Source organism: Brevibacillus sp. HB1.2, from assembly GCF_013332495.1.
In the GTDB taxonomy this organism is placed as follows: Bacteria; Bacillota; Bacilli; order Brevibacillales; family Brevibacillaceae; genus Brevibacillus; species Brevibacillus porteri.
Genome location: NZ_JABMIU010000007.1, coordinates 1 through 230,686 on the forward strand (window position 1 = coordinate 1; position 230,686 = coordinate 230,686).

Sequence of the window (230,686 nt, forward strand, 5' to 3'; positions counted from 1 at the left end):
AAAGATTTCATCAAACCTGCCTTTACGCAGAAGCTCTGCCGGGAGCTGCTCGATTTTGTTCGCTGTAGCAAACACAAACACTGGACTTTTCTTCTCCTGCATCCATGTCAGCAATGTTCCAAAAATTCTCGTAGCAACTCCTCCATCTGACATTCCACTTCCTATACCAGAAAGAGCCTTTTCAATCTCATCTATCCAGACGATGGATGGAGAGACGGCCTCGCACATTGCAAGAGCAGAGCGAATGTTTGCCTCCGATGAACCTACGATGCCCGCAAATACTCGTCCTAAATCCAGGCGTAGAAGAGGCATTTGCCAAGCAGCAGCTACACTTTTTGCACACAAGCTTTTCCCACACCCAGGAACTCCCACCAGCAATACGCCCTTTGGCCACTGGATACCGAATTCTCTCGCTTCTGTTGAATACGAAGCCTTACGTTTTAATAACCAACGCTTCAGGTTATCTAATCCGCCAATTTGATCAAGGCTAAGAGACTCCGTGGAAATATATTCCAAAATACCTGATTTTCGAATGATTTGTTTCTTTTCCTCTAAAATCGTAGAAACATCGGAATCAGAGATGCCTTTATTTTTTACTAATGCCTTTGCTAAACAATTTTCTATTTCACTACGAGTGAGACCTACAGCTGCACGAGCTAAAGCTTCTATCACCTCAGGAGATTGGTCAATCATAACCCCAGGTCGTCCCTTGTAAGCATCCGTGAAGTTTACGATAATCTGTTTTACCTCCTCCAATTCAGGAAGTGGTAAATCCAAGATCGTAATCTCCTTTTGTAGCTCAATGGGTATTTCTATACTCGGAGAAATAATAACCGAATTGGAGGGGGAGCCCATTCTTATTTTTTGTGCAAATTCCCGAAACTTCCGGATGTAAATAGGCGAACTGGAGCCTCGAATAAACGGATGCAGATCACACCAAACAAAAAGCGTCGGTTCTTTCGCTAAATCTTCTGCCATCTCCAATGCTACTCGAAAATCTGTACTCTTAGAATCTAGCTCGTCACCGTCCAAAATCAAACCCTTTGTCGCGGTCCAAACGATAATACGTTTATTTAGTTGCGTGCCAATGCTTTGAAAAACCTCCAGCGCCCGCTCCTCTTCTTGTGTAAAAATATAGAGAATACTATATCGTGCGCGTATTAAATAACCTACTTCTTCGATGAAATCCTGTAGCATATTCTTGGGCCTCCATCTTACAGCAAAATTTTTATCTTGTTTTTCATACGTTCAGTAGGAAATCCAGTTACATGAATGGATTCTGTATTTGTTACGAGTTCCACTCTTCTCTGTGGCTTTAACTCGTCAGAAGATATACGACCTGTGAGCAAAAGCAGCTTCTTCCCATGCCAAATCTCATCTGATTGATGAAGATAAGGTCCGACTAATGCCGCATCAAATTGGAGGAGTGCTTTTCTTTTGGCATTGCTTTTTAATATACTCTCTACCGTATAGCCTGAGTAAAGAAGTGCTGTGCCGGTATGAATTTTTCGAAATGCTTCAACCATATCCACCAGTTGTTCCGCTTGATCAAGTGGTTCCCCACCTGAAACAGTGATACCATCAATCTTCAAGTGTCCAAGTTCTGTTCCCAGATTTTGCGGGTCGCGCAATGTGCCTCCTTGACGATCAGGATGCGTCTCTGGATTAAAGCACCCTTTGCAACCTATGGAGCAACCCTGCACCCAGACGACCGCTCTCACGCCGGGTCCATTTACTCTGCTGTGCGTACATATTTCATGTATTCGCAATGTCGATGACAAGCTCGATTTCCTCCTACAAATCCAAGATACGCCCGCTATTCCCACTCGATCTCTCCATTTTAGTCGATGCAGTTTCGTCAGTTACCTCGATATCCAATTTTCGATTGTTTGTGGTATGAGAAGGCGAGGTGGACATGTTATGATTCTCTGATGTTTGTAAGTACCTGCCATCTCGAGTATTCTTGACAATGTCCACTTGCGTCGACAAGTGTGCTTTATCCAGTGCTTGTAAAAAGTAGGTCATGAATTGTTCCGGTGAATCTTGAAAGCTACTCCCTTCCATTTTTAAGCGTATGACTTCATCTTGGGAGATTCCAAGAAATAGGAGCAATCCTTGTCCATCATTCCCACTACCTAATAGACCCAGCTTTTTAATATCACGAAGCTGCCATTCCCTTCGTACTGCTTTCAAGTTCTCATTCATCACGATACAAACAAGTGCATCCTGCTTGACGAGAAAGACTTTGTTTCCCGGCTGTACATTCGTCCAACTTTCAAAATCCTTATACAAAGCGTTGACAATATCTTTTGAAGTAATAATTCCAATTTCCTCTAATTCAAACAAGGAAGCATCATCAATTTTCGTATGGAGCGAAATTCGTCTTTTAAAAGTGTACTGAAGTACTAAAATACCAATGACTCCGAAAGAAATCGCATAAAAAGTCGATAACTTTAGTAGAACGCAAACAAGAATAAGTCCCGCTAGCCCATACTGGCTATATGTAATCTGCTTAATCTTTTGCTCCCCAGTCTTACGGAAAAACGAAAATCCTTTTCCAGGTTGATAATCCGTTAATTGATTTTGTAGCATTTTCTTAAATTTCCCAATCCCCCAAATGCCACCAATTACAAATAACAAACCAATAAGAATAAGAATGACATTTCCAGCAAAAATGCCTACAATAGTAAAAAGGCCAAAAATAATGACACTTTTCCATAACGTCTTGATTTTGGCGTTAATTTCTTTGACAGTCTCATCTTGTGTATCCATATAGGTCCCCCCTCTATCATTATGCTATTATATTACTTTTTTCCCATATAACACAAAATGTTCTTGCTATTAATCGGCACGCTGAGTAAGACAGCGGCTTTTTTGCATGCAAAAGATCATTTATGATAAGCTATCTTCCAATTGGAAAAGCAGGAGGAAACAAACATGCAAAAAACAACAAGTGCAAATGCGATACGCACCCTTTATGAGCAACTCATCACAGGCTGGAATGATCGCAGTGCTACCGGTATGTCCACTCCTTTTGCAACAGAAGGTGAATTGATTGGCTTTGATGGCAGTCAGATCATTGGGCGTGACGAGATTTTCAGTCATCTCGACGAAATTTTCTCCCATCATCAAACACCTCCCTTTGTCTATAAAATCCGGTCGGTACGGTTGTTGAGCGAAGAAGTTGGTATCGTCCGAGCAATAGCAGGCATGATTCCACCAGGAAAAAGCGAGTTGGACCCCGCATTGAATACGCATCAGACGCTCGTAGCGGCAAAGCAAGGAGACAAATGGGAAGTCACACTCTTTCAAAATACCCCTGCTCAGTTTCACGGTAGACCCGAGTTAGTCGAGCAGTTTACAGAAGAGCTGCGGCAAGGGTTGCTCTAAGGAGGGACTTACGCATCATGCATCATGCAGTATGCGTTTTACGAAATGGAAGTCATTTTGAATATTTGAAAATGGTGTATGAATGCGAATAAAGATGCCTCCAGTAACCTGTTGCATACAAGGTCAATGGAGGCATCGTCTTCTTTACATCTCTACCTTACGCTTTCTTCTCAATCCATGGCGTTCCTTTGCTTTTTCATACTGTATGCGCTCTTCTTCTGTATCAGGAATGACACCAGGTACGATCGTCGGCTTTCCTTGATCGTCGAGGGCAATCATCGTCAGATACGCGCGTGCTGTCATGCGCTTTTCCCCCGTCAACAAGTTCTCCGCTTCCACTCTCACGAATACCTCCATCGATGTCTTATGGGTCCAGGTGACATAGGCCTCCAGGTTGATCGCTTCCCCTGTTTTGATTGGTGCGAGAAAATCGAAGGAATCACTGGACGCAGTGACAACAGGTTTACGGCAATGTCGCATGGCTGCGATGCAGGCGATCTTGTCTACATATGCCATAACTTTCCCGCCGAAAATGGTATGGTGGTGATTGGTATCCGGTGGCAAGACGAGATCAGTCAAAAAGGTTCTCGATTGTTGGATCGGTCGTGCTTCCGTCATCATTTGTGTGGCTCCTCTCATCGTGTGCACCTTCCCTACTGGGATGTCAAACGATTCCGAATCGCCTTCGTTGCCGCAACCATGTTTCGTAATGACTGGACGGTTTCTTCTCTCCCTCTTGTCTTCAGCCCGCAATCCGGGTTAATCCAAAATTGATCGGGTGGAAGTACTTGTACACCCCGTGCTACCATATCTTCCATTTCTGAGACAGCTGGAATTCGAGGGCTATGGATATCGTATACGCCGAGCCCGATGCCTTTGTCATACGTACCTGTTTCGAACACAGACACGAGCTCTCCGTGGCTGCGGGAAGTTTCAATCGAAATTACATCGGCATCGAGTTCGCTGATGACATCCATAAAATCATGGAATTCGCAGTAGCACATGTGTGTATGAATTTGCGTGCTTGGTGCAACGGTAGAGGTCGCTAGACGAAACGCTCTGACGGCCCATTCGAGATAAGCTGCTTGCTCTTCTTTTTTAAGCGGCAATCCTTCGCGCAGTGCTGGCTCATCGACTTGGATCATGAGAATACCCGCCTCTTCCAAGGCTTCTACTTCTTTTCGCAATGCCAAGGCGATTTGCTCACACACTTCTTGTCTGGAGACATCGATCCGCGCGAACGACCAATTCAAAATGGTCGCTGGACCAGTTAACATACCCTTCATTAGTTTGTCCGTCAATGATTTTGCATACACACTTTCTTTGACTGTCATTGGTGCAACAAACTCCACATCTCCGTAAATAACAGGTGGCTTTACGCAACGGGAGCCATACGACTGCACCCAGCCATTTTTCGTGAACAAAAAGCCATCGAGCTTTTCTCCAAAATATTCGACCATATCTGTTCGTTCGAACTCCCCATGGACGAGGACATCCAGACCGAGCTCTTCTTGTATATCGATCCATTCCTTGATTTGCGCTTGAATGAAAGCATCATATTGCTCCGCTGCCCAGTTCCCTTTTTTAAACTGTTGTCGGGCTTGGCGAACCTCTGACGTCTGCGGGAAGCTACCAATTGTGGTCGTTGGCAGCAGTGGCAACTTCCACGTATTTTGTTGAATCTCACGACGTTCTTGGTATGGAACGCTTCTTTCAGGTTTTCCAGCTGCCATTTGGCGTAGCTCATTCTTCACTTCTTGACGATTCCTCGCTGGGGATAGTGCCAGCTTGAGCAAGTCCGTTTCATTTTGAGCAATCTCTTTTGAGATGACATACTTACCATATCGGAATCCTCGGACTAAAAGCTGAACTTCCCCCAACTTTTCATCCGCAAATGCCAATGCAGGCATGACTTCCTCAAGCAAGTCCGTCTCTGCTTCAACCGATACTGGTACATGCAATAAGCTACTGGACGGCTGCAACCACAGCTTTTCGAGTGGAACAATCTCGGAAATTTCTTTGACCAGTTCCCACTTCTCCTCAATCGATGCACGCCATATGTTTCGACCGTCGATGATTCCCGCTGCGAGAATCTTGTCTGCTGGAAACCCGTGTGTCTTGAGATTGGTCAGATTACGCTTCGCTCCGTGTACAAAGTCAAGACCGATTCCTTTTACCGGTAAGGAAACTAGCTCCTCATACCAATCCACCGCTTCAAAATAGGTTTGCAGCATGCACTGGAGATGCGGTAGTGCTTGACCGATTTGCGTATAGATACGTTTGATGATGGCGCGATCACGCACCGAGACATCCAGTACAAATGCAGGCTCATCGATTTGCACCCATTCCACGCCGTGTAGCTCCAACTCCCGGAGAACGTCTATGTAAAGCGGAACGAGTTGATCCACGATGGGCTCAAATTCGTTTTTCTCATATCCTTTGGACAATTTGACAAACGTATACGGACCTACAATGACAGGCTTTCCGATGATCCCAAACTTTTCTTTGGCCTCCAAATATGCCTGGAGAGGCTTGTTCTCCGTAATGGATGGTTGGCGTTCACCGAACTCCGGGACGATATAATGGTAGTTCGTGTTAAACCATTTCGTCATTTCACTGGCGACAGCTTTCTTCGAACCGCGAGCCATGGCGAAGTATGTGGCTAACGAAACCGGGCCACCCTCGTATTCATAACGCTTGGGGACCATTCCAAACATCACAGCCATATCCAGCATGTGATCGTAGTACGTAAAGTCACCCACAGGGATCAGCTCGACCCCTTTTTCCTGCTGACTCAGTAGATGTTGTTGACGGATTTGTTCCATTTGCTGCTCCAAGCCCACCTCACCGATAGTGCCTGCCCAAAATGCTTCCAATGCCTTTTTCCACTCGCGGTTCTTCCCGATCCGTGGATATCCCAAATTGCTGCTTTTCATGAGCTTCCTCTCCATTCTTTATTCGATCTTGACTTGAATCCGCCCAATAAAAAAAGCATCTCCAACGATCAAAAAGAACGTTAGAAATGCCAAATAAGCACTGAGATCACAGCATCCTAACACCTCCCTATCTCCCGTAGGTTAAGCAGTGTCGTCGAAACAGGCAGGTCTCCTGACTTTGGGATCATCATCTGCACATGCCTTCCCAATCCGTTTGGATCAGTGGCTGAAAAATGTGCCGACTCCCCTCATACAGTGGCGGGACCGTGTCGGATTCTCACCGACTTCCCTTTTCATCCTTGGTCCATCTTGATGACCAAAGAACCTGTTTCCACTCTTATGAAATTGTCATGGTTCTGTGAAGTGCCCCCATAAATTAGCAGGGCAGCATACTGTTCATACAGTAACACAGAATCCATTTTTTGTCATACTAAAATTTAAAATCATCATCGGTCAACGGCTCTACGTTTAGCGTGCGGACATAGCCATTTCCTTTTTTCGAGAAGAAGTCATGCTGCTTCGTCTGCGTGCGAATGCCGTTCAGTACGATCGGGTTCACTTCTTCCTCTGGGAATAACGGGTCCAGCCCCAGATTCATCAATGCTTTGTTCGCGTTGTAACGCACGTACACATGAACCTCGTCAGCCAATCCGATTTCCGTATACAACGAAGTCGTATAGGCCTCTTCATTTTCTTGCAGCTCATGCAAAAGGGCATACAGCTCCTCTTTTGCTGCGGTCTGCTCGACCACACTCAGACCTTGATATACTTCTTGCGCAAGAACGCCGACATAGAGTCCGTGGATGCTCTCGTCGCGAACAATCAGGTCGATAATTTCCCCGCTGCTAGTCATCTTTCCTTGCCCCGCCAAATAGAGCGGATAGAAGAAGCCGCTGTAAAACAGATAGCTTTCCAGGAAGACAGAGGCTACCATCGCCATGTACAAGTCTTTCGGTTTCTCAATTTCTTGATAGCGTTTCGAGATGAGGGCCGCTTTCTTTTGCAGATGCGGATTGTTTTCCACCCACGAAAAAATACCGTCAATCTCTTCTGTCGATGCCAGCGTTGTAAAAATACTGCTGTACGATTTGGCATGGATTTGCTCCATCATGCCCATGAAGGCGAGAACCGCTTTTCTTTGCAGTCCATCGACATGCTCCATGATCTTCGGCATCCCTACTCCACCCTGGACCGTATCCAGCAAGGTGAGACCGCCCAATACTTTTTTATACGTGTCCCGTTCAGTCGCACTGAGCTCCATCCAGGACATCTTGTCATCTGACAGTGGGATCTCATCATCCGTCCAGAACTGCATGATGTTCTGATTCCAAAACGTCATCGTAAAATCGTCGTCCGGCCTGTTCCAATTGACTGCTTTCATATGGCGTTCCTCTTCTCTTTTTGCTTGATGCTTTTCCTTTTGTGAAACTCGTTCACTAAATCGCGCAGCTAATGCACTCTTCTACAGTCAAATGCTTCGTACGCGTATAGTAGAGTGACTTCAGACCTTTTTTCGCTGCGTAAATGTAATAGCGAGCCAGTTCTCTGGTTGAAATATTGCTGTTCACGTGCAGCACAGTCGAAATTCCTTGGTCAATGTGCTCTTGAATTTCGGCAATCAGATCAATCACTTTGAATTGATCGATCACATACGCCGATTTGTAGTAAAAATAGTTTTCCTGCGACAAGTACGGCATCGGGTAATACGTCGTAGAGTTAGCATATGTTCTCGTTTCGATATGCTCAACGATTGGCATCACACTAGAAGTCGCATTCTGAATGTAGGAAATACTCTGTGTCGGTGCAATCGCCAAACGGTACGCATGGTAAACGCCATGCTTTTGCACCTTTTGCTGTAGTTCCGCCCAATCCTCTGACGTCGGAATGTGCATTCCTTCAAAGAGATGCTTTGCTTTTTCCGTCCGCGGGCTGTAATCGTTCGTCAAATACTTGTTAAAATAAGTGCCTTTTGCATATTCCGATTGTTCAAAGCCCAAGAAGGTCTTGCCTGTTTCCTTGGCAATTTCCATGCTTTTTTCCAAAGAGTAGAAGTTCATCATCATGAAAAACGTACGAGCGAAGTCCTTCGCTTCTTCACTCTCGTAGGCGATTCTGTTCTTTGCCAGATAACCGTTCAGGTTCATCGCACCGAGACCTACTGAGTGCAGCTCACTGTTTGCCTTTTGAACGCCTGGAGCGTTTTCTACACGCGTCATGTCACTCACGGCTGTAATGGCTTCGATTCCTTCGTGGACGGATTCACGGATCATTTTGCGTTCCATCACGTTGACGATATTGAGCGATGCCAAATTGCAGCTAATATCGCGACGGATGATATCCATCTCGCCGTAATTGGTGATCGTCGAAGTCTCCTGCAACTGGAAGATTTCCGTGCACAGGTTGGACATTTTCACCGAACCGAGATCTTTCAGTGCATGGTTGTTGTTCGCATTCGTTTTGTTCATGATGTACGGATAGCCCGATTCCATTTGAATCATCGCGATTTTGGTCAACATCTCGCGTGCGCTCATCACGGTCTTTTTCTTGATGCGATCGTTTGCCAAGAGCTCCTCGTACATGTCATCGAGGTCCATATCATCCAGATGAACACCGTATTCTTTGTACACGGAGTACGGAGCAAACACAGTCAATGGCTTATTTTCTTCAGCCAGCTTGTAGAACACGTTTGGTACGATCAGGCCGATGGACAACGTTTTGATGCGTGCTTTTTCATCCGCATTGATCTTTTTGCAATCGAGAAACTCGTTGATATCCCAACCGAAGATGTTGTAGTACGCTGCACCCGAGCCTTTGCGTTGCCCCATTTGATCTGCGTAGGAAAACGCATCTTCCAACAGCTTGAGAACGGGCATAACACCTTTTGCTGCGCCCTCGACGCCTTTGATCGGCTCTCCTCGTCCGCGGAGCTTGGACAAGTTCACGGCCACACCGCCGCCAATTTTGGATAGCTGCATACAAGTTCCCAAAATAAAGTTGATGGAGTTCAGTGAATCATCCATTTCGAGCAAGAAGCAGGAGACCATTTCTCCACGGCGGCTTTTGCCTGCATTCAGGAAGGTTGGTGTCGCTGGTTGCAAGCGTTGATCCATCATGGATACTGTCAAACGCTTAGCGAGCTCAAAGTCACCTTGTCCAAGGGACAGTGCCACAACGGCCACCCGGTCTGGATACTGCTCTAAGTACATCGATTTATCGTTCGTTTTCAACGCGTAATCTTTATAAAATTTGGAGATAGCCATGTACGAAGCAAATTGAAAATCAGCGTCATAGGCCAAACGGTAAACTTCATCGACCTGCTCAACAGTGTATGTTTCATAGACGTTTTCATAGAAGTCATTCTCGATCAAATAGTCCATGCGCTCTTTGACACTGCCAAAAGTCATCGTATTGGACTGCACTTCTTCCATGAAGACCGCAACCGCTTCCCGATCCTTTTCCAGTTGATAAAATCCGTCATTGCCACGCTGCATCAGTTCGTTGTTCAATTCAATATGCCGCAATTGCTGCCACCCCACTCGTAAATTGTTCCACGTCACGGCCGGTACCGGACAGTTCAAATTTAGAAATCACCGGAACGCCATATTGGCTCGCGATCGTATCCGCGCTTTTGGCAAAGCTGGTTCCCCAGTTGCGGTTACCGCTGGCGGATACTCCCCGCAGATGGACATGATTTCGCTTCAGGAACGTCGCCACCTTCTCCGGCACTTGTCCGAATCCCGTCGTGTATGTTATCAAAATGAATGGCTCGTCTAGCACCATATCTTGATCAATTTCCACATGTGGCAAATTAATTTTGTTGACGAATCTTCGGACGTTTCCTGTTTTTGAATCATAAGCGATTAGCATGTCCCTCATCCTATCCCCTGCTATTTTTACTCTGTATGTATGTTATTTAGCCAAAGTAAAAGCGCATCCGACGTTTACATGCCGAATGCGCGTGATGACTTCCATCTAGCAATTCGCCAATACGAATTGCGCGCTCGAACACTTCCCTATCTCCCGTAGGTTAAACAGTGCAAGCGGTTAGGCAGGTCTCCTGGCTTTAGGATCATCGCTCCATTTTCACCTTCCCAATCCCTCAAGATCAGTGGCATTCTTTCGCAAATGGAACTCTCTCATTACAGTGGCGGGACCGCGTCGGATTCTCACCGACTTCCCTATTAAGTCTACCAAATCTGGCTGGTAAACACCTCACCGCATCAATATGTAGTTGGTAAAACTTACTTTACCTCAATATATCGTAGGAGTCAAGCTCAGTGTGCGCTCTTTTCGAAAACTAACTATTCTCCTTTTTCGGCTATTGCCAATCTCTGGTTCTCGTTCATATAATAGATTTTGTGTGCGTTGGTTAGCGTTGGAAAGATTGGAGAGTAGCCCTCATGAAAAGCACCGACTATCAACCTGTCGTCATTCCTCGTTCTTACAGTAAAATCATGACTTATCAAGAGCGTGACTATCACATTTTTGTAAGTATACCTGCCGATCCCCCTCCGGAATCAGGCTTTCCCGTCATATATTTGCTAGATGGCAACTCTGTTTTTGCAACCATGACCGAAGCGATACGAATACAATCACGTGGCCCTGAACGAACTGGCGTGTATCCTGCTATCGTCGTCGGGATTGGGTATCCAACGGACGGTCCGTACCATCCTGCCCGTTTCTTTGATTACACGTATGAAGTTCCCGTCACAGAGCTTCCTGGCAACCCACAAGGAGCCGACTGGCCTCAGATGGGGGGAGCAGAGCAGTTCCTCACCTTTTTAGAGGAGGAGCTCAAGCCGAGTATCGAAAACGACTTCCCCATCGATCGGACGCAACAAGCGATTTTTGGACATTCGTTAGGTGGCTTGTTTGTCTTGCATGTACTTTTGTCGAGACCACACGCTTTTCAGCGTTATATAGCTGGCAGTCCTTCGATCCATTGGAATGAGAGCGTACTGCTTGCGAAGGAGAGTCAATTACCGAGCCTGCTGACAGATGACCTCGACGTCCATGCACTCCTCACCATCGGGGAGTTGGAAAACGATGGGCGATTCTTAGTCAAAGAAAAATCTCTGGCGATGATCGAACGATTGTCGTCCATGGGCAAAGGTCAAATCAAGGCTTCCTTTAAAGAATTTGCTGACGAAAATCATTCGTCCGTCTTGCCAGTCTTAATTAGCCAAGGACTCAAATTCGCTACGAAAAAAACTGCCCGCTAAAAATGGGCAGTTTTTGTTTATCATGACTCGCTTACTGTAGAGATAACACTTTGGTGATTTGGGGCAGCTCTTCGATGGCAGATACAATCGTCGGTGTAATCTCTTCATCGGTCACAGAGATAAGCAGGGCATTCTTCCCTTTTTGCTCACGTGATACATTCAACTTGGAAACATTGATTTGATGTTCGGCCAGTTTTCGTGAGACATCATAAATCACGCCTGGATAATCGATATGGCGAACCAACAATCCATGGGCACCTGGAGGTATGCGACACGCACAGTAATTGATTTCACTGATGTACACTTCTCTCCAATCTTGCGCCAAGGTGTACTTGTTCGCTCCTACCCGCAACACCGCCAAATGATTCGCATATTCACCGGAGCTATGTTGGACAGGAACCTTCGTCCCTAGTCCTTCCACTAACTGCGTTGCGATTTCCTCTTTATTTTCATGAGCAAGAATACTTAATTGTGCACCCGCTAACTCTGGCTCGAGTCTTTGAATCAGTTCAGCTAGTTCACGCAGTCCAGCATATTGGGTCATGTGTTGCCTTCACTCTCCCAGTCAGGTTTATCCTTGTTTTCACGGCAGAATCCAAGCTTCCGGCTCTTTCTTGATAGAGGATTCGTTATCAGCACGATACCAAGCCGTCAACGTTTGTCCATCTTTCGTATAGTAGATTCGGTAGATGGTATTGCCTTTTCCGCTATTGGTAAAAGGACTTTCCTCCTTCGGAACCGCTGTCACTCCACCCGCAACTACAGCCCCGCCGTTCTCCTTGATGACGTTTTGGATCGTCGCCATATGCTCTTTACCCATGGAGGCCATCCCAAAATAAGAGATGATCGCCAAGAGAACCGCTCCCGCCAAAAACGAAACGATAATCACTTTTGATTTTTTCGTAGCATCCACCGAGTGCTTCCCCCGTCTATCTTAGTTCTCTTTATCAACTAAGCGTACCTTGTCAATCGTACCGCCACCCAAGCACACTTCCCCATCGTAGAAGACGACAGCCTGACCAGGTGTTACTGCTTTTTGCGGCTGGTCAAAAATGACCTCCACGTTTCCGTCCTCTAGCAGGTGAATAGTTACTCCCTGATCTGGCTGGCGATAACGGAATTTCGCTGTACAAGTAAATGTTTCGGAAGGCTTTTTATCACTCGTCCAGCTAACGTTGGTTGCCAAGAGGCTCTTCGAGTACAGACGAATATGATCAGAGCCTTCACCTACGATCAGGACATTGCGCTCCAGATCTTTGTCTACAACAAACCAAGGCTGTCCGCTCGTGCCATGACCTCCACCTATTCCTAAGCCTTGTCGTTGACCCAATGTATAGTACATCAGTCCGTCGTGCGTGCCGATGATTGCTCCTTCTACGGTCTCGATATTTCCTGGTTTGGCAGGCAAATAGTTTTGCAGGAACTCACGGAAGTTGCGCTCTCCAATAAAGCAGATCCCTGTACTATCCTTCTTTTTCGCAGTATAGAGTCCTGCTTTCTCTGCGATCTCCCTTACTTGAGGTTTCGGGAGATGACCAATCGGGAACATCGTTTTGGAAAGCTGTTCTTGGCCCAATACATTCAAGAAGTAAGTCTGATCCTTGTTGTTGTCAGCGCCACGAATGAGTTTGTATTCGCCATCAATGTGCTTGACCTGCGCGTAATGGCCGGTGGCAATATAATCCGCCCCAAGATCCATGACCTTGGCAAGAAGCTCGCCGAACTTGATTTCACGGTTGCACATGACATCCGGATTCGGTGTACGGCCTCGTTTATATTCATCCAAAAAATACTGGAATACCTTATCCATGTATTCTTTTTCAAAGTTTACCGTGTAATATGGAATGCCGATCTGTTCACAGACGCGCCGGACATCCTGGAAGTCTTCTTCCGCCGTGCAGTGGCCGAATTCATCGGTATCATCCCAGTTTTTCATGAAGATGCCGATGACGTCATATCCCTGTTGCTTAAGCAGGTAAGCCGTCACGGAGGAGTCGACTCCGCCGGACATGCCGACAACGACGCGTGTATCTTCTGGTCGCTTCATAAGTCTTTCTCCTCTTATTCAATTTGTACCATTACAGATTACCATGTTTCGCAAAACAAATCATGTTTTGTTACACTTTTGCCCAATAGAATGAAAAAACGCCTGACGCATAGTTGGCGCCAGACGTTTGGTAGTAAGGTTAAGCCTGCGAAGATTCATCCTTGATTTCCGCGCGATATCCCTCGATGCTTTCTTCACGACGCTGATTTTTCGCTTCGAGGTTTGTTCTTTCCTCCTCGGAAATCTCGCCAGCATTAGCCGCTAGGTAAGCTTCGGACTCACGAATGTTCTCTTCCGTATTAGAAATCATGTTTTGCAGCTTTTCTGCGTTGTCAGAACGGTCATCCGGCTTCGCCATGATCGATACGCCTCCTACAAAGGGTTATATGCAACACCTTTACCATTGTGCGCCAATCATGGTTTCTTTATGTACCCGTGATATAATAGAAGAAACGGATTAAACGAAAAAGAGGGTTTCCCCTATGGCTTCCTTAGATTTGCTGGAAAGAAAGCTGCTTCGGATCATCTCTGATACAGATCCCGTCCGCCTGAAACGACAATGGGTGAAGGGGCAAAAGGTACCTATATCCGAAGTGGAACAGCGCATGCGAATCGATCTACTCTTGCGCAGACTCGACAAGCTACCTGAGACCAAGCGCCAAGAAGTGCTTGCGCTACTCAAATGGTTTAACTGGTAGAGATTAGCGGATGGACGTTCCCAGACGCCACTGGCCGTCTATCCGATTCAATTGCTTCATATCCACAATTGCATCTTGATTCAGCGGTCCATAGATGTGCGGATACAGCAATCCATCCTTCGCTGCCTCGTATTTGACTTCCGAAGTCGTTTTGGTTTCATCGACAACGAGTACATACAACTCCTCGTCAAACTGTGCGTAGACGCGGTTTGCTACCTTTTCAAGCAGCTCGTCCCCTTTTGTCGCGTGAATAAAGCCTTCCTGCTCGTAATCGCGCGGTAAGTAGTGATCCTTGTCCATCCACTTTTCCCAATATGCTTTTGGTACCATGCAGTAAATGATAGAGTTTTGCATGTTTCTCCTCCAAATTTGATTATTTTTTTGGCATTGCTTTGTTCAGGTGACGCATAGCTTTATCATAGAACATCTGGTCCATCTGCCCTTGATCATATCGCCATTGAATGAAGTTACGCAGAGAGTGCAAATCCACCCAAGCATCCTTCGCTTGCGGATTGCGGTCAGGTACGTCTCCTGTTATTTCACCCTCGTAGACAAGCTTCGCCATCTCGGTTGGGTGCATGCCGATCTGATAAGCGATTTGGTGTAATGCGATTTTCATGGAACCTCCCCTTGCTTTCGCATGGATACATCTTATCTTCCGTCTATTGTGCCAGTCTTTTCGAATGATGCCAAGCCCCTAGCACTACTCCCAAAGGTTGTACCTTCCTCCCTTACGTTTTGCTACAATGAACACAGTATTACAAGGAAGGGGCAGTATCCCATCATGTCAAAACAACGAGATCAACTACAAAAGAGATGGTTCCAGCGAAAACGCATCTGGATTCCCCTGCTTATCATCGCATTCCTGTTTCTGGGTAACAGCTCTTATCTTGCAAAAGAGCCAGAAGGGGAGCCTTTTTTACTTGCTCACCGCGGGATGGCACAAACCTTTCATATGGAGAACATCACCAATGAAACTTGTACGGCAGAACGGATTTATCCACCGGAACACCCGTACCTGGAAAATACGATTCCTTCCATGAAAGCCGCTTTTGATGCAGGCGCGGACATCGTCGAGCTCGACGTGCAATGGACCAAAGACAATCGATTCGCCGTGTTTCATGACTGGACGCTCGACTGTCGGACAAATGGAACCGGTGTGACGAGAGATTATACCTTGACCGAATTACAACAGTTCGACATTGGCTACAATTACACAGCGGATGAAGGGAAAACCTTTCCCTTCCGTGGAAAAGGGATTGGTATGATGCCCTCTCTCGATGATGTGCTACAAACTTTCCCTGATCGCTCCCTGCTTATTCATATCAAAAGCAATGACCCACTTGAGGGGAAAGCGTTGGCGGATGTTTTGGCAGCATTGCCCGCTGAACGATTGGCACAGCTTTCTGTTTATGGCGGTGACAAGCCAATCGAGATACTGAAACAACAAATGCCAGAGCTGCGTGTCATGTCCAAAGCATCACTAAAAAGCTGCCTCATTCCATACATGGCAGTAGGGTGGTCCGGCTATGTGCCCGATGCCTGTTCACAGACTCAACTACATATTCCTGATCAGATCGCCCCTTGGCTCTGGGGTTGGCCGAATCGTTTCATGGCAAGAATGGAAGCAAAAGACACCCGCGTGATCTTAGTCGCAGGCAGTGGAGATGTGTCGCAAGGCTTTGATGTTCCGACTGATTTAAAACGAGTGCCCGCAAGCTTTACAGGGGGCATATGGACGAACCGGATTGATCTGATCGGTCCAGCCTTTCACGAAAACGTAGAAAAATAATGAAACGATTCTCTAACATATTCGTATATACTTATACGGAATAGACTTCCAACCTAACTAGGAGTGATTGATATGCTCAAGAAGCTTTTGAAAAATTTACTCGGTAATCACTCATCTTCGCACAAGTACCGGAAATACAGCAGCAGCGATTACAAACATCGCAGAAAATACAGCTCTAGTAGTAATCGGTACGGACATTCCCATCACGGCAGCTCTCATTATAAAAGAAAGCGTTCCAGCCGTAGCTTCTTCAGTAGTTAAACAATTGTTTAACAAATGAGCTGACAACAAAACTCCGCTAAGCGCTAGCGGAGTTTTTTCATTTAACGAGACATGATTTCTACGAAACGATCAAGTGGTAATGCATGTACGGTTCTGTTTTTCTGGCCTTGTATCGTTTCCGCCATCAACATGGAGTTCAGGATCGCTTCCTTGACTGCTTCGATTGCTGCTTCAAACAGTGCATCCAGTTGTTCGGACGGAAACATTTTCATTGTGCTCATTTGCTCGTCGCCATATGAATAGCAATTTCCTGTGGAAAAGGTCAGAAAGAAATCACCGCTACCCTCCTCGCCATTCGCGCCGAGCTGTGCCATCGCGAGTGACGCTCGCTTGGAAATGCGCTTGCATTGTGTCGGCAAGAGAGGCGCGTCTGTCGCAATCGTGACTAAGAAAGAACCATCATTTTCTGGTGTTACCCACGGCAAAGGAACTTCATTTTCGGAGATCATCTGGCCCACAGGAATACCATTCACTTTCAAATCCTGTCTTCTGCCAAAATTCGTCTGCACTAATGCCCCAACAGTAAAAGTGCCACATTCAGTCTCGACGATCCGTGAGGAGGTTCCGATTCCGCCCTTGAATTCGAAGCAGATCATCCCGGTACCTCCGCCTACATTGCCTTCCTCGACATTTCCTGTATGCGCCTCTACAATCGCTTCTTCCAAATCCTCATACTGAATCTGCGTCTTTTCGAGATCACTTAACCAACCATCCCATGTCTCCGCAACGATTCCATTAGAAAACGGTTCAAGCCCCTCGATTTTTCTCGTCGCACGAGCAAGATGATGATGTGCCAGCCCTAGCAGATGGCTTCCCGTAAATACGATCGGTGTCACAAGCGTACCGGTCTCTTCTATCCAGTGACTTCCCGTAAACTCTCCCGTACCATTAAAGGAGAAAAAACCAGCAGGAAAATGCTGCCCCTCCAATTGTCCGTCGTTGGGAACTATCACCGTGACACCTGAACAAACGTCTTTCTTGTGAATCGTTTTGTGGCCGACTCGCACTCCTTTTACATCTGTAATTGCATTATACACACCTGGGGTACCCGTCCCAATCAATACGCCACATTCTCTCGCTCGTTTTCTCGTCATGTTACTCTCCTGTCATTTTTGAATCTTCCCATAATAATGGTGTTGTAGAAATTGCCATCGGAAAGAACTTTGTCGCCTCTGAGTACCCCTTCGATTTCAAAACCAAATCGTTTGTACAGCTCAATGGCTTTCTCATTCGTTTCCATCACATTCAACGTCATTTTGGTAATGTGGTTGGCGTCTGACCAGGTAACTGATTCTTGCAAGAGATTCTTCCCAATGCCATAACCCCAGAACTCTTGTAAGACGCATACACCAAACTCTACTTTGTGTGCAAATCTGTTTAAGTAAACACCTGCACATCTGGAAAACCCGACAATCCGATCCTGTACAACCGCAACTAAAAACAAGTTTCTTGGACTTTCTGCATCCCTATTGATGATGTGTTCGAATCCTTGCACATCGATGAAAGCCTCTCCTCTTTCTCTGTCCAAATTTTCAGTCTCTCCATCGATTTGCAGTCGCAATTCCGACAACTGTTCTGCATCTGTTTCTATTGCAGAGCGAATCGTGTAGGATAACCCGTTCACAGAAAGTAGTTGTTCGCTGATTATCATCATTTATCTCCTTTGGTAAAATTTCGGTCTTTTATTCTATCATAGGTAGCAATCTTTGTGAATCTTCTCTCTTCATACTAGAAAGAGGAAATTACATTGTTTACATAACATTTATTATGTTCATTTATACGCCTGACTTTGGATATGCTACAATAAGGGAAAGGAGCGTGCTCGCATGAATTTTTCCAAATCATTTTATTATACGGTCGACCATTCCAAGGTAGAGGAATATAAAAAGATGCTTGATCTAATGAAAGTCCCCTACATCGTGGAAGCACCGATCGTCTTGCTAAATCAAGGAGCGAATGAATACTCCTTCGTTTTTCCTAACATGTCAGGTCGTCTTTATGGAATGGTGAGCAAGTTATTTCAAGCCGATGGGAAGCCATATCCGAAGAATGAAACATAGGCAAAAAAAGGACCCCATGATTGGGTCAAATAGGAAGTGGAGAGAATGCATGCTATGTAACATATTCTAACACGAAAAGAACGAATGTCAACCAAACTTTCGAATTTTCTGTGTTTTTGCGTTAGGTTTTATTACATATAGACTTGGGTTTTTGTGCAAAAAAGAAAGAAACCCTGCATGAGTTGAATTTCATGTAAGGTTTCTAAACGCACAGCTATGCATGGACATTGATAATTTTCTCCATCTCGATCCATTGACTAATCGTTTGGTTTGCTAATTGAACACGCCTGGCCTTCGGGTCTACCCATTTGACCACACCCCACATGCTGCACGTATTCCCCCGCTCCCCCTCAAAGGACACACACCAGCTCACATTCAATGGATAATTTTCTCTTCCCGAATCTCGTAGCATGTACATAAATGCCTCTCTTTCTTTGTCCGTTACTTCAAGATCGCCGTTAGCCACGCGTTTCCACCCGCCTCATCCTGTGTGAGAAATTGTATTTCCATTATAGTGATTACGAACACAAGTTCGCAACCTTTTTTTCAATTCCTCATGAACGGGGAGAGAAAACGGTAGGTACTTGCCTTATGAGAGGTTCCTCTCGAAAAGTCTCCCCATTTGTTCTGCCGAGTCTTGAGGACCATAAGAAAAAAGCCGTTTTCCAAAAATTAATTGGAAAACGGCTCTTACTTTTAACTGGATAATTCCTGTGTTTGATGCTGCGGTCTTTTCTCGACCAGCTCCAAAAACTTTCCGAAGGTAGAAGCGAGTATTTGCTGAAAAAGCATACCGAGAACAACGGGAAGTGCAACAGGCGCAGGAAAGTACGTGATCGCCATAACTGCCCCAGCACTAATGTTTCGCATTCCACTGTTGAAGGTTAACGTGACGATCACATCACGCTCCCATCCGAACAGCCTTGCGATCCCCCACCCCATCAAATAACCCAAAATAGCTACAAACAACACAAGGACCGCCATCCCCACCAGTTTTGCGTCCATCATATGAAAGTAAGACGAGACCATCGAGCTGTTGATCGCGACGACAACACCCATTCCCATCTTAGAAAATGGCGCTAATTTTGGTGCCAGCGTTTTTTTGACGTTCCCTTTTGATAAATGGTTGAGCAGCATACCGACAAGCGATGGCAACACGATCATATAAAATAAACCCTTCATCAATTCAGCCAAATCCATCTCAACTGTTGCCCCTAAAAACAAGGACATTCCCAACGGAACAATCAATGGGGAGAGCATCGTATCCAACAAAATAATGGATAGCGTTAGTGCGATGTTCCCGAAATAAATCGATGACCACAAAAAGCTCGTGATCCCCGTTGGAATTAAAGCAGCCAATAAAAAGCCCGTGATGACATGGATATCATCTGGATAAAACAACCGTGCCATTGACCAAGCAATTAGCGGCATAAGGGCATGAAGAATGAATAAGTTGACGATTAAAGGCAGTGGTCTGGTCAGTACCTTTGCAAATTCTTTAAATCCTGAACCCAGACTGCCGGCAAATGTCATGAAGGCAAATACCCAAGGAGACAAAAAAGCAAACGGTTGCAAATGTGTCCCTGCTATTACGCCAATGACAACACTACTCGGCGTGAGTATGGGCATGATTTTCTCTAGCGATCGATTCAGTTTGGCTAACCCGTTCATCTGATACACCTCAAGTCTCGTCCTTTGATGCTATTGATGTGAGGTATGTTATCATGAACAGATTATTGTTACAAGACCAAAGTTCATTAGTAGATTACATACAAGTCATATATTCGCAATTTCACCTTGCATACTTTCGCACCTGGGAGTAAAGCCTATGACGGAAAGGAGGTATTTTATGAACGGAATGGATTGGGTAGAATTTATCCGAAAAACCGAAGATAAGATGTATCACCTCCATCGAGCGATAGATGGAATCTGTAATGATCCCGACTATAAGGAATCCGTTACGACCTTGACGGAAGTGGTAAGAGATTATCAAGTACTTGTGGAAAAAGCCAAGGGTGAATTACGCGGCATCGACTTCCATCGAGATCGAGAGCGCGCGCATCATTACGATCATGATCACCGCTAGCCAATATAGACTCCCAGTTAGGGAGTTCTTCTTCGTTAGATAATCACAGAATATTCATTTCACCTTGATCATTCTGTCAAAACAGACAGCAAGAACCTCACTCTACCCATATAGTGTGTGAGGTTTTTGAAATAGGCTAGCCCTTCATTTTCTTTTCTATTTCTTTTAAGGATTTCTTCTTCTGGCATGCCGCTTTTACATCGGTTGGCCACGGTTCGTCACTTAGCCTTTGCAAATCTTTTATCAATCGCTTGTCAGCTGTCACATGAATATTGGCATCTGGAAAAGCCTCTTTTAATTTCTTTCCGACTTCTTTTTGAATCGATTCCAGCTTGAACCGATTAAAATTCGTTACTTGAATAGCTACGTCGAGCTCTTTGTCGATTTGCACAGCCACTATTTTGTCTATGCCCTTCACGCTCGCTGTAATCGATCTCGCGCGCTCTTCCCATTGATAATGTCTAACGGGAACAGGCATGCACAACGACTCCGTTTTTTGCTTCGTTTCTGTACCAGATTGCTTCGTACACCCCGTAACAATCAAAGCAAAAGCCAGCGTCAGCACCACGAAAGTTGCCCGCACACAAAACACCTCCTGACCAAAATCACCTGTTACTAGCTTGACCTGGAACGGAGGAAGTATGTAAAAAAAAAGCGGTGACTCCTCTGCATAATTTGAGTCACCGCGGACCCCAAGAACATTGCAAGTCCTATGTATAAGGATATAAAAAATCGCATCGAAACGCGATAGGAGATAGCTGGATATAACATGGAACAAAAAAAATCCCAACCAACAAAAAGTGGTTGGGGCGTACGGGGTAGTACGCATATGTCATACGTGAATGATATAAGCATATAGGACTTCGCTTCAATTGACAACGAACAATAATAGGTACATTTACCTATCGGTGGAACAAAAAAATTGCGCCGACTTTGACTGCATCATTTAGTCGAACGCGTTGAATAGAATCCCCAAGGTTGGATTATACTAGCTAGCTTGGATTACTTTTCTATTATCTTGAAAACTTATCGTTCACGCTATGCGAAAATAATGGTAACAGGTGAAAATCTTTCCTATAAAGCTTGATCTACTATAGAAACCCTTCGCTGAAATGTGTGATTCGCTACAAAAAAGCCAGCCAGAAGTTTCTAATCGTGTTATGATATCCCTGTAAAATCTTGAGGAGTTGAGATCATGAATAGAGAGCAATGGACAGCGGTTGATCACTATTTTACGGATAAATTACTGGAAGCCGATCCCGTTCTAGACACAGTTCTTCAAGAGAACGCAGCTGCAGGCCTTCCAGCTATTGATGTAGCACCCAATCAGGGGAAATTCCTTCATCTGTTAGCACGGATCCAAGGCGCTCGTTCGATCTTGGAAATTGGCACTCTTGGTGGATACAGTACCATCTGGCTAGCCCGGGCACTCCCTGCTGACGGGCGTCTCATTACTCTCGAATATGATCCGAAGCATGCAGAAGTTGCACAATCGAATATTGCACGCGCAGGACTCGATCAAATCGTAGAAGTGAAAGTCGGACTTGCCCTTGATTCCCTCATCCAACTTCACAAAGAAAATCAGGGTCCTTTTGATATGATTTTTATAGATGCAGATAAAAAAGGAAACCCCGACTATTTCCAATGGGCATTGAAGCTCTCTCGCAAAGGTACTGTGATTATCACGGATAATGTTGTACGAAGTGGTCAAGTCGTGGACGAAACAAGCACGGATCCTAATATTGTCGGTGTACGTCAATTCACCGATTTGGTAGCGGAAGAGCAACGTGTCAGTGGAACCGTTGTACAGACAGTTGGCAGCAAGGGCTATGATGGCTTTGCGATCATGCTTGTCACCGGAGAGAACTAGTCTTTTTCACTTTCAAAGGTTGTAACGAGTAGGAGTGTGTACATCTTGTTTAGGCTTGGTTTACCTAGCTTTATGCTCATCGCTAATGTCATTTTGGTTCTCGCGGTACTTTCGTTGATTATCAAAGTGTTGGTGAAGAGAGAATAGCTGATGTTTTTTGGAGGTGCTTTTCCTTGGAGCCATTGCGTGATCAGTCCCTTGCTTTACGTGAAGTAACAGAAGCAGATCTCCCTATATTTTACAGGCAGCAATTGGACAAATCTGCTCATGAGATGGCGGCCTTTACTGTCAAGGACTCTGAAGATAGAGACGGATTCACCGCTCATTGGACAAGGATTTTGAACAATGATTCCATTGTGAAAAAAGCCATTGTCTTGAATGGGCAGATTGTCGGTCATGTTTTGTGCTTTGAACTGTTTGGCTTGCCTACGATTGGATACTGGATTGACAAAAGCTTTTGGGGTAAAGGAATCGCGACAAATGCACTTACCCTCTTTTTAGAGGAACTCCGAACACGTCCTGTATATGCGCGTGTCGCTCATGACAACATTGCATCCATACGTGTGTTAGAAAAAAACGGTTTTCAGCCTATTGGTGTCGATCGGGCATTTTCGGAGGCACGAAGTGAAGAAGTGGAAGAACTCATTTTGATCAAACACACATGAGGTCAGAAGCGCTTCCGTGAGCGCTTCTCCTTTTTTTATGCAGCGCTCATTTTCTAAATGGAAAGGGACATCCTACATGCAAGCAACGATATCTGCCATGCACTTAGAAACAGAACGACTCATCATCCGTCCTTACGCAGAGGATGATTTGATGGAATCTTTTGAACTCATGCAAAACCCAGAGTTGTTTACCTACCTGCCCATGGACGTAATGCCTCTGGAAAACTACAAGCGCTTATTTCGCTGGCTACGAAGCAGTTATGAAACCCCTTTTGACAAGCCTTTTAAATATTCTGTGGCCATACGCGAAAAGGCTACTGGCAGGTTCATTGGCTGGTGTGGTGTTGGCGTTCTCGATTTTCTGGCTCCGGAAAAAGAGCTCTATTATTTAATCGGACGGGATTATTGGGGGAACGGCTATGCTTTTGAAGCTGCCTCCGCTCTTACTACGTACGCATTTGATGTAATCGGATTGGAACGATTGTACGCAAAAGCACACCCAGACAATAAAGCATCGCTACACATCATTGAGAAACTCGGCTTCTCTTTTGAACGCGTCTTAGATGGCCTAACTGGGGACGACGAGGACTGCAACGGTGAATGGTTATATGTTTTGACGAAATAAACAAGAGAGCATACAAAGGGGCCTGCTGTATGGCAGCCCATTCACTCCCCTACCCAAACGTTCCGCCATTCTTTCGAAAGCATTCGTCAAAATCTTCCTACATGTGTTATAATAAAAGTACAGTATTCTCTTCTTACCGAATTTTTGAATAACCAACACAATTGAATGCGGTAGTTCTTAAGATGATCTCCTGAAACAGCGAGGATCATCTTTTTTGTTCTTTCTAGCAAACATCACATGACGAAAGGTTGTAGATGATATGGATGCATTGCCTTGCCAAGGCTGTAAAGGATTGTGCTGTGGTCCAGTTCCCATAACAGAGAAGGAGTATAAAATGATACACAAGAAATTGAAAGCGCTTCCAAAAAAGCTCCGTGACGATCTGAAAAATCAACCGAGAATGTTTGGAACTTGTATCTTCTACGACATGCAAAAAGATCAGTGTGGCATCCATAGCGTTCGACCGGAAGTGTGTCGCGCTTTTGGGTATTACAAAGAGCTTGTCTGTTTTCGCAAACCGGAATTGGCAACGAAAGAAGCGCTGACCTTCAAAGAGAAACAGATTGGGTATTTGAGTATTGATTTTACTTGGCAGCATTTTTAAAGAAACGGAGCTTTCAGAATGAAGCAAATCATAGATCTCAACTGAATAATAATGTTATAGGAAGGCAGCATCACTTCATTTCATCCGCCGAGGGTAGTGTATGAGAAGGAGGCTCATTATGCTGAGAAAGAGTACAAATGCAGGTAGAAGGTCAGCAGTAATGATTGGGTTGTTATTAATAGTCGGGTTGGTTACAGGTATATGTAGTGTTGTTCCTGTTATAGATGGAGCAAACTACCTTGTCGAAGCTTCTACAAATGAAAATCAGGTACGAATAGGTGCGTTTTTCCAGTTGTTAATGGTCGTTGCCTATGTTGGTATACCTATTTGGTTGTATCCGATTTTAAGTAAGCATCATAAAGGTTTAGCTCTTGGCTCTGTTGCTTTTGGGATCATTGCGGGTGTGTTCATTATTATTGGTGTAATCACTCTTCTGTTGCTATTGACAGTAAGCCACGAATTTGCAAAAGTTGGAACTTTGCATGTATCGTATTTTCAGACCCTGGGTGGATTGTTACGGGAAGGACGTGATTTGGTTAACCATGTGGCAACGACACTGGCATTTGTTTTGGCTATGTTCTTGTTTACCTGCGTATTTTACCAAACAAAATTAGTTCCACGGTGGTTGTCAGTCTGGGGTCTTATTGGGTCTACATTGTCCATATTGGCAAGCTTATTCTTTATGATTCGCTTCATCGGTCTGGATGCAACCTACATGACGTTGAACATTCCAATAGCCTTTCAACAATTGGTTTTGGCTATATGGCTAATCATGAAAGGATTCAACTCAACGGAACAGGATTGAGAAAGGGATGTCTCCTGACTTTTCATTGGAGACATCCCTTTTTTTACACGCTTTCACGCATCCCTTTACTCCACACTAACCAAAACGCGCTCCAACGCATCCAGCGCCTGTTCCGCGTCTGCACCATCCGCAGTCAAGACGACCGACTGTCCTTTTGAAACAGCAAGGGACATGACGCCGATAATACTCTTGGCATTCACCTTCTTCTCATCCTTGTTCAATCCGATTTCACTGGAAAAGGAAGCTGCCACTTTCACAAACAAAGTAGCCGGACGCGCGTGTAATCCCTGTGCCAACCCGACGATGACCTGTCTCTCTCTCATCTGATTCACTCCTACCCCTTTCTCGTAAAATTGCTACAGGCCTTCTATAGCAGTCAGCAGTTCTTCTACCTGATCTAAACGAGTCAATCCCGTTTCCTTGTCGACGATCGATGTATAAATGTGAGGAATGACCTGCTTTGCACCTGCGGCAAGGCATACCTCCACAATCGGACGAATCGAAGCTGCATCGATCCCGCCAGTCGGCTCAAAAACGGGAATCCCGTAACGTACGGCTGCTTCTGCCATCGCTTTGATTTCATTGAGCCTCTCCAGCCCGTCAACTGGATAAAATTTGACCGAGTGTACGCCAATCTCCGCCAACATCGCGGCGGCTGCATCGCAAGAGAGCCATTCAGACACTTTGTTGCTCATTGGTCCTGTGGTGACTTGAACCTTTCCTGGTTGTCCGCCGGGGGCAATCAATGCATTCACGATGGTATGCGAGTTGCCGACTGCCTGTAGCCCCCCGAGCGTATAGCCTGCTGCCGGAAATACCTGATTGACGTGATCTGGCTGTGTCTGCACCGCGACTTCAGCGACCTTTTTCCATTGAGTAGGATCACCTGCGCCCAGCCCTACAGACACTGGTACACCTGCTTGCTGATATTGTTCAACTGCGGTTATTGCTGCTTCTACGGACGCAAATCCTTTGACTAAGATTCCGATAAGAGCGCGGCCATCAGCCACGGAACATATTTGTTTTGCGTTTTCTACATCCCTTGCCAAAACGTTTAAACGAATTTTCGGTGTGCCCACTTTTGTTATTCTCCTTCTCTCTGTTTTAGCAGCAGTTCCTTCATTCGCGCTGCGATGATGTGCTCTTGCCCCTGGTGAAACGGTCGTGGATCAAAGGCAATCATACCCGTATTCACATAATGGTTGCGGGTAAAAATAGCTGGATTTCCTTGCTCCAGTTGGCGTGTAAGCTCCCGAGCAGTCATTCCCGTCACTCGTTCGTCAAGCTGAACTTGCACGCGATAGATCGCCCGACCTGCCTCATCCTGTGCGATCACTGCTTTCACACCAGGCAAGCTGTTCAGTTCCCCTGCCAGCCACTCTACTCGCCTACGCTGCTCGGGAACATTTTGCTTTTCGGGGTGATATTGTCCAATCGCTGCAAGTAAACCCGCAATGGCTTCCTTTCCTACCTTCATGGCACGACCGATGCCTTTATATTGCGCGCGACATGCAGCCACCAGATCGGCACGACCTGTGATAAACCCAGACGTTGGCCCGCCGATTGCTTTTCCGCCACTGTAGATGACCAGATCGGCACCCATCGCTACATAGCGCCGCAGACCCTCCTCCGCCGCTGCGTCTACGATTACCGGAATTCCAAACTCCCGACCGAGTTGAAGCATCGTGTCTAGCGACTGCATCCCTTTTTGAATCGCATGATGAGATTTGACATAGAGCAGCGCTGCGGTCTGATCATCAATGGCTTCTCGCAAATGGTCTTCTTCTACGTGATTGGCATGCCCGACCTCTACGACTTTCCCACCGCCCAGTGCAATCATCTGTTGAATGGAAGCACCGAAGTGCACCGCGTGTCCTTTTTGGATAATGATCTTGTTATTCAACCCATCGGAAAGAGGAAGCCGTTCGATCAAACTCAGATGGCAACCGGCTATGACTGCCGCTACACTAATGGCAATGCCTGCAGCTGCTCCCGAGGTAGGACAACCGTCTTCTGCTCCGGTCGCCTCTGCGATATGACGACCTGCCACAATCAGCAGCTCGCTAATTTCTACATAATCCATGGCCGCTTCTCCCATGGCCTGTGCGATAGAAGGATGGACGGCACTTGCACCCAGTGCCGTCATCTTACCGCTTGCGTTAATGACTTGCTTCAACCCTAGCTGCTGATAGATTCCCATGGTTTGCCCATCCTTCCTGTGAAAACTCTTCGCTCTTCCGTCATTGTGTCGGGATCGGGAAAATGGCTCCAAGGATCATGGCTCCGATAATCGCACCACCCGCAATCGGTTTGTTGTAATAGTAAAAAATCGCTGCACCTGCTGTTGCGCCGAGTCCAACTGGAATCGAAGCCATAATCGCCGAAATGACAATCAATGGACCTAAGTAACGACCTGCTGCATTTCCGGCTCCCATCATGACATCCGCACCAAAAGTGGAGTTCGATGCGTTGATCGTGTACTTCCGAATCAAAATAATCACGGTACCAATGATGAAGCCCAAGAGTGCACCTGTCGCCAGCGCCAAAGGAAAAGAAGTCAACGGAGCTGTAAAGCCTGCTCCCAACATCAATGCTGGAACGCCAATCCCGATACCTGTTTGCAACGAGCCGCCAATATCGAGAATTCCAACCAGCGGTCCCTCCAAAACGCGGGCGAACAAAAAGCTCGCACCAAACGCAGCAGCCGCCCCGTATCCGCCACCCTTGATCCCTGCCTCCAGCATCGCAACGATGGCGATATCGTTAAAGGCCCCAACATGATACACATAGTAAAGATGAGTACCTGCAAAGATTCCTGAAGACAAGCACGCCACAAAGAGGGGAAATGCCCATTCTGAATACCAAAACCCTTTTGCCTGCAATTCACCCATTACTTTTTCACCACCGATCCGAATGTTTCGTGAAGCTCTATCAACCACTGTGGAATTTCTACATACATGCTCTTCAAGAGCGCGACGTCAAAACCGCGGAAGAAGCCACTGAATACAAACAAGAGAATGACTGCAATAAACATGGATTTCGTAATTTTGTTCCAACCACTGTCATCCAAGCCTTTACCGATCAATATACCCAAGACGATTCCAGGCACCGCATTGCCCATGACCAAATGCGATAAACCGCCCAAGACCGTTCCCCAAATCCCTGTCCGTTTACCTGCATCCATCGCCGCCATCCAGAACACAATCGGCATGATCGGGTTGATCAACCAGTTCGCAGCAGGAACCAGTACCTTCGTCGCGACGAGCTGCATCGATTCGGGAATCGCTGTTGCTGTAGAATTCAAAAGTGTGACCACAACGACACCAACCGCCGCCCCGGCAATCGCCATTTGCTTTGGATTGTGCAACGTCTCTGCCACATTCTTGTTACGCCAGAGCAGCACAGCCGCTGCCCAGTTCGGGATGACGCGATGATCCACATCTTGCGTCAAAGCACCGGCACCGACAACAGACGCCCATGAGTTGAACAAAAAGCCAAGTCCAAATGAAAAGTGGGAAATGGGATCGCCCGCACATGCGTTCAGCTCTCCAAAAGTCCGGAAGGCTCCCATCCCTTGGACATTGGGTGCATGGAACATCCTCGCCGACCCCGCACCAACACCGAAGCCGACCAATGCCCCGATGACGATCGACTTCAACACAATCATCAAAGTAACCATGAACCTACCCCCTGTCTGCTTCTATCGCTGACGAACCAACTGCCCCACACCCGCAGTCTGCTCGGTCTGCTGCTGAAATGTTATGTTTTCTACCTGGACCAATCCCAGCCTCACTTGAATATCTACAGTGATGTCATACCGCGTTCGTTTGCGTGGAAAGAACAATCCAAAAAACCGCTCATGCTTCACTGATTCCGTCGCAGACACAATGGAAACTCCTACTGGTTCGATTCGCACGACCAAATCACTCGTCTGTCTCGCCACTACATGCTTGATTTGGGAAAAAATCTTGTTGAAGGCTCCTTCTTTCGTATCGCCACTGCCGGATAATCGCAAGGTCTGCGTCGTCTCCGTGTACATGGATTACTTCCCTCCCAGCTTGATGTATTCTTCCACTATGCGTCTGCCCAGCTCTTCTATATCCATGAAGCCAAAACCAATCACTTTTTTGCCGCTACGCAAGGCAGTAATACCAGCATCGACTGAGCGCAAGCCGTACTCGACTGGAAAACCATACTTGGTCTTGGCAGTCAGTGCCCCAGCCCCACCACTTCCGCAAAAGGAAAGCCCGAGATCTGCACTCTCACTGACCATGACATCTCCTACCTTCATATCAGCGCCAACACCTGGAATGACGATCGCGGTCCCGCCAGCAGCTTCGATTCCTTTTGCGATGTTCTGTCCTTTTCCGAGACGATCACCAATTACGATTTTTACCTTAGACATATACATACCCTCCTTTTATTCACAGCGATGATTTACGTTGGCCCCATCTGCATGGCACGAATGGCTTCAAAATGAACAGCCAACAGAAACGCTTCAGTATCATCTGCTTGCCACGCACTTTTTTCTTCTGAGAGGACTTTGTGTGAGAGTGTAACCATATCGGGATGAATTTCGGCGAACAACTCCGCTTCAATCACGGGCAGCTTTTCACCGTTTGTCATCCGTCGTACAAATGCCAGTACATGAGCTCCGATAGCTAGCCAGCGATCTCGCGGTATATGAATCTCCATGAGGCGAAACTCCTCCTCTATTTTTTGGAGAATCCGTTTTGATTCAGAAATTTCAGATAAATAATCCAATTTTGTCTCAGCCAGTTCCTTGAGAATGTCATCAATCATTTGCATGTCAGTACCTTTCCCGAAGTAATCGCTTGATAAGCCACTACTCTTTCCTTTGTCTCCAACGTTTCTTGTTCACTGTCCGTCAAAATTGTCGGCTCTTTTTTGATCTGCAAAATGGATACGTCCGCGCATGCCCCTATTTTCAACGTTCCGATCTCGTTTTCCAGCCCGAGAATTCGTGCTGGACCTAGCGTACTCGCCGCAATCACATCGTCGAGCGAGTAGCCCATAGCGAGAAACTTCGTAAGTGTGTGCGTCAAGCTGTGCACAGGACCATCGATGTTGCGCTGGTGAACATCCGTGCTAATGACATGTGGCATAATACCTTGGGCCTGCGCATGACGCAGTGTTTGGAAGCTGAAGCTCGCTTCGCCGTGCCCGATGTCGAGTAAGACTCCCCGCTCCAACGCGTCTTGCGCCTCTGGAATCAACTCGCCTCGTTCGTCGAACATCCCTCCTTTTTTTCCGTGAAACGCATGTGTCACCACGTCTCCTCGGTCTAGCAGAGGCAATATTTCCGTGAGTTTTGGCGGAGCGTTTCCGATGTGCACCATCATGGGAACGCCCGCTTCCCTTGCGGCTTCCTTGGCTACGAGCAAGGGATGGATCCCGTTTTGCTTGACGACAGAACCGCTCATGCGGGCTTTTATCCCTCGTAGTATCGGCTGTTCTCGTATGAGCGCAGCCGCTTCTCTCGGGGTTAACCGCGACATGTCTGCGAGCTCCCCGCCGCCTGTACACAAACCATCCCCTGAAATGTTCAGAAATGCCAGAACACGAGTAACAGAAGGATACACTGCTTCTTCAAGAAAAGCATCAAACGACCATAGCCCGACACTGCCAGCATCTACTACGGTTGTCACTCCTTGCTCGACGCCGACCCGATCCGCGACTACGCCCAAACTCGTCTTTGTCGGGAAAACGTGAGCGTGCAGATCGATCAGACCGGGGGTCACCACATATCCCTCTGCATCGATCGTTTCCTTGCTTTCCAGATTCATCCCTTGGTCATCGGTTGTCTTCCCTTTCTCATACAACCCAACGATCCGCCCTTCCCGAATGGCAAGATCATAATGCCCATTCACGTTCTGGGAAGGATCAATAACCCGTCCGTTGCGTATGAGTAGATCCACTTTCACTTTCTACCGTCCCCTTTCCTGAAAAATAGCGCATAATGGCCGTCACTTCACTAGGCGGAACTTGGAGGTTTACCTCAGCCATCAATTGGTTCAGCTTTTCACGCCATGCCTTCCATTCTCTCGATTCTGCCTCAGTCGCCGATTCCCACTCCTCCTGATAGGGTGAGCCAAAAGCCAGTCGATTCACCATCAACAGCAGGTGCAGCGTCAGTCCGCTTGCCATTTGTTCCGTTACGTACTCCCGAAAAGCAGTCACGATTTTTTGACTGATCTCATACCCTTTGCAGATAACATCCTGAGACAATCTCTCCACCACCGGCAAATCTGACGGATTGAGATCAGTAGTCAGTGTTGGGAACCAAGCTTCCTTGCGAGCATTCACAGCCTGTTGTCGATTTCCTTCCGCCACTTGCAAAGCTTCCAGACAGTTCTGAATCTGGTTGATATCTTGGCGTGTTGGAAGAGGACTGACAATCACAACAGGCACCTCGGCTTTGATCGGCAGGACACTGATGATGACATCCACACGACGACTCGCCAAATACTTCTCTACCTCTGTACTGGAACACAGACCTACGACCCGAAGTGAACGCAATTCGCTTTCCAGATACGTTTTCAAAAACCGCGAAGTCCCTCTGCCTGTTCCGCAAACGACAAGCGCATCTGCCTTTTTCTGCTCCAGCCAGCGATCATAACCTGCTTGGAAATGCAGGACAAAGTAAGCAATGTCTGCATCAAGCCAATAGACCCCCCGATGCCAAAACACTTCTTCGCAAGAGCGTTTGACTGCATCAAACATGCGTGCGTAGGAACGGCGAATCTCCTCCGTCAGTGGATTCGCAAAAAGAACTCCCTGACGATAACGGTTCAAACTATCATCCAGATGAGCAAAAAGCAGTCTGACCAGCTCCTGATCCTCGTACAACGGTGCCAACATCCGACTGCTAACCGCTTCTGTCAGCTCCTTGGTTGCCTGGAAAACGTCCAAAACGATCCTACCTGCACGCGCTTCTCTTGGCACCTGTTCAGTCCCTAGTAGCGGAAGGCACGCATACGCAATCTCGTGTTCGGGAATATCGACGTTCAATCGCTGACAGAATGCTCGAACCTCGTGTGAAAACAGCTCGTACCCGCTCCAATGCCTCGCTTCTCCCATCTCGGCATCATCCGCAGTGACCAATTGGCCCCTTTGTACACGATGGACGACAATGCATAAGCGAATCAGTAAACTAATCAACACTCGGTCTGCCAGCGTCTCCGCAGCAGCATTCATCCATGCTTTGATGCTGTGAATGATCTCCCCTAACTCTGTCCGGCTGATCAGCCATTTCTCCAATAACGGACCTGTTCGCGCTTCTTGTCCATACTCTAAAAGCATTCCCTGTACCATCCGATACATGTCGATTCCATCCAGCAGATCGTGAATCAAGTTTTCGAGAGCATACCGCTTGTGCCGCTCACTCCCGTCCACACGTACACCGTACCTTTGCTTCGTGACGAGCTCGAGACGCCAGCCATCGAGCAGCTTTTCCGTGTCCTTGACATCGGCCACGACAGTATTGCGACTGACGCCCATATGGTCGGCCAAATCGTTCATCCGCTGATACCCTTCTGACAGCAGAAGAATGAACAAAAAATGCTTGACCCGATCCTTTTGCGGCAGAATGAGTGTCTTGCTGTCATCCCTTTGCAAATTTTCCTTCAAAGCATTTCGATGCTCTTGCTCTTCCGTTATCCACAGCCCTTTATTCGGTTGAGAATGGAGGATGACATTTCGTTCCTTTAGCCATTGCCTGACGTTATCCAGGTCGTACTTGACGGTGCGTTCGCTTACCTGGAAATCGCGCGCGACGTCCTTAATTTTCAGCGGATAGTAGCTGTCGAGTATCACCTTCAGTAATGCATGGGAACGTGTGGTTAAGAAGACCATTCCTTTCTCCTTTCCATAAAAAGCTGTGTCCTTGCTTGAGATTCATTATAGAAAACGCTTTCTCAGTGGTAAAGAACGATTCCTTTCCCCATCAATCGTGCAATTTTTGCAATTATCAGTTCGATTCGACAGCGCATAGAAAAAGCCCGCAACGAAAGGTTACGGACCTCTACTTTTAAAAAGAGCTCACTTACAGGATTCCACCCAAGCTCGCACCTTTGACAAACAGTCGTTCGATATTTTTCTCGACAGTTGGATCGGGTACCAATGGCGGTGCTTGATGGGGCTTGGTACGTGCATCGATAATCAGATTATCACAACCCCAATGCTTGTTCTCGTAGTAGCTGTTCACGCCGTAAATGTCGTGGGATGGATTACTGCGTGTAAAGGTTGCCCACAGGAAGTTTTGAAGAGACGTGCTCATGAATGTACTGTCGTCACAAAGGATGATCATCGGGCAAGACGGGATCGGACCTCTCGCTTGAATCGCGTCACACAGATTCTGTAATTGCTGCTGGGCGCTCGCGTAATCGGTAAAAGCAGGACCTTGGATCGACACCACACCTGGCATAATCAAGCGGGCATTCTCAAACTCTCGCAAATCCTTCAACTCATCCGGCACCTCTTTGCACAGCTCTCGTTTTTGATCGCCGTAAGCAGCGAGGACAACCTTACTACCGCTGTTTAAGCCTGTTCCCGAATAATCCAACGTATCAATGGTCGTGTTTGTATAAAAATGAACATCGCGATGCAGATCGATTCTCTCCAAAATATAGGTCATAAAATCGACTTCATCATGCGTCGTCAATGGTCGATTTTCTTCTGCGGTAATGAATAAATACTTGGCCAAGCTCAATTGGCCAGTTCCTAAAATGCGGTTGGCAATGGTGAGCATCTCCGTCGGCTGTTTGACTTGCTGATAAGGCGTATATCGCTCGCTTCCGATGGCAAACAGCAGCGGATGCACACCGGCAGCATCTACAGCATGAACTTCTTTTACACCTGGGATTTCTTGCTTGATCGCATCGCCCGTTAACTCGTGAATCAGTTGACCAAATGACGTATCTTCTTGTGGCGGACGGCCCACAACTGTGAATGGCCAGATCGCATTCGGCTTGGCGTACACTTTCTTTACCTTCATCACAGGGAATGGATGGATCAGACTGTAATAGCCCAAATGGTCGCCGAATGGTCCTTCTGGTTTCGTATCTCCAGGATAAATATCTCCCGTGATTACAAAATCCGCATCATTGCTTATGCAGTAACCATCGATATAGCTGTAGTGAAAACGACGCCCAGAAAGCAAACCGGCAAAAGTAATTTCGCTCAAGCCTTCTGGCAACGGCATGACAGCCGATAAAGTATGGGCAGGCGGACCGCCAACGAAACAACTTACTTTCAGCGGCATCCCCATTTTGGTCGCTTTGGCTTGGTGGACACCAATTCCACGATGGATTTGATAGTGCAAGCCAATTTCTTTGTTTACCTCATATTCATTACCAGTCAACTGCACACGGTACATCCCCAAATTGGAATTCATGATTCCAGGCTTGTCCGGATCTTCCGAATAGATTTGGGGCAACGTGACAAAAGCTCCACCATCCATCGGCCAGCTTTGGATAAGTGGCAAGTCTGTTATGCTGATTTCCTGTGCGGTTACCGGCATGCTAGTCGATTTTTTTGCAGGCAAAGCCTTTAGAGCAGCAAAGCCGTTTTCGATATTTTTAAATGGCTGCTTTAGCGCTTTCATCGGATCATTGCGCATAGCGATTATATTTTCAGCGGCTTGCCAGGTGCTTCTGAAAATAAACTTGCTGCGCTCAATTGTGCCAAAAAGATTGGATACCGCACGAAACTTTGAGCCTTTTACGTTTTCAAACAGTAAGGCTGGCCCGCCAGCTTCGTACACCTTCAAGTGAATCGCGGCCATTTCTAGATAGGGATCTACTTCTTCGCGAATACGGACCAAATGTCCGTGCCTTTCCAAGTCAAGGATGCACTCTTCTAAATTCTGATACATATCTATAGGGCTCCAATCACTAGATTCTAGATTTACCTGTAGATCAATACCTTCTCATCATACAGGAAAGATCCTACAAATTCACGTTACCCTTCCGCACAATTTCTTGAAGCTCGCTCAGTTCTCTGATTTCGTAGGTTGGCTGAATGCTCGTCTGATTTTCCTTGCCCAGAGGGTTGAACCAGCATGTATCGATCCCGTAAAGGGCTCCCCCTTGTATATCAGAGGTCAACGAATCTCCCACCATCAATACGTTCGCCTTCTCCGTCCATTGCAGTTTGGAGTACGCGTATTCAAAAATTTCCCGATCCGGCTTCTTATAGCCTACCTCTTCGGAAATAATCAGGTGCTCAAAAGAGTTGCAAAGCGGTGAAGCGGCAATTCTTGCCGTTTGCACAGAGGCGAACCCATTCGTAATGATCGCCAAGCGGCAATCCTCCAAACTGTTGCACAACTCAACCGCTCCCGGTATCAAATGCACTTCTTTGCCCAAGGATTCGAGATAGGCGCTGCCAAACGCCTCTGCATCGACGTCTAGCTGAACAGCTTTGAAAAGTCTTCGAAATCTCTCTACGCCCAGCTCTGCTAGAGTGATTCGCCCCTTTTCTAAATCCTCCCACAATCCTTTACTGATCTCTTTGTAAGTCACTCCATAATCAGACGATCCCGTAGCGAGTCCAAACTGAGAAAACGTCTTTTGCAAAGCATTTTCTTCTGTCGTTTTGAAGTCGAGAAGTGTATCATCTACATCGAATAATATGACTTGATAGCGCATGGTAACCTCCATAAATCTTTACTGATCAAGTATTCGTACAAACTAACACCTTTCTATCATATCAAAAACAGAAGGCCAACCTGCATACAAAAAGCCTCGAACTGTATCATTCGAGGCTGTGCGAGATTTATTAGAGGAGCGGCTTCTGGATCAACGTGGCGAATTTGAACCGATGGACATGTCCGTCGTTAAACGTGGTCCTCCCACTTACGAAATGAACATGTTTTCCATTTCCAACCGGAATTGCGGGTCCAGTTACAATTCGCACGCGATGGAGATGAGTGAAGAAGTCTGTATTGGACCGAATGACATGAACGTGGCTTTTTCCTCTGGGGATTGCTTGACCAGTGACGCCAGCAAAACGGTGATTGTGTCGATCTGCTCCTTCTTCTGCAAGCTGCGTGCTACCTAAAAACTCATGAACATGTCTCTGAATTCTTGTTGTACGTTTACTTTTTAACTTCCATTTTAATCTTTTTTTATTAGCCATTGTTTTCATCCTTCCATCCCAGGCTTGCTATCACTGTATTCAGTGTGACAAGGAGGCGAACTGGTCAATAGCTTGTTTCCTACGAAAATCCATACTACCCTAACTTAATTCGCGCTTTTTCCTACATAGCTCCCTGCCATGATGATCGAATTCGTGTATCCACCACTTACATTTTCGAAACCTGAGAGCAAGGTTGGGACCCCAACAAATTCAACCGTATCATCTTCATAGACATCTAATGCACCTAAGTAAACAACTTGGTAGCTATCCTCCTCGTCATTGACGACATGCAAGACAGAAATCATCCCGATTTCCGGTATTTCTTCTTCTTCGATGCTCAACACCGTTCCTTTATCTTGAATCATCGAAGCATGATACTTGGAAATGTTTTTATTGATATGTTTCGGTTGCACATTTTGATCGACTAATTGCTGAGCTTCCTTCACTTTGTCCCCAGTTGCCGGAAACAGACGAGCATGCTTTGCCAAAAACGATTTGGATTCCGGTGGAAATTCTTCTCCAGCTTCAAAGCCATTCCCTTCATGTAAGGCGAGTACAGCCATCGAAAAGTACATAGCGACATTATTATTTTCTGATTCCTCAACTGCCTCTGTACCTTCACTCGTGGAAGAAGAGCCTTGTTTGGCTAAATTGGAAAACACGGATGAAGTACTTGAATTCGTTGAACCACATCCTGTAACGAGAATGAATGCGACAAAAATGAATGCATAAGAAAATGAAATTCTCATCTCACTCAACCTTTCCTATTATTTCCTTCCCCTCATTATCTCATGGTATTTCCCTTGCAGGAAGTCCACCCTTTCCTTCCGAATTCTCTCTCTACATGGTAGAAGGAAGGTGAAACAATGAACGCACTCTTAGTGATTGATGTGCAAAACGGAATTGTGAGTTGTGGGGATTACAAAGAGGAACTCTTTTTGATGGAACAGGTGATCAAAGATTTTAAAGAGAGCAATGGTCCTGTCATTTTTGTCCAGCATGTGGATGATGCAGAAGAAAGTCCCCTGAAAAGAGGCTCTATCGGTTCTGAAATACACCCTTCATTAAAAGACTATTCCGACTTCATCATTGAGAAGCAAACCCCTAGTTCTTTCTTCCAAACTGAACTCACACAGACTATAGAAAAGATAGGGGTCGATCATCTTTTTATCATTGGTTTTGAGACGGAATTTTGTTGTATGTTTACGGCGATCACTGCCTATGATCGCGGATATAAAGTGACGTTCATTAAGGACGCAACTGGAACAACCAATACCGCCGAATCATACAGCATGCAAGGATTAGACATTAAACAGTTTGTAGGAACCGTTCTCCGTTGGTCAAGTGTCATTGAAGTAGTAAACTACACCGAGTACACTGAAAAATACAAGTGATGTGAGCAAGTCGTACCTGTTATCCGAGGACTCGCAGATACACGATCCTTTGTAGAACGTTCAGTCATTGCTATATGACAAAAGATGTCATAATGGGCGGTTTATACTGAATCCATCAACGAAACGATTGGAGGATTTCAGTATGATAGGTCTGCGTATTTTTGCAAAATGGGTAATGATCGTAGGGTTGTGATCGGTTTAGGCGAAGTGCTCGGCGGGCTGGGCTTACTGATGAAAAAGTATGCGCGGTACGCCGCCTATACGCTCGCAGTGATTATGCTTGGTGCTACAATCACTCTTCTTTTACACGGTGATATGACTACGGTAGCGATTCCGTTTGTCTTACTCCTTGTTTTCTTGCTTATCGGTCGCCAGAGTGGTAGCAAAAAACAGCCGAATAACGCTACGCCGATTTAATCCGACTGCTCACAAAAAAGGCCGTCAGTTCCCACCCGTAGCTAGGTGAGGATCTGACGGCCTCCCGCTTTTTCTTCAAGCTCGTTCGTTTACAAATGCTTTTTTATAAAGTGTAAGAGGGTCTGACCTTGTGCGGTAAGAATCGCTCCCTTACCCTGGCATTTGGGGCATGATTCCTCTTGCTTGTTTTCATTCACAAGAATCCCCTTACCTTCGCATTCCCAGCAGGATTGCTCTAAGTCATCCATCGAAATCGTCATGAGACAAAACCCTTTCCCTGCTAAAAATAACCGTACCTTGTCCTGATTTTAACACGAATTCGTCATGTTCTGCCAGCAAGTTCACTATCGCGATGGCTGGCTCTTCCTATGTAGTCAAACAATTATTTTTCACATACCCTTCTGCTCGAAATCATAGTAGGTAAAGATAGTAAAAAAGGAGGGATGACATGTGGATCAAGAAAAAGTAACCATCAAGATTAACGACAATGGATCAATTCGTGTGACTGGTGCAGTTGAATTGCTGGATGGAGCAGGCGACAAGTATGAAGTCGGTTCATCTTTTTCACTCTGTAGATGCGGTCAATCCGAGAAGAAACCGTTCTGTGATGGCACGCATAAAAAAGTAGGTTTTGAAAGTGCACCACGGGCAAAAGCATGATTTGAAAGAGCGCAGATGCGCTCTTTTTTCACTTATCGATCACTTATGATGTAAATTTGTTTCCTCATTGGTATAATTTTGAAGAACCACGGCCTTTTTAGGAGCGGTCTTATTTTTCATGATTGTCCAGATTCTCTAACATTCCGCTAGCCAAGTTCTCGTTTTGATTGACGGCGTTTATTTTTTATACCTACAATAATGACATTCCGATCCCATACGCATTGACGAAGAACGATCCTTCGTTCAGTTATGGCTGACAAAGTTAGGAGTTCACAACCATGTATGCACAAACAGTACGTTACGATCAATTTGGCGAACCCCATGAAGTATTGAAGGTTGAACAGCGGCTGATTGAACCTCTGAAGCAAGATGAAATTTTGGTAAAAATGAGCGCACGACCTATTAATCCTTCTGACGTCATTCCGATTCGTGGTGCCTACAAGCATCGCATCAACCTTCCCGCCATTCCTGGGTATGAGGGGGTTGGTACCGTTATGGATACAGGTCCTTTTGCTCCCCGCTCTCTTATCGGGAAACGTGTTCTGCCTTTGCGCGGTGAGGGTACATGGCAAGAATACGTAAAAACGACAGCCGAGCTAGCCATTGCGGTTCCCGATTCGATCCCAGATGATATCGCCTGTCGATTGTACATCAATCCCATCACTGCGTGGGTCATCTGCAATGAGACGCTTCAACTGTCTTCTCATCAGTTTTTGTTAGTCAATGCAGTCAACTCAGCCATTGGCCGCTTATTTATTCAGCTATCCGCTCTTTTTGGTTTTAGAGTGATCGCCATCGTCCGAAACGCAAGATATACCGAGGAGTTGATGCAACTTGGGGCGTGGCATGTCATCGACAGTTCACGTGTGTCTATTTATGATGCCATCATGAGTGTAACGAACGGACAAGGTGCTCATGCGTCTATTGATTCCATTGGCGGTCCAGACGGTTTAGAGCTGGCGAAGTCTACACGTGCTGGCGGAATCTTCTTGTCGTTAGGTCTATTATCAGGAGTTCAAGTGGATTGGTCGATCATTTCGAAAGAGCTTGGCGTTCTCCCTCAACTATTTTTATTGCGCCAATGGAATCAACGTGTTTCCGTGTCTACCTGGCACGAAACGTTTGAGAAAGTCATCGAGCTCGTTCAGAATGGGAAGCTCCTTTTCGCAGAACCTGGAGAGAAATTTGCTTTGCATGATGTTAAAGAAGCAGTGCAATTTGCGGAGAGCCGTCAGCGTACGGGGAAAATCATCTTGGTGTAATTGGTCCTATACGGCTCTCGTTCTGTAGGGATGTACAAGTGGTTTACATAACATGAAGCCAAACATGAGCGTATTCTCGCCCTTTTTGGCTTCGACGAAACATAGGAGGTCCTATGGCTAAACATGAAAAGATGTTTCTTAAAAATTATGAATCAAAAGCCTCTGAATATCTGAACGATAAAGAAAAAGCATCAAATCTCCTAAAAAAAGCAATGAAAAAAGCAGATAAAAAAGCGATCGGAGATGCTTGGGAGAATTTACAGATCCTCTTTCATATTTTCGGTGATTGGACGAGTGGAAAATATCGAACAATCCCTGTTAAATCCATATTGATGATTATTGGCGGGATTTTGTACTTTGTTTCACCCATAGACGCCATCACAGATTTTATTCCTGTTGCTGGTTTACTAGATGACGCGACAATCATTGGATTGGTGTTTCGACAAGTGAGCAGCGACCTTACTCTGTACAAAGAGTGGAAAGAAAAAGATTTTTTACAGGAATAGAGGCACAATCCATTCAATGGATAGTAGGAGAGTCTCTGTTCTCTCCTATTTATTTTCTCTGTATCCTATTAGTAGAGCGAGGTGCTTTGATGACAGCACACGAGTATTTACAGCATACCTTTCCAACGTTAAAGCTAAGACCACCTTTGTTTTACAGCTGGGATATTGGAATCCGCTTTGAACTAGGCGTGAACTATGATTATCATTACGTTTATGAAAATTGCCCCTACTTACAGGGGGTTTATACGCGAGCGATTGCCTTATTTAAGGCTTCACATTCACCTAATGATGACATTTTTATCGTAGTGGATGTAAACGATTTTGGAGACAGTCGGGCCTTTAAGCGTAAATTGAACGCCTTTTCCAAGTATGTGAAGAACAAATCACTTTTGTATAAGCTTAGGCAAAATACCATTCCTTATGTTTTTCCAGAAGACGATGAGAATGAAGTCTATCGAACGCATCGGTTCTTCTTGAAGTGTAAGACATCGGACTTTGCCTATGTTCCCATGCTAAAAGCAATCTGCCGTCAGGATATGGGATTAAAACCACGTATTTTTCATCGCGTCTACTTTATCAATACGAGCAAACATACCATCTTTCACATCTATGACGATCGAGGCTGTGATTTATTAGCCACTTCTCCTGAAACAATCAGAGGGATATATGACAGCTATCCTCATTGGATATTAGATTATGACAGAGCCAAGATCGATCAGGTATTTTTGTAAATGGAATCAGTTACGGCAACACATTTCCGGCAGAGCGATAGATGTCATACCACTCTTCTCGCGTCAAACGAATATGGGTCGCTTTCACGCACTCTTTCATTCGGTCGATATTCGTCGTGCCAATGACAGGTTGCATGTTCGCCGGGTGCCGTAGTAACCAAGCGATGGCGATTGTTGTGTTGGATACTTCATATTTAGCTGCCATTTCATCGATTTTTTTGTTCAACTCAGGAAATTTCTCGTTCCCAAGGAAAGATCCTTCGAAAAATCCATACTGGAACGGCGACCAAGGCTGAATCGTAATATCATGCAGCCTGCAAAAGTCGAGTACACTGCCATCGCGGTTTACAGCCGAGTTGTTCTCCATATTGACGTTGAAGCCTTGCGAAATCATCGTTGCGTTCATCATGCTGAGCTGCAACTGGTTAGCGACGATTGGTTGCTTCACATACTTGTTTAACAGCTGGATCTGCATCGGATTTTGATTGGAGACGCCAAAGTGGCGTACTTTACCCGTGCTTTCCAGAAGATCGAACGCTTCCGCTACTTCTTCCGGCTCGACAAGAGTGTCTGGGCGATGCAACAGCAATACATCTAAATATTCCGTTTTTAGACGTTGTAGAATGCCATCCACAGCATTCAAAATATATTCTTTGGAAAAGTCGAACATGCCGGGCCGAATGCCACATTTCGATTGCAAAAGGATACGCTCACGAACGCTAGGGCTCATCTGAATCGCTTCTGCAAATACTTCCTCACATCTGCCCTTTCCATAAATATCTGCATGGTCGAAGAAATTCGCACCTTCTTCAAGCGCCGTTTGTACGAAGCGCTCCGCTTGCGGCTTGTCTAGTGACCCTATCCTCATGCACCCAATTGCGATGACTGGTACTTCTAACTTGCTCGTGCCGAGTGGTATGGTTCTCATGTCAAACCCCCGATTCTAATAAGTGGGTCGTGCGATAGAGCAAAGAGCCTTCCCCAATTACCTGGAAGGACTCTTGTTTGGTGTAACTTCCCTGTACACCCGTGATTCTTCTATTTTCGGTAGTAATATTTCGCCCATTCGTTGATGATTTGTTTTCTCGTCTTCGCCTTCACCTTAGGGACATCGCTTGTCTCCCAATCTCGAATAGCCTCTCGAAATGACTTGTAAAACCAGAAATCATTAATAATCCATGAGCAAAAAATTTTTCGATACATGCGTCCCGCATGAATGCCAGAGCTGTATCTTCTTACAGCCTTACTTGCTAACCGTTTTGCAAACTTTTTACTTGGTCCAGTCTTGTCCTTTACAACCGGGAACTTCTTATAACTTTTACTCATCACTAACCTCCTTTTTGGGAAGTTAATGACCGTAATTCATCTCCTTCATCGCACACCCTCCTTCGGGTTTATCTACATGAAAATACTCATGAACCACTTAAAAGTTTCGCTTGTTCCATGAAAATAAAGTTTTAGACTAGAAAATAAAGTACTAGACTGATGGTAAATTATTCAACTAATGGGCAAGGCATCTCCATTGTTCATGCAAGTAAACTTACAAAAAAAGGGATTGTTAAATTGTTTGTGGAAATTCACCTAATGAATAATATCTGGAGGAGATAAAATGAGTGACATGGTAATAAATGAAACGAGTCAAAAACTCGACATAGGCGGAGTTAAACTATGTTTTAAATATTATGGTGAAATAAGTGATTTTCCAACGGTGGTTTTTGATTCTGGTTATGGGTGCACATTAAACTACTGGAGTTCCATTAGTACTGAAATTTCAAACCAAACAAGGATGTTCATTTATGATAGAGCAGGTATAGGTGAAAGTGAAAGTGATGAGAGACCTCGACATAGTCAGCAAATCATTGAGAATCTTAGAAGCTTGCTTCAGAAAGCAAACGTGTCCCCCCCTTATGTTTTGGTCGGGCACTCTTTTGGGGGATTGAATGTTCGACTATATGCAAGTACATATCCAGAAGAAGTTGCCGGGGTGATTTTATTAGATCCATCTCATGAAGATCAAAATAGAATCATGGTTCCTTTATTTTCGGAAGAAGTTCAGACAGAGTACTATAGTCAGTTTGTTCTTGAAGGCTCTATTCAAGAAATTGAAGAAAGCTTTGATCAAGCTCGAAAATCTAAATCACTTGGTAACAAGCCGCTCATTGTCGTATCAGGTACATTACAACCTCATCATAATCCTGAATCTATGTCTGCTTGGATCGCATTACATAAAGAGCTTACTAAATTATCAACCCGTAGTAAGCATATAATTGTTGAAAATGCCGGTCATGCAATTCATATTGATCAGCCAAATGTTGTAGTCGATATCGTTAAAGACATGCTACTTTTATGTAAAGCTCAAAGTAATTGAGGTCATTCGTTCATCAGTGTTTTCTTTGATCGGATCAGTCTAAAACTTATTTGAACAAACAAGAAAAGAAAAGCCTTTGTAAGCAAAGGCTTTTCTACCATTTCGTATGGAGCGGGTGATGGGAATCGAACCCACGCCGCAGGCTTGGGAAGCCGGAGTTCTACCATTGAACTACACCCGCATGATGTTATCGCATTCATTCCAACTGCTTCCAATTATATAACTGTCTGAATTGTTTGTCTAGTACATCCAATCGAATGGAACCGTGCCACTCATGTAAGAAAAGACCGCCGGGTATCATCCCCGTACGGTCTTCTCTGCATGCTTTGCCATCAGGCATGCGCAAGTGTTTGCTCCGAAATAATTCGCCCACTCTCCATTTTCACTACCTGATCAGCAAGATGGAAGTAGCGATCGTCGTGTGTGATCGCAATTACACATTTGCCCTGTCTTTTCATTTCTGGCAGCAAGGATTCGTAAAAGAATTGACGATATTCTGGATCTTGGTCAGCAGCCCACTCGTCAAAGAGGAAAATCGGCCGATCTCTGACCAGACTGAGCATTAAGGCAAGACGCTTACGCTGCCCAGTAGACAGCTTCGTCGTGCTAAACGTTCCCGTTTCATCCACTTCTACTTTGTCAGCGATGCGAAGCACCTCTAAATGTTTGCTCACTTCTTCTTGCTTTGCTTGGTAATCGATTCCATACATCTTCTCAAACAGATAGAAATCACTGAAAATCGCGGAGAAGAATTCGCAGCGTTGATCAGCATTCACTTTTTGGCCGTTCATGAAAAACTCGCCCTCATCTTGCTCATACAATCCGGTAATCAGCTTGGCAAACGTTGACTTCCCGCTACCGTTCCCACCAACAATGAAGACGATTTCCCCTTTTTGGCAGGAGAAGTCCAGCGGCCCTACGGAAAACTCTTCGCCCTCTTTGTTTTTGTATCGGAAACGCACCTGTTCAGTTGAAAATGTCTCAAAGTCTTGCGTGTTCCGCTCAGCCAAGCTTTCCTCTTCTCTTCTCGTCTCCACTGATAACGAATCAAGCAGCGCATTCAATCTCTGCCAGCTGATCTTGATCCGAATCAGCTCCGGTACCGCATTCAAAATACCGTGAACGGGCCCTGTCATATACAGGAAGACAAACACATAACTAATCAGCATTTCTTTTTGCAGGGAAGGGAAGAGAACCGGGAATAAAAAGGCAACCGTACCGATTACCACGACGAATAGCAATTCCCCAATCAAATACACGTTCACAAATTTAAATTGGCCCGCTGATTTCTTATGTCGATAGTCAGAGCAGCTTCTTTCCATGTCTTCTTCGAATTCTTTTCGTTGCGCCTGCGTTAGATACAGCTCCTTGAAGCCCCCGATCATATCGGTAATATAGGAGAAAAACACATTTTGGATGTCTCTGGTTTCCTCCCATACTTTGTTTGCAAAGCGACCTGCCAGCGTATACAAGCCTACAGCCACAAAAATGACAGCCAGACAAAACAAAAATCCGTATAGATCCAGCGAGCCTAGATAAATGAAGCAAAACACGAGTGTAACCGCACTAGTTAGTGCCACAACGACACTATTGGCGAACGTACTAATCGTTTCCGTATCATTATTTAACCCCGCATATATTTCACCGTTATCAAGTGTCTCGTACTTTTGATAAGGGGTCCGAAAAATTTTGCGGATCAGTTCCATTCTTTTTTCGTATACGATTTCATTTGTGATCACAATCAATCGGCTACGCATCATTTTCTCCCCGACGATATACAACAAGATACCCAGGAGAAAATACAGGAAAATGGATGCATGAAACTTGTTTGTAGAAGTGAGCGCCAGATTGATCATAAAAATAATCAGCGCATTCCCAAATCCGCTGATCAGCCCCTGTATGACAATAGAGGTCATGGATGTTTCTTGCGATTTCGGGAACAAGCGGGTGAGTGTGATGTAGACATTAAACAGAACGAGTCCTGCCACCAATGCATACATAGCGTAAAAAATGGTGATGGGAAGCCAAACCTCGATGAACGACCATGGTAAGCCCATAAAAAAAACATCTGGCAAGTAGTATAAGGCGGCTGTCAAAACACTTCCCATGACAACAAATGCAACGAAGGATGCCAGACAGATTCGCCCCGCATTCGCGGCGAGTTTTCGTTCGCCTCGATAAGCTTGCACGAAAATCTGCACGATCGCCCCACCAAGTACCAACAAAAGGATACCAAGGATCACGAGAGAAATGCTTGCCATACGATCCGCTTGAAGATTGGTGTCAGACACGATTAAGGGAGCTTCTTTGCCTAGTACGAGATTGACGGCCCCCTCTGCGATAACAGATGCGTTCAACGAGTTGATATTGGTCAAAACGACGGCGCCCAGCTTTTCCTCTGGACGAAATACCATGTACGAAGAAAATGCAGGGTTATTGCCGCCATGCGAAATTTGCCCTCCACCATCCTGATAAATCATCCAGCCTGATGCATACGAAAAACCATCTCCAGCAGGAGCTACCGAACGATCAGGAAGATGGGAAGCACGCACCAGCTCAGGACGAAATGCAGATGCCTCCAACCCCAACTGAATCTGCAACCATCGTTCCATATCGTTTAAATTGGAAACGACATAACCGGCTGGCGTATTTCCACGATATTCCGGTGCATCATACACGCGTGGGGAAAATAGTTCGATTTTGTGCCCTCTTGCCATCTCTGCCACGGGTGCCTGTGCCTTCAAAAAGGTATGGGTTAGCCCCAATTTAGCAATGACTTGTTGCTGCACATACTGTTCATAGGACTGTCCGGTAACTTTCTCGACCACATAGCCCAGGATATCGTAGTTAATGGTGGCGTATTCATACTCGGTCCCCGGCTTGCGAACCAGTTCAGTATCATTGATCGCTCGCACGGTTTCTTCGATTGCATTCTCACTGGAAGAAATAGGGATGGAGCCAATGCTTTCAAAAGGAATCCCGCTGGTATGATACAGCAAATGCTTAATCAGGATCGGTTGCTGTTGTCCTTTATAGGTAACGCGAAACCACGGGATATAGCTCTGAACCGGATCGTCCAGCGAAAGTCGCTTTTGCTCGACAAGCTGGTGAACAGCTAGCGACGTAAAGGCTTTGGAGTTCGATCCGATTTCAAACAATGTGTCAGCAGTAACCCGCTCTTGCTTCTGGGTGTCAGAGAAACCAAACGATTGCTTGTAAATGGTTTTCCCCTCTTTGACAACCACAACAGCTGCACCCGGGATTTTTTCCGACTCCATGGTTTTATTGACTAGCTGTTCGATTGCCGTTGTGATTTCCGTATCCTGTCGAACGCTCGTTTCGGCGTACACGGACATACTGCCGGAAAGTACGAGAACCAGACATATCAGCAAGAATCCTAGTTTTCGTCTCGACTCATCTATGATCTTTTGCAGAATGATCCACTCCTTTTTAGGCACTGCGTCTGTGGGAAAGACCGCAACCAGTACGTGATGTAATTGGGATTGGATAGAAACCGTGGCGAATCAAACTCGCCACGGTTTCCTATTACGCATCGCACATATACACGGGTTTCGAGTAGAGGCGCAAGGTTTCTCTCCATTTTTTAACCAATCGCTCCCACTGTTCTAGCTCGATTTGCTCCTGTTTCAATAGGCTAATCGGGATACACAAGTTTAATAGACGCCCATCTATTTCAAAACGGGTAACACCCGCAGGCAAAACATGCCCTTCCGATACGATACGCTCCAATTCTGCCAGACTGATTGGCGGGAACCGTATCAAGGCGGCTCCTGTTTCCGGCCATTCGAGCATACCTGTGGGCAGACGATGCACCTGGTGGCTATAGTTGTAACTGTCCACTAATTGACGCCATAGCGTCATTCGCCACTCATCATCGTGCCGATTCTCATTTGGATACAGATAGAAGCGTTTCTTGTTCCCTATCTTCATTTCTGCCACAGGCGTTTCTCGTAAACGCTCTGTTTCCCATCGAAACACAGAATCTTGCTCCACTGATTGCAACCATGTAGCGACTGGCACAATATGATCCCACATATCCAAGTGAAAATCCTCATGCTCCACTACCTGTACGGGGATATGTTTGCACCCAAGCGCTTGAAGAGCAAAGGTCCGATGTGCACCATCAATGATCAAATACTGGCCGTTTTGCATGAGAATCGCCAGCGGAGGATGGCGCAAAATACCTTCCTCCTCAATGATCTGTCTGGTCTTGTGTAGTCGCTTGTATTCATGTGACTCGTGCAAACAAATTCGAGATGACTCTACCAGTTTTAGATTTGCCAGCACATCGTACAAAATGGTAACCTCCAGTTAGTCTTGCAAGTGAGTTCCGATCCCCTGCGAGAGTGCTTGTTTGTAATAGTAGCCAGCAATGGCGATATCAAAAATCGCCATCCCCATCGGATTAAACATGATGGGCTCATCTTGTGGAAAGTCTTTCATCTGGTCAAGGCAGACGATATCTGTGATGGATTTGGTATCTTCTTTTTGCAACCCTCTCTCTAGATGCATGATCTCGATGTCCGTGTTCTCACGGCAAACTTCGATCCAGTCGTCTACGATAATGGAGCGGGTATAGTCGAGAATTTTTGGTGTAAAATCGCGTAACGACACATTTAACAACAAGGAATGACGTTTTGGTTGCTTGTCAATAAAACCATGCGGTGATACTGTGCACGTAATGAACACATCTGCTTCGCAGTATGCTTCTTCCCACGTTTGCGCGATAACCGTTTTCTCTTTGATCTCAGCCGGAATATACTCCTGTTGGATACCCGCAATGTCATAGAGAACCACCTTGGCGATCTTCTCTCCTAATAAGGCCGTTACCATTTGCAGATGAAGTCTGCCAATCGGACCAAATCCGATAATTCCGACCGTTACATTTTGCAGGGGGCGTACTTGTTCGTAATGCTTGAGGAGAAGACCGGAAACAGAAGCAGTTCGAATGCCGCTGACCAGAGCCGTATTAATCGTTGCCACAGGCTTACCCGTTCTGGCTTCGTTCAGGATGGTAATCGAATGCGCGCGTTGGATACCCTCTTGGAGGTTTTTCGGGAAACTGGCAATCCACTTGATTCCCGCCATGTAGGTATCTCCGCCTACAAATGCTGGCATGGCAATAATGCGGTTTGACATGTCATGATATCGCAAATAAGGTTTAATCGGCTGCGCATAATCTTCCTTTTGTAAGGCATGCACAGCATGTTCAATTACATCAATGGTTTCCTTCCAATTCTTGCCGATCTTTTCGATATCACTCGTGTTTAGATATAACACCGTGCATCCCACCCTGCTTATCGTAGTAGATTTGATTAGACACTGCTTAATTGCCAACGAAAGAATGCTTTTGCTGGTGTAACCACTGAACCCATTCCTGGTTGTATACGGTATTGACATAGGGCATACCGCCGTCTGGGCATAAAAAGACAACATTTGGCTTGGCTACGTGCTTTTGATCTTTGAAATACTTTTCAATCGCCCAGTAGGAAGTCCCAGAAGATCCTCCAGCAAAAATGCCATGCTCAGCGTACAGCTGATAGCAAGCCTTGACTGTGTCCTCCTCCGAAACATGGACGACCTCATCAATAATCGCGCCCTTAAGTATGTCAGGCCGCATGCTCGATCCAATTCCCGGGATGTATCGTTTTTGCGGCTCTTGTCCAAAGATAACGGATCCTTCTGTATCGACAGCAATGATTTTGATGTCTGGAAAACGTTCCTTCAATCGCTGCGAAATTCCAGTAATCGTGCCCCCAGAGCTAACGCCGATAAAAGCATAGTCCAATGTCTCAAAGCTGTCTGCGATCTCGGCTCCCAGTCCGTAGTAATGGGCTCGAGCGCTATCCGGATTTCCGTACTGATTGGTCCAAAACGAGTTATTCGTCTCATTCAGCAGGCGATTGACCGTTTGGATGCGCGTTAGGAGAAATCCTCCTGTCTCGTCACGGTCCGTTACTTTTACGACCTCATGGGAAAATGCCCTGAGCAAGTTCTCGTAGACGGGATTGATGTTTGGATCGATGACTGGAATAAATTTAATTCCGAGTCGCTTGCACAAAGTCGCCAAAGCGATAGCAAAATTTCCCGAAGAAGATTCGATTACAGTAGTTTCCTGCGTGATCTCTCCTCTTTTGATCGCCTCCTGTAATATGTAAAAGGCCGGCCTCACTTTTACACTTCCCATGAGGTTGTTGTATTCCAGCTTGCAAAACAGATTGATGTGCTCATGCTCAAGTTTGTTTAAAGGCGTATTGCCAATCATGTGACTTATGGCCATCATTTTTGTTAGCATATTGAGCCCTCACTCCCGATTTTTCCCGTCTTCGTCCGATCGACTATATACATCTTGGCCCTTCGATCAGGCAGATTTTTCATCCATTTTTTGCTGGATGTAACCTGCCAACGTTTTCATATCTTGAAAGTTTTCCAGATGGAGCATGTCATCATCGAATTCAATGCCAAACTCCTTTTCAACCTTTACGACCGACTTGATAAAGGTCAAGGAATCAATGTACTCCGTAAGTTCTCCGCTTTCGTTCACGTACTCAGAAAACAACCGGAGGAGCGTCTCGTATACTTCGTTTTCCCTTTCCATAGGAGTCCCTCCAAGTGGTAGATGCTTACACAACAACGCCAACTCGTTCCAGTACTTCTCTTGTTTTAACGACCGCTTCATATTCCTGTGTTTGTATGCTGCTGATTTTTTGGAGAACGCGATGAACCATGTCACTGCGATTACTGTCAAAAGCCTTAAGAATCATATTGGTCGTAATTTTCCATTGATGCCCGATACTGCGATACTGCTCGGCAAGATCTGCAAAGTTTTCGTACTTCTCACTGATCGCCTGCAGGACATTGGCATACATCGCTCGTGTTTGGGCCATGCTGATCAAGCTGTGGTTAAGGATATCGAGATGATCGTCTGTAATCTCCACTCCGCTAGCGAGAAAAGCCTCTACGTCTTTGAGAAAAGGATCAAGCGATTTCAACCCAACCTCGACGTTGACATCGTCGGGTACATCCAACTCCCGCTTGATTTGACTTACTTCGCAACGACCCTCTAGTACGCTGAGATTGCTCCTGACTGCTTCTATCAACTGATCGGGCGTCGGATACAGGGAATCGGAAAGTACCAATTCAAATGAACGATTGTGGAGTGGATACCATTCACCTGTACCTGCATCCCGATAGGAAGAGTTACTAGCCTGTAAAAATTGCTCGATGGGCAACAGTCCTTTGTAGCGGTAGTAATCATCGACGATCAGAAGCTGGTTATCTTCTCTTCCTGTGACAATGATGCTATGCATTTCTGGCAGGTCCTGATAATAAGGGTTGTACGGGAGTTCTGCCATATTGCAGAGGACGATTGTCGGTACCTCCCGTTCCAAACGATCTTGTATATTTGCCAAAAATAGGTCGTCTTCTGGTTCAGCCCGTCCTTCTACGCGGATATTGTGAATCCACTTCAACTCATCGACTGTTCTCATGTATTGACCATTTATATCTCCATAAGGCGAATCCTGCGTTTTAAGATAGATGGCACCGCACTGCTTCCATGCTGTTTCCAAGGCGGAAAAGTTCAGGTATTTCAGAACTGTGTAGATAGAAGCACCGATGCAATCCAGGTTCGGATGCTTGCTCGGTTGAATCTCGGTGAGTGACATGAGCACTCTCCTTCCTGTCTATCGTAATGGTAAACACATGCGACTATCGGATATCCGAATCACGTTCTCGCAAGGCAAATACTTGTTGCAAAAATTGACTAGTGAGAGACCTCACCTTATCGACAGCAGCTTCCATATCGGATCGCTTCAACATTTTTTCTTTGTATAAGCTAAGAGCATAGCGGTTCACCACGTGATTGGATGCCTGCAAAATCTCCTCCGCCATTTCGCGTACAGACTGATCCGCCTGTGGTATGTACCAATCCACTAATGTTTCCATCCACAGTTCTTTCCCGCCTAATTGAACGTAGAGCTCGTTTAAATTGGCTTCATGAAAATAGTTGTCTGGCTGCTCCGTTAGTGACAGCAACAGCGTAAGCTCACGGCCAACTTGCTGTTTACTCTCAACCACTTTTAGTAAACACAGCAACTCCTGTTCCGCGCTGGTACGTAAGATTGCTTCGTCATCTGTAACGCGATCGAGCACCATGATCAGCCGGGATTGCGGCTCTAAATTCGCATAAATCTCCTCAAGCGTTTGATACGTGGTGGAAAATTTATCGTACTGGATTCGTTGAGCCTGCCCGCGAGTCAAATGATTGTGATTGATGATCGTATAAACCTGCTTGTCATGGTCATAGCCAGTGATAACGGTGAGATGATCGGTATGTTCCTTCTGGTATTGCGGCGTGTAAAAGGTGTAGTACTCGTCAAACGCAACCATTACGGGCTTGCCTTGATCCAACTGGTGAATGATCGACTCATGCAATTCATCCAGACGAGCGACAGGTACGAGTTTGACTCGATAACCAAATTTGTAAAGCATCTCCTCATCCGACAAATATCCCATAACCTCAGCATGCTCCCGATACGAATAGGGGTACCCCTCAGCATCAAGCTGATAGCCGCGCTTCAACCCGAGAAAAAGCTTAAAATACGGAATCAGATGGGCATCCTGCTCCTCCATTAATAAAGTGAGACCGCGATCATAACAATTCCATTGACGCCAGGATAAATGACTGACATCGGCATACGAGCTGCGTTTGATTTGCGTACCATGCAATGATTTTGTGTTTCGTTGTTGAACAGTTTGGACGGCAGTAGCAGCTGCCTCTGCTTTCGCAACCTGTTCAACTTCATGCCCAGCAGCATCAAGATAGGCAGCAAAATCGGAAATCGTCAAATGGGTAAGCAGGTCTTGTACTTCTACTTCTCGGTTCATCCGCTTTGAGATTTCGCTGATCATTCTAATCGCGATGATCGAGTCCCCGCCCAGCTCGTAAAAATTGTCATGGACGTCTACTTCTTCAAGCCCCAGAACATATCCCCAAATGTTAGCCAGCTCTTGCTCTAAAACGGTGAAGGTATCCTGTTTTCTCCCACGTACCACCACGTTTGGCAGCTTCGCTTCTCCAGATATTTGCGGTGCAACATTGTCTTTTTCTCTCCCGGCATCCTTGTCAAGAGAATGAAGGGAAGAGATGTCCAGCCAACAACGCTTACGCTCAAACGGATAAACAGGGAGGTGCACGCGGCGCGGCTTTTTAAACGTATACATGGCACTCCAGCGTACATCTGCCCCACTCACATACAATTCGCCGAGCTCTTTCAGATCAGATAACTCTTTGCTTTGCGCCAATAAAAGCTTTTGCAAAAGTGCATTAGATGCCTTATTCATCGCTTGTTGTTCTGCCTCAGTCAGTATCCCAGGCTCTCTATCCGCTTTTTCCTGCGAGATTACCTTGTGCCAGCCAAAGAAAATATCTGGTTCAGAAAGTGTTGTCCAGTCGCTCGCGCACAACTTAGAGATTTTTGCAAAAAAATCATCCATGTCCCTGCAAATCAGCAGCAAACGGTAGCCGTAGTGACTACGGCCCGTATTTGCCGTAAAGCTGAGACTTTCCAATGTCGGCAATTCCTCCACAGGCTTGCTGGTCCACTTCTGAAAGCGGAGCAACAGGTTGAGCAAGCTCTCCTTGCTTTTAGCGGATAAAGCGATTGCCTGAAACCCTTCGTCTTGCTTGAGAGGCTGAATGAATGGTGCTTCCTCTACTACGAGGTGCACATTCGTTCCACTCATCCCAAACGAACTGATTCCAGCCCGTCGCACGCTTTGCTCTGGTTCCCACTCTGTTAATGTGTCATGGATGTAAATGGGAGATTGTTCAAAAGGAATCATCCGATTCGCGCGCTGAAAGTGCAAATGCGGAGGTATCTGCTTTTGTTTCAGAGACAGGATCACCTTGAAAAGACCAGCCATACCTGCTACGTGGTCGGTGTGACCGATGTTCGTCTTTACCGAGCCGATCCCGCAAAATTGGCGACGGTTTGTGTAGGGGCGAAACGCTCTCTCCAACCCGTCCATCTCCATAGGATCACCCAGCTTAGTGCCTATGCTGTGCACCTCGATATAGGAAAGGGTTTCGGGGTCTATCTGCGCGTCTTTCCATGCCTGCTGAATCACTTCGGCTTGTGCCAATGAATTAGGCGCCGTAAGCCCGAAAGAATGACCGTCTTGATTGGCGGCGCTTCCCTTGATCACGGCATAAATCGAATCCCCGTCTGCAAGAGCCTTTGTCAACGGTTTTAGCAAAACGGCGCCAACGCCTTCACCGACACCCGTACCGTCTGAATCATTGTCAAAAGGGCGAGTACGCCCAGATTGCGATAATATTCCCAAATCATTGCTTCCATCTTGTAAAGACAGCAAGATGAGCTTGACACCGCCGGCCAGCGCCATCTCACATTCTCCTCGACGAATTGCTTGGCATGCCAGATGAACAGCCATCAACGATGAGGAGCAGGACGTATCCACAAGCATGCTCGGACCTTTGAGATCCAACAGGTAGGAGATGCGAGAAGCGATGACCGATTTCATATTGCCAATGATTGAGGTGGACAGCGCATCTGGTTCCAGCTCTCGAATCATTCGTCTATACTCTTCACCAAAATCACTGCTAAACCCCAGATATACACCTGTACGGCTACCAGCGAGCATCGTTCCACCATACCCCGCGTCCTCAATCGCCTCCCAGCATGTCAGCAAAAATAAGCGCTGGTTCGGGTCCATCTGGCTGGCTTCCTTCGGAGAAAGACCGAAGAATTGCGGATCGAATTTATCAATTTCATTCAGGTAGGCAGCTTCTCGAAATTGAATTTGTTCCATCGTCAAGCCTTTGGCGAGTAACAAAGGAATCAAATCGTTCTGGCGCTCTCTGGGCAGCTCTCGCACACAATCTTGACCAGCTTGCAACAGACGCCAAAAGTCTGCCGGGTTTTCTGCGCTTCCGAATCGGCAAGCAGCACCAATCACCGCAATATCGTGTGAATTGGGTTTGCTGTCTGTTGAATGAGCATCCGTCTGCTGTTTATTCAGTTTGACTCGGTTCAGTCCTAATGGCTTGCTCACTGCATTCTTCCTCCTTGGTTCCTCTGCTCACCTGGTTTGGCTTAGCTAGCTTGCCATTCGTTGCCGATCTCAGGAAATCGCTGTTGCAAGTCCGATTTGCTGGTCAGCTGATCAAAGCGCATGGCTTGTTCCGCGTCAGGAGCTTTTTTTGTTTGGAAGATCAAACGAAGCAGAGAAAAAGCTTCGCGTACATCTCCATAGCCCCCCTCTTTTTCTCCATGTTCCAGCTGTTGTCTCAGTTGTTGTAGCGCTTGATAGGGAGCGATCACCCCTTGCTGGTACGCTTCTTCATCAAGACCGCGATTTTTCGTGCAAACAGCAATCGCAATGCAAGAATCGACCAGTTGGGCAATTGCTGCTTGATTACGCGCTTTGGCATCCTGAAGCTCTTGCTGATAACGATTGATCTCCCCCTGCTTGTCAAAGGCAAAGGCGCGAAGGGGATATCCTTTGGCCAAATTTGTCAGTACATTTTTAGGGCCGAGCTCAATTACGGTATTCGCTCCCTGTTTTACCAAGTAATCCATCGTAGATTGCCAGCGAACAGGGCTGGTTGTCTGTGCTGTGAGCAAATCGACAAGTTGATCAGCATGGACATAGGGTTGTGCTGTTACATTGGAAATCACAGGCCATTTAGGATCGCAATACGTGTATCGCTTCAGTTCTTCATGTAATTGTTCAGCTGCTTGCACCATGAGTGGTGAATGGAAAGGCGCACTCACCTTGAGGCTGACTACGGAAGTCGATCCATGCTGCTTGCACGCTTCTTCTACTTGCCGCACCGCATGTGCATGTCCGGAGATGACGATTTGATCAGCGGAGTTATGGTTGGCGACCACGACGATCGCATCGTCACGAGAATGTTCCCGACAAATCTCCTCGACAAGTTGAACATTCAACCCAAAGATTGCTGACATCGCTCCGACACCCTGCGGTGTGGCCGCCTGCATGAACTGACCGCGGCGATAGACAAGGCGGACGGCATCTGCAAACTGGATGGCACCGGCACAAGTCAGGGCCGTAAACTCGCCCAGACTGTGTCCAGCCACCCACTTCGGTTCGATGTTCATTTCCTCTGAATAAACGCGGAAGGCTGCGACACTTGCCGTCAAGATTGCTGGCTGTGCATGCTCTGTTTTGGTCAGTTCTTGTACATCCCCTGCAAAACAAAGGGTTTGCAGGTTAAATCCAAGCGCATCACTTGCTTCTTCAAAGGTGCGAGCGGCAATGGGATGGGCCTCACATAATGCTTGGCCCATTCCAACATATTGCGAACCTTGTCCAGGGAATAAGAGTGCGATTTTGTCCATTTTTGATCACCCTTCTCTACGTCATGTATTCATTCACTAGCATCCTGAGCAATTGCTGGTAATCCTGAGTCATCTCCGTGACTTTTTCTGCGCGGAGGCAATCTGGGTCGAATGCACACATGATATCAATCACGTCTTTTCCTTCCTTGATCCAGAAAGTAAGCTCATGTTCACGGTGTGTGAATGATGTATCTGTAAACTCATTGACACTGCCGAAGAATGGAATAATGGTTCCGTCGTTGCGATCCGTCCGCAATTTTTTTAGCCACAACGAGGCTTCTCCCGTCATTTTCTCGATAAACTGTCGCTTCTGCTGCACCTGCTTGAATAGATCGAAGAAGGTATTGACCTCTGACATGTTCACCCGGAATGGATAGGCATTCATCTGCAGCTCCTTGGCGACAGCCACTTCCATATAAAGATCCTGCTGTCCCGTCAATTCAGCCATGAGGTATAGATACATCGAAAGCAGAACGTCTCTAACCTCAACAGCCTCCATTTGACTTACCTGCTGCACATTTTCAAACAGATCATCCGTAAGTGAGAATTGGACCCAGTTTGTGTCCGAATTCGCTTCTCCACTAGCCCAATACTGAGACGGCAACTCGATCAGCGAGACACGATCCAACTCCTTCAACCAATAAGTGGTCGTATCGGTTTCCTCTTGTTCATCTGCTACATCTAAAGCGGTGTTCTTCAAAAAGTTGGTTAGGCCAAACAGCGTAGGATGGGCGAACAAATCGGCAATTCGAACCCGTCCAGGGTAAAGCTGTTCAAGCTTGGCATGAACTTGCACCAGTAAAAGCGAATTACCGCCTATGTGGAAGAAGTTATCCTGCATACCGACCGTTTCACGCTTAAGCACTTCCCGCCAAATGTCAGCCATCTGTTCTTCCAGTCTGGTAGCAGGAGCTTGATATTCGGTGTGCTTGTCTTGAAGGGCATCAGGCTCTGGCAATGATTTGCGATCCAGTTTTCCGTTTGGTGTCAGCGGCCACACACTCATATGCGTATAGAAATGTGGAATCATGTAATCGGGTAAACTTTTGCTCAGCATAGCTCGCAATTCATCGCTGTCCAACGTTCGAGTTGCCATATAGTAAGCAGCCAGGTAAGGATCGCTAGCGGTATCTCGCACACTGACTACCGCTTCCGTAATATCCGGATGCTGGCAAAGGGCACTTTCAATCTCACCTAATTCGATGCGATAACCGCGTACTTTGCACTGAAAATCGGATCGTCCCACATATTCAATACGTCCATCCGGCAGCCATCTCGCGAGATCACCTGTTTTGTACATGCGTTGACCAGGTTTAAACGGATGAGGGATATAGCGCTCAGCCGTCAGTGTTGGCTGACCGAAGTAGCCTCTCGTTACCCCATCCCCTGCAATGTAAAGATCGCCAGTGATCTTCATCGGCTGCACTTGTAGATGCTCATCGAGGATGTAGACTTGTGTATTGGGCAAAGGTGCGCCAATCGTTACTTCCCCTACGTCGGTCAAGTCCTGCACCGTAGACCAAATCGTTGTTTCCGTCGGACCGTACAGATTGTAAAGTCTCGCCTTCGTCTGTGTGCGAAGCCGTTGGAACAAAGTCGCCGAAAGGGCTTCTCCTCCAAGCAGGATCGCTTTCAGGCAGTCAAGTGCGTGCAAGTTGCTCTTCTCTTCCAGCATGAGCTGTAAACGGGATGGAGTCAGTTGAAGGAAAGTGATTTCTTCCTGCAAAATCAACTCCTTGAGCACTTGCGGGTCTGCTTGTTGTTCTTCCGTTGCAATGACTACGGTCATCCCTTTCGCCAGCGGTACAATCGTTTCAAGCAGAAAAATATCAAACGAAATCGTTGTCACAGCCAGCATTTTGTCTGCGCTGGCAAAATCGATGTGTTCCCCGATCCCCGAGCAGAAGTTCATCAAATTGCCGTGCTCAACCATAACGCCTTTAGGCTTGCCTGTAGAACCCGATGTGTAAATGACATAGGCGAGATCGCCAGGTGTAGCCTGTAGCGGAAGATTGGAATCGTCTTCCCTCTCCAACCGAGAATCATTTACGTCCACTCGGACAACACTTCCCCACTGCTTCTCTGCCAGAGAATCGTGGGTTAAGACGAGGCGAGTCATGCTGTTTTCCAAAACATAGGAGATCCGTTCTTCTGGATAGTGCGGATCAATCGGAACAAACGCAGCCCCTGCTTTCAAGATCGCCAAGAGTCCGACCATCATTTCCACAGAGCGATTCGTCAAAAGGCCCACGCAAGTATCAGCAGTGACGCCGTGTTGCTTGATCAAACGAGCTACTTGGTTTGCCCGCTGATTTAATTCCGCATAAGTGACTTTCCCATCTCCGCATGTGACAGCTAACGCGTTCGGCTGTGTTGCCGCTACTTCTTCAAAGAGCTGGACGACTGTTTTTTCACGAGAGTATTCCAAACTCGTGTCATTCCACTGCTCTATCAGAAGTAAGCGTTCTTCTGCTGCCAGCATGGACATCTTGCCGATCAACTGTTCAGGATCTTCCACCATCTGCTCCAGAATCTTCTGGAAGTGTGTGGACATCGACGCGATCGTCTCTTTGCTAAACAGTTTGTTGCTGTATTCGATATCGACAATCAGGCGCTGTTCTCGCTCAATGATGTCAAAGGTCAGATCAAACTGCGCAGAGCGCTGTTCAAATGGATAAGGAGAGAGCGTCAACCCATTTGCACTCATGCTTCCCTTCGCATCGCCGGTATTTTGCAGAATGAACATCACATCAAACAGTGGGTTGCGCGCCGTATCTTTTGGCAGCGTCAGACGATCCACCAGCATTTCGAACGAATAATCGGCATGAGAGAGCGCCGCCAGTGCCCGTTCTTTTACTTCCTGAAGGAAATCTGTCACGGTTCGATCGCTTCGCGGGAAGTTTCTCATCGCCAGTGTGTTCAGAAAGACACCAACGATGTTTTCCAGGTCTGCATGATGACGGCCAGCCACTGGCGATCCAATGATAATGTCTTCTTCGCCAGCGTATTTCGACAGCATAATGGTGAGCGCTCCCAGTAGTGTCATGTACAAGGTTGAACCATTGTTTTTTGCCAGTGCCAGTATCTTCTCTGTCATCACTTGAGGAATCTCAAAGGTCAGGACATCCCCCTCAAAGCTCTGGACGGACGGTCGAGGGTGGTCCGTAGGCAGGTTAAGCACAGGAAGTTCTCCATCCAGCTCTTTTAACCAGAATTTCTCCTGAGCAGCCAATACCCCATTACCCAGCTGCTCTGTTTGCCACACGCTGTAGTCTTTATATTGAATCCGCAGCTCTGGCAACTCGAGTCCTTGATACAATTGGAAGAACTCGCGGATCAAAATGTTGATGGACACACCATCGGAAATAATGTGATGCATGTCGAACAGCAACAAGTGTTTGTTGACATCCATGCGAATGAGCATACCGCGTACAAGCGGCGCTTTTGACAAGTCGAATGGTTGAATAAATTGTTCGACCGTTCTCTTGGCCTCGTTCTCGTCGACTTCACTATACGCCAACGTAAAATCTACGCTCGGTTGAACCGTTTGCATCAAAACGCCATCCACGATGGAAAACGAGGTGCGCAGCGACTCATGACGCTGCACCAGCGAGACAAATGCATGTTCGAAGGCCATTCTGTCCAGCTCGCCTTCAAGCATCATAACTGTAGGGATGTTGTAGGCAACTGCCCCTTCCTGCATTTGTTCCAATACATAAATTCTCTGCTGAGACGATGTGGCGGGATAAGCTTCCCGATACTCTGCTACAGGAATCGCTGACACAGCTGTTTCTTCATTCGGAGCCAGTAACACAGCCAATTGACGGATTGTCGGAGTCTGAAACAGGTCGGTGATTGTCATCTCTTTTTGCAACTGCTTGGTGACACGGGAAACGATACCGATTGCCAAAAGCGAATCGCCACCCAGCCTGAAGAAGTCGTCGTCAATGCTCAATTCGGAGTAACCCAGCACATCGGACCAAATCTGACCCAAGTCTTGCTCCAACACCGTGTACTGATCGCCTTCCTCCCTGCCAGACAAAACAACACGGTTTTGTATGGTAACTGCGGATGGTACTTCGCGTTCCTTATGAGATTTCACGCTTGCAAAGATCGTGTCTCCGAGCTTTACTTTCAGCGACGGTGCCCATTCCTTCAGCACTTGCAAATCAAATTGTCCAATGATCAAATGCTCAGTTTGGCAAGACAGCGAAGCATCAAAGGCCTGTATCGCCCCATCCATTGGCATGTAACCGATAAAACCAGGACCTGTTATGCCTTCAAACGCATACCAGTTCAAAGCGATCGTTGGTTTTCCCGTTCGATTGCGAGCTGCACTATAGGCATCCAGGAAGCAGTTGGACGAGACATAGTCACTGCCTGTCGCTCCACCCCAAATTGAAGCAAGTGATGAGAAGATCACAAAGAAATCCAGATGCTCCGGTTCAGTTATTTGATCGAGGATGACTGTGCCCGCCATCTTCGCTTTCAAACCATTTTGAAAATGGGAAAACGACTTCGTCTGAATCGTCTCGAAGGTGATATGCGCCGCGGATTGGATAATACCGTTGATCGGTCCGTAGCGGGCGCGGACTTGCTCGGAAATATCCTCCATCTGCTGACGGTCGGACACGTCGGCTGCGTAGCAGACTACCTGCGCTCCCATTTCCTCTAGCTCAATCAGTTCTCTCAACTTTCGTGCCTCAGCAGCACTGCAGTCTGGATGCTGTAAACGCTCCTGCCACTCGTGGTTAGGTGGAAGTGGAGAACGATTAATCAGCACGAGCGTCACATTTTTTTGAACGGCTAGATGCTTACTAAATGCCAGTCCCAGTTTTCCGGTACCTCCGGCGATCAAGTAAACGCCATTTTCACGTATCTCTACAGGCCGTTTCGGAATTTGATCGATATCGCAGCGATTCATTTCTGGTACGATGCGATTTCCTCTATAGGCCACCAAAGTGTCATCCCGATTGCAACGAATTTCCGCTAGAAGCTGACCAGCCAACTGCGATGTTGAACGCCCCTCTGTTGCGAGATCCAGGCTAAAGCATTGCAGTTTTGGATTTTCCTGCGAGATAACCTTGGCAAGACCGAACAAGGGCGCCTTTTCTGGAAAAACAGGGCCGTTGTCATCTACTGCTTGTGCGTAGTTCGAAACGATCCGTAAATCTAGCACCTGCTTCAGATCCAGCTCAAGCAACGCTTGTGTTAAATGGAACAGACTGTAAACGCCAAGATGTTGCGCTGACTCCAGAGCTTCAAGCTCTCCGAGACCATTTGGCTGTTGGACGCCCGAGGTCAAGCTCCATAAGTGGATAATCCCAGTCAGCTTTTCCTTTTTGTCCCCGAGTCTCTCGAACACACGCCGCAGATCTTCTGGCTGGCTGGGGTCTAGGATAAACTCGTGGGAAGAAACGGAGGCAAAAGCTTCTCCACTGCGAAGTATGAACACTTCATGTCCTTCCGATGCCATCGCGTCAGCAAGAGTTTCTCCTACACCGCCTTCATCTTGAAACACTAACCAGATCCCTGAACGCTGGGACTGATGATTGGTTGTTAGCTCTTTCGTTTGCCAATTGATCTGGTAGAGCCACTCTCGATACTCTTGTGGCGTATACGCTGAGTGCCCGACCAATAACGCTGAATCAGACAGATCAAGCAGCGCTGTTGACGACGGATACATGGCAACCGATTGATAGTTCGTATCCCGAAGAGCCTTTTCCCAGCGTGAGGCATCCATCAGTCTGGATTGGTGTCGCAGATCGGTGTCTTCGTACTGCCACCAGTCTGCGGCAAGCCCCCCGATCACATTTGCCGTTGAACGATTTTTCACGAGCTCAATCGCAAACAGCACGCCCTGCTCTGCAAGCAACTGATGCAAAATCGATAAGGATGCCCGAACATCCTTCGTCCTGTGTATAGCATGATTAGCGATAATCACATCGTATGCGTGTAGATCGAATCCTTGTTCGGCTGGGGCCTTCTCCATGTTGAACAGGCGGAACTCCACAAATGGATACACTTCTTTGCACTCTTTTTCTGTCTCATCGAGAGTCCCTTGGACACTATCCGTAAACAGATAAGTGACTGCTTGATTTTCAATCTTCGGCAGCAAGAGGCGTGCAAGACTGCTTGAACCGCCTCCAACCTCCAGAATACGGACAGGACGGCTATACGAATGGATGTATTGGGCAATTGTTTCCACTGCCATAAGTCCAGAAGGGTTTTCAAGAGTAATGCGATCCGCATACAGCTTGAAAAAGTCAGAAGTATCGTCCGACATAAGTACGGTCTGCCCTGTCATGATGGTTGAGTAATGGGCAAAACACGTTTTTAACTGGGTGAACGTCTCACGCTCATTCGGATAACGATCTAGACAATCCTGATAAAACGTTTCCGCATCGAGACCCTCTGCTTGAGCAGCAAGTCGATATGTTCCTGCAACTTGTTCAACAAGGGACGCTTGAACGACGAGCCCAAGCATGAGTTGGAAGAGATGTTCATTCCTTCCATCAAACCTTACAGCTTCACGCAATTCTTCCAGCGTATACGTTTGACTCTGCTTGTGGAAAACGCCCAGTTGATTGAAGCATTCAAGCGATGACAAGCCGGAATAAAAAGTCTCATCCTCTTCTAAGCCTGTTTGCTTTTGGACATTCACCTGATTCAGTAAAGTTTCCCCAAACGTAAAGAAGGTGGAAGCAATTTTATGAACATCAGCAGTTGCGTTCTCATGTGCCGCCTCAGTTGCTACAGCAGCGGACTGCTCAATTGTTTCGCTTACAGATTGATCCGATTGCACCCAGTGGCGGGTTTTGGCAAAAGAATAGGTTGGCAAAGGTACTTTTTTCCATTTAACTGGACGGTAGAATTCATGCCAATTAATTGGCACCCCTCGCACGTACTGTTTCGCCATGTCTACTGGGTCAGAACTGTCTAATTGCATGCTGATCGGCAATGAACTTTCACCACGGGAATTCAATACCCCGTAGAACACCTGGTTCCCATCAACAAGCGGAGCACCGTCCTCCATCCGTTCTCCCACGCACAGGCGATGGATCTTCTGCAAAAGGTCCTCTTTGCTGTTGATGATAAAGGCAAGGCGATACCGATAGTGTCCGCGCCCAGTATTGGCAGTAGCGCACATATCAAGAAGGGGATGCTCAGAAGGCGCTGATAAAAATGCTTGGTATTTCTCGAGCAAATCCCATAGCGACTCACTTGTCTTGGCAGATAACGTAAATAGGTAATTACCAGATTCTGAAACGGCTGTCGCCTCGCGCTTAGGAGGCTCTTCCAAGATGACGTGGGCGTTTGTCCCGCTCAGGCCGAATGCACTTACGCCGGCTCTCCTCACAGGTTGGTCAGCCTCTACATCCCAAGCCTTTAGCACATCATTTATATAAACAGGCGAATCTATAAAAGGAATTAAGGTATTCGGACGTTTTACATGTAGCGTCGGCGGAATCTGACGATGCTTCATCATCAAAGCCGTCTTAATGATCCCAGCTACACCGGATGCCGCTATCGTGTGCCCGATATTGCTTTTGACTGAGCCTATTGCGCAAAATTGCTTACGTTTTGAAACTTTCTGAAAGGCATGCATGATCCCCTCAATCTCGACAGGGTCGCCTAATCTTGTACCGGTCCCATGTGCCTCAATGTAGGAGATGCTCTCCGGATTGATTCGCGCCCGCTCCCACGTTGTTCGCAGCAAAGCAGACTGGGAAATCGCATTGGGCGCTGTAATACTAGTAGAACGGCCATCACAATTGACCGCTGTGCTTTTGATCACGGCATGGATATAGTCGTTGTCCTTGACTGCTTGATCGTATGACTTCAAAAGAACAGCACCAAGACCTTCTCCCCATACTGTTCCATCAGCAAAGTCATCAAATGCTTTGGTTTTACGTTCTACAGAAACGATGCCAAAGTCAGTATCTTGTTGAATCGGAAACAGGGAAAGGTTCACTCCACCTACGAGAGCCATTCGACAATCGTTATTTCCAATGGCCTGACATGCTTGGTGCAGAGCGACCAAGGAGGAAGAGCAAGATGTATTAATCAGTTGGCTCGGACCTGACAGATTCAGCAAATAGGAAATTCGTGAAGCAATAATTGCTGCAACGTTGCCAGCCAGCGAGGACGAATCAACGTTTTTCAGCACACGCTGGTATTGTGATTCATTGTCACAATATCCCAGAAATACGCCTGTAGGAGAACCGCTGATCATCTTCTCGCTATACCCGGCATGTTCAAATGTTTCCCATGCCAACTCGAGAAACATCCGCTGATAAGGATCCATGGTTCGAGCCTCTGCAGGTGATATCTCGAAAAACGCATGATCAAATAAATCCACGTGATCGAGATACCCCATCCGCTCATACGTAAAATCTGTGTCGTTAAAAAATTCTCTCGCTACCCTCTCGACATCTGGACGCCTTGCAGCAGGGATATCACTGATTGAATCGTGCCCTTGTTGCAAATTGTTCCAGTATTCTTCGAGGCTGCTGGCTCCGGGAAAACGACAAGCCATACCGATGATCGCGATATCTTGGCGAGTGTTTACGTTGGCAGAGGACAGTTCTTTCAGCAAAGGAAGTGCTTCCTTCTCTTGCAGTCGATGAGCAGCCACTTGCTGCAAGATGTATTTTTTTAGCAAACTCATCCTATTTCCCCTTCCTTTTGTCGATCAGTTCGGCACCCTTGTCTACGGAGAGAACTCCCTCCTTGACCTCCCTCAGCAATTCCAAAAGGGATTCATCATCATCGCCTTGATCTTCCATTGATGAAAACTGATCCTGTTTTCTTTGTTCGAGAAAGTCCACAAACATAGCAATCGTATAGTAGGAAAACAAATGTGCGACGCTAATCTCGCTATCCACTTGTTTTACAATTTGCGCATGCATTTTGAGCAACAGCAGGGAATTCCCTCCCAGCTGGAAAAAGCTGTCGTGTACCCCCACTTTTTCGATTCCCAAGATTTCTTTCCAGATGGTAACCAGCTGTTCTTCGTTCTCATTTCGTGGGGCTACATAGTCAGCATCGGACGCCTGTTGTTCATCCACTTCTGGCAGTAGCTTGCGATTGATCTTGCCCCCTGCTGTCAACGGCATTTTTTCAATGCTGACAAAAAAGGAAGGAATCATGTGATCGGGAAGCCGTTCGCTGAGATAACCACGCAAGTCACTTGCGGTCAATTCCTGAGCATTCGGTACGTAGTAAGCGCACAATCGAGCCTTCTCTTCTTGAAATAGCACGGCACACTCTTTTACTAGCGGGTGGGACAATAGAACCTCATCAATCTCGCCAAGCTCAATTCGGTGCCCGCGTACTTTTACTTGATGATCGATGCGACCGCAGAACTTGATATTGCCATTCGGCAGATAACGCCCAAGGTCGCCTGTCCGGTAAAGCTTTTGATAACCAATTTCCGGATAAGGGTTGTCAACAAAGCTGGCTGCTGTTTTCTCAGGATCGTGCAAGTAACCGTGTCCCAAGCACAAGCCTGTTATATAAATCTCCCCTTGATGCCCCGCCGGAACTAGTTTGCGATTTGAATCCAGCAGCAGAATTTTCGTATTGGCTATCGGCTTTCCGATCGGTATCGGTCCCTGATGGGTATGGTCGATCTCAAAGTAGATGACACCAATAGACGTCTCCGTCGGACCGTACAGATTCGTAATACGAACGTGGGGAAACCGCTGAAGAAACAGATGCACGGTGTGAGCCGTAATTTCCTCTCCCCCCAAGATCAGGTGGCGAATCGAAGAAAGTGAATCGTGTATGTCCTGCCGTGTTTCCATTTGATCCACCAGCAGGTTGAAGACCGACGGCACAAAGTCCGTAATCGTAATCTGATAGGTTGAAATGGCGTGCAACACTTGATCGAGCGTCATCTCAAATTCAGGAATCGGCAATACTGTACGACCACCGTGCAAGAGCGGCCAGAAAAGTTGCCAGACCGAACTGTCGTAGTGATGGGGAGTCGTCTGGAAAATGGCGTCCTGTTCCGTACAACCGTAGTGTTCATCCATCCAGCGAAACCGATTGAAAATACCGATATGAGGAACGACAGCACCTTTTGGTTTGCCGGTGGAACCAGATGTATAGATCACATAAATCGGGTCGTCCACATCGACCTGGACATGTAAGTCCCCTTCTTCCCGGAATTCATCCGCATCGACGATTACAGCACGTGTCAATTGTACGAATGATGGGTCTTGACGTATTTCTGGCCCGATCAGCGTCACCGGACAATCCAATTCATCCAGTAGCTGCTTTTTCCGTTCGTTCGGACTCTGCACGTCTAGCGGGACAAATGCCGCACCTGTTTTCATCACGGCTAGCAGGGAAATGACCAAATTCAAGCTACGATTCATCAAGACCGGAACATAGCTCCCTTTTCCAATGCCGCTGTCCTTCAACATGTGTGCTAGGCAATTCGCTTTCCCATTAAGTTGAGCATAGGTAAGGGTTTTGTTGCCAAACACAGCTGCTGTTAGGTGAGGAGTACGCGCTGCCTGTTCTTCAATCAGTTGATGAATCAGCTTTGGAGCAGAATGAGGAACATCTGTTTGATTGCGGGTATACAACAGATCAGTCCGCTCTGCTTCTGTCAACATATCGATTGTGCGAACCAACCGCTTGGGATCGGCGACCACTTCACGAAGAATTTGTAGATAATGGCTGATCATGCGTTCGATGACAGCCTCTTGGAACTGCTCGCCCGCATACCGTACGCGACCTGTGATTCCATCTTCTGTTTGCTTCAATGCAAACACCACTTGCAGGGACAGGCCTTCCAAAGCAGCAATATCTTGCATGTTTTCTAGTACGAAAGCAGTATCTGTCAGTGTCATCAGATCGGTGTCGGATAGATCAAGCCATTGCATCATTTGCGAAAACGGATAGTTCTGATGCTCAATTGCCTCTTTGACCAGCTGCTTACCCTCTTTCGCCACTTCTGCAAAAGTAGCTTCTTGATGCATCCGTACACGCAGCGGCAGTACCCGATTCCAAGCATTAGGGGGAAGCGGATTCTGAAAGACGGGCGTGAGAATGATCATGTCGTCTGTCTGCTTATACCGATTCAGCATGATTTGAAACGTCGACAGAAGGAACAGGTAGAGCTTCATCGGATGATGATCGCAATGGGCCGCAACGGCAGCGTTCAAATCATCTGGAAATACAAAAGATATTTCTTTTGTCTCCTCCCCATCGCCCTCCTTCTCCGTCCCTTCGGTTGGAAGGAGGGAGAGCGTCCACTCCCCCTGTAGCTTCTCGCGCCAGTAGTGCTCCTCCCGGCTAAATTTTCGACTGGTTAGCAGAATGTTTTGCGAAATAGTAGTCTCCATATGCCCTCCCCCTCTTACTCACCGCTTGCTCTAAAATTCAAAATCCCAATCGACGCCCTGTGCTTGAATGAGGGCTACCTCACGGGTCAATTCAAAGTCATGCAGGAGGCGCTCGGGATCTTCCATCACCTGCTGCAACAAGCTTTTGAAGTCATTCACAAACTGTTCCATCGTTTCTCTTCTAAACAGGTCACTGCGGTAATCCAGCTTACATGTAAGTCTGTCAAAAACAGGATAAGCCGACAAATGAAGGTCAAGCTTAGCCGTGTTGTTTTGCAGTGGATAGTTTTTGACGATCATGTCCTCAAGCTCCAGCTCCCCTTCCGGATTGTCCATGTTTTGCAGGACGAAGATCGTATCAAAAAGGGGCTGACGACCTGTATTTGGCTCAAGACCAAGAGTCTGGACAAATAGATCAATCGGGTAATCCGCTTGTTCAAAAGAGGCTAGCGTATGCTCACGGACCTCCGCAAGAAACTCGCGATACGTTTTCTCGCCTTTTGGATAATTGCGTAGGGGAATGGTGTTGATAAACATTCCGATTACTTCATCAAACTCTGCAAATTTACGCCCAGCTACTGGAGTTCCGACAACGACATCCTCTTGGCCGCTGTATTTGGCAAGCAACATGTTGTAAACCGACAACAGCACCATGTAAAGTGTCGCATGTTCCTGTGCTGCCAGGTCCTGCAACCGCTGCTTCTCCTCTGCAGATACCTCGAACTCAATCGTCTCACCAGGAAACGTAATAGATTCTGGCCTTTCGTAATCAGTCGGAATCGATAGAAGTGGAGCCGGGCTGGTAAACAAGTCTGCCCAATAGTCAGCTTGAAGCTCCCCTGACTCGAGTGCAGATTCTTGCCAAACAGCAAACTCTTTTTGCTGAACTTCCAATGCAGGAAGCGTCACGCCTGCATAGAGTCGAACAAAGTCCTCTACAAGAATGTCCATAGATACACCGTCTGAAACGATATGGTGCATGTCGAACAACAAGAGATGCTTTTCCGGTGCAATCCTGATTAGCCCTGCACGCAGCAAGGGCGCTTGACGCAAGTCGAATGGCCGTACAAACGTTGCCAGGTTGGCCTCCAACTGCTCTGCACTTGCTTCGCTCACTTCCAGACGGAAGACTAGCGAATCATGTACAATTTGAACCACTTGCCCATCTATATAATCAAACGAGGTACGAAGAGATTCATGGCGGTCAATCAATCCTTGAAAAGCATACTCTACCTTCTCACGGCTCAAATCACCCTCGATGAAGCGGGCAGCCGTAATGTGAAGACTTGTGTCAGCCGGATTCAACTGCTGAAGAATAAAGAACTTACGCTGGGCAGCCGTAACAGGATAGTACGATCTGGCTTCGACCGAGAATCGTCTTTTCATAATCGTCTTGTCTGCTCCATCAATCACTTTGCCAAGATCCTGAATAGTTGGGTGATTAAACATCGTTCGCAGTGGAAGCTGTACGCCAAACTGCTGTGCAACCTGCGTAGCCACGGCGTTGATTTTTAACGAGTGCCCCCCTAGAGCGAAGAAATTGTCCCGGGCGCTGATTGTATTTGGATCGAGCTGTAGCACATGTGCCCAGATGTGGGTGAGAGCTTTTTCCGTCTCGGTTGTAGCTGACACAAAAATAGATGTGTCTATCCGATCCTGTATGCCAGGCATCGGTAGAGCGCCTCTGTCCACTTTTCCGTTAGGGGTAAGTGGCAATACATTTTGTTTTACATAGTGCATCGGCACCATGTATTCCGGAAGCACAGTAAACAGATAATCACGCACATCTCGGGCGGAAAATTCCTTCAGGGGAACGACGTAGGCACATAAGTACTTTGCACCCGTGTCCTCTGAAAGTGCCAATACCACTGCATCCTTGACCGCAGGATGTCTGCGCATAACCTGTTCAATCTCACTCAATTCGATTCGGTAACCCCGAATCTTGACTTGATTGTCCATTCTCCCGAAGTACTCAATATATCCGTCCTCCGTGATCCGGCCTACATCACCCGTTCGGTAGAGGACATGATAGTCAGGGTCTTCTACCCAACTGGCATACGGATTTGCTAGAAAAACTTTTTGCGTCCGTTCCTCATCTTTGTAGTAGCCGTATCCAACTCCCGGACCGGCCACACCTATTTCACCTTTTACGCCACGCGGGCAGATACACTGATTTTGATCGAGTATGTAAATATGAGTGTTCTGGATCGGTATGCCGATGGGAACCACAATCTGCTGATCGCTCGGCATTTCCCTGATAATGTGGTGGGTAATATCATCGGATGCTTCTGTTGGCCCGTACATATTCACCAATGGAATTTCCGAATAGCAGGCAAACCAGCGCCGTACCAGAGGAGCAGGCAACTCCTCTCCTGTCACTGCCATCCACCGCAGATCAGGGAAGCTACGTTCGGAGTCGGACCATTCTTGAACGAGATCGAGCAGCACAGAGAGCAGAGATGGTACCACTTCCGCTACAGTGACGCGGTTGGAACGCAGTACGTTATGAAGGGCCTGCGTATCCATTACCGTCTCTGTATCGACCACTTGCACAGAGCCACCCACCAGCAAAACAGCCAGATATTGCCAAACAGAAATATCGAAGCAAAGGGAAGCCGTTTGTGCGACAAGATCATCCTCGCAGAGGGATAGATCGTTGATTTTAGCGAAAATGTGGTTAATCATTCCACGATGGTGCACCATAACGCCTTTCGGTTGTCCGGTCGTGCCCGAAGTGAAGATGATGTAAGCCAAGTCTGTTCCCGCACTCTCCCGATCGATGTCCTCTCCCGAAAGTGACTCTACTGATTCGTCGGATTGACCAAAGACATAGAGATACTTCAGCTCAGGTGAGGATGCTTGAATCGACTCCAGTCCATCTAGCAAGTCGGGCTGAGTTATCAACCCTGCAATCTCGCTCTTCTGCACAATGTACAAGATCCGATGCTGCGGATAGTCTGGGTCAATCGGTATGTAGGCTCCCCCCGCTTTGAACACCGCGAGTATCGCAACAAGCGTATCCACGTTGCGCTTCATATAGATACCGATTTTCGTGCCAGGTCGTAATCCTTGCTGGATAAAATGGCGCGCGAGTCGATTGGATCGCTCGTTTAATTCCTGATAGGTTAAGGTTGTTTTTCCGTCTGTCACCGCTTTGCGATGAGGAGTCTTTTTTACTTGCTCCTCAAAGAGGCGATCAAAGCTCTGATCGCGCGGAAAATCAACCCGGTTGTCGTTGAATGAAAGAACTAACTCCCGAACCTCTTCCTCAGATAAGCACGCTATCTCAGCGATCTTCTGATTCGGTTGCGTTACGATAACGTGATAGATACGGACTAAATGCTCCATCATCCGTTCCATCATAGGTAGTTGGTATCTTTGCCCCACGTAACGCACGAGTAATTCGAGCGAGTTTCCCTTTTTAGAAAAGAGGAATTGCAACTCGCTCGAAACCTGTTCCAGGCTGTCCTGATCATGAAGGACGTCCAATAAGCAAGTCGCCTCAAAAAACGGTGTGCTGTTCCCCTGCTGCGGTACTTGCAGTTCCTCGATCAACCGCAAGATTGGGTAGTTCTGATGTTCCACAGCGACCTTTAAGATCTGCCGAACTTCTTGTAGCAGCTCCTTGATGCTCCATTCCGGGAGTACCTGATGACGCAAGGGCAATACCTTGTTCAAAAACTCACCCGGCTCTGTTTGACGAAAGATAGCCGTTCCAACGCATATGTCCTGATGTCCCGTATATTTGGACAACAAGATGCCAAATCCACTCAGCAAAGCCATGAACAAACGCTGATCCGAGCCATTGCTCAAATGAATCAGTGCCTTGCTCAGCTCGTCCGGAAACACGATAGTCAGCTCACGAAGTTCAGACTGACGCTGAAACGAGGCCCGAGAGTCTGTTGGAAGGTCGAGTGAATGAAACTCTCGAGAGAGGTTCTCCATCCAATAGTCTTTTTCGCGATCAAACTGCCCACTGGCCAGCAAGATGTTTTGTGCAGTTATCGTTGTCAAGCCAATCCCTCTTTTCTGTCCGTCATGTATTTCTTAAAAAGCAAAGTCATCATCGTCCACTTGTCCCTGTGCTACTTGTACTACTCCATGACCGATCTGAAGTTGTCCGATGGTTCGGTTCGGGTGGGCTACCATTTGCTCCAGAAGAATGACAAAGTCTTGAGCTATCTTCTCGATTGTTCTTCTGTGATACAAGTTCGTGTTATATTGCCAGTGCATGCATATGTGATCCTCAGCCTTAACCACTTCCAAAGCCAAATCGAGCATGGCGGCTTTGCGTCTGAACTCGTACGGAGCAAACTCGATTTGATCGAGATGAACCTTTTGCTGCTCTGCTGCATGATGCAGGGTCAGCATGGCGTCAAACAACGGGTTCCTTGCTGGATCGCGAGACAATTGAATCTGGCTTACGAGTTGATCGAATGGATAGTCTCCATGCTCAAAACCGCTTAGCACGTTTTGGCGTACCTGCCCGATATACTCTTGGACGGTCAATTCTTTCTTGGGCCTGTTTCGCAAGGCCAAGGTGTTAACAAACATTCCGACAACAGGGGCAAACTCCGCACGTTGTCTACCATCCATGTCGCAGCCGATGACGATGTCTTCCTGATTGCTGTATTTGGATAACAAAACAGAATAGACGGCCAAAAGAAGCATGTACAGCGTCGTAGAACTCTGACGGGTGAACGAGTCGAGTTTTTCCAACCACTCTCCAGACAGCTCTGTCAGCAACTCGTCTCCATCAAATGTCATGGTTTGAGGGCGAGGATAATCGGTCGGGATTGTCAACGGTTGCGGCTGCACGGAAAATGCATCCAACCAGTAGGCTTCATGCTCAGCCCAACCAATCTCGGCAGCTTGTTCTGTCTGCCACCAAGCGAATTCCTTGGCCTGTACCGACAATTCCGGCAACACCTGTCCTTGGTAAAGGGTACAAAACTCCTCAAGCAAGATGGACTTCGAAATGCCATCTGAAATGATATGGTGCATGTCGAAAATCAACAGATGCTCCTCTGATGAAACCTCAATGACACCGATACGAAGCAAAGGGGCTTGCTTTAAATCGAATGGCCGGAAAAAGCGTTCGATTGTCTTTTCCACAGCTTCCTCGTCTGCTTTCCATGTCTCGATCTGTACAAACAGGTCACTGTGTACTTTTTGTTTCACCTGACCTTCCATTAAATGAAACGAGGTGCGCAGCGCCTCATGTCGTGCGAGGAGTTGATCCGCAACGTCTTGAAGACGCCCTGAATCAAGGGAACCGTTGATCCGCATAACTCCCGGTGTATGATAGCTGGTAGCATCTTCTTCCAACTGCCACAACAGGTACAGCCGCTCTTGTGCGCGCGTGACAGGGTAATATTCCTGATCAGAGAGCAAGACGATCGGTTTTTGCTCCATCTCTTGGAGATTGCCTGTGAGCCTTGTCGCCAAACCACGAATCGTTGGCGCATCAAACAGGTCGCGCATGGAAAGCTTCACTTGAAAGTCACTTTCAATCCGGGATAAAAGCTGAATGGCCTTCAGCGAATGTCCTCCCTGTCCGACAAAATGATCAAGTACACCAGGAGATGGAATCTGTAAAACATCCGACCACAACTCAGCCAGCATTTGTTCGATAGGATTTGCCGGAGGCACGTAATCACTACTGACGCCGGGCTTTACCGCAGGCAAAGCTTTACGATCGATCTTTCCATGCGGGGTAAGCGGCATCTCGGACAGTTCCATAAAGTAACTCGGGATCATATATCCGGGGAGCCACTCTAGCAGGTGCGTACGAAGCCCATCTGGCTGAACGCCATCCTTTTGCCCTACATAGTAGCAAGCCAGTTCGGTCATGCCCATTTGATCAGTTATAGCCAATACAGCTACCTGATTCACAGCAGGATGCTGAAGGACAGCGCGTTCCACTTCTTTCAGTTCCACACGATAGCCGCGCACTTGAACCTGATCGTCCATCCGCCCTAGATATTCAAATACGCCTGTTTCGCTGAGTAATCCTACATCTCCCGTACGGTAAAGGCGCTCGCCGGTAATGGGATGATTCGTAAAAGCTTTCTCGGTCAACTCAGGCTTACCCAAATATCCGTCGGTGATGCCAATGCCCCCGATACAAATCTCGCCCTTGACATCTGGGGGACAAATTTCCCCCGTCTGTCCAAGGATGAACATATGAGTATTGGCAATGGGAACACCAATAGGGATTCGGAGTGTTTCTTCAGCGGGCTGCTCTGTGCAAAGATAGACAGAGGCGTATATCGCTGATTCTGTCATCCCGTAAATATTGGCGATTCGCGCGATACGGAACAGACGATTCCATTCGCGAACCAGATTAGCCGTCAGTGCTTCTCCTCCATTAAAGACCCACTTCAAGTGGGGCAACGGATCTTGTTCATTACGAGAATGCACATGAGCCAGAAACACATTCATCATCGCTGGAACGAACTGGGTGACTGTAATGCGTTGCTCTTGCAGCCAGTCATACAACGCTCCCGGATCTTTCCCGTCTTCCTCTTTCAAAATAGACAGCTTTGATCCAACCATCAGCGGCCAAAACAATTCCCACACCGAGTCCGTAAAAGAAATCGAGGTTTTTTGGGCAACTACGTCTGTCTCGCTTAGCGGAAATGTCTCCTCTAGCCAAAACAACGTATTCAGGACCTGTTTGTGCGTAATCATGACGCCCTTCGGTGCACCGGTCGAACCAGATGTGTAGATGACGTAAGCAACATCATCCTCTGAACCTGCCGGGGCTATCGCCTCATCCTTTTGACCGCGAATATCGAGCGCTGTATAGACCTTGTATCCTTCGTGCTGGAAGGAAGTCTCGTCCAAACAAATGATCGTTTCGATGCTGTCAGGTAGGTCGGGTATGATCTCATCGAGATAAATAGATTCTGTTACAAGCACCTTGCAGCGACTATCCTGCAAAAGATACCGAATTCTAGCTCGGGGATAATGCGGATCAACCGGGACGTATCCCCCACCTGCTTGGAGGATTGCAAGAACTGCCGCTACCAAACGGGAGCTCCTGTCTGCGAGTATTCCTACGAGTTGCGAAGGAACTACACCCGCATCTTTTAGGATACGGGCTAGCTGGTTTGCTTCCGCGTGTAGTTCTGCGTATGTTCTTTCTCGATCCGCCTCTACCACAGCGACTCTATCAGGCGTTTTTTCCGCTTGCCGGGCGAACAGTTCAGCGATTGTTACTTTGTTGCGATACGGTTTGTCTGTCTGATTGACTCGGGTTAACAAGTTCGCTTCATCATCAGTGAGCAGGTTAAACTCGTTCAGATCCAGATCGAGCTGCATACGTCCATTCATTGCGACTCTTCCCCTTTTTAGGTGGTGGTGAAAAAATCTCGCAAACGATTAATTCCCTCGTTATACTTGGCGGCAGAGTATGAGAGGCGCAGTGTGTTCGGGATACCAAAGTCAGAACCCGGTACAGTTGCCACATGTGTAGCTTCGAAAATTTGCGTAGCCAACTCAAGCGAAGTGCTGATACCTTTTCTCTTCATAAATGCTTCGCAATCAAGCGTGAAGTAGAAGCTGCCTCTCGCTGGCAGAGCACGGACATCCGCTACATTTTGGAAAGCATCGATCGTGTAGTCCCGACGACCTTTGTACAATTGGACCAAATGATCAACCTCATGCTGGTAATCAAGCGCAGCCATTGCTCCGAACTGTACGACTGGGTCAGCTGTGAGCAGTGTGTGGTGCTGAATGACCGTCAGTGGCTGTACCAGCTCATCTGGTACGATCGCATATCCGACACGTCTGCTATACATCCGATATGCTTTGGAAAACGCATCGGTTGTGATGAACGTAGACTTGGTATTTTTCAGCTGCATCACGGATTCGCACTCGTCATCGAAGTAGGTATTCGCATAAATTTCGTCATTGATAATAGCCGCACGACCGTCTACGATGCTGTCGATCGTATACAATTCGTCTTTTGTAAGAATATTTCCCAACGGGTTTCCTGGCGTGTTGATCACGACCACTTTCGTCTTGTCTGTAAAATTCTCTTTAAACGACTCCACATCAAGTCTCAATGTATCCATATCAATTTTGTAGTAACGAACTTTCGCTCCGACTAGCAGCGCGCAGAAATGGTAAAGCGAGTAGTACGGAAGTGGCAACAACACTTCATCGCCCTCTTTAAGCAGGAGGTAGAACAGGTTACGGAAGAGTGTGCTGGTACCGACACTGATCACGAAATTCTCCGGTTTGATTGACACATCGTATTTTGTTTTATAGTGGGTCGCGAGCTTATCTTTCAGTTCTGGCAGCCCACCTGGATACACGAGCGAATATTTTTCAAAGCTGTTCAATGCCTGTTGCATGGAATTGATAATTTCGGGATGCAGCGGCATTTCTGACTTCCCAAGAGTCATGCGGATTGCTTCTCCACCGTTTCTCTCAAGCTCATTTGCCATCTGGTCCAGTACAAACATCAAAAAGCGCTCGTCGTGAAAATTAATAGAGGATCTGATTTCCATATTTTCCTACCCCTTTTACTTTATTTTGGATTTTTCTGCTAACATTTTTAGGATTTTCACATAGCGATCCGAAAGCGATTCAACATATGCCGTCTGAAGCATAGATGGATCATAGGTAAAAACGACATGGATACCTTCCGAAGTTTCCGCTACCTGAAGAACTAACGGACTTCCGGCCATTTCTGGCTCAACGGAATGTTTGACTTCCCGTTTCCAAACAGCTGACTGAGCTTTGAACGGAATCGTCTGGTTGACAAAAAGTGTCGGCCATTCCATATGCGTCGTCGCTTGCCAGTGCTCTGACGGATACAACGCGAGCGTTTGCATTCGGGCACGTACTTGCTTCGTTTGATCCAATAATTGTGAAAACGAACTGATCGTCTGCATATCGACGGTGAGTGGTACGATGTTGTCAAAGTTGCCTAGCGTTTGTTCCAGCACATCTTGCGTCCGATTCGTTGTCACTACCCCAAGTGTCAAACTCGGCAATTGGGTGACCTGTCGAAGCAACAGCAGATAGGAGGCAAGCAAGATATCTCCCAGCTCTTGATTGGAATGAGTAGCTACATGCAGCAAATCAGCGTGACCTATCGGGTCGATAGACTGCTCGACTTGTCGCGTCGCTACCCCACCCGCACCAAATGGTTGAGCAGAATGTGGATTTGCTACTGTCAACCACTCGTGACGCTGGGCCTCGAGATGCCCGTAATAAAGCATTTTTTTCTGCCAAACAGCGAATGCTTCGTAGCGAGGCTGTTCTTCCACAGTCGGCTCATGCCCTTCTGCAATCGCCTGATACAGAGCCTCCCATTCTTCCAGGAGAAGTCCGAGACCTCGCCAATCACTAAAGGAGCTGTGAAGACTTCCAATCAATCGATAGCGATCAGTAGCCAGCTTTATCAGTTCAAAACGAGCCAAACTTCCTGCTTTGTCCTTAAACGGCCTCTTTTGCTCGGCAGCCAATCGTTCTCGCAACCATATCGTTGCCTCTGCCTCGCTTTTCTTCTGTAAATCACATAGCGCAAGCGGAATCGGTTCGGAAAAGCCTTGGGGCGATAGCAGAGGAAAACGTCGCACAAGCGCTTGCCATGCTTGCTGCATATACGACAGTTCGATTCTGCTCCGAAGCTCGATGTCAAAACATCTGACAGCCACAATCCCATCTTCTTGTTCCTGCTTGAGCAAACGTTCCTGAACGAAGGAATAGATGGGCGTTGTTTCCGAATGAAACTCGCCTAGAATCGGCTTAGGTCTTTCAGCAGCTGATTTCCCGTCGGTTAAAAGTAGGTAGGGGGCATCTGTCAGTTGCAGAATACTTCCTGCCCGGTCTGCAAAAGAAACGGGAATGCCGCATGCTATCAAGGTGTCGATCCGTTCGATCAGGTTCGCTACCCGATCCTCGATTTGGTAAACGCCAGAACCACTTTTCATGAGCTCGCGTTGTTCTTGTGTGTGCTCCATTCGAGGCTCGACTAACTGGATGCTGCTCTCTCTCGCTTTGCCAAGTGTGATAATACTGGCTTGCGATTGCCGATCCAGATATTTCTCGTGAACACGGTAGCCCATAAACGTATAGAACGACAGTGCCTTTTCAGCATCTGATGTAAGTAACCGGACAGCAGATCGCTGATCGCTGCTTTGCCATTTGTCATGCGTCATGTTCTCGCTCTCTACAAGTTCAATCAAGCCAACTGATTCCAGAAAGAGAAAGGCAACGAGTCTATGATTGAAAAGTACCGCTGGCTTTGGAGCGCTGACCAAATCGTATTTGAAGCCAGAATCAACTAACATTTTCAAAAAATGATCAATATTGGAAATAGAAAAACATAGATGGTACGGACCCGTCCCCTTTTCTTCCAACAAACGAACACAAGGTGACGTTTCATCGACAGGCGCGATTAGCTCGATTGGCACACAGCCCGGTTTCATGCACATCGAGAGATACACGTTTTGTTCTGGATCATGCAGGGAATCGCTTGCATCAAATCCAAGAGTGCCATACATGATTTGAGCCGGACCCAGTTCTGGAACTGCAACTCCGACATGATGAAGGCGGTTCATCACGCCCTCTTTTTCTGTTTGGTGATATTCGATCTCAACATCATCCAATCGCTGTTTCGGATGCTTCAGAAGCGCTGTGAGTACACGCAAATAGTTGTCCGCGAAGCCTTCCATTGTCTCCGCTTTAAACAACTGGGTATCGTATTCCAGCACGCACCTGAATTGATCAGCAAGCGGTGTAATATCCAGCTTAAAGTCAAGCTTCGACGTCTTCGATTCATGCGGAACCTCTTCAAATTGCGCGTCGCCCACTGTAAACTGCACTTCTTGCTCCCGCTGGTTATGGAAGATCAGCATCGTATCAAACAATGGATTTTGCGTTTGCTGGATGCCTGCGGCGCTACGAGCAACGATCTCTTCAAACGGATACTCCTGATGTTCGTAGGCCAGTAGCAGACTGCGCTGAACCTCTTGTACAAAATCGGTATACACAAGATCGGCACGTGGACGATTACGTATCGGAAGGAAGTTGATAAAGACACCGACGATTCGCTCCAAATCGGGATGGTTTCGTCCAGCTACGAGTGAACCGACAACGAAATCTTCCTGAGACGTGTATTTCATCAACAACACGTAATAAGCTGACATCAAAACAGCATGGACAGTCACTTCGTTCTGCTTGGCAAATGCATGCAAATCACCGTACGTAGAATCAGTAAGGAAGAACGTATGGTGATCCCCCTGGAATGTCTTAACAGAAGGACGCGGGAAATCCAGCGGAAAAGACATGATAGGGACTCGGTCGCTGAAAGCATCCACCCAATATTTTTCCTGCTGATTCCACTGATCGCTCCCCCGCTTCTGCCACTGCCAGTCTGCGTAGTCCTTGTACTGAATTGGCAATGCAGGCAGCTCTTCACCCACATACAATCTAGCGAAGTCTTCCATTAACACATTCAGTGAAATGCCATCCAAAATAATATGATGAGAGTTGAACAGCAGATAATGCTGAGTGGCTGTGACCTCGACTAGGCAAACCTGAAGGAGAGGTGCTTTCGTCAAATCAAAAGATTGTCGGAAGTCTTCCATCAGTTCGTCCAATGTCTTGCCGTCGCTATGAATGGTTTTGATCTCAAATGGCACATTGTCGCTAATGTACTGATACACTTCTCCATCCTGTACCGCAAACGAAGTACGGAATGCTTCATGCCTTTGGATGATTTCCGTAAACACACTTCTCACTCGACTTACATCCAGATGACCGTTCACCGCGATTACACCCGACATGTTGTAACTGGTGCTTTCCCCTTCTATCCCATGCATCACGAAAATTCGTTTTTGTGAAGAAGAAGCCCTGTATCTCTCCGCTTTACTTACCCGATCAATCGGCGCGTAGGATATCGGCTGTCTACCCCTGATGCGGTCAGCTAATTGTCGAATGGTCGGGTTCTGGAATACATCCTTGATCGTGATGTCTGTTTTACTCTCTTTTTGCAATCTGGTCACGAGTTGAGCGGCCTTCAGCGAGTGGCCTCCTAGCGAGAAAAAATGATCGTGCACACTTATTTTTTCGACTGCCAAAAGTTCTCGCCATATTTGTGCCAATTGCTGCTCAAGTTCATCTGCCGGGGCCTCTTCCTTTCCCGTGCGATACTGCGTGTAATCCAGACGTTGCAAGGCAGTCTTGTCTACTTTTCCACTCTGCGTCCGAGGCAACGCATCAAGATGGACAAAAAAGGCAGGTAGCATGTAGTCAGGCAGATAAGTCAGCACTGCTTCTCGCAGAACGTGTTCCTCAATCGGATGCATCGCAACCAGACATGCAACCAAATAAGGATCACGTTTTGACTCCTGAATGGCCACTACCGCTGCTTCCCGGACACCAGGCTGACGGCGCAGGACAGCTTCAATTTCCTCCAACTCAACGCGGTTGCCACGAATCTTGATCTGAAAATCCTTACGACCAAAATATTGCAGATGCCCTTCATCCGTCCAGCAGGCCAAGTCTCCTGTACGATAAAGCCTGCCAAACGGGGTCAGGATATAGGACGCTTTGGTTCTTTCCTCATCAGCGATGTAACCTTCCGTTACTCCCATCCCGCCTACGTACATTTCCCCTATTACCCCTTTGGGCAACAGATGAAAATCTTGGTCCAGAAGAAAGACACGAACGTTGTAACTCGGATGTCCAATCGGAAGCGGGTTTTCAAAAGGCCCTTGTCGCGGTACACAATACCCAGATGCTGAGATACTATTTTCCGTTGGGCCATACAAGTTGTACATCTGCGCTTGAGGTAGCAAGGCTGCATGTCGCTCCACTAACGAAGAAGACAACATCTCTCCTGTACACAACACTTTTTGAATCGAATTCATCGAGCCATCAGTCACGTGGTCAAGCAAAGCGTGATACATCGTAGGGACGACGAGTATCACGTTTGCCTGTTGGCTCTCGATGGCAGCGGCGAGCTTTTGCGGAGACTTGTTTTCATGTCGCTGCAATAAGCAAAGGGTACCGCCGCTGATCAGTGTGCAGAATATCTCGACAACAGATGCGTCAAAAGTCAACGTGGCGATCTGCAACGTTCTCGTCTGCTCTCCGAACCCGACAAACTCAATGTGCCACCAAAGAGCGTTGATTAATTGATCATGCTTTACACGCACACCTTTTGGTGTACCTGTCGAACCAGAAGTAAAGATGGCATACGCAGTACTCGAAGGTACCGTTTTTCGCTGTGGTGTTTGAATTAACTCCTGCGCCCAGCATGTTGGTTCATCCAGACGAAACACCCTTGTTTGCAAGTCAGCGACGAGTTCCAGATAGCTACCCTCTGTCACAATCAGACTAGGCTGAATCTGGTTTACGATCTGTTCGATTCGCGCTTTCGGCAAGTCTGGATCAAGCGGGACATAGTAACACCCAGTTTTGAGGATAGCTAGCAGTGCAGTAATCATTTCAGGGGAACGATCACACATGATAACTATCGGTCGACCTGCATCTGTCACCTCCTTTTGCAGAGCCCAAGACAGGCGATTGGCTTGCTCTTGTAACTCCTTGTAGGTCACAGTCAGCTTTCCTTGTACAAGCGCAACTGCATCCGGTGTTTTTTCTGCCGCTTGATCAATCAACTCGTGCACGCAGTAGTTACTCGGAACTGGCACGACCTTCATCTGTTCCTCGATCATCTCGTGCCGCTCATGATCACTGAGCAAGGTAAGATCACGAATCTCTTGATCCGGATCAGCCGCAATCTGCTCGAGAAGGCTCAGATAATGAAGCGCCAGGCGTTCGATTTCCTTCGCTTGAAACTTCCATGCCTGGTAGTTGACATGGACTGTCCATTCATCACCTGGTGATACTTCCAGCACCATTGGATAATCGGTTGTTTCATGTGAAGTGATATTCTCCAGCTCGAAGTCAAGTTCCAATCCGGCCAGCGTCTTGTCGATCGGATAGTTTTGGAAAACGAACAAACTGTGCGCCAAAGGGGTTTGTGCGTCCATCTCTGAGCAGTTTTTCAACTCAACTGCTGGCACGTACAAATGCGGTGCCATCTGATGCTGTTCTTCCATCATGACACCTAGTAGATCTTTGACTGTTGTCGTTTCTGTCCGTTTGACTCGGAGCGGATACGTCTTGATGAAGAGGCCGACGATATCCTCTACTCCGGTGAGATGGGCAGGACGTCCGGCGTACGCCACTTCAAAAAGAGCATCCCGCGTATCGCTGTATTTTTGCAGCAAAATACCCCATGCGGCTTGCAACAGTGTGCTGATTGTCACACGGTAACGCTTGGATGTTTCCTCCAATGTCTCCGTTAGCGTTTGACTGAGCCGAAGATGATAAGAAGAATACCGCGGCTCTTCGTTACGATCCCGCATATAGGGAAGCGGTGTAGGAGAGCTAATTCCTTGTAAGGAATCTTTCCAATACGATAACGATTGTTCTTTCGATGCTTCTTTGAGGAAACGCAGATACTCCTTGTATTTCGCCTTCTGTTTGATCGCAGGGGACAGCCCCGAGCACAATTGTCCATATGCTGTAAATATCTCTCTTAGGAGAATGCCGGAACTCCATCCGTCCATGAGTATGTGATGAAATGACCATATGACTTCATAACGATACAACTCCATCCTTACTACTTGAATGCGAATGGTATTGCCCAACTCAAGCGTGAAGGGTGTTTGCTTGTCCTGTGACAACAAGACAGACAGTTTTCTTTCCCGCGCTCCAGATGGTAACTCGCACCAATCGAAATAAGGAATCTCCAATGTCTTTTGCTTGAGAATCAGCTGGACAGGGGCTTGAAGCCCCTCCCAGCGAAAAACCGTACGAAGCATTTCATTGGCCTCAAACGCCATCGTAACAGCCTGCATAAACAAATCCAGCTGAAACTTGCCACGAAGGGTTAGCCGATGCTGTTCGAAATACAAATTGGAATCCTTTTGGAGTCGGTAGTAAAACAGCATGCCCTCCTGCGTTGGACTTAACGGCAAAATGTCAGCTATATTGTTTTTGTCGATCTTGTTCATCACAATTTTTCTCTCCTGACTCCCTTACCGAACAGCTTCACTCGGCAGGTTTTCCACGATCTCCCCATCTGCATCCACGTACGGCAAACCATTGTGTTTGAACACATGGTCGAGACAATACATCTCTCCCTGCTTGTAGTCCAAAATCATCAGGTCTTCTGAACGGGTTGGGATTAATTCCTTCAACCGCTCTGGAAGATAGTCTGGTCCGACCGCTTGATGCCATTTCAAAACAATTTTTTCAGGACGCTCAGCTGTCGGATAAAAACCACAAATCTCTAATTTTCCAAAGTCGTGCGAAGTAAGGAGTACCCCTTTTTTCTCCAAGCCACCCAGATTGCGTTTGGACTCGGCCACATTCCGGAACGCCTCGTCCAGTGGAATGGCATACTGCTCGACTCCCCTGACTGGCATAAACACTGTCAAATAATACGAAATGATTCGATTATCGAGAAACTTCCGTTGCAAGTCGATCAAGGTTTCGACAGAATCGTTTACTCCGCGAATAATGGCAGGCTGTCCGCGAATCTGTACACCGACAGATAGCAGCGCTTGTGTTGCTTGGATCGAAACGTCGCTAATTTCCCCGGGATGGTTGAACTGGGAAATCACACTTACCTGCTTGCCGGGTGTCTGTCTAACTTGGTCAAAAAACGCAAGCAGCTCTCCATCAAGAAAACGAGCCGGATCATAGGCCAAAGCCTTGGTTGCAAAACGAACGAGTCGAATACTCTTTACACTTAAAAGAGTGCTAATCAGCTTGATTAAGTCAGAGCTTTTACGGAAGGAAGCTGGATCTCCGCCAGTAAAGAGGACATTATCGATGTACGGATGAGCTTCCAAATACTGCACTGCCCTTTCTGCTTTTTCCATAATATTGGTATATCCAATATCTTCATGGCGGATTTCGTTCACTTTATAGCAGAACTGGCAGTTGGCAATACAAAAGTCGTCGATGTGAAGCAACAATGTCTTTTTGTACTTGTGTTGCAGGAAAGCTGTTTCATCCTGACGGTACGACTTGTTGCCATACGGATCAAAGCGCCCTTTATAGGGTTTCTCTCCCGGTGGCGGAAGCACGATATTGATCATCTGGGTACGATAAGGCTCTGATTGACTCGCAATCAACTCGGCATAATAGCGAGTCACCTTAAATGGCATATAAGACTGCTCCAGTAATGCACCGCGTTCTTCCTTCTCTGCTTCTGTAAAGCCGACAATTGTTGCGAACTCCTCAAATCCTTTTTTTCCCATTAATACCTTAACACTCAATGTAATCCCTCCCTTTCATTCATAAACACTCGTCATCTTTGCTTTCTCGAACACTTGGTCAACCATGTGATTCGCTTGTTAACCAAACAGCAAATCCAGTTCTTTTTGTGTCAATTCCACATCTTCGAAATCCGATGGAGTAAATTCTGGGACGTCCTGTCGGCAGCAATGATCTATGAACTGCTCTAATTCATGGAAAAACAACTCGAGTAACTTCTCCATGGTCTCCTCGCGATACTTTCGCAAGCTGTACGTAACAGAAACCTGGAGTTCTCCTTGACGAATGAGAGCAGCCACGTCAAGCAGTGCTGTCAAATGATTACCCACTCCGGCATCAACAGCCAAGTTTCCTCCCATGAGAACCAGATCATCACTCAGTTGATTATCAACGGTTCCCAGATAATTGAATCGAACATGGGACTTTTCCTCTGCCGTGAGCAGATGAGGCTTTAGCCAACCAAACCCAAGCCCTCCCATCGGAATCTGACGCAATTTCTCCTTAACTGCTTTTAGGTGATCAGTCCGATTGGATGGATTCGTTTCGAAAAGAACAGGATACATGCTGGTAAACCATCCTACTGTTCTGGTTACGTTCATCGTATGAATAGCAGACTCACGCCCATGCGACTCCATTACCAGCAAGAGACGCTCCCTTTCAAACACATCACACAATGTCCGGGTAAGTGCTGCAACCAATAGGTCTTGGGGACCTGTGTTGAACATTCGGTTGGCCGTTGTCAACAGTCGCGACGTTATCTCGGCTGAAAGTGTGCGTGTAGATGTAGCGCTGTATTCTACCAAGTCTTCGCCAAAATCGTAATCCGTAGGAAGTTTGTCTTCCGGGATGGAAAACATGTCCCAAAATGCTTTTTCTTTGATTGCCTGATCCGACTGGTAAAAGGCGGCGACTTCCTTTATCCAAGCTTGCATCGAATGTGTTTTATCCGGCAAGACGATCGGCTCATTCCGTTTAAGACTGGACAAGGCACTCATCAAATCTTCCAGGAGAATCCTCCAGGAGACACCGTCCACAACCAGATGATGGGCCGTCAGAAACAATCGCTGAGGTCGATCGGGACCTAATTCAAAGAGACAACCGGTAAACAGCAAAGATTCTTCCAGCTTGAAGCTCACAGCGCAAGCTCCCATCGCCTCAAGCATTTTACTCTCCTGTTCTTCCTGCGGTAAGGAAGCAAGGTCGATGCAAGACACTGACACTCGGCTGGTAAGGTGGCTCTCATTGTAAAAGAGCTTCCCCTCTTTTGCAGAGTAATTGAGTCGCAAACAATCGTGATGGTTAACCAGTGCAGATAGACTCGCTTCAAACTCCTCCAGCGTTACTTTTTCTTTGCTTTCAAGGAGCAACGACTGGTTCCACTGATCAGCATTGCGGAACTGTTGGGACAGAAACCAAGAAACGATGGGAGATGACGGCAACTCGCCAATACACGGCTCTTGTGAGATCTGTTCCACTCCCCAGCTCCAGTCACTTCTCGCTTTTAGTTCTGTAATCGTGTCATAAATCAAGATATCTCTCACCGGAATCTTGATTCCTCGCTGATGCAATCGATAGGAAACCTGAATCGCCTTGATCGAATCCCCCCCTAGTTGGGAAAACGGGTCATGTAGACCAAATGGTGAACGACCAAGCACGTCCTCATACACTTCTACCAATAGCTTGTCAAACTCGTCACGAGGACTGGTTTCATCCTCCGCACCTTTTCGCTCCATGACAGGTTCGGGAAGCTGTTTCCGATCTACCTTGCCATTTGAGGTCAGCGGAAACTGTTCAAGCTGCACGATTTGCGACGGGATCATGTAGGCGGGCAATCGACTTGCCAGCTCTTCGCGGAGCTCTTTTTCCCGGAAAGATGCTTCCGTGATCAAATAAGCACAAAGGTACTTACGCCCCCACGTATCCATGCGATCGATCACCACTGCCTCACGCACAGAAGAATGACCAAGTAGCTGCTGTTCAATTTCACCCAATTCAATGCGGTAACCATGAATCTTCACCTGATAGTCAGCCCGTCCCAGATACTCCATGACTCCATTTGGTCGATAGCGGACCAGATCGCCCGTCTTGTACATCACTTTTCCTGGCGAAAACGGATCGGGTAGGAAACGCTCTTGCGTCAATTCCTCGCGGTTAAGATACCCCCGTGCCACACTATCTCCCGAGATGAAAAGCTCTCCTGTCGATCCGATCGGAATTGGCTTCCCATATGAATCCAAAATGTAGAGCTGCACGTTACTGATCGGATGTCCTATCGGTACAGATCCCTCGACATCGATCTCTGGATCGTATTGATAGATCATGCACCCGACTACTGTCTCGGTAGGGCCATACTCATTGAGAATTTCGATTTGTCCGTTCCATTTCGCATGAATCGCCTCAGCCAGACTCACCTTCAAGTCCTCACCGCCCACAATCACTCTCTTTACTGTAGTAGAAGGCAAAGCGATTTCTTGCAGCAAAAACAGATGGGCAGGTGTCAGCTTTACGACATGGGAGCGTCCATCGCTAAAGATGCGCGATAACACAAACTCTGAATCAGAGTTCGGATAGATAACCATCCGATTTCCCTTTACCAACGGGCAAAAAATGGACGTAATCGTCAAATCAAATGCCAGTGAGGAATAAAAAGCAAACGCTTCTTCAGGACAGGAGAGATAACGGTCTTTTGCCCACGAAATATAGTTGACTAACCCTCGATGAGAAACCATGACTCCCTTCGGATTGCCGGTAGAGCCTGAGGTATAAATAACATAGGCCAAATCCTCTGGCTGATTAACCGATTCCAGGATTGCCCCATCATTTAGATACAGGGACGAATCACCGAGCTCCAGGATTACTTTGGACCACGAAATAACCTCTGTTCGCGTGGTGTGTCGAAGCAACAGGTCCGCTCCAGAATCAGACAGCAGATATTCGATGCGCTGAGAAGGGAGTTGAGGGTCAATCGGAAGGTAAGCCCCGCCTGCTTTTAGCACGGCCAACAGCCCGATGATCATCTCTGGCGAATGATCTGCCAGAAGCGCAACAATAACGCCAGGGCCAACTCCACGGTTACGCAACGACTGAGCGAGTCGATTTACTTGATCATGCAGTTCCTGGAATGTCAGCATGCGCCCCTCTGACTCTAATGCAACTCCCTGTGGCGAGCGTTTAACTTGCTCTTCAAACAACTGGACAACCGTCTTCTCGCTGGAATAGGAAGCAGCTGTATCGTTCCACGTTTTGAGCTGTAGTGCCAACTCTTCGTCAGCAAGGAAGTTCAGATTGGACAGTGGTACTTCTGGATTCGCGATCATTTGATTGAGCAGCCTTACGAGATGATCCGCTATTCGATCAACATCATTTTCCGTGTACTCGGCGATTTTATAATCCATTTCCAGCGTCAATTGTTCATCTGTAGCCCATTCCCTGATAATTACTTGGAGCGAATACAACTGGTGACCGTTGTAAAACTCCTCATTCGTCACGGGATACCCACCAATGGTGAAGGGCAGCTGCGTGCTGTAATAATTTACACAAATCTGAAACAGGCTGTCATAGCCATGTTTCTTCAATTCCAATTCTTGAGCCAGCAAATCGTACGGATATTTCTGATGAAAAAAACAGGAAGTCAATTCCCTGTTGACATGTTTAACATAATCGAAGGCATCCATTTCCATCGGAACTGCCAGACGAAATGGCATAGTGCTGGTGAACATCCCGAATATTTTGCGCTCCACTTTGCCTGAGCGATTTAACAGCGGCGTACCAATCACGATCTCTTCTTGCCTCGTACAACGCTGAAGGTAAAGACTGACGAGAGCCACAAACAAGGAATTTAGCGAGCATTTCATCTGGTCTGCAAATTGGCGTATTCTTGTCGAATCTTCACGGTTGAATGCATAGACTTTACGCTTGCCCTCGGTCGTATCTGTTGCCTTTGCTAATGTCGTGATCACAGGCAAGCTCTGAAACTTGTCCCGCCAGTATCGCTTGTCCTTTTCAAATCTCTCAGACTGAGAATAGGCATGCTCCCTGTCGACAAAAGCTTGATAAGCGTGTTCATCTCCTACATGAACGGAACCGCCTGCTAACAACGTGTCATAATAGTGAGCAATTTGTTCTGTCATAATGGAGATGGACCAACCATCAGCAATCAAATGGTGAAACTTTACAAAATATCCCGCTTCTACGTCACTCAGTTGAATCAGACAAAAGTAGAATAGAGGCTCCTGTCCGATCGAAAATGGTTTTGCAAACAAAGCTTGCAGGAATTGTCTGCACCGATCAGGGGCATTCGGTTCTTGTCTGAAATCAAATACCTGCAATGGCTGCGGTTCGTACTCTCCAACAAACTGAAGGACTGTCTCTTCTTCCTGATAGTTGAGTCGCAAAGCATCGTTCTTTTGAATGAACAGGTGAATGGCCGCTTCAAGTACATCCAGTTTCACTTTTCCTTGAACCCGCACCATCCCCCCTAACGTATGGACAGGAAGCTGTGGATGTAATTTTTCCGTATACCAGATACGCTTTTGTGGATGACTTAAAGGATATCCGCCATTCCATTGCTTCTTATCCTGATGCAATGCATTTCCCCCTTTCGGAATTGTGCAGATGTAATCACAATTCGAATATGGCAAAAAATCTAATTGATTACAAATACTTCCATCCCAACTATATCGATGACTCTTCTATAGTGTCAAATGAATTTTCCATTAAATGTTATTTCAGAAAATTAGATGAATTCCATCTCTTTTTTCCTTTTTCTAGCGCTGCATAGAATGGAAAAAATTTTGTGCACGCTATTGATTTTGGCTGTCTTTTCACGTAGGATAAAATGTAATATATTGGCAAAAACACCCCCTGGAAGGATGAATGTGATTAGATGTCTGTGACACTTCGTGAAGTAACCCTGGAAAACTGGGAAGAGTGTATTGAACTGGAACCTACTCCTGAACAGAGTGAGTTTGTTGCCCCGAACCTCTACTCCATAGCCGAAGCAAAGTTTCAAACTACATTTGTCCCTCTGGCCATATACCATGAGGACACGATGGTTGGCTTTGTCATGTATGGGCTTGACCCTGACGATGGAAACTACTGGATTTACAGACTCTTAGTTGATGCCAACTATCAACGCCAAGGCTACGGACGTGCTGCGATTTCGCAAGTCATTGATATACTGAAAGCAAAAGACGATTGTCAAAAAATTGTCATTGGTTATGCTCCAGCCAATGTCGCAGCCGAAAACCTTTACGCTTCACTCGGATTTCAAAAAAATGGCATGGTTCTGTTTGGCGAGACGATTGCAGAATTGAACTTTTAAGCCAGCTATTTTCGTTCCCCGAAAATGAAACAGCGGCGACCTAAGACCTAAAAATCAAGTCTTAGACTCGCCGCTGTTTGAATTGTTTTTTCGTATATGAAAAAAGCACACCTTCCATGTGTCTGTAAACACCATGGTTAGTGTGCATTCGTTTTTAATGTGGTGCCGGTGAAGGGACTTGAACCCCCACGGTTTCCCTCACGATTTTGAGTCGCGCGCGTCTGCCATTCCGCCACACCGGCATGTGAAACTATGAAAAAATAGCACATCATCAATAGAAAATCAATGGTGGGGAGAGACGGATTCGAACCGCCGAACCCGGAGGGAGCAGATTTACAGTCTGCCGTGTTTAGCCACTTCACTATCTCCCCACAATATGTGCTGTCTTTCTTCTGCGTTTACTTTCTTCAACCAGAAGCGACATTTATTAATTTACCATGAACTTTGTTTGACGTCAATATATTTATTTGGATTGACTCTCTTTTTTCGCCAAAATCTCCTGTGCCCACTCGTGGAAGACGCGCAGTGCCTCGTCTACTTCTTGAAATATTGCTTCTTCCTCACAGGAGTATTCCGGGAAGTCAAGTATGCGGTTTTTACGAATCTTCACTTGCTCTTCTTCGCATTTTATCTCCAAGAAGTAGGGAACGGCTTCATCTATTCCATAGCTGTTTTCTAAAAACTCGTAGGTACGTACCCACTCCAGAATTCGAACTTCCGATGCCTTTAAACGAAGCACCTGCTCCAAGGACATAATGGTTTCATTCCCGTAGTAATACATGTTATTCAGCCCTTCTGCATGAAAATGGACGGAGCCGTGACTCCGCCCTGTTATTGATGTGATAGATTAGATCGAGGAAAGCAGCTCTCTCAGTTCTTTGACAATCACTTGCTGGTAGCCAGTGCCTTCTCCATACTGCTCGAGCATTTCGGCACGTGCCACTTTGATCTTGTCTTCATAATCTGGGGCGTTTCGATCCGGGTTTTGCTGTTTAAACGCCGTCATGACAGCTTGGACATGCTTCGGTCTCGGTCCCCATTTTGCCAGAACATGCCCGCCTGTGTCCGCAAAAATAACAACAGGGATCGCCCGACCGCCCATCGTGAGAAACTCATCCATGAGATCGAGGTGTTCTTCCATCACCATCATTTCCACGGGCATGTCTGTTTCTTTCAAAGCATGCAAGACGACTGGCAAGTTGCGAACGACGTCGCCACACCAGTCCGCAGCCAAAATCAAGCATCTGAGGTCATCACGATGCTGGAGCGAAGCAAAAAACGCACGGTCTTGTTCATCCGTCCATGAAAATGCATCCGACCAATTTTGGTATGTATCCTGATTCTTTGTCATGCTTTCCACAAACGCCTGTGGCTTGAGCCCCGTACGGAATTTATGTGCTACGTTTGCCCCCATCTTTTCTCCTCCTTTTGTATCGCTCGCCTATTCTTGGTTTTTATTTGCTGCTTCGTTTGCTTCCTTCTCTTGATTAGCCAGCTCCATCATTTTTTGCAACAAGATATGCTGTGGCATGTGCATGAGACGCTCCAAAGGTACCTGAAGAGCTTCCGACAGCTTGACAGCCGTCTCTGGTGATATTTGTAATGGACGCATGTCATTTTTGCCCCTTTCCCTTGCTTTTATCAGTCCCTTCAGTATAATACACAGCCGTTAAACCTGCCAGCATACAAGTCTGGTACTCGGAAGCCTTTAAATAACAAGCTAACATCATTGATTAAAATGACATTAGCTTGCTAGGCAGCAGATAAAATAGGAAGTTTACGAATCCACATAGATGAAAAAGTCGTTTATTTGGTCTGCATGCTTGCCTATTTGCCAAATAAGCATCCCCAGTATCACATATTTGAATAAGACCAGCCTTTTCCTGGCTCGAATTCTGGGGGCAGAGAAGGCCCAATCTTTTCTTGGTTACCTTATCAACCACATGGCTGTCATCCCCACCAGTTACACATCGTCATCAAGTACTTTGTGACATGTTGGCTCTACTGAACCACTTTTGACCCATTTACTCACCTCTCAACTCCTCATAAAAAAATGAAAAAAGAGCCACACGAAGGGGCTCTCTCTCTTAAACACTATATTCCGCACATGGAAAAGGACGAGCTATGGCTTTTGCTTAGTGAGGATGCATGGTACACCTAAGCCGATCGCTCCGGGCTGGGACATCTGTTCCAGATATGCCAACCCTCGTGCACATTGCTGCTTGCATACTTGACATGTATGGGACGTTACGATTTTCAGCTGTACTTGATTGGGGTGCTGTCGCGAATTCTTCTTTTTGATCTTTTTGCCCTTGGCCATCCGTTTTCCTCCCTTTGCCCTAGATCACTCCAGTCTATGAAGGAGAACAACCCCGCTCTTTAGGCAAACATACAAAATCAAGATATTCACTTGCAAAATGGGCCTTGTCATACGTGTCTACAAATAGAAAAAGCCGCCGGAGAATTCTCTCCAAGCGACTTATGAGCCTTCCCTATGGCTTTGGACTTAGCAACTGGCGCAGTTCTAGCTCCAGTGTAGGAGCATCAACCATTCCGATTATTTTCTTTCGTACAATTCCATCTGTGTCAATCAAGTACGTAGTTGGAAATGCCATCACCTTGTAACGGTTCGACACAGTACCAGCTACGTCCATTGGTATCGGAAATGTCAGCTTGTAGGTAGTGACAAAGGCCATAGCTGTTTCCGGGCTGTCATTGCTCGTGACGTTCACGCCATACAGATCAACCTGTCCACCGTATTTTTCGTAGACTTTTTGTAAATCCGGCGCCTCCAGCTTGCATGGTCCACACCAGGAAGCCCAAAAGTTCAAGACTACTGGTTTTGCCCTTTTTCCTTCTACCTTGTACGTCTGCTGGTCTAATCCTGTCAGTGTAAAATGAGGAGCCGCAAAGCCAACTTCCGGTTTTTGAACCTCTGCTACGATTGCGGCCGTTTCTTGAGGCTTTTCCCAAACAGCAAGTCCGACCCCCAATAATACGAGCACCGCGAGCAACAGCTTTTTCATTTTGTCACCTCTGCCCTACTGAGTTAGAATCCCGTAAAGCCTCCGTACATTTGAATAAGAACGCGTGTAATATCCGTCAGTTTATCTGTATACAGAAGAATACCAAACAAAATCATAATGGCTCCTCCGATTTTCATAAACAGGTCGGAATACTTCACAATCGCGTTCACCTTACTGATGAAGAACGTCATGACAAAAAATGGAATGGCGAATCCGAGCGTATACGCCAATGTGTAGGCCAAGGCGCTTGCAGGATTGGAAACACCCATGACGATAATGCCAGAAAGAATAGGTCCCACACAAGGTGTCCATCCAGCTGCATACGTCATTCCCACCAGTATGGACCCAGTATACCCCAATGGCCTCGATTTTAAATCGATTTTAAAAGAACGCATCATCCAATCCATTTTAAACACGCCAAGCATAACCAAACCAATGATAGCAAGCAAAATACCGCCCAGTTGACGAATCAAGTCCTGTTGGTCAGTGAACAAGCTTCCGATCCAAGATGTAGACAGCCCGAGCGCAACGAAAATGATCGAAAACCCGACTATGAAGAAAAAGGTATGCAAGAAGGCTTGCTTGCGAAAAACAGCTCTCCCTTTCTTCACTTCATCAACCGTAACCCCAGTTATGTAAGACAAAAAGGAAGGATAAAGCGGCAGGCAGCAAGGGGAAATAAAAGAGAGAAAACCTGCTGCAAAAGCCAAAAACACAGTAATATCGCCAGTCATATGTACCTCCGGTGGGTATTTTATCCACTATCTTCTCATTGTATCGAATCTTTTCCCCCTTCAAAAGTAGCAATGACACTTTGTCTTAAAACCGTGACAATTTACTTTACATAATATTCATTATGTCTTAAAACTCAGCACAAAACGTAACAATTGGATGGATAGATCTGGTCCACTTTAGAAAATAGATCAGATTTGTGACAAATGTGACATGTATCTTTCTCGGAAGACATGTAGATGATGAGCAGCATGCCCAAGGATAAAATAGACGAGTGCAGTTGCAGTTGTCTTGTCCTGAATAATCACGCCCGAACGACTCAACTCTTCTTCTGTAAGCCCTTTTACCAATGCTCGAGTAGAAGAGCGCACAGTCCGATACTCCTCGAGAAGATCAACAAGCGGTCGACGGTCAAAATTCGTACGACTGACGTACATGTCCTGATGCCTAGGCAAGGGGGTCTTATCTCCGCGGGAAGCACACAGCAAGCGATAGCACATGATTCGCTCTGTATCCATAATATGGCCGAGAACTTCCTTTCCACTCCATTTATCTTCCTGATAACGGAACATGCTCTGTTCCTCCCCGCAAGATCGAAAGCATGCAAGTATTTCTTCCTCCTGAGCGCAAAGCAACTCATTCAGATTCCCTTCAGGTGCGATTTTGATATAGGTTTCAAACTGCGCAGGATAATCACCAGACTGTGGTTTGCGGAAGTACAAAGGAATACACCCCCCTTTTGAAATAGTGAGACGAATACTTCCATTGTACACAAAAAAGAGGCGGATGTACTCCGCCCCTTCTCTGCTATTCTTTTTTTACTGAATAGTGACTTTGCCGCCATCTTGAAGCAGTGTTTGCCCTTTTACCACGATCTTATCGCCGGCAGACAAGCCTTTCAAAATTTCGATCGTATCACTAGAGGATTTCCCTGTAGTGACCTCGACTTGTTTTGCAATGTCACCTTCCAGCTTAAATACATACTGTTTACCATCGCGATCAAAGACCGCACCGCGCGTTACCACGATCGATTTTGCTCCACTTTCCCCAACCGTTGGGAAGGTTACATTCACTACCATATCGGACTTCAGCTCATTGGATGGGTTTGGAATCGTAATCTCCACTGGATATGCCTTGAGCTGCGTATCCATTACAGGACTCATCGCCGTTACTTTGGCATCAATCGTTTTTCCTGTCGATTGTACGTTTACTTTTACGGTAGTTCCTACTTTTATTTTTGTGATGTCTGCTTCTGACAGATTCGCTTTTACCAGAAGTGGATTCGTGTTAACGACAACTACAACCGGCTGCTGACCTGCCATTTGACCAACTGCGCCGCTTACGCTGGAAATATATCCATTGATCGGAGACGTCACAGTCGCATTCGCTAATTGCTCACGAGCATTTTGCAGACTTACTTGCGCTTGCTGTACAGAGGCTTCGGAAACTTGCACACTTGTTTTTTGTCCCGCAGATTGCACTCCCTGCTGCGCGTTATCATAAGAGGTCTGTGCCGTTGTCAGTTGAGAATTTGCCTGCTCCATCTGCTGAGCGGAAATCGCTCCTTGTGAAAAGAGCTGTTGCATCCGCTGCTGGTTTACTTTCGCATCCTGAAGTGCGGTTTCTGCCTGCTTCAGGCTATTTTTCGCTTGAACCAAGCCTTGATCAGAGCTGCTGCCTGCTTGGTTTAAGCTCGCTTTTGATACGTTGTAGGCTGCTTCTGCTTGTTTGACACTGTTCACCAGATCTTTTTCATCGAGCTTGAACAATACTTGACCTTTTGTCACGTATTGGCCCAGTTTCACTGGCAGGGAAGAAATTTTCCCACCCATTTTCGGGGAGACTTGCACTTCCTCACTCGGTGCCAGCTTTGCCGTGAGACCAGAATCGGATACCACTGTTCCCGTTGCAACAGTTTCAATCTGTACAGGGGTTGACGCTTCCACTGTTTCCGTAGGCGGCGTTTCCGCTTGCGGGCTGGAGCACCCTGCCACTAGCGAGATGGCCAGTAGTGCCAAAATGACGGGTTTTTTATTTAGTTTCATGTATGTCCCTCCTCTTCCCACAAACGTCTTACGATTCCAAAGCGGGATTGATTGTCTTTTGTTTCTTAGCAAGTTTCTTTTCGAGTTTCAACTTTTTCTTCAAGCGTCTCTTTTTCCCTAAATCATCAAACCAGGAAGCAACGACAGGAACCAGAACCAGTGTAATCAGTGTAGAGAATCCGAGACCGAAAATAACCGTCACGGCCATTGGTGCATTCGTCTCAGATCCGGCACCGCCAGAGAATGCGAGCGGTCCAATCGCCAGAATGGTGGTGAGTGTCGTCATCAAAATCGGACGAAGACGAATCGGTCCAGCATGCAGGATCGCATCATACAGCTCCATGCCTTTTGCACGCAATTGGTTCACGTAGTCGATCAATACAATCGCGTTGTTCACGACCAGACCGATCAACAAAATGTACCCGATCAAAACCCCAACGCTGATCGTTGTGCCTGTCGCCAATAGTCCAAGCAGAACGCCTGTAACGGTCGGTGGCACGGAGAACATGATGATAAATGGGGTGTAGAGCGATTCAAACTGCGCTGCCATTACCATATAGAGAAGCACAACTGACAGCACAATCGCGAGAGCAAGGCTAGTGAATGATTCCATCATTTCTTCACTTTGCCCGCCAAAATCGACTGTGTAGCCGTCCGGGAGATTCAGTTTCGAGATTTTCTCTTGCACTTCCCGTGTGACAGAGCTCAGGTCACGCCCTGCCAAATCACTCGTTACTTGAACTTCACGGCTGGAGTTGGCACGGTTAATCGAAACCGGCACGTCTACTTTACTGATAGTCGCAACTGAGGTCAGCGCGATCTGTGCTCCACCTGGAGCGGAAATACGCATATTGTTCAAGAAGTTTATATCTTCCTGAAACTCTTTCGGCAGCTTGAGGTTGACGTCAATCTCGTCATCACCTGTACGATAATACGTTACCGTTTGACCTTGGAAGGAAGTGCGAACACTGGAGAGAATTTGTCCAGTCGTCAAGCCGTACAAGCTCGCTTTCCCAGCATCGATCTTCACTTCCAGCTCTTGTCTTGATTCTTCCAAGCTGGTTGTTACGTTACTCGTACCAGCTACCTTCTCAATTTCACCTTTAATGATACCACTAATGTCTTTCAATACGGCCAGATCATCCCCGCTAACCTTCAGTTGGATTGGGGAACCCGTAGTCATACCAGATGGTGCGCTTACCTTGATTTCAGGTCCAGCAATATCTTTCAGCTTTTCCTGGAGATCCATTACAACTTCATTGGAGGAACGTGTGCGCTGGTCGAGATCTACCAGCATCAGGCTGATCGTTCCCTGATTGGATGACAAGGTGCTCGCTATCGGTGATGCATTGCTACCAACCGAAGTCGCAACAATTTTCTTCTCCGGAACCGTGTTGACAATTTCTTCTACTTGTCGGGTAACTTTTTCAGTTTCAGCCAGAACGGTACCATTTGGCATTTTGATGGAGACATTTACTTGACCTTGGTCCATGGCCGGGATAAATTCTGCCCCGATCAATGGAGTTAATGCGAGAGAGCCCACCATCATGACCACCGAAGAAATCATGACCGTTTTACGATGGCCCAATGACCATTTTAACAATCTTTGGTAGCCTTTTTCTACTTTGCTAAATCCAATGTTAAACCACGTAACAGGATTGATTCCACGATAGTTCTCATGATGTGTATGCGACGGAATTTTGTTCAAAATTCTCGAACTCAGCATCGGCACGAGCAAAATAGAGAATACAAGCGCCGCAATATGTGAGTAAACAACCGTCAATGCAAGTGGTCCAAACAACTCAGAGGCAATACCTTCTGTGAGGGCAATCGGCAAGAATACGCAAATTTGCGCCAAAGCCGAAGCCATAACTGCCGTTCCTACTTCTTTGGAACCATCCAAGGCGGCTTCCATCATGCCTTTTCCCTGTTCTCGATGGCGGAAAACATTCTCGAGCATAACAACTGCAAAGTCAATCAATGATCCTAATCCCAATGTCAAACCGGAGAGGGAAATCAGGTTGATCGTCTGTCCAGTCATGTACATCAGCAAGAACGTAGCAACGATCGATACTGGAAGAACGATGACCGCAATGACCATGGATCGCAAGCTACCCAAGAAGAAGAACAGCAAGATCATACCGATACCGCCACCCAACAGGGCATGTTCAGCGGTGGTGTAAACGGAATCCTTAATGTAGATGGATGTATCCAGAGTCGTAATGATTTCTACGCCTTCTGGCAGCTCGCTTTTGATTTTCTCCAGCTCAGCTTTTACGTCATCTGCTACCTCAATGGTATTTCCGCCTGAAGCTTTTGTCACTTTAATCCCCAAGCTAGGTGTTCCATTTACGTAACTCATTTGCGTTACATCTTGATGCGTGTCTTTTACTTCGGCAATATCGCTGAGCCTGATGGAGTTTCCACCGACAGAGATTGGTGTCAGCGCGATTTGTTCGACATCAGCAAACTCACCTTGTACACGGATGTTGAGCTTGGCGTCACCCTCGCGTACCGCTCCACCGGAACCTGACATGTTGCTGGTCTGGAGAGCTTGCTGAACTTGGTCAAGTGACAGTCCGTACGCCGCTAGTTTGGCTGGGTCGACTGTAACATCGATGATCCGGCTTTGTCCGCCGCTGATGGAAGCAGATGCAACCCCATCAATACGCTCCAGGCGTGATTGGATCATATCCTCTGCCATCTTTTTCAATTTGTTGATATCTTGCTCACCCGTCACCGCAAACTCAATGATCGGTGTACTGTTCGGGTCAATGCGCAGTACGCGTGGCGCTCTAGCTGAGTCAGGCAAAGAGCCACGAACCTGATCTACCTTCTCCCGCATGTCGAGAGTCGCCTGATCAAGGTCTGTCCCCCAGTTAAACATGAGGATAACCTGCGAAGCGCCTTCCATCGATACCGATTGTATACTATCTAAATCGGATACCGTTGCAAGTGCGTCTTCGATCGGCTTCGTTACCAGTTTTTCTACCTCACTCGGAGATCCGCCGTCAACGGATGTAACCACGACAGCAACCGGGAAGTTAAGATCCGGCATGAGATCAATCGACAAGCGAGGCAGTGAAACGAAACCAAAAATCATCATGGCCAGAGTCAACATAATCATGGTGACCGGGCGTTTAATCGATAGTTCAGAAAGATTCAATCCACTCACCTCTTCTTTATATATCTGCTAATTCTTTGTGAGTAATAGTTCGCATGACGAAATGAATAAGGTGAACCTCGTAGTAGCATTTCGTTTAACGAAATATCAAGGGATGAAACAAACCATTTTTAAACGGTTTGTGAATTTCCCCATTTCACATCTCGCTGTTGGTATACACGCTCTGTCAGTGACACCCACACAACTCGTCGATCTGATTGGTCTCGGAACCTGCGTACCAGTTTTTCCTGCTCCAACCGATTAATGAGACCGGAAGTTGTGCTGTATGAAAGACCGACAGTCTTACTTATGTCCCCCATCGTTTTTGGCCCATTTCCAAGCTGCTCCAGAATCAAGACCTGTTGCCAAGTTACATCGCTTGTATCCAGCTCTTGCTCAGAAATCGTGGTAAACAAAACACTGGCTTCTTGCAGGAGTTTTGCCAACTGAATCAGTTCTTTCATGAGAACCTCCCTTGCCATCCTTACTTAACCACTTCACACCCATAACTAATCGTTTATTTCCCAAAAATAATTCTACTGAAATGTATATGTAGTGAAGTCTACCCAGGGGTAGATTTCTGACAGGGATTTATCTATCTGGAGATAGACGACAACGCATGCTAGAATGAAGTTAAGTGATTATTCGGCAGAGAAAGAAGGACTTCTCATTGTTGAAGATAATGATGAAAGCCATACAAAAACGTTTACTAATCATGTGGTTTTCCATCTTAATTGTATTAGCTTTGCTTCCTGATTCATTTAAACGGGAAACTCCGTTGCAATTTTCTCTTACCATTGTACTATTTATTTGTTACCTTGTGGTATTTTGGACTTCCAAGAAAAAATGGAAGCCTTTCCAATTCGAGTTAGTGACAGTCGTGCTTGGAATTGTCTCGTTACTAAAATCCCTCATCTTGGGTGGAGAGGGCTTCGGCTTGATGCTCCCACTCGCTGTTTTTATCGGTTTTCACATTCATGGACGCCGTGCATTGGCTTATGCTACTTTTTTTGGTACGTGCAGTACGCTTTTTTTATATTTTGAAGAAAGCCTGAAATTCACGCACATCATCTCATATATCCTTACGTATGTGGGTTGCTATATCGGCGCACGTGGCTATCGGATTCAAACTGAAGCGTACGAAACCAACCAACAGCACCTGGAGCAGCTGCAAAAAGCACATACAGAGTTGCAAGAGGCGCACTTACAACTTCAAGAAGCAGCACTTCACTCCCTTCAAGTAGCGGTTCTGGAGGAACGAACGAGAATTGCCCGTGATATTCACGATGCATTGGGCCATAGTTTGACTTCACTCATTGTCCAGTTACATGCCTTGAAGTATATGTTGCAAGATGGACCTGACAACGCGCAAGAAGCCGTGCGTAACATGCTTGGTGTTGCCAAGCAAAGTCTGGAGGATATTCGCACGTCTGTCCATACATTGGCCCTGGATAAAACCTCCTTGGGGCTTACGCCTCTACGAGCTCTCTTATCGCAGGCTCAAAAGCATACAGGAATAAAAATGGAGTTGATATGCTCCGATCTGGACATTCCGCTCTCTCAAGAAATGACGATAACGTTTTATCGAATTTTGCAAGAAGCGATCACCAATTCACTACGTCATTCTGACGCAAAAGAAATTCTCGTCATCATTGAACAAAAGAAGGACATCCTTTTGTTGTCCATTCGAGACGATGGAAGCATCACGAGCGACCAAAAAATCAAACCTGGCTTTGGCCTAACTGGCATATCTGAACGAATTCAGTTATTGAACGGAACTCTCGCGTATCGCATTCGAGAGCCTCACGGATTCCAACTCGATTTCAGCTTTCCGATTCGCCAGACTGAACCTGAAAGGAGCATGCGAACATGACCGGTAAACAAAAAGAAGGAGCCATTCGCGTGGTCCTAGTAGATGACCAAACCATGATTCGCCAAGGGTTGGGTTATGTCATTCAAATGCAATCCGATATGGAAGTAATTGGGGAAGCTTCCGATGGCGTGGAAGCTGTTGAATTGATTGGCGCCCTCGCACCTGATGTCGTTTTGATGGATGTTCAGATGCCCAACAAATCTGGCATTGAGGCCACAAAAGAAATCATGCAGCAGCATCCTCGCACAAAGGTATTGATTCTTACCACCTTTGACAATCACAATTATGTGGTGGAAGGGATTCGTGCTGGAGCCGTCGGTTATATGCTAAAGGATGCCGACTCTCAGGAAATGCTTGACCTCATTCGCAGAGCCCATCAGGGAGAAGCCCTCTTCCACACCGTGACAGCTGCAAAAGCCCTTGCCGAAGCTCTGCTAGGTCAACGTGAGACACCTGATTCGACTACCTCTTCCCAATCAGTCTTACTAGATGAATTGACGGATCGAGAGCTAGATGTACTTCAACAGATCGCAGATGGCTATCGAAATGATCAGATTGCGCAAAACTTGTTTATATCAGAAGGCACTGTAAAAACACACGTGCATCGGATTTTGCAAAAAATGGGTGTCGAGGATCGTACCCAGGCAGTGGCCAAAGCTCTACGGCACAAAATCGTGAAATAAATCAGACAGTTCTAGGCAGGAGGACTAAGTGGAATCAAGTTTCCATCCTCCTGCTTTATGCTGATGGAAAACCCTCCGACCAGCTGTGCGCTGGACATCGCTTCAAATACAGCAGCAGCCGCTTTCTTCGTATCGATCACCCGGCAAATGACTGCCAACGTCCGCTCGCTGTCTTCCCCACCGTCGCTGTGGCCATTCCCTGTCTTTCCCAAGCATTCGTCTAACAGCTGTTCGATCAAATAGCGCATCTCAATCTCTGACTCACACAAATGGGGAAAGCGAATGATCATCGGATGGAAATCGTTCTCTTTCATGACCTGATATCCTTGTTCTTTCATCTCTTCTGCCCAGTTCTGCAAAACTTCGTCAGGCCTTCCCTCGATCTGCTCTGCTACTACAGCAAAATAGTCGCCAATTTCTCCGACATTTCCGTAATGAACGGTGTAAAGATGCTCCGTTTCCTCATACCAAACTTCCCAGTAGCTCCACCTCGTTTCGTTTCTTTTCAGCATCCGAATCACCGTTGTTCAACTCCGTTCAAATTGTAACCGTTTTGTAAATTATTCCACTGATCGACACGCCTTGACAACAACTTACAAAGAGATTGATTCGAAAGACTTGCAACTTTTTCGCGAATAGGACCATCTACTCAATCGAACATAAAAAAAGACGGATATCCGATCCGTCTACAGTCACAATCCTTTTTTGTTTTTTTAAGAAATGGAAAGAGGTAAACGAATCTCAAAACGAGCTCCTTTTAGTTTCGGAGAGTTTTCCGCATAGAGTTCGCCACCGTGATCCGCGATGATTCGTTGTGTCGTAGACAATCCTAACCCCGTTCCCTCTTGTTTGGTCGTATAAAAAGGAACGAATAAATTTTGGAGGCAAGAATCTGATAGACCGGGTCCGTTGTCTTCCACAACAATGATGACTTGATTGAGAGATGAGTACACTTTCACTTGAACGAGGTTGCCTTGGGTCATCAAAGCTTCAAGGGCATTTTTCAAGATGTTCAAGATGGCTTGCTTGATTCGCGAACGATGACCAAACACATGCCACTCGCCTTGTGCAATGTCCAGCTCTAGCTTGATTCCTCTTCGATTCGCTTCTGGCTCCAGTAAACGAATGACTCCATGTAACTCATCCATCACTAAGAAACGTTCCGATACGATTTTATCATCCCTGTACCGGGCCAAAACAAGGACATCGTTCAATAACCCATCAATGCGTTCAATTTCCGTTAAGATAACTGAAAAATAAGATTCACTACGATTTGCTTCCCCTTGCTCCCGCAACAACTGAATGAAGCCCTTGATGGCTGTCAGTGGATTCCGAATCTCATGCGCCATCCCAGCAGCCAGCTGCCCAACGGCTGCCAGTGCTTCTCGCTTGCTCAATTCTTCTTCGTACTTTTTGCTTTCCGTAACATTCCGAAGAACGGCGATCGCTCCCCACATCTCTCCACCGTAATAAATGGGGCTCGTACTCACTGTCGTCCATTTGCCTCTGTATTCCGCAACATAATGGCCGGACTGCCCGCGTTCAATTACCCACTGAACAAAACGCTCGCTTATATGCGGGCGGAGGGCATGATCAATGTTTTGACCAATGAGTTGATTCCGATCTACGCCAAATAAATGACAGACGGCGTAATTCGCTTCAATGACTCTTAACTGGCGATCGATCATCAAGACGGCAATATCGCTGGATTGCAGAACCAATTGAACAAGCTCCTGTTCAGCGAGCATTGTAACATCTTCTCCTTTGGCCGAAGTTGCAGGAGAAGTTTGTGTTTTTTCAACTGGAAATTGATGCGAATTTTTGTTAAAGACATCGTCCATTTGATGCAAAATGTAGTCCATCGATTGATAGAGACGAATCTGTCCTTGCAAAAGCTCTACTCGCTCCATTTCCGTCGTGGCAAGAGAAAATGAGTTGATATTCATTTCTTCCATAATAACGTCGCGACACTTGCGCAAAAATTGCTGTAAATACGTAAGATTCATTCCGAGTAACGAAAATTTATACGCAATTTCGCTCAATTCTCGTTCGAATGCATACGTGTCGATTACATTTACTACTTCAATCCATTTCGTGATTTGCTGAACAAACAAAGCCTCTGTATTTTCGCGGTCTTCTAGAAGCAAAGCAGAGTAATGATGATCTGAAAGAAAGGAAAACGTCTTGGCCACCGCCGCAGGGACCAAATGAGTAAGATACTTACTTATTCGATTTTTCAAAACACTCTGGCTCCTTTTCTCCGTGCTTCATTGAGGCTATTTTCCCAAGTATGTATAGGCTCTATTATGGACGTAAATGAGACAAGATGTAAAGCGGCTTGATGATATCCTCGTGCAGAGAATGACACCATCCAATCTGGTTCTCTTCTTATCCTTACAGACAAACAATCTCGGCTAGCATCCTATTATCGCGCGTTATCTATTACCTTTTTCGGACCCTTCACCTCCTGATCACGTTTGACTGAAACCGCTTTCCCAACATTTTCTATCATATCACGATCGAGCATAAAATGGTAAAGGATGTTTATTATTCAATTATCCAAAAAGCATTTGCCCCCGCAGAGACAAATGCTTTCGCTTTATGAATGGGATTTGACAGCGTAATTGCGCAAATCCGATTTTACCGGGCTATTTGGGTTGGTTCCTGTATGCGCGCGCTTGAAAGCATCGCTTTCTGTCCAATTTTTAAACGATTCCTCATCTGTCCATTTCGTAAAAACGATGTATTCGTCACCTTCCGTTGGTGCCAGGAAAAGGAACTCCAAAAAACCCGGAACCTCCTTCATCCGTTCTCCCCCATTACCAAATGCGCGTTCCAAATGGGATTGGTAATCTGCTGGTACAGTCAGTCTGTTCATGGATACATACATGATGGTCACACATCCTTTTCATTGGGTTCATCTACCAACTCCCATTATACTACTACTTTTGGTGAAAAACCTAATAACCGCAAACGCTATTCGCGCCTGCGGTTGATTTGTTGCTCGAGCATGATATCCATCAAGAGTGTATCTTGCAATGGATCTTTGGGGTCTAGCGTCAGAAGCGCAGCGACAGCGGCCATCGCGCATCGAACGGATTGGTAGGAATAAAAGGCATCTCGCTCCGATTCGCTGAACAAAGATAAATCCGATCGTTCTTGGGCCGGGTATGGGAAGTCAGTCTCGACACCAGCACGATCCAGAACAATGAGTGCCTGTTTAATCGCAATCAATGCCGCACTGACACTAATGCCGTATTCTTGGCGAAGATCCTCCCACACCTGAAATGCAGATTTCTCTACCCTTTCCTGATTGGGGCGCGTAATGATTCCTGTTTTACGCCCTTCTTTCAATAACCAATCCACAAAAATATCATTGCGTGGAGGAAAAGCGTATACTTGCAGCTTCATTTCCATTTCTGTCGGGTAATCCTTGGCAAAACGCGCGTGAGCCATTGACATTTCGTAGCGCCGCGATGGATGCCCAGGAACAGTGACAAATACCGTATCTTGTCGCACTGCTGCGATCTGCAGCTTAGTTCTTGCGGGTATCCTGCCTTGAGGTGCCTTTTCCCTGCGAATATTGCCAGGAATCAACTCTACTCCGAATTGATGGTACTCCAACGGTGAATCTATCCAGGGGATGGGCTCTCTCGACTGTATTTCGTATAGCCCGTTAAACGTCACCCATTCACCCGGGCGGCGCTGGCTGCGAACCAAAACAGCATGAACTTCCTTTTCTGGTGGCAATTCCGTATCTTGATCCTCCGGTGGGGGATGCATTCGCTTGTGTTCGATAAGAATGCAATCGGTCATGAACAATCGCTCGAGCAATTCCCGTTTGCTCACCCATTCATATCCGATACGGTAAATCCGATTTTTCATCGGCTTCACCTCCTTTTGATCACCAATATTGCATCATCCTGGTTTGTTTCTATTACCCTACCATATGTAATCGTCGCTTTGTCCGTGCTAACGAGATCGTACAATTCGCTGTAGTGCTTGCGCTGCTTCTTCAGGTGAATCGGCCTGGCTGATCGCACTGATAATCGCGACTCCATCGGCCCCGGCAGCAACCACTTCAGCAGCATTTTCCAAAGTAATGCCACCAATCCCGACGATAGGCAAGTCATGACCGACTGCCTTACGGATCTCCTCTAGCCCATCTGGTCCGATTGGCTCGCCAGCATCTGCCTTGGAACGGGTAGCGAACATCGCTCCTACACCAATACAATCAACGCCACCGTTCTGGGCAGTGAGCGCCTCTTCGACCGTACCTGCCGAAACACCGATGTACATCTCGGAGCCGACTTTAGCCCGTACCTCCGACAACGCCATGTCATCTTGCCCGACATGAACGCCGTCTGCCTGCAAGCGAATCGCCAGATCTACATCGTCATTCACAAAAAATACGGAATCATGGTCACGGCATAGCTGTTGCAGTTGTCTGCCCAGCTCATATTGTTCCTCAGCGGTCAGCTTGCTTCCTTTATCACGCAACTGAAGCGTGCCTACTCCTCCACGCAATGCTGCTTCCACAATTTGCACGGTCTTCTCGCTGGAATATCCGCAGTCCTGCGTACCAACGACAAAGTAGACACCCATCTTTTCCCGAAGTCTTTGTATATCTCGCATGCTTTATTTTCCCTCCCAACGATCCAATGCCTCTCGATAAGCGCTGGCTGCTGACTTGGCATCAGTTGCATCGGTGATCCCCGATAAGACAGCAATGCCCGCACACCCTGCTTTCAAAACTTGCGCCGTCCGATCCGGTGTGACGCCACCGAGTCCGATGATCGGTGTATCCCATCGTGCTGTTATCTGCGCAAGTTCTGTTGTTCCTCTTGGCGCTAGACCTGGCTTCGAACCACTCGCAAAAATATGCCCGTAGAGCAAATAATCGACTTGTGCGGCAATGGCTTGCTGTGCTTCCTCCACGGAATGGACGGAACGCCCTATTTTTTGACCTTTCTTCAGCACCATTCTCGCTTCCGCAGGAGACAGACTATGGTATGCCAGGTGAGCACCGGCACAACCTGACGCAGCAGCCACGTCCACCCGATCATTCACCATCAAGGCCGAAAGGGGGATGACATTCGCCAATGCCTTTACCCAGTCCATGCATTCCTTTGCGGTACGCTGCTTTTCCCGTATGTGTAGAAAGTTCATACCACCTGCATAAGCAGCTTCTGCCATTCGCAATGCCTCATCGAGCGAATGCCGACCGCTCGTAATCACATGCAGCTCACGAGTGCTCGACATCAGGTTGGACACCGCCTCCAGCGAGTGCTGTCACACACTCCTGTAGCCATTGCGTCGTTCGGTCTTCTTTGTCCGTCGGCGACTGAGCCAACAGCTCAACCACGAGCCGACGCAAGAAAAATGCCTGCTGCACGGTAAGTGGAAAGGTAATATTTTTCGGTTTGGCTTCCTGTTTCTCCAATGTCTCCACACCCGCCAGCAAAATATCACCGATGGACTCCACGAGTTCGTGAACCTGCTCATTTTGCTTCAAATCGTCATAGCAGCCATCATATAGTCTGCACAAAAGTAAAAACGCCTGTGACGACAAGGTCACCGGCTGTACATTCTGCATCGGTTCCGTCATACCGTTTCCCTCCACTCACTAGAAAAAAACAAAATCTATTATATCACATCATGACCTGTATCAATGAAGAAAACCGCTGATTGCTCAGCGGTCTTTTGAAGTTCCTTCATTTCGATCATTATGGTTCGATTGTCGTAAATTTGTGTTGCGATCTTTTTCATCCAGCGTTTTGCCACGGTTTTTTCCGAGGTCCTTGCTGTTGTTGTTCTTTCCCAATTGATTCACCTCCTAAGTCGTTCATAGGATAGCGTAACCAATTCGGGTCACTTTATTAGCTGGTTGCGAGTAGTCTCTTACGTTTGTAGATCGCGTATCCGATGGCGAACGGTACACGCCACCCGAGCAAAAAGGCCAACGTAATGAAATAAGTCACACCTGCAAAAATAAGCGTAGTCGGTACACCTGTCCACCAGGAGCGGATCAGTAAGCCAATTGGTGCAGCTACTGTCCACGTAATCAGTGCAGATAACAATTGTCGGCCCGCAGATTCATACGTTCGCTGTCCGTAGCTCTTGAAAAGCAGAATCGCGATGATCCATCCCACCAGGAAAGGGGCTAATGTTTCGATAATCCCCATGACCGTGACAGGGTAGTTATGAATGATTTTTCCGTAATAAACAAACAGCACAAAGGCGATCAGATCCCCGAGCAACAATAAATAGCCCGGTGGCGACAAACGCAGTCTCATGTATACCCTCTTTTCCGGGTCTTGTCAGAGTAAACCCTCTTGGTTCACCCCTATTGTACACATGCGCTGAACGCCCTTCAATCAATCCAAGCCTTTATTCACCAAACAGCAACAATTGCAGCTTTCGCTTGGCTTCTGGCCATTCACAGTCAAGTATGCTGAAGTATACCGAGTCGCGAATGTATCCATCTGGCAACACCATATGATTGCGCAGGACTCCTTCTCGAATGCCACCGATTCGGGCAATGGCACGTTGCGAATTCAAATTGCGCGAATCTGTTTTGAGCTGTACGCGTATGCACCCCAGTTGTTCGAAGCAGTGGCGAAGGAGAAGCCATTTACATTCTGTATTGATGCTCGTTTTCCAGACGGATGGGGTCAGCCATGTAAACCCGATTTCCAATCCGCGATCCTTTTTCGCTATCCCTAAAAATCTCGTGCTCCCGATGATCTGCCCATCTGCTTGGCGAATGATGACGAATGGTAATTCTGTTTGGGCTTGTTCATTTTCTAAAGCTTGCAGAATAAAAGCCTGAGCATCTTCTCTCGTTCGAATGGTAACGGACATATGCGGCCAAATCTCTTTGTATGCGCCTGCTTCCCAGATTCCATCCACATGTGTCATTCTGAGCGGCTCCAATCGGACCAGCTTGCCTTCTAAGATAACAGGTTCAATGTTTAACATGTCTGTCTCTCCTCTACTGTTCTGCTTCATCCATCAAGCAGAACAGTTTCCCGAAATTTTTCCAATGATACGGGCTCGCGAGGACACTGTCAAGACAAATAGTAGGGTGTTACGCTTCTTCACTGATAATGACTTGCTTCCCTCTGCGCTTTAAGAAGAGAGGGATCAGCAACCACAGAAGCGCACAAACCAGAAAAGCAGCGGAAAGCGGCTTCGTGAAGAAGATCGAGAAGTCGCCATTCGAGGTGGTCAACGCTCTTCTCATGTTATTTTCAATCATCGGTCCCAACACAAGGCCGAGGACGAGCGGCGCCAGTGGAAAATCGTTTTTCGTCAGGAAATAGCCAGCTACCCCACAAATCACGAGCAAAATCAAATCAAACGTACTGATTTGCACAGCGTACACACCGAAAACGGAAATCGCGATAATGAGCGGAATCAGGAAATGGGACGGTGTTTCAATGATTTTGGCAAACACTTTCACTAATGGCATGTTCAAAATCAACAGCATGACATTTCCGATAAACATACTGGCAATCAAGCCCCAGGCAATCTGCGGATGATCACTGAATAATAGCGGCCCCGGTTGTACGTTATACATCAATAATGCACCCATTAAAATAGCAGTGGTACCGGACCCTGGAATACCCAACGTCAATAGTGGAATCATCGCACCGCCAGAAGCAGCATTATTTGCAGACTCCGGTGCTGCTACACCTGCAATCGCTCCTTTTCCAAAGCGGCTAGGATCTTTGCTCAGCTTTTTCTCAAAAATATACGCGAAGAAGGATGCGAGGGTAGCGCCAGCACCAGGCAAAACACCAATGAAAAACCCGAGCAATGAGCCGCGTGTAATCGGTCCGGCACTTTCTTTTAGGTCTTGTTTGGAAGGCAGTACCCGCCCCACTTTAATAATTTCCTTTGTGGATTGATCGTCTTCGATAATCGTCTTGAACACTTCTCCAAGGGCAAACAACCCAACTGCTATCGTGAGGAACTCCAAGCCTTGGTACAAATCGGGAATATCGTAGGTAAACCGAGCCACACCTGAAACGGTATCCATCCCAATTGTCGCAAGCAAGAGTCCCATGACTGTCATAATAAGGGCTTTGGTCATCGATTTCCCCCCCAGTCCGCTGACCGCACACAAGCCGAGAAGCATGAGGGAGAAATATTCAGCAGGGCCGAATTTCAAAGCAAGATCGGATAATGGATCAGCCAAAAACACAAGAGCAATCAATGCCACGAGCCCTGCGACAAAAGAACCAATCGCTGCAATCGACAACGCTGCGCCAGCACGTCCCTGTTTGGCCATCTGATAGCCGTCCAATGTCGTAACGACTGAAGAGGATTCACCCGGCGTATTTAACAAAATGGATGTTGTGGAACCACCGTACATCGCGCCGTAGTAAACGCCTGCCAACAAAATCAGTGCGCTAGCCGCTGCACTTTCAGGAGGTAAGCCAGAAGTCAAAGAAGCCGTAACGGGCATCAATAACGCCACTCCGCTCATTGGACCGATGCCAGGAAGGACCCCTACCGCAGTACCGATCAGGACGCCAATAAAGGCAAAGACAAGATTATGCCACTGTAAGGCAACGAGAAAACCATCCGCCAAAAATTGCAATGCACTCATGCTAATCTATCCCCTCCCTAGACGCCTAGCCAGGCAGGTAGTCCTGGAAGCGTACCTTTTAGCAAATGCACATAGATGACATAAACGCCTACTGAAAACAGTAAGGAAACGATTCCTGATTTAAGAATGTTTTTACTTCCCATCATAGTGAAGGCGTACAGAAGGAAAGCGAAGCTCGAGATGACATAACCGAGTTGCTCCAACACCAATACATACAAGACTGTCGCTGCCAAAATGAATAAAAACCGCTTGTATCGCAGTGGACTCTGTGACTCGGATGAGGAAGCTGCCACGCCCTTCTTGTAGGTCTCCCACAACAGTCGCAAGCTCAACAAGATCAGGATGACGCCAAGCCCAAATGGAAACATATTCGGTCCGACCTGACTTCCGTAAGCACTAGACGAAATATTCCGACTTTCAGCAATGAAGAGTGCACCTACTAGCGCAAAAAACAGGCTGCCGATACGATCAAACATCAGGTTCATGTATACCTCCTACGGTGTGGAAAAAGGAGGGGATGCCCCTCCTCTCCCTACTTCGACATACCAAGTGATGTCAACAGTTCTTTGACCTGCTTATCTTGTTCGTCCAGGAATGCTGAGAAAGCAGCAGCGTCCTTGTACTCACTTTCCCAACCGTTTGCAGCCAATTCTTTTGTCCATGTCTCATGCGTGGAAAGTTCTTTCAGCTTTGCATCCCAGTAAGCTTTTGCGTCTGCTGGCATATCAGCCGGACCGAAGACACCGCGCCAAATCGTGAACGTCGCATCAATGCCTTGCTCTTTTAACGTCGGGATATCTTTCAATTGGCCGCCGAGACGTTCATCAGAAGTAACGCCCAGTACGCGGATTTTACCTGCTTTCAGATATTCACCTACGCTGGAAGCATCTGTTGCAATGATATCTGCATTACCTCCCAACAAGGCTGCCATTGCTTCTCCGCCGCCATCATACGAGACGTATTTGACGCTTTTTGGATCAATTCCATATTTAGCTGCTGGCAATACCCCGATCAGATGATCCATCGATCCTGGCGCAGAGCCCCCTGCCAGTGTAATTTTGCTTGGATCAGCCTTGATCGCGTCCAGCACGCTCTTGATGTCCTTGTGAGGTGAATCCGCTTTCACAACGAGGGTGCCGAAATCTTTCGTCATTTGCGCCAATGGTGTGACATTTTTGTAGCCAAATGGGCTGTTCCCCTCTTTTTTGTTATTGTTAATCAAAATAGGAGGAGAGCTAACGAATAATTTATAAGGATTGCCTTTGTCTTTGCTTACATATTCAGCCAAGAACACGGTTCCCCCACCACCCGGCTTGTTTTCTACCGTGATGGTTTCCGTAACCAGCTTGCTTTCCGCCAACACCTTTGCTACCGAGCGAGCTGTCTTATCCCAGCCCCCACCTGCACCGGATGGAGCTACATACACGATCGACTTTTCTGGGTATTTGGATGCCTCTGCGGTAGGCTGCGGCGCTGGTTGTGCTCCTGGACTTGCTGTTCCCGTATTTCCAGTACCTCCACCACAAGCAGCCAATGCTAGTGTAAGAAAAGTGGACACTGTGATTAGCACTTTTTTTCTTTTCATCAAACAAATATCCCCCTCAACCCGCTTATTTGTAAGCGCTATCACGCTTGAACATAATGTACCACCGCGGTAGCTAGGGGAATAGTTTTCGTGCATAAGGTCTATTTTGAAAATTAATCACTTTTTGTTCATATTGTTCATGGAACATTATGGAAGATAGCGATATTTTCTTTCCGGTCTGCCAACTGTGCCATAAATCAATTCAGCACGCGCTTTTTTTTCCAGGACCAAGTATTCTAAATACCGTCGTGCCGTTGTTCGACTGGTTCCAATCTCGCGGCCAATTTCCTCCGCCGAGACCCCCTTGTCTCCCGTCTGTCTGATCGCCTCGATCACTTTTTCCAAAGTTAAGTGGTCAATTCCTTTTGGTGCAAGGGCATCTCGATTTTTCGGGGCGACCAGCCTTCTGGTCAGCATTTGGTCAATCACTTCCTGGTCCACCTCGACCGCTTCCCTCGTCCGAATGACGTGCTCCCGATAGCTTTCTAACCGTTCACGAAAACGTTCGAAAACCAGCGGCTTGACGATGTAATCGAATACTCCGCCTCGCAGCGCTTCCTGTACCATTTCCATTTCCTTGGCTGCGGTGATCATGATCACGTCTACTTCGCGGTAATGTTGCCGAATAAACCAGACCAGCTCTGTTCCCAACATGTCAGGCAAGTACACATCCAACAAAACGAGTTGAGGGCGGGTATAAGAAAGCAATTCTTTAGCATCCGTCCCATTCGTTGCTGTAGCAATAACTTCAAAACCTTCAATCTTGCTGACAAATCGTTTGTTGATATCGATAATCCGCATATCGTCTTCTACGATGAGAACCTCCAGCTTTCTCAAGACGCCACCTCCATTCTTTTGCGTAGGGATACTGTGAAAAGTGCACCTCCTAGCTCGCTTTTGCCAATGAGAATATAGCCGTCCAATTCGTTAATAATTCCGTGCGCCTTGGCCAGACCAATTCCGCGATCTTCGCCTTTTTTCGTTGAGAAACCGTGCTCGAATATTTTTTCTCGCAATTCTTCCACAACTCCCGGTCCCGAGTCCTCGATTTCGAACATGATCTCATCGCCCGTGTCAGACAAGTAACACTCCACTCGTTTGTACTCGACGCTTGGCTCATTGACCGCTTCCAACGCGTTTTGGATCAGTGTCCCCAATAAAACCACGATCTGCTGTCGGTTGATCGTCGGTGGGAGCTCCTTCAAGTGACTGTCGTGATGGATGACGAATTGAATTTTCAACTCCTTGGCCCGGTTGTGCATGCCTAACAACAATGCCCCTATTAACGGATCTGGAATTTGCTTCGCCAAAAACAAAATCATCTCTTGCTGTGCGGACGTTTCACTCGTAATCAGCTCGACCGCTTCTTGAATCGAGCCAAGCTGTAATAAACCAGAAATGGTATACAACAAATTGTGAAATTCATGTGTTTGGGCGCGAAGAACATCCGCATAACGCCTTGCTTGGGACAACTCAGAAGCTAGCTGGTCAATTTCCGATTTGGGACGAAAACTGCTGACTACTCCTACGACCTTCCCTCCGAACTTGATCGGAAGTCGATTCACAATGATTTCTTTTCCGCTCATAATGGACTCGCGATCTAATTGATGCTCACCTGATTCCAGAACTTCTGGCATACGACTGTCTGGTAGCACTTCCACGATATCTTTGCGATGAAACTCTTCTTCCGGTAGGTTCAGAATACGAATGGCAGCCTTGTTCATCATCGTGATGCGCTTATTGCGGTCAATCGCCACGATGCCTTCGCGGACTGACTCCAGTACAGCATTTCTCTCTACGTACAAGGATGCGATCTCCTCTGGCTCCAATCCCAAAATTAAGCGCTTTAAATAGCGACTGAGTGCAATCGCACCAGCCACACCACACAACAAGGCGAGAAGAGTCAGGATCAGGATGCGGTCTTGGTAGAGGTCAATGGCCTCCTCGATATCTTCCAGCAGGAACCCAACGGATACGATTCCGATGATGTTCCCTTTTTCATTTTTGATCGGCACCTTCCCTCTCAATGATGGTCCCATGCTGCCAACCGCCTTCGATATGTAAGATTGACCATGCGAGAGCCCTGGCTCGTTATCTCCTCCCACCATTTCCTTTCCAATCCGCTCCAGAATCGGATGCGCATACCGAATTCCCTCATGGTTCCCCACGACCACAAACTCTGCTCCGGTTTGCATCCGGACGTTTTCAGCAATGGGTTGAATGAGCGCAGGAGGGTAATCGCTTGAAAAAGCACTACGCAGTTCAGGATCGCTGGCAACAATTTTCGCCACACTCAATGCTTTTTTGCCCACCTGCTCTTCGATCGAAGACGCAACAATGGAAGAAAACACCGCGCTAACTGACGAAACAATCAGAATAATGATAATAGTAATCAATAAGATCATTCTGGTTTGCAAAGACATTTGGATTTTGCTTGTCGTCACAGCTCGCTCACCCCTTGCTTCATCTTACCATCCCAATTAGGAAAAAAGGTAGAATCATTCCCATTGTCAATGGCGAAGCTTGTCGTTGCGGGTTGTCTTTTTACGACGAAAAATCAGGTATTAGGCCTTCTTTCCCCCAATATAATGTTACAACTTGTATTCAAGACAAACTAGGGCGCTTGTCCGAATACGAGACATCTTGAATAGCAAAGGAGGGAAAGAAATGAAGACGCAGACGGTATCAAATGGAATTGTTACCCTGACGAAAGAAGGCGAAGAGGCAATCAAGAACAGTCCGCTTTATAATGAAGGTCTTCGGCCAACGAGGACGGCAGAGCACAGCTGGACATCTTACAACTTCGCCAGCTTGTGGATCGGAATGTCGATCTGTTTGCCGACGTATGCAATGGCCGCAGGGTTAATTTCCTTGGGTATGAACTGGTGGCAGGCCATTTTGACGATCATTCTCGGTAATTGTATTGTCCTTATTCCCATTCTTCTCAACTCTCATGCCGGGACGAAATTTGGCATTCCGTATCCAGTTTTTGCGCGCCTCTGGTTTGGCTCCAAAGGAGCGCACATCCCTGCTGTCGCACGCGGTTTGATTGGTGCTGGATGGTTTGGCATCAACTGTTGGTTCGGAGGTGCTGCCATCGATACACTCTTGATGTCGATGACAGGCTGGGCGAATGTTCCCGGACATCTCTGGATATCCTTCTTTGGCTTTTGGCTGTTAAACGTATGGGTCGCTTATCGCGGTCCCGAAGCGATCAAAAAAATGGAGGCTTGGGCTGCTCCCATCCTGATCATCATGAGTTTGGCTCTCCTCGTCTGGGCGCTTACGAAAGCAGGCGGATGGGGACCGATGCTCTCAGCACCTTCGAAATTCACTACTAACGCAGAATTCTTGAAGGTCTTCTTCCCAGCATTGACGGGAGCCATTGCTTTTTGGGCAACAATGGCCCTCAACATTCCGGATTTCTGTCGGTATGCCAAAAGTCAAAAAGCACAAATCATCGGACAATCCTCTTCGTTACCAACCACGATGGGTTTCTTCTCGTTCATCGGAGTTGCTGTCGCTTCTGCTACCGTCGTGATTTACGGAGAAGCGTTGTGGGATCCTGCTGCCGTGTTGGCTAAATTCTCGCCTTTCGCCATTTTCCTTGGAACGATTGGAATTATTCTTGCCACATTGACGACCAACGTAGCGGCCAATATCGTTGCTCCCGCCCGAGCAGTGGAAAATCTGGCCCCTCGCCGTTTCACGTATGAAACCGGCGCTATCATCGCCGGGGTTGTGTCTCTCTTGATGCAGCCTTGGTACATTCTAGAGAACTTCGGCAACTACATCTTTTTATGGCTGGGAACGTACGGAGCCTTGTTAGGCCCGATCGACGGAATAGCCATTGCCGACTATTGGCTCGTGCGCAAGCGGCGCATTCATTTAACAGAGTTGTATAAAACAAACGGGATCTACGCCTACAAAACGGGCTTTAATGGCAGAGCCATCTGGGCGATGCTAATCGGGATTGCGATTCCTTTTATAAGTAAATACATTCCGGGCTTATCCATTATTTGGGACAACGCATGGACTATCGGGCTACTGATTTCACTCGTGATTTACACGTGGATGATGAAAAATGACGCTTCGATTTTGAGTGCCAAGGATTATGAAAAAATTACAGCAAACAATAAACAAACGATTGCTTCCTAATAGCAAGCTACCAAAAAAGACTGGCTGCCCCCTTGGGTTTGCCAGTCTTTCGTTTCATTACTTGCTCTACCATTTGAATTGACTGATGGACTCTTGCAGCTCTTGAGAAAGCTCATTCATATTCGCGCTGGAACGGGCGATTTCTTGCATGCTGGCAAGCTGTTCTCCTGCCCCAGCCGATACTTCTTGGGTATGTACGGCTGCTTCCTGTGCGAGGCGATTCATTTCATCCATAGCAGATGCGACTTGCTGTATGCTTGCCGACATTTGCTCGGTAGCAGCGGACACGTCCTGAATTTGACCCGCAACCTCCTGAGAAGAGTCTACGATACGTTGGAAGGTGACACCCGCTTCTTGTACAACTTCTGCACCTTTTTTCGCCTCTTGGGTTCCATCCATCATGACATGCACGACTTGCGTGGTTTCTTGCTGGATTTCCCCAATCAGTCTCGCAATCTCGCGCGCAGATTCCTCTGACTGTTCTGCGAGTTTACGAACCTCATCCGCCACGACAGCAAATCCCCTGCCGTGTTCTCCTGCACGCGCCGCCTCAATCGCTGCGTTGAGCGCCAGCAGATTCGTTTGGGAAGCAATTCCAGTAATCACATCAACAATTTGGCCGATGGCTTCTGACCGTACGCCGAGCAGTTGCACGAGATCCGCTGCGTGATTCACCGAGTCGGAGATCGTATTCATCTGATCAACAGCTTGCTGAATATGAATGCTTCCTTGCTCCGCATCCTCTGCTGCCTGCGCCGATGATTCAGAAACGGCTCCGGACGTATCGGCAATCCGCTGGATGGCAATCGACATTTCTTCCATGACACGCACACTTTCTTGCGTACGTTGCGTCTGTACTTCGGAGGCAGAGGCGATTTGCTGCACACTGCTGATCGATTGTTCTGTTGCATAAGCGGACTGCTCCGCACTCGCAGACAATTCCTCAGAGGAAGCAGCCACTTGCTCACCCGCCACTTTTACTTGTTCAATCAATGAACGGAAATTCGTTACCAATTCATTGAACGCAGTACCAAGTGTACCTACCTCGTCACGAGTCACGTAGGTGACGGGAGCAACTGCCATATTCCCGCTTGCCAATTGCTGCATGCGGCTTGAAACAACTCGAAGGGGATCAGCGATCATGCGGGAGATGATCCACCCCAATACACTACCGATCAGGATCGACAGTACGCCTACTACGATCAGGAATGTAATCGCTTCTTGAGTCTCATCTTGGTTTTCCTTTTGCATGGCGACTGCCTGCTCAGATTTGTAATTCGCCCATTCGAGCTGTTCCTGATTAATCCAATTCAGCGTCTTATCCGTTGCACGATAAAACGAATAGGCTTGATCCGCTTTCCCCTCCTGGATCATTTTCAAGACCTCGCCCTGGTCTTTACGATACTGCTCGATAAGCTCCTTTAGCATCGTCACTCTTTCTTGTTCTTGAGCATCCAGCTTCGTGTTTTGGAGATATTGGAACGTTTTGTCTGCTGTTTCCATCCGCAAGTCCAGTTCCGTTTTGTATTCAGCAAAGACCGCAGGAGATGGATCGAGAATCATTTTATAGACCAATCCGTCAATCGCGCGGATTTCTTGTCTCCAATCGTTAATCCACTTAACGGGAAGAAGCTGCTCTTCATACATGGCCTGCATGCGTTCACCTGAGACTTGCACATGAAAAAATCCGGTGAATCCGACAGCACACAAAAAGACGGCCATCATCACAATCAAGCTAAATAGTTTGGCTCGGGTGCTGAGGTTACGTAATAGACTCATCGTTGCGGCAATCCTTCCTCTGTCAAATAGGTAAGCTAGAAAAAGCGCGAATATTGTCTAATCTTACCAAAGTTTGTCGAATAAGTCGATAGTCGTAGTCGCTTACTCACACATCGAGCACAGATAGAATCACGATCTCTTCAATTTGAACGTCAGGCTCATAGCAAATATAATACGTTAGCTCCGGGCTGATCCGATACCGAATCCCCCGGTATCCACAGTCAATCAAATACGCACGCACCTTATCGCCTGTCCATTCCAGCCACTCTTCATAGCCCATATCGTTCTGTCTCTGTTCGAGTTCCTCTTCTGAATAAGCAGCACGCAATGCATCAATGCGTAGTTCATTTTCCCCATAGCGCTCGTCCAAACAAACGAGACCCTGCAAATGTAGCTGCTGGCTCAACACAACTGCCTTCTCCCCATTGGTCTCTGCATGACAAATTGCATACTGTGCGGCGATTTCCGGATTGCTCACCAAGTAAACACCCGCGCCAAACACTGCCTTTGCACTCGCACCGTTTGTAAAATGGCGACGTTCTGCCCTCTCATACTTTTGCGCTTTCACAACGCGAAGTCCCTCACCGTATTCGACCCCTCGATATACAATCTGCCTCATCCCTGAACGCTCCTTTTGACTCTGATGGAATCCTTCCAATGATGTGAAAAGGAGGAAGGTGCGTATCCGGCACCTCCCTCACTCTTGTATTAAGGTAATAGCTTTACCATATCTTCGTAAGTCTCCGGTCTGCGATCCCGGTAAAATTGCCACGTATCTCGCACCTCATGAATTTTGTTACGGTCCATTTCAGCGAGAATGACCTCATCCTGATCCCGACTCCCCAAGGCAACAAATTGCCCTCGCGGATCGACCAAGTACGATTGTCCGTAAAACTCTCCCATGTTCCACGGTGCTTCTGTCCCTACCCGATTGATCGCTGCCACATAATAACCGTTGGCAACGGCATGAGCAGGCTGCTCGAGCTTCCACAAGTATTCAGATAAGCCGGCGACAGTCGCAGACGGATTGAATACAATTTCCGCCCCATTCAGGCCCAGCAGTCGTGCGCCTTCCGGAAAATGGCGGTCATAGCATATATAGACCCCGACCTTGGCAAAAGCGGTTTCAAAAACGGGATAGCCAAGATTGCCGGGCTTAAAGTAATATTTCTCCCAGAATCCGCACCCGCTGCTGCCCACTCCGACATGCGGAATATGCTGCTTGCGATATTTGCCCAAATACGTGCCATCCGCGTCAATCACAGCGGCAGTGTTGTAATACGTACCGATCCCCACGCGCTCGTACACAGGTAAAATGAGTACGGTTCCTAACTCGCGGGCAAGGGAAGAGAAAAGTTGCACGGTTGGTCCATTTGGGACTTCTTCCGCTGATTCATACCATTTCGGTTGCTGTTCGGCACAAAAATACGGGCCATAAAAGATTTCTTGCAGACAGATGATTTGTGCCCCCTTGGCAGCCGCCTCCCGAACCATCCTCTCATGCTTCTCAATGGCTTTTTCTTTGTGCAAATGAACCGGTTCGTCTCCATGGATATCGTTTTTCGCCTGAATCAAGCCGATGCGAATGATATCTGCCATAGTCGCCCTCCTCGCCTTTTTGCGCTCGCATAGATTACGGTCTTGTAAAGGTCGATCGTTTTACAAAGCGTCCAGCCCCGGCTTGACCGACGAATTGCTGATCGCGAATGACAAATGACCCGCGCGAAAGCACCGAGATGATATCGCCATTCACCACCATTCCTTCAAATGGATTGTAGTCGACATTCATATGGTGAGTTTCAACGGAGATCGTGCGCTTCACCATTGGATCAAACAATACGATATCCGCGTCCGAGCCTACTGCGATCGTTCCTTTTTGCGGGAACATCCCGAACAGTTTGGCTACTTTTGTAGAGGTCATATCGACGAACTGATTAAGGCTGATCTTGTCCTTTGCTACCCCTTCCGAGAAGAGGAGACGCATCCGGTCCTCAATGATTGGTCCACCATTCGGGATTTTCGTGAAATCCTCTAGCCCCAGCTCTTTTTGACCAGAGAAATTAAAGGAACAATGATCGGAGCCAATCGTTTGCAAAATGCCATTTTTCAACGCGCTCCACAGGACGTCCTGATTCCACTTTTCCCGAAGCGGAGGGGACCAGACGTACTTCGCTCCTTCAAAGCCCGGCTTCTGTAGATCCGTAATATCTAGCACCAAATATTGCGGGCACGTCTCCCCGTACACATTCCATCCTTTTTCGCGAGCCTCTGCGATTCGGCGCACAGCTTCAGCACACGATACATGCACCACATACAGCTGGGCATCTGCCAGTGCAGTCAGTGCAATCGCACGTCCCGTCGCTTCTCCTTCTGCTTCAGGTGGGCGGGTGTAAGCGTGGTACACGGGGTCAGTCTGCCCTTTTGCAAGCGCCTGCTTGATCAGATAATCCAGAACGTCTCCATTCTCTGCATGGACCTGTACAAGGGCACCTAGTTCCTTCGCCCGAACCAACGTTTTAAATAGCGTCTCATCATCGGCCATCAGCACATTTTTGTAGGCCATGAATACTTTGAGCGAAGTAATCCCTTCATTTCGTACGACTGCTCCTAATTCCTCGAGCACTTGATCGTTCGCATCGGAAACCATCAGGTGAAATCCGTAGTCAATGACCGCTTTGCCCCTTGCTTTTTCGTGCCAGGTCGAAATGGATGAATGCAATGGTTCCCCTTTATTCGTCAGGCAAAAATCGATGATGCTCGTCGTCCCGCCAAATGCTGCTGCCTTCGTGCCTGTATAAAAGTTATCGGAAGTAACCGTTCCGCCAAAAGGCATATCGAGATGGGTATGTGGGTCAATCCCACCTGGGAAAACATAGTATCCGGTAGCATCGATAACTTCGGCATCTTTCCCATCCAGATTGGAGCCGATTGCGACTACCTTTTCCCCTTCGGTCAAAATGTCCGCCTGATACGTGTCTGACGCTGTGACGACTGTGCCATTTCGAATCCATTTTTTCATCCGATGATCATCTCCCCTTCAACCCGTCACCGAGTAGACATGCCTTCCCTTGTACACGCTATGCACCCCACGCCGAAAACATGACTTGCTTTACAGCTCGCAGCTGCCACCCGCAGCCAAAGCAGCCTGCCGCTGATTCCAGCTGAGAGGGGCTTTGTCGCTCGGAATCTCGACCATCTCGATCGTTCCTTCCACTGGACAAACGATGGAGCACAAATTACAGCCTACACAATCTTCTTCTCGTACGACTAAGCGCTCTTTGCCCGTCGCTGCATCAGCAACAATGTCAATGCATTGATGGGAAGTGTCCTCACAAGCGATATGACACTTATTGCAATTGATACAAGTCTCTTCATGGATGCGCGCCACGACCTTGTAATTCAGATTCAGATGACCCCAATCCGAGTACGTCTGTACCGCTTTTCCGACAATATCCATCACGGACGCAATTCCACGCTGATCCAGGTAATTGTTAAGCCCATCAATCATGTCTTCGACGATCCGGAATCCATGATGCATGGCAGCCGTACATACTTGAACACCCGTTGCTCCCATCAGCAAAAATTCAACGGTATCCCGCCAATCAGAGATTCCGCCAATGCCTGAGATCGGGATACCAACCTTGGGATCGCGTGCACATTCTGCGACCATGTTCAGGGCGATTGGTTTGACTGCTGGTCCACAATAGCCGCCGTGCGCCCCTTTTCCATCTACATGTGGGATCGGCAGCCATTTGTCGAGATCAACCCCCATCAAGCTGTTTATGGTGTTGATCATACTAATGGCATCGGCCCCCCCCTGGCTGGCGGCCCGCGCTGTAAAGCGAATGTCCGTAATGTTTGGGGTAAGCTTGACGATGACAGGGGTTTGGGCGACTTCTTTTACCCATTCGACCTGTTGCCGGATTAAATCTGGATGCTGACCGACCGCAGAGCCCATCCCGCGTTCTGCCATTCCGTGCGGACAGCCAAAATTTAGTTCCAGACCGTCTACGCCTATTGCTTCCACCTTTTTGACAATCTCGTGCCATGCTTCCTGTTTATGTTCAACCATGAGCGACGCAATCAACGTGTGCTTCGGAAAACGGCGCTTCGTTTCATCCATTTCCTTCAAATTGACCTCAAGCGGTTTGTCCGTAATCAGTTCAATATTGTTGAAACCAAAGACGCGCTGTCCCCCGAAGTTCAGTCCTGCAAAGCGGGAGGTGACGTTGATGATCGGCTCTCCGAGTGTCTTCCAGACCGCACCACCCCAGCCCGCTTCAAAGGCACGCTGTACTTGGTAGCCTGAATTGGTCGGCGGCGCAGAGGCCAACCAGAATGGATTCGGGGATTGGATTCCCGCCAGATTAATGCTGAGATCTGCCATGATAGGTCTCCTCCTTTATACTGGCTGTTTTTGATCACTGAGCGATTGATGGATGGCATGAGCCGCTCGTTTTCCATGATTGGCTGCGTCGACTACCATCGCATCTGTCTTGCCTCCACCAAAAATGACATCGCCCGCCGCATAAACTTTGACATGGGAGGTTCGATAGGTGCCTTCCTCGACCTCGACAATCCCATTTCGGTGTTGGAGCCCAAATGATTCAATCAAGGACAGATGTCTGTTTTGTCCGATCGCTTTGACGACATAATCGACTTCGATGACAAAATGACTGCCTGGAATTTCTACTGGACGCTTTCTTCCTTTCTCATCCGGCTCACCTAACTCCATTCGCACTAGTTCTAATCCCTTCACTCGGCCGTTTTCCTCCAATACACGCGTTGGGACAACGAGCCAGCGGAATTCTACGCCATCCTGCTTGGCGAATTCGTACTCAAACTGATAACAGGACATCTCCTGAACTGTCCGTCGGTACAAAATCTGAACATTGTCTGCACCCAGCCGTTTCGAGCAGGTGGCAGCGTCAATCGCCGTATTCCCCGCACCGATGATGACGACTTTTTTACCGAGCATTTCGTCTGATAGTGACTTGGTCTTGGTCTCCTCCACGAGTGCGATCGCATCGAGGACACCTTCCAGTTCTTCTCCCGGGATATGCAACTGAGGGACATTGCCCATACCAGTTGCCAACAGGACAGAATCATACTGGTCCAATAACTCTTCTGGTGCGACATCCACACCGATTCGCGTATTGGTACGTATCTCTACCCCCAATGCCTCTACTTGCTCTACTTCCCATAGCGATATTTCCTGCGGCAGACGGAAAGAAACGATGCCGTACGTGTTCAATCCTCCCGCCTTTTCCTTTGCTTCAAATACCGTAACCGCGTAGCCAAGACGCGCAAGCTCACGTGCTGCTGATAATCCGGCTGGGCCCGCTCCGACGATGGCTACCCGTTTTCCATTTGCTTCGCCTTTTGAAAAAAGCGTTGCTTGATTTTGGATTGCCCAGTCTGTCGCGTGACGCTGGAGAAGACCGATCATGATAGGCTTGGAAGCTGAATTTAGTACACAGGCACCTTCACATAGCTCCTCGGTTGGACATACGCGCGCACAGCTCGCCCCGACAGGATTCGATTCCATAATAGTCCGGGCTGATCCGAACAAATTCCCGGTCGCAATTTTTTTGATGAAGGAAGGGATGTTAATCGACGTGGGACAAGCCTTAATACAGGGTGCGTCGTAGCAATACAAGCAGCGATTTGCCTCATGGATGGCTTCCATCGGTTTTAGGGCAGGCACGACTTCTGCGAAATTTTTCGCGAGCTCATTGGGAATGCTCATCTGTCCACAACCTCCTCACCAGATCTAAACATGCTTGCTATTAATCAATGTGCGAAATCGTTTTTTTATGATTGTTACATTTCGTATTTGCCTAGCAAGGAAACGAAATCAATCTGCTCGGATTGACATGAATGATTTCATGTTCGAATAGGATAAAAACAAACAAGGAAGAAAGGGCCGTCCCGTATGAAGGATTACGACCTGGAGATCAGGGTAGTGAAACAAAAAATCGCGGATGCACATGCGCTTCTCAACCAATTGGAAACCGAGCGCAAAAACTACCTGACACAACTCGAAAGGCGCAAAGCGTTTCTCTCTTCACGTGAAATACTAGACATCCTGGAGACCAAAGCTGGTCGTGCTGGCAGTATGGCTACCGTCAAACGCTGGGCAGATCAAGGCTATTTAGGGGATTGGATAGACGAACGGGAGACCTTCCCCCTTTTGGTCAGTAAACAAGGAAACAAACGATTTCTTTTTCCTCGAGAATCCGTGCTCACTTATCTATATAAAAAAGGGTATCTTCGCCCGAGCTACGAGGTTTTGGATCGTGTCCAGCTCACAAGAGATAGCACATGCTGCTGGGGAATCATCACCTCCGTCGAGCGAAGCGATCAGCACTTCACCTACCAAGTCCAATTGGAAAAAACGGGAGAAGTATTGTTGTCGGTATCAGAAGAAGAACTGCTCATCCCGTAAGGAGGCACTATGGAACTGGCCGTAATCACGCTGGAAAATACAGTTGCCAATCAAGAGAGATCACGACAAATCCGCGACTTGCATAAAAAAAAGGGCCAGACCCTCGCCATACGATTTAGCGAAGAACTGACCCATATTATTTTAGAAGCACCATGCTTATATTTCCCCGACCAAGAATGGTTGAACGAAGCTGTTGTCATCGAAGGAATCGTAAAAAAATCAGCGGAGTACTACGAGCTGCACCCGCGAACCAAAGGGAAGACTGTCAACGTTCACCTTGATTCAGAATTGGTCGCTGAGCTGGAGCTCATTCGCTCTCTCGTCAGCAGCAAAACGCAGCAGGAAGTCCTTCGTGAGTTGTTCGTTCGTGGTATGCGGTCGTATCTGGCCGAAAAGGAAGCAGCCAGCACGCCCATCATCGCTAAAAAAGAACGATAGTCCCTGCTCTCTACCAGGTAAACGTGATTTTGTCGCCCTTGATTTGATAGCGAACCGTGTAAGTCTGATTCTTCTCTTTGATGCTGACTTCAAACACAATTGCTTTTTTTGTCAGATCAGGCTTGACTGTATTGACATCCAACATATCAAACGGCTCGTTTGCCTTTTTCTCCATTCCTACAATTTCTATCTTTTCATGGGTAGTAACATGATAAACTCCCACACCCATCATTGTCTGATACAAGATCCAGTTGTTGTCCAGCCATGTTACTTCATCGATAAAATAACCTGGAAATAGTTGGGCTTGCGGTGTGTAGTCTGGCTGATAGAAGCGAATATTCGCGGTATTGTACAAATTGTCTGAATCAACCACCGCGATTTTTTTCTTGTCTGGTGATGGGATTCCAGCTTTTTTCGCCAATTCGATTTTTTCTTTTTCGGTTTCGATTCTCAGTTTTTCGATCAAAAACAGGGAATCTTCATTGGAAAAGACAATGTTTTTTACGTTTTTCAAATCATCGAGCTTGTCTTTGCTCGCAAAATTACTGTAGATGGTTAGCGTTGCATCATCTGGCATACCATTGTAGGCGATGCCTCTGGATGGATACTCCCACGCATATGTACCGATTCCTCTGAGGTGGTACGAAAAATCCGGTTTACCCCATGCTCCAAAGATAGAAAAATCAGCATATTCTGCGGGTGCCCCTAATTTTTCACCATAGTCTTGCAAATTTTTAGCCATATCAACAAGTGCATTTGTATCGGCGATCTGATCACGACGATAAATGGAAATGGCTTTTACTTTATCCTGAGCAAACGTGAAAAACAAGTGAAAGCCCTGTTCCGCATAGCCAATCAACTCAAGCTTTTCATCGGAAAAATGCGGCTTACCCAAGACTCGGACGATCTCGTCTTTTCTAGTAGCGGTCGTAATCCCTTTTACAACTTCGCCTTTATAGGAAGGTTCAACGAGAACGGCAAACGCTTGCTTGTTTTCGTCCCACTTCATACTGATTCCTTGTGGGTAATACACATAATCATCAAATTCTTTTCCGGATTTCCCCAGTAGCTTCGTAAGCGAATCTTGTTTCCACTGATGGGAAGTGAAGGTATTCACGAGCAGCCCTTTTGACAAATCTGCTGGTGCCTGCACGGAAGTTCCTGTACCGCTTTGCGGCGTCGTTGGCATTGTCGTTGATGCACTTGCTGCGAATGCTGTCGAAGCGAACAAACAGCAGGACAACAGTAGCATTATCGCTTTCTTTTCCACTTCATTCCCTCCCAAACTATCAGCATAACTGTACAACCATCCCCATAAAACAACGGTTATCCCTAAATTATACCAGAAATAGACAAAATCCGCTAAACGGATTTTTTCATCCATGATCCATGTAACAGAATAAAGCGTCCTTCCCCCATGTTGTGAAGGAAAGGACGCTTTTCGATGCACGGTATTTACTTCGATTCGCCGTTGAGATAATGAAAGAACGGTTGATCTACCCAAAATTTGTATGTCTCTACCTTTACTTTGTCATTCAGCTTTTGGAAACCTTCCACGACTTTTGGTGATTCTTCATTCAGGGAGAAAGACTGCACGACATAACGGCCATCTTTTAACACGTTGTTCGTGATGACAGCATAATCTGCCAGCTCCGTACGGGAATGATAAAGCGGCTGCCACCAAGAAGCCTTGAGCAATCCGGTCATGTCTTCTTGATCCCGTTTAGCATATTTCAAAACAAGTGGCTGAAACTTCTCTTTCTCTTCTGCACTGTCGAATTCCAAGCTGAGATCGTACTCCTTGGCGTACGCAATGTAGTTGCCGTTTTCAATCTGAACCACTTGATAATCGGCTGTTTGAACGGGCTCTCCCCATTCCTTCAAGTAAATGAAGGCAGATGTCTTCGGCTCAAATTGAACCTTGGCATTTACGCCTTCACTTTTTAACAGGCCGATTAATTGAATGGCGTGAGCAATATCACTATGCCCATACGTAATCGTGCGCTGTGGATCAAAATGAGGATCGAATGCGGCATCCTTCAGATTGTAGCCAGTAATCAGGTTTTGCTTCAAGCCTTTGTCTACAAGCTCTTGCAATTCACCAGCTTTAATAATTTGCGATTCGTTCCACGCCTGTGCGAGCTTGCCAAAAATCTCTTCATCGGCGATTGAGCCCAGATAGTTTTTGGCAGAGCCATGGAACTCTGCTACTTTTGCAAGTAATTGACTCGCAAGCTCTGCGGATACTGCCCCTTCTACAGAAGCAGACTTCAAAGCATTGGCGGACACAAGCCCCGTGTCAATAGCTACAGCCAGCTCTTGTGCCGCCTGCAAGGTAAGCGTGCCGCCTTTTTTATACGAAATCCCTGCTTTTTTCAAGGCAGCCGCTACTTTTTCCTCGCTATATGTATACCCGAGTTCTTTTAACTCAGCAGCTTTTGCAGCAGCGCTTACCGCTTCCCATACAACCAGCTTGGAGGCATCTTTGGATTCAGGCAAGAAAGTTTTGGCTGACAAGTCTTTTTCCGATATACTTGTAGTAGTAGATACGATCTTGAGCAACGCTTTCTCAAATTGCTCGCGAGTTACCGTCTTGTCAAAAGTCACACCGTATTGCTGCTGCAAAAAGCTGTTCCACTCTACGTGTGCTTCTACCGTTGTTTTCGTTGTTGCACCTACTGCAGTTGGAAAAACGAGCGCCGCTGAGAGTACGGCAGCTGAAGTGGAGAGTTGTAGCCATTTCGCTGATCTGTTCATGAAGAATCCTCCTGACGTATGAAGACGAATCATATTAATATTATTCCTATGCGTTTACTAGGTATATAATCAATTACATTAACACTCCTGCATTCATCCTGTCAATAACTAGAATAACCCGAAATCCTCCCACAATTGGAGGCTTCGGGTTATTTTTTACTCGTTCTTATTTTTCCAGTTCCGACCATTTGTTTACTTTCACTGGCGGTGTGTAATCTCGCATACGATCTAGCAAAATAGCGGGATCACTCTCGCACAGGATCAATTCGCCCTGCATAGCGGGAATAAATCCGGCTTCAGTCGCATGCTCCACCATTTGCATCAACGGCGTATAGTAGCCATCCACGTTCAACAGTCCGATTGGTTTTTGGTGAATGCCAATTTGACCCCAGCTCACCACTTCAAAAATTTCTTCAAAGGTACCCAATCCGCCCGGCAAAGCAATGAAGCCATCAGACAAATCGATCATTTTCGCTTTGCGCTCGTGCATCGTCAGGACCTCATGCAATTCTGTCAGCCCTTTATGTACGATTTCTCCACGGAATAATCCGGTAGGCATGACGCCGATTGCTCTGCCTTCACCTTCCAGAACTGCATTTGCAACGCGTCCCATCAGTCCCATGCTAGAACCACCATAGACCAATTCAAGATCACGAGCGACCAGTTCTTTTCCCAACTCCTGTGCGTACCGCTCAAAAAGTGGATTTACACCCGGATTGGAACCTGCATAAACACAAATACGTTTCATGTCATCCTCCCAAAACTTGTTGAAGTAGAATGGCTTTTCCAGAATTTCTTTGCGTGTAATATAATTATACTAAAATCAGGAAGGGACAGATACATATGAATATAACTGAGTTTCAAAAATGGGTCGGAGATTTTTATCAAGAACGTGGCTGGACTGGGTATGGTCCGTTTATTCGTGTAGGATTTCTGATGGAAGAAGCTGGCGAGCTGGCAAGAGCTGTACGCGCCATTGAAATTGGCCGAGATCGTCCTGATGAAGGGGAAAAGCCCGCAGAGGAAGCTCGGCAGGAGCTGGTGGAAGAGCTGGGCGATGTACTCGGGAATTTAATCTTGCTGGCAAACCAATACGAGGTTCCTTTTGAAGAGATATTGGAAGCACATCGAGCAAAGCTGCAAAAGCGCTATCAAAAATCGGAGACTGAGTAAGAACATGCAGGAGGATTATGACCGAGATGGAATCAGCTACTTGATAGCTATGGAGCATCTTGTTTTTCATTTCCAGCTTCATCGTTGAATGAATACAGCGGTAGCCTAGGTTTTTCGCATCTCCTAGTCTGCCGCTGCTTTCATCTATTCGTCTTTTCGTCCAAGCTACTCCTACTCCAATGTATCGAAGGCTTCTTTCATAACCTGTGCAATAAAATCAATATCATCACTCGTCGTGGTAAACGGGGGCGAGAGTGTCAGCACATTATTGAAGCCCGGAATGGTGTCGCCATTACGACCGATGATTAGCCCACGCTTCTTGCACTCGGCAATCACCTGTGTTAATTTCGCTGGCGCCGCGGGTTCCTTCGTTTTGCGATCCTCTACCATCTCAATCCCCATCAGGAAGCCAAAGCTACGAATGTCTCCAACGTATGGATGATCTGCGAGAAACGCCAGCTTGGCACGTAATTCTGCACCGAGCTCCTCCGCTCTCTCCACCAGGTTTTCCTCTTCTAAAATTTCGAGATTTTTCAGGGCAAGCGCGCATGCCGCCGGATTGCCCCCGAACGTATTGACATGACGGAAATGCAGATTATTCCCCTGCTCATTGAATTTGTCTGCGATTTCTGCCCGCACAGCCGTTGCGGAAAGTGGCAGGTAGGCGCTCGTAATACCTTTAGCCATGGTCACGATGTCAGGCTTGATTCCGAAGTTTTGGTGGCCGAACTTTTGACCTGAGCGACCAAATCCGCAGATGACCTCGTCTACGATCATCAACACGCCGTACTTATCGCAGATTTCCCGCACTTTTGGCATGTATTCGGGCGAAGGCACGAGGACGCCTCCCCCGGTAATGGTCGGCTCCATGATGACCGCTGCCACTGTCTTTTCGCCTTCCCAATTGATCACTTGATCGTAATATTCGGCGCACTCCAGATTGCATTTGCCGTACGATTTTCCTGCCGGACAGCGATAGCAGTAAGGTGGCGGTACATGAAGGAAGCCTGGTGCTAATGGCTCGTATTTTTCCTTGCGTATGGATTGACCCGTTGCAGCAAGAGCCCCCATCGTATTTCCGTGGTAAGCCCGATGTCGCGAAATGAATTTGTAACGACCCGACTCCCCGTTCTGGTGATGGTATTGACGGGCAATCTTGAATGCGACCTCGTTCGCTTCAGAGCCGCTATTGGAAAAGAAAACGCGATACTCCTCGCCAAGCCATTCGCTGATCTTCTCGGATAGACGAATAGCAGGGACGTGGCTTTGTGTGAGTGGAAAATAAGCCAATTGCTTCAACTGCTCGTAAGCGGCGTCTGCGAGCTCCTGTCGGCCATAGCCAACGTTGACACACCACAAGCCTGACATTCCATCCAGGTACCGATTCCCGTCGATATCCGTGATCCACGATCCGCTCGCTTCCGTTACGATCATTGGATTGGGATTGTAGGGGGACATATGGTGCCACATATGCGAACGGTCGGCATTCAGCAAGCTCTCTTTATCAAAATCTTTCGTCACTTGTCCTTGCTCCATCGCACAATCCTCCTTATTTTTTCGTAAGCGGTTATTTTACAAAAACTTTTTGCGAGCCAATGCTGGTATCTCCATCTTCGAACCATCTGGATGTGACCGTTTTTTTCTTCGTGAAAAAGAGGACGCCATCCTTTCCATTTGCATGTAAATCACCGTAAAAGGACTGTTTCCAGCCTGAGAAAGCAAAGAAGCCCATCGGAGCAGGCACTCCTACATTGACACCGACCATCCCCGCTTCCACCTGCTGAACGAATTCTCTTCCCCATTTTCCATTGTTCGTATAGATGGTCGCCCCATTGCCAAAACGCGAGCGACTAATCGTCTCCAAGCCCTCTTCAAAGTCTTTCACACGCATGACACTCAGGACAGGCGCGAAAATCTCGTCTCGGACAATGACCATCTCGGCATCTGCCTTGTCAAAAATCGTTGGCCCGAGGAAGTAACCATCCGGCAGCCTTTTCGCATCCTCGCGACCATCCCGTACCAGCGCGGCGCCAGACGCAACACCTTTTTCAATGTAGTCATGTACTTTGGACAAGTGCGAATCACGGATGACTGGCCCGAGATCGATGCCCACCTCCAAACCATTCCCCATTGCGAGAGCATTGGCTTCCTCGATCAGATTCGTGATCAGCTCATCAGCAATCTCTTCAACAGCTACTACAGCACTGGCTGCCATACACCGCTCTCCTGCGCAGCCGAATGCTGAGCTCGTAATTGTTTTTGCCGCGCGCTTCAAATCCGTGTCAGGCATGACCAAATGATGATTTTTCGCCCCAGCCAGTGCTTGCACACGCTTCCCGTTCGCCGCTGCTGTCTTGTACACGTATTCCGCAACCGGCTGCGAACCGACGAATGAGATCGCTTTTACGTCCGGATGCTCCAACAAACCATTGACGACATCATGCGCTCCGTTTACGACATTGAATACACCGTCTGGTAGCCCTGCTTCCTTTAGCAGTTCAGCAATTCGAATCGAAGACAGCGGCGTACGCTCTGAGGGCTTCAAGACAAATGTATTTCCTGCGGTAATCGCAATCGGGTACATCCACATCGGGACCATCACAGGGAAGTTAAATGGTGTAATCCCGCCGACTACCCCCAAAGGAAAACGGATCACCTGACTGTCGATGCTGTTTGCGATATTGGGCAATGTTTCTCCCATCATCAGTGTCGGCATCCCACAAGCGAACTCTACCATTTCCAGCCCACGCAATAGCTCTGCCTGTGCCTCAGGCAGATTTTTGCCGTTCTCCATGGTGATCATCCGGGCGAGTTCATCCTCGTGTTTTACGAGAAGACTATGAAAACGAAACATAATGCGCGCACGATCCACGACAGGCGTAGCACTCCAGCTCACAAACGCTTCCTTTGCAGCAGCAACAGCCTTGTCCACGTCTTCTCTCGTCGATAGTGGCACGCGTGACAACAATTCTCCTGTTGCTGGATTGGGTACATCTTCAAAGCGTGTCGTCAGTGAATCTATCCACTGCCCCCCAATGTAGTTTTTCAACGGATTTCCTACGATAGCTGTGTTCATCTCTTCAACTCCTCACGTTCAATTCATTGACAATTCCATTTTATCCAAAAACAATGCCTGTCAGCACTAGACAAAGCGTAACGCATTACGTAGGGTTAATCATACAGAGTGTAAATGGAAGAGGTGATCCTGATGAGCAACGATTTGCGCCTGACCATTGCAGAAATTATCAAGCGGCCATTGTTTCAACATGCCCAAGTGGTGGCGGGGCATCGCGGCCTGTCCCGACCTGTTCGCTGGGTTCACGTCTTGGAGACTGCTGATACGGGACAGTTTTTAAATGGCGGAGAGTTGATCCTATCTACCGGGCTAGGATTTGGCGAAGAAAAGGAAAAGCGACTTGCGTATTTAACAGAGCTCATTCGGCGAAAAGCAGTCGGGCTGTGCATCGAGCTGGGACGTTACATTCCCTCCATCCCTGAAGATATGCTAGAGTTGGCGAACCACCACCAGCTTCCGTTGCTCGTCTTTCATCAGCCCGTCCGCTTTGTGGACATCACGCAAGATTTGCACGAGCATTTGATCCATGCGCAGATGCAAGCACTTCGCAATCTCGAAGCATACTCTCGCAGTTTGCAACAGCTCAGCCTACAGGCTGCGGGCATACCCAAGCTCTTGCAGCATTTTCAGCTGGCAGTTCAGACGCAGGTCTTCTATTACGCACCAGATGTCTCCACACAATTTGCCCCGGTAGTACCGCATGATGTTGCAGTGGAGATGAGCGATTTGATGCGGTCTCATTTTTCCGAACTGGATAGTAGTGAAGCTGGCGTCCGCTTCCTTTCTCTCTCTGCGACCAGACAGCTTGCCTATCAACCAGTGATGGCAATGGGGCACGTGCTCGCTTATGTCGGCATTGTTTTGTATGAACGCAGTCCGGATGAGTATTTGCTCCTGACCTTAGACAATACAGTCAGCGCGATGGCCCAAATTTTAATGAGGAAAATGTTTGTGGAGGAACAGGCGCTTGCTACCGAAAACCGGCTGTTTGATGATTTGATTGCCAACCGCTCCATACCTGAGGAACAAATGCGTTCCTTACTCGGTATCACAGGTAGCGGTAAAGCATCGGCCTATCACATGATTCTTTTATCGTTTGAGAAGCCGAAGAACCTGGCCGAGGACTCCCTTCCGCCGCACGATCTGACAGCTATCTTCCGTTCCCTATTGGCTCGTCATCGCTTTCGTCCTTTCATACGTTGCATGGGCCATCGCTTTTACTTTTTGCTAATCGAGCAGCAGCCTCTTGCAGATTCCCGTCGTACCCTGGAAAAAGCCTTTCGCGACGTCAAAAGAATCATGACGCAAATGCTAGGAACGGATGTTCAAATATGGATGGGGGTCAGTCGAACCGGAAAACGGTTGTCTGACGCTGGCCGACACCTCGCAGAGGCGGAGCAGGCACTGGCTTTTTGCCAAGAATCATCCAGTCCGTTTTTCGCTGATCTCGGATTGTTCCGACTCCTATTCCACGTACCTAGTGAGCCTGTGTTAAAAACCTTCATAAGCGATTATCTAGGCCCGCTGTTAGCCCATGACCAAGCACACGGCTCCTCGCTCGTTCATACGCTGCGTGTCTATTTAGATGTCAACCTGTCCAAGCAGGAGGCTGCGGAAAAACTGTTCATTCATCGACAAACGCTCTATCATCGCTTGGAAAAAATCGAAGAAATTCTCGGTGAGGATTACATGGCAACGCAAAACAGGATTTGCCTGGAAATCGCTCTGCGAGCGCGGGAATGGTTAAGAAAAGAAGAGCAACATCAGTAAAAAAAGACACAACCTTTCATCCGATCAAAAGACGAAGGTTGTGTCTGTTATTTATTTTCCTGGCTTTTTCATATATAGGCGATACTTTGCTTCTTTTCCATCCGTCAACACAACGCGAATATTGTACAGACCGGATTTTTCAAGATTCACCGATAGTTGTTCTGGTTTGTCGGTGCTTGTTGCAGCAGCGAGCTCTTGTGAACGACTGTTAAACACGTACAAATCAATATTTGCATTCTCTTCCCACTCTACGGACAATTCCAAATCACCAGGCTCATTAACACGGATCAAATACTCCATGCTTTTCTGCTTCTTCGTCAGTTTCCCTGTTCGCGCAGGTTCTTTGTCTACAACTGGCGGTTTTTCCTCTTCCTCTTCCTCATCATCCGTCTTTTGCCATTTTCCCGTTGTTGCTAGCGCATACGGCTGAGGTCCTTTCGGGATGTTATAGCCTTCGACCGTCACGGTGTAGGTTCCCTCTTCCGGCTCGGTAATCCACACTTGCTCGACGTTGTTAAGGTTGTCCACTTCGTCGTTGTACGGGGCCTCAAAAAAGTCGTTGCCGTTCAGTTTTTCTCCACTCGGTGTCGTCACCTTCAGATTCAAATCGTTGACGAGCGTACGCTTTGCGACAATGGCAGCAGGATAATCCGTCCACGCAAGTGTAATTGCCAAAGGCTTGGAATCATCCGAGACCTTGACCTTATACGTAACTTTTTCACGGGTGCGAATGCCGTCCTTCACGTCCTTGTAATTCGTTTCAATTGCCTGCTCCAGATTAGCTCGGCCGAAGCCTTGCTCTCGCATGTCTTCATCCAAGTTGTCTGCACTCGTCAACAGCATGGCTTTTACTAATGCACCACTCGGATTTTTTTCCCCTTCGTCCTGTAAAAATTCCCGGATTTGTGCCACACCGCCCGCTAATATCGGCGTAGCCATGCTCGTTCCGTTCATATACGCGTAATGCTCATTAAAACGCTTGTAGAAATTTTTGCTCGGTGCCAGTGAAGAGCGCGTGGACAAGATCGCTGAACCAGGCGCGACAATATCAGGCTTCAGACGTCCGTCGTCCGTTAAGCCGCGACTGCTCGATACCCACACGTCGTCCGCTTTATCGGAGCTCTTCCCCAAGTTGGGCCGAACATTTTCCGTGGCGCCAACGGCGATGACGTTTTTAGCAGTGGCTGGGCTCCCAATCGTTTTATAGCCTTTCTCGCCATCGTTTCCAGCCGCAATTAGCACCGTCATATCTGGATGCTCCCATAAAAAGCGATCAAACAGAAGCGATGATAGGCTGTACGCTCCCTTATCATTCGTTCCCCACGAATTGGAGTGAATGCGGGCTCCCTCTTCGTATGCTTCCTGCAAAATCGTCTCAACATCCGTGTTGAGCTTCCCTTTCGCGGTTTCTATGGAATGGAAAACGAGCTTCGCACCCGGTGCCGTTCCTTTATACTGTCCATCAGATGCTTCTCCTGTGCCCACAATGGAGCCAGCAACATGCGTACCATGACCGTGGACGTCACTCGCATCATTCGGTCGGCCAATTGAAATGAGCTTCTCAATCTGGCCTTTAAAATCTGGATGCATCGTTTGAAGCTTCCCTGTATCCAGTCCGGTATCGGCGACTCCGACAATTTGTCCCTTGCCTGTATACCCTGTCGAGGTCAGCTTGTCCGAACGAATGATGGTAGCTGCCACATCATTGTGTAGCTTGTTTTCTGGCACAGGGACGACAGCAATAACATCATCTGATTCGACCACTTGTTCAATCGTTTCTTGATCCATCTTAGCGATAGATATATGCGGAGCATCTTCTGGCGTTTGAATGTCTCGTATATCTTGATCCTCTGTCATTTCCGTCATCGCTCGAAACATGTCCACCCGTTGATTGAAACCGATGACGGCAACCTCGACCCGCTCTCTATTGCCTCCTGAAAAGCGAAGCTCTGACGATACTTTGGACTTCGGTGTAAACGCCATGACGTCTTCGACAAAGGACAGCTCCTCGACTTCCCTTCTTACCTGTTCATCCTCCATTTTCGCGATGAATGCATAATCCGGTATGTAATCACCAAGCGTGACGCCGATATCTTCCAGTTCTTCTTTCCACTCCTCACGAACAGGACCAGATAACTGAATAACGACGAGCTCGGACTCTCTCTTTTTCGACGTAAGCTTGTCCAGTGCAAGACCCTTATCGGCTTCGATCTGGATATTGCCCCGACGCTCTCCCTCTTGCTTGGCATCCGCTGGAATGCCCTCCAGCGAAAGTGTCAGAACAAGTGTCGTGCATAAAGCTGCCTGCCATTTTTTTCGCAAACCAAACACCCTTCCCCCATGGCGTAATGTAACCATTTCTATCCATTATAAGAGAAAGGGTGAATTGTCAAAAGAGTAGGAAGGCATAGAGATGGGACAAAAACTAATTTTTTGCCCCATCCTCTTCTACCGTCCACTGTAATAGCTGTTGAAAATCGGCCCATGCCAACTGCATCAGCATTTCTTGATTCCATTCTTGCTTCGGAATATCCATCAGTCGCACTGCCTGGTTCTGGATCGCCTCTTGCAATAGATTATGGCTAAAACGACCGTTGCCATTCAATCGATGATCACTGACTGCTTTATCCAAAGACTGCGAGATCATTTCCAGCACGTTCTTCTCAATCGCATACCCTACATCGCATGCAGCCTGTTCAAGAATGTGCACGAGTTCCTTCACGGTGTAGTCGGGGAACGCAATATATTTTTTAAACCGCGACAAAAGTCCAGGGTTGCTCATCAATAATGAATTCATTTCGAGTGGGTAGCCTGCGAGGACCACGACCAGATTCTCTTCGTGTTTGGTCATCTCTTCTACGAGCGTGTCAACCGCTTCCTGTCCAAAATCCCGCTCTCCTCCACCGAGCAGCGAATACGCTTCATCGATAAACAAAACGCCGCCCAAAGCTTCTCGAACTTTTCTGCGAGTAAGCGCTGCGGTCTGACCGACATACCCCGCTACCAAGTCGGCTCTACTCGCCGTAACAAGATGACCACGTTTCAAATAGCCGATTTCTTGCAAAATCTGCGCATACAGTTGGGCAACCGTCGTCTTCCCTGTGCCTGGATTCCCAGTAAAGACGGCATGCAGCTCAATCGGACTTTTCGGCAGGCCTCTTGCTGCACGTTCTTGCTGGACGGACACATACGCAGCGATTTTTTTCAGCTCCATTTTCACTTGAGCAAGACCAATCAACGCTTGCAGTCTAGCTTCTGCATTCCTTTCTTTTTGCGGCGGATCGAAGCCACGGACATCCTCGGGTTTCAGAATCGTAAAGTCATCCCATTTGAGTTCCTTACCATCTGTCTCGCGTCCTTTGGCAAAGATTGCATCGAGCACGATATTTGTAACTGCCCGTGCATTGCCAAACGTCTCGTCTACTTGCGCTTTTTCAATGCGCTGGCGCAGCGTAATTTTTGCCGCCTCTGTCAGAGTAAAATCGTTCCGTACGGCTACTTCTTCTGCGATTTGCACCAGCTCGTCCGCCTGATAGTCCGGCAGTAAAAAGTGGCCCGTCTCTGGAAAACGGCTATTCAGCCCAGGATTGGCGTACAAAAAATGACGCATTTCTTCGGGATAGCCCGCCAGCATCACGACAAAGCGTCCTGCATACTCGCCACTCGTCATAGCGGATACAAGCGTGTCAATCGCCACTTGTCCGTAATCACTGCCGGAGCTATCTGGGCGCTTCAAGCTGTATGCCTCATCGATAAACAAGACGCCGCCGTCTGCCTGCTTGATTGCTTCCATGACGCGCTGTTCTGTCTGTCCCACGTAAGCGCCGACCAACTGAGAACGATCCACTTCGATGAGCTGTCCCTTTGCCAACAATCCGAGCTCCTGATACAGCTTGGCGATCAAGCGAGCCAAGGTCGTCTTCCCCGTTCCTGGGTTCCCCATCAGCACGAGATGAAGAGGGAGCTGGTCTTTCATATGCCAGCCCTTTTCTTCGCGCAGCTGGCGATACTGTAGAAATTGCGCTAGCTGCCGAACCCGATGTTTGATCTCGTCCAGGCCGATCAACCGCTCCAATTGCTCTAAAGCACTCAAATCTTGTTGAGTCGCTTTTTCGCGATCTTCTACCTTTTCGTTCCTTTGCGGCAGGAGCTTTTCCTTCTGTTCTTGCTGGTTAGTTAAAGCGCGAATCGTCTCTTGCAATTGGACGAGCATTTCACTGGAGTAAAAGACCCCGGATAAAGACGCTCCATACGCTTGAACACGTTCTTGCAATTGAATTAATAAATTTTGTCGTTCCGTGTATAACAGCACGAGGCCAGCAGCCGTAGCTTCCGCCTCCGCATCGTTCCATTTTTGCGCTGCCTGTAGCGTCTCTTCAGCAAGAGAGCGCCACTTCGTGATTTCAGCCAGCTCATTGGTTGCCTGCTCTTCCAGCACCTCAACTGTTCTCCTGCGCATGACGACGTTATCCGTTTCACGCACGGACTTGAATTCAGTGAGAAAGGCATGGGATCGCAACTGTGAAAAGTACAGCTCGAGCTTAACTTCTCCAGCGTAGCGAAAATCAGGGGCTAGTTGAAGCGCACGATCTACCCATTCAGCTGCCAGCGTATGGCCTCCTGTTTTGTGCATCCGCAAAGCAGACATTCGCGTCAACACCATCGCTTCCATCAAATCAAGCTCTTCGCCTGGATGTTCTTGGCGATGCTGTTCGAGCATTTGCAGGAATGTCAGGCATTCGCCTTCGGATAGTGACTGGATGCTGGACGGATTTTCGCTAAAACCTGCAATCAGTACCCTCGGGTCCCGTTCTTCTTGATGCTGCATCTTTTGATTGCTCCTCCCGCTCCATTGTTTCATCCCTGTTGTAGCATATTTAGCCGAACATGAAAAGTCTGTCCGAACATTAGAACTCCCCTTGCATGCTCGATGCGGTTTTTTTCACCTTTTGACGCGCGAACAAGGTCGCCAAAGTGATGAGGATACCGGCCATACCAAATTCAAGCCAGACCCCGCCCCATTCTAACAGCATCGCACCTACAACCGGACCTGCAGCCATCCCCGTATAGCGGATGAAATTGTACACACCAATGGACGTTGCACGCTCTGCTTCAAATACTTCGGATAGCAAAATCGTGTGTGCAGGCATACCTACACCTAAGGTTAAGGCAAACAGCGTACTTGTTACCACAAGCAGCAGAAAAGAAACATCAGCAGCAGTCATAAAAAGAAACATCGCCAAAGCATTTAAACCGGTCGTCATCAGTAATGTTTTACGTGCTCCCCATCGATTTTGCAATACAGCAGACAGCTTGCTACTGATAATAAAGACGACTGACACGAGCAAGAAAACCAATCCGATTATTTCAACGGAGACTGCGTAATGGTTCGTCAATTGCACAGGGAGAAACAGCAGGAAGCAATAATAGGCATACATTTGGCTAAAACCGATCAAAATGACAGATGCACCAACTGGGTGGAGCAAAATATTACGGAAAGACCCTAGTGTAAAACCGCCTGATGATGTAGCTTGAGCCTTTTTCGTTTCGGGTAACAATACAGCATTGATGACGACGAGAAAGACTGCACAGATCGCCAAAAACAAAAAGACCGCAGAATGTCCGCCGATGCCGCCAATCCAGCCTCCTAACAGTGGACCAAGTGCCGGACTGAGCGCAAGCAGCATCTGATAAGTACCCATCGCAGATGCACGTTGGATTCCTGTAAATATGTCACCAATGATCGTTGCGGCTACGATCGGAATGGCAGCAAACCCCGCCCCTTGTAAAGCCCGAAAAAATAGTAGCCCATAAATAGAATCGACCAGATAGCATCCGATTGACGCGATCGTAAATAGGATCAGGGCAGGTATCATGACACGTTTTCGGCCGAACCGATCGATAAATGGTCCGTAGATGATTTGCATAATCGCGAGCATGACGGTAAAGATTGAAATGGTCCAATTTATCATGGTTGCACTCGTCTGAAACTCTTTTTGCATGGCTGGTAAAATAGGCATGAACAAATTTTGCGCGAACATACCTAGCATTAGCGTTATCCCAAGTAGGTACAGTACTTTTTTTGGATTCATGGTTTCTCTCCTCTTATCTCTTTAATATTGTGTCCTTGGAAACAATTTTCGTAAAAAAATAATGAACACCAGTTGCATAATTCCCCTAATCTTCTGTTGCTTCTCTTATGACCTCATCCAAAAATGCCAATTCAGCAGGATTATACCTATCCAAGAATCGGTACACGTCCATCTCCAGTCGTTGATGGTAGTGTTCGTGAATCTCGTTTACCATTTCTCCTGCTGATGTCAGCCGAAAAAAAACTTCCTTCTGATTGTCTTCGAGCTGATAGCGCTCGAGTAATCCTTTTTTCAAAAGCTTGACTGTTATTTTGGATATCGCACTCTTTGTTACCCCAATATGCTGTGCAATTGTCGTAACATTGACTCGATCTTTTCCCCCTACCTCTTGAAGGACGTGGAGCTCTGTTACGGATAACCTACCAACTTTATCGTAATCAGGTACGCTGCTTTTGATATCGCGCAATAGCATTTCTTCACGTAGCTTGCTGCGCTCCTCCTGTTTATGTAGAAAGGTGATCCATCGATTCCAAAGCTTCGTTTTCGGGTCCAATGCCATCAGCTCCTCATCTATTTCGAACTTTGTTTCTAAGGAAACAAAATAACCTTATCATGAGATTTCCTTTTGCGCAAGAAAAAACCGCAGCCCTGCATTCGCAAGCTGCGTTCCGAGACCAGTCTCTATCCATTTAGATTGCCCAATTCCTTGTCCGCACTGAAATGAGCACGAGCAGCCTCAAACACTTCACTTTCTGATCCGGCCGAGATTTTAAAGCTCGATACCACTTTCTTGCCGCATCGTACTTGAACATTATACTGTGAATCTCCATCATACGTTGACTCGAAATGATAATCTTCACCATTGACCTGAATGGTTCGTTCCATGGTTACACCTCCCACCTTAGTGTGACCAAGCAACATGGCAATCATCCAATACTTTGTTGCAAAGAAATCGTTTTTCCCGTTGCAGCTGACTCCATGGCCGCTTCGATAATCAAAAGGGCGATAAGCCCATCTTTTCCTGTGTCGTGATGATATGATGCATTTCGTTCGTCGAGCAGTCGCTGATCACTTGAACCTCAGGATGATGAACGACCTCCTGCCAGCTAGCCGCTACCGTACCCCCGTACTTTGCAATCAGCTTCTGTGCACGATCCGGATTAGCCGTTCATTTGCATTGGAACCGCAGACAATAATGCCTACTTTTATGCTCATGATTGCTCCTCCTTTGTGTTGAACCCTTGACAGACTCACCTGTCGTAAAAGTTATTCGCTCTAGGAAGTTGTTAGAGGGCACAACGCTGGTTCAACAGCACTGTGCCCCGTTTCCCTTTTTACAAATCAGCAATGCGATGCGCTTTTTTTCGCGCTACTCTCTTTTCGCGCATCCCCTCAAAGATCGAATAAAGAACAGGAACCAATACAAGCGTTACGAGCGTGTGAAAAATCAAACCCGCAATTACCCCGGTAGCAAGCGGCGCCTCTAGTTCCGCTCCTTCCGCAACAGCGAGTCCCATCGGCAGCATGCCGAGTATCGCGGTCAGCTTGGTCATGATTACCGGACGAACACGATCGCGCGTCCCCTGTACAATCGCTTCTTCCAACCCCATCCCCCGTGAACGGAGCAGATTGATTCTGTCAATTAACAGAATCGCATTGGAAACAACAATTCCTACTAGCATGACGAGCCCAATCATCGCCATCTCACCAAAGGTTCGCTGCGTGACCACGAATCCGAGAATGACTCCCACCAAGGCCATAGGCAGCGACAGCATGATAATAAACGGCTGAGATAATCTCCCAAACTGCGCCACCATAATCACATAGATGAGGGAGACGACTGCTACCAAGACGATGATTCCCTGGGTAAAGGTGTTATTCTGTTCCTTCAAATCGCCAGCGATCTCGATCTTGTATCCAGCGGGCAATTCCACAGTGCCCAGTTTCTCATTGATTTGTCTGCCTGCCGTACCAATGTCCGTGCCCAACAGTTCTGCTGACACGGTGATGATTTGTTCTCCTTTTTCATGCTTGATTGTGATCGGAGATTTGCTGAAATGGAAATCGACCAACTCGTGTAACGGCACCTGTGAGCCTGTTTCGGTTCGAATCATCGTGTGTTGGAGTTGGTCAGGATGTGTCACCCATGTCTCTGGAAATCTGGCAACAATCGAGGTTTCGATACCATTTTGACTGATTGTAGATAGGGATTGCTCCCCAAGCAGCATGCTGATTTGGCTGTCCAATGAATCTGAGTCAACCTGTAATTGAGACATTGCCTCCTGATTTGGTGTCAGCGTTACTTTTTCCTTCCCTCTTTCAAAGTCATTCCGAATGTTGACTACACCGGGGATGCTCCCCAGCATTTCTTCTACTTTTGTGGAAACTGACCGGGAAACCTCTAAATCTTCGCCCGCGACCTGCAACTCAATAGGTGCCGATTCACCTGAGAAGCCAAATGTCAAACTCGTCCGTTCCACTCCGTCAATGGCATTCAAGCGCCCGTTTACTTCTTGCATAAATTCTTCTTTCTCTTGTGTTCGTTGCGACTTGGTCACTAATGTAATATTTAACTCGACGGTCTCTTTCTTTGCCGTAAAAAAGACTTGATTGACGTCAGACAACTCTCTCAATGCTTTTTCCGCTTCAACTGCCGCTGTTCGCGCCTGTTCCAAGCTAGTGCCATCGGGCATCGTGAGCGTGGCAAAAATTTGATTCTCATTGGCATTCAAGCCATTTCCTATTTTTATCAATGGGAAGAGACCCAATGCCCCTACAAACACCGCAAGAGCCACCAGCAATGTGAGAATTCGATGACGAAGGGTTATCAGCAGTAATCGCTGAAAGAGAGAAACAATCCGATTTTTCCCTTTTTCGCTAGGGGACTGCAACTGTTTATCGTGTTGAAGAAAACGCTCGGAAAAAATGGGAACAAACAGAAAAGCTGCAATCGTTGACGCAAGAATGGTAGAGGTAACGGTAAACGCAATGGTATGAAGAATAGGCTTCAGCCACTGTTCAAAATCCGCGACCACAAGCGGTAAAAACACAATAATCAAAGTTAATTGGGAAGCAAAAACAGGTGCTATGACTTCTTTTGATCCCTGAACGATGGCCTGCTTCAGCTGCATTCCCTTTTCTCTCAAATGATAAATACTCTCCAGAACAACGATTGCGGCGTCAACAATCAATCCGATTGACAAACTCAGTGATATCAATACCACCATGTCAATGTTATATCCGGCAGCTTTCAAAGCGATGAAAGTCATCAGAATGGAGAGAGGCAGCGTCGTTGCAATGACCATCGTCACACGCCAATTTCGCAGGAATACCCAGAGCACGAGGATTGCCAATATTCCTCCAATGACAACATCTCGACTCAAATTGGTGATCGCTTTTTTAATAAAGGAGACGGATTCAAACATGACTCTCAGCTCGTAGTTTCCGCCCGCCTCATTATTGATTTGCCTCACAACTTCCTCGACTTTTTTCTGTGTAGTGATCAGGTCACTCCCCGCAGCACGCTTTACACTGATTTGTACAAAGAGGTTTCCTTCTGTCATGGAAATTGCGTCCTTCACGCTTCCGCGTAGGTCACTCACCGTTGCCAATTGTTCGAGTGCAACCTTGCCCTTGGGTGTCTTGATCAAAATGTTTTTGAACTCTTCTACATTTTTTAAGCTGTTGTCAATCATCACAACGGTGTCGAACCCCGGATTCTCCAATATCCCCACAGCTTTTTTCCAATTGGCACTCTGAAGCTGACCAACAACATCCGCTGCTGTCGTTCGATAGGCAGTAAGCCGTTCAGAAAGAAATGTTATCGCAACCTTATTTTCAAAACCGTCCTCGGATATGACCACTTCCTTCACACCCGGGACGGATTCTATTCGATCCTTAATGGTCGTCTTCAGCAAGGTGAGCATGGTCTGTGTATCGGTACCCACCATTGCGTAGTCGATTAAGTCCTCATCACCTAAATTCGTTTGCGTGACCGTAACGGTATCCACTACTTTGGGAAACTCGTTGCGCAGCCGATTCACAATATTTTGTGTCTCTTGTTTGACCTTTTCACCTTCCCCATCCTCTGAAAGGATCGAGATGCCAGAAAACCCCGTCCCTGTTTTCGATGAGAAATTTTTAATGCCAGCCACAGATTTCAATTCCTGCTCTATTTTTTTCGTGACCTTTTCCACCATCTCTTCAGGTGGCAGCGCTCCTCCTGAAATATTCACTTCAATCCAAGGCAAATTCGTTTTCGGTACAAGCTCCACGTTGAAGGAAAAGAGAGCACCGATTCCGGTAAGCACGATAAGGAATGTGCACAAATAGAGGATCACTTTTCGTTTCAGCAAAAAGAGAATGACCTTGTCCATCGGTTACTCCCCTTTCACCGTAACGACTTCTCCTTCGGCATAGTACGTTATGCCGGAGATTAGGATTTGATTACCTGACTGAAGGCCCGATAGAATCTCGATGTTATTTCCAACAATTTGTCCCACTTGCACATCGCGTCTCTTGATTACACCATTCTCGACAACCATGACGAAGCGCTGTGTTTCCTTAATGCCCACGCTTTGGACGGGAACGAGCATTCCGTTCACTTTGCGTGCCATCTCTACAGTCGCGACCATCCCCTCGATCAACACGTTGTCTTTATTGGAAACAGCTATCTCTACAAGATACTTTCCCGTTTCCTGGTTAAGTACAGGTGAGATAAATGTAATGGTCCCTTTACTTTTGCCCTTTCCCTCCACTGCCACAGGCACCGTGTCCCCTTGCTTGTAGTTTTCCATCACATCCAATGGGACATCGACCTTCAGCTTCACATCCGAGCTATCAACCAGGTGAATGATACTTTCACCTGGCTGGGCAAGACTACCTGCCTTTTGGGTCACATCGATGACCGTTCCGCTAAATGGCGCGACGAGTTGCGTTTCTTGAAGGGTTTTCTTTGCGAGCTCTACTTCACTGGCCGCTTGTTTCAAATCGGCATCTGCACTGGCAATCTCGTTGACTTCCGCACCCTTTAGCAACTTATCCAACGTAATTCGCGCCTCTTGTAGCGAAATCTCGTTTTGCTCTTTTTCCGACTGTGCACTGTCCAGCTCACTCTGCGAAATAGCACCGCCCTTAAACAGCTCTTGGGCTGTCTCCCATTTCCGTTGCGCATCCTTCATGCGCTTTTCCTGGCTGTCCACTGCCAAGCGTTGTTTGCTGATGAGATCGGCGCTTGCTCCTTGCAACGTTTTTGAACGCAACGCTGATGCGCTTTGAACCTGGCTTTGTGCCGCTTCCAGCCCTTTTTGATAATAGTTCGTATTTAATGAACTTAATACCTGGCCCTGTGTCACCTTTGCCCCTTTTGTTACGTTCATTCGTTCAATCGTACCAGAAGCCCCAAAGGCTAAATGGCTCTCCTGTTTATATTCAACGAAAGCAGTAAGTGGTATCGGCAGGGAATCTGTCTGTTTTACGGTGTGCACCTGCACGATCTTTTGCTTGGTTTGCTCCGCTTCCTGTTTCGTTTCCACTCCACATCCCGTGATGAACATCAGTACAACGGTCAAAACGACGTAGCGCATACTCTTCACGTAGAGTCCTCCAGTAGTTTTGTCATTGTCTTTTTGAATGAAGCTGACATCATATTCTCTCTCTCGTTATCGTGACCTTGCTCAAGCAGACTTGTCTGTCGCAACCACCTGTTCTTCTTTTTTCTTAAAGTATTGACTCACTTGCTTGTTCAGATGAGCGATCAAAGCGACTACGAAAATGACGGCACCTGAGACCAACAAGAGATATGGCCAATAAACGGCCTCCAGTAAAATACCGTACAACCAGATCCCAAACGGTACGGCCACTCCGGTAAAAGTCCCGACCACGCCAAACATGCTGGCACGCAAATGCTCAGGCGTGTTCAATTGAACAAAGGTAAAGATCGGGATGTTCCCCATGGAGTTGAAGATGGCGGAGACCAATAAAATCCCGACAAACACGCCCGTAATGATCCACGAGGCGTTACTCATTTCCGGAACAAAAATCGGAAAGATCCACGTCATCAAGAGAATCCCTTGCACTTGAATCAAAAGGAAGATTTTATTCTCAACGTATTTGCTCACCTTTTTCATAGAGACAATAGCCGCTCCGATAATGATCCCGATAAACCAGGAGGACTGAATAAAGGAGAATTGCTCCATCGATACTTTTTCGACTCGATAGGCAATATGCAGCAGCCCTACATACATGAGCGGAGGGAAAATAAAGTTGAGCAGAAGGAAAATCAGGAACAAGTACTTGATGACGACCTGTTCACGGATATATTGGAAGACTTCCTTGATTGTGTCTGTATAGCTTTGCGTTGTCTCCTGTACAACCTCAGTCTTGCGGAAACGGAGGAACATCTGCATGATCCCTGCTCCGATAAAAGAAAGGCCATCAATCAGCAAAATCATTTCCATCCCGACTAACCCATAGGCAACCGCCCCTACCAAAGGAGCCGCTACATTGAGAATGGCACTGATCGCTTGATAAATAGAGTTCATACTTCCTACTCTTTCTTCGTCTACCAGCTCAGGAATGGATGCTTGCAAAGCGAGATACGTAAAGGCCTGAATGGTACTGATCACGAAGGCGTATCCGACAAATAGCCATAGATTCGTGGGAAACTGAAGGAAAAACAGTAAAAACAAGAGAACGAGCGCACCGCTTAGCAGCTCGGTGACAACCATGATTTTTTTCTTGTTGTGTCTATCAATATAGGCGCCTGCAAAAATATTAATCAGCACCCCTGGCAAGTACGAAAAGCCCAAAACAGTTGCAAATGCAGCGGAAGAACCCGTCACATCCGCAATGTACAGAGCAAGAGCAAATTTGTAGACACCGCTACCTAATTCTGTGATAAAACGAGTGAAAGAAAAGAGAAAAATATTCAATCCGTATCCGTATGTTTGGTTGCCCATCTTAACCTCCCTGAATAGTAATCCCTCTAGGTGACAATTTATTTCGGCAAGAGGAACCCGCTACACCCCACGGACAATAAATCCGGAATAGAGCGGAATCCATCTGCCGATTTCCAATACGATTCCTAGGCGATTCTTAGCGTATGACTAGAGGCGATCCTATCAATTTTTTCGCTTCCTCCTCCAAGATCACTCGCAGCTTCCTTTCATCCTCGCGATATGGCAAAGCCATAAAAATAGTCATTTTGCCCATGGATGTATAGGAAGCCTCAAAGAGAATACGTTTCTTTCCTTTTATAAACAGGTGATCGTATTCACTTGGTTGACTCTTGTTCTGCTCACCCAGAAAGTTACAAATAATAGGCGTCATCTGCATGGATTGGATGAGTGAGTGATTAGAAAGAGGATAGTTTTCCGTTACATCATGACTTTGCACGAGATTGGTGAAATGAATGTTCCTCTCCTTTGCGAGATCCAACCGAGCTTTCACATACGTTTCCAACTCATCCAAACTCGACGCTGGATCAATATGAAGCGGAATATGATCGATGCACTCGCCAAGCACATCGAAGAAATGGTTCCCCATAAAGGATCTGCCAAAGTTCATGAGGAAGATGGGTGCCTTTTGGACTCCATAACTTCTTTCGCAAAATCTGGCTAAAAGAGCAATCGGAATCCGTGCATTTTCTGTCTCCTGCGAGTTGTCCATATCCAGTTCGCAGGTAACAATCGTGTAGCCGTCCAAAGCGGATGAAGATGCGAGTTGTCTTTCTATGGACAAAAGACTATTCTCAAATGCGTGAAGATCAAATTCCTCCATGAGCTGTTGATCTTCGATTCCGATTGGACCCTTGGTAATTTGCTGGACGAAATCCCAATACGTATTCCCATCATTTTCCGAGAGCTCTGTACCATTCTCCAACGCTTCGTAATATAGGTTCATGTCGTTTTGCAGAACCTCACTGCTAATAAAATCAAAAATGAGATGCGATGCCGGGAATAGGAACGAGTACTCTTTCTCGCTCTCTTTCAGCAAGATCACTTTGTAAGACAAAGAACCGATCGAATCATGCTGCTTGTAAAAATATTCGCTCAGTAAAAGATGGCGCACCGCTTCTTTTCTGTCATCCGAGTCGCTCGATACATCCACAACAGGGAGCGCAATCTCACTAGGGCAAGGATATTCTTTCCAATATGGCTCTTCTTCCTCAAAAGCCAACGTGCATCGCAGTAAATGATGCCGCTCCAGGACTTTACGAAATGCCTTTTCCAGTGTCTTAGGATCGATCATCCGCCCAAAGCGAATCACTGTTCCAGAAATGTCCTTTTCCTGTACATGATAGCGCTGTGAAGGTGACAGCGGCTGTCTGATAAAAGTCTGCGGAGTGACGATCGCCTCCGAATAACGGAGGAGCTTCTGATCGAGGTCGTTGACGAGGCGCTCCTGCCATGGCAATGATTCATTCTCATCTAGTGCAGCCTCTTGGATATCATTCCTCTCTTTTTCCCATGCTTTTTGCGAGAGATCCAGATATTGAATGGCGTGCGGCTGAATTGCAGGATCACAAGACGTACGCAATACGGACAGTATTTCTTGGTGTTTGTCCCGCGCATTTTCCTCCACGTACAGAACAGCTCGATGCTTGTTGCCGAAGGGCAACTCTACATAATTGCTTCGTACTTGAAAATGAGCGTAAATCAAGGTTTCCAGCTCTTTTTTATCTTGCGCTTTTGTGGTGCGAACTCGGTTTACTGTATCTACATATCCTGCTAGCGCTCTGACTGTGTCATATTGGAAGATCGTTTGAATCTTTACTTCTATTCCTTCCTTATGAAGTCGCGCTACCAGTTGGATCGCTTTGATAGAATGCCCACCCAGATCATAAAAATGGTCATCCACACTGATTTCCTGTAGGTCGAGCACTTCTTTCCAAATTTCCGCCAGCCTAATCTCCTGCTCTGTAACAGGTGGATTCATCTGCTTACTTGCCTCCCTGATCATGGCAGGCTCAGGTAATGCTTTCCGATCTATTTTTCCGTTTGGTGTTATAGGCATTCTCTCAAGGATGTGGATATACGTTGGTACCATATAGGCCGGAAGAGTGGCCAAAAGCTCCTGACGCAAATCTCTGTTCCAATCAGGCTGCTCCCAGACCAGATAAGCGATCAGGCAGGCATCTCCTCCCTGCTCTTTTTTGGCCAACACGACCGCTTCCTTCACTCCCGCCTGGGATAGGATCACGTTTTCAACCTCATCAAGCTCGATACGGAAACCACGTATCTTGACCTGGTTGTCCATTCGCCCCAAATATTCCAGACTACCATCCGCAAGCCATTTCACCATGTCTCCCGTCTTGTAGAGCCTCGAACCGGTCATAAACGGATCTGCCACAAATTTCTCGTTCGTCAATTCCTCGCGATTGATGTAGCCATCAGCGACGCTAATACCCGCGATAGCCAGCTCACCAGGAATTCCCTGGGGCTGCAAATGACCGTGCGCATCCAGCACATATACTTTTGTGTTGGCAATGGGCTTTCCGATTGGCACTTGCTGCGGCAGCCTCTCTTGCCCTTCATACGTCCAAGTCGTTGCACAAATCGTTGTTTCGGTTGGACCGTATGCATTGATGTATCGGCAATGCGCACTCCATTTATGGACAAGCTCCCAGTTTGCCGCGGAGCCTGCGGTGATTAATGTCTTCAATTTCGGGAAATTTTCCGGCTCTAAATACGTAACAAAGGTAGGTGGAAGCGTCGCGACTGTTACTTCATGCCGTAGCAGATACTCACTGAAAGCCTGCGGATCGAGTACGACATTCTTTGAAACAATGACCAATCTCGCCCCCGTCAATACCCCCATCGTAAACTCCCAGACAGAGGCATCAAAAGAGATGCTGGCAAACTGCAACACCTTGTCCTTTTGGGTGATCCCGAGATCGTTGATGAAAAACTGCTGGAGGTTGGCGATTCCGACGTGGTGCAGCCTTACCCCCTTTGGCTTCCCCGTTGACCCGGATGTATAAATGACGTAGGCCAGGTCACTCGAACGATGAAGGGTCTGTACAACAGGTGAAACATCGTTGTATACGCTCCTATCATCAAGATTGATCAATGTTGCTGCTGGGAGAATACTTTCTGCATACGATACCGTCGGATCATGGACCAAAACAATGCTGGCCCCGCTATCTTCGATCATATAGCTGATCCGTTCGCTCGGATGGTCGGTACTAATTGGAAGAAAGGCACCGCCCGCTTTTAAAACGGCCAAGATGGCGAGGCTGTATGCAGTAGAGCGCTCTACCATCACAGCAACAATGCTGCCTGGTTTTACCCCTTTCTCACGCAGCACGTGGGCCAGCGCATCGGATTTGTCATCTAATTCCTGATACGTGTATGTGCCTTCCTGATCGACCACGGCAATGTAATCCGGCCCCTTTTTGACCTGTTCCTTAAATAGCTGGTCAATGGTTAGCGTTTGATCAACCAGCATCTCCGTGTCATTCCATTGTTGCAGAATGAGAGCCTGCTCCTCGTCTGTGACCATTTGCATTGTCGCAATCGGCTGGTCCGGATTACCGACGATACTTTGAATCAACTGATTCAAGTGCGCTCGTACTTTTTGCAGATAGGCATTGCTGTAAGCAAGTGCATTATAGATAAAGTGAATTTCTAATTCCTTTCCGGGAATAATGCACAAGTTGAAGTCGTAGCTGGTTTGCTCATATCCTTGGACATCCGTGATTCCGAATAAACCACCTTTTCCATCTTCGTCGAATGCCTCTTCCGTCAATGGATAGTTTTCAAAGACCATGAGATGCTGAATCAGGTTTTGTTTTAATGTGGTTTCGGACTGAATATCCGCCAGAGACAAGTATTGGTAGCTGCTTGTGACTGTGAAGAACTGTTGCACCTGCCGAAGCAACTCTGAAAATGTCTGTTTGCCTTCACTGCGAATTCGCATTGGGATCGTATTGACAAACAATCCAACCATTTCTTCTACGCCAACGAGCTCAGAGGGACGTCCCGAAACGACTGATCCGAAGACAACATCATTGGCATAATTGTATCGTTGCAGCAACAATCCCCAGAGGGAATGAAAGACGATGCTCAGTGTTACATCATTTGATCTCGCTATTTGCTCCAAACGGGCAGTCGTTTCCCGATCCATGCGAAATACGATCGATTCTCGTTGGTACCCCTTACCGGTTGAAATCGTTTCAACCGGTAAAGGAGATTGCTGATCAAATCCATCCAAGCTATCTCGCCAGAACGAGAGTCCCTCTTGTTTGTTTTGCTTGCCAAGCCAAGTGACATAGGTACTGAAAGAATACGGTGGAGCCAGCTCAGCCTTCTTATTTTGAAGATAAGAGCGATAGATATGGAAAAAGTCTTTTGCGACAATTCCCAGGCACCAGCCATCCATAATAATATGGTGGAAGCTCCACACCATCTTGTATTTTGATTCGCTCAATTTCATAACGGTAATCCGAAACAACAGATCTTTTTCCAGATCAAATCTCTTGCCCCGATCCCTTACAAGAAATTGCTCCACAAATGCTTCTTGTTCATCCTGAGTCAGGTCAGAGATGTCCTCGATCTGAATAGCTGCTTCTCTTTGCTTCAACACGATCTGCAGAGGCTTTTTACTTTCTTTATAGTGAAAGACTGTTCGCAGGATATCGAATCTTTCAACGAGGTCTCGAAAGCTCTGATCAAGGAGATCAAGCCGCAACGACTCCTCCATCGTAATCACCGTTTGTTCGAAGTGGACCTCTGATTCAGGATGAAGGATAAAGTGATACAGCATGCCTTCCTGCATAGGTGTCAAGCGGTATATATTTTTAATCTGAACACCATTCAAACCTCATCACCATCTATCATTGAATTTTTTCACCCAGCAGTTGGGAAAGATGATCTAATTCCTCAATGGACAGCTCATCGTATGTGAAATCTGTTGGGCTTTGCTCGACTGACTCTTTCGATAAGCAGTGCGTAATGATTTCTACGATCTTTTCTCGGTAGGCATCCACGAGGCGCTGAATGGTTCCTTCTTCAAACTCTTCACGATGATACGTAAAAGTAAGTGTCAGCTTGCGATTCACCACCATTCCATTCACATCAAGCGCAAAGGATCGAATGGCGGACGGACTGATTTCTCGGCCCGGTGAAAGAGAGGAAGTCGTTATGCTGCCAGATTCCAAGTCTGTATCGAACTGTCCCAAATAGTTAAAACTGATCTCGGGCTTTACCTGGAACGTTAACGGAACTTCGGTTTGTCTCGCAGTCAGATACTGCAAAATACTGTATCCAACCCCTTTGTTCGGCACACGTCGCAGGCTGTCTTTCACCATTTTGATCTGGTAGCCAACGGATTCCGATCGGCTCATATCCAGTACGAATGGATACTGGGCTGTAAACCATCCGACGGTGCGTGAAACATCGATGTCCTTCACGATCTCTTCTCTACCATGTCCCTCCAGATTGACGAGCACATGATCTATCGACGCCCACTCATTTACCGCCAAACCTAACGCCGTAAGCAACAAATCATTTACTTCCGTGTTATAAGCCTGGTGGCTCTGCTTCAGTAGCTTTTCTGTGTAGGCTTCATCAAGCTCGATGGTGACATCTGTTGTATCTCGCATAAGCGGTGCCCCAATCGTTTCCGCCTTTGCCAGAGGAGAGAATGGCATTCCCTCAACCTGCTTCCAATATGCGATTTCCTGTTGAATCTCGCTTCCTTGCGCATATTTTTGCAATTCTTCTGACCATGTTTGATAGGAATCGGTTTTCATAGGCAAAGTAGGCTCTTCTTTCTGTAGCAAGGAGTCATACACCGTATGGAAATCTTCTAGAAGAATCCGCCATGAGACACCATCAACTACGAGATGATGAATCACGATTAACAGGTGATCTCCTGCATCTGTTCGGAAAAGGCCAAGATTTACCAACGCAGTATCCGTCAAATCGATCCCTTCCTGTATGAGTTGCGCTGCTTGCTCCATTTCCACTACGCTTTGAGCCGGGAACTCTCTGATCATAATGGAGACTTGGCACTCGTCTAGTTCCCGATGTTCCTGTACAATGTCCGACTCTTTCATTTGGAATTTCATTCGCAAAGCATCATGATGCTCAATCAGCTTCATAAATGCTTGTTGAACCAGCTCTGGATCAAAGCCAGCTTCACTGAACAACATGACAGATTGATTGTAATGATGCGGGTTCTGATGGTTTTGTTCAAAGAAGTTCATCTGGATCGGTGTCAATGTTACTGCTCCCCTTACAGGCCCTTGCTCAATCTGTCTGGTCAGCGTCTGGAGATATCTTGCTGCACTGCGAATGCGCGGGTTTTGGAACAAGTCTTTCAAGCGAAGCTCATACGCATGACTCCTCAATCTCGCTATCATCTGAAGAGCTTTAATAGAGTCTCCCCCAAGCTCAAAGAAGTTGTGTGTCACACTTACTTGCGCAAGCCCCAGCACATCCTTCCAGATGGTGACCATGATTTGTTCCTGTTCATCGGACGGCTCGACGATGTGTTCCTCCACCAAGAGAGAGCGATCAGGAATGGGGAGTTTTTTCCGATCCACTTTTCCAACAGCGGTAATCGGCATAGCGTCTAGTCGAACGAAGAAAGAAGGAATCATGTAATCGGGCAAATCTTTCGCGAGCAGGTCTCTCCACTCGTCAGCGGCAAGCTCATGCTCTGTCACAATATACGCGCATAAGTACTTGCTTCCATTTTCTTCTTCTCTGGCGATCACGATTGCTTCTTTTACCTGTTCTAGCGAAAGCAACTTGCTTTCAATTTCCCCTGGCTCGATTCGATATCCCCTAATTTTGATCTGGAAATCCCTTCTGCCCAGGAAGTGAATGTTTCCATCCGGTAAGTAGACAGCCAAATCCCCTGTCTTATACATTTTTTCATAGCCCGGTTCCGCGTATGGATTATCGACAAAACTTTGCTTCGTTTGCTGCTCATTATGCAAATAACCTAGCCCAAGCGGCATGCCAGAGATGTAGATTTCGCCAGGGACACCTATCGGCACTCGCTTTCCGTACGCATCGAGAAGAAGGATTTTCGTGTTGAATATCGGTTTTCCAATCGGAATGCGATCTTCCTCTCCCGTAATTTGATAGGCAATGCATCCGATACTTGCTTCTGTCGGGCCATACAAATTCGTCGGTGATACATACTGGAATATTTTCAGGAATTTGGAAACTGCGGACGGAACGATTTCCTCGCCGCCGATAATGATCTTTTTGAGCGATTGTAATTTGCCCTGCAGCTCGAGATTTTCAGCTAACTGATTGACGATCACATTAAAGACAGATGGGACGAAATCAGTTAAGGTAATTTGTTCGTCTTCAATGATTCCAGCCATGTAATCAGCCGAGACTGTCATCCCCGTAGTAGGCAAGACCGTTTTTCCGCCATTCGTCAGCGGCCAGAAGAATTGCCAAATGGCACTGTCGTATACATGGTTGGTGGTCTGAAGGACAGATTGCGCTGCGTCTTGTCCAAAGTAGTCATCCATCCAGAGAAAGCGGTTGACGATCCCTCTATGCGGTACGACGACTCCTTTTGGTTTGCCTGTTGAACCAGAAGTAAAAATGACATAGATGGGGTCTTCCGGCGATACGGACAAATTAGGATTTTCGGTTTCCGTTGTCAGGTGCCCCAGATCAATCGCAACCAAATTCGCTCCCAAATCCGTCTCCGTAAAGGAATGGTCAGATTCTACGAATACGAACTCGCTACCCAGCTCGGCAATAACAGACTGGAGTCGATCGACAGGCCACTGAATGTCCAATGGTGAAAACGCTGCTCCCGTCTTCATTACACCTAATAACGATACGACCAATTCCAGACTTCTTTCCATCAGCACAGGTACATACTTGCCTTTTCCTATACCGCGGTTCAACAGATCAGAAGCGACTGCATTGGCTTTCTCGTTCAATTGTTGGTACGTGATTGTCGAGCCTTGATAGGAAACGGCAATGCGATTCGGATAAAGGCTGGCTGATTCCTCGATGGCAACATGGATCGGTTGTACCACAGGATAATCTCGCTTCGTATCATTACTGAGCTTCTCCATAAACTGCACTTCTTCTGGAGACATGAGGTCAATCTCGCCCACAAGAATATCCATGTTAGCAGCTACCTGCCGCAGTACGTTGGTAAAATGGCTGATAAAACGCTCCATCGTCTCAGGCTTAAATAAACTGGTGCTATATTCGCACTCCACAAAAAAGCTTTCATTTCTCGTCTCGACATTCATGACGATGTCTAGCTTGGATATTTTCGTTTGGAATGGATAAAGGCTGACCTCTACCCTGTTCCAATCAAATGCCGTATCTGCCACATTGTCATAGGAGAACATGGTGTCAAACAACGGATTCCTGCTTGGGTCACGTCGAACTTGAAGCTTCTCTACTAGGTCTTCCAATGGATAATCCTGATGTTCAAACGCCAGAAGTGCCTTCTCACTTAGCTCTTGGACAAACTCGCGGAACGTTTTGCTGCCTGCTGGATGATTTCGCAGTGCAAGCGTATTTACAAACATCCCCACTACATTTTGAACATCGGTGTGGTTACGTCCTGCCACTGGAGTCCCTACGACAATGTCCTCTTGCCCGGTATATTTGGACAGCAAAACGTTGTACGCCGCCAATAGAATCGAAAAGACTGTGACATTCGCTTCCTTCGCCAAGTCATGCAAGCTACGAGATACATCTGCCTCTATCTCGCTTTCGACCGTACCCCCTTCAAAGCTTTGAAACTGCGGTCGCTGATAGTCCGTAGGTAGATTCATAACAGGTAGCTCCCCGCTGAATTCATCTACCCAGAACTTCTCCTGCTTATGGGACTGCCCCGTCGCCTTGAGCTGTTTCAACCAAGCCGAATAATCCTTGTACTGAACGGTGAATGGTTTTGGATTTTGTCCGTTATACAGTTGATTCAACTCATCAATCACAATGCTCACCGATGTTCCATCTGCTATGATGTGGTGCATGTCAATCAGGAGCAAATGCTTGTCCTCCACCAGTTTTACCAGCTTGACGCGCAATAATGGAGCCAAGCTCAGTTCGAATGGTTGAATGAACGTCCGAATGAGATTTTCTATACTCTCAGGACTGTCCTCTGCGCGAGCATGATCGATAGCAAAACGGACAGAGTCATGGACAAATTGTTTCGGCTCACCATTTACGTAGTCGAAGGACGTACGGAACGCCTCATGCCTTTGAATGAGGGACTGGAATGCGTTTTCCAATGCCGCAGAATCCAGCTGCCCGGAAAGAATCAGAGCGCCTGCCATGTTATAGGCCACACTCGTTTCATCGAGTGATTGAACCGTGAAAATCCTTTTTTGCGAAGGAGAGAGCTCATAATTCTCTTGTTTTCCAACCAACTGAATCAAAGGCTTTTCGGTCAGTGTCGATTCAGAAATGACGTGGGCAAAACTTCTGACAGTAGGATTTTGGAAAACGGCTCGCAGCGGAATTTCTACCTGCCACTCCTTGTTCACTTTGGCAACAAGAATGGCGGCATGCAGCGAATGTCCACCGATTTCAAAGAATCGATCCAAAGCGCCGACTCGTTCGATACCCAAGACCTCTTGCCATATTCCTGCAAGTTTTCTTTCATTTTCTGTCGCTGGCTCTACGTATTCCTCGGATATTAGCTTAGAAAGATCGGGTTCAGGCAAAGCATTACGATCGATTTTGCCGTTTGGCGTCACAGGCAACTCTTCCAATTGGATGATAAAGGTTGGCACCATGAACTCAGGCAGGGAATCGGCTAAAAAGCCCTTGATTTCGGACGCACTTACTCCCTCATCCGTCGTGTAATATGCGCACAATACAACGGATTCATCTCCCTTTGTCTTCGGGAGCACAATGGCATTACGAACCTTTTCGTGCCGTAGCAGCTGATTTTCGACTTCACCCAGCTCCACACGATATCCACGAATCTTCAATTGGTAGTCCGAACGACCAACAAACTCCATATTTCCATCTGCCATCCAGCGCACAATATCGCCGGTTTTATACATGGTCTCACCAGGACGGAAAGGATTTTGGATGAAGCGCTCACGGGTTAATTCCTCTCGGTTCAGATACCCCCGCGCAACACCTGCTCCCCCGATATATAGTTCTCCGTACACGCCCACCGGCTGTGGCCGCCATTGGGAATCCAACACATAAAATTCTGTGTTTTGCAGCGGTTTTCCGATCGGAACATTTCCGGTTGTCATTTCGGTATCGCCAGCCATTTCGAAGTAGCTGGAATCAATAGCAGCCTCCGTGACTCCATAGCTATTGATGATTTTGAACTGCCCGAAACGCTCGACCAAGCGGACAAACGCTTCGCTTTGGCATGTATCCGAACCAAGAATCAGCAGTTTCAGATGAGTGAGCGGCAATCCATTTTGATAAATGTACTCCATAAAAGGAAGAACAAGAGCAGGTGTCGATTCAAACAAGGAAATTTCATACCGGGTCAACCACTGATAAAGAACCGGAAGATCAATCCTTACATCACTGGGACAAATCACCAAATGTCCACCATTCAGCAGGGCCCTGCACAAATCCCCCGCAAACACGTCAAAAGAGAAACTCGCCATCTGCAAGAGATTCACATTCATCTGTTCAAGTTCGTACTCATAGCGCCATGTATTCGCTACACTGACCAGATTGCGATGCTCGATCATAACCCCTTTGGGTTTGCCAGTCGTGCCGGATGTATAAATGATATAAGCGAGATCGCTCGGTCCGGAGATGGAGTCGAGATTGGACGAATCCTCTCTGTAACTGGCCTTTGCGTCCAGATCGATTATGGCGCCGCCGAAGTCTATTCCGCTCTGTCCATTTTGATTGACCAGCATGACCTTTGCCTGACTGTCTTCCAGCATGAATGAAATGCGGTCCTTCGGATATTGAGGATCAATCGGAACATAGGCACCACCCGCCTTCATGACGGCCAGAACAGCGACGACCATGTTAATCGAGCGTTCTGCCAAAATCGCAACGGAGCTGTTTGGCTTTACACCCTGATCACGCAGAGTCCGTGCCAAGCGGTTTGCTTTCGCATTGAGTTCCTGATAGCTGATCTGCTCTTCCCCGTAAGAAACAGCGACTTGCTCTGCATGGCGTATTGCTTCTGCCTCAAACCATTCATAGAACGTTGGATAGAGAGGAGTGGAAATTTGCGTTCTCGCTTGATTAAAGTCGGCAACAACCTGCTTGACGTCTTCGCTGGACAAGTACTCCAAATCAGCTAGACAACTCTCATTCGATTGCAGAATGGAATGAAGAATCTTGGCAAAGTGATTGGCCATTCGCTCAACCGTATCGCGTTTAAACAGATGAGTGCTGTAATCAAATTGGCAAGTGAGCGTTGTCCCATCGTCATGGACATCAAGACTGAGATCAAAGAGGGACACACCTTTTGGATATTCATACGTCGTGACTTTGAAATCGTCTGAGGCCACGTCGTCAAAGGATTCATAATGGTAATCAAACATGGTATCAAATAGCGGATTGCGGCTCAAATCTTTGTTTAGTTGCAGAGCATCAACCAGTTTTTCAAACGGGTACTCCTGGTTTTCAAAGGCACGTATGGCTTGATTTTTCACTTCTTTCAGGAAATCCGTAAAGGTCTTGCTTCCTGTTGGATAGTTTCGGATGGCCAACGTATTTACAAACATGCCCATCATTCGTTCCAAATCAGGGTGTTGTCTTCCCGCCACAGCAGAACCGACAATCAGCTCCTCCTGCCCCGTGTATCGATAAAGAAGTACATTGTAAGCAGCAAGCAGTACCATATACAAGGTCGTGTCCGTTTCCCTAGCCAATTGGAGCAACTGCTTCCTGACTTCCTCATCGATCTGCATTGTTAAGCGGTCACCTTCAAAGGATTGAACCGGCGGTCTTTGGTAATCAATGGGAAGCTTCAGTACTGGGAGCTCTCCTTGGCTAAATTGCGTAAGCCAGTACTCCTTTTGAGCCAAGAGCTGTTCTGAATGCTCCCTCTCTTGCTCCCATGCCACGAAATCTTTATACGTCACGCCGAGTTCAGGCAGTGATTCTCCTCTATACGTATGGAGCAGCTCACGGATAAACAGAGAGACCGAATAGCCGTCCGAAATAATGTGATGCATGTCCACAGCCACAATAAAGCGTTTGGCTGACACTTGGAAGATTTTCGCCCGAATAAGCGGTGCTTTGCTGAGATCAAATGGCTGGATAAAGGTGCGAATCGCCTCATTTACATCCACTTCGGACAATTGCTCGACCTCAATATCCAATGACAAATCGTCATGTAAAATTTGCACGACTTCATTATCTCTGATGACAAAGTTGGTTCGGAAAGACTCGTGCCTTTGTACAACCTGTTGCAAAGAGTGAATCAGACGATCAAGTTCCAGCTCCCCATCCAATTGTAAGTAACCGGATAGGTTATAGGCGGTTCCTCCATCCAGACCTTGGAGGATGTACATTCTTTTTTGTGCGGAAGAAGACTTATAGTATGGCTGCAACTCGCATGAGCGAATGGGAGTAAAAGCTTGATGCTTTGAAGAGTCTACATATTTGGCTAAATCACGTATCGTCTGCGATTGAAAAATTTGATGCAAAGGAATTTGCACATGGCATTCCTTGTAGATTCTGCTGAGCATGACAGTCGCTTGTAAGGAGTTCCCGCCTTGTTCAAAAAAATTATCATCCAGATACATCGGGGAGCTTCCCAAGATTTCTTGCCAAATGACCCTGATGGTCTCTTCGGTCGCCGTACCAGCCTGCTCTACTTCTCTGTCTCTCGTACTTCTTTGCCCTGCAAGACGATCGGATAAATGGATGATTTGGATTTCTCCATTTCCTAGGGGAACAGCCGTTTTCATTGTTCGCTGCCAATGAGACGGGTCAGCATGCTCGAATCCCCCATCAGCCAGATACACCTGTCCGACCGCACCCACAGGGGCCAATTGCTGATATTGATCCAGGACATAGAGGGAAGCTCGTCCTACTCGATCATCTGGCACATCCTGCAAAAGTTCTGTCCATTCCGCTGCATATTTGCCCAGGTTGCCACTGGATTCGCGTATCATTCTTTCCATCTCATTGGGCTGTAAAAGTGACAGTGCACGAATTTTTTCCTGATCGTCTTCTGCAATACGATGCAAAAGATTGGCAAAGTAGACGCCCCACTTGCGAAGAATCTCTGTGGTTACTACCCCGCTTCGTGCATCCACATCAACCACAAGCTCTCCGCCCACTTCTGTCACGTTGACAAAAAGATCGTACTTGCTGTAAATGATCCGATTGGGCAACAGCGTAGCCTTCATTTGAGCGAAAGTCAGGTTGTGAAGCGGTCGATCCATATTGAACAACACAGAAAGCTCTGGCAAGTTCTGATGCGGCAAATTCTCAGCTAATGCTGCAAAGGAGTAAGCTTGATGCTTTTCCATCTCCGCAACCGCTTGTTTCACCCGGGACAAATAATCCGCTGCCGTATCATTGCCGTCAATCTCCGTGCAAACCGGCAACAGATTGACGCAGTTTCCGATCAAGGACATTTTGCCGATATGGGATTGACCCGCAGTAGGAATCGCAACAACCATTTTTCTATTCCCAAGAATGCGATGTAGGAAGAGGTTAAAAGAAGCCAGTAAGGTAATAAACAGACTGTTCTTGTTTTGAATGCTTCTTTTTCTTGCCTTCCTTGTGATGTTACTGTCGATCTTGAAGGTAATTCGCTCGCCTGTAAAAGTTGGTTTTCCCACTTCTCGTTGCTCTAAAGGAAAAACGAGCTTGGGGATTGGCTCTGCAAATTTTTCGTTCCAGTACGTGAGCGCGTCCTGAAACGCTGGATTCTGCATCTGATCTTCTTGCCAATTTCGGTACGTAGAAAACGGTGTAGACGGCTCGAGCGATATTGGTCGTTTCTGTGTAAGGGCCGAGTAAATATCATCCAGCTCTTTTATAAAAACAGCCATGGACCACCCATCCGCAATCATGTGATGGAAGGTGTAGGAAGTCAGGAATTTGGCGGTAGCCAGCTTGATGACACTTACCCGATACAGGGGGTCCTCAGAAGACAGGTCAAATGGCGTGCCTGTTTGTTCATCCAATAGCTGATTCCTTTTTTCTTCCTGTTCCTCGGATGAAAGGTTGCTCAAATCCACGAATCGAACACGTATGTCCCTATTGGGCAGTACCACCTGGTACTCCCCGTTTGAATCAATGATGGTCCGCAATGCTTCATGACGATCCACCATGGTTTGGACTGCCCGCTCAAACACAGGGATATCAAGCTCACCCTCCACCTGAAGGGAGATGGTCTCGTTAAAAGCGGCGGATGCTTCCACGCGATATTTGACTGCAAACCACATTTGTTTCTGTTCAGGGCTAAGAGGAAGCTTCAGTTGTTCCCCCACACTTTCCACAGGCGTTGCCTCTGGCATTTGTCCATCACGTCTCGTAACGTTTGTCATTTCGACGACTTGATTTTGTTTCCGTCCACCACTCGGAGAAGTTGTGGGTGGCTCCGGCAAAAAACCTCCTCGCCTTAGATCATCAATACTTTCCTTCACCGCATGGATCAGTCTTTCAATATCCTCATCGGAATGGGCTGTGGAAAGGAAGCAATTTCTGCCCTCCCATATATAAATGCCCTTGCTAATCAGATGATAGAAGAACAATTCTATATCGGTAAACGATACGAAGCGGAACAAGGAGCCGCAATTAATCATCTGGATTGGAATCTGTTCGTTCTTAAAATACGCGTTAAGTGTTTCTACCAAGTAGAGGGTCTTTTGAGTCAATTCTTCCTGAAGCTTCGGCCCCTGTTCCTTCAAATATTCCAGAGTAGCGATCGCAGCGTGCATCGTCAGTGGATGCGTGCAAAACGTTCCGCCCACAAACGTCTTTTTCTCGGCATTTACCGGGTAAGAATGATCCCCAAAATTCCAGATTCCCCCGTCTACTGCATCCATGAACGCAGCTTTACCGGCTACAACACCGATCGGCATGCCACCACCCGGAACTTTTCCATACGTAACGAGGTCTGCTTCTATTCCGTACCACGCCTGTGCTCCACCAAGATGTATTCGGAATCCTGTAATGATTTCGTCAAAAATAAGGGCAGTGCCTGATTGGCTTGTAATCTCTCTGACTTCCTTCAAGAATTCCACTGGCTGCAGATCTGGACGGCGGCTTTGAACAGGCTCGACTAATACTGCGGCCAGTTCATGTGCATGTTTTTTGATCAGCTCGATTGATTTTGGATGGTTGTAGTTTAAGACCAGGACGTCATCCACCGTATGCTGGGTAATACCTGGTGCCATCGGTATGGCCTTCCCGTCCTGGGACTCAGGATCAGCAACAGTCAGAACGCCGTCAAATGTTCCATGATAGGAGCCGGAAAATAATGCGATTTTCGAACGGCCTGTAACAGCTCTAGCCAAGCGCAGTGCCACCATTACTGCCTCTGTCCCCGAATTGTAAAAGGCGACACGCTCTACTCCGGATAGCTCGCTGATTAATTCTGCTACCCTTCCAGCTACATCCGACATAGGACCCAGCGGAGGCAGATCAGATTGAATCTGTTCCTCCAGCTTTTTCATGATAAATGTGGGATTATGACCGAGCAGGTTTACACCAAACCCCATCGTCAGATCGATATATTCATTCCCATCCAGATCCCACATTTTTGAACCAGCTGATGCTTGTGTAATGATCGGATAGACCATTTCCTTCCAATACGAACGGAATCCAGACACATTGCGATTGTTGGCATGAACAAATCGGTGCTCTTGCGTATACTTCTTGGAGTGCTTTGTCTTTTCCGTATAGCTTTGAATGAATGCGTTCAAATACTCTCTTTGTGTCGGTGTAAAATTGCCTCGTTCACCGATCATCAGTGGCTGATACGGTATAAATGGCTTCTGGCGTTCCTCTTCATTCACCTTGACGGGTGGTTTACCTTCGGGTTTCTTGCTCTCGGGAGCTACAGGCACAGATTCAACTTGTTGCTTTGGTACAAAGCTTTGTTCTTGATTCAACAGCTCCAATTGCTTTTGTAACAGCGTAGCCATTTGGTTTTGGTGTTCAGACAAGAGCGAAATCTGCTTTTCGATAATGGTTTCAACCGCCCCTGTGCTTCTCGAGACTGGCATTTTCATGGTTTGTTCAATCGGCTCTGATTGTTGAATATGGTGAACGTCATTCTGTTCCACAACTACGTTTGCTTTCGGTTGCTCGATTGCCATCCATTCCATTTGTTTGGCAGAAGCCACAGCGGGGCTACTGGATAGCTCCAGAGCGATGTGGGCCGCTAGCTTGTCCACACTGGTAATGGTTTCAAACAACTCTTGGGCCGGAATGACCACTCCAAACTTTTCTTGAATTTCACGATTGATTTGTACGAGCATAATAGAATCCAAGCCTAGCTCCAGAAAATGAAGGGATGGATCAATTTCATCTACAGCAAAACCAGAAGCATGATGAACCAACTCTTTCAGAACTTTTGCGATTGGCGCAGTTCCTATCTCTGACACAGTAGCACCTCTATTTCCGCTAATAGTATTCGTCTGTTCTGGAATGATGCTGATTACATCATCTGTAATCCAAGAGCGATGCTGATCGAAAGGATAGACCGGCAGTGGCATTTTTCTTCTCTTTTTGCCATCTCTGTAGAACTCATCCCAGTCAACCGTAGCTCCCTGTACATACAAATCGCATAATGTCGTGGCATACGAATACTTCATCTCTGTACTCGCCTTGTGGTACTTTTCTTGCACATCCCGAGCGGATTGACTCAACAGATGAACGGTTTCTTCTGGAACGCGCTTTTTACCAGGTGAGTAGACGAAAACATCTCGATCATTTTCAAGCCGGACCGCCAATCGGTCGAGCTTTTGTTCGAAATCGCTGCGACTATGCAAAATGAGTGCAATCCGATAGGGAAGCGTTTCTCTCCCAGTATTTGCTGTATAGCACAAATCAGACAGAGAAAGCGGTCCGCTGGAAGAAAGAAACTCCCGGTACTTTTGAATCAGACGTTGAAGGGCTGACTCGGATTTGGTCGACAAGGTAAATACTTGCACCTCGTCTGAGACTGTCATCTCCGTTTCATTAACTGGCACATACTCTTCCAAAATAACGTGGCTATTGGTCCCGCTAAACCCAAACGAGCTAACCCCGCATCTCCTCGGATGTCCATCTGTTTCCCATTTTTCCAGTCTGTTTTGTACATAGACTGGCGACTTTTCAAATGCGAAATTCCGATTCGGCTTCTGGAAATGGACGAGGGCCGGCAGTTCTTTGTGCTTTAACTGCAAAGCAGCCTTAATCAATCCAGCGATTCCCGCTGCTTCATATAAATGTCCAATATTCGCTTTGACAGTGCCTATTCCACAAAACTGTTTTTTCTGTGTATATTGTCGGAATGCTCTCTGAATTCCATCCAGCTCAACGGGGTCCCCTAGTTTTGTACCCGTTCCATGCGCCTCTATATAGCTAATCGTTTCAGGGTCGACTTGCGCATCCTCCCAAGCGTCTACGATCAATTCTGCCTGGGCCTGTGAGTTCGGTGCGGTAATCCCGACTGTAACGCCGTCTTGATTCACAGCGCTTCCCTTAATCACTGCATAGATGTGATCCCCGTCCTCGATGGCTTTTTCCAAAGGTTTTAACAGAACAGTAGCTACGCCTTCTCCCCAACCCGTTCCATCAGATTGATCGTCAAACGCCCTTGAACGGTTGTCAGAGGATTCCATTCCGATTCCAGCCTTCAGCGCCAGCAGGATAGTTTTGACTCCACCTGCCAATGCCATCTCACAATCTCCGTTTTGGATAGCCTTGCACGCCATATGAACCGCAACCAAGGAAGAAGAGCAGGCTGTATCCACTGTGACAGCAGGGCCACGCAAATCAAGCAAGTGCGAGATGCGGCTTGCAATAATGGAAGGAAGGTTGCCTACTGCATAAGAGGGCAAATCCTTGGGACTTACCACTGACAAAAGGCGTTCGTAATCGTATCCCAACTTGGAGAATCCGACATACACCCCTACTTTTTCCCCTGAAAGCTTGTGTCCGCCATAGCCTGCATCCTCTAGCGTATTCCAAGCATTTTCAAGGAACAGCCTTTGGTTGGGGTCCATTAGCTTTGCTTCTTTTGGGGTGATCGAGAAGAATGAATAGTCAAACTTATCAATCTCCTCTAAATAACCACCCTCCACAAGGCTTGGATTGCCCTGCTCGCTTCTGACCAGCGATACATATTGTTCTGTGTCCTTTCGTCTCTGACCATGAAGCTCATGAATACAATCCTTTCCTCCCCGGATGTTTTGCCAAAATTGATCCACATCCTGAGCCTGCGGGAACTTACAAGAAATACCAATAATCGCGATATCCTTTTGTTTCTGTTGGCTCGTATCTGTCTCTTTTATGCGATCAGTCGCTTGATCGTCGTGGAAGAGACTGCGAGAAAGCTTGGAGATCGTCGGATAGGCAAACAAATCGGTAACCGCCAATGTGATCCCCATCTCTTCTTCTATCCGCCCTGCTAACTGGGTCAACTGCATAGAGGACACGCCTACGTCAAAATAACTGTCGTTTGGTCCCAATTTGTCTGATTGAAGCACCTCGCGGCAAATCGTAAGCAATTGTTTTTCTAATTCTTCACGTAACTGCGGTGATTGATCGGTTCTCTCCTCTTTTACCTCTTCGGTGATTCGGCGTTGCATCTCCTCGGTAACATCGCGGAATGCTCCAGACTGATACTCCCTGGCCACTCTATATCGTTCGACTTTTCCACTCGTGGTTTTGGGGATGCGCTGAATCGGCAAGACCTCGCTTATTCTCCACCCTGTTCGCTCGTTCAAATGCATTTTCACTTTCTTAGAAAGCGCAATGAAGTCTTCTACACTTTTCCGATGAAGGATAAACACGAGAATGTCTTCTTCTTTGCTCTCCTCGTTAAATACCCCGCAAGCAACGACCTTCCCAAGCTCGACTCCTTCAACTTCCTCAGCAATCCGCTCAATATCATGCGGATAAACGTTTTGACCATTCACGAAGATGATGTCTTTTTCACGCCCCGTAATGACAAGACGTTCGTTTCGCATAAAACCCAGATCCCCTGTTCTGAGCCATCCATCAGCCGTCATTACATTTGCGGTGGCAACAGGGTTGTTGTAGTATCCAGCGGTTACATTCTTCCCTCTAATATGGATATGGCCAACCGTATCGCTTGGCAGCTCCCGATCCTCGTCATCACATATTCTTACCTCGCAAAAATCAATGGGGTAACCGACTTCTACTAGGGTGAGCGCTTCTGGATTTGTTTGATCCGTCATCTTGATTGGCTTTCCTATCTGGATAAACCTACGATCCAGAGAAATCGTTGTAAAATGCAAGTTTTGATCAGGTATCGATACTCCCACAGAGGCTTCAGCCAGTCCATAGCATGGGAGCATGCTTGTTTTCTTCAATCCATAAGGGCTCATCTGATCCAAAAAGTGATAAATTAATTCTGAAGCGATGGGTTCTGCACCATTTAGAATCGCGCGGAGCGTTGACAAATCCCACTCTTCTGCCACTTCTGGTTTAAACCTAGACAACACATATTTATACCCAAAGTTCGGAGAAGAAGTAATTGTCGCCTTGTGCTCGCTTGCTTTCTTCAACCATAGCGTAGGTCGCCTGATAAACAGTGAGGTATGAATAAAATAATGCTGAACTCCTGCGTACAACGGGGATAAATGGAACGCAATCATCCCCATGTCATGAGTTAAGGGCATCCAGCTTAGAAATGAGTCAGACTCAGTCGTTTCAAGTCTGTTATTAATCGCAAGCACATTATGGACAAGGTTTTCATGCGTCAGGGTAACCCCTTTTGGATCCCCTGTAGACCCCGATGAAAATTGAATAAAGGCCACATGATCAGCAGTAGGATAATAAATTGTGCCCTTCTCTTCTGTTTTCACGGTCTCATCAAGCAGGAAGGACTTTGACTTCAACGATTCCATTTCCGTCAGGTAGTTGTGTTTACTAAAGAAATCCTCCAGTCGTTTCCAGACACTGTCGGTTGTAATGAGATACGGATTGATTAATGTCCGCCAAACCTTCAACAGCTTAAGACGATGCTCTTCGTTATCCCCTACAGAGATAGGAACAGCAATCATTCCACCGAGTAAGCATCCCCAAAAAAGGCAGACAAACGTTCGGAGATTACTATCCTCAATTTGAAAAACGACCTCATCACCAGGCTTGATTCCATTTTTTTGGAGGACAAATAAATAACCGAGGGCTTCTTCATACAATTCTTTATAGGAAACAAACACCTCATTCTGGTCTCCCAAAATGAAGGTAACGCCTTTATGGTCCTCGTTCTTCCACAATTCCAGCGCTTCTACTAATGTCTGAACAATATGCAAAGCGTTGTTCCTCCCTTGTCCCGTGTTTGATAGTTTCTAACACTTGCCTGGTGAGCATAACCACTCCAAATGCTCCCTCTTGCTCCCCACGTGCATACAAGAGAAGTGAATTTCCCCAAGCTGTAACTCGTTGTACGAATCGCCTGTCTCCTGCTTTCTATTCCGGGCTGCACTTAGGCTCGAACCAGATATAAGCAAACAGCTATTCCATTCTGAATATTAGGAACCTTTACCCGGAACCATATCGCCACTTACCCGGAAAAAAGGGCAGCCCATTCTTTTTCTTTCAGTACTTTGGAATGCAACGAACGGATATACACACTTTACTTTTATCCCATTTATTGATTTTTATTGAAGAGTCAACCAGTAAGAAACCATCGTCATAGTGAGATGGGTGATTCTTACCTTTTTCTAGGAATGGATGTATCGATCAATCATTTTTTTAAATGGCTGGTTCTTTTGTCTTTTCTAGGAGTGGAATAAGGGCGATGATTAGAGTAACGGTCACATTGCAGCGAGTATAGCAGGGGAAATTGGTCATTGATTTGCAAATATTCACGTGGGCTAATATGATGGTGAACAATAAGAATATGAGTGATTTGGGAATATTTTACTATCCCATATATTGGAATACAAGACTTAAATTATTAATTTTTGCAATTTATTTAAATAAAAATTCATTACAATCTTACTCTGAACTTATCTTGACGCATATCAAAAAGGCTTTCACCCGCTCTTTGGAAAGAGAGGTGAAAGCCTTCGTTCTTGTTTTATTACTCTACTGAGTAAACCTTTCGGCTAGGCAGTTCCAAGCAATGGAGACGGCCGCCGTATACAGCCCCGCCGTCAATGCCGATGATTTTATTTTCTCCGTAAAACACATCATGTTTACCGTGCAAGTAACTGGTTGGCGTGTGACCAAAAATAACAGTCTTCTCCCCCTGGTAACCTTTATGGAACTCATCACGTATCCACATCAGCAGGTACGGGTCAGTCTCTGCAACTGGAGTCTCGGGATGTACACCCCCGTGAACAAAAATATAATCATCGGTTTCATAATAGCAGTTCAAGCCAGCCAAAAATTCCAGATGTTCTTTGACTGAAGAGGTGATTTCCAAGGCCTCCGGTACACCAGACTCCGTATCTGCTGCGGCATGACCATAGCTCGCCAACGTCTTTTGTGCGCCGTTTCGGAACCATCGTTCGATAAAGACAGGGTCTTGCTCGAATGATTTAACCATCATATGATCATGGTTGCCCATCAACACGATTGCTCCTTCTGCATGGAGCTGTTTTACCTTGTCGACGACCCCCTTCGACGCTGGTCCACGGTCTACATAATCACCTAGCAGGATCAATTGATCGTCTTGTGGATCGTACTGAACTTGCTCCATCAACGATTCCAGTTTGTCCAATTCCCCATGAATATCGCTGATTGCCAACAATCTTTTCATCCTACACCCTTCTTTCGCTCGTATACGGCTTCTCTTTCGTTACTGTCATGTCACCTTATTGTACGCCCCATTTCACCTGATTGCCAGCATGTCTGTCCAGCAAAAGCTTTTAAACGTGAAAAAAGCCCAGGCCCAAAATCATATATCAGGCCAAGGCTATTCCATTTCTCCATGCTTATTTACTCGGCATCTCATTCCAGAACGTAATTTCTTCTACATCCAGGCGAGTAGTCGGATGACCAGGCTCAGCCGCTTTGCCGACTGCAATCAACATGACCGTTTCATATTGATCCGGGATTTGGAAAGCTTCTTTGAATTTCTCGCTGTTATAGCCTCCCATTGGCACCGTGTCATACCCTCTTGCCTTGGCAACGAGCATCAATTGCATCGAGACGAGACCTCCGTCTACCAAAGCAATTTCCTTGATGATGGCTCGATCCCGATTCTCATAACGCTTGTTGATGTTGTCGATGAGTGTAGCTTTTACTTCCTCTGTCATGTAGCCTGCTTCGACGGCTTTTTTGTAAATGCTCCCGGCTTGCTTGTAGCCTTCATAGTCTGCAAGGACTGCAATAATCGCCGCAGCCTCAACCACTTGCTTTTGGTTAAATGCGATGGGGAGCAGCTTCTCTTTCAATGGCTGTTCATCGATAATCAAAAACCGCCATGGCTGGAGGTTGGAGCTTGAAGGTGCCAAGGTCGCTTCCTTAAGCATTTCCTTTAGTTCATCCCGCGAGATTTTTGCTGTTGAATCGTAATGACGTACGGAACGACGCTCCCGAATGACGTCGATAAAAGCCTTTTGGTCGATGACTTTTTCCATGATTCCATCCTCCAGTGGTAAGTATAAAAATCCAGTAAGTTACTAACTTTATTACACAACAACTCGTGTTCAAACTGTATCACATACTCCAATTCGCTGGCAATCTTTTTGTATGCAAAAAAACGCTTTGGCAAAACGACTCACATCCTGTCATAAATGCAAGCGCGTCACCAAAGCGTTTATTTGTTAAACCGGAGAAAAAGCGGATAGAATGGCTGGCTGTCTCACGGTGTCTCCATTCGGGAGCTCGACAACGAGATAGCCACTCCCTTCGTCCTCAGCTGCTTCCCAACTCAATGAAAAAGCTTTCCGGCTAAATGCATCCTCTTCGTCCAGACAACCAAGCATCGTCTTCAATGTGTCAGACGTAATCGGCACAGGCACACTTGCTCCTTGGTCTTGTGGAAGAGAGAGCAGTTTCGGTGCGTCTTCGAAATATTGCACAGTATCGAGGAGCAGAGAAACCTGCTGCCAGCTTAGCGGTGAAACAAAGGCTTCAAACGCCATCTATTCATCATTCCTTTTATTCACGATGATTTCCATCGAACAGGCTAGCCTGGGCATTAGGCGTTTTCTGTTGTCCTGCTGTGCCAGCTCCGTCTCCGGAGCCTTTTGTAGTCGCTTCATCCTTCGGTTCATCTGACGGCAAAATGGTTTCAAAAGCTACTGCTTTTACCCCACCCTCCACCAGTTGTCGGCCGATGCCACCTTGCTCGTTGACGATCACTTGCTCTGTCTCGACAGGGGTCCATTCGTTCTGCGTCGTCCAGGCATAAACCGTTTCCTCGATGAACATCGCAACAAGCTCATGCGGATTATTTTTTCGTTTACGAATCAACTGTACGCCTTTGCCTGCGCGAGCCTGGAGTGGGATTGCAGCAATGGCTGTGCGTTTTACAACCCCTTCAGCCGTCAACAAGCTAAAGGCACGTGAATCGACTTCCTCAATCGGAAGCATCGTGATGACAACGTCGCCAGGAGCAAGTGCGATTGCTTTTACCCCGCTCGATGCTCTACCCGTTGCGCTGACTTCACTGCGCTGGAATCGAATGCCCATGCCATCTTTTGTCGCACCGAGAATCGCCCCAGCTTCGTCAGCCACAAATACATTCACAAACTCGTCATCGTCTGCTTTCAGCTTCGCAGCTACCAACGCACTCGAACGATTCGTTTCGTATTCGGACAACGCCGTCTTTTTCATCAAACCATTTTTGCTTACATGGTATACATATAGGGGTTGTTTGAAGTTTTCTACGATCGTAAAGCCAACGATCCGCTGATTCTTCTCCAACGGGATAATGTTGACGAGGGCGGAACCAATATCCTTCCACTTATCGTCTGGGAAGGCGTTGACCAATGTGGCGAAGTATTTACCGTCCTGGGTAAAGAAGAGAGCAGTGTGAGACGTATTCGCCTCCATGAAATAGCGGACACGGTCTCCTTCTTTTACCCCACATGTCTCCAACGTTCCCCCCACTGATTTGAAGGAGCGCGGGCTCGTCCGCTTGATATATCCTTCGTTTGTGAGAGTTACGATGCAATCTTCAGCATTGATTTGCATCGCGATATCTATTTTGATTTCCTCGATCTCGCCCTGGATTTCTGTCAGGCGCTCTTCTGCGTATTTTTTCTTGATCTCGTTCATCTCGCCTGTAATGACTTGAATCAGCTTTTTCTCGCTTGCCAAAATCGATTTCAATTCCTCGATTTCTTTTGCCAGTGTAGCCAATTCTTTTTCCAGCTTGACGATATCCAAGCGAGTTAAGGAAGCGAGCTGAATGTTCAAGATCGCATCTGCTTGGTTTTCGGTGAAACCGTATTTCTCCATGATGTTTTTCTTGGCATCTGCACGGTCTTCCGAATCCATAATCGTATCGACGATCTGACGCAAAATGGACTTGGCACGAATCAAGCCTTCCACGATATGCTCGCGGCTTTGCTTACGATTCAGATCATATTGACAGCGATTCGTGACGACTTCTTTTTGGTGGTCGATGTACGCTCCCAACAGAGCCTTGAGTCCCATCTGGCGGATGGTCCCCTCATGAATCACGTTCATGTTGTAATTGTAATAGATTTGCAGATCCGTATTCTTGTACAGGTAGTTGAGAATCGCCTGCTCATCCGCTTCCTTGCGAATATCCACTACGATACGGACTTTTTTCTGCTCAGCCTCTTTGCGACCAGTTTCATCGCGAACCGCCAGCGCCCCCTCGATTTTGCGCTCCATCACAAGCTCATCGATTTGGCCGACGAGCTTCGACTTGACCACTTCGTAAGGGATTTCGGAAATGATGATTTTTTTGACTTTGCCGCCTTTTGGCTCCTCTACATGGGTCTTCCCGCGAATGATGAATTGACCACGGCCTGTCTCAAACGCCTTGCGAATTCCGGACAGCCCTTGAACAATGCCGCCTGTCGGAAAATCTGGACCTTTGACGTGCTGCATCAGCTCATCCAGCGAGATATTCGGGTTCTTCATTTGTGCAACAGCCGCATCGATGACCTCGCCCAAATTGTGAGTAGGGATGTCCGTTGCAAAACCAACCGCAATCCCGGCCGCACCATTCACGAGAAGATTAGGAAACCGCGAAGGCAATACTGCCGGTTGTTGAGCGGAGTTGTCGTAGTTCGGGATAAATGTAACCGTATCCTTTTCAATATCACGCAGAAGCTCATTGGCCAACGCCGACAGTCTGGATTCGGTATAACGCATAGCGGCTGGTGGGTCTGCGTCTAAGCTACCAAAGTTTCCGTGACCTTGAATAAGCACCTGCCGCATTTTCCACCATTGCGCCATCCGTACCATCGTTTCGTAAATCGCCGAGTCACCGTGCGGATGATAGGTACCCATCACGTACCCGACCGTTTTCGCTGATTTCCGGTATGGTTTATCGTTCGTGTTGCCTTCTTGGTACATGGCATACAAAATACGGCGCTGTACCGGTTTTAGTCCATCGCGAGCATCCGGGATCGCGCGTGAGAGAATAACCAGGTTGGCATAGTCCCCGAAGCGCTTTCCCATAATCTCCGCGAAGCTCTGATTAATAATTTGATTGGACAGCATGCTTATTCATCCTCCCCCACTTCAAAGGTGACGTGGTTCTCGATCCACTCACGCCGTGGTGGGACTTTGTCACCCATCAAAACGGTTACCAGCTTCTCACAGTGAGCGAGGTCTTCCAGTTCAACCTTGATAAGCTTGCGCGTCTCAGGGTCCATAGTCGTTTCCCAGAGCTGATCGGCGTTCATCTCACCCAAACCTTTGTAGCGCTGCACTTCAGCACCGCGTCCAGCCTTTTTCAATGCCTGTTCCAGCTCGTAATCGTTCCAACAGTAGATCCCCTCTGTCTGCTTACCCTTGCTCTGCTTTTTCACCTGATACAAAGGCGGTTGGGCAATATACAAGTGACCAGCTGCAATCATCGGGCGCATGTAGCGGAAGAAGAAGGTCAGCAGCAGCGTTTGAATGTGCGAGCCGTCCACGTCCGCGTCAGACATGATAATGACTTTGTCAAATGCACAGTTTTCGATGGAAAACTCTTCGCCAATATCCGTTTCAAGCACCTCTAGAATCGTGCGGAACTCTTCATTCGCCAATACCTCGGAAAGCTTTGCTTTTTCCGTGTTCAACGGCTTCCCGCGCAGGCTGAACAAGGCTTGGAACTCTGAATTACGCGCCTGTTTTGCAGAGCCACCCGCAGAATCCCCCTCGACGAGGAAGAGCTCATTACGCTTGGAGTCTCTGTATTGTGGTGGAGTAAACTTTTCTGAAATCGATTTGCGCTTTTTCGCGGTTTTGCCTTTCTTGTCGCCGCGCAGTGCTTCACGTTGTTTGCGCAGCTCTTCGCGAATCTCAGCAGAACGCAATGCCTTGTCAATCAGCAACTTGCCTATTTCCGGATTTTCCTCGAGGAAGAAGCCTAGCTTTTCGGAAACAATCTGTTCTACGATTGCCCGTGCTTCTTCGTTCCCCAGCTTGTCTTTTGTTTGGGACTCAAACTGGACGTCAGCCATTTGCAATGACAATACACCGAGGAAACCTTCCCGCAAATCGTTTCCAGTCAAGTTCGGGTCTTTATCTTTCAAGTACCCTTTTTTCCGGGCAAATTCGTTAAAGATCCGGGTCGTACCGTTGCGGAAGCCCGTGACATGAGTTCCGCCGTCCGTTGTTACAATCGAGTTGACATAGGACACCAGTGTCTCTGCATAGCCGTCATTGTACTGAAAAGCCAGCTCGACGTAGATATTGTCCTTTTCCCCTTCGAAGTAAACGATCGGATGGAGCGTATTTTTCCCCTCGTTCAAGTAAGAAACATATGATTTCAAGCCATCTTCGAAGTAAAACTCTTCCCGTTTCTTTTCAGGCCCACGCTCGTCAATCAAAACCATGCGCAGCTTTTTCAGAAGGAATGCTGTTTCACGAAAACGATCACGAATCGTCTCATAATCAAAGCGAGCATTCCCAAACACCGCGTCATCCGGCAGAAAACGTACGGTTGTTCCTGTACGTTTGGTGTTCCCTGTGATATCAAGACCGGTAACCGGTTTACCGACATGCTCAATTCCATTTGCATCCAGCACATATTCAAAGCGTTGCTTATGAATTTTGCCTTCCCGGTGGATTTCGACCTCAAGCCATTTGGACAAGGCGACAACGACACTGGAGCCTACCCCGTGCAAGCCACCACTTTTTTTATATCCGCCGCCGCCGAATTTACCACCGGCGTGGAGCGTCGTAAAAATAACTTCTGGTACAGGTCGGCCAGTCTTGTGCATACCCGTTGGAATTCCGCGTCCATGGTCTTCCACACTGACACTGCCATCCTTGTACAAAGTGACGATGATGCTATCGTTAACGCCAGCAAGCGCCTCGTCTTTGGCGTTATCTACAATTTCCCACAGCAGATGATGCAGGCCACGTGAGCCCGTGGAGCCTATGTACATCCCAGGCCGCTTTCGAACGGCAATCAAGCCTTCTAAGACCTGAATATCTTCTTCCGTATACGTTAGTGTTTGCTGTGTTTCTGTTTCCTTCAATCGCGCTCTCCCCTCTACTCTTCGGACACGTAGAAAAACGATCATGCCTTTTTTACTGATGGCTAGCGTCGTATTCACCTTTTTTGAAAAACGCCGAGATGATTCAATCCCCATGAGAGGAACGTTTTCCTAATAAAAGCGAACACTTAATCGCTATTGTACCGTATGGTTCCCATAGTATTCAACGCCAGTAGCAAAATGGGGCAAAAAAGCCACCTCGCCCCTAGCGAGATGGCCGATTCTTCTCAGTATTCCTCGTTTCTCATTTCGAACTGTACTTGATATGCATATTCCATTAATTAGTGTAGCACTAATGGTGAAGATTGGTCAAAACGAAAAACCAAAACATCTGTTTCCCTTTCTCTATTTCTTCCCACACAAGCGTAAATCCTGCTACTAACAAGGAAAATATGCCTCAGGTATTTCCATTCATCCGCGCTTTGGCTTTGGGCATCCTAGTAAGGCATCGATTCCTGAGGCCAAAAAGGGGGGAATACTTTTGATCAGTGCTACCAAGCCGTTTGTCAAATTCCATAAGTATGATGCTGAGCTAGCTTCTGACGTTCATGCGTTAAATTCTGCTGGATACAATAGTGATGACATCTGGGTTTTGAAATGGAATCCTGATAAAAATCACTCAAATCAACGAAACAATTTTTATAAATACAGTACCCACTTTGAAAGTGCCGTCGGTCACATTGACAGCATGGCGCATTTCTTTGACAATGGCGGTAAAGAACTCCGAACTCGTCTTGAAAAGCTAGGTCTTACCAAAGATGAGTGCTCGGCATTGGTTCGGGAACTGCAAGATACGGACTATACATGCCTTCTCGTTGTACGAGACCTTAAGGATAACATTATTAAAATGAATGACTGATCGACCGCAAGAAAAAGCCACTGCTTGGGTTCTAACGCCAGCAGTGGCTTGTTTCATTCATCCGGAGATTACTTGTCTTCTTTAATGAGTTCGATGCCTTCCAGCACTTCGTTCAGCTTCGCGTAAACAGTGCTCTCCTCGTCCTCTTCCAATGGTACCATTTCGCCGCCGTCTACTTGGAATACGAAGATATCCACTTCTTCATCTTCTTCGCTTTCTTCATCTTCCACAGCTTCAGCCAAGGCAATATATTCTTTACCGTTCAGGTCGAACATAGCCAATACTTCGAAATCCCCCAACGGTTCACCATTTTCATCGTCCAATGTAATGATATCGCCCAATTCGAGGTCTTTGTTCTCTTCTGTCAATGTGTTCACGTCCTTATGCTGATATTCGTACTCTGTTCCATCATACCGTTTTTTTCCGGGAGAAGCAAACAGGCGAATGACTTTATGCCTTCCCTGTCCATAAAAAACAACCTACCACTTTAGGCAGGTTGTTAGCTGATTACTCACTATACTCTTGAAGAACACCTTTTTCAAGCAAAAATGCTTCTTCTGCCTGAAGAATAGTCACGATCGCTTCGCGTTTGACATACATCCCCGCAGATGCCAGACGGCTCTCAATCGCACGAAGCAGTTCTTCAAAATCAATGATCTGTACATCTTGATCGCTCACAAAAAAACCTCCCTTTTCCCATGCACCTTTTTCATTGTACACGAACAGGTCGTTTCTTCCAACTCCACCATTTTCGGCGGATTGGTTTTAACAAATAAGCGCTCCAGATGACGAGCACAAAGGAAAGAACCACGTACACACATGAGAAAAACAACCACGGTGCAAAAGTGATGTCATCCGATTGATCGAATGACTCGCCTAAAATATCGGACAAAACGATAATAGGGTTCGTCCCTGCAAGCATCTGTAGCTCATACATGCTCCAAACATTTGAATTGACGTATTGCTCTGGATACGTCTGTTGTAAAGACTCACCGATGAAAAAGAACAGCAATCCAGTACCTACCACAAAAAAGAAGGCAATGCCGTATGTGGTGACCGTCGAGATCGACGTTCGTTTAATCCAAGTGGAGCAAAACAACCCCAACGACCCAAGAAAAAACATATTCACCGCGAGAAAAAGGACGAGCTGGGCCATTTGTTCCGGGGAGACGCTTCCGTACAGCATTACGATACTGTACAAAGGCATCGAGGCCACCAAGAGCAGTGTGGAGAACGCCAAAGACGTAATGAGCTTGCTCAAAATAATCGTGCGCGTCGACAACTGGGTCGTCAACAAAATATGCAAGGTCTGGCGTTCTCTCTCTCCACTAATCGCTCCAGCAGTCAGAGCAGGTGCCACAAAACAAACCATCGCATAGTGTATCCCCGCGGATATCAGAAACAGATCCCGGTTATCCCCTAACGATTCGGCCTTTAAGGGATCCATGAGCAAAAAGCCCATCGGTATTCCCCCCATGACAAACAAGTAAACCGCTAAAATGAGCATGGTCTTTCTCGAGCGGAATCTGTCCCGCATTTCTTTTACCAAAAGAGGATTGAACAGGAAGTCGCTCACTCCATACCGACTCCTTCCGTAATCGCTAAGAAGACGTCTTCTAAATCTTTCTTGGAATCGCCATAGTAGACGACTGCAACCTGCTCATCCAGCAGTTCTTGAAGCAATTCAGCTTTTTGTTGCTCCGTCCCTTGAAAGTAGAAGCGATAGCCTCCCATATACTCTGTCAATTGATGTACATACGGAGAGCTCGCTAACAGAAGTCCCGCTTTGTCCAAGTTCCGCAGGGCTCTTAGTTGCATCCGGCTCTGTCCTGTGTCCCGATTGCTGACCTCATGCACAGAACCATACGCAATTAATCTACCTTTTTCGATGACACCAATATCATCACACAGCTCGGCTAGCTCCGGCAAAACATGGGAGCTGATAATAATCGTCTTGCCCATTTCGCGTAGTTGCTTCATAATCTCGCGCAATTCGATACGGGCTCGCGGGTCCAGTCCTGACGCAGGTTCATCCAAAATCAGCACGGCCGGATCATGTACGAGACAACGTGCTAGCCCCAGGCGCTGTTGCATGCCTCGAGACAAAGAATCGACGAAAGCGTCTGCTTTGTGAGACAAATTCACCAGTTCTAAAAGATCACCGACGAGTGCCCGTCTTTTGGAGGCTGGAATTTTGTACGCTCCGGCATAAAACTCCAAATACTCCACGGCTGTCAAATTGTCATATACGCCAAAAAAATCGGGCATGTAGCCAACAGACTGGCGTACACTCGCAGGATCTTTTCGAACATTGTAGCCACATACAAATGCTTCCCCTTCACTCTGTTCCAGAAGGGTAGACAAGATAAGCATCGTGGTAGATTTTCCGGCACCATTTGGACCAATGAAACCGAACACCTTACCTGGCTCGATGGAAAGGTTCAAATCCGCCAAAGCTTGTAGATTGCCGTATCTTTTTCCTAAATGAACGGTTTCGATTACCATTTCTGCACCCCCTCTACCTGGAAAATTGGCTCTGGTAGAGCTAATCGCGACGTTCCATTGTGGGAAAAGCGAAGCAATAATGTTTGATTTGGCGTCAATATTTGCTGGAGTTCCTTATCGAGGACAAGTCTCGTCCCGCGCTCAACAGGTATCCACCTACCGCTCTTTTGGTGGAAGTATTCGATCCGGAAAGGTTTGAATGAGCTATGATTCAGCGGTACCGTTAATCGCTTCATATTGATCGCCGCTTTATCCGTGCGCAATTCAAACGTAATGCTGCCCTTTCCAAGCTGCCAAATGTACCCGGTACTGTCGAAGTCTCCTGTCATTTCATACATCTCGGTATCAAGCAGACCATACGGAAAAGTCACCAGCCCTTGTTCATTCGGCTGGAATTGAATAGGCTGCTGGATGACATTCCAGTACTGCGCTTGGTGAGGCACCTGCATCGTCATCAGAGGAAGAGGCTCTGTCGTTGTACCGATGATACTTACTTGATTCCCCTCTTCATATTTAACGACTCTTTCCTGCATTTCTTTGATTCGTTCTTCCACCGTTTGCAATTCGTTTGTTGTTTGTGGTTTTCTTGGCATAAACAAGGGCTCAAGCACACTGTCAATCTGCTTTTCTTCTCCCTTTTTCAATGGCCCAAGCGGAATTCGCTGAAAACCAATTTCAATATAGGTCTGATCGTAGGCAAACTCCGTATTGTTTTTCACGTGCCCTTGCAGACGATTCTCATTAATTCGTAAGGAAGCATCAAAAGCCCCCATGTCGTGTTTTACCCCGATACCGATTGCCTGTTTTGGTGTCAAATAAGGGAGATTACGGAAAGACAGAACCTCATCGCCCTCCATGAGTCCCTCTGGTCGATAATCATTTCGCCCGACTGTCAAAGGCAAAGCAACGATCGAAGGTTCAAGTTGAACATCGTATTCGCTTTGATCCACCCCCAAAAACGTTGCGGCTGAGCGAACATGAGCCAGAGACTCATCTAATATGTCGATCTTGGTTACGGCGTAGCTGGTACTCGTTTTCACAACAGCAGGCTTTCCAACCGCGAAAATAGCGACTGTCAAGAAAATCCCTCCAACTGGGATGACCCCCCACGCCCATTCAGGTTTTCTCAATCTTTTCAGAACGAAGTAAGTCAATGGTGCGAGTACAATTACATATCCGCCCCACAACGCCACCATCCAGATCGGTGGAGGAGTCTGTACTTCAGGAATCTTCTTGCTCAAGTCAAGAAAAGGCCGTGTCATTTGATCCATATAAAGCTTCTCTTCAAAAATCTTCTTGGCACCATGCTGGATCATTGCATTCTGCCACAGTTGTGCATTAAACTGCCACGATGCCAACGGCTCTGCTGTCACATCATAGTTGACAAATAGAAGTAGCCCTCTACCGTACGATTTTGACACAAACAAGGGCAAATCTCGGTTGTATACACCGATACTGCCATTCGGTGCGACTTTCGCAATGTCATACTCACTTAATGCTTGCTGTAGCTCTCTATTACCAGCTTTTCCTGCTTCTACAGGGAGTATATCAGCGAACCGCTGGATCATCCCATCTTGATTGGGACCTGCGGAAACAACCACGATCCCCCCTAGCTGGATCCACTCCTTGATCGCTGCCATCTGTTGATCATTAATCGTGGAACCACTATTGCCTGCCAGTGCTAACATGTCTATGTTTTCGTAAATCCACGATTGGTCAGGCAGCATTTGTTCCGTGAGAGTTTGAACGGACAAGGGTCGATTCATTTTGGATTGTGATTGATTGATGGCAAGGAAATGAAACGCATTGCCCTCTTCGCTGATCACCCCAATGGTGCGCCCGTCTGTTGGATAAGGGATACGCAGCTTTTCGCTTTTGATAACTTGACCGTTTTGCGTCACCTGGACGTACCAATCATCGAGCAATATTTGGGAAGGCATATCAAAGTACACGGTTGTACTCTTTCCTTGCTCGAGCTTTATAGGACGCCGAAGCTTAAATTCATTATTTTTTTTGACTTGTCGCTGCGACAACTCTACAGCCCCTGTGAAATCCTGTTCTTGGCTGGTTACTTTTACGTTTAGTCTCATCCATGATTCATATTTGACGATACCACTTAAAGGTATCTCGAATTGTATGTCGACGTTGCTCTCTGCCATAGCTGGGCGTATCGAAAAGCTAAGCCATGTGATGACAAAGATTAACACCCATTTCCATCTCATGCTTGTTCCTCCGCTCATTTTCGTGACGCCAAAGAGATAACCAGTTGTTGCAACTGATCATGGCGGGAGATAAGCAGTAAGTGCTTACCTTTGTTTGCCCAGGTGCCTTTGATCAACTCTTCAGATGACTGGTTTCGCAATGGTAGCTCGCGTGTCACAAAAGGCTCTTCACTCACGTTTACTTCCATCAGCATTCCATTTGGGTGTGTATAGGTTAATCTCGTATCGGAGCTCCACGATGCCCACTGTCCCACTGCAAGCGAGGTGACTTTCCCCGTCCGCATTTCCATCAGCTGTACTTCACCGGCTTTATTGAAAGCAAGCAAGCTACCATCTGGTGACCATTCAGGCTGAGAGCCTTCTACAAGCTTCCATTCTTGAAACGATAATGTGCTGCTCACCCAAATTTCTTCGACGCCATTTTTAGAGCGGGTAAAGGCAAGCGAATCATCATGTTCAGACCAGCTTGGTGAAGAGTATAATACCCCTTCTTCTTCCTTCAGCAATCGGCTGCTTCCCATGCTGTAAGCCGTTGGCATCTCCACAATCCATATCCGTGATAATTTTTCACCTTGCTCGACGACTGCAATTTGCTTCCCAGAATTAGACCACGCTACCCCGGTGTATTTTCCTTCGGTTTGTGGCAACTTGATCGTGACTGGCTTTAATTCCTCATCAATGGGAACGGTTTTCAGCTCTGCATTATTATTGATGTATGCTAGCTGAGCGGCTTTCCGATCAATATCAACAAGCTCCACAGTTGCTTGTGCTGGCAACTTAAATATTTCATTCTCTCGAACGGCAAGAGAGGAATTGTTCCACCACACAAATCCGCCTATGGCAAGGGTGAGAGCAGCAGCAGCGATTCCACTCCAAACCAACCTCCCCCATTTTTTGGGTGCGGCACTTGGAACTTTTGCCTGTTTGGCTTCGTGTTCTCTCATTTTCTGGAGCAATTGTTTTTTGAGGTCTGTTTTTAACTGATAGTTGACAGGAACCGATCCGCGCATCTGCTTCAAATGGGCTAGGAGTTGGGTTACGGTCTGATCATCCGATTGATGATCCTGGGGGTGCTTCTCCTCTTCTCTCATTCGGAGTCCCCCCTCTCATACATCTTCTGAAGTTTTTGTAATCCGCGATAAGAAATCATTTTGATACTCGATTCTGTTTTGCCGAGCACCTCAGCTACTTGACTAATTTTGAGGTCAGCAAAGTACCGGAGCATCAACACGTCTCTTTGATCCTGCGACAACAAGTCCAGACGATCACGAAGCAGACGAACCTCTTCATTCGTCAGTGCCTGCCGTTCCGGCTGCCATGTGTCGTCCGGTTCTGCTCCTAAAAAATCTTCCTGGTCAACCGGTAACTCCCTGTTTTTCCGCATAAAATCCACATATGTATTGTGAGCAATACGAAAAATCCATGATGCGAAAGGACTTGTTCTGCTATATTGCTCGAATTTTTCTAGCGCTTTTAAAAAGACCACGGTGGTCAAATCATCGGCATCCCACGTACTTTGAACCCGGCATCGTAAATACCGGTTGACGCGATCAAAATATTCGTCATACAGTTCCGTAAATGGACGAGATTCATAATAATCTCCGGATGATGGCCCCGACGGTTGCTTCATAGCCATTCCCATTTGCGTTTTCCTCGGTTTCTTCCAGACTGAAGCATGCTCTCAGAATGGACTTTCTCCACTGCATCCTGAGACTACTCTAACTAAGTATTACGTATTTCTTAGGTAGAAAGTTTCATAATGTGGCAAAGTTTTTTGAATTATTTCCCTAATGCGGCATCTAATGCTGACTGAATGTCTTGAACAGCCTCGATTCCTACCGATAAACGTACCAATCCCATCGTGATTCCCGTTTCCTTGCGCTGCTCTTCAGAAAAAGCACGGTGAGACGTCGTAACAGGATGAGATACACTTGTCTCCACACCTACAAGGGACGGAGCTAACTTGATCCAGTCAAGTGCCCGGTAAAAGTCGTAGATCTTCGTCTCGTCTGCCAGAACAAAGGATACCATTGCCCCCTGTTTTTGCCGTGAAAAAAAGAAGGTATCCGTAGGACTTGGGTAATACACTTGTCCAACTGCGGTATGCTCACGAAGAAACGCAGCGATCTGGCTGGCATTATCGCATTGACGCTCCATTCTCACTGCCAACGTTTTCAAACCACGTGATGTCAACCAGGCCTCAAAAGGACTGAGCGATGCACCATAGTTGGCTACGACCTCTGTGGCACGCTTGATTGTCGCCTGTGATCCAACCAGAACACCTGACGTCACATCACTATGTCCACCTATGTATTTGGTTCCACTATGTACCACGAGATCTGCTCCGAATGAAATGGGTTGTACCAAATACGGGGTCGCAAACGTATTATCCACCATGACGGTTAAGCCAAGACTTTTTGCTTCCTTGATCCAGTAAGGCAAATCCACAACTGTCAATAACGGATTTGTGATGGTCTCCAAGAAAAACAGCCGCGTAGTTGGGCGAACATGATCAGCAAGCTTTGTCATTTGACCAAGCTGGATGCACTCGAGCTCGATCCCAAATCGCGACAGCTCCTTGTGCAGTAGCGCGTACGTACCACCATAAATTTCATGGGAAGCCAGCACGTGATCCCCAGGAGAAAGAACGGCAAGTAAACCCGCCATGATCGCTCCCATACCGGAGGCAGCACTACCCCCTGCTTCTGCGCCTTCTAAAACAGCGATTGCACGAGCCAGCTCCGCTTGGTTGGGATTGCCATTTCGGGTGTACAAGTATTCTCCCTCGCCGACATAGTACTGTTCTACTTCTTCCAAACCATCGAAGGCAAAAACGGAGGTTTGATAAATCGGTGTAGATTTGCTCTTTACTCCCCGCAAAGGGTCATGTCCAATATGTACCGTTTTGGTCTCAAATCGCTCTGCCATATTGATCCACCCTTTTCTCCCAATCATACCACGCGAGATTGGAAAGGAAACTAGCGGATTGGCAAAAGCTCGACGATTTGTGTTATAATTCGAAACCGAACCACCCAACAGTATGAAACAAAGGAAGGTGCATAAGATGAGAAAGTTGATCACTACTCTGTTTACATGTCTGACGGCAATCGCCTTGGTTACGGGTTGTTCTACAGGAAGCAATGAAGCTGCTCCTAATCAGCCGACTACGCCAGCAGAGAAACCAGCATCCAAAGAGCCAGCTAACCCACCGGGTCCAACGGGAGAGAAGAAATACGAGAAGGCTCCGGCTATGCAGCTTGACAAAGCAAAGGATTATCAAGCAAAAATCTCTACTTCTATGGGAGACATTACGATCGATCTGTTTGAAAAAGATGCCCCAATTGCTGTCAATAACTTTGTTTTCCTCGCAAAGGACAAGTTCTATGACGGCATCACGTTCCACCGCATCATCAAAGACTTCATGATTCAAACAGGCGATCCATTGGGATCTGGCATGGGTGGCCCTGGTTACACGTTTGAAGACGAATTGAAAAATGGTCATAAATATGAAGCAGGCGTAGTTGCCATGGCGAATTCCGGTAAAAACACGAATGGTAGCCAATTCTTCATTGGTTCTGGCCCTGACGTGACAGGATTGGACAACTCTCCGAATTACACGATTTTCGGAAAAGTTACGGGTGGCATGGATGTCGTTCAAAAAATTGCAGGAACGAAAGTAAAGAAAAACCCACAAACGGGTGAACCAAGTGTTCCTGAGCAAACGATTACCATTAAATCCATTACGATTACGGAAAAATAAGAGCAGCCTCAAACTGCACACGAAAGCCACTTTCTCAACGGGAAAGTGGCTTTTTTTATTTAGAAATAACCGTTCATGAAAACACTTTCATAATTTGTGCGATATTGTAAATAGTTCTATGGAACCAATTACCTCTTGAACCATTCCGATAAGACCGATAGACTTGCAAAAGACCTGATTCGCTTCCGCAATCAAAACGCAAAAAGCGAAAAGGAGTGGTTCACACCATGTTGACACGAGAAGCGCCAACGCGCTTTTTCTTCTTTTTGAACAGTTTTGGCTTGATGTTGTTATGCTTATTTGTCACACCGACAAGTGCAATGGCGCCACAACCAGTACAAATCCTCCCTGTTCTCGGTAGTGCACAGGCGCCATCGGAACAAGTTTCAAAGAAGGAAAAGAAATCAACCCTATCTGCTACAGCAGTAAAACGCGAGTCTGTGCAGGTTAGTCGTGATAGTCGCCCAAAAGTGGTTCGCAATGGAAAAGTGAAGGTTTCACAGAGGGATATGGAACTGCTCGCCCGGTTAGTGTATGCGGAAGGCCGGGGAGAACCGTATGAAGGACAGGTAGCGATTGCTGCCGTTGTATTGAATCGGGTTGCTTCAGATGAATTTCCAAATACGGTACGGGAGGTTATTTATGCTCCCAATGCGTTTTCGCCTGTCCATGACGGCAATTTGACACATAAATCAAATGAAAGTACGAGAAAAGCGGTCCAGGACGCGGTGAATGGAAAGGACCCGAGCAATGGTTCCCTGTACTTCTTCAATCCGGATACGGCTACATCCAAGTGGATTTGGTCACGTCCTGTAACGGTTGAGATCGGTAACCATCGTTTTGCTCGTTAACGCGATACTTACAGAAAAAGATTTAATAATACTTTATTTTTATTTTATTGATGTTTTACTTTTGCTTGCTATGTTGTAGGTGTAAGCACTTTTTCAACGCATTGAGAAAAAGTTCGATTATCTTCTTTGGATGACTTTTTAACGTAAGCATGTTTAGATCGATCATTCAATCTGAGTATGCCTACGCTAATAGCTTTGATTGATTGACTGTTTTGGGTGAGAGCAAACCAGTCATAGAACAATCAGTCGTTCTTTTTCTCAATCGCCCCCAATAATTAGGCATTCCCAACTGGGAATGCCCCTTTTTTATTAGAACCCGTATATAGACATACCGCCATCAACCGAAATCGTTTGCCCCGATATGTATGAAGCTGCATCAGAGGACAAGAAAATCGCTGGTCCTACCAAGTCCTCCACATCCCCGATTCTTCCACTCGGCGTTCGCTGCAAAACCTCTTGGACGAACGCTTCGTCGCTAAGCAAGCTCTCCGTTAGTGGTGTACGGAAATACCACGGCGCGATCGCATTTACGTTGACGCCAAACTTGCTCCATTCTAATGCCAGCACCCGCGTCATCTGGATGAGCCCTGCTTTGCTGGCACCATACGCGATACCCGTGCGAAGTGCTACTACACCTGCGACCGAAGCAATATTGACGATTCTGCCATAGCGCTGCTCGCACATGATTTTACCAGCAGCTTGACTCATGAAAAATGCTGCTTTCAAATTCAAATCCACTACTCTGTCCCACTCTTCTTCCGTTATTTCATGTGCTTTTTTGCGGATATTCATTCCTGCATTGTTGATCAGGATATGAACACCCCCTAGCTCTTCGACTGCTTGCTTCACAACACGGTCCGCAGCATCAGACACAGTCAGGTCAGCCTCGACTGGAAAAGCCACTCCGCCTTTTGCTTCAATCTCCGATACCACTTCTTGCAAATCGGAAGCTGTTCGCGAGACTACCGCAACTTCCGCACCCGCTTCTGCGATTCCCAATGCTAGTGCCTTCCCCAATTCCTCTTCCAGCACCTGTTATGATTGCTTTCTTTCCATGCAAATCAAAACGTGTCATTTTCGAACCGACTCCCCTTTCGTTTCTTTAGAGGATTCTGCATCCATCGCCTTTTCCCTTGTCTTTTGCTACAATATACCTGTATGGAAAGGGGGCAGTCCGTTGCGTTTGTACAGTCAAATGACACTCGCCGAGCTGCAGGAGGAAATGGAGCGCCTGCACGTCGAAGCGAAAGAGAAAAAGAAGCTTGGTGATCACTCACAGCTTGCGATCATTACACAAAAGTACTTTATGGCGAAATCGTACTATTTAGGAACGGATGAGTTCCGAATCGGCAGCAAATACAGCGTGCCTGATTACGATCAGCCGTTTACAATTGATTATTTCAACGGCGTATTTGCTTGGGGACGTTTCCCTGATTCGGACGAGCAGACAGGTTTTCCAGTCGGAATGCTGGAACTGTGGTTCGACTAGAAAAGAGAGATCGGCACTCGCACTCTTGTGCATGCCGATCTCTTTTTTCTTGCCCGTACACATGCCGCAGCAGCATGGATATACTAAGAAAAACGAAAGTGAGCCACCCCGCATATTGACTGGATTTCTATCATCCTTTTGGTACTATTGGCGCTCGGTGTCATTGGCAACAACGCCACCGTCTCCATTGCAGTTGCGATCCTTCTGTTAATGAGACTCCTGTCGTTGGACCGATATTTCCCGTTGCTCGAGCAGCATGGCCTACATCTTGGGATCATTATACTAACAATTGGAATCATGACTCCGCTTGCTAGCGGCAAAATCGAGCCGTCCTCTATCCTTGAAATTTTTACGAATTGGCGTTCGATACTCGCGGTTGCTGTCGGTATGTTTGTCGCTTATCTGGCTGGAAAAGGAACGGTTTTGATGTCGCAAAGCCCTTTGATCGTTACAGGCTTGCTGCTAGGTACGATCGCTGGTGTCACTTTTTTCCGCGGTGTTGCAGTCGGTCCATTAATTGCAGCAGGAATTCTCGCCTTTATTTTGCAATTTCTCCCGAAGTGATTAGCTCCAGCGCTCTTTCAACTGAAGGCCATAAGCCAAAATTTGCTGTGGCGTAACCATACGAAAGCCTTGCTGCGCACGATAATCAATCGTAAGCAGTTCAGACCCGATATAGGCAATGGTTTCGCGATCAATCACAAATGTCAAAGAATCGACCTGGTAGACTTCATCTTCTGGACCTTGGGTATCCCACCACAACGCATACTCTACATTCATCCCGCAGCCACCGACTAGCTCACCGTTGATCCGAATGGGCTTGTCTGTACTGGCCATGCGTTCTGCTGCCTCTTTTGTTACTTTCACGATCATGTTCTTGGTGCCACCTTTCTCATGATTTTCCAATATGCTGAATGCATCATCTCTTCCATGATAGCATACAATGCTTGAAAGGCAGCAGAAAGGACGATCTTCTATGAACATCTACGAACAAGATGGGATTTTTGTCGCTGAAACGGAGTTCCAATCGGAGCACGTTGTCATTTTTGCGAATACATGGGAGGAAGCCAAAGAAAAACTACTCGTTCGGCTTCTGGTACTAGAAATGATTGGTTGAATGAAAAGCGGGTCGCCAACTGGACCTGCTTTTTTCAATCCCGAAACCACAAGGAGCTATCCATGACATACAACACAGAAACGACAATCGACGAGCAGCACCTGGTTGCTCAAATCAGACAAGCAACAACCAAAGCAAATCGCAACAATGTCACCCGCACACAAGCATACCTCGCCTTTTATCGCGAACACCAAGAGGTTCACTGGGCGTTATTGGCCCATCTGGTCTCACGAAATGGCGGGTGGAACATGACGGATTTAAAAGGAGAGTGGCTACCGCTTATCATGGATGCACAAGCAATCGAGCCCTTTTTTTGGTTTTTGGAAAGATGTAACTGGCTGATTTTTCACGATGCCTATCCGCAATTACTACTGTATGCGGAGATGAAACGAACGGGGACAGATTTAACAAAGCTTTTGGCGCCACTTGGTGTTTCAGTCTTTATGCAAACGTATTGGCAAGAGTTCCTCGCATCTAAAGACAGTGCGCGCATTACAAATGCACTCATCGTCAATGAACAGCAGTATATCGAACAACGCGTCGTACAGAAGCCATTTACACTGAATCGTATATTCGCTTCGTTTGCCTTCGTCGCCCAATCAGCTCTCTCGATGAATCAAGTGCTCATTCCTTATAAAGCGCATCTTACTGACCGTCGACTTAGCTTGATCGGATTGAATGTCCATCATTTTCCCGATGTCCTGTACCGCATTCAAGTCGGAAAGACGTTGTATCAGCTATTGTTTGGGGATCGCTTTCGTTTTGAGAAAATGCTCTCCTATTGTTCTCGTATCCCTCATACAGGTTCACGAGCGGATTATTGGCCGCATTTGTTCACACCTCATCATACTCCGCTCACCGCAGAAGTTGAGTATCAGCTGCGATTGAATGGACATGAGTTGCTAGAAGGAAGTCCGAAAATATATAGCCCACGTCTTCAAGATGCATGGGCTGATTATGGACACGATCCGGCAGATGGGGTAGATTGGTTTCGAGACGAAAAATGGCACAAGGTCGTGAAAGAACCAGCTTCACTGCCTTCCATCGATAGTGATTCTTATGTGCGTTCCTTGCAATGGATCGAATACGGTGTCAAACTCGTTTCAGCAATTACGTAGCTTGGAAGGAGGCAGCCTCATGGAAAAATGGATGCAAGAAATGGCGTTGAATCAAACAAGTTTTTTGCTATCCTGCCAATTGCCGAGCGGTACCTTTCGCCTTAGTCCCAAACGTGATCAAATCAATCCGTACTTCACCAACCTCGGAATTATTTCCCTCATCCGCATGAAGGAGCTAGAGGCTGTTCGCGGTCATCTCGATTGGTATTTGCGGAACCTGAATGCGGACGGCTATATCAATGATTTTCGACTTGAACAAGGCAGAGAAATCGATACCGGCACAAATGATAGCGAAGATAGCTACCACACCACCTATTTCAGCCTGCTAGCGGAATGGATACGAGCAACGGGGTGTATGGACTGGTTACATGCCAACCACGCGAAGCTCTTATCCCTTCTCCAAGCAGTTGCCCGCCTTCAACAAAAGGACGGCCTGACCTGGGCGAAGCATTCGTATCGAGTCAAATATTTGATGGACAATTGCGAGGTGGCCAAGGGGCTGGCAGATGCTTCGTATTTATTTTCGTTGATCGGAAATGTGGAGGCTGCCGAGGAAGCAGCTGCACGCGCCAAATCCTGCGAGCTCGGCATCAATGGCATGTACAGTCGGATTCGCAAGTCGTATGCCATGTATGATCGTACGTACCCCGGCTGGCGAAAATGGTACCCGGACGTCACCTCGCAGGCTTTTCCCATTGTCTACAGCTTGACAGATGCCAACACCGCCTCACTGCTCTACCAAAGGATCACAGCCGCTTTCCCGCAATTTGATACGTTTCAGACTGGTGATTTATATCCGTGGATGACGATGGGGGTATGCGCGCAGTTGATGGGTGATAAGACACGAGTGAAGACAATGCTCGTGACCGCAACAGACTTGTACATACACGGTCCCAGGTACCCGTACTGGCTGATTCAAGATGCCGGGCGCTATATTGAGTTATTATTGGAAAGGCAATCGTGAGGTTTTTCTAGGAGTTGCTTTACCCAACGATAGCAACTCTCCAGTTGTTCGTCCGTTACTTGTTCGGAGCGATGCTCGAACATGATCTTAACATGAGGGTTTTCCTGGCGGATAATCGTCAGGTAGTCCTCGATCGGAGCCCAGCCTTCATCCGGTTTGCATTCGGGAAGAACCGGATAGTGAACGAATTCGACCGTATCAGCAGCCACCTTCATACTCTTCAAATGAATGCTCCACGCATATTTCGTATACTTTTGGATGACTTGACGGGCATTGAAAAACGGGTCGATTTTTTCTTGTAGGAATAATCGGCCGGTATCGAGACAGAGCTTGATCGTTGGATATTTCTGTAGCAAGTGCTCTAAAAATTCTGTCTCATACACATATCGGTTGAGTGCATCGAATTCAAGGACAGGTGTGAAACGAAACTCCTTGCCTTTCTCAGCCAACCACGCAAACAGCTGCTCACTACGATATTGAAACTCTGCTTCCGTGTAGGCATGCTCCCATACATAGTCTCGCGAATCATGAAAGCGCCATACACTCCAGTCGATGCGATCGTCCAAGATGACTGGCTTCGGATAATGGAATAAGACATAGGTTGGCTGTAATGACGCCATATACGCCAATTCCCTGTCAATCCATTCAAAAGCCTCTGCTCTCGTCTGATCATTCGCATCCATAAAAAGGGCATCCCGCAGTTCAGATTGACCTACACGTAGCGAAAAATGAACTCCAATCGCAAATCCTTTTGCTTGAGATTCACGCTGTAGGAATTGGATATCCTCCTCCGATTCAAACAAACATGCCTCTATGCCGTAAAAGCCCTCTTTAAAATCTCGTGCGTATTTTGCCTGATCAAAACCTCCATATTGACCAATCATGAAATTTTTCATTCGAGGGTTTCCTCCTCTTTTCCGGCGGTATAGAAAACGCGGGGAGACTATCCCCGCGCTTGCTCTACTTTCTTTCAATTTTCGTACCCGAGTCGTGCGTCACCACGAGAAATGGGGTCAATTCCCCTTCCTCCCAATAAAAAGGCAAGACAGAAATCGGCACTTGCCCTTTCGATGCAAAATCATAGGTGAGACGCGCTAACAGATGGGCCCCGGCTTCTCCTGTCATATCCGCCACGATCAGCACATCCTGATGCGGAATCGCGACACCGAGTGAGTCTCCTTGCTTCTTCTGATCCATCTCCGCCAGAAATGAATCAAGCAAAATTCGGCTGGCCGCGTATCCATCTGTCGGACTGATAAAATGGATGCGCTGACCCCCTACCTCTTGTGACTTCACTGAAAAGGGGAGCTTTCGCAAGTTTTCCATCGCGTATGAATGAAGCTGCTCGCTCGTCCAGCCTGCTTCCTGCAGCATCCGCTTCTCAATCAATGCGTAGCCTTCTCCTTGATCTAGGGCGTACAGTACGTACGTATCAGCTGTATGCTCCTTCACCACCCACCGCTCCGGGTACTTGTTGATCATAGAGGCATGACGCAAAACCGGATAGATGTTATGCTCTTGGCCGCTTACTCTTAGTTGTCGATCCAACTCCATCACTCCCTTCCCTTTGTTCATTACCAAGGTGGATTATCATCGTCCTCTGTAGGTGTGCTCATCGGGGTATAGGCAACGTTCTGGCTTCTCTCTTCAATTTCTTTCACGATGTCCGTCAATGCCTTTGGCTTTAAAAACTCAACAGGGGACATGCCACGCTCGAACTGTAGCTGCTCGCCTTCTAATAGCACCAAATAACGCCCATTCACTTTGGCAATATGCAGGCTGGTGCCGTAATCGGCCAATAACGTGCGGACCTGCATATGATCCAGCTTGAACTTCAGCTCGACCTCTGGTTGGCGATCTGTAATGATTTGCATCGCTTCCATCACGGTCTCATGCTCCCATTTTTCTGCGAGCTCCCGCTTCGGACTTGCGGCAATGAGTTCGATTGCTTCCTCTTCCCGTATCCGCTCTTCGGACGCTTCGGGATACGTATATTCGATGTGCTGTCTCGCCAATGAAATGACTTCTTCAGAGACGATCTGTGTCATCGTCTGTGGATACTCGATAAAGCGCAGAAACTCCTCGAAATACCTCGCGTGGGAGAACTGATGAATTTTCACGTGATACGGGTCATTCATCCCAGATTCGATCATGTACGGATACATGAGCGATTTCATGTTTTTGGCATTAATCGCCATGCGTACATTCGATATGAGGCTCTTCTCATCTGTGATAACCGCTGTTTTTTGTTCGAAATCGCATTTTAAAATAAAGACGTAGCGCTCGTCAATCAGCTCTAACCTCGTCCGGACCACAATCATGACCCCGCCTCTCACCTGAGAGGTTCGCAAATACGACTGAATCAGCTCCTGACAGGGCTCTTTGCTCTCCCCTGACGTTTCCGCTGCCAACAATCGATTCAAGAGGGCATAGTTGGGGTTCGAGTCCAATGGATGTCCAGGCTCCAACACAAATTGACCCAGTTTTGTCGGTGTGCCTTCTGTCTTCGGATTCATCTCGACTTTTCTTTTCGCAATCCGGGCGAATTCCCCATCGAGAAAATCTTTCAGCTCGCTTCTCTGATATTCATCATGGCTCAAATAGCGCGTCATCCGCACTTGTTTAATGCCATCCTCTTCTTCAGGCTGTTCCATTAGATAAAAGGATAACCAGTCAATTGTAAAATTCATACCCTTCGCTCCTGTCTGCATGTAACGAACTGATTATAGCAAACCTATTGAAAAAAAGGTCAGCTTTTTCAAATCATGATAAGATGAAGGGAGGAGGGGAAAATCACACAATGTGGATTCGTATGAAGTCATGGTGGAACGAAACGATACGCGATAAACCGTATCAGCCCGGCCACCTAGCAGGTCAGTATGAAATAACAAAAGTGTTAGGGATGGGAAGCTACGGGATCGCTTATCTCGCCACGCACACCCCTACAGGTAATCAGGTTGTGCTGAAACAAGTGAAACCAAGCCTGCGGCACACTCCCAAAGGAGAAGCCATGCAAGAATATGAAAAAAAGGTGCTGATGTCCCTCTCGCATCCGCAAATCCCTCGCTGTCTAGATTCCTTCACGTATCGGCAAGACTCGTTTATGGTTATGACTTATATTGCGGGCCCGACACTCGAAGACATGTTGTTTGATCAAAACATCGTGGCTGATGAGCAAAAATGCGCCGAATGGATCCGCCAAATCGGGGAACTCGTGGCTTACCTCCATGAGCAAAATGTGATTCACCGCGACGTACGCATCCCCAACGTCATCTGGAAAGAGGACAAGCCGTACCTGATTGATTTTGGCCTCGCACGGTTTGTCGGTGATCGCCCGACTTACACAGCTGATACCCTTTCCGCCTATCCGTCTGAAAAACAATTGAAGCGAGAAGTTGCTCCTTCCAGTGATTTGTATGCATTAGGGCATTTCTTTTTATTCTTGCTCTATTCCGGGTATGAATCGGAACCGGACGCACCTGAAAAAAGCTGGGAAGAGGAGCTCTCGATATCCCCTTCCATTCGCATGATGATACGGCGTTTGTTACAAATGGACGCCCCTTATGAAAGCGTATATGATTGGCTAACAGACCTGGACCGCTATTTGATCCACTACCAAGAAAAAAGAGCAGGGCATCCGTAGACTTCACGGATTCTCCCTGCTCTTCTTCGTCATTCATTCTGCAATCGGCTCTTGTTTCGCCTGTTCCATCTTTTCTTTCAGTTCCCCTGCTTCCTGGCGCAGCACTTGTCTTTCGTGTTTCGTCAAAACTTCTCCACCAACCGTGCCATTTACCAGCAAATCCTCTTCATATAAGCGATCTTTGCGCATGGAAACCTCCTGCAGACAAGTTGTGTACTTCTTGTCCTACTTTGTTCCAAAGCTGCCCTTCTTATGTGCACGATTTTGATTCCGTTTTGCAGGGCTCGTATTTTTGGCTGGAGCTCCTGGCTTTTGTGCTGGCGCGGGTTTTCGTACAGGACGCGGATCTTCCAGCGCTCCGTGCGTCATGAATTTTTCAGCAATAGGCAAGCCTGTTTGCTTGGAAAATTTTTCGATGATAAAACGTTCCTGTGTCGTAATGATCGAAAAGACCAGTCCGGCACGCCCCATTCGCCCAGTTCGGCCACTACGATGAATGTACGTGTCAGCGTCCGATGCAGGATCGTAATGAACAATACATTCCACACCTGGAATATCAATGCCACGTGCCGATACATCTGTCGTAATCAACACGGGGAATGCTCCATCCCGGAATTGTTGCAGGGTGCGGGCACGCTCTTCTTTTGAAGCATCACGATGCAGGAATCTGCATGGCAAATGGTGGTAGTTGAGCTTCGATACAATCTCGTCCACTTTTTCGATTTGATTGACAAAAACAATCGAAGAACGAACATTGACGAGGCGCAACAAACGACGGAGCGTGTCCACCTTTTTGCGTGGGTCGGTGACCAAATACATGTGTGCTACTCCTGCTGCGCCTTCTGGTGCTGCTGCGCGGATAACGGCAGCATCTTTTGTGAAAATTTCAGCCGTATGTACGACTTCCTCTGCAATTGTCGCTGAGAATAACAATCGTTGTGTATCACGCAGTGTTTTTTTCATGACCTCTTGAACTGGCTTGCCAAAGCCCGCATCCAGCATCCGGTCAGCCTCGTCGACCACAACTGTCTTCACTTCATGGACCTTTAGCTTACGCTGATCAATCAGCTCCAGCAGTCTACCTGGTGTTGCTACGATCAATACAGGCTTCTTTTTCAGTCTCTCGATTTGGCGTTTCACATCGACTCCGCCAATAATGGACATCACGGCCGTGTCCTTCCCTGGCAGAAGACTTTCTGCTTCCCGCGCAATCTGAACAACGAGCTCATGCGTCGGTGCGAGTACAATGGCTTGTACATCTTTTTGCTCCATATTGATTTTCGATAAAATCGGCAATAGATAAGCAAACGTCTTGCCTGTCCCAGTCGGTGATTCAATCAAAGCATCTCGACCAGCCATAATCAACGGGATGGCTTCACTCTGAACAGGTGTCGGTGTTTCCATTTTTCGCTCTCGCAATATAGTCAACAGCGGTGCGCTAATTTGTAAATCTGCAAACGTGGTGCTCACAAAAACCCTCCTGGCATAAATTCGTGCATTGGGTAAGCTTACCACACTTTGCAGGTAGAAAACAGAGGTAAGCCAGTCCTCGTGAGGTAAGGTCCGTCAGAGATAGAGAAAAACAGGCGAAATCCGAAATGGACTTCGCCTGACCTTCCATCTACCCGTTATTGGAATCGATACGGGTTTCCTGCTTCTCACCCTGGTCTTGACGGTCCCGGCTGGTGGTTTGGTTACGTGTCCCTTTTGGACTTTCCATGTACTCCTCTACTTCCTTTTGAAACGCCTCATCATAGTCACGCACACCTATCACCTCCTGTCCTTTATTTTGACCAGGGTGATCACATATTATTTTCCTGAAACCTTTTTCCCGGTCATTCGTCTCTTCATATAGGAATAATAACCCTCGTACAATTTGTCAAATGGATGTGAATATGGAATGGAGACGTTATCGCGCACTCGCACACACAAGCGAGCCAAGCGCAAGAGACCATGGCGTTGGGTTAAGAAATGGATGCTTGGCACGGCCTTAACCTGTACAACCTTAGCTCTACTAGGAATTATTTTTTTATTTGGAACGAAAAACGGAGAAGAATTACGTGAGTGGGCGGCAGGCACTTTGCTGACAACACAGCATGATTACTGGGCCCCCTATACGTTTTTACCTGATGAAAAACTAAAAGAACTAAAACAGCAAATTACACATCCGACCGTTATCAATTCCGAAGGCACAGGCACGGCAGGACCTCCTGTTCCGTCGAAATCGAATCTGGTAACCGTCACACTTCCGGAGAAACCAAAGGAACTAATCGAGATTGAGGAAATAGACGTCTCAAAAGGCAGTTATTACTTTAAAGGAAAAATCATGTACATTAGCGACCCAAGCAGAGTACGGCTTGTCGTCACGAATCGCAAGGACCGTGGAGATTTGCTCGATGAGTTTGTAAAGAAAACAGGCGCAATAGGGATCGTCAATGCGAGCGGATTCGCTGATCCAGACGGCTACGGCAAAGGAGCGCGTGCCTACGGCGTTGTCATCCACGACGGGAAGATTTTGCAGGGTTACAATCCGAAAAGCGGAGAAACCGCGTTAGGGCTTACCTATGACGGTAAACTCATTACAGGCAGCTACTCGGCTGAACAACTCGTAAAGATGGGCGTACGTGACGCTGTGAGCTTCCGTCCGCAGTTGATCGTAAACGGGAAAAATATGTTTGAAGGAAAGCCTGCCAAGAGCTGGGGCATTCAACCGCGTACCGCGATTGGACAAAAAGAAGACGGGACGATCGTATTTGCTGTCATTGACGGACGCCAGCCCGGCCATTCCATCGGCGCAAGCATGAACGACATGGCAGAAGTATTGGCAGAGCGTGGCGTGGTAACGGCAATGGCCATGGACGGCGGTTCCAGCTCCATGATGCTGCACAACGGTGAAGCCATCACGAAGACATCTTCTCCTTATCATCGAGGCCGCTATTTGCCAAATGCATGGGCTGTTTTTTAAGGAAGTGTCGAGGGGATAGAGGAGGTCACTGATTTATGCATAGACTTTTTCATTATAGTGAAGATCCGACTATTACGATATTTCAGCCTCGCGCCCATCCCTCCCACCCCACACTAGCTCCCGCTGTATGGGCGATTGATGAAGCACGAGCGCCGATGTATTTTTTACCGCGAGATTGCCCGAGGATTTGCTTTTACAAAAAAGCAGATTCCGAGTCAGCAGACGTTGAGCGCTTTCTTGGCTTGACGAGCGCCAACATGGTTATGGCTATCGAAAGTAAATGGTACTCCGTGCTTACACAAACAAAGCTATATGAATATACCTTCTCACCAGAATCTTTTGATTGCTGGGACGAAGGCGCCGGCTACTATTTGTCAAAGGAAACCGTTACGCCACTAGACGTAAGACCATTAGGAGACCTCGTGCACTGCCTTAGCCAAGCGGATATTGAATTGAGAATCACTCCTTCGCTGTTACCGCTTCGAGATTCATTGCTACAAAGCAGTCTGCACTTTTCCATGATCCGTATGCGAAATGCGTCGCTCACATAAAAAACAGGCAGTCTCACCCAATGGTGGCTGCCTGTTTTTGCGTTTACAATTTAATCGGTGTTTTTGCCTGCTCCAAGCTCCATTTCTCAACATCCCACGTCTGCGTAACCCAATCCTCATAAAATTCAGGTTCGTGACATACGAGAAGAACGGTCCCTTTGAACTCCTTCAAGGAGCGTTTGAGTTCTTCCTTGGCGACGACATCCAAGTGGTTCGTCGGCTCGTCAAATACCAGCCAGTTGCTTTCGCGCTGCAGTAATTTACAGAGACGAACTTTTGCTTGCTCTCCCCCGGACAAAGCATTCATATTCCGGTTGATATGCTCGTTTTTCAAGCCACAACGTGCAAGCGCTCCGCGAACCTCATGGTTATTCATGGAAGGAAAATCATTCCATACATCATCGAGTGCAGTAATTGGCTTCGCCTTTACCTCTTGCTCGAAGTAAGCAGGATGGAGGAAATCGCCTTTCTCCAGCTTTCCATCCAACGGAGGAATCACACCCAGCAACGTTTTCAACAAGGTAGACTTACCGACACCGTTCATGCCGACAATTGCTACTTTTTCACCGCGCTCCAGCTTCACACTCAGCTTCGGCAGCAAAGGATGAGAATACCCGATTTCCAAGTTTTCAGCCTCGATGACAAAACGGCTACTTGCTCTGGATTCCTTAAAGATAAACGAAGGTTTGGCAGCTGTTTCCGGCTTGTCGATTCTGTCCATTTTATCAAGTTGCTTTTGACGGCTCTTCGCGCGACCGGTAGTAGAAGCACGAGCTTTATTGCGCGCAATAAAGTCTTCCATTTTCGCGATTTCTTCCTGCTGCTTCTCAAACGCATCAAAATGCTGGCTGCGTTTCGTCTCGGACTGAGCCAGGAAGGATTCGTAGTTCCCTGTGTAACGATTCAGCTTGGTAAATTCCAAGTGATAAATCACATTCACGACTTCGTTCATGAAGGTCGTGTCATGGGAAATCAGCATGAAGGCATAAGGATATTCCTTCAAGTAGTTTTTCAGCCACACGATATGCTCTTCATCCAAGTAGTTCGTCGGCTCATCCAGCAATAGAACAGTTGGTTTTTCCAGCAACAATTTTGCCAAAAGAACCTTGGTACGCTGACCACCAGAGAGCGATGCTACATCGCGCTCCAAACCGATTGCACTCAAACCCAAAGCGTTGGCGATTTCATCTACTTTCGCATCGATCAAATAAAAGCCGCTTGTTTCCAGCTTGTCTTGAATTTCGCCCATGCGCTCCAGCAATTCTTCCAGTTCCTCAGGAGTTGCCTCGGCCATTTTTTCACCAATCGTCATCAGTTCAGCCTCTTGCTCTAACAGCGGCAGGAAGGCGTCCTTCAGTACGTCACGAATCGTTTTACCAGCTTGCAGCTTGGTATGCTGATCCAAATATCCGTATTCGATTTTGGGCATCCATTCAATACGACCATTATCAGGCAAGTTTTGGCCTGTCAAAATCCCCATCATCGTTGATTTTCCTGTACCATTTGCGCCTACGAGTCCGACACGGTCATTCGGTTGCAAACGGAAAGACACATCGCGAAACAACACTCGGTCTCCAAAACCATGGGACAAATTCTCTACAATCAAAACACTCATGCTCTATTCTTCCTCCTGATCTGTTTCCTCTATGAGGCTTACAACAAAATTCTTTCAAAAAATGCAGGAGCGTACCGTGCCACATAAGATTCGCCCGTAAATACCAATTCGTCCAGCCGGACACGCATATCCTGGAGGTTGACACGTTCCCCGGCGATGTTTAAAATCGCGGCTCGTGTCATCACCCTCAGAATATTGACTTCTGTAGCCAGCTTGTCACCGAACAACTTGCCACTATGCACAATCTCTGAGCGATGATTGTACGATTTTTTTACAAACTGTGCAATCCGTTCACGCTGTAAGGCGGTTTCTCCAAAATAGTACGCCATTCGGACACGCAATTTATAGGTAATCTCGCCTTTTTTGCCATCGGGAACAAACAATGATTCCAATGCAATCCACAGATCCAACAGCTGATCCTCATAGTTTTTCTTCTCCAGTGAAAGCGAATAGCGACGAAAAGCAAGGGATGGCAGCTTCTGTTCGACTAATGAATGAAAAATGCCCGCAGTTTCATCATCAAATGTGTACTTGTCACCATCAAGCGATCGCTTCAAATACGTAATGCCATACATATTGCCATTGACGGTGATGATGTAAGGAATCGAACAAGTCCCCGTTGTAGACGCTAGATTCAGCTTACTTTCGATTTCTTCAATCCATACCCGATCATCCGTTATTTTCATCTCTTCGTGATCCCCAACTAAAAATAAACTGTTGGGATCTACACGCAAATCAAAGGTTCGCTTGTTCTCGTCCATTTCATTGCGCAAAAAACGAGACGCGATTTCATATGGCTTCTTTGCGCCTGATATGAGCGTGTACGAATTAGGTAAATCGATCCGAACGGGCTGTGCTGTTGTTGAATTGAATACGGGGGCGATTAAGACCGGCATAGTTCTCGCTCCTTCCAGACCAGCAGAGCTCGTTTATTGTTTACATAATAAATATTATGTTCTATAAACAGTATCGTGCCATTCTGTAGTTTTGACAACATATCAATTCCTTCTAAATGTGGACATGCTTCCTCACCATACGAGTTTGGAACAACCTCATTATAGAATACCAGCATTTCCTATGATTCGTCATCATGTGTTTACGCCAAACTAGGTAAAGAAGGAGTTGATTTTATGGAAAAGGACCATATTCTAGATGAAAATCCGCATCAAACTTACAATAATGTAGCTCGGCCGCTGGAACAGACTGGCGAACCCCAGCCCGGCTCTAAAAAAGTGAAGCAGCAAAATCATTCACGTTCCATTCAAACACGCGAAGGATAAAGAATGGCACCCGGCTCCATTGCAGTCGGGTGCTACTGCCCTTCCTTTTTTTTACATCAAAAAAGATTGAATTGTCCCACAAGGATGCACTATGATAAATTTAGTATCCTTGATGGAGGTTAAGTGAAGATGATCACCATTCCACTTCCGGGCAACCATAGCCCTCTTTCCAATTTGATCAGCTATAGTGTTTCCCCGCTATACGAGATGGCTGCTAGTTTGCATACACTCGCCCAAGAGACACCTCCCGAGCGATTTGCGTATTGGACCGAAGAAAAGGTAGAGCAGTTTGAGTCAGCCCGTCTTTTAAAAGAATGGGGTTATTTTGTCCCCCTCTTTCGATATGGGATCCCAGACTCATTTGACCCCCTACATACAAAAGGTGTCATGGCTGTCGATGATCAGTATGAGTACTTCGTAACACTTCCCACTGATCATTTTGTGCGTAGCATGAAACCGATCTTGGAGGAGTGGATATCGCATCACGATACTCCTGTGGTTGCCTTCGATTTAGAAGAGGATGCCGACTATGTGAAAGGCCGTTTCAGCCTGTTCGTTTCATCTTATTGGCAGTTATTTTTTGAGGCGAATTGGGAGGCGATTGCTCCAAAATTTGTGCGTGAAGCAGAACGGATTTATTACTCTTTACAAGGAATCCATTCCCTTACCACCTATCTGCAATCCATTTCTCCCGCAATTACCTATGACACAGAAACTCATCAGCTAACCTGTCCGAGTAATGGTCCAAGCTACGATGCGCAGCATCTCATTCTTTATCCGAGCTATTATTATGCCCAAGAACCCACGCTTACGAAAAAAGGCTGGAATGCCCATTTGCTGTATTCCATCTCGGAAGTTCCCACTCAACCAAAAACGCCCTCATGAAGGGCGTTTTTCATGTTGCATATGAGCGACAATCAATTTATCTAATTGTTGGCTGATTCTCACGATTTCAGGGTCAAGAAAATTGTAACCTGCATCTTTTGCTGCGCGCTCTAGTTTTAGTCGCAAGTCATCAATCATCTGACTCGTAATTTCCATGCTGCAGACCCCCACCTAACGTTGTCTCCCACTATTTTACATTATATAAGAACAGGTGGAAAGGGTAAGATGTGGAAGAAAAAGCCTTGTACCCATTTCCGGCACAAGGCTTTTTCCACTTCCTATTTCATGACGTGGATCGGACGACCCAGAGCCAATTCAGCAGCTTCCATTGTTACTTCACCCAGTGTTGGATGTGCGTGGATGGTCAGCTCGATATCTTCGAGTGTTGCGCCCATTTCGATTGCCAATCCGATCTCTGCGATGATGTTGGATGCTTCTGGACCAACGATTTGCGCACCCAATACGAGATTCGTTTCTTTTTCTGCAATCAGCTTCACATAGCCTTCGCCTGCATTTACAGACAGAGCGCGACCGTTTGCTGCGAATGGGAAACGACCTACAACGTAATCGATGCCTTTTTCTTTTGCTTCTTTCTCATTGATTCCTACGCTTGCGATTTCTGGATCGCAGAATACAACCGCTGGAATCGCCTTGTAGTCTACTTCTGCTGGATGGCCAGCAATTGCCTCAGCAGCAACCTTACCTTCGTAGGAAGCTTTGTGAGCCAACGCAGGACCTGCTACGATATCCCCGATCGCGTAAACGTTAGGAATGCTCGTGCGACCTTGCTTGTCGACAACGATCAAACCACGGTCAGTCACGTTCATACCGATATCGCGAATACCGAGTTCATCTGTATTCGGACGACGTCCAACAGTAACGAGTACGTATTCCGCCTCGATTTTTTGTTGCTCGCCTTTTACCTCTGCAGTCACGATCACGCCGTTTTCTGTCTCTTCCATTCCTTGTGCCAGTGCTTTTGTATGGATGGTAACGTCGAGCTTTTTCAGCTTGCGTTCCACCAAACGTGGCATGTCTGGCTCAAATCCTGGCAAGATTTGATCGGAACCTTCCAAAATCGTAACTTTTGTACCAAACTTCGCAAACACCGTACCCAGCTCGATACCGATGTATCCGCCACCGATTACCACGAGGCTCTTCGGCAGTTCAGTCAAGGACAGCGCTTCAGTAGAAGACATTACGCGTTTGCCAAACGGGAATGCAGGCAACTCGATTGGGCGCGAACCAGTTGCAATGATGCAATGCTGGAAGCGATAACGGTTGACATCATAACCGTGGAATACACGTACTTCATTTTCACTTACGAACAGTGCTTCACCAGGGATTACCTGGATTTTGTTGCCTTTGAAGAGGGAGCCTACGCCACCAGTCAGTTGCTTCACGATGCCGCTTTTCCACTCTTGTACTTTGGCAAAATCCACTTTTACATTTTCCATGGTGATACCCATGGATTCTGTATGTTGTGTGTGCTCATATGTGTGTGCAGCGTGGATCATCGCTTTGGAAGGGATGCAACCTACGTTCAGGCATACGCCACCCAGCTCACCTTTTTCCACGACAGCTACTGTTTTGCCCATTTGAGCAGCACGAATCGCCGCAACATATCCACCTGGACCCGCACCGATTACAAGCACGTCTACTTCTGTAGTAAATTCACCTACTACCATTGTCTCTTATCCCTCCATGACGAGCAGCGTTGGGTTTTCGAGGAGCTGCTTCACGTAGTTGACGAAACGCTGTGCAGGTTCGCCATCAACCAAGCGGTGGTCAAAGCTCAAGGACAGGTGCAACATTTGACCAACCACGATTTCTCCGTTTTTCACAACTGGTTTTTCGCTGATGCGGCCAACACCCAGAATAGCTACTTCTGGATGGTTAATGATAGGCGTGAAGAACATACCACCAGCAGAACCGATGTTTGTGATGCTGAAAGTGGAACCTTTCAACTCATCTGCAGTCGCTTTGCGGTCGCGTGCTTTCTTCGCCAGGTCGCCGATTTCACCTGCGATTTGGAAGATGGATTTGCTGTCAGCGGATTTCACAACTGGAACGAGCAAGCCGTCTTCTGTCGAGGTAGCGATACCGATGTTGTAGTACTTTTTAAAGATGATTTCTTGTTTTTCATCGTCGATAGAAGCGTTGAGTTCTGGGAATTTCTTCAGACCAGCTACAACTGCTTTCACGATCATAGGTAGGTAAGTCAGCTTCACACCACGCTCTTCAGCAAGTGGCTTCGCATCTTTACGCATAGCGACGAGCGCTGTAACATCCACTTCGTCAAAGATCGTTACGTGTGGTGCTGTGTAAGCAGATTTCACCATTGCTTTCGCGATTGCTTTACGCATACCTTTCAGTGGAACGCGCTCTTCCAGTTCGCCTGCTTGAGGTGTGTGGTGAACAGTTGGAGCCGCTGCTGCTTGTGCTACACCTGTAGCTGCTGCTGCAGGAGCCTCAGTTGCTACTGGAGCTGCCACTGCTTGTGCAGTTGGTGCTGCTGCTCCGCCAGATACGAAGCGATCTACGTCATCGCGTGTGATGCGACCCAATTTGCCTGTACCAGGTACATTAGCCAATTGAACGCCTTTTTCGCGAGCGTATTTGCGAACGGAAGGTGTAGCCAACACATGCTTACGATCAATTGGTGCCGCTACTGCTGTTGCAGTTGCTTGTGCCATTGGCGTCTCCAGAGCTTGGTTCGCATTTGCACTCACTTGGGAACCGATGTCACAACCTGGCTCCATTTTGTCTGCAGCTTGAGGCGCTGGTGCCGCTTCAGCAGCGTGGGAATCGCCATGACCATGGTCTGGCAGGTTCGGAATTTCGCCTTCTACGTCAAACTCGATCAGTGGATCGCCGACTACAGAAACCGTACCCTCAGTTACTTTCAGATCGATAACTTTCCCTTTAACAGGCGACGGTACTTCTACAACCGCCTTGTCATTTTGTACTTCCATGATGACTTGGTCTTCTTCTACGGAATCTCCGGGCTGTACGTGCCATTTGACGATTTCGCCTTCATGGATACCCTCGCCGAGCTCCGGGAGTCTGAATGTAAAACGACTCACAGTATCTCCTCCTTGTAAGCATTTATCATAAATTTTTACTTAATATCGCTAGAAAGAAGGCGGAAAGCTTTCAACTTTTCCGCCATTATGTCCGTTTCTCAATTAAAAATCGAGGACTTGAGTCAGACCATCTACTACGCGTTTTACGTCAGGCAGCCATACATCTTCTGCTTGTGCAAACGGGTAAACAGTATCTGGTGCTGTAATACGCAGTACTGGTGCTTCAAGGTGCAGGATTGCACGCTCGTTGATTTGCGTGATGATTTCTGCCGCAACACCAGACGTTTTTTGTGCTTCTTGAACAACGATCGCACGGTTTGTTTTCTTCACAGAAGCTACGATGGTATCGATATCGAGTGGGCTGATGGTGCGCAGGTCGATTACTTCCACTTTTGCTCCACGCGCTTTCTCGATTTCTTCTGCTGCTTTCAGGCTGGTATGCACCATCGCACCATAGGTGATGATGGTAACATCGCTACCTTCTTTTACTACGTTTGCTTTGCCAAGTGGAATCGTGTACTCGCCTTCTGGAACTTCTTGACGGAAGGAACGGTACAGCTTCATGTGCTCAAGGAATACAACTGGATCGTTGTCGCGAATCGCGGAGATCAACAGTCCTTTTGCATCATATGGGTTGGAAGGGATAACCACTTTCAGACCCGGAGTTTGCAACATCAAACCTTCCAAAGAGTCTGCATGCAGCTCAGGCGTTTTTACACCACCACCAAATGGGGAGCGAAATGTAATTGGACTCGTGAAGCGACCACCGGAACGGTAGCGCATACGGGAAGATTGGGATGCTACAGCATCAAACGTTTCAAATACGAAACCGAAGAACTGAATTTCTGCTACTGGACGGAAGCCGTTGATGGAAAGACCGACAGCCAAACCGCCGATTCCGGACTCAGCAAGTGGTGTATCGAATACGCGCTGCTCGCCGAACTCAGCTTGCAGACCTTCTGTTGCACGGAACACCCCGCCGTTGTTACCTACGTCTTCACCGAAGACAAGAACGGTTTCATCGCGCTTCAACTCTACGCGCATTGCATCCGTAATGGCTTGAACCATTGTCATTTGTGCCATGGCTTATTTCGACTCCTTCGCCAGGAATTCTGCCTTTTGCTCTTCGAGTGCAGGCGGCAGTGTCTCAAACATTACATCGATCAGTTCGCTAACTTTCATCTTAGGTGTTTCGTCCGCTTTTTTGATTGCGTCCGCAACAGCTGCTTTCGCTTCTTCGATTACAGCTTCTTCGTCTTTTTCGCTCCAGAGGCCTTTTGCTTCGAGGAACTTGCGGAAGCGGATCAGTGGATCGCGCAGTTCCCACTCGCTTTGCTCTTCACCTGTACGGTAACGAGTTGGGTCGTCACCAGCCATGGTATGAGGACCATAACGGTACGTCATTGCTTCGATCAGAGTCGCACCTTCGCCATTCACGCCGCGCTCTTTTGCTTGTTGAACCGCGTAGTAAACTGCGAGAATATCCATACCGTCAACGCGTTCGCTAGCAATACCAGCCGCAACTGCTTTGACTGCGATATTTTCAGAAGCCGTTTGTTTTTCGAACGGCAGAGAGATCGCATAACCGTTGTTTTGGGAGAAGAAGATAACAGGCAGCTTGTATACACCTGCAAAGTTCATACCTTCGTAGAAGTCACCTTGGGAGGTCGCACCGTCACCAAAGTAGTTGATCGCAACTTTCTTTTCACCGCGCAGCTTGTAACCCATTGCAACACCTGTTGCTTGTGTACATTGAGCCGCGATGATGATTTGTGGCATCAATACGTTTACACCTTCAGGAATTTTGCCGCCCTCGATGTGTCCGCGGGAGTACAGGAATGCCTTGTGCATAGGGTAACCATGCCATACCATTTGTGGAATATCACGGTAGCTAGGCAGGACAAAGTCTTCTTTGGAAAGAGCACCCTCGGAACCGATCATGCTTGCTTCTTGACCAGCTACTGGTGCATAGAAACCAAGACGGCCTTGGCGGTTCAAGCTGATTGCGCGTTGGTCCCATACACGGGTAAATACCATTTTACGCATCAGTTCACGTAATTCATCATCGGAGAGCTTAGGCATCAAGTCAGGACGAACAACCGTACCATCCGGGGCAAGAATTTGCAGCGGGGCGTTGTTCTCTGTTTGTTCAACAGCAGTGGATACGCTCATCACATTCACCTCGTCACTAGAATAAGGGACTTCCTTTTCCCGAGTTGCCCTTTGTCGCCTTAATCTGAGCATCTGCTCGATGAGCGACGAGTACAATTCGCGGCGGAAGTGACCCTGATAAAAACCAGAAGAAAGTTGCCTGGTGCAAGAAAGGGCTTACAGCCCGTTTGCAACACCCTGTTATATTGCAGTCAAAATACCTGTTTAACGTGTTATAGTATTGATATTACAGGGTTTATTTCCTCTCTGTTATCATTTACTATATAAGCTGTATCAGTTTTTTTCAAGGCTTAGTTTTTCAATTGAGCAAACAGGGAGTGTGAATCGATGTCTGACTATGTAAAGCGAACCATAATGAAAGAAGAAGTGCCCAGCATCCACGTGGACACTCCCCGCTCGGTCAAAGTATACCTACCGCCGGGGTACAATGAGCTTCTTTCTTACCCTGTTGTGTATTGCCAGGATGGGAACGACTTTTTTACGATGGGGCGAATCGCGACCATCTCCAATCAATTGATTCTGGAAGAAGGTATCGAACCCTACATCGTCGTCGGTGTCTCAGTCGATCGCAACAAGCGCACGAGCGAGTATTCTCCATCGGGGTCGAGAAACGCAGCTTATCAGCGTTTTTTCACTGAAGAGCTGATTCCTTACATAGAGGAGCATTATCCTGTACGCCGTGATCCTGCTTCACGTGTGCTGGCAGGAGACTCTTTAGGTGGAACCGTTTCTTTGCATCTCGCATTGGAAAACCCCGACCTCTTTCCACAGGTACTCGCGCTATCCGGGGCGTTTTTCCAAACGACACTCGACCCGCTTTTGAATCAGTCCAGCCTATCCTGGCTGCGAATCTGGATGGTCGTTGGCCTCGATGAGACAGCTGTGGAAACAAGTGCGGGTACCTTCGATTTTGTGCAATGGAATCGCGAGGCAAAACAGATTCTTGAGGACAAACAAGCTACCTTGTCCTACCGAGAAAAACCAGGGAATCACGTCTGGGGTTTGTGGCAAAAAGAGCTGCCTGACGCCTTGCGCTACTTCTTCGCCCCTCCCCGTCTGTAACCATTACGAGCCATTGATTTCTTTAATATCCTCGTACCCGTAGTAGCGGCCATCCACCAGGAAAATGCCTTGGTGGTTGGCTTTTTCAATTTCGCCCGCAACCTGATTTGCGTCGTTTAGGACGATGTTGACAATCTTGCTCTCGTCCCGTTTCATTTGATTGAGAATGCGTTCTCGCTCTTTAGCCGAGATCATATCCATCCCTCTTTTCCCCTATGTTGGATAGCTATAGTATTTCATTGGCGGGTCTGAATTACACACAAGCGAGTCAACCGAATGGAACCAAAAAAAGCCTTGCCGCTCTCCCATTTTCCGGACACGGCAAGACTTTACTACGTCTTTATTTATTGTTCGATAGTTGTATATTTAAAATCTCTACCACCAAACGGGTTGATCAAAAATCCTTTGACCTTGTCATTTTTTATATAGGGTCTTGCGCCATAGTACACAGGGGCAATTGGCATTTCCTCCATTAAGATGGTCTCTGCCTCACGCATGATCGCATTACGCTTCGTCGGGTCTTTTTCCAAGTAACTCTGTACGATTAGCTCTCGGTATCTAGCATTTTCCCAAGCAGCATCGTTCGTCCCCACTGTTTTGTCCTTGAAAATTTCCAGGAAATTGATGGGGTCGTTAAAATCAGCACCCCAATTTCGGTAGGCAAACTGATAGTTTTTGGAGCGCTTGTTTTGTAAAAAAACTTTTTCCTCCAAGCCACTGATTTTCACATCAACACCTAGACTTCTTTTCCATTGGTCCTGAAGAGCTTCAGCCAGCTTTTTCTGACGATCGTCACCTGATCCATATGTGTAAGTCACATCTGGCATCGTCGAAAGCCCCAGCTCCTTTAACCCTTCCGCCAATAACTGTTTGGCTTTGTCTACATCCTCTTGAAAATAGTCATTTCCGCTGAGCTGCATAGAAGGCGGAACCCATGCAAAAGCGGCAGGCACCCCTGTCTGTACGATTCCGTCTACGAGAGGCTGCCGTTGGATGGAATACGAGAAGGCTTGTCGAATCTTTTTATTCGTAAAAGGGGGCATGGTTGTATTAAAGGTGACGGCAACTGTATTCGGATACGGCGCCATTACGATTTTTCCTTCATCCTGTAAAGCGGGGATCACATCGACGGGCAACACGTAGGTTGGATGCCCTCCCCAATCCAAATCACCAGAATCAAACAACGCTTGAGCGGTGTTGGTATCGGTAATCATGCTCCACACGATTTTGTCGAGCTTCACGGTATCTTTGTCATGATACTTCTCGTTTTTCACAAGAACCAATTTGTTTTTATGCTCCCACAGCTCCATTTTGAATGGGCCGTTGCCCACGTAGTTGTCTGGAGACGCTGCCCAATTCGGATGTGCCTCCAAGGTCTTTTTATGTAAAGGAAACAATGTCGGGAAAGCCGTCAGCTCGTAAAAAAACGGAGCTGGCGAATTGAGCTTAACCTCTAGTGTAAAATCGTCTAACGCTTTGACCCCTACGTCTTCATATGATCCTTTCCCTGTGTTGAATTCCTCTGCTCCTTTAATGAAATAAAGCATATAAGCATATTCGGATGCTGTCTTCGGATCGAGATTTCTTTTCCAGGCGAACTCAAAATCATGGGCGGTTACCGAATCTCCGTTGCTCCATAACGCATTCGACTTCAATTTGAACGTGTACGTCGTCAAATCCTCGGATACCGTATAACTGTCGGCAATTGCGTTGGCTATTTTCCCATCCGGTCCATAGCGAGTCAATCCTTCAAAACAGGCAGTAATGACATCAAAGGAAGTGCCATCGGAAGCAAGTCCGGGATCTGCTGTCGGAGGCTCTCCACCGTCTGCATTCCAATTCAATACCCTCTCTTTTCCTGTTGGCTGCGCTGGTTGAGATGCCTGATCATTCGGTTTGTTCGTTACCGCCGTTTCACTTGTACTACAGCCCGCTAAAACTTGAAGTAGCAAGAAGCAGCTCAAAACGAAGCTCATCCTCTTTCTCATTGAGACCATCCCCCTTGATTCCATTCGATTCCATACACCAGTAAACGCTATCGCTTTATCACACTACCATGATAACGCAAGTGTAGACGAAACAAATCAGACGGTATGGCGAAAAACAGAGCGCATAGAGACTCTTATTTTGTACAAATTGTCTAACTATTTGGAATTCGTTGTTGCGACAAAGAAAAAAGCCAGTCTTCCCTTCGACTGGCTACAAGTGGTTGAAACGATTACACCGTTTCCAATAATTGCTCGACTGCTTCCACAACGGTCTTGATATGTTGATCGCTAATGTGTCGATGCGTCGTAAAGCGAATGACGTACTCGTCAAAATCAACAGCGAGCACTCCTTTTTCCTCCAAACGTTCCAAGAAGGCAACAGCTGTTTGTCCAATCGAGTCTGTATTCACCAGCACGATATTCGTCTCGACTTGCTCGACCTGAAGCGATAGCTGGCGCAAGCCTTTTGCCAATTGCTGTGCCCGTTCATGGTCTTCTGCCAATCGTTCGGCCATCTGTGTCAGAGCGATAATGCCCGGTGCTGCCAAATACCCTGCCTGACGCAGCCCGCCTCCTACTTTTTTTCTCCACCATCTCGCTTCTTCGATAAACGCACGATCTCCAGCCAAAATGGAACCCACCGGAGCACTCAGCCCTTTGGACAAACAAATCTGGACGGTATCGGCAAAAGCGCTTAGCTCACTGACTGCAACACCTTGAGCCACAGCCGCATTGAAGAGACGAGCACCGTCCAAATGAACGGGAATACCGTGTTTTTGTGCTGTATCATAGACACTCTTCATTTGCGCAACAGAGATTACCGCCCCGCCAGCGCGATTATGCGTATTTTCGAGACAGATCAATTTTGTGCGCGGAAAATGGATATTGTTGCCCCGAATCGCCCTCTCTACATCTTCTGCACGTAGAGCACCACGTTCTCCAACCAGCGTCCTTGTTTGTACGCCAGCCAATGCCGACATAGCGCCGCCCTCATAGTAAAAAATGTGCGAATCCGCTTCCGCAATGACCTCGTCTCCGTTAACACAATGCGTCAAAACAGCGACCTGATTGCCTTGCGTTCCACTTGTTACGAACAGAGCAGCTTCCTTTCCGAGTATTTCAGCCGCAATCGCTTCCAAACGATTGACAGTTGGGTCCTCTCTATAAACATCATCACCAACCTCCGCTTCCACCATTGCTCGAAGCATCTCCTCGGTTGGTTTCGTAACGGTATCGCTGCGCAAATCGATTTTCATAGATGACTCTCCTTCCACCGTATTGTCATTCTCTAGACATATCGTAACACTTTCAACATTGCATCCTGTTTTCCCTCTTGCTAAGATGAAAGGGTAACTTACATACAGTTAGGGGATTTGACCTGTGAAACTAAAAATCACTCGTAACGCTGCCAAGCAATTGGCTCCAATCATCGAGGCAGAAGAAGACAAAGAATTGAAACTGCGCGTTTATATTACTCACTCTCACGGTGATCATGCACACTACGGACTCGCTCTGGACAAGCCAACAGAAGAAGATGTTGTGATCTCGACCGACAAAGAGATCGATGTGATCGTGAAAAAGGATGAGCCATTGCTGGATGGCATCATCATTGATTACCTTTTCTTGCCACAAGAAGGTTTTGTTATTACCAACCCTTCCAAAGGTAACACAGGTGACCACTAAGCATGATACAGATAAACCCTCTGCTTTTTTACAGGCAGAGGGTTTTCTTTGATGATGAGAATCTTATTCGTCAGTAGACATGCTATACAGCGCTGTCGGTAAATCTTTCAGCAACGGGGAAGATACGTCATCAACCTGCGTCATAACAAGACGATGGACAGGACGTGTCATCGCGACATACAACAGTTTTGCGTCCCATTCATTATTTTGATAGGCGTCTACATCCAGTAGAATGACCACATCAAACTGCAAGCCTTTTGTTAAGAAAGCAGGCATGATGGTTACGCCACCCGGAAATTGGTTATCTTTCGTTCCTAACAGGGTTAGATCAGCTATTTTGTCTTGCAGGCCTTTATGTGCTTTTTTACTCGCTTGAATGGTTTTCGCTACGATCGCAATCGTTTTGAAGCCTTCCGACTGGTAGGCAACCACACGCGAAGAGATGTCCTCCCACAGTTGCGCTCGTGAGCGAGCCTTGACCATGATTGGTTTTTCACCATGTCGCAAAACCGGTTTTGCCAATACTGTCTCGGGCAATTCAATTTGCCTCAACACTTCATTGGCACAACGCATGATCTCAATAGTCGAACGATAGCTTTGCGACAACGTATAATAGGAAGGAAACAGCTGTGCAAAAATCCCCTTCGTCAACTCTTCCCAGGCATGAATCCCCCGGTAGCTATGAATACCTTGCGCAATATCTCCCACGATCGTTAGCGAGTTTCGCTTAGTTGCAAATGCAATGACGGCTATTTCTAACGCACTCAAGTCTTGTGCTTCATCCACGACCGTATGATCAAAATGCTCTGCCTTATTCATTCCTTCAACAATATGCTGCAAGTATAGCAATGCCGCGATATCTTCCGGCTCCAATCTCTCCTCTGCAAACAATGCAGCGCTAGACTGAGTCACATCACGCACAACTTCGTCTGAAATGTCAGCAGGTACGAGCTTGCGCAGCAATTCCTCGTCAGCAATCAACTCGCGATAAGCTGCGAAGATTTCCAGTCTCGGAAATGAAGTCAGGTACGTATCTAATATCTGCTCCAGCATTTTCTCGAATTTGTACAAGCCTTCTTTGTCCAAATCGACTTTTCGCTCTCGCAAATGGGCAAACAATTGCTTGTTCATTTCTTGTTTCAAATGCTTGCGAAGCGCTTCTACCCGTCTATGATACGGCATATTAGCGAATTGCTCCAAGAAGCATTGGCGAATAAAATCACCCGGAATCGAAAATACTTGCTTCGTTTTGTTGTATAAAAAGCTGAGCTTCTTGAAAGAAATTCTTGTTTCGACGATATACCGAATGTATTGCTCCAGCGCCTCCCGACAAGCGAGCGATCCTTTAAAGCGAAGCCTGTTTCGTGTCATTTCTTGCTGGCGCTCATCCTGCCCCTCTTCGAAGAACAATTGAAGAGGCTTATCAGGACTCACGATTCTCCATCCTTTTGGAAGCAGAGGCTTCACAAGACGCGCTGCCCAATCTACAAAGGTAGACTGTTGAACATCATCGACTCCCAGCTCAGGCAAAACCTCGGATATATAGGTAAGAAACATCCGGTTAGGTGCAAAAACCATGAACTTTTTGGACATCATGGAATCCTGGTAGTTATAAATCAAATAGGAGAGTCGGTGCAGAGCAATGGTTGTTTTTCCGCTCCCCGCTACTCCTTGCACAACAATGGGCCGTTCTTTTTCCGCCCGGATAATATCATTCTGCTCGGATTGAATCGTAGCGACGATGTCTTTTAGCCTACTATCGTTCGCCTGATTCAGATTGGCTGCCAAAAATTCATCAATGAAGCCCTCTTGCAAAAATTCGTCGGGATGCCCCATCTCGCGGTTAATCGTTTCTTTTACCGCTCCATCATAGATGCCGACGATCTTTCCGTCTTCGATCGCAAAATTACGCTTTAGTCGAACTTCACCACGCACGATCTCGCGTCCCATCCGGTAAAACGCTTCTTTGCTCTCACCGGAATAATAAAGACTGGCGATAGGCGCGCGCCAATCCACGACGACAGAATCAAACGTATCGCTGCGTACAATTCCCCGTTTTCCTATGTAGACCTCATCCAGCTCGTAGATTTCATCTTTCAAGAAATCCACTCTGCCGAAATAAGGCTTCTCTCGACCCTGATCTTCCAGGTAGCTCAATTCCTTAGCCTTTTTATAGTTAACGACCTGTTTGACATAATCATCTGTTGCCTCGCGAATATCATTGCGAAGCTGCTCCATTTCTTCGTCGATCGCTGAAATTGTTTCATCCAGCTTTTTTTGTTCCCATTCATAATCACGATGCTGTGTACTCACATTCATTCCCCCTCACATGTATCGTGTCATTGAACGACTCAGGACCATTGCCTGGCCAACCATATTCCAACCGCACAAGAAAGTAGACCGACTCCCAAACTAAGCAGAGCGTACAAAGTGCCACGTAACAGGTGGCCTTCTCCCCAAAAAGAGACTACTTCCAAGGAGAAGCTTGAGAAAGTCGTAAATCCTCCCATGACCCCCGTTGCAAATAAGAGGTAGAGTGTCGGAGATAAAAAGCCACGTTCTTTCCCCAGCACGAACAAGATGCCGATGATCAAAGATCCACAAACATTGGCGATCCAGGTTCCCCACGGCCATCCCGGCTGATTCGCGAGCAAAGACAATAGGTAGCGCAAAAGAGAGCCAACTGCTCCTCCAACCGCCACAGCTATCCACGCCATCGCTTTCCCTCCCTGGCTATCACAGCTTATGTATGTCACAGAAAAAGACACCCTAGCGTCAAGCGAGGATGTCTGTCGTATCAGTAATTGTTATCTTACTGTTTTGGCTTATTTTCTTCAAGGTCTTCCACATAACGGATGGAATCCAAATTTGCTCTCAATGAAAGCTTAACGGCGTCAATGTACTTTTGGCGCAATGCTTTTTGTTCAAGCTTTTCCTCTTCGGTCAAACCTTCTTCGCGCGATTTTTTGACCAATTCGTTGATGCGTTTAATTTCTGCGTCAGATACCACTGCTGGTTCCTCCCACTCTGTAGTAGTGCCGCTTCATTATACCACATTCGAATGATCCCGCAAGACAGCCGAACACTTACGGAGTATCAGGAAGGATGAGAGTCTGACCTGGGTAAATCCTGTTGCTCTCTAAACCGTTCGCAACCTTAATTTCTATTATATAGTCCCGAACATCCATCTGATCTGTATTGTATTGAACAGCTAACGACCACAGGCTATCTCCAGATTGTACGGTTACTTCTATGCCTTGTGGCTCCTCCATTGGCGAAGAAGCAAACACTAGTTCGGTTAACAGGTAAAAAAAGAGAGTAAATGTAATAAGAAACAAGAGAGCTTGTCCTCTCGTGATACCAAAACGAACACGACGTTCTTCTTTTTTCTCGAAACGATTACGTACTGTCAATGAATTCATAATAATGGCCTCCTCACAAACATACGTTCTGATCACTTGTAGCCTCATAATAAATGAGAACATATGTTCATGTCAACAAATAATCGAACTTATGTTTGTCGAACGCAAGCTCCCATGGTATAATATAGGAAAATATGTTCGAGAAATCAGGGGTGTCTTTCTATGTCAAAATTATCGAGTAGACAACAAGCCATCATCGAGTTCATACGAAAGGAAGTTCGTGATAAAGGATATCCGCCATCTGTACGTGAAATTGGGGAGGCTGTTGGACTAGCTTCCAGCTCAACAGTACATGGGCATTTGGCACGCTTAGAGAAAAAAGGCCTCATTCGTCGAGATCCTACCAAACCTCGTGCCATCGAATTGCTATCAGATGAAGATCGTTTTCAAGACAATTTCGAAGACTCTGTCGTCCGTGTGCCAGTAATCGGAAAAGTAACGGCTGGACAACCGATTACTGCCATTGAGGATGTAGAAGAGTACTTCCCGCTTCCAGACAATATCGTGACTTCTGACAAGGTCTATATGCTGCGCGTCTCCGGGAACAGTATGATTGATGCCGGAATTCTCGACGGAGACTACGTCATTGTTCGCCAACAGCACGTAGCCAACAATGGTGACATCGTCGTAGCCATGACAGAAGAAGACGAAGCGACCGTTAAAAGATTTTTCAAAGAAAAGAATCACTTCCGTCTCCAACCGGAAAATGCCACGATGGAACCGATCATCCTGGAGCATGTCACTATTCTCGGTAAAGTCATCGGTGTTTATCGACTCATTCACTAGTTCCCACGTAAAAAAGGACAGCCGAGGCTGTCCTTTTTGTTTTCTGTCTATTATCTGGCGATAAAAAACCAGATGATCATCGTAACTTGCAAGATGACTTTTACGACTGCACTACCCAAAAATCCGATCAGTGAGCCTACTCCCGCTTTCACTGCTCGCTCCATCGACTGCTTCTGCACCATCAACTCTACGAGAACGACGAATACGAACGGTAAGATCAGCATACCAAACGGTGGGAAAACGAAAATCCCGAGGATAATACCGACCGCAGCAGCAACGGACGACCATTTGGACCCTCCATACCTTTTCACGAAGTACATATTCGTCAGCAAGTCAGCACCGTAAAGCAGAATGCTTAGAACGACCATTCCCCACCAAAAGGATGCCGGCAATCCCGCTCCCGGATCTGCAATGAAAAAGTGATAGAGCAAAAAGCCCGCCCACAGTAATATCGTATCAGGTAAAACGGGTAAGAAAATTCCTGCGATGCTTAGCAAGAACAATAACACAACCACTACCCACAAAAATATTTCCATCTACTACACTCCCTTCATTTAGGTATACGAGTGATTATCGATTTCGTTGCGTACATATTCACTTTTGTCTAAACTATTTTAAAAGAAAGCAGACATGGAGGTAGTCTCATGAGAAATTGGCATGATCTCTCCTACTTGGGCAGAGGGACGATTCGCCAAAAAGCAGCGTGGGAAGCGATTCAACAGACGCACATCATGGAAGTACTATCCGATTACCATCCAGTGCTTGCCGGAACCATCCCATTGGACATTGATGTTGTGCAAAGCGATCTGGATATTATTTGCGAGAGTCATGATCTGGAGCAGTTTGAGCAGGCTGTTCGTACAGCATTTGGCTGTTTGCCCGGATTTGAAGTGACACACTCAGATGTGAATAGTACGCCCACGTGCGTTATCTCGTTTTTCACAGCTGGCTTTTGGTTTGAATTGTTTGCTCAACCGGTAGCTGTCGAAATGCAAAACGCCTATCGTCATATGGACATCGAAGCACGATTGTTAGACATAGGAGGCTTGGATGCGTATAAACAGATCAGGACTCTGAAGCAAAACGGCATCAAGACAGAGCCTGCATTTGCTCGATACTTTCATATCCCAGGTGATGATCCATACGAGGCTTTGTTGCAATTGGAGCCGTTAACAGACCAGGAATTACGACAAAGAGTTCAGCTGCTGCGAAAGGATTAATCTTCGAGCAAAGAGCCAATCTCTGCTGCTTGAAAGCAGGAAGGATGCATCGCTTTCGGGCGAAAAGCTTTTTGAATGCGGGCTTTTTCGTTTCATGTCTCGCAACGCGCTTTTAACCTATATACTTAAAACCTTGTCAACGCTTTAATGGTCGTTCATATGTGGAAAATAAAATATGTAACTGAGGCATTGGAAGGCTACCTCTTTTCAAACCCCTTTAAACGGAGCAAATGAACTTACCATTAAATGCCGTGATGTGGGATATTACTATCAAAGGACAATAGATTAAAATCACTGTTCTAACAAGTGTCACATCAAGGTAATGAAAGATGAAATAAGCTTCTCTCCCATATGAGAGAAGCTTATTTCATTATTATTCTTGTTTTCAGATACAAGCCGAACATGATTGAGGGCTTAGCAGGTAAACTGGATGTAATAATGATACTGGTTATATGCACAAAAACCTAGACGGGTTTCCATCTCACGGTAGGCTTTTCGGTTATTTTTTATAGAAAAGACACCTTCCCCTTTTCGCATGATTATTCACTCCCTGATCTACGATTGGGGAAATGTAATCGAAATGAGGTTCCCCGATTTGGGCTGCTTTGTACTTGAATTTTCCCGCCATGTAAATCCACTAAATGCTTAACAATTGACAAACCAAGGCCACTTCCTCCAGTATGACGTGATCTGGATTTCTCCACCCGATAGAACCGCTCCCATATTAGTTCTAATTCTTTCTCGGAGATTCCAATTCCCTCATCCTTTACTTCAATTACAGATTCTCTGAGCATTTTCGTTACACTGATCAAAACCGTTCCTTCACCCTGAGAATAACGAATCGCATTATCTATTAAGTTCATTAAAATTTGGTGAAACCGCTGCGGGTCCACCCAAAAGTACACAGGAGGACAAATTGTAAGAGATAACTTCACTCCCAATTCTTCAGCACGTGGTGTCATTTCCTCGATTATTCTTTCTAATAAACTTCGAATAGCGACCCGTTCTTTTCTTAATGTAATTTTACCTTCATCCAATCGACTCAGTGTCATCAAATCGTTGACTACTTGTTCGAGCCGATCAGATTGATCCCGGATGATCGAAATTAACTTACTTGCGCGATTTGGCGTCATTTCTGAATTCTGAAGGAGGGTTGCATATCCTTTCACATATGTAAGGGGAGTACGTAATTCATGAGCTACATGAGATAGGAATTCTCGACGGGACGACCGATAATAAGACAAGCTTTTGGCGAGCTGGTTTACTTGACGAGTGAGTAAAGAGAGTTCGTCTTTACCTTCTAAAACAACTCTTACATCATAATTACCCTCATCGAGATGCCTAATTGCATTGATAACGTTTACAATCGGTCTTACAATATATCTGGATAATAGTAAGCCAAACCCACTCGTGATTAGTAAAGAACCCAAGCCAGCAAGCAATAACATTGTCTGAAGAGACTGTAATGTATCTTTCAGCCAAGTTGGTTTCGTTATAACAACTACCGTTCCTAATAGATTTTGTCCTCGTTGAATGGGACTTTTTGCTAAAATGAGACGATCTGGTTCAAAAACCGTTTGAATCGCTTTTTGATTCGGACTTCCCTGAATCCAATTTTGAACAAAATTAAACAATGAATCAGGTAATCGTTTGGAATCAATAAGCAATTCTCCTTTGGGAGAAAAGACAAGAACAGTAGAAGAAGACTTTTCCTCCATTTCGCCGATATGCTGAAGAGTTTTTCTATTGAAGTCTACGCTTAACATTTGAGCAAAAGTCGATGCATGTTGAGCAAGTGCTAGCTCCGTATAGGATTGATAGTGAAGAGTTATAATTTGGTAGCTGATGGTTCCCAATAGCACAAGCCCTAGAATCATGATACCTAAAATGGTGATTAACAGCTTGGTCGCCACTCGATGCATCGTTATTGAACTCCCCATTTATATCCATAGCCCCACACTGTTTGAATGCCTTCTCCTTGAAAGCCAGCTTCCCGCAGTTTTATACGTAAGTTTTTAATATGAGAGTCCACTGTCCTAAAATCTCCATTGAACGAGTAGTTCCATACCTTGGCTAACAGTTGTTCTCTGGGAAAGACTTGATTCGGATATTGAATGAGAGTGGTTAGCACTTCAAATTCAATCGGGGTAACCTTCATCTTCTTTCCATGAACCCATACTTCTCTTGCTAAGAGACGAATCTGAATTCCTGATTGCTTAATCTCCTGTATTTCTTGCCCCTTTCTTGTCCGGCGTAGTACCGTTTTCACACGCGCCGATACTTCTGCCGGTTCAAATGGCTTCGTTATATAATCATCCGCGCCTAGTTCCAATCCTACTACCCGATCCTCCAGTTCGCCTCGAGCACTGATCAAAATCACGGGAGTTTTATCGCCTGTACGTCTTAATTCTTTGAGTACATCAAAACCGTCTGTCCAAGGCATCATGATGTCCAACAAACAAAGATGAAATGCTTCATTGTGAAGTAACTGAAGCGCCATTGTTCCGTCGCTGGCTGTGGAGACAGAGAAATCCTCCTCTAATATCATACTTAGCAAATCGAGCATGGTCTCTTCATCATCGACGATTAATATCGAAGTGTCCATCATACAACCCTCTCTTTGATAGATATGAACCTTGGTGACTATCATAAATGGAAATTATGGATAAATTATGTAGTAGAACCTTTTTGTGGTGATAGCTAACCAATTCTCCAATAAAAATCCTAATTTTCTCCATATCTTTTAGCTAAGATACAGAAATCCCCGGTGCATTATAAAAAGTCAATCAACATGGTTATTATCTGTTGAATCATGAATCAAGGAGGAAAAAACGTGGAAATTCTCTCTCGGCTTCGATTAGTAGATGTAAACCAACTTGCCTTTCAAGAACGAGTAGAACCAGCGCGATTGAACCGAACATGCCAGTCTATTCTTGAAGAAGGAGTCTTGCGTCATCCGATCATAGTTACCCCTCTTATGGAAGGTCGATATTTGATTTTAGACGGAGCCCATCGGACGCAATCATTACGCCAACTAGGATACATGAAGATCCCTGTTCAGGTCGTGGAAGCATCGGAAATTTCTTTCAACGCATGGGAACATCTCTTGCCACTTGGCCTGTGGATGGATACTTTACAACAGTTGCCAACCCTCCAATGGGTGAGGAAGCTCCGGAAAGAACCCCCTATTGCGGAAGTAGTTTATCCGAATTACACCCAATTTTGGATTTATCCCCACGAAAATTATGTGAATCATTGGATTCGGTTACAAGCCTGGCACCAAATTGTAGAGATTTATACCCAGAATCAATCAGTCATTCGTTTACCGCACGGCAGATACGTTTTCCCAGAATCCAACCATGTTCTATTCCGATACCCCACTCTCACCTTGGACGAAGTGAAAGAAATTGTGTTAGCAGGTAAAGAAGTTCCTGCTGGAGTGACACGTTGTATTGTTCAAGAACGAGTGCTTAATTTGCAAATTCCACTCACGCTTCTAACCTCGCCAATAAGTAAGGATGAGTGGAACCGTTTTTCAGAAAAGAAAGCCAATAAACTACGTCTATATTCGGAAAGCATTTATCTTTGTGAAGCTTAAGTAAAAGAGGTAAATCCGATGTGGTATATGCTCGCATTATTCAGTTCGATTACCTTTGGGCTTGGAAGTTTTATGATGAAAGTTTGTTCAGCCAACCGAGGTTCTACCGTACATTTACTTTGGGGATTGTATTTGACGGGTACTCTCTGTTTTTTTGCTTGGGTTCAATATACAGACGGTTGGATGTTCACACTCCAGGTTCTCCTTGCCGGACTCATAATCGGTGTAGGTACATCCACGGGGAATCTCTTATTTATGCATGCTTTAAAAATTGGGCCAGCTAGTCTAACTTCTCCAGTGGTCAATAGCAATGTTATCTTCACGATTGGACTTTCACTGCTTTTTTATGGAGAGTCACTTTCTCTTCCTCAATGGATCGGCGTTACGCTACTCGTTCTTGCCGTCATGATCCTGCCTATTGATCCAGATGAAAACCTTCGTATCCGAAGCATGAAGTGGTATCTGCTTGTCGTTGGTGCGACGTTTCTTTTCTTTCTCCGTAATGGAGGTCTGAAAGTTACGGAAGAAATGCATTTACCCAATGCCATGATCTTGTTGATCGGATACTTCTTTGGATTTATCTTGTTTTCAATAGAAATTCTACGAAAGAAGCATGTAGAGATGCCCAGAACACACAAACAAATAGGAGTTCGTTGGGGACTTGGATCAGGCATCTTCTCCTTTGCTGGTATGCAAATCTATGCGGTCGCCGTAGCAAATGGGCCCGCTAGTATTGTCTCTCCTATCTTTTCTACCAATAGCTTAGTAGTTGCTCTTTTGTCTATTTGGATTTACAAAGAACGACTTTCTTTCCTGCAAACGATTTCGCTCATTCTGCTCTTTGTTGGTTTGATTTTTACGCGACTTTAATTCTTACAAAGAGGTGTTAAAGATGATAGCTACCAATATTGTAGATTGCATTGGGAATACCCCTATTGTCGCTTTAGAAGATGAACTGGTTCCGAATGGAAAGAAGCTGTATCTTAAACTTGAATATTTTAATCCGAACTTTAGTGTGAAAGACCGTACCGCCATAGGATTGATAAAAAAAGCGATGGATCAGGGAGAAATAAAGCCCGGAAGTATTTTAATCGAGTCTACATCGGGAAACCTAGGGAAATCTTTGGCGATGCTCGGAGCTGTGTATAAGTTCCGTGTCCTAATCGTTGTAGATCCCAAAATTAGCCCAAATCTTCTTAAATGGTATAAAGCATACGGAGCAGAAATTGATATGGTGTCCGAACTTGATGAGGATGGTGGGTATCAAAAAACACGATTCAGGCGTGTTCAGGAATTGCTTCGTCAATATCCTGAAGCGTTTTGGCCAAACCAATATGACAATCCCAATAATCCTTTATATCATTTTGAGACTACTGGAAAAGAAATTATCGATTTACCAATCGACGCAGTTGTAGGTGCTGTGAGTACAGGAGGACATCTTTGTGGCATTGGAAGGTTTGTCAAAGAGAACAAACCAGAGATGAAAGTAGTGGCTTGCGATGTAAAAGGATCAGCGATATTTGGCCATATGTTCAAGCCTTACCTGATTAACGGAGTTGGATTAAGTTGGAAGACTGAAAATACTGATTTATCTGTGATTGATCATATTTGTATGGCAAGTGATCAAGAGGCCATATCTGCTTGCCGTATATTGTCCAATGAACACGGAATGATGATTGGAGGTTCAGGGGGCTTATCTGTGGTAGCTGCCTTGACTTATCTGAAACATACCAGCGCAAATGCTGTATTAGCTATTATCCCTGATACTGGGATTAACTACTTAGATCAGATTTACGACGATGAATGGCTTTCCACCAAGGACATAAGACTTCTTAATAAATCGGAGTTGAAAAATGTAATTTCTCATAAGAAGCTTCTAAGTACCTATGAAATCAGTCAGAGATAGTCCCGCTTGTTCGTTAAGAAAAAGCTATCTCGTATACCACGCCTGTTGATTAACCATATAGTAGGTTTTTAATCCGTGCCAAGTAGATATGCCTCTCCAATCTTTTGGCGAATCGCGAAGATTATCAAGAACTAGACAAGTTACTCCCATGGTCAAAAATGTTGCCAGCTACGTGTCGAATTAATAATAAATAGCGTAAAGTAGTCCCTATCCGTTTCAAGGTGGGGACTATTTTACGCTTACGTAATAACAGTTTTTTGTTTGAGCTCATGCGCGTCGGTATAGTCTTCTACTTCTACCCCTACTGCATCTTACTCGCTCCAGGCTGTTCTCTTGAATCTGAATATCGTACGTAGACCTTTTATGCGTGTGAAGTTAGCGGGAAACGAAAATGTTCTGTCTCCATTTTGAACGAGGGACGAACAAATAAGACATCGTCCGTCGTTGTCATCAAAGCTGATTGGATCTTCTCATTCTCACTATCCGGCATAAAGTGAAAATGAATGATCGTTGTCTCAGCCGACACCAAATGAGAAATGACTGCTTCTATATCAATTGGTTTTTTACTTACCAAATCAAATACATGCAGTTGGTCATCTTCTCGTTCGAATAATACGATCACATCCTCCTCTTCGACATAATAGATCGCATCCCGAAAAGCGAGGAGAAAATAAAACATCAACAGATGCTCACTATCCTTGACGCCCAATCGCGATGATACGGGGATTCGCTTGGCGGCAAATTCCTTCATGATGAGATAATCAGCCTCGCTATCAACATCCAGCTTGCGCAAGACCGATTTTTGTTCTACTTGTTTTTTCAAATCAGATACCAATAAGCAAAAACTACTTTCCTGTACTCTCTCAAATCCAAATTTCGGATAAAAATCGAGCACGGTATCATTCGCATACAAAAAAATAGAATCGTATTCCTTCTCATATATTTCAAGAATATGGTTCATCAATTTCGCTGCCAATCCTTGGTTGCGATAGGCAGGATGCGTCATGACTGTTCCAATCTGAAGTACCTTATAGTCTTTATCATTGGATGTCACGATCATCTTACTTACGGAAGCGTTGGCAATAACCTGATCCCCATCCAGATAGGAATAGCAGACATAGTTATCATTCCAAAAGCCCTTGTTATACCATTCTTTAAAATTGAGCTGAAAGACCAGCATAGCGAGGTCATTAAAGCTTTCCTTGTATGTTTCGATATGCTTGTAGTCACTAATCAATCGATATTCACCCATGTAAAAACCTCCCATTCTGTTGTTTGTGCTGTTTGTAATCATTCATTCCTTTTCAGCAATCCCTTCTTTCCAATAAAAAAGACCACAAGAAGAATTCTCTTCTCATGGTCAAATTTATCGTTGTGATAAACATACCTATCCCAAATAGAATAGATATCATGCACAAACGTGAAATTTGTTTGAATGAGATATAATGCCTTCTAATCGCTTTTGAAGAAAGGTACAAAAAATAAACCAAGGGCGCGCCCTTCATTTGACCTTTTCCCCTATAAAATTCGTTAGAATTTTACTTAGCGATTATCAGTTTCATCATATTCAATCAAAACCTCTTTTCACGTTAGGTACTTTTACTATATTTGACTTTCAATAAATTGTAAATGAGCGATCCTTTTCTTTATCCTCGTCGCGAAGTATCATTATACAAAAAAGTCATTTTCTTATATAATTACAAATACTCCCTTTGCTTACACAAAGGGAAAACCGGACCTCGAGGGGGGTGTACCAATGGCGAATGCTCTCAATTTGCCACATACCGCAGCGGCTCATGCAAAGCCTAGAAATAGTGAGGCGATACTTTGCATGAGGTGGTCTCTCGTTTAATCGAATCATCGCCTTCATTTGCGTATCTCATTTCCTATTTCTTGGCTTTGCCCCTTATTTGCCTATCTATAAATAAGGAGCGAGCAGAAATGAAATGTGTGAAAGCAAATTTAATCCTTCCTGAATCGTTACTCGCAGAAATTCAAAAGTACGTGCAAGGAGAAACCATTTATATTCCGAAGACAAAAGTAACCCATCAAAAATGGGGGACGCGCACTGGCGGGAGAAAACTCCTGGATGAGCGGAACACGGCTATTAAAAGCAGCTTTCAGGCCGGGACGGCTATTTCGCAGTTAGCGGAAGAATACTTTTTGTCTACAGAGACGATTAAAAAAATCGTGTATACTAGATAGACGTTTATAAAGCACTGACGACCTTTCCATTCAGGTTGTCAGTGCTTTTTTATGGCGAGTTTTTTTACGAAATGTCTTCTCCCTTTCTCCTCTCTTGCAAACACACTAAAGTAAAGAAGAACCCACTTACAAGACAGAAACAGGAGGAACCTCAATATGGAACCTTTTATCCATACGCATCAATATCACTTCATTAAATCACGCGTTCAAGCAATCATGAACGCCTTTGCAACCAGTACAGATGTCAACGTGATTCGTGCTCGCAAAGAAATCGCCCATGAAGAAATCTTTCAGTTGTTCCCGAACATGACGGAAGAACAAAAAGAAGTTTTGCATCCGATTGACTCGATTAAAGAAAAGGCAGAAGGAAAGCAGTTTTTGCATCAGCTTTCACCGTATGTGATTCCATTCCCTACTCCCACAGAGTCTTCCATTAAGAAGCTCTTTCCAAAAGTAAAGAAGCTAAAAGTCTCGAATTTAGCTGAGATCGATTTTTCAGAAATCTCTTATGTAAGCTGGCTAGACACTGCCACGGACAAGAAATATATTGTCGCTTACCACGAAGGAAAACTGATTGGCATTCACGGACAGTTCACAAACGTAAACAAAAAAGGCGTTTGTGCGCTCTGTAATCGCTTTGAGGAAATCGGCATGTTCGTCCTTGAAGCCAAAGGCTCTGGGGATGGAACGTATTTGAAAAAAGGAAACTACATTTGCCAAGACAGTGCGACGTGCAATCAAAATATTATTTCGCTGGATAAGTTAAACGATTTTATCTCGCTGATGGTGAAATAAATCTGCAACGAAAATGAAAAAGCCGCCGGGTCTCCATGCCAGGCGGCCTTTCCTATATGTCCCTTACTTGATCTCGTTTAGACTCTCTTCCAAACGATCCCACGTTTGGGTGATGCCCTCTAGCATGCCCATGTCCATGACAGTTTTGAGGGCTTCCGCAGATACATATTCAGAACGACTAACCAGCTTCGTCTTTCCATCCATTTCGATGAATTCCATCATAACCTCTGTTGAAGGCATGGTATCATTTGTGTTGCCTTCTGCATCTGAAAAGTAATCGGTATAGATAATTTTCTCGGGTTCAACAATTTCCTTATAAACGCCTTTACCCCATGATTCCATGCCATAAAAATCACCTTGATTCTTATCGGCGCATTTCATGCAGTAATGCCAAACACCGCCTGGGCGGAAATCGACATTACAAACCGGGAGTTCCCAGCCTTTCGGTCCCCACCAACGCTTGAGATGCTCAGGCTCCTTAAACATCTTGAACACGAGATCTCTGGGCGCGTCGAATACACGCTCCAGTACCAGCACCCGCTCATTCTCTACCCGTGAAACCATTGCGTTTCTTGACATAGTAATTCCTCCTCATTCATTTGAATGGATCTCAAGTATTTTCCTTGTTTTGCAGTTCCCGCAAATAGTCTTCCAGATTATCGAATCTTTCTTCCATAACACGCTGGAATGACTTCACCCAAGAATCCAGCGCTTGGAAGGGCTCTGGCCTGAGTTTGTAAATGCGGCGGTTGGCTTCGGCCTTCATATCCACGATCCCGTTGTCACTAAGCACCTTCAAATGCTTCGAGGCTTGGGGCTGGCGAAGCCCCAGTTGTTCGGCGATTTCCCCTACAGTTAGAGGACCGTCGCGCAAAAGTTCGACGATTTTTATACGATTCGGTTCAGCTAAAGCACTTAGCGTCGCCATGTCCATGCCCGGATTCATCCCTGACATGTCACTCACCTCGTTACATGATGGATTCTACGTTCATCTCATCCCCTTCAGCGTTATTGTGATCATCTTGTTAGGTAAAATATACACCAAAGAGAATATTCCTGTAAAGGAATATTTAAAGAAATTGCGGGAGGTTATTTGTTAGTGATTAATCAATAACTAACAGCTATCATTTATTTCATGGAAGTACGATTCTGCAAATGCTGGATCGTTGCCGTTATACCCTCCTCGAACTTCGTCGCTGGGATTGGTCCAATAAGCCGTTTATATTTTTCTCCGCTAAGGATCAACGGTTTTTCTGTTAAGTACAGCATCTCAACAACCTCCTTCATCACGGGGACGAACATACCCAACACAGACAACCCAATTTTCCCAAGAGGAATGACAGGTTTCACGGTGCCCCTTGCTTTTTGAGCGATTCGGACGATGTCTCGACCGGAAATGATACCTCCACCTGGAATGTGCCAGTTTTGCCCATAAGCAAACTCTCGGCTGGCCAACTCTACAATCATCTTTGCCGCATCCGGTAAATAAACAAACTCGCGCGGAACATGCATATTTCCAATGAAAAGTCCCGGTTTTCCAGCCGCAATTGCCTCAAGCGTGGAACCCAAATACGATGCTTGATTAGCAGTAGGTCCGTAATAATCCGGTAATCTGACAATCATCGTTCGCACATGATTCCAGCGGCTGCTAAACAGCATCTGTTCAAATGCCAACCTGATTTTCCCTTTCTTCGTATGCGGTTGCTTTGGATGCTCCTCCGTCACTGGTTCCATCTGCTTTTTCCCGTATGGATAAATACCATCTACCGCAACAACCTTCAAACCTCTCATGTTGGCGGCTTCCATGATCGCTTCGCCAAGTGGGATCAGCTTATTTACCATCTCGTGATAAGGAACGTTTGCACAATGGAATAGTACATCCGCTCCCTCCGATGCTGCTACGATGTCTTGGAACCGGAATGCATCCCCGACGGCCAGTGACAAATGTGCTGGATTACCCAACTCTGACGCCATTTGTGCTAGCTTTTGTCGAGAACGCCCAAAAGCAATCGTTTCAATCCCTCGCTCGATGAGCTCCGCCAAAATTGCTGCTCCCGTTCCGCCTGTTGCCCCGACTACAATTGCTTTTTTCATTCGGATCATCTCCACTCGCTTTATTTGTGATTGATCAATCACTAACTAATTTGAACTATAACGTTTTAGTTAGTGATTAGTCAATAACTAATTGTCGCAATTTTTTTCCCGCTACACCTCCATCAATTCTGGCATGTCTAAAGCTGCTGAAATATTACACAGCATTCCTCTTGCCAGGAAAATAAGCGTTCTCTCTTCCGGACTCGCGATGCCCGCTTCACGAAAAGCTGTTAGGACGATCTGTCGAACCTCCCGAAATCCTTCGCGCATTGCCTCTCGAATCGAAGGCTCTTGAATCGTCTGGGACTGCATTTGAAGAAGTATTTCATTTTGATGGGAAGCCAAGATCTTTTCATATGCCTTGATTAAATCTGTTTCCAATTGCTCTTTGGATGCGGACTCCACAACGAGACGAAAAGAGTTAATGATCCGCTCCCACGATGCCTCCAAGGCTGCTTGTAACAAAGCTTCCTTCGATGAAAAAAACTTGAAAATATACGGTTGAGAAATCTTTGCACGCTCTGCAACTTGCGCTGTCGTTGCCCGAAAATATCCGATTTCAGCAAAAACTTCAATGGCTGCAGAAATGATTTCCGTTTTACGATTGACTGACGTCATTGCAAGATCGCCTCCCTTTTAGTGATTCATCAATAATACCTGATTATACGTCAGTTTGTGTTGGGTTTCAAATGACGTGTAATACGGATTCTCGACAAAATCTACTAAAGCAAGATTAACAAATACTAGTTAAAGTGGTATATATTTGAATTTTTATCGATCACTCTCAAGAAAGGTTGTTGCAAATGTTTAAAAAAGCCTTGATCATGATGGCAGTAAGCTCTGTTGTCACGATACCAAGTTTAGCCACAACCGCCCAAGGAGCTACTCTCCCTTTACAGGAGAAGCCGATCACCTTCGCAGCAAACACTACCCAAAAAGACTGGAAAGGGAAAGAACCTTCTTCAAAATCAATAGGTGCTAAGCACGAAACCACTAAAATCAAAAATGCTGCATTTGGTGAACAAATTTGGGTGATGCTGGCCTCTCCTATTCCACCTGGCTGGATCATGGTTCAATCAACAGGGACAAGAAACCTGATCAGGTATATTGGCTAAACAAGAAGAATAAGTTGTCCATACAACAAGCTGACGTCGAAACTCCATCGACATCAGCTTGTTTCCTTTACTAACTTTCTTCCTTCAATTTCATTGCGATCTCTGGAAGGAATATTGTATTTGGTCGCAGACATGGGGACTATGTTATCAGTCAGCATTCAACAATTTCCGCTACCTGTTATCACAATTCGTAGTACAGATTTTTATTTTCTGAATTTTTTGCGTTTAATATGTTAACTACAGTGCGAGTGTGTTATTATTAGATCGTAAGTTATATTTTTCCAATTCAGGAGGTGAATAACAATGTTGAAGAAATTCCTTCAAAAAATAGGTGCTAACTCAATCCGCCCATGCCCTCGTGAGTGCATACCAGCCGGAAAACATTGCATGTGTCCCGCGTAATGTTAGATAGTACTTAAAAAGGCCGTCCCTACAGCTATGTGCGTGGCATAGGGATGGTCTTTTTCCGTCTACCTATCATCCTAATTTCGTTCTTCTTTTAGTGCGGAAGACTCTATATGAGGGGGAAGATTTATGAAAAAATTTGCTCTGTTTGGTATTGCTGCTGCTTTATTTCTATCGCTATCATTTCCTGGAGTAAGCAGCGCAAAAGAACAACGTGTACCATGTGAAGCTGACGGGTATTGCGGATGGCCGACCTATAACGTTTAACACCAAATGAATGAGTAAGGTAAAAGAAACCATGTAAATTCTACATCGTTTATTTTAATCAAACATCAATCACCGACTGTTTAACTATCGGTATGATGTTTTTCTTTTTTCATTCGTGTTAAAGAACTTGCTTCATTTGCATTTTCTATTGAATCGTTTTCTCTGTGATCCTCGTCTTTATAAACAAACGCATTTAGCAGGGAGAAGAAAGCATGAAAAGTCTTTTGAAAGTGATGATTGGTTTGGTCTTTTCTTTTTGGTTCTTTATTCTTTGGGCCTGTAAATCGCTTCTTTCAAGCGATACTCCAATTACCATCTCGACCTGGGACACGATCCTTTTCTCTTTCAGTTATCTCGTTTCTACGGTTGTAGCTCTTATCTATGCCAGGTTCACGCCTAACGGAAAAATACATATCTTCTTGTCTATTCCTACACTTTTGTGGGGTCTTTCTACTGCTCAAGTTTTTACTCATCAGTATCACCCCTATGATACGCTGATGAGTATTATTGGCTTACTAGGTTCTGGAGCGATCATGTTCTTTTCGATTTTGATGCAGCGTAAATCTCCGAATTTTACATAGAGCACAACTCCACTACTACATCCATGTTTGGCTGAGGTTGTGTGGAAATCACATCAGATTATTTCCAAGTCCTTCGAACCTGCTTGAAACTCTGACACCGTACACAATTTATAAATAAAATTCATGTTCTTATAATCACTTACCCACGATAAGATGGTAATACATGGAAAACAGATCTACCAAGGAGGTGAATGATCATACTGAAGAAGCTCCTGAAAAAGTTAGGTTCAAAATCTTCAATCGAGCCTTGCGGAGACTCATGCATTATTTATCATGGCAGATGCTTATGCCCTTGGTAGTGTTAGCTAAGTTCAAAGAAGGCTGTCCCAAATGCCATGAATGTGGCTATGGGATAGCCTTTTTTCGTCGTATATCCCCCCTGCTGATTTAACATTTTTGAGCTGTTGGACATGACAGGTAACTGTTTGTTACATGCCCAAATTTTCCACTTACTGTGATATCGCCCTTACATAGCTCCTCAATTTGCATAGCTTGAGTTTGAGGTTCTTCCTCATACACTTGAAGGGGTGATATCGATGGGATTCTTTGACGACAATTTTGCTTTAGTTTTGGTTCTTTTCGTTTTATTAACAATTGTTGCTTGCAGCTGTGATGAGTGCTAATTTCTGTCCAATGTTTTGGGCGGCTAAGCTGCCCTCTTTCTCCCTCTTTGCCATCATTGAGCTTTGAGCCCATCTTTTGTCCACTCCTCTCACGTTACGCTTTAGTAGAAGGAGTGTAGTATGTGGAGAGGTTAGATTTGGACACTCTGTTCTATCACCTACGATTTCACCAAAAGAGCCGCCCGGTTCTTTCCCCGAGCGGCTTAACGCCTTTCGCGTCCGTACCTTAAAACCGAAAATTCTACAGCCTCATCACAATTTCTCTTATGTTACATGGCATGCTCTGTACGCTGCCTATCCAGGATTCTCCACTTCCATCGTCATCACGATAAAGGGGGTTCCATTGTTAACGAATGAGGCCGTTTCTTTAAATCTCGTTCTTGTATAAACTTTGATTGCTCTACTATTAAAGCTAGCAACACTTAAACGCAGATTTTTTGGTTCAAATTGCTGTTTGGCAAATTCGATTCCAGCCTTTAAAAACGAAAAGCCTATCCCCTTCCCTGTCAAATCTGGTTTCAATCCCAGCCCAATATCTAACACGTTCTCGCCCTTGTAAAGATTTTGCTTTCGACCTTCTGGGACTTGAGCATTGTGCCCAAAACAGAAGAAGCCCGTAAGCTGACCATGATTATCTCGAACTGCATAATAGGTACCATCTAATAGCTCCTGAAATGTTTCTGGACTATCTTCAAAATCATAAAAAGAATATTCCTGCGGATATTTCCAAGTTGCGACTTGCTCTGCATCTGTAATTGTCATCAAATGAAAGTTCATTTATTACCCCTCCATAAAACCTTTACACTCAGTTCGTTTTTCATAAAACGATCCCCTGCTTCTCACAAGCAGTGTTACGTTACATCCACTTTAACCGCGCTAGGTCCCCCGATCTCACCATCCTTGACCAACCACTTGCCGCAGTTTGCGCATTGCAGTGTAATCCCTTTCATATACTCACCTTCTTTACAAATCGAATGGTTTGTTAACGATATCCAAATGTTGTAAAATAATAAAAAACTACATGGTGGTAATCCAATGAACAAATTCGAAAAAGGGATTGTTTATTTTTTTAGCTTTGTTTTCTTTCCCATCGGTCTGATAATATGGGTTGTCTCCTTGTTTAATCAAAATCAGCAATTCAAAAGTGTCGGTCGAACAGCTTTATATATCGCTACTGTCTCATTTTGCATTCAGCTCCTAATCGGAGTATTAAATTTTGTGGTATATGCAAACATTACTTTCAAATAAGCGGGTGTTATCAAAAGATTCTTGCAAGCGACATATCTATCTAACTATTTCGATAAATCCGATCAGTTAATTGTTTATTTGGTTATCATTTGGTAAACCTTCCATGTGCTAGATACTCTTAATTCAATGAATATTGCTACTGAATTTTTCTTTCGTATTCGATCCTTCAACCGTGATTCGACATGAATCTGAGAACTATATTGAACAAGTAATTGTTTGGGAGTCTAAACAGATGGAGTTTGAAATTTTTAATATCCATACAACGGAAAGATTACTTTGGAACTACATAGAGAAGGTCCCCGACCAATCCAATTTCGACAACATACTAACCTTCCTCTTATTGTTTTCACTACATCTACGAAATGAAAAAAACTCGCACCAACTGGCACAAGAGAAACGCCGCGCCTTTCGAAATAGGACTTAGCTTCTTCAATGCCTTCGTGATAGATACCCCAGTTACAAGATAATCCGTGTCATTGTGGTCAAGAGATATGAATGGGCAGCGTTCTGTTTTTTATGTGTAAATATTTACCAATTCATTCCATTTGAGTATAATTACCTTTAGTTCGTGTATTTAGAATTTGATCAGAATTGATATGAAGGAGTGTACATGGTATGAAAAAACAGCTTCTCTCTATTTCGATGCTCGCTTTACTCCTCTCTGGCGCACCTGTATATGCTTCCGCTTCTACCCATGCTCAAGTACAAGATGAAGCAGGCAGAGTCACCATGGAGCAACAAAAACAAGAACAACAATTCACCAAATATTACTACCTTACACCTGGGCAGTTAAGTCCAAAAGAAGCGATTCATCTAAAGAAAGGGCAAGAGCTCCGTATTAGTCCAAGAGGCAGCTTCGCGAATTACACAGTGTATAATGCTCAAAATAAACAGATTTGGAGCGGTACGACAGGAATCATCATTAAGGCTGATGCGGACGGGTATCGCTACGTACAATTTCAAGCCCCCTATTCCTATGAGGATCAAAATGTCATCGTAGCTACTTATACGATTCAGTAAAACATGTATAGATTTTAGCCCGTCTTGATTGTGAAGACGGGCTTTATTACAATTTGCATCCCTTTTTCTTTCCTACTCATTATGTCAATGTCAACCTACTACCGTGATGTTCCTGAATACTGATCTACATACATTTTCGATACATGGGGATATTTGGCCAATCAAAAGGGTAATGGAGTTCGTACGCTATCTTAGATCGTCATCAGGAGGGGATAACACTTGAAGAAGAAAAAATCTAAGTCTAAGCGATTCAAGAAAGTGAATGGTCAATTGGTTGAATTTCTTCCAAGCTTTCAAGAATGTATGAACGAATGTAGACGTGTAAGTCCGCCTCATGAAGATTGTGAAACGTTATGTCTTCCGTATCTAGACTCAAGAAGAGTACGATTAGATGATGAGTGTTACGATCGTTGCCGTCGCTGGAGGTCTCACGGGATTTGTGATCACAT

The 230,686-nt window shown here is 46.6% G+C and carries 196 protein-coding genes, 3 tRNA genes, 1 pseudogene and 2 riboswitches; of the genes and pseudogenes, 54 read left to right on the top strand and 146 right to left on the bottom strand.

Annotated features, from left to right (window positions below):
* From HPY28_RS17165 to HPY28_RS17175, 3 genes are all read right to left on the bottom strand, one after another.
* Window positions 1–1,197 (bottom strand): AAA family ATPase (locus tag HPY28_RS17165; protein ID WP_174231022.1); only part of this gene is annotated, 1,197 nt, incomplete at its 3' end.
* A 17-nt stretch (window positions 1,198–1,214) separates the two neighbouring features.
* Window positions 1,215–1,781, bottom strand: a complete 567-nt coding sequence (locus HPY28_RS17170; protein WP_174231023.1) for a 4Fe-4S single cluster domain-containing protein — start codon at window positions 1,779–1,781, stop codon at window positions 1,215–1,217.
* A gap of 13 nt (window positions 1,782–1,794) precedes the next feature.
* A complete protein-coding gene (locus HPY28_RS17175) occupies window positions 1,795–2,772 on the bottom strand; it encodes a hypothetical protein (RefSeq protein ID WP_017249002.1) in 978 nt (325 codons plus the stop codon).
* Window positions 2,773–2,937: 165 nt separating this feature from the next.
* Between HPY28_RS17175 and HPY28_RS17180 the strand changes: the two genes are divergently transcribed.
* Window positions 2,938–3,390, top strand: coding sequence for an SgcJ/EcaC family oxidoreductase (locus HPY28_RS17180; protein ID WP_069844850.1), 453 nt, complete (start codon window positions 2,938–2,940; stop codon window positions 3,388–3,390).
* Between the two features lie 144 nt (window positions 3,391–3,534).
* Here the strand turns inward: HPY28_RS17180 and HPY28_RS17185 are convergent, their stop codons facing one another.
* From HPY28_RS17185 to nrdI, 5 genes are all read right to left on the bottom strand, one after another.
* The gene (locus HPY28_RS17185; protein WP_017249004.1) at window positions 3,535–4,029 is read right to left on the bottom strand and encodes an acyl-CoA thioesterase; all 495 of its coding nucleotides are present in this window, start codon (window positions 4,027–4,029) and stop codon (window positions 3,535–3,537) included.
* 14 nt (window positions 4,030–4,043) lie between these two features.
* The gene (gene metE / locus HPY28_RS17190; protein WP_174231024.1) at window positions 4,044–6,326 is read right to left on the bottom strand and encodes a 5-methyltetrahydropteroyltriglutamate--homocysteine S-methyltransferase; all 2,283 of its coding nucleotides are present in this window, start codon (window positions 6,324–6,326) and stop codon (window positions 4,044–4,046) included.
* A 145-nt stretch (window positions 6,327–6,471) separates the two neighbouring features.
* Window positions 6,472–6,670: riboswitch (cobalamin riboswitch) on the bottom strand.
* Window positions 6,671–6,756: 86 nt separating this feature from the next.
* On the bottom strand, window positions 6,757–7,707 hold the full coding sequence (gene nrdF / locus HPY28_RS17195) for a class 1b ribonucleoside-diphosphate reductase subunit beta (protein WP_017249005.1): 951 nt from the start codon (window positions 7,705–7,707) through the stop codon (window positions 6,757–6,759).
* A gap of 55 nt (window positions 7,708–7,762) precedes the next feature.
* On the bottom strand, window positions 7,763–9,847 hold the full coding sequence (nrdE, locus tag HPY28_RS17200) for a class 1b ribonucleoside-diphosphate reductase subunit alpha (RefSeq protein WP_174231025.1): 2,085 nt from the start codon (window positions 9,845–9,847) through the stop codon (window positions 7,763–7,765).
* Entirely contained in the window at window positions 9,834–10,193 is a 360-nt protein-coding gene (gene nrdI / locus HPY28_RS17205; protein WP_015891428.1) for a class Ib ribonucleoside-diphosphate reductase assembly flavoprotein NrdI, read from the bottom strand. The genes nrdE and nrdI overlap by 14 nt, the downstream gene beginning before the upstream one ends.
* A gap of 163 nt (window positions 10,194–10,356) precedes the next feature.
* Window positions 10,357–10,556, bottom strand: a riboswitch (cobalamin riboswitch).
* A 170-nt stretch (window positions 10,557–10,726) separates the two neighbouring features.
* On the opposite strand from nrdI, the gene HPY28_RS17210 reads away from it, so the two are divergent.
* Window positions 10,727–11,548, top strand: coding sequence for an alpha/beta hydrolase (locus HPY28_RS17210; protein WP_174231026.1), 822 nt, complete (start codon window positions 10,727–10,729; stop codon window positions 11,546–11,548).
* A 31-nt stretch (window positions 11,549–11,579) separates the two neighbouring features.
* On the opposite strand, the gene HPY28_RS17215 is transcribed toward HPY28_RS17210, so the two are convergent.
* The 4 genes from HPY28_RS17215 to tlp form a co-directional block, all read right to left on the bottom strand.
* Entirely contained in the window at window positions 11,580–12,092 is a 513-nt protein-coding gene (locus HPY28_RS17215) for an ACT domain-containing protein (protein WP_017249008.1), read from the bottom strand.
* A 39-nt stretch (window positions 12,093–12,131) separates the two neighbouring features.
* Window positions 12,132–12,461: a hypothetical protein gene (locus HPY28_RS17220; protein ID WP_017249009.1), complete on the bottom strand. Its 330-nt coding sequence runs from the start codon at window positions 12,459–12,461 to the stop codon at window positions 12,132–12,134.
* Window positions 12,462–12,482: 21 nt separating this feature from the next.
* Window positions 12,483–13,595 (bottom strand): tRNA 2-thiouridine(34) synthase MnmA, encoded by a 1,113-nt coding sequence (gene mnmA, locus HPY28_RS17225; RefSeq protein WP_017249010.1) that lies wholly within the window; start codon window positions 13,593–13,595, stop codon window positions 12,483–12,485.
* Window positions 13,596–13,734: 139 nt separating this feature from the next.
* Window positions 13,735–13,953, bottom strand: a complete 219-nt coding sequence (gene tlp, locus HPY28_RS17230; RefSeq protein WP_017249011.1) for a small acid-soluble spore protein Tlp — start codon at window positions 13,951–13,953, stop codon at window positions 13,735–13,737.
* Between the two features lie 124 nt (window positions 13,954–14,077).
* Here tlp and HPY28_RS17235 point away from each other — a divergent pair, with 124 nt between their 5' ends.
* Window positions 14,078–14,293 carry a hypothetical protein gene (locus tag HPY28_RS17235; RefSeq protein ID WP_017249012.1) on the top strand — a complete coding sequence of 72 codons (216 nt, stop codon included), beginning with the start codon at window positions 14,078–14,080 and terminating at the stop codon, window positions 14,291–14,293.
* A 3-nt stretch (window positions 14,294–14,296) separates the two neighbouring features.
* Here the strand turns inward: HPY28_RS17235 and HPY28_RS17240 are convergent, their stop codons facing one another.
* Window positions 14,297–14,647: a DUF952 domain-containing protein gene (locus tag HPY28_RS17240; RefSeq protein ID WP_174231027.1), complete on the bottom strand. Its 351-nt coding sequence runs from the start codon at window positions 14,645–14,647 to the stop codon at window positions 14,297–14,299.
* Window positions 14,648–14,666: 19 nt separating this feature from the next.
* Window positions 14,667–14,912 (bottom strand): hypothetical protein, encoded by a 246-nt coding sequence (locus HPY28_RS17245; RefSeq protein ID WP_017249014.1) that lies wholly within the window; start codon window positions 14,910–14,912, stop codon window positions 14,667–14,669.
* A 165-nt stretch (window positions 14,913–15,077) separates the two neighbouring features.
* Between HPY28_RS17245 and HPY28_RS17250 the strand changes: the two genes are divergently transcribed.
* Window positions 15,078–16,085, top strand: coding sequence for a glycerophosphodiester phosphodiesterase family protein (locus HPY28_RS17250; protein ID WP_174224116.1), 1,008 nt, complete (start codon window positions 15,078–15,080; stop codon window positions 16,083–16,085).
* 72 nt (window positions 16,086–16,157) lie between these two features.
* Window positions 16,158–16,346 (top strand): hypothetical protein, encoded by a 189-nt coding sequence (locus HPY28_RS17255; protein ID WP_017249016.1) that lies wholly within the window; start codon window positions 16,158–16,160, stop codon window positions 16,344–16,346.
* A gap of 62 nt (window positions 16,347–16,408) precedes the next feature.
* Here the strand turns inward: HPY28_RS17255 and HPY28_RS17260 are convergent, their stop codons facing one another.
* Window positions 16,409–17,461 (bottom strand): P1 family peptidase, encoded by a 1,053-nt coding sequence (locus HPY28_RS17260; RefSeq protein ID WP_174231028.1) that lies wholly within the window; start codon window positions 17,459–17,461, stop codon window positions 16,409–16,411.
* Window positions 17,458–18,018: a GNAT family N-acetyltransferase gene (locus tag HPY28_RS17265; RefSeq protein ID WP_017249018.1), complete on the bottom strand. Its 561-nt coding sequence runs from the start codon at window positions 18,016–18,018 to the stop codon at window positions 17,458–17,460. Before HPY28_RS17265 ends, HPY28_RS17260 begins: the two co-directional genes overlap by 4 nt.
* A gap of 175 nt (window positions 18,019–18,193) precedes the next feature.
* Between HPY28_RS17265 and HPY28_RS17270 the strand changes: the two genes are divergently transcribed.
* On the top strand, window positions 18,194–18,427 hold the full coding sequence (locus HPY28_RS17270) for a hypothetical protein (RefSeq protein ID WP_017249019.1): 234 nt from the start codon (window positions 18,194–18,196) through the stop codon (window positions 18,425–18,427).
* A 214-nt stretch (window positions 18,428–18,641) separates the two neighbouring features.
* Here the strand turns inward: HPY28_RS17270 and HPY28_RS17275 are convergent, their stop codons facing one another.
* A complete protein-coding gene (locus HPY28_RS17275) occupies window positions 18,642–18,893 on the bottom strand; it encodes a YolD-like family protein (protein WP_017249020.1) in 252 nt (83 codons plus the stop codon).
* A gap of 230 nt (window positions 18,894–19,123) precedes the next feature.
* Complete coding sequence (locus HPY28_RS17280; protein WP_174224120.1) at window positions 19,124–20,098, bottom strand: bile acid:sodium symporter family protein; 975 nt, start codon at window positions 20,096–20,098, stop codon at window positions 19,124–19,126.
* A 178-nt stretch (window positions 20,099–20,276) separates the two neighbouring features.
* Between HPY28_RS17280 and HPY28_RS17285 the strand changes: the two genes are divergently transcribed.
* Window positions 20,277–20,513, top strand: coding sequence for a hypothetical protein (locus HPY28_RS17285; RefSeq protein WP_017249022.1), 237 nt, complete (start codon window positions 20,277–20,279; stop codon window positions 20,511–20,513).
* A 136-nt stretch (window positions 20,514–20,649) separates the two neighbouring features.
* On the opposite strand, the gene HPY28_RS17290 is transcribed toward HPY28_RS17285, so the two are convergent.
* Entirely contained in the window at window positions 20,650–21,096 is a 447-nt protein-coding gene (locus tag HPY28_RS17290) for a YhcN/YlaJ family sporulation lipoprotein (protein WP_017249023.1), read from the bottom strand.
* 612 nt (window positions 21,097–21,708) lie between these two features.
* Between HPY28_RS17290 and HPY28_RS17295 the strand changes: the two genes are divergently transcribed.
* From HPY28_RS17295 to HPY28_RS17315, 5 genes are all read left to right on the top strand, one after another.
* Complete coding sequence (locus HPY28_RS17295; protein ID WP_174231029.1) at window positions 21,709–22,383, top strand: O-methyltransferase; 675 nt, start codon at window positions 21,709–21,711, stop codon at window positions 22,381–22,383.
* A 173-nt stretch (window positions 22,384–22,556) separates the two neighbouring features.
* Window positions 22,557–23,048, top strand: coding sequence for a GNAT family N-acetyltransferase (locus tag HPY28_RS17300; RefSeq protein WP_174231030.1), 492 nt, complete (start codon window positions 22,557–22,559; stop codon window positions 23,046–23,048).
* 76 nt (window positions 23,049–23,124) lie between these two features.
* Complete coding sequence (locus tag HPY28_RS17305) at window positions 23,125–23,673, top strand: GNAT family N-acetyltransferase (RefSeq protein ID WP_174231031.1); 549 nt, start codon at window positions 23,125–23,127, stop codon at window positions 23,671–23,673.
* A gap of 259 nt (window positions 23,674–23,932) precedes the next feature.
* Window positions 23,933–24,277 carry a YkgJ family cysteine cluster protein gene (locus tag HPY28_RS17310; protein WP_069844830.1) on the top strand — a complete coding sequence of 115 codons (345 nt, stop codon included), beginning with the start codon at window positions 23,933–23,935 and terminating at the stop codon, window positions 24,275–24,277.
* A gap of 118 nt (window positions 24,278–24,395) precedes the next feature.
* Window positions 24,396–25,082: a DUF4386 domain-containing protein gene (locus HPY28_RS17315; RefSeq protein ID WP_174231032.1), complete on the top strand. Its 687-nt coding sequence runs from the start codon at window positions 24,396–24,398 to the stop codon at window positions 25,080–25,082.
* Between the two features lie 65 nt (window positions 25,083–25,147).
* Here HPY28_RS17315 and HPY28_RS17320 read toward each other — a convergent pair whose 3' ends face one another.
* From HPY28_RS17320 to HPY28_RS17385, 14 genes are all read right to left on the bottom strand, one after another.
* Window positions 25,148–25,405 (bottom strand): HPr family phosphocarrier protein, encoded by a 258-nt coding sequence (locus HPY28_RS17320; protein ID WP_017249031.1) that lies wholly within the window; start codon window positions 25,403–25,405, stop codon window positions 25,148–25,150.
* A gap of 33 nt (window positions 25,406–25,438) precedes the next feature.
* Window positions 25,439–26,161 (bottom strand): KDGP aldolase, encoded by a 723-nt coding sequence (locus HPY28_RS17325; RefSeq protein WP_173623556.1) that lies wholly within the window; start codon window positions 26,159–26,161, stop codon window positions 25,439–25,441.
* A gap of 5 nt (window positions 26,162–26,166) precedes the next feature.
* Window positions 26,167–27,282 (bottom strand): DgaE family pyridoxal phosphate-dependent ammonia lyase, encoded by a 1,116-nt coding sequence (locus tag HPY28_RS17330; protein ID WP_174231033.1) that lies wholly within the window; start codon window positions 27,280–27,282, stop codon window positions 26,167–26,169.
* Between the two features lie 40 nt (window positions 27,283–27,322).
* On the bottom strand, window positions 27,323–27,973 hold the full coding sequence (locus tag HPY28_RS17335) for a DUF4310 family protein (protein WP_017249034.1): 651 nt from the start codon (window positions 27,971–27,973) through the stop codon (window positions 27,323–27,325).
* Complete coding sequence (locus HPY28_RS17340; protein WP_174231034.1) at window positions 27,973–28,761, bottom strand: DUF4311 domain-containing protein; 789 nt, start codon at window positions 28,759–28,761, stop codon at window positions 27,973–27,975. The genes HPY28_RS17335 and HPY28_RS17340 overlap by 1 nt, the downstream gene beginning before the upstream one ends.
* A 21-nt stretch (window positions 28,762–28,782) precedes the next feature.
* Window positions 28,783–29,121 carry a DUF4312 family protein gene (locus HPY28_RS17345; protein WP_017249036.1) on the bottom strand — a complete coding sequence of 113 codons (339 nt, stop codon included), beginning with the start codon at window positions 29,119–29,121 and terminating at the stop codon, window positions 28,783–28,785.
* A 3-nt stretch (window positions 29,122–29,124) separates the two neighbouring features.
* Window positions 29,125–29,487 carry an SFCGS family glycine-rich protein gene (locus tag HPY28_RS17350; RefSeq protein ID WP_174231035.1) on the bottom strand — a complete coding sequence of 121 codons (363 nt, stop codon included), beginning with the start codon at window positions 29,485–29,487 and terminating at the stop codon, window positions 29,125–29,127.
* A gap of 32 nt (window positions 29,488–29,519) precedes the next feature.
* A complete protein-coding gene (locus tag HPY28_RS17355; protein WP_174231036.1) occupies window positions 29,520–29,891 on the bottom strand; it encodes a hypothetical protein in 372 nt (123 codons plus the stop codon).
* A complete protein-coding gene (locus HPY28_RS17360; protein WP_174231037.1) occupies window positions 29,882–31,027 on the bottom strand; it encodes an amidohydrolase/deacetylase family metallohydrolase in 1,146 nt (381 codons plus the stop codon). The genes HPY28_RS17355 and HPY28_RS17360 overlap by 10 nt, the downstream gene beginning before the upstream one ends.
* On the bottom strand, window positions 30,987–32,957 hold the full coding sequence (locus HPY28_RS17365; protein WP_174231038.1) for a BglG family transcription antiterminator: 1,971 nt from the start codon (window positions 32,955–32,957) through the stop codon (window positions 30,987–30,989). Before HPY28_RS17365 ends, HPY28_RS17360 begins: the two co-directional genes overlap by 41 nt.
* Before the next feature lie 190 nt (window positions 32,958–33,147).
* A complete protein-coding gene (locus tag HPY28_RS17370) occupies window positions 33,148–34,977 on the bottom strand; it encodes a UbiD family decarboxylase (protein WP_173623561.1) in 1,830 nt (609 codons plus the stop codon).
* Between the two features lie 73 nt (window positions 34,978–35,050).
* Window positions 35,051–35,752: a YjjG family noncanonical pyrimidine nucleotidase gene (locus HPY28_RS17375; RefSeq protein WP_174231039.1), complete on the bottom strand. Its 702-nt coding sequence runs from the start codon at window positions 35,750–35,752 to the stop codon at window positions 35,051–35,053.
* Window positions 35,753–35,882: 130 nt separating this feature from the next.
* The gene (locus HPY28_RS17380) at window positions 35,883–36,242 is read right to left on the bottom strand and encodes a YmaF family protein (protein ID WP_017249043.1); all 360 of its coding nucleotides are present in this window, start codon (window positions 36,240–36,242) and stop codon (window positions 35,883–35,885) included.
* Window positions 36,243–36,346: 104 nt separating this feature from the next.
* Entirely contained in the window at window positions 36,347–36,991 is a 645-nt protein-coding gene (locus HPY28_RS17385; protein ID WP_017249044.1) for a hypothetical protein, read from the bottom strand.
* 117 nt (window positions 36,992–37,108) lie between these two features.
* On the opposite strand from HPY28_RS17385, the gene HPY28_RS17390 reads away from it, so the two are divergent.
* Together HPY28_RS17390 and HPY28_RS17395 are read left to right on the top strand one after the other, a co-directional pair.
* Window positions 37,109–37,636, top strand: a complete 528-nt coding sequence (locus HPY28_RS17390; RefSeq protein ID WP_174231040.1) for an isochorismatase family protein — start codon at window positions 37,109–37,111, stop codon at window positions 37,634–37,636.
* Between the two features lie 189 nt (window positions 37,637–37,825).
* Window positions 37,826–38,053, top strand: a complete 228-nt coding sequence (locus tag HPY28_RS17395; protein WP_371813493.1) for a DoxX family membrane protein — start codon at window positions 37,826–37,828, stop codon at window positions 38,051–38,053.
* An 89-nt stretch (window positions 38,054–38,142) separates the two neighbouring features.
* On the opposite strand, the gene HPY28_RS17400 is transcribed toward HPY28_RS17395, so the two are convergent.
* Entirely contained in the window at window positions 38,143–38,313 is a 171-nt protein-coding gene (locus HPY28_RS17400; RefSeq protein WP_069844814.1) for a tryptophan RNA-binding attenuation protein, read from the bottom strand.
* A 190-nt stretch (window positions 38,314–38,503) separates the two neighbouring features.
* Between HPY28_RS17400 and HPY28_RS17405 the strand changes: the two genes are divergently transcribed.
* The 4 genes from HPY28_RS17405 (at window position 38,504) to HPY28_RS17420 (ending at window position 41,212) form a co-directional block, all read left to right on the top strand.
* On the top strand, window positions 38,504–38,713 hold the full coding sequence (locus tag HPY28_RS17405) for a CDGSH iron-sulfur domain-containing protein (RefSeq protein ID WP_069844813.1): 210 nt from the start codon (window positions 38,504–38,506) through the stop codon (window positions 38,711–38,713).
* A 278-nt stretch (window positions 38,714–38,991) separates the two neighbouring features.
* Complete coding sequence (locus HPY28_RS17410; protein WP_017249054.1) at window positions 38,992–39,975, top strand: zinc-dependent alcohol dehydrogenase family protein; 984 nt, start codon at window positions 38,992–38,994, stop codon at window positions 39,973–39,975.
* 113 nt (window positions 39,976–40,088) lie between these two features.
* Window positions 40,089–40,481 carry a YkvA family protein gene (locus HPY28_RS17415; RefSeq protein WP_174231041.1) on the top strand — a complete coding sequence of 131 codons (393 nt, stop codon included), beginning with the start codon at window positions 40,089–40,091 and terminating at the stop codon, window positions 40,479–40,481.
* Between the two features lie 89 nt (window positions 40,482–40,570).
* A complete protein-coding gene (locus tag HPY28_RS17420) occupies window positions 40,571–41,212 on the top strand; it encodes a DUF3885 domain-containing protein (protein WP_174231042.1) in 642 nt (213 codons plus the stop codon).
* A 10-nt stretch (window positions 41,213–41,222) separates the two neighbouring features.
* On the opposite strand, the gene HPY28_RS17425 is transcribed toward HPY28_RS17420, so the two are convergent.
* On the bottom strand, window positions 41,223–42,140 hold the full coding sequence (locus tag HPY28_RS17425; protein ID WP_174224143.1) for an aldo/keto reductase: 918 nt from the start codon (window positions 42,138–42,140) through the stop codon (window positions 41,223–41,225).
* 110 nt (window positions 42,141–42,250) lie between these two features.
* Window positions 42,251–42,538, bottom strand: a complete 288-nt coding sequence (locus tag HPY28_RS17430; protein WP_017249057.1) for a hypothetical protein — start codon at window positions 42,536–42,538, stop codon at window positions 42,251–42,253.
* A gap of 283 nt (window positions 42,539–42,821) precedes the next feature.
* Here HPY28_RS17430 and HPY28_RS17435 point away from each other — a divergent pair, with 283 nt between their 5' ends.
* The gene (locus HPY28_RS17435) at window positions 42,822–43,580 is read left to right on the top strand and encodes an alpha/beta fold hydrolase (protein ID WP_174231043.1); all 759 of its coding nucleotides are present in this window, start codon (window positions 42,822–42,824) and stop codon (window positions 43,578–43,580) included.
* 107 nt (window positions 43,581–43,687) lie between these two features.
* Here HPY28_RS17435 and HPY28_RS17440 read toward each other — a convergent pair.
* The 17 genes from HPY28_RS17440 to edeP all read right to left on the bottom strand — a co-directional run bounded on the left by HPY28_RS17440 (window position 43,688) and on the right by edeP (window position 88,253).
* A tRNA-Gly gene (locus tag HPY28_RS17440) sits at window positions 43,688–43,761 on the bottom strand.
* A 151-nt stretch (window positions 43,762–43,912) separates the two neighbouring features.
* Window positions 43,913–46,972, bottom strand: a complete 3,060-nt coding sequence (gene edeA, locus HPY28_RS17445; protein WP_174231044.1) for a cyclic peptide edeine export ABC transporter EdeA — start codon at window positions 46,970–46,972, stop codon at window positions 43,913–43,915.
* A gap of 154 nt (window positions 46,973–47,126) precedes the next feature.
* Window positions 47,127–47,888, bottom strand: a complete 762-nt coding sequence (locus HPY28_RS17450; protein WP_244521691.1) for a ParB N-terminal domain-containing protein — start codon at window positions 47,886–47,888, stop codon at window positions 47,127–47,129.
* Window positions 47,889–47,912: 24 nt separating this feature from the next.
* Window positions 47,913–48,881 (bottom strand): 2,3-diaminopropionate biosynthesis protein SbnB, encoded by a 969-nt coding sequence (gene sbnB / locus HPY28_RS17455; protein ID WP_017249061.1) that lies wholly within the window; start codon window positions 48,879–48,881, stop codon window positions 47,913–47,915.
* A gap of 46 nt (window positions 48,882–48,927) precedes the next feature.
* Window positions 48,928–49,896, bottom strand: coding sequence for a 2,3-diaminopropionate biosynthesis protein SbnA (sbnA, locus tag HPY28_RS17460; RefSeq protein ID WP_173623569.1), 969 nt, complete (start codon window positions 49,894–49,896; stop codon window positions 48,928–48,930).
* A 66-nt stretch (window positions 49,897–49,962) separates the two neighbouring features.
* Window positions 49,963–50,199, bottom strand: a complete 237-nt coding sequence (locus HPY28_RS17465; RefSeq protein ID WP_017249063.1) for a phosphopantetheine-binding protein — start codon at window positions 50,197–50,199, stop codon at window positions 49,963–49,965.
* Window positions 50,200–50,224: 25 nt separating this feature from the next.
* A complete protein-coding gene (locus HPY28_RS17470) occupies window positions 50,225–51,268 on the bottom strand; it encodes a BtrH N-terminal domain-containing protein (RefSeq protein WP_174231045.1) in 1,044 nt (347 codons plus the stop codon).
* A 43-nt stretch (window positions 51,269–51,311) separates the two neighbouring features.
* The gene (gene edeG / locus HPY28_RS17475) at window positions 51,312–54,677 is read right to left on the bottom strand and encodes an edeine polyketide synthase EdeG (protein WP_174231046.1); all 3,366 of its coding nucleotides are present in this window, start codon (window positions 54,675–54,677) and stop codon (window positions 51,312–51,314) included.
* Between the two features lie 41 nt (window positions 54,678–54,718).
* Window positions 54,719–55,987: an ACP S-malonyltransferase gene (gene fabD, locus HPY28_RS17480; RefSeq protein WP_174231047.1), complete on the bottom strand. Its 1,269-nt coding sequence runs from the start codon at window positions 55,985–55,987 to the stop codon at window positions 54,719–54,721.
* A 16-nt stretch (window positions 55,988–56,003) separates the two neighbouring features.
* Window positions 56,004–64,658, bottom strand: coding sequence for an edeine biosynthesis hybrid PKS-NRPS EdeI (edeI, locus tag HPY28_RS17485; RefSeq protein ID WP_174231048.1), 8,655 nt, complete (start codon window positions 64,656–64,658; stop codon window positions 56,004–56,006).
* Between the two features lies 1 nt (window position 64,659).
* Window positions 64,660–67,347 carry an edeine non-ribosomal peptide synthetase EdeJ gene (edeJ, locus tag HPY28_RS17490; protein WP_174231049.1) on the bottom strand — a complete coding sequence of 896 codons (2,688 nt, stop codon included), beginning with the start codon at window positions 67,345–67,347 and terminating at the stop codon, window positions 64,660–64,662.
* Between the two features lie 30 nt (window positions 67,348–67,377).
* Entirely contained in the window at window positions 67,378–71,361 is a 3,984-nt protein-coding gene (edeK, locus tag HPY28_RS17495; RefSeq protein WP_174231050.1) for an edeine non-ribosomal peptide synthetase EdeK, read from the bottom strand.
* A gap of 33 nt (window positions 71,362–71,394) precedes the next feature.
* The gene (gene edeL, locus HPY28_RS17500; protein WP_174231051.1) at window positions 71,395–74,685 is read right to left on the bottom strand and encodes an edeine non-ribosomal peptide synthetase EdeL; all 3,291 of its coding nucleotides are present in this window, start codon (window positions 74,683–74,685) and stop codon (window positions 71,395–71,397) included.
* 17 nt (window positions 74,686–74,702) lie between these two features.
* The gene (locus HPY28_RS17505) at window positions 74,703–75,866 is read right to left on the bottom strand and encodes a pyridoxal phosphate-dependent aminotransferase (RefSeq protein ID WP_017249072.1); all 1,164 of its coding nucleotides are present in this window, start codon (window positions 75,864–75,866) and stop codon (window positions 74,703–74,705) included.
* Window positions 75,867–75,881: 15 nt separating this feature from the next.
* Window positions 75,882–82,397, bottom strand: coding sequence for an edeine non-ribosomal peptide synthetase EdeN (edeN, locus tag HPY28_RS17510; protein ID WP_174231108.1), 6,516 nt, complete (start codon window positions 82,395–82,397; stop codon window positions 75,882–75,884).
* Between the two features lie 24 nt (window positions 82,398–82,421).
* Window positions 82,422–83,669 (bottom strand): lysine 2,3-aminomutase, encoded by a 1,248-nt coding sequence (locus HPY28_RS17515; protein WP_017249074.1) that lies wholly within the window; start codon window positions 83,667–83,669, stop codon window positions 82,422–82,424.
* A 78-nt stretch (window positions 83,670–83,747) separates the two neighbouring features.
* Window positions 83,748–88,253: an edeine non-ribosomal peptide synthetase EdeP gene (gene edeP / locus HPY28_RS17520; RefSeq protein WP_174231052.1), complete on the bottom strand. Its 4,506-nt coding sequence runs from the start codon at window positions 88,251–88,253 to the stop codon at window positions 83,748–83,750.
* A gap of 299 nt (window positions 88,254–88,552) precedes the next feature.
* On the opposite strand from edeP, the gene edeQ reads away from it, so the two are divergent.
* Complete coding sequence (gene edeQ, locus HPY28_RS17525) at window positions 88,553–88,990, top strand: edeine self-resistance N-acetyltransferase EdeQ (RefSeq protein WP_069844795.1); 438 nt, start codon at window positions 88,553–88,555, stop codon at window positions 88,988–88,990.
* 160 nt (window positions 88,991–89,150) lie between these two features.
* Here edeQ and HPY28_RS17530 read toward each other — a convergent pair.
* From HPY28_RS17530 to HPY28_RS17585, 12 genes are all read right to left on the bottom strand, one after another.
* A tRNA-Leu gene (locus HPY28_RS17530) sits at window positions 89,151–89,232 on the bottom strand.
* A gap of 44 nt (window positions 89,233–89,276) precedes the next feature.
* A tRNA-Tyr gene (locus HPY28_RS17535) sits at window positions 89,277–89,361 on the bottom strand.
* A gap of 92 nt (window positions 89,362–89,453) precedes the next feature.
* Window positions 89,454–89,771 (bottom strand): hypothetical protein, encoded by a 318-nt coding sequence (locus tag HPY28_RS17540; protein ID WP_173623578.1) that lies wholly within the window; start codon window positions 89,769–89,771, stop codon window positions 89,454–89,456.
* Window positions 89,772–89,837: 66 nt separating this feature from the next.
* Window positions 89,838–90,404, bottom strand: a complete 567-nt coding sequence (locus HPY28_RS17545; RefSeq protein WP_174231053.1) for a thioredoxin family protein — start codon at window positions 90,402–90,404, stop codon at window positions 89,838–89,840.
* Between the two features lie 27 nt (window positions 90,405–90,431).
* Complete coding sequence (locus tag HPY28_RS17550; protein ID WP_017249079.1) at window positions 90,432–90,602, bottom strand: YycC family protein; 171 nt, start codon at window positions 90,600–90,602, stop codon at window positions 90,432–90,434.
* Window positions 90,603–91,112: 510 nt separating this feature from the next.
* Window positions 91,113–91,310, bottom strand: a complete 198-nt coding sequence (locus HPY28_RS17555; RefSeq protein ID WP_069844792.1) for a hypothetical protein — start codon at window positions 91,308–91,310, stop codon at window positions 91,113–91,115.
* A 172-nt stretch (window positions 91,311–91,482) separates the two neighbouring features.
* Complete coding sequence (locus HPY28_RS17560) at window positions 91,483–92,016, bottom strand: TlpA family protein disulfide reductase (RefSeq protein WP_017249081.1); 534 nt, start codon at window positions 92,014–92,016, stop codon at window positions 91,483–91,485.
* A 23-nt stretch (window positions 92,017–92,039) separates the two neighbouring features.
* The gene (locus HPY28_RS17565; RefSeq protein WP_017249082.1) at window positions 92,040–92,750 is read right to left on the bottom strand and encodes a cytochrome c biogenesis CcdA family protein; all 711 of its coding nucleotides are present in this window, start codon (window positions 92,748–92,750) and stop codon (window positions 92,040–92,042) included.
* A gap of 189 nt (window positions 92,751–92,939) precedes the next feature.
* Window positions 92,940–93,521: a DinB family protein gene (locus HPY28_RS17570; protein ID WP_371813494.1), complete on the bottom strand. Its 582-nt coding sequence runs from the start codon at window positions 93,519–93,521 to the stop codon at window positions 92,940–92,942.
* A 45-nt stretch (window positions 93,522–93,566) separates the two neighbouring features.
* Window positions 93,567–94,793 (bottom strand): efflux RND transporter periplasmic adaptor subunit, encoded by a 1,227-nt coding sequence (locus tag HPY28_RS17575; protein ID WP_017249084.1) that lies wholly within the window; start codon window positions 94,791–94,793, stop codon window positions 93,567–93,569.
* 28 nt (window positions 94,794–94,821) lie between these two features.
* Window positions 94,822–97,959, bottom strand: coding sequence for an efflux RND transporter permease subunit (locus HPY28_RS17580; protein WP_173623581.1), 3,138 nt, complete (start codon window positions 97,957–97,959; stop codon window positions 94,822–94,824).
* Between the two features lie 128 nt (window positions 97,960–98,087).
* Window positions 98,088–98,438, bottom strand: coding sequence for a MarR family winged helix-turn-helix transcriptional regulator (locus HPY28_RS17585; protein WP_017249086.1), 351 nt, complete (start codon window positions 98,436–98,438; stop codon window positions 98,088–98,090).
* A gap of 155 nt (window positions 98,439–98,593) precedes the next feature.
* Here HPY28_RS17585 and HPY28_RS17590 point away from each other — a divergent pair, with 155 nt between their 5' ends.
* Both HPY28_RS17590 and HPY28_RS17595 read left to right on the top strand, forming a co-directional pair.
* Window positions 98,594–99,829, top strand: a complete 1,236-nt coding sequence (locus HPY28_RS17590) for a sensor histidine kinase (RefSeq protein WP_069844787.1) — start codon at window positions 98,594–98,596, stop codon at window positions 99,827–99,829.
* A complete protein-coding gene (locus HPY28_RS17595) occupies window positions 99,826–100,512 on the top strand; it encodes a response regulator (protein ID WP_017249088.1) in 687 nt (228 codons plus the stop codon). Before HPY28_RS17590 ends, HPY28_RS17595 begins: the two co-directional genes overlap by 4 nt.
* Before the next feature lie 11 nt (window positions 100,513–100,523).
* Here HPY28_RS17595 and HPY28_RS17600 read toward each other — a convergent pair whose 3' ends face one another.
* The 15 genes from HPY28_RS17600 to HPY28_RS17665 form a co-directional block, all read right to left on the bottom strand.
* Window positions 100,524–101,033 (bottom strand): hypothetical protein, encoded by a 510-nt coding sequence (locus tag HPY28_RS17600; RefSeq protein WP_017249089.1) that lies wholly within the window; start codon window positions 101,031–101,033, stop codon window positions 100,524–100,526.
* Window positions 101,034–101,225: 192 nt separating this feature from the next.
* Entirely contained in the window at window positions 101,226–102,752 is a 1,527-nt protein-coding gene (locus HPY28_RS17605; RefSeq protein WP_173623582.1) for a two-component system sensor histidine kinase NtrB, read from the bottom strand.
* Between the two features lie 359 nt (window positions 102,753–103,111).
* Entirely contained in the window at window positions 103,112–103,402 is a 291-nt protein-coding gene (locus HPY28_RS17610) for an antibiotic biosynthesis monooxygenase family protein (RefSeq protein ID WP_017249091.1), read from the bottom strand.
* An 86-nt stretch (window positions 103,403–103,488) separates the two neighbouring features.
* Entirely contained in the window at window positions 103,489–104,397 is a 909-nt protein-coding gene (locus HPY28_RS17615) for a hypothetical protein (protein WP_026043125.1), read from the bottom strand.
* Between the two features lie 87 nt (window positions 104,398–104,484).
* Window positions 104,485–105,147, bottom strand: coding sequence for a thiamine phosphate synthase (thiE, locus tag HPY28_RS17620; RefSeq protein WP_174231055.1), 663 nt, complete (start codon window positions 105,145–105,147; stop codon window positions 104,485–104,487).
* Window positions 105,148–105,150: 3 nt separating this feature from the next.
* Window positions 105,151–105,774, bottom strand: a complete 624-nt coding sequence (locus tag HPY28_RS17625; RefSeq protein WP_174231056.1) for a thiamine phosphate synthase — start codon at window positions 105,772–105,774, stop codon at window positions 105,151–105,153.
* Window positions 105,758–106,120, bottom strand: a complete 363-nt coding sequence (locus tag HPY28_RS17630; RefSeq protein ID WP_106833256.1) for a hypothetical protein — start codon at window positions 106,118–106,120, stop codon at window positions 105,758–105,760. The genes HPY28_RS17625 and HPY28_RS17630 overlap by 17 nt, the downstream gene beginning before the upstream one ends.
* 84 nt (window positions 106,121–106,204) lie before the next feature.
* The gene (locus tag HPY28_RS30740) at window positions 106,205–106,336 is read right to left on the bottom strand and encodes a hypothetical protein (RefSeq protein WP_017249096.1); all 132 of its coding nucleotides are present in this window, start codon (window positions 106,334–106,336) and stop codon (window positions 106,205–106,207) included.
* 55 nt (window positions 106,337–106,391) lie between these two features.
* The gene (locus HPY28_RS17635; RefSeq protein ID WP_106833257.1) at window positions 106,392–106,808 is read right to left on the bottom strand and encodes a DUF3054 domain-containing protein; all 417 of its coding nucleotides are present in this window, start codon (window positions 106,806–106,808) and stop codon (window positions 106,392–106,394) included.
* Between the two features lie 94 nt (window positions 106,809–106,902).
* The gene (locus HPY28_RS17640) at window positions 106,903–107,493 is read right to left on the bottom strand and encodes a GNAT family N-acetyltransferase (RefSeq protein WP_174231057.1); all 591 of its coding nucleotides are present in this window, start codon (window positions 107,491–107,493) and stop codon (window positions 106,903–106,905) included.
* Window positions 107,494–107,602: 109 nt separating this feature from the next.
* Entirely contained in the window at window positions 107,603–109,129 is a 1,527-nt protein-coding gene (locus HPY28_RS17645) for a tripartite tricarboxylate transporter permease (RefSeq protein ID WP_174231058.1), read from the bottom strand.
* 17 nt (window positions 109,130–109,146) lie between these two features.
* Window positions 109,147–109,614 (bottom strand): tripartite tricarboxylate transporter TctB family protein, encoded by a 468-nt coding sequence (locus tag HPY28_RS17650; protein ID WP_017249100.1) that lies wholly within the window; start codon window positions 109,612–109,614, stop codon window positions 109,147–109,149.
* 47 nt (window positions 109,615–109,661) lie between these two features.
* On the bottom strand, window positions 109,662–110,714 hold the full coding sequence (locus tag HPY28_RS17655; protein ID WP_174231109.1) for a tripartite tricarboxylate transporter substrate binding protein: 1,053 nt from the start codon (window positions 110,712–110,714) through the stop codon (window positions 109,662–109,664).
* A 147-nt stretch (window positions 110,715–110,861) separates the two neighbouring features.
* Entirely contained in the window at window positions 110,862–111,515 is a 654-nt protein-coding gene (locus HPY28_RS17660) for a response regulator (protein ID WP_069201640.1), read from the bottom strand.
* Window positions 111,516–111,547: 32 nt separating this feature from the next.
* Window positions 111,548–113,158: an ATP-binding protein gene (locus HPY28_RS17665; protein WP_174231059.1), complete on the bottom strand. Its 1,611-nt coding sequence runs from the start codon at window positions 113,156–113,158 to the stop codon at window positions 111,548–111,550.
* A 223-nt stretch (window positions 113,159–113,381) separates the two neighbouring features.
* Here HPY28_RS17665 and HPY28_RS17670 point away from each other — a divergent pair, with 223 nt between their 5' ends.
* A complete protein-coding gene (locus HPY28_RS17670) occupies window positions 113,382–114,872 on the top strand; it encodes an NCS1 family nucleobase:cation symporter-1 (protein ID WP_174231060.1) in 1,491 nt (496 codons plus the stop codon).
* A gap of 66 nt (window positions 114,873–114,938) precedes the next feature.
* Here HPY28_RS17670 and HPY28_RS17675 read toward each other — a convergent pair whose 3' ends face one another.
* The 6 genes from HPY28_RS17675 to HPY28_RS17700 form a co-directional block, all read right to left on the bottom strand.
* Window positions 114,939–116,651: a methyl-accepting chemotaxis protein gene (locus HPY28_RS17675; RefSeq protein WP_174231061.1), complete on the bottom strand. Its 1,713-nt coding sequence runs from the start codon at window positions 116,649–116,651 to the stop codon at window positions 114,939–114,941.
* Between the two features lie 106 nt (window positions 116,652–116,757).
* The gene (locus tag HPY28_RS17680; RefSeq protein ID WP_017249106.1) at window positions 116,758–117,270 is read right to left on the bottom strand and encodes a hypothetical protein; all 513 of its coding nucleotides are present in this window, start codon (window positions 117,268–117,270) and stop codon (window positions 116,758–116,760) included.
* An 89-nt stretch (window positions 117,271–117,359) separates the two neighbouring features.
* Window positions 117,360–118,250 carry a nitrilase-related carbon-nitrogen hydrolase gene (locus tag HPY28_RS17685; protein ID WP_017249107.1) on the bottom strand — a complete coding sequence of 297 codons (891 nt, stop codon included), beginning with the start codon at window positions 118,248–118,250 and terminating at the stop codon, window positions 117,360–117,362.
* Window positions 118,251–118,284: 34 nt separating this feature from the next.
* Window positions 118,285–119,670 (bottom strand): dihydropyrimidinase, encoded by a 1,386-nt coding sequence (gene hydA, locus HPY28_RS17690; protein ID WP_174231062.1) that lies wholly within the window; start codon window positions 119,668–119,670, stop codon window positions 118,285–118,287.
* A 90-nt stretch (window positions 119,671–119,760) separates the two neighbouring features.
* Complete coding sequence (gene preA, locus HPY28_RS17695) at window positions 119,761–121,038, bottom strand: NAD-dependent dihydropyrimidine dehydrogenase subunit PreA (protein ID WP_017249109.1); 1,278 nt, start codon at window positions 121,036–121,038, stop codon at window positions 119,761–119,763.
* A gap of 15 nt (window positions 121,039–121,053) precedes the next feature.
* Complete coding sequence (locus HPY28_RS17700; protein WP_174231063.1) at window positions 121,054–122,400, bottom strand: NAD(P)-dependent oxidoreductase; 1,347 nt, start codon at window positions 122,398–122,400, stop codon at window positions 121,054–121,056.
* Window positions 122,401–122,616: 216 nt separating this feature from the next.
* On the opposite strand from HPY28_RS17700, the gene HPY28_RS17705 reads away from it, so the two are divergent.
* Window positions 122,617–123,099 (top strand): hypothetical protein, encoded by a 483-nt coding sequence (locus tag HPY28_RS17705; protein WP_371813495.1) that lies wholly within the window; start codon window positions 122,617–122,619, stop codon window positions 123,097–123,099.
* Between the two features lie 9 nt (window positions 123,100–123,108).
* Window positions 123,109–123,537, top strand: coding sequence for a hypothetical protein (locus HPY28_RS17710; RefSeq protein WP_017249112.1), 429 nt, complete (start codon window positions 123,109–123,111; stop codon window positions 123,535–123,537).
* Between the two features lie 10 nt (window positions 123,538–123,547).
* Here the strand turns inward: HPY28_RS17710 and HPY28_RS17715 are convergent, their stop codons facing one another.
* The 3 genes from HPY28_RS17715 to HPY28_RS17725 form a co-directional block, all read right to left on the bottom strand.
* Window positions 123,548–124,807 (bottom strand): hypothetical protein, encoded by a 1,260-nt coding sequence (locus HPY28_RS17715; protein WP_174231064.1) that lies wholly within the window; start codon window positions 124,805–124,807, stop codon window positions 123,548–123,550.
* Between the two features lie 185 nt (window positions 124,808–124,992).
* Window positions 124,993–126,294, bottom strand: a complete 1,302-nt coding sequence (locus tag HPY28_RS17720; RefSeq protein ID WP_174231065.1) for a hypothetical protein — start codon at window positions 126,292–126,294, stop codon at window positions 124,993–124,995.
* A gap of 166 nt (window positions 126,295–126,460) precedes the next feature.
* Window positions 126,461–127,042: an LOG family protein gene (locus HPY28_RS17725; protein ID WP_017249115.1), complete on the bottom strand. Its 582-nt coding sequence runs from the start codon at window positions 127,040–127,042 to the stop codon at window positions 126,461–126,463.
* Between the two features lie 95 nt (window positions 127,043–127,137).
* Here HPY28_RS17725 and HPY28_RS17730 point away from each other — a divergent pair, with 95 nt between their 5' ends.
* Window positions 127,138–127,467 carry a MazG nucleotide pyrophosphohydrolase domain-containing protein gene (locus tag HPY28_RS17730; protein WP_017249116.1) on the top strand — a complete coding sequence of 110 codons (330 nt, stop codon included), beginning with the start codon at window positions 127,138–127,140 and terminating at the stop codon, window positions 127,465–127,467.
* A 171-nt stretch (window positions 127,468–127,638) separates the two neighbouring features.
* Here the strand turns inward: HPY28_RS17730 and HPY28_RS17735 are convergent, their stop codons facing one another.
* Together HPY28_RS17735 and HPY28_RS17740 are read right to left on the bottom strand one after the other, a co-directional pair.
* The gene (locus HPY28_RS17735) at window positions 127,639–129,003 is read right to left on the bottom strand and encodes an aspartate aminotransferase family protein (protein ID WP_174231066.1); all 1,365 of its coding nucleotides are present in this window, start codon (window positions 129,001–129,003) and stop codon (window positions 127,639–127,641) included.
* A 31-nt stretch (window positions 129,004–129,034) separates the two neighbouring features.
* On the bottom strand, window positions 129,035–130,543 hold the full coding sequence (locus tag HPY28_RS17740; RefSeq protein WP_174231067.1) for a CoA-acylating methylmalonate-semialdehyde dehydrogenase: 1,509 nt from the start codon (window positions 130,541–130,543) through the stop codon (window positions 129,035–129,037).
* Window positions 130,544–130,675: 132 nt separating this feature from the next.
* Between HPY28_RS17740 and HPY28_RS17745 the strand changes: the two genes are divergently transcribed.
* Complete coding sequence (locus tag HPY28_RS17745; RefSeq protein WP_017249119.1) at window positions 130,676–132,313, top strand: PucR family transcriptional regulator; 1,638 nt, start codon at window positions 130,676–130,678, stop codon at window positions 132,311–132,313.
* 51 nt (window positions 132,314–132,364) lie between these two features.
* Here the strand turns inward: HPY28_RS17745 and HPY28_RS17750 are convergent, their stop codons facing one another.
* The 15 genes from HPY28_RS17750 to HPY28_RS17820 all read right to left on the bottom strand — a co-directional run bounded on the left by HPY28_RS17750 (window position 132,365) and on the right by HPY28_RS17820 (window position 173,119).
* On the bottom strand, window positions 132,365–134,644 hold the full coding sequence (locus HPY28_RS17750) for a S8 family serine peptidase (protein ID WP_017249120.1): 2,280 nt from the start codon (window positions 134,642–134,644) through the stop codon (window positions 132,365–132,367).
* A 94-nt stretch (window positions 134,645–134,738) separates the two neighbouring features.
* A complete protein-coding gene (locus HPY28_RS17755) occupies window positions 134,739–137,141 on the bottom strand; it encodes an AAA family ATPase (protein ID WP_017249121.1) in 2,403 nt (800 codons plus the stop codon).
* 79 nt (window positions 137,142–137,220) lie between these two features.
* Entirely contained in the window at window positions 137,221–138,405 is a 1,185-nt protein-coding gene (locus HPY28_RS17760) for an MFS transporter (RefSeq protein ID WP_174231068.1), read from the bottom strand.
* Between the two features lie 85 nt (window positions 138,406–138,490).
* Window positions 138,491–138,964: a MarR family transcriptional regulator gene (locus HPY28_RS17765; RefSeq protein WP_254613153.1), complete on the bottom strand. Its 474-nt coding sequence runs from the start codon at window positions 138,962–138,964 to the stop codon at window positions 138,491–138,493.
* Between the two features lie 122 nt (window positions 138,965–139,086).
* Window positions 139,087–139,290, bottom strand: a complete 204-nt coding sequence (locus HPY28_RS17770; protein WP_026043127.1) for a hypothetical protein — start codon at window positions 139,288–139,290, stop codon at window positions 139,087–139,089.
* Between the two features lie 449 nt (window positions 139,291–139,739).
* Window positions 139,740–142,781 carry an efflux RND transporter permease subunit gene (locus HPY28_RS17775; RefSeq protein ID WP_017249125.1) on the bottom strand — a complete coding sequence of 1,014 codons (3,042 nt, stop codon included), beginning with the start codon at window positions 142,779–142,781 and terminating at the stop codon, window positions 139,740–139,742.
* Window positions 142,782–142,784: 3 nt separating this feature from the next.
* Window positions 142,785–143,990 carry an efflux RND transporter periplasmic adaptor subunit gene (locus HPY28_RS17780; RefSeq protein ID WP_217444835.1) on the bottom strand — a complete coding sequence of 402 codons (1,206 nt, stop codon included), beginning with the start codon at window positions 143,988–143,990 and terminating at the stop codon, window positions 142,785–142,787.
* A gap of 90 nt (window positions 143,991–144,080) precedes the next feature.
* Complete coding sequence (locus tag HPY28_RS17785; RefSeq protein WP_017249127.1) at window positions 144,081–145,364, bottom strand: MFS transporter; 1,284 nt, start codon at window positions 145,362–145,364, stop codon at window positions 144,081–144,083.
* A gap of 136 nt (window positions 145,365–145,500) precedes the next feature.
* Entirely contained in the window at window positions 145,501–150,225 is a 4,725-nt protein-coding gene (locus HPY28_RS17790; protein WP_174231070.1) for a non-ribosomal peptide synthetase, read from the bottom strand.
* A 16-nt stretch (window positions 150,226–150,241) separates the two neighbouring features.
* A complete protein-coding gene (locus HPY28_RS17795) occupies window positions 150,242–165,802 on the bottom strand; it encodes a hybrid non-ribosomal peptide synthetase/type I polyketide synthase (RefSeq protein WP_174231071.1) in 15,561 nt (5,186 codons plus the stop codon).
* 773 nt (window positions 165,803–166,575) lie between these two features.
* On the bottom strand, window positions 166,576–167,256 hold the full coding sequence (locus HPY28_RS17800; protein ID WP_017249131.1) for a metallophosphoesterase family protein: 681 nt from the start codon (window positions 167,254–167,256) through the stop codon (window positions 166,576–166,578).
* Window positions 167,257–167,431: 175 nt separating this feature from the next.
* Window positions 167,432–168,079: a nitroreductase family protein gene (locus HPY28_RS17805; protein WP_069844755.1), complete on the bottom strand. Its 648-nt coding sequence runs from the start codon at window positions 168,077–168,079 to the stop codon at window positions 167,432–167,434.
* 186 nt (window positions 168,080–168,265) lie between these two features.
* On the bottom strand, window positions 168,266–168,586 hold the full coding sequence (locus HPY28_RS17810; RefSeq protein ID WP_017249133.1) for a hypothetical protein: 321 nt from the start codon (window positions 168,584–168,586) through the stop codon (window positions 168,266–168,268).
* A 16-nt stretch (window positions 168,587–168,602) separates the two neighbouring features.
* Window positions 168,603–171,146 (bottom strand): DNA topoisomerase IV subunit A, encoded by a 2,544-nt coding sequence (gene parC, locus HPY28_RS17815; protein ID WP_174231072.1) that lies wholly within the window; start codon window positions 171,144–171,146, stop codon window positions 168,603–168,605.
* Between the two features lie 2 nt (window positions 171,147–171,148).
* Complete coding sequence (locus HPY28_RS17820; RefSeq protein WP_026043128.1) at window positions 171,149–173,119, bottom strand: DNA gyrase/topoisomerase IV subunit B; 1,971 nt, start codon at window positions 173,117–173,119, stop codon at window positions 171,149–171,151.
* Window positions 173,120–173,618: 499 nt separating this feature from the next.
* On the opposite strand from HPY28_RS17820, the gene HPY28_RS17825 reads away from it, so the two are divergent.
* Window positions 173,619–173,996 (top strand): YflT domain-containing protein, encoded by a 378-nt coding sequence (locus HPY28_RS17825; protein ID WP_016743484.1) that lies wholly within the window; start codon window positions 173,619–173,621, stop codon window positions 173,994–173,996.
* Between the two features lie 68 nt (window positions 173,997–174,064).
* Here HPY28_RS17825 and HPY28_RS17830 read toward each other — a convergent pair whose 3' ends face one another.
* The 8 genes from HPY28_RS17830 to HPY28_RS17865 form a co-directional block, all read right to left on the bottom strand.
* Window positions 174,065–174,364, bottom strand: coding sequence for a DUF1292 domain-containing protein (locus HPY28_RS17830; RefSeq protein WP_007718819.1), 300 nt, complete (start codon window positions 174,362–174,364; stop codon window positions 174,065–174,067).
* 139 nt (window positions 174,365–174,503) lie between these two features.
* Complete coding sequence (locus tag HPY28_RS17835) at window positions 174,504–174,716, bottom strand: hypothetical protein (protein WP_017249136.1); 213 nt, start codon at window positions 174,714–174,716, stop codon at window positions 174,504–174,506.
* Window positions 174,706–175,572 (bottom strand): ABC transporter permease, encoded by an 867-nt coding sequence (locus HPY28_RS17840; protein ID WP_017249137.1) that lies wholly within the window; start codon window positions 175,570–175,572, stop codon window positions 174,706–174,708. The genes HPY28_RS17835 and HPY28_RS17840 overlap by 11 nt, the downstream gene beginning before the upstream one ends.
* Window positions 175,569–176,501, bottom strand: a complete 933-nt coding sequence (locus tag HPY28_RS17845; RefSeq protein ID WP_017249138.1) for an ABC transporter ATP-binding protein — start codon at window positions 176,499–176,501, stop codon at window positions 175,569–175,571. Before HPY28_RS17845 ends, HPY28_RS17840 begins: the two co-directional genes overlap by 4 nt.
* Window positions 176,495–178,723, bottom strand: a complete 2,229-nt coding sequence (locus HPY28_RS17850) for a hypothetical protein (RefSeq protein ID WP_174231073.1) — start codon at window positions 178,721–178,723, stop codon at window positions 176,495–176,497. Before HPY28_RS17850 ends, HPY28_RS17845 begins: the two co-directional genes overlap by 7 nt.
* A 14-nt stretch (window positions 178,724–178,737) precedes the next feature.
* The gene (locus HPY28_RS17855) at window positions 178,738–179,814 is read right to left on the bottom strand and encodes a TolB family protein (protein WP_174231074.1); all 1,077 of its coding nucleotides are present in this window, start codon (window positions 179,812–179,814) and stop codon (window positions 178,738–178,740) included.
* Window positions 179,811–180,365, bottom strand: a complete 555-nt coding sequence (locus HPY28_RS17860; RefSeq protein ID WP_017249140.1) for an RNA polymerase sigma factor — start codon at window positions 180,363–180,365, stop codon at window positions 179,811–179,813. The genes HPY28_RS17855 and HPY28_RS17860 overlap by 4 nt, the downstream gene beginning before the upstream one ends.
* Before the next feature lie 137 nt (window positions 180,366–180,502).
* Window positions 180,503–181,651, bottom strand: a complete 1,149-nt coding sequence (locus HPY28_RS17865) for a trans-sulfuration enzyme family protein (protein WP_174231075.1) — start codon at window positions 181,649–181,651, stop codon at window positions 180,503–180,505.
* A 136-nt stretch (window positions 181,652–181,787) separates the two neighbouring features.
* Between HPY28_RS17865 and HPY28_RS17870 the strand changes: the two genes are divergently transcribed.
* Together HPY28_RS17870 and HPY28_RS17875 are read left to right on the top strand one after the other, a co-directional pair.
* On the top strand, window positions 181,788–182,483 hold the full coding sequence (locus HPY28_RS17870; protein WP_173623607.1) for a peptidylprolyl isomerase: 696 nt from the start codon (window positions 181,788–181,790) through the stop codon (window positions 182,481–182,483).
* Between the two features lie 227 nt (window positions 182,484–182,710).
* Window positions 182,711–183,334 carry a cell wall hydrolase gene (locus tag HPY28_RS17875; protein WP_017249143.1) on the top strand — a complete coding sequence of 208 codons (624 nt, stop codon included), beginning with the start codon at window positions 182,711–182,713 and terminating at the stop codon, window positions 183,332–183,334.
* A 309-nt stretch (window positions 183,335–183,643) separates the two neighbouring features.
* Here the strand turns inward: HPY28_RS17875 and HPY28_RS17880 are convergent.
* Window positions 183,644–184,409: pseudogene (locus HPY28_RS17880) on the bottom strand (SDR family NAD(P)-dependent oxidoreductase).
* 102 nt (window positions 184,410–184,511) lie between these two features.
* On the opposite strand from HPY28_RS17880, the gene HPY28_RS17885 reads away from it, so the two are divergent.
* On the top strand, window positions 184,512–184,823 hold the full coding sequence (locus HPY28_RS17885) for a YfhH family protein (RefSeq protein ID WP_017249145.1): 312 nt from the start codon (window positions 184,512–184,514) through the stop codon (window positions 184,821–184,823).
* A gap of 114 nt (window positions 184,824–184,937) precedes the next feature.
* Entirely contained in the window at window positions 184,938–185,387 is a 450-nt protein-coding gene (locus tag HPY28_RS17890; RefSeq protein ID WP_017249146.1) for a DUF441 domain-containing protein, read from the top strand.
* Here HPY28_RS17890 and HPY28_RS17895 read toward each other — a convergent pair whose 3' ends face one another.
* On the bottom strand, window positions 185,388–185,696 hold the full coding sequence (locus HPY28_RS17895; protein WP_026043130.1) for an iron-sulfur cluster biosynthesis family protein: 309 nt from the start codon (window positions 185,694–185,696) through the stop codon (window positions 185,388–185,390).
* A 103-nt stretch (window positions 185,697–185,799) separates the two neighbouring features.
* Here HPY28_RS17895 and HPY28_RS17900 point away from each other — a divergent pair, with 103 nt between their 5' ends.
* From HPY28_RS17900 to HPY28_RS17910, 3 genes are all read left to right on the top strand, one after another.
* Window positions 185,800–185,940: a hypothetical protein gene (locus tag HPY28_RS17900; RefSeq protein ID WP_007718846.1), complete on the top strand. Its 141-nt coding sequence runs from the start codon at window positions 185,800–185,802 to the stop codon at window positions 185,938–185,940.
* Between the two features lie 62 nt (window positions 185,941–186,002).
* Window positions 186,003–187,058 carry a DUF2515 family protein gene (locus HPY28_RS17905; protein ID WP_174231076.1) on the top strand — a complete coding sequence of 352 codons (1,056 nt, stop codon included), beginning with the start codon at window positions 186,003–186,005 and terminating at the stop codon, window positions 187,056–187,058.
* Between the two features lie 19 nt (window positions 187,059–187,077).
* Window positions 187,078–188,022 carry a prenyltransferase/squalene oxidase repeat-containing protein gene (locus HPY28_RS17910; RefSeq protein ID WP_173623609.1) on the top strand — a complete coding sequence of 315 codons (945 nt, stop codon included), beginning with the start codon at window positions 187,078–187,080 and terminating at the stop codon, window positions 188,020–188,022.
* Here HPY28_RS17910 and HPY28_RS17915 read toward each other — a convergent pair.
* The 3 genes from HPY28_RS17915 to HPY28_RS17925 form a co-directional block, all read right to left on the bottom strand.
* Window positions 187,989–188,918: an apurinic/apyrimidinic endonuclease family protein gene (locus HPY28_RS17915; protein WP_174231077.1), complete on the bottom strand. Its 930-nt coding sequence runs from the start codon at window positions 188,916–188,918 to the stop codon at window positions 187,989–187,991. The two genes, HPY28_RS17910 and HPY28_RS17915, sit on opposite strands and share 34 nt — an antisense overlap.
* A 64-nt stretch (window positions 188,919–188,982) precedes the next feature.
* Window positions 188,983–189,576, bottom strand: coding sequence for a DUF1444 family protein (locus HPY28_RS17920; RefSeq protein WP_173623658.1), 594 nt, complete (start codon window positions 189,574–189,576; stop codon window positions 188,983–188,985).
* A 20-nt stretch (window positions 189,577–189,596) separates the two neighbouring features.
* Window positions 189,597–190,712, bottom strand: coding sequence for a DUF3900 domain-containing protein (locus HPY28_RS17925; protein ID WP_174231078.1), 1,116 nt, complete (start codon window positions 190,710–190,712; stop codon window positions 189,597–189,599).
* A gap of 110 nt (window positions 190,713–190,822) precedes the next feature.
* Between HPY28_RS17925 and HPY28_RS17930 the strand changes: the two genes are divergently transcribed.
* Window positions 190,823–191,665, top strand: coding sequence for a serine/threonine protein kinase (locus HPY28_RS17930; protein ID WP_174231079.1), 843 nt, complete (start codon window positions 190,823–190,825; stop codon window positions 191,663–191,665).
* A 33-nt stretch (window positions 191,666–191,698) separates the two neighbouring features.
* Here the strand turns inward: HPY28_RS17930 and HPY28_RS17935 are convergent, their stop codons facing one another.
* The 3 genes from HPY28_RS17935 to HPY28_RS17945 form a co-directional block, all read right to left on the bottom strand.
* A complete protein-coding gene (locus tag HPY28_RS17935; RefSeq protein WP_007718860.1) occupies window positions 191,699–191,854 on the bottom strand; it encodes a hypothetical protein in 156 nt (51 codons plus the stop codon).
* 36 nt (window positions 191,855–191,890) lie between these two features.
* A complete protein-coding gene (locus tag HPY28_RS17940) occupies window positions 191,891–193,135 on the bottom strand; it encodes a DEAD/DEAH box helicase (protein ID WP_174231080.1) in 1,245 nt (414 codons plus the stop codon).
* A 151-nt stretch (window positions 193,136–193,286) separates the two neighbouring features.
* On the bottom strand, window positions 193,287–193,430 hold the full coding sequence (locus HPY28_RS17945) for a hypothetical protein (protein WP_007718864.1): 144 nt from the start codon (window positions 193,428–193,430) through the stop codon (window positions 193,287–193,289).
* Between the two features lie 135 nt (window positions 193,431–193,565).
* Here HPY28_RS17945 and HPY28_RS17950 point away from each other — a divergent pair, with 135 nt between their 5' ends.
* Window positions 193,566–194,630 carry a phosphodiester glycosidase family protein gene (locus HPY28_RS17950; protein WP_017249154.1) on the top strand — a complete coding sequence of 355 codons (1,065 nt, stop codon included), beginning with the start codon at window positions 193,566–193,568 and terminating at the stop codon, window positions 194,628–194,630.
* Window positions 194,631–194,665: 35 nt separating this feature from the next.
* A complete protein-coding gene (locus HPY28_RS17955) occupies window positions 194,666–195,181 on the top strand; it encodes a DUF6886 family protein (RefSeq protein WP_174231081.1) in 516 nt (171 codons plus the stop codon).
* 43 nt (window positions 195,182–195,224) lie between these two features.
* Here HPY28_RS17955 and HPY28_RS17960 read toward each other — a convergent pair whose 3' ends face one another.
* Window positions 195,225–196,796, bottom strand: a complete 1,572-nt coding sequence (locus HPY28_RS17960) for an ABC-F family ATP-binding cassette domain-containing protein (RefSeq protein ID WP_017249156.1) — start codon at window positions 196,794–196,796, stop codon at window positions 195,225–195,227.
* 38 nt (window positions 196,797–196,834) lie between these two features.
* Window positions 196,835–197,692, bottom strand: coding sequence for a HEPN domain-containing protein (locus HPY28_RS17965; protein WP_017249157.1), 858 nt, complete (start codon window positions 197,690–197,692; stop codon window positions 196,835–196,837).
* 234 nt (window positions 197,693–197,926) lie between these two features.
* Between HPY28_RS17965 and HPY28_RS17970 the strand changes: the two genes are divergently transcribed.
* Both HPY28_RS17970 and HPY28_RS17975 read left to right on the top strand, forming a co-directional pair.
* Window positions 197,927–198,076 carry a hypothetical protein gene (locus HPY28_RS17970; RefSeq protein WP_015891582.1) on the top strand — a complete coding sequence of 50 codons (150 nt, stop codon included), beginning with the start codon at window positions 197,927–197,929 and terminating at the stop codon, window positions 198,074–198,076.
* Window positions 198,077–198,205: 129 nt separating this feature from the next.
* The gene (locus HPY28_RS17975) at window positions 198,206–198,961 is read left to right on the top strand and encodes a hypothetical protein (RefSeq protein ID WP_174224186.1); all 756 of its coding nucleotides are present in this window, start codon (window positions 198,206–198,208) and stop codon (window positions 198,959–198,961) included.
* Here HPY28_RS17975 and HPY28_RS17980 read toward each other — a convergent pair.
* The 5 genes from HPY28_RS17980 to pdhA all read right to left on the bottom strand — a co-directional run bounded on the left by HPY28_RS17980 (window position 198,956) and on the right by pdhA (window position 204,219).
* On the bottom strand, window positions 198,956–199,117 hold the full coding sequence (locus tag HPY28_RS17980; RefSeq protein ID WP_017249159.1) for an aspartyl-phosphate phosphatase Spo0E family protein: 162 nt from the start codon (window positions 199,115–199,117) through the stop codon (window positions 198,956–198,958). The two genes, HPY28_RS17975 and HPY28_RS17980, sit on opposite strands and share 6 nt — an antisense overlap.
* Before the next feature lie 122 nt (window positions 199,118–199,239).
* The gene (gene lpdA / locus HPY28_RS17985; protein WP_017249160.1) at window positions 199,240–200,649 is read right to left on the bottom strand and encodes a dihydrolipoyl dehydrogenase; all 1,410 of its coding nucleotides are present in this window, start codon (window positions 200,647–200,649) and stop codon (window positions 199,240–199,242) included.
* Between the two features lie 6 nt (window positions 200,650–200,655).
* Entirely contained in the window at window positions 200,656–202,047 is a 1,392-nt protein-coding gene (locus HPY28_RS17990) for a dihydrolipoamide acetyltransferase family protein (RefSeq protein WP_069844733.1), read from the bottom strand.
* A gap of 102 nt (window positions 202,048–202,149) precedes the next feature.
* The gene (locus tag HPY28_RS17995) at window positions 202,150–203,130 is read right to left on the bottom strand and encodes an alpha-ketoacid dehydrogenase subunit beta (RefSeq protein WP_007718902.1); all 981 of its coding nucleotides are present in this window, start codon (window positions 203,128–203,130) and stop codon (window positions 202,150–202,152) included.
* 3 nt (window positions 203,131–203,133) lie between these two features.
* The gene (gene pdhA / locus HPY28_RS18000) at window positions 203,134–204,219 is read right to left on the bottom strand and encodes a pyruvate dehydrogenase (acetyl-transferring) E1 component subunit alpha (protein WP_069844732.1); all 1,086 of its coding nucleotides are present in this window, start codon (window positions 204,217–204,219) and stop codon (window positions 203,134–203,136) included.
* Window positions 204,220–204,546: 327 nt separating this feature from the next.
* Between pdhA and HPY28_RS18005 the strand changes: the two genes are divergently transcribed.
* Window positions 204,547–205,281: an alpha/beta hydrolase gene (locus tag HPY28_RS18005; protein ID WP_174231082.1), complete on the top strand. Its 735-nt coding sequence runs from the start codon at window positions 204,547–204,549 to the stop codon at window positions 205,279–205,281.
* Between the two features lie 3 nt (window positions 205,282–205,284).
* Here the strand turns inward: HPY28_RS18005 and HPY28_RS18010 are convergent, their stop codons facing one another.
* From HPY28_RS18010 to ltaE, 3 genes are all read right to left on the bottom strand, one after another.
* Window positions 205,285–205,482: a hypothetical protein gene (locus HPY28_RS18010; protein WP_015891590.1), complete on the bottom strand. Its 198-nt coding sequence runs from the start codon at window positions 205,480–205,482 to the stop codon at window positions 205,285–205,287.
* A gap of 143 nt (window positions 205,483–205,625) precedes the next feature.
* Window positions 205,626–207,269, bottom strand: a complete 1,644-nt coding sequence (locus HPY28_RS18015) for a peptide ABC transporter substrate-binding protein (protein ID WP_017249162.1) — start codon at window positions 207,267–207,269, stop codon at window positions 205,626–205,628.
* A 230-nt stretch (window positions 207,270–207,499) separates the two neighbouring features.
* On the bottom strand, window positions 207,500–208,525 hold the full coding sequence (gene ltaE / locus HPY28_RS18020; protein WP_174231083.1) for a low-specificity L-threonine aldolase: 1,026 nt from the start codon (window positions 208,523–208,525) through the stop codon (window positions 207,500–207,502).
* Window positions 208,526–208,649: 124 nt separating this feature from the next.
* Here ltaE and HPY28_RS18025 point away from each other — a divergent pair, with 124 nt between their 5' ends.
* Entirely contained in the window at window positions 208,650–208,952 is a 303-nt protein-coding gene (locus HPY28_RS18025; RefSeq protein WP_173623618.1) for a HesB/IscA family protein, read from the top strand.
* Window positions 208,953–209,015: 63 nt separating this feature from the next.
* On the opposite strand, the gene HPY28_RS18030 is transcribed toward HPY28_RS18025, so the two are convergent.
* The 4 genes from HPY28_RS18030 to yneA form a co-directional block, all read right to left on the bottom strand.
* Window positions 209,016–211,265 (bottom strand): HelD family protein, encoded by a 2,250-nt coding sequence (locus HPY28_RS18030; protein ID WP_174231084.1) that lies wholly within the window; start codon window positions 211,263–211,265, stop codon window positions 209,016–209,018.
* A 38-nt stretch (window positions 211,266–211,303) separates the two neighbouring features.
* A complete protein-coding gene (gene crcB, locus HPY28_RS18035; RefSeq protein ID WP_017249166.1) occupies window positions 211,304–211,669 on the bottom strand; it encodes a fluoride efflux transporter CrcB in 366 nt (121 codons plus the stop codon).
* A gap of 95 nt (window positions 211,670–211,764) precedes the next feature.
* Window positions 211,765–211,962, bottom strand: coding sequence for a DUF896 domain-containing protein (locus HPY28_RS18040; protein WP_007718933.1), 198 nt, complete (start codon window positions 211,960–211,962; stop codon window positions 211,765–211,767).
* 76 nt (window positions 211,963–212,038) lie between these two features.
* A complete protein-coding gene (yneA, locus tag HPY28_RS18045; RefSeq protein WP_174231085.1) occupies window positions 212,039–212,374 on the bottom strand; it encodes a cell division suppressor protein YneA in 336 nt (111 codons plus the stop codon).
* A 162-nt stretch (window positions 212,375–212,536) separates the two neighbouring features.
* Here yneA and lexA point away from each other — a divergent pair, with 162 nt between their 5' ends.
* Window positions 212,537–213,160, top strand: a complete 624-nt coding sequence (gene lexA, locus HPY28_RS18050; RefSeq protein WP_007718939.1) for a transcriptional repressor LexA — start codon at window positions 212,537–212,539, stop codon at window positions 213,158–213,160.
* A gap of 50 nt (window positions 213,161–213,210) precedes the next feature.
* Here lexA and HPY28_RS18055 read toward each other — a convergent pair whose 3' ends face one another.
* Entirely contained in the window at window positions 213,211–213,696 is a 486-nt protein-coding gene (locus tag HPY28_RS18055) for a DUF456 domain-containing protein (RefSeq protein WP_142062543.1), read from the bottom strand.
* Between the two features lie 108 nt (window positions 213,697–213,804).
* On the opposite strand from HPY28_RS18055, the gene HPY28_RS18060 reads away from it, so the two are divergent.
* Entirely contained in the window at window positions 213,805–214,380 is a 576-nt protein-coding gene (locus tag HPY28_RS18060; RefSeq protein WP_174231086.1) for a DUF4269 domain-containing protein, read from the top strand.
* 539 nt (window positions 214,381–214,919) lie between these two features.
* Here HPY28_RS18060 and HPY28_RS18065 read toward each other — a convergent pair.
* On the bottom strand, window positions 214,920–216,302 hold the full coding sequence (locus tag HPY28_RS18065) for a sensor histidine kinase (RefSeq protein WP_174224191.1): 1,383 nt from the start codon (window positions 216,300–216,302) through the stop codon (window positions 214,920–214,922).
* A 2-nt stretch (window positions 216,303–216,304) separates the two neighbouring features.
* Window positions 216,305–216,988, bottom strand: a complete 684-nt coding sequence (locus HPY28_RS18070) for a response regulator transcription factor (RefSeq protein ID WP_174224192.1) — start codon at window positions 216,986–216,988, stop codon at window positions 216,305–216,307.
* Window positions 216,989–217,213: 225 nt separating this feature from the next.
* On the opposite strand from HPY28_RS18070, the gene HPY28_RS18075 reads away from it, so the two are divergent.
* Genes HPY28_RS18075 through HPY28_RS18085 form a run of 3 tightly spaced genes read left to right on the top strand, consistent with a single transcriptional unit; the run spans window position 217,214 to window position 219,884 of the window.
* Entirely contained in the window at window positions 217,214–217,978 is a 765-nt protein-coding gene (locus tag HPY28_RS18075) for a ParB N-terminal domain-containing protein (protein WP_173623622.1), read from the top strand.
* A 27-nt stretch (window positions 217,979–218,005) separates the two neighbouring features.
* Window positions 218,006–218,848, top strand: a complete 843-nt coding sequence (locus HPY28_RS18080; RefSeq protein ID WP_256436396.1) for an EamA family transporter — start codon at window positions 218,006–218,008, stop codon at window positions 218,846–218,848.
* A 22-nt stretch (window positions 218,849–218,870) separates the two neighbouring features.
* The gene (locus HPY28_RS18085; protein ID WP_173623624.1) at window positions 218,871–219,884 is read left to right on the top strand and encodes a pyridoxal-phosphate dependent enzyme; all 1,014 of its coding nucleotides are present in this window, start codon (window positions 218,871–218,873) and stop codon (window positions 219,882–219,884) included.
* A gap of 361 nt (window positions 219,885–220,245) precedes the next feature.
* On the opposite strand, the gene HPY28_RS18090 is transcribed toward HPY28_RS18085, so the two are convergent.
* Window positions 220,246–221,136: a GNAT family N-acetyltransferase gene (locus tag HPY28_RS18090; protein WP_017249172.1), complete on the bottom strand. Its 891-nt coding sequence runs from the start codon at window positions 221,134–221,136 to the stop codon at window positions 220,246–220,248.
* Window positions 221,137–221,825: 689 nt separating this feature from the next.
* Here HPY28_RS18090 and HPY28_RS18095 point away from each other — a divergent pair.
* Together HPY28_RS18095 and HPY28_RS18100 are read left to right on the top strand one after the other, a co-directional pair.
* Window positions 221,826–222,089, top strand: coding sequence for a CD3324 family protein (locus HPY28_RS18095; protein ID WP_017249173.1), 264 nt, complete (start codon window positions 221,826–221,828; stop codon window positions 222,087–222,089).
* A 156-nt stretch (window positions 222,090–222,245) separates the two neighbouring features.
* Entirely contained in the window at window positions 222,246–222,884 is a 639-nt protein-coding gene (locus tag HPY28_RS18100; protein ID WP_174231087.1) for a FusB/FusC family EF-G-binding protein, read from the top strand.
* Between the two features lie 63 nt (window positions 222,885–222,947).
* On the opposite strand, the gene HPY28_RS18105 is transcribed toward HPY28_RS18100, so the two are convergent.
* From HPY28_RS18105 to HPY28_RS18120, 4 genes are all read right to left on the bottom strand, one after another.
* Window positions 222,948–223,463: an SRPBCC domain-containing protein gene (locus HPY28_RS18105; protein WP_017249175.1), complete on the bottom strand. Its 516-nt coding sequence runs from the start codon at window positions 223,461–223,463 to the stop codon at window positions 222,948–222,950.
* A gap of 31 nt (window positions 223,464–223,494) precedes the next feature.
* Window positions 223,495–223,839: an ArsR/SmtB family transcription factor gene (locus tag HPY28_RS18110; RefSeq protein WP_017249176.1), complete on the bottom strand. Its 345-nt coding sequence runs from the start codon at window positions 223,837–223,839 to the stop codon at window positions 223,495–223,497.
* A 173-nt stretch (window positions 223,840–224,012) separates the two neighbouring features.
* A complete protein-coding gene (locus tag HPY28_RS18115; RefSeq protein ID WP_173623627.1) occupies window positions 224,013–224,978 on the bottom strand; it encodes an SDR family NAD(P)-dependent oxidoreductase in 966 nt (321 codons plus the stop codon).
* 111 nt (window positions 224,979–225,089) lie between these two features.
* The gene (locus HPY28_RS18120) at window positions 225,090–225,596 is read right to left on the bottom strand and encodes a TetR/AcrR family transcriptional regulator (protein WP_017249178.1); all 507 of its coding nucleotides are present in this window, start codon (window positions 225,594–225,596) and stop codon (window positions 225,090–225,092) included.
* Between the two features lie 185 nt (window positions 225,597–225,781).
* Here HPY28_RS18120 and HPY28_RS18125 point away from each other — a divergent pair, with 185 nt between their 5' ends.
* The 3 genes from HPY28_RS18125 to HPY28_RS18135 all read left to right on the top strand — a co-directional run bounded on the left by HPY28_RS18125 (window position 225,782) and on the right by HPY28_RS18135 (window position 227,346).
* Entirely contained in the window at window positions 225,782–226,093 is a 312-nt protein-coding gene (locus HPY28_RS18125; RefSeq protein WP_173623628.1) for a hypothetical protein, read from the top strand.
* Between the two features lie 534 nt (window positions 226,094–226,627).
* Window positions 226,628–226,765, top strand: a complete 138-nt coding sequence (locus tag HPY28_RS18130) for a hypothetical protein (protein WP_017249180.1) — start codon at window positions 226,628–226,630, stop codon at window positions 226,763–226,765.
* Window positions 226,766–226,977: 212 nt separating this feature from the next.
* The gene (locus tag HPY28_RS18135; RefSeq protein ID WP_017249181.1) at window positions 226,978–227,346 is read left to right on the top strand and encodes a hypothetical protein; all 369 of its coding nucleotides are present in this window, start codon (window positions 226,978–226,980) and stop codon (window positions 227,344–227,346) included.
* 387 nt (window positions 227,347–227,733) lie between these two features.
* Here the strand turns inward: HPY28_RS18135 and HPY28_RS31045 are convergent, their stop codons facing one another.
* Together HPY28_RS31045 and HPY28_RS18145 are read right to left on the bottom strand one after the other, a co-directional pair.
* Complete coding sequence (locus tag HPY28_RS31045; RefSeq protein WP_483296507.1) at window positions 227,734–228,042, bottom strand: hypothetical protein; 309 nt, start codon at window positions 228,040–228,042, stop codon at window positions 227,734–227,736.
* 221 nt (window positions 228,043–228,263) lie between these two features.
* Window positions 228,264–228,746: a GNAT family N-acetyltransferase gene (locus HPY28_RS18145; protein ID WP_017249182.1), complete on the bottom strand. Its 483-nt coding sequence runs from the start codon at window positions 228,744–228,746 to the stop codon at window positions 228,264–228,266.
* Window positions 228,747–229,389: 643 nt separating this feature from the next.
* Here HPY28_RS18145 and HPY28_RS31050 point away from each other — a divergent pair.
* A complete protein-coding gene (locus HPY28_RS31050; RefSeq protein WP_483296508.1) occupies window positions 229,390–229,641 on the top strand; it encodes a hypothetical protein in 252 nt (83 codons plus the stop codon).
* A 191-nt stretch (window positions 229,642–229,832) separates the two neighbouring features.
* The gene (locus HPY28_RS18150; RefSeq protein ID WP_174231088.1) at window positions 229,833–230,237 is read left to right on the top strand and encodes a hypothetical protein; all 405 of its coding nucleotides are present in this window, start codon (window positions 229,833–229,835) and stop codon (window positions 230,235–230,237) included.
* The last annotated feature ends 449 nt before the right edge of the window (window positions 230,238–230,686 follow it).

Coding starts and splice junctions, on each gene's coding strand:
- HPY28_RS17895 (WP_026043130.1), bottom strand. CDS start 185,696: ATGATCGTGAAAGTAACAAAAGAGGCAGCAGAACGCATGGCCAGTACA.
- HPY28_RS17960 (WP_017249156.1), bottom strand. CDS start 196,796: ATGAGTGTTTTGATTGTAGAGAATTTGTCCCATGGTTTTGGAGACCGA.
- HPY28_RS17865 (WP_174231075.1), bottom strand. CDS start 181,651: ATGGCAGAGCGATTTGAGACCAAAACGGTACATATTGGACATGACCCT.
- HPY28_RS17330 (WP_174231033.1), bottom strand. CDS start 27,282: ATGGGAATCTATCAGCAGCTAGGGTTGAAGCAAGTCATTAACGCAAGC.
- HPY28_RS18105 (WP_017249175.1), bottom strand. CDS start 223,463: ATGTCAAGAAACGCAATGGTTTCACGGGTAGAGAATGAGCGGGTGCTG.
- edeN (WP_174231108.1), bottom strand. CDS start 82,397: ATGAACAAGATCGACAAAAACAATATAGCTGACATTTTGCCGTTAAGT.
- fabD (WP_174231047.1), bottom strand. CDS start 55,987: ATGGACAAAATCGCACTCTTATTCCCTGGACAAGGTTCGCAATATGTT.
- HPY28_RS18110 (WP_017249176.1), bottom strand. CDS start 223,839: ATGTCAGGGATGAATCCGGGCATGGACATGGCGACGCTAAGTGCTTTA.
- HPY28_RS18090 (WP_017249172.1), bottom strand. CDS start 221,136: ATGGGTGAATATCGATTGATTAGTGACTACAAGCATATCGAAACATAC.
- HPY28_RS17270 (WP_017249019.1), top strand. CDS start 18,194: ATGAATTTTTCCAAATCATTTTATTATACGGTCGACCATTCCAAGGTA.
- nrdF (WP_017249005.1), bottom strand. CDS start 7,707: ATGAAAGCAGTCAATTGGAACAGGCCGGACGACGATTTTACGATGACG.
- HPY28_RS17905 (WP_174231076.1), top strand. CDS start 186,003: ATGACATACAACACAGAAACGACAATCGACGAGCAGCACCTGGTTGCT.
- edeQ (WP_069844795.1), top strand. CDS start 88,553: ATGTCTGTGACACTTCGTGAAGTAACCCTGGAAAACTGGGAAGAGTGT.
- HPY28_RS17785 (WP_017249127.1), bottom strand. CDS start 145,364: ATGGGCAACCAAACATACGGATACGGATTGAATATTTTTCTCTTTTCT.
- HPY28_RS17765 (WP_254613153.1), bottom strand. CDS start 138,964: ATGGCATTGGACCCGAAAACGAAGCTTTGGAATCGATGGATCACCTTT.
- HPY28_RS17555 (WP_069844792.1), bottom strand. CDS start 91,310: ATGGCCAAGGGCAAAAAGATCAAAAAGAAGAATTCGCGACAGCACCCC.
- HPY28_RS18115 (WP_173623627.1), bottom strand. CDS start 224,978: ATGAAAAAAGCAATTGTAGTCGGGGCAACAGGCGGAACGGGAGCAGCA.
- HPY28_RS17310 (WP_069844830.1), top strand. CDS start 23,933: ATGGATGCATTGCCTTGCCAAGGCTGTAAAGGATTGTGCTGTGGTCCA.
- HPY28_RS18145 (WP_017249182.1), bottom strand. CDS start 228,746: ATGAACTTTCATTTGATGACAATTACAGATGCAGAGCAAGTCGCAACT.
- HPY28_RS17770 (WP_026043127.1), bottom strand. CDS start 139,290: ATGGAACGAACCATTCAGGTCAATGGTGAAGATTATCATTTCGAGTCA.
- HPY28_RS17965 (WP_017249157.1), bottom strand. CDS start 197,692: ATGCCGGTCTTAATCGCCCCCGTATTCAATTCAACAACAGCACAGCCC.
- HPY28_RS17255 (WP_017249016.1), top strand. CDS start 16,158: ATGCTCAAGAAGCTTTTGAAAAATTTACTCGGTAATCACTCATCTTCG.
- HPY28_RS17540 (WP_173623578.1), bottom strand. CDS start 89,771: ATGTATTACTACGGGAATGAAACCATTATGTCCTTGGAGCAGGTGCTT.
- HPY28_RS17240 (WP_174231027.1), bottom strand. CDS start 14,647: ATGCAAAACTCTATCATTTACTGCATGGTACCAAAAGCATATTGGGAA.
- HPY28_RS17975 (WP_174224186.1), top strand. CDS start 198,206: ATGATCACCATTCCACTTCCGGGCAACCATAGCCCTCTTTCCAATTTG.
- nrdI (WP_015891428.1), bottom strand. CDS start 10,193: ATGCTAATCGCTTATGATTCAAAAACAGGAAACGTCCGAAGATTCGTC.
- HPY28_RS17970 (WP_015891582.1), top strand. CDS start 197,927: ATGGAAAAGGACCATATTCTAGATGAAAATCCGCATCAAACTTACAAT.
- HPY28_RS17345 (WP_017249036.1), bottom strand. CDS start 29,121: ATGTACACGGAGACGACGCAGACCTTGCGATTATCCGGCAGTGGCGAT.
- HPY28_RS17565 (WP_017249082.1), bottom strand. CDS start 92,750: ATGACTGGCGATATTACTGTGTTTTTGGCTTTTGCAGCAGGTTTTCTC.
- HPY28_RS17365 (WP_174231038.1), bottom strand. CDS start 32,957: ATGGTCTTCTTAACCACACGTTCCCATGCATTACTGAAGGTGATACTC.
- HPY28_RS18005 (WP_174231082.1), top strand. CDS start 204,547: ATGTCTGACTATGTAAAGCGAACCATAATGAAAGAAGAAGTGCCCAGC.
- HPY28_RS17410 (WP_017249054.1), top strand. CDS start 38,992: ATGTATGCACAAACAGTACGTTACGATCAATTTGGCGAACCCCATGAA.
- HPY28_RS17425 (WP_174224143.1), bottom strand. CDS start 42,140: ATGAGAACCATACCACTCGGCACGAGCAAGTTAGAAGTACCAGTCATC.
- HPY28_RS17610 (WP_017249091.1), bottom strand. CDS start 103,402: ATGTATGTATCCATGAACAGACTGACTGTACCAGCAGATTACCAATCC.
- HPY28_RS17340 (WP_174231034.1), bottom strand. CDS start 28,761: ATGGTTACTTTGATGATTGTGTTGAAGTCGATCGTCATCGGGGCATTG.
- HPY28_RS17685 (WP_017249107.1), bottom strand. CDS start 118,250: ATGGCAGATATCATTCGCATCGGCTTGATTCAGGCGAAAAACGATATC.
- HPY28_RS18150 (WP_174231088.1), top strand. CDS start 229,833: ATGAAAAAACAGCTTCTCTCTATTTCGATGCTCGCTTTACTCCTCTCT.
- HPY28_RS17335 (WP_017249034.1), bottom strand. CDS start 27,973: ATGGGTGAATTGCAGGCAAAAGGGTTTTGGTATTCAGAATGGGCATTT.
- HPY28_RS18100 (WP_174231087.1), top strand. CDS start 222,246: ATGGAACCTTTTATCCATACGCATCAATATCACTTCATTAAATCACGC.
- HPY28_RS17845 (WP_017249138.1), bottom strand. CDS start 176,501: ATGGTAATCGAAACCGTTCATTTAGGAAAAAGATACGGCAATCTACAA.
- HPY28_RS17735 (WP_174231066.1), bottom strand. CDS start 129,003: ATGGAGCAAGGACAAGTGACGAAAGATTTTGATAAAGAGAGCTTGCTG.
- HPY28_RS17630 (WP_106833256.1), bottom strand. CDS start 106,120: ATGACGGAACCGATGCAGAATGTACAGCCGGTGACCTTGTCGTCACAG.
- HPY28_RS17935 (WP_007718860.1), bottom strand. CDS start 191,854: ATGCGCAAAGATCGCTTATATGAAGAGGATTTGCTGGTAAATGGCACG.
- HPY28_RS17980 (WP_017249159.1), bottom strand. CDS start 199,117: ATGGAAATTACGAGTCAGATGATTGATGACTTGCGACTAAAACTAGAG.
- HPY28_RS17875 (WP_017249143.1), top strand. CDS start 182,711: ATGTTGACACGAGAAGCGCCAACGCGCTTTTTCTTCTTTTTGAACAGT.
- HPY28_RS17465 (WP_017249063.1), bottom strand. CDS start 50,199: ATGGAAAGGGAAAACGAAGTATACGAGACGCTCCTCCGGTTGTTTTCT.
- HPY28_RS17755 (WP_017249121.1), bottom strand. CDS start 137,141: ATGCAGCATCAAGAAGAACGGGACCCGAGGGTACTGATTGCAGGTTTT.
- HPY28_RS17265 (WP_017249018.1), bottom strand. CDS start 18,018: ATGATAATCAGCGAACAACTACTTTCTGTGAACGGGTTATCCTACACG.
- HPY28_RS17650 (WP_017249100.1), bottom strand. CDS start 109,614: ATGAACCTGATGTTTGATCGTATCGGCAGCCTGTTTTTTGCGCTAGTA.
- HPY28_RS17595 (WP_017249088.1), top strand. CDS start 99,826: ATGACCGGTAAACAAAAAGAAGGAGCCATTCGCGTGGTCCTAGTAGAT.
- HPY28_RS17745 (WP_017249119.1), top strand. CDS start 130,676: ATGAGCAACGATTTGCGCCTGACCATTGCAGAAATTATCAAGCGGCCA.
- HPY28_RS17910 (WP_173623609.1), top strand. CDS start 187,078: ATGGAAAAATGGATGCAAGAAATGGCGTTGAATCAAACAAGTTTTTTG.
- HPY28_RS17675 (WP_174231061.1), bottom strand. CDS start 116,651: ATGAGTCTATTACGTAACCTCAGCACCCGAGCCAAACTATTTAGCTTG.
- HPY28_RS18055 (WP_142062543.1), bottom strand. CDS start 213,696: ATGGAAATATTTTTGTGGGTAGTGGTTGTGTTATTGTTCTTGCTAAGC.
- HPY28_RS17285 (WP_017249022.1), top strand. CDS start 20,277: ATGAACGGAATGGATTGGGTAGAATTTATCCGAAAAACCGAAGATAAG.
- HPY28_RS17720 (WP_174231065.1), bottom strand. CDS start 126,294: ATGAACAGATCAGCGAAATGGCTACAACTCTCCACTTCAGCTGCCGTA.
- HPY28_RS17250 (WP_174224116.1), top strand. CDS start 15,078: ATGTCAAAACAACGAGATCAACTACAAAAGAGATGGTTCCAGCGAAAA.
- HPY28_RS18070 (WP_174224192.1), bottom strand. CDS start 216,988: ATGATGGACACTTCGATATTAATCGTCGATGATGAAGAGACCATGCTC.
- HPY28_RS17370 (WP_173623561.1), bottom strand. CDS start 34,977: ATGTATCAGAATTTAGAAGAGTGCATCCTTGACTTGGAAAGGCACGGA.
- HPY28_RS18060 (WP_174231086.1), top strand. CDS start 213,805: ATGAGAAATTGGCATGATCTCTCCTACTTGGGCAGAGGGACGATTCGC.
- HPY28_RS17185 (WP_017249004.1), bottom strand. CDS start 4,029: ATGAGAGGAGCCACACAAATGATGACGGAAGCACGACCGATCCAACAA.
- HPY28_RS17740 (WP_174231067.1), bottom strand. CDS start 130,543: ATGAACACAGCTATCGTAGGAAATCCGTTGAAAAACTACATTGGGGGG.
- edeI (WP_174231048.1), bottom strand. CDS start 64,658: ATGAGTTTGCTAAAAAAATACATCTTGCAGCAAGTGGCTGCTCATCGA.
- HPY28_RS31045 (WP_483296507.1), bottom strand. CDS start 228,042: ATGGGCTCAAAGCTCAATGATGGCAAAGAGGGAGAAAGAGGGCAGCTT.
- HPY28_RS17315 (WP_174231032.1), top strand. CDS start 24,396: ATGCTGAGAAAGAGTACAAATGCAGGTAGAAGGTCAGCAGTAATGATT.
- thiE (WP_174231055.1), bottom strand. CDS start 105,147: ATGCGAGATATACAAAGACTTCGGGAAAAGATGGGTGTCTACTTTGTC.
- HPY28_RS17760 (WP_174231068.1), bottom strand. CDS start 138,405: ATGAATCCAAAAAAAGTACTGTACCTACTTGGGATAACGCTAATGCTA.
- HPY28_RS17180 (WP_069844850.1), top strand. CDS start 2,938: ATGCAAAAAACAACAAGTGCAAATGCGATACGCACCCTTTATGAGCAA.
- HPY28_RS17575 (WP_017249084.1), bottom strand. CDS start 94,793: ATGAAACTAAATAAAAAACCCGTCATTTTGGCACTACTGGCCATCTCG.
- HPY28_RS17900 (WP_007718846.1), top strand. CDS start 185,800: ATGAACATCTACGAACAAGATGGGATTTTTGTCGCTGAAACGGAGTTC.
- HPY28_RS17560 (WP_017249081.1), bottom strand. CDS start 92,016: ATGAAAAAGCTGTTGCTCGCGGTGCTCGTATTATTGGGGGTCGGACTT.
- HPY28_RS18095 (WP_017249173.1), top strand. CDS start 221,826: ATGAAATGTGTGAAAGCAAATTTAATCCTTCCTGAATCGTTACTCGCA.
- HPY28_RS17860 (WP_017249140.1), bottom strand. CDS start 180,365: ATGGGAATGGCTATGAAGCAACCGTCGGGGCCATCATCCGGAGATTAT.
- HPY28_RS18085 (WP_173623624.1), top strand. CDS start 218,871: ATGATAGCTACCAATATTGTAGATTGCATTGGGAATACCCCTATTGTC.
- HPY28_RS17700 (WP_174231063.1), bottom strand. CDS start 122,400: ATGAGCATTCCCAATGAGCTCGCGAAAAATTTCGCAGAAGTCGTGCCT.
- HPY28_RS17550 (WP_017249079.1), bottom strand. CDS start 90,602: ATGCGTCCATTACAAATATCACCAGAGACGGCTGTCAAGCTGTCGGAA.
- HPY28_RS17870 (WP_173623607.1), top strand. CDS start 181,788: ATGAGAAAGTTGATCACTACTCTGTTTACATGTCTGACGGCAATCGCC.
- HPY28_RS17505 (WP_017249072.1), bottom strand. CDS start 75,866: ATGGAAATCAGATCCTCTATTAATTTTCACGACGAGCGCTTTTTGATG.
- HPY28_RS17320 (WP_017249031.1), bottom strand. CDS start 25,405: ATGAGAGAGAGACAGGTCATCGTCGGGTTGGCACAGGGATTACACGCG.
- HPY28_RS17470 (WP_174231045.1), bottom strand. CDS start 51,268: ATGTCACTCACCGAGATTCAACCGAGCAAGCATCCGAACCTGGATTGC.
- HPY28_RS18135 (WP_017249181.1), top strand. CDS start 226,978: ATGAAAAGTCTTTTGAAAGTGATGATTGGTTTGGTCTTTTCTTTTTGG.
- metE (WP_174231024.1), bottom strand. CDS start 6,326: ATGAAAAGCAGCAATTTGGGATATCCACGGATCGGGAAGAACCGCGAG.
- HPY28_RS17545 (WP_174231053.1), bottom strand. CDS start 90,404: ATGGGGGCAAACGTAGCACATAAATTCCGTACGGGGCTCAAGCCACAG.
- HPY28_RS17710 (WP_017249112.1), top strand. CDS start 123,109: ATGGAACTGGCCGTAATCACGCTGGAAAATACAGTTGCCAATCAAGAG.
- HPY28_RS18130 (WP_017249180.1), top strand. CDS start 226,628: ATGAAAAAATTTGCTCTGTTTGGTATTGCTGCTGCTTTATTTCTATCG.
- HPY28_RS17955 (WP_174231081.1), top strand. CDS start 194,666: ATGCATAGACTTTTTCATTATAGTGAAGATCCGACTATTACGATATTT.
- HPY28_RS17805 (WP_069844755.1), bottom strand. CDS start 168,079: ATGGAAAAAGTCATCGACCAAAAGGCTTTTATCGACGTCATTCGGGAG.
- HPY28_RS17355 (WP_174231036.1), bottom strand. CDS start 29,891: ATGCAAATGATTGATGACATTCTCAAGGAACTGGCTGAGACAAAATTG.
- HPY28_RS18065 (WP_174224191.1), bottom strand. CDS start 216,302: ATGCATCGAGTGGCGACCAAGCTGTTAATCACCATTTTAGGTATCATG.
- HPY28_RS17855 (WP_174231074.1), bottom strand. CDS start 179,814: ATGAGAGAAGAGGAGAAGCACCCCCAGGATCATCAATCGGATGATCAG.
- yneA (WP_174231085.1), bottom strand. CDS start 212,374: ATGAATTCATTGACAGTACGTAATCGTTTCGAGAAAAAAGAAGAACGT.
- HPY28_RS17680 (WP_017249106.1), bottom strand. CDS start 117,270: ATGAGGCAGATTGTATATCGAGGGGTCGAATACGGTGAGGGACTTCGC.
- HPY28_RS17660 (WP_069201640.1), bottom strand. CDS start 111,515: ATGCGGATTATCGATATCAACAAACGATTTGTCAGCAAGATTGAAGGT.
- HPY28_RS17390 (WP_174231040.1), top strand. CDS start 37,109: ATGAACGCACTCTTAGTGATTGATGTGCAAAACGGAATTGTGAGTTGT.
- HPY28_RS17950 (WP_017249154.1), top strand. CDS start 193,566: ATGGAGACGTTATCGCGCACTCGCACACACAAGCGAGCCAAGCGCAAG.
- HPY28_RS17800 (WP_017249131.1), bottom strand. CDS start 167,256: ATGAAAAGATTGTTGGCAATCAGCGATATTCATGGGGAATTGGACAAA.
- HPY28_RS18125 (WP_173623628.1), top strand. CDS start 225,782: ATGTTTAAAAAAGCCTTGATCATGATGGCAGTAAGCTCTGTTGTCACG.
- HPY28_RS17380 (WP_017249043.1), bottom strand. CDS start 36,242: ATGGCTAATAAAAAAAGATTAAAATGGAAGTTAAAAAGTAAACGTACA.
- lpdA (WP_017249160.1), bottom strand. CDS start 200,649: ATGGTAGTAGGTGAATTTACTACAGAAGTAGACGTGCTTGTAATCGGT.
- HPY28_RS18080 (WP_256436396.1), top strand. CDS start 218,006: ATGCTCGCATTATTCAGTTCGATTACCTTTGGGCTTGGAAGTTTTATG.
- lexA (WP_007718939.1), top strand. CDS start 212,537: ATGTCAAAATTATCGAGTAGACAACAAGCCATCATCGAGTTCATACGA.
- HPY28_RS17280 (WP_174224120.1), bottom strand. CDS start 20,098: ATGAACGGGTTAGCCAAACTGAATCGATCGCTAGAGAAAATCATGCCC.
- HPY28_RS17810 (WP_017249133.1), bottom strand. CDS start 168,586: ATGGCGTTTGAAGCCTTTGTTTCACCGCTAAGCTGGCAGCAGGTTTCT.
- HPY28_RS17385 (WP_017249044.1), bottom strand. CDS start 36,991: ATGAGAATTTCATTTTCTTATGCATTCATTTTTGTCGCATTCATTCTC.
- HPY28_RS17375 (WP_174231039.1), bottom strand. CDS start 35,752: ATGCGCTATCAAGTCATATTATTCGATGTAGATGATACACTTCTCGAC.
- HPY28_RS18120 (WP_017249178.1), bottom strand. CDS start 225,596: ATGACGTCAGTCAATCGTAAAACGGAAATCATTTCTGCAGCCATTGAA.
- pdhA (WP_069844732.1), bottom strand. CDS start 204,219: ATGAGCGTATCCACTGCTGTTGAACAAACAGAGAACAACGCCCCGCTG.
- HPY28_RS17615 (WP_026043125.1), bottom strand. CDS start 104,397: ATGAAAAATCGGATTTACCGTATCGGATATGAATGGGTGAGCAAACGG.
- HPY28_RS17640 (WP_174231057.1), bottom strand. CDS start 107,493: ATGTTAAACATTGAACCTGTTATCTTAGAAGGCAAGCTGGTCCGATTG.
- HPY28_RS17435 (WP_174231043.1), top strand. CDS start 42,822: ATGAGTGACATGGTAATAAATGAAACGAGTCAAAAACTCGACATAGGC.
- HPY28_RS17850 (WP_174231073.1), bottom strand. CDS start 178,723: ATGAGATGGAAATGGGTGTTAATCTTTGTCATCACATGGCTTAGCTTT.
- HPY28_RS17175 (WP_017249002.1), bottom strand. CDS start 2,772: ATGGATACACAAGATGAGACTGTCAAAGAAATTAACGCCAAAATCAAG.
- HPY28_RS17915 (WP_174231077.1), bottom strand. CDS start 188,918: ATGAAAAATTTCATGATTGGTCAATATGGAGGTTTTGATCAGGCAAAA.
- tlp (WP_017249011.1), bottom strand. CDS start 13,953: ATGGCGAAGCCGGATGACCGTTCTGACAACGCAGAAAAGCTGCAAAAC.
- HPY28_RS17415 (WP_174231041.1), top strand. CDS start 40,089: ATGGCTAAACATGAAAAGATGTTTCTTAAAAATTATGAATCAAAAGCC.
- HPY28_RS18010 (WP_015891590.1), bottom strand. CDS start 205,482: ATGGATATGATCTCGGCTAAAGAGCGAGAACGCATTCTCAATCAAATG.
- HPY28_RS17245 (WP_017249014.1), bottom strand. CDS start 14,912: ATGAAAATCGCATTACACCAAATCGCTTATCAGATCGGCATGCACCCA.
- HPY28_RS17235 (WP_017249012.1), top strand. CDS start 14,078: ATGGCTTCCTTAGATTTGCTGGAAAGAAAGCTGCTTCGGATCATCTCT.
- HPY28_RS17725 (WP_017249115.1), bottom strand. CDS start 127,042: ATGAAACGTATTTGTGTTTATGCAGGTTCCAATCCGGGTGTAAATCCA.
- HPY28_RS17420 (WP_174231042.1), top strand. CDS start 40,571: ATGACAGCACACGAGTATTTACAGCATACCTTTCCAACGTTAAAGCTA.
- HPY28_RS17215 (WP_017249008.1), bottom strand. CDS start 12,092: ATGACCCAATATGCTGGACTGCGTGAACTAGCTGAACTGATTCAAAGA.
- edeJ (WP_174231049.1), bottom strand. CDS start 67,347: ATGGAGACTACTATTTCGCAAAACATTCTGCTAACCAGTCGAAAATTT.
- HPY28_RS17670 (WP_174231060.1), top strand. CDS start 113,382: ATGAAGACGCAGACGGTATCAAATGGAATTGTTACCCTGACGAAAGAA.
- HPY28_RS17775 (WP_017249125.1), bottom strand. CDS start 142,781: ATGGACAAGGTCATTCTCTTTTTGCTGAAACGAAAAGTGATCCTCTAT.
- HPY28_RS17635 (WP_106833257.1), bottom strand. CDS start 106,808: ATGAGACTGCGTTTGTCGCCACCGGGCTATTTATTGTTGCTCGGGGAT.
- ltaE (WP_174231083.1), bottom strand. CDS start 208,525: ATGAAAATCGATTTGCGCAGCGATACCGTTACGAAACCAACCGAGGAG.
- HPY28_RS17585 (WP_017249086.1), bottom strand. CDS start 98,438: ATGGCAAGGGAGGTTCTCATGAAAGAACTGATTCAGTTGGCAAAACTC.
- sbnA (WP_173623569.1), bottom strand. CDS start 49,896: ATGCTAACAAAAATGATGGCCATAAGTCACATGATTGGCAATACGCCT.
- HPY28_RS17995 (WP_007718902.1), bottom strand. CDS start 203,130: ATGGCACAAATGACAATGGTTCAAGCCATTACGGATGCAATGCGCGTA.
- mnmA (WP_017249010.1), bottom strand. CDS start 13,595: ATGAAGCGACCAGAAGATACACGCGTCGTTGTCGGCATGTCCGGCGGA.
- edeL (WP_174231051.1), bottom strand. CDS start 74,685: ATGAATGGACGTATGCAGCTCGATCTGGATCTGAACGAGTTTAACCTG.
- HPY28_RS17260 (WP_174231028.1), bottom strand. CDS start 17,461: ATGACGAGAAAACGAGCGAGAGAATGTGGCGTATTGATTGGGACGGGT.
- HPY28_RS17400 (WP_069844814.1), bottom strand. CDS start 38,313: ATGACGATTTCGATGGATGACTTAGAGCAATCCTGCTGGGAATGCGAA.
- hydA (WP_174231062.1), bottom strand. CDS start 119,670: ATGAAAAAATGGATTCGAAATGGCACAGTCGTCACAGCGTCAGACACG.
- HPY28_RS17305 (WP_174231031.1), top strand. CDS start 23,125: ATGCAAGCAACGATATCTGCCATGCACTTAGAAACAGAACGACTCATC.
- HPY28_RS17350 (WP_174231035.1), bottom strand. CDS start 29,487: ATGTCTAAGGTAAAAATCGTAATTGGTGATCGTCTCGGAAAAGGACAG.
- HPY28_RS17920 (WP_173623658.1), bottom strand. CDS start 189,576: ATGGAGTTGGATCGACAACTAAGAGTAAGCGGCCAAGAGCATAACATC.
- crcB (WP_017249166.1), bottom strand. CDS start 211,669: ATGGCGTGGATAGCTGTGGCGGTTGGAGGAGCAGTTGGCTCTCTTTTG.
- HPY28_RS17430 (WP_017249057.1), bottom strand. CDS start 42,538: ATGAGTAAAAGTTATAAGAAGTTCCCGGTTGTAAAGGACAAGACTGGA.
- HPY28_RS17295 (WP_174231029.1), top strand. CDS start 21,709: ATGAATAGAGAGCAATGGACAGCGGTTGATCACTATTTTACGGATAAA.
- HPY28_RS17730 (WP_017249116.1), top strand. CDS start 127,138: ATGAATATAACTGAGTTTCAAAAATGGGTCGGAGATTTTTATCAAGAA.
- HPY28_RS17210 (WP_174231026.1), top strand. CDS start 10,727: ATGAAAAGCACCGACTATCAACCTGTCGTCATTCCTCGTTCTTACAGT.
- preA (WP_017249109.1), bottom strand. CDS start 121,038: ATGGCAGATCTCAGCATTAATCTGGCGGGAATCCAATCCCCGAATCCA.
- HPY28_RS17925 (WP_174231078.1), bottom strand. CDS start 190,712: ATGAATTTTACAATTGACTGGTTATCCTTTTATCTAATGGAACAGCCT.
- HPY28_RS17625 (WP_174231056.1), bottom strand. CDS start 105,774: ATGTCGAGCACTCGTGAGCTGCATGTGATTACGAGCGGTCGGCATTCG.
- HPY28_RS17780 (WP_217444835.1), bottom strand. CDS start 143,990: ATGCGCTACGTCGTTTTGACCGTTGTACTGATGTTCATCACGGGATGT.
- HPY28_RS18015 (WP_017249162.1), bottom strand. CDS start 207,269: ATGAGAAAGAGGATGAGCTTCGTTTTGAGCTGCTTCTTGCTACTTCAA.
- HPY28_RS17655 (WP_174231109.1), bottom strand. CDS start 110,714: ATGAAAAGAAAAAAAGTGCTAATCACAGTGTCCACTTTTCTTACACTA.
- HPY28_RS17930 (WP_174231079.1), top strand. CDS start 190,823: ATGTGGATTCGTATGAAGTCATGGTGGAACGAAACGATACGCGATAAA.
- HPY28_RS17645 (WP_174231058.1), bottom strand. CDS start 109,129: ATGAGTGCATTGCAATTTTTGGCGGATGGTTTTCTCGTTGCCTTACAG.
- parC (WP_174231072.1), bottom strand. CDS start 171,146: ATGCTGTCCAATCAAATTATTAATCAGAGCTTCGCGGAGATTATGGGA.